The 222,939-nt window shown below is 72.9% G+C and carries 218 protein-coding genes, 3 tRNA genes and 3 pseudogenes (2 of these 224 running past the window's edge); 65 read left to right on the top strand and 159 right to left on the bottom strand.

Features of this window, described 5'->3' with window-relative positions:
- Window positions 1-230, bottom strand: the start of a protein-coding gene (locus JK356_RS03660) for an enoyl-CoA hydratase (protein ID WP_201866012.1). 568 nt of this gene lie to the left of the window's left edge; 230 of the gene's 798 nt are visible here — the first part of the coding sequence; it begins with the start codon at window positions 228-230; the stop codon falls past the left edge of the window.
- 237 nt (window positions 231-467) lie between these two features.
- On the bottom strand, window positions 468-1,520 hold the full coding sequence (locus tag JK356_RS03655) for an NAD(P)-dependent alcohol dehydrogenase (RefSeq protein ID WP_307815381.1): 1,053 nt from the start codon (window positions 1,518-1,520) through the stop codon (window positions 468-470).
- A gap of 107 nt (window positions 1,521-1,627) precedes the next feature.
- Between JK356_RS03655 and JK356_RS03650 the strand changes: the two genes are divergently transcribed.
- Both JK356_RS03650 and JK356_RS03645 read left to right on the top strand, forming a co-directional pair.
- Window positions 1,628-2,551: a helix-turn-helix domain-containing protein gene (locus JK356_RS03650; protein WP_201866011.1), complete on the top strand. Its 924-nt coding sequence runs from the start codon at window positions 1,628-1,630 to the stop codon at window positions 2,549-2,551.
- A gap of 59 nt (window positions 2,552-2,610) precedes the next feature.
- Window positions 2,611-2,736: pseudogene (locus JK356_RS03645) on the top strand (sugar O-acetyltransferase); the annotation flags it as partial.
- A gap of 17 nt (window positions 2,737-2,753) precedes the next feature.
- Here the strand turns inward: JK356_RS03645 and JK356_RS03640 are convergent.
- From JK356_RS03640 to JK356_RS03630, 3 genes are all read right to left on the bottom strand, one after another.
- Window positions 2,754-6,188 carry a S8 family serine peptidase gene (locus JK356_RS03640; RefSeq protein ID WP_201866010.1) on the bottom strand — a complete coding sequence of 1,145 codons (3,435 nt, stop codon included), beginning with the start codon at window positions 6,186-6,188 and terminating at the stop codon, window positions 2,754-2,756.
- A gap of 26 nt (window positions 6,189-6,214) precedes the next feature.
- Complete coding sequence (locus JK356_RS03635) at window positions 6,215-7,489, bottom strand: Ig-like domain-containing protein (RefSeq protein ID WP_201866009.1); 1,275 nt, start codon at window positions 7,487-7,489, stop codon at window positions 6,215-6,217.
- Between the two features lie 152 nt (window positions 7,490-7,641).
- Window positions 7,642-8,091, bottom strand: a complete 450-nt coding sequence (locus JK356_RS03630) for a hypothetical protein (protein ID WP_236670652.1) — start codon at window positions 8,089-8,091, stop codon at window positions 7,642-7,644.
- Between the two features lie 103 nt (window positions 8,092-8,194).
- On the opposite strand from JK356_RS03630, the gene JK356_RS03625 reads away from it, so the two are divergent.
- Entirely contained in the window at window positions 8,195-8,362 is a 168-nt protein-coding gene (locus tag JK356_RS03625) for a hypothetical protein (protein ID WP_201866008.1), read from the top strand.
- Between the two features lie 30 nt (window positions 8,363-8,392).
- On the opposite strand, the gene hutH is transcribed toward JK356_RS03625, so the two are convergent.
- Complete coding sequence (gene hutH / locus JK356_RS03620; protein WP_201866007.1) at window positions 8,393-9,949, bottom strand: histidine ammonia-lyase; 1,557 nt, start codon at window positions 9,947-9,949, stop codon at window positions 8,393-8,395.
- A 93-nt stretch (window positions 9,950-10,042) separates the two neighbouring features.
- Between hutH and JK356_RS22505 the strand changes: the two are divergent.
- Window positions 10,043-10,902: pseudogene (locus JK356_RS22505) on the top strand (GNAT family N-acetyltransferase).
- A gap of 14 nt (window positions 10,903-10,916) precedes the next feature.
- Here JK356_RS22505 and JK356_RS03610 read toward each other — a convergent pair.
- A complete protein-coding gene (locus JK356_RS03610; RefSeq protein WP_201866006.1) occupies window positions 10,917-11,492 on the bottom strand; it encodes a dihydrofolate reductase family protein in 576 nt (191 codons plus the stop codon).
- Window positions 11,493-11,679: 187 nt separating this feature from the next.
- Here JK356_RS03610 and JK356_RS03605 point away from each other — a divergent pair, with 187 nt between their 5' ends.
- A complete protein-coding gene (locus JK356_RS03605; protein WP_201866005.1) occupies window positions 11,680-12,018 on the top strand; it encodes a hypothetical protein in 339 nt (112 codons plus the stop codon).
- A 10-nt stretch (window positions 12,019-12,028) separates the two neighbouring features.
- On the opposite strand, the gene JK356_RS03600 is transcribed toward JK356_RS03605, so the two are convergent.
- The 4 genes from JK356_RS03600 to JK356_RS03585 form a co-directional block, all read right to left on the bottom strand.
- Window positions 12,029-13,135 carry a diguanylate cyclase domain-containing protein gene (locus JK356_RS03600; RefSeq protein ID WP_201866004.1) on the bottom strand — a complete coding sequence of 369 codons (1,107 nt, stop codon included), beginning with the start codon at window positions 13,133-13,135 and terminating at the stop codon, window positions 12,029-12,031.
- An 80-nt stretch (window positions 13,136-13,215) separates the two neighbouring features.
- The gene (locus tag JK356_RS03595; RefSeq protein ID WP_201866003.1) at window positions 13,216-14,049 is read right to left on the bottom strand and encodes an enoyl-CoA hydratase/isomerase family protein; all 834 of its coding nucleotides are present in this window, start codon (window positions 14,047-14,049) and stop codon (window positions 13,216-13,218) included.
- The gene (locus JK356_RS03590; protein WP_201866126.1) at window positions 14,046-15,071 is read right to left on the bottom strand and encodes an adenylate/guanylate cyclase domain-containing protein; all 1,026 of its coding nucleotides are present in this window, start codon (window positions 15,069-15,071) and stop codon (window positions 14,046-14,048) included. Before JK356_RS03590 ends, JK356_RS03595 begins: the two co-directional genes overlap by 4 nt.
- Window positions 15,072-15,337: 266 nt before the next feature.
- On the bottom strand, window positions 15,338-16,198 hold the full coding sequence (locus tag JK356_RS03585; protein ID WP_201866002.1) for a biotin--[acetyl-CoA-carboxylase] ligase: 861 nt from the start codon (window positions 16,196-16,198) through the stop codon (window positions 15,338-15,340).
- A gap of 218 nt (window positions 16,199-16,416) precedes the next feature.
- Between JK356_RS03585 and JK356_RS03580 the strand changes: the two genes are divergently transcribed.
- From JK356_RS03580 to JK356_RS03570, 4 genes are all read left to right on the top strand, one after another.
- Window positions 16,417-18,024 carry an acyl-CoA carboxylase subunit beta gene (locus tag JK356_RS03580; protein WP_201866001.1) on the top strand — a complete coding sequence of 536 codons (1,608 nt, stop codon included), beginning with the start codon at window positions 16,417-16,419 and terminating at the stop codon, window positions 18,022-18,024.
- Between the two features lie 39 nt (window positions 18,025-18,063).
- Window positions 18,064-18,300 carry an acyl-CoA carboxylase epsilon subunit gene (locus JK356_RS03575; RefSeq protein WP_307815380.1) on the top strand — a complete coding sequence of 79 codons (237 nt, stop codon included), beginning with the start codon at window positions 18,064-18,066 and terminating at the stop codon, window positions 18,298-18,300.
- Between the two features lie 65 nt (window positions 18,301-18,365).
- The gene (mmpB, locus tag JK356_RS22125; protein ID WP_269137083.1) at window positions 18,366-18,494 is read left to right on the top strand and encodes a morphogenic membrane protein MmpB; all 129 of its coding nucleotides are present in this window, start codon (window positions 18,366-18,368) and stop codon (window positions 18,492-18,494) included.
- Between the two features lie 44 nt (window positions 18,495-18,538).
- The gene (locus JK356_RS03570) at window positions 18,539-19,153 is read left to right on the top strand and encodes a nucleoside triphosphate pyrophosphatase (protein WP_201866000.1); all 615 of its coding nucleotides are present in this window, start codon (window positions 18,539-18,541) and stop codon (window positions 19,151-19,153) included.
- Here JK356_RS03570 and JK356_RS03565 read toward each other — a convergent pair.
- Window positions 19,088-19,564: a hypothetical protein gene (locus JK356_RS03565; RefSeq protein WP_201865999.1), complete on the bottom strand. Its 477-nt coding sequence runs from the start codon at window positions 19,562-19,564 to the stop codon at window positions 19,088-19,090. The two genes, JK356_RS03570 and JK356_RS03565, sit on opposite strands and share 66 nt — an antisense overlap.
- A 407-nt stretch (window positions 19,565-19,971) precedes the next feature.
- Between JK356_RS03565 and JK356_RS03560 the strand changes: the two genes are divergently transcribed.
- The gene (locus tag JK356_RS03560) at window positions 19,972-21,750 is read left to right on the top strand and encodes a biotin carboxylase N-terminal domain-containing protein (protein ID WP_201865998.1); all 1,779 of its coding nucleotides are present in this window, start codon (window positions 19,972-19,974) and stop codon (window positions 21,748-21,750) included.
- A gap of 151 nt (window positions 21,751-21,901) precedes the next feature.
- On the opposite strand, the gene JK356_RS03555 is transcribed toward JK356_RS03560, so the two are convergent.
- Window positions 21,902-22,852, bottom strand: coding sequence for a DeoR/GlpR family DNA-binding transcription regulator (locus JK356_RS03555; protein ID WP_236670648.1), 951 nt, complete (start codon window positions 22,850-22,852; stop codon window positions 21,902-21,904).
- 168 nt (window positions 22,853-23,020) lie between these two features.
- Window positions 23,021-24,460 carry an NAD(P)H-quinone dehydrogenase gene (locus JK356_RS03550; RefSeq protein WP_201865997.1) on the bottom strand — a complete coding sequence of 480 codons (1,440 nt, stop codon included), beginning with the start codon at window positions 24,458-24,460 and terminating at the stop codon, window positions 23,021-23,023.
- A gap of 197 nt (window positions 24,461-24,657) precedes the next feature.
- Between JK356_RS03550 and JK356_RS03545 the strand changes: the two genes are divergently transcribed.
- Window positions 24,658-25,467 carry a purine-nucleoside phosphorylase gene (locus JK356_RS03545; RefSeq protein ID WP_201865996.1) on the top strand — a complete coding sequence of 270 codons (810 nt, stop codon included), beginning with the start codon at window positions 24,658-24,660 and terminating at the stop codon, window positions 25,465-25,467.
- A gap of 87 nt (window positions 25,468-25,554) precedes the next feature.
- Window positions 25,555-27,252 carry a phospho-sugar mutase gene (locus JK356_RS03540; protein ID WP_201865995.1) on the top strand — a complete coding sequence of 566 codons (1,698 nt, stop codon included), beginning with the start codon at window positions 25,555-25,557 and terminating at the stop codon, window positions 27,250-27,252.
- A gap of 19 nt (window positions 27,253-27,271) precedes the next feature.
- On the opposite strand, the gene JK356_RS03535 is transcribed toward JK356_RS03540, so the two are convergent.
- Window positions 27,272-27,898, bottom strand: coding sequence for a PH domain-containing protein (locus JK356_RS03535; protein ID WP_201865994.1), 627 nt, complete (start codon window positions 27,896-27,898; stop codon window positions 27,272-27,274).
- Window positions 27,899-27,934: 36 nt separating this feature from the next.
- The gene (locus JK356_RS03530; protein WP_201865993.1) at window positions 27,935-28,168 is read right to left on the bottom strand and encodes a hypothetical protein; all 234 of its coding nucleotides are present in this window, start codon (window positions 28,166-28,168) and stop codon (window positions 27,935-27,937) included.
- Window positions 28,169-28,331: 163 nt separating this feature from the next.
- Here JK356_RS03530 and deoC point away from each other — a divergent pair, with 163 nt between their 5' ends.
- Genes deoC through JK356_RS03515 form a run of 3 tightly spaced genes read left to right on the top strand, consistent with a single transcriptional unit; the run spans window position 28,332 to window position 31,631 of the window.
- Window positions 28,332-29,279 (top strand): deoxyribose-phosphate aldolase, encoded by a 948-nt coding sequence (gene deoC / locus JK356_RS03525; RefSeq protein WP_201866123.1) that lies wholly within the window; start codon window positions 28,332-28,334, stop codon window positions 29,277-29,279.
- 5 nt (window positions 29,280-29,284) lie between these two features.
- Window positions 29,285-30,730, top strand: a complete 1,446-nt coding sequence (locus JK356_RS03520) for an aldehyde dehydrogenase family protein (protein WP_201865992.1) — start codon at window positions 29,285-29,287, stop codon at window positions 30,728-30,730.
- Window positions 30,723-31,631 carry an aldehyde dehydrogenase family protein gene (locus JK356_RS03515; protein ID WP_201865991.1) on the top strand — a complete coding sequence of 303 codons (909 nt, stop codon included), beginning with the start codon at window positions 30,723-30,725 and terminating at the stop codon, window positions 31,629-31,631. Before JK356_RS03520 ends, JK356_RS03515 begins: the two co-directional genes overlap by 8 nt.
- 308 nt (window positions 31,632-31,939) lie before the next feature.
- Here the strand turns inward: JK356_RS03515 and JK356_RS03510 are convergent, their stop codons facing one another.
- Entirely contained in the window at window positions 31,940-32,707 is a 768-nt protein-coding gene (locus JK356_RS03510; RefSeq protein WP_201865990.1) for a SigE family RNA polymerase sigma factor, read from the bottom strand.
- A gap of 342 nt (window positions 32,708-33,049) precedes the next feature.
- Between JK356_RS03510 and JK356_RS03505 the strand changes: the two genes are divergently transcribed.
- From JK356_RS03505 to JK356_RS22120, 4 genes are all read left to right on the top strand, one after another.
- Window positions 33,050-33,727 (top strand): response regulator transcription factor, encoded by a 678-nt coding sequence (locus JK356_RS03505; RefSeq protein ID WP_201865989.1) that lies wholly within the window; start codon window positions 33,050-33,052, stop codon window positions 33,725-33,727.
- Between the two features lie 21 nt (window positions 33,728-33,748).
- Window positions 33,749-35,353 (top strand): HAMP domain-containing sensor histidine kinase, encoded by a 1,605-nt coding sequence (locus JK356_RS03500; protein WP_201865988.1) that lies wholly within the window; start codon window positions 33,749-33,751, stop codon window positions 35,351-35,353.
- Window positions 35,350-35,937 (top strand): hypothetical protein, encoded by a 588-nt coding sequence (locus tag JK356_RS03495; RefSeq protein ID WP_201865987.1) that lies wholly within the window; start codon window positions 35,350-35,352, stop codon window positions 35,935-35,937. The genes JK356_RS03500 and JK356_RS03495 overlap by 4 nt, the downstream gene beginning before the upstream one ends.
- Before the next feature lie 199 nt (window positions 35,938-36,136).
- The gene (locus JK356_RS22120; protein ID WP_201865986.1) at window positions 36,137-36,745 is read left to right on the top strand and encodes a VanZ family protein; all 609 of its coding nucleotides are present in this window, start codon (window positions 36,137-36,139) and stop codon (window positions 36,743-36,745) included.
- A gap of 164 nt (window positions 36,746-36,909) precedes the next feature.
- Here JK356_RS22120 and JK356_RS03485 read toward each other — a convergent pair whose 3' ends face one another.
- The 3 genes from JK356_RS03485 to JK356_RS03475 all read right to left on the bottom strand — a co-directional run bounded on the left by JK356_RS03485 (window position 36,910) and on the right by JK356_RS03475 (window position 39,684).
- Window positions 36,910-37,263 (bottom strand): ATP-binding protein, encoded by a 354-nt coding sequence (locus tag JK356_RS03485; RefSeq protein WP_201865985.1) that lies wholly within the window; start codon window positions 37,261-37,263, stop codon window positions 36,910-36,912.
- Window positions 37,264-37,436: 173 nt separating this feature from the next.
- Window positions 37,437-38,594: an adenosine deaminase gene (locus JK356_RS03480; RefSeq protein ID WP_201865984.1), complete on the bottom strand. Its 1,158-nt coding sequence runs from the start codon at window positions 38,592-38,594 to the stop codon at window positions 37,437-37,439.
- Between the two features lie 70 nt (window positions 38,595-38,664).
- Window positions 38,665-39,684, bottom strand: a complete 1,020-nt coding sequence (locus JK356_RS03475; RefSeq protein WP_201865983.1) for a LysR family transcriptional regulator — start codon at window positions 39,682-39,684, stop codon at window positions 38,665-38,667.
- Between the two features lie 57 nt (window positions 39,685-39,741).
- Between JK356_RS03475 and JK356_RS03470 the strand changes: the two genes are divergently transcribed.
- A complete protein-coding gene (locus JK356_RS03470; protein WP_201865982.1) occupies window positions 39,742-41,001 on the top strand; it encodes an MFS transporter in 1,260 nt (419 codons plus the stop codon).
- 330 nt (window positions 41,002-41,331) lie between these two features.
- Window positions 41,332-42,435 carry a tartrate dehydrogenase gene (locus tag JK356_RS03465; protein ID WP_201865981.1) on the top strand — a complete coding sequence of 368 codons (1,104 nt, stop codon included), beginning with the start codon at window positions 41,332-41,334 and terminating at the stop codon, window positions 42,433-42,435.
- A gap of 107 nt (window positions 42,436-42,542) precedes the next feature.
- On the opposite strand, the gene JK356_RS03460 is transcribed toward JK356_RS03465, so the two are convergent.
- From JK356_RS03460 to JK356_RS03450, 3 genes are all read right to left on the bottom strand, one after another.
- Window positions 42,543-44,396, bottom strand: coding sequence for an ABC transporter ATP-binding protein (locus tag JK356_RS03460; RefSeq protein WP_201865980.1), 1,854 nt, complete (start codon window positions 44,394-44,396; stop codon window positions 42,543-42,545).
- A gap of 163 nt (window positions 44,397-44,559) precedes the next feature.
- A complete protein-coding gene (locus tag JK356_RS03455) occupies window positions 44,560-45,276 on the bottom strand; it encodes a lasso peptide biosynthesis B2 protein (protein WP_201865979.1) in 717 nt (238 codons plus the stop codon).
- On the bottom strand, window positions 45,273-47,126 hold the full coding sequence (locus JK356_RS03450) for an asparagine synthase-related protein (RefSeq protein ID WP_201865978.1): 1,854 nt from the start codon (window positions 47,124-47,126) through the stop codon (window positions 45,273-45,275). The genes JK356_RS03455 and JK356_RS03450 overlap by 4 nt, the downstream gene beginning before the upstream one ends.
- A gap of 770 nt (window positions 47,127-47,896) precedes the next feature.
- Here JK356_RS03450 and JK356_RS03445 point away from each other — a divergent pair.
- On the top strand, window positions 47,897-49,375 hold the full coding sequence (locus JK356_RS03445; RefSeq protein WP_201865977.1) for an arylsulfotransferase family protein: 1,479 nt from the start codon (window positions 47,897-47,899) through the stop codon (window positions 49,373-49,375).
- A gap of 78 nt (window positions 49,376-49,453) precedes the next feature.
- Here the strand turns inward: JK356_RS03445 and JK356_RS03440 are convergent, their stop codons facing one another.
- The 15 genes and pseudogenes from JK356_RS03440 to JK356_RS03370 form a co-directional block, all read right to left on the bottom strand.
- Window positions 49,454-50,002, bottom strand: a complete 549-nt coding sequence (locus JK356_RS03440; protein ID WP_201865976.1) for a hypothetical protein — start codon at window positions 50,000-50,002, stop codon at window positions 49,454-49,456.
- A gap of 173 nt (window positions 50,003-50,175) precedes the next feature.
- A complete protein-coding gene (gene mgtE, locus JK356_RS03435; protein WP_201865975.1) occupies window positions 50,176-51,501 on the bottom strand; it encodes a magnesium transporter in 1,326 nt (441 codons plus the stop codon).
- 290 nt (window positions 51,502-51,791) lie between these two features.
- Window positions 51,792-53,078, bottom strand: a complete 1,287-nt coding sequence (locus tag JK356_RS03430; protein WP_201865974.1) for a thymidine phosphorylase — start codon at window positions 53,076-53,078, stop codon at window positions 51,792-51,794.
- An 18-nt stretch (window positions 53,079-53,096) separates the two neighbouring features.
- Window positions 53,097-53,504 (bottom strand): cytidine deaminase, encoded by a 408-nt coding sequence (locus tag JK356_RS03425; RefSeq protein WP_201865973.1) that lies wholly within the window; start codon window positions 53,502-53,504, stop codon window positions 53,097-53,099.
- Window positions 53,504-54,799, bottom strand: a complete 1,296-nt coding sequence (locus JK356_RS03420; protein WP_201865972.1) for an ABC transporter permease — start codon at window positions 54,797-54,799, stop codon at window positions 53,504-53,506. The genes JK356_RS03425 and JK356_RS03420 overlap by 1 nt, the downstream gene beginning before the upstream one ends.
- The gene (locus JK356_RS03415) at window positions 54,796-55,917 is read right to left on the bottom strand and encodes an ABC transporter permease (RefSeq protein WP_201866122.1); all 1,122 of its coding nucleotides are present in this window, start codon (window positions 55,915-55,917) and stop codon (window positions 54,796-54,798) included. Before JK356_RS03415 ends, JK356_RS03420 begins: the two co-directional genes overlap by 4 nt.
- Window positions 55,918-55,961: 44 nt before the next feature.
- Entirely contained in the window at window positions 55,962-57,557 is a 1,596-nt protein-coding gene (locus JK356_RS03410) for an ABC transporter ATP-binding protein (protein ID WP_201866121.1), read from the bottom strand.
- Window positions 57,558-57,653: 96 nt separating this feature from the next.
- A complete protein-coding gene (locus JK356_RS03405) occupies window positions 57,654-58,685 on the bottom strand; it encodes a BMP family protein (RefSeq protein ID WP_201865971.1) in 1,032 nt (343 codons plus the stop codon).
- A gap of 168 nt (window positions 58,686-58,853) precedes the next feature.
- Window positions 58,854-60,056, bottom strand: a complete 1,203-nt coding sequence (locus JK356_RS03400; RefSeq protein ID WP_307815379.1) for an amidohydrolase — start codon at window positions 60,054-60,056, stop codon at window positions 58,854-58,856.
- A gap of 165 nt (window positions 60,057-60,221) precedes the next feature.
- On the bottom strand, window positions 60,222-61,274 hold the full coding sequence (locus JK356_RS03395) for a hypothetical protein (protein ID WP_201865970.1): 1,053 nt from the start codon (window positions 61,272-61,274) through the stop codon (window positions 60,222-60,224).
- 41 nt (window positions 61,275-61,315) lie between these two features.
- On the bottom strand, window positions 61,316-62,260 hold the full coding sequence (locus JK356_RS03390; protein WP_201865969.1) for an N-acetylneuraminate synthase family protein: 945 nt from the start codon (window positions 62,258-62,260) through the stop codon (window positions 61,316-61,318).
- Entirely contained in the window at window positions 62,257-63,462 is a 1,206-nt protein-coding gene (locus tag JK356_RS03385; protein ID WP_201865968.1) for an acylneuraminate cytidylyltransferase, read from the bottom strand. The genes JK356_RS03390 and JK356_RS03385 overlap by 4 nt, the downstream gene beginning before the upstream one ends.
- A 181-nt stretch (window positions 63,463-63,643) precedes the next feature.
- Entirely contained in the window at window positions 63,644-65,047 is a 1,404-nt protein-coding gene (locus JK356_RS03380) for a DUF6716 putative glycosyltransferase (protein ID WP_201865967.1), read from the bottom strand.
- Window positions 65,048-65,237: 190 nt separating this feature from the next.
- Entirely contained in the window at window positions 65,238-66,821 is a 1,584-nt protein-coding gene (locus JK356_RS03375; protein WP_201865966.1) for a methylmalonyl-CoA mutase, read from the bottom strand.
- Window positions 66,822-67,180: 359 nt separating this feature from the next.
- Window positions 67,181-67,723: pseudogene (locus JK356_RS03370) on the bottom strand (RNA polymerase sigma factor); the annotation flags it as partial.
- 456 nt (window positions 67,724-68,179) lie between these two features.
- On the opposite strand from JK356_RS03370, the gene sdhC reads away from it, so the two are divergent.
- From sdhC to JK356_RS03345, 5 genes are all read left to right on the top strand, one after another.
- A complete protein-coding gene (sdhC, locus tag JK356_RS03365) occupies window positions 68,180-68,560 on the top strand; it encodes a succinate dehydrogenase, cytochrome b556 subunit (protein WP_201865964.1) in 381 nt (126 codons plus the stop codon).
- A 5-nt stretch (window positions 68,561-68,565) separates the two neighbouring features.
- Entirely contained in the window at window positions 68,566-69,036 is a 471-nt protein-coding gene (locus JK356_RS03360) for a succinate dehydrogenase hydrophobic membrane anchor subunit (RefSeq protein WP_201865963.1), read from the top strand.
- 11 nt (window positions 69,037-69,047) lie between these two features.
- A complete protein-coding gene (gene sdhA / locus JK356_RS03355) occupies window positions 69,048-70,802 on the top strand; it encodes a succinate dehydrogenase flavoprotein subunit (protein WP_201865962.1) in 1,755 nt (584 codons plus the stop codon).
- Window positions 70,802-71,584 (top strand): succinate dehydrogenase iron-sulfur subunit, encoded by a 783-nt coding sequence (locus tag JK356_RS03350; protein ID WP_201865961.1) that lies wholly within the window; start codon window positions 70,802-70,804, stop codon window positions 71,582-71,584. The genes sdhA and JK356_RS03350 overlap by 1 nt, the downstream gene beginning before the upstream one ends.
- A gap of 91 nt (window positions 71,585-71,675) precedes the next feature.
- Window positions 71,676-73,043 (top strand): FAD-binding oxidoreductase, encoded by a 1,368-nt coding sequence (locus JK356_RS03345; protein ID WP_201865960.1) that lies wholly within the window; start codon window positions 71,676-71,678, stop codon window positions 73,041-73,043.
- A 13-nt stretch (window positions 73,044-73,056) separates the two neighbouring features.
- Here JK356_RS03345 and JK356_RS03340 read toward each other — a convergent pair whose 3' ends face one another.
- From JK356_RS03340 to JK356_RS03330, 3 genes are all read right to left on the bottom strand, one after another.
- Entirely contained in the window at window positions 73,057-74,619 is a 1,563-nt protein-coding gene (locus tag JK356_RS03340; protein WP_201865959.1) for an ABC transporter substrate-binding protein, read from the bottom strand.
- A 63-nt stretch (window positions 74,620-74,682) separates the two neighbouring features.
- The gene (locus tag JK356_RS03335) at window positions 74,683-75,054 is read right to left on the bottom strand and encodes a carboxypeptidase-like regulatory domain-containing protein (RefSeq protein ID WP_201865958.1); all 372 of its coding nucleotides are present in this window, start codon (window positions 75,052-75,054) and stop codon (window positions 74,683-74,685) included.
- Between the two features lie 148 nt (window positions 75,055-75,202).
- Entirely contained in the window at window positions 75,203-76,591 is a 1,389-nt protein-coding gene (locus tag JK356_RS03330) for a metallophosphoesterase (RefSeq protein ID WP_201865957.1), read from the bottom strand.
- A 125-nt stretch (window positions 76,592-76,716) separates the two neighbouring features.
- On the opposite strand from JK356_RS03330, the gene JK356_RS03325 reads away from it, so the two are divergent.
- A complete protein-coding gene (locus tag JK356_RS03325) occupies window positions 76,717-78,108 on the top strand; it encodes a D-alanyl-D-alanine carboxypeptidase family protein (protein WP_374100598.1) in 1,392 nt (463 codons plus the stop codon).
- A 13-nt stretch (window positions 78,109-78,121) separates the two neighbouring features.
- Here JK356_RS03325 and JK356_RS03320 read toward each other — a convergent pair whose 3' ends face one another.
- On the bottom strand, window positions 78,122-78,691 hold the full coding sequence (locus JK356_RS03320) for a 2'-5' RNA ligase family protein (protein ID WP_201865956.1): 570 nt from the start codon (window positions 78,689-78,691) through the stop codon (window positions 78,122-78,124).
- 28 nt (window positions 78,692-78,719) lie between these two features.
- Window positions 78,720-79,748 (bottom strand): tryptophan--tRNA ligase, encoded by a 1,029-nt coding sequence (gene trpS / locus JK356_RS03315; RefSeq protein ID WP_201865955.1) that lies wholly within the window; start codon window positions 79,746-79,748, stop codon window positions 78,720-78,722.
- Between the two features lie 114 nt (window positions 79,749-79,862).
- Between trpS and rocD the strand changes: the two genes are divergently transcribed.
- The 5 genes from rocD to JK356_RS03290 all read left to right on the top strand — a co-directional run bounded on the left by rocD (window position 79,863) and on the right by JK356_RS03290 (window position 85,104).
- Window positions 79,863-81,128 carry an ornithine--oxo-acid transaminase gene (gene rocD, locus JK356_RS03310; protein ID WP_307815378.1) on the top strand — a complete coding sequence of 422 codons (1,266 nt, stop codon included), beginning with the start codon at window positions 79,863-79,865 and terminating at the stop codon, window positions 81,126-81,128.
- Between the two features lie 260 nt (window positions 81,129-81,388).
- Window positions 81,389-82,186, top strand: a complete 798-nt coding sequence (locus JK356_RS03305; protein WP_201865954.1) for a peptidoglycan-binding protein — start codon at window positions 81,389-81,391, stop codon at window positions 82,184-82,186.
- Window positions 82,179-83,009 (top strand): helix-turn-helix transcriptional regulator, encoded by an 831-nt coding sequence (locus tag JK356_RS03300; protein WP_201865953.1) that lies wholly within the window; start codon window positions 82,179-82,181, stop codon window positions 83,007-83,009. The genes JK356_RS03305 and JK356_RS03300 overlap by 8 nt, the downstream gene beginning before the upstream one ends.
- Before the next feature lie 120 nt (window positions 83,010-83,129).
- Window positions 83,130-84,116 (top strand): malate dehydrogenase, encoded by a 987-nt coding sequence (locus JK356_RS03295; RefSeq protein WP_201865952.1) that lies wholly within the window; start codon window positions 83,130-83,132, stop codon window positions 84,114-84,116.
- Window positions 84,117-84,126: 10 nt separating this feature from the next.
- Window positions 84,127-85,104: a glycine betaine ABC transporter substrate-binding protein gene (locus tag JK356_RS03290; protein ID WP_201865951.1), complete on the top strand. Its 978-nt coding sequence runs from the start codon at window positions 84,127-84,129 to the stop codon at window positions 85,102-85,104.
- A gap of 25 nt (window positions 85,105-85,129) precedes the next feature.
- Here the strand turns inward: JK356_RS03290 and JK356_RS21600 are convergent, their stop codons facing one another.
- Both JK356_RS21600 and JK356_RS03280 read right to left on the bottom strand, forming a co-directional pair.
- A complete protein-coding gene (locus JK356_RS21600; RefSeq protein WP_307815377.1) occupies window positions 85,130-85,501 on the bottom strand; it encodes a DUF3017 domain-containing protein in 372 nt (123 codons plus the stop codon).
- A gap of 17 nt (window positions 85,502-85,518) precedes the next feature.
- Window positions 85,519-86,385, bottom strand: coding sequence for a bifunctional methylenetetrahydrofolate dehydrogenase/methenyltetrahydrofolate cyclohydrolase (locus JK356_RS03280; protein ID WP_201865950.1), 867 nt, complete (start codon window positions 86,383-86,385; stop codon window positions 85,519-85,521).
- A 189-nt stretch (window positions 86,386-86,574) separates the two neighbouring features.
- On the opposite strand from JK356_RS03280, the gene JK356_RS03275 reads away from it, so the two are divergent.
- Both JK356_RS03275 and JK356_RS03270 read left to right on the top strand, forming a co-directional pair.
- Entirely contained in the window at window positions 86,575-86,925 is a 351-nt protein-coding gene (locus JK356_RS03275) for a hypothetical protein (RefSeq protein WP_201865949.1), read from the top strand.
- Window positions 86,926-87,004: 79 nt separating this feature from the next.
- Window positions 87,005-87,283, top strand: coding sequence for a hypothetical protein (locus JK356_RS03270; protein WP_201865948.1), 279 nt, complete (start codon window positions 87,005-87,007; stop codon window positions 87,281-87,283).
- A gap of 39 nt (window positions 87,284-87,322) precedes the next feature.
- Here JK356_RS03270 and purH read toward each other — a convergent pair whose 3' ends face one another.
- Together purH and purN are read right to left on the bottom strand one after the other, a co-directional pair.
- Window positions 87,323-88,963, bottom strand: coding sequence for a bifunctional phosphoribosylaminoimidazolecarboxamide formyltransferase/IMP cyclohydrolase (gene purH / locus JK356_RS03265; protein WP_201865947.1), 1,641 nt, complete (start codon window positions 88,961-88,963; stop codon window positions 87,323-87,325).
- A complete protein-coding gene (gene purN / locus JK356_RS03260; protein ID WP_201865946.1) occupies window positions 88,872-89,513 on the bottom strand; it encodes a phosphoribosylglycinamide formyltransferase in 642 nt (213 codons plus the stop codon). The genes purH and purN overlap by 92 nt, the downstream gene beginning before the upstream one ends.
- Window positions 89,514-89,742: 229 nt before the next feature.
- Here purN and JK356_RS03255 point away from each other — a divergent pair, with 229 nt between their 5' ends.
- Entirely contained in the window at window positions 89,743-90,477 is a 735-nt protein-coding gene (locus JK356_RS03255; RefSeq protein ID WP_201865945.1) for a hypothetical protein, read from the top strand.
- A 25-nt stretch (window positions 90,478-90,502) separates the two neighbouring features.
- Here JK356_RS03255 and JK356_RS03250 read toward each other — a convergent pair whose 3' ends face one another.
- The 4 genes from JK356_RS03250 to JK356_RS03235 all read right to left on the bottom strand — a co-directional run bounded on the left by JK356_RS03250 (window position 90,503) and on the right by JK356_RS03235 (window position 94,820).
- Window positions 90,503-91,891: a DUF6350 family protein gene (locus JK356_RS03250; RefSeq protein ID WP_201865944.1), complete on the bottom strand. Its 1,389-nt coding sequence runs from the start codon at window positions 91,889-91,891 to the stop codon at window positions 90,503-90,505.
- A 205-nt stretch (window positions 91,892-92,096) separates the two neighbouring features.
- Window positions 92,097-92,984, bottom strand: coding sequence for a succinate--CoA ligase subunit alpha (gene sucD, locus JK356_RS03245; RefSeq protein ID WP_201865943.1), 888 nt, complete (start codon window positions 92,982-92,984; stop codon window positions 92,097-92,099).
- 20 nt (window positions 92,985-93,004) lie between these two features.
- Complete coding sequence (gene sucC / locus JK356_RS03240) at window positions 93,005-94,180, bottom strand: ADP-forming succinate--CoA ligase subunit beta (protein WP_201865942.1); 1,176 nt, start codon at window positions 94,178-94,180, stop codon at window positions 93,005-93,007.
- Between the two features lie 223 nt (window positions 94,181-94,403).
- Window positions 94,404-94,820 (bottom strand): cobalamin B12-binding domain-containing protein, encoded by a 417-nt coding sequence (locus tag JK356_RS03235; RefSeq protein WP_201865941.1) that lies wholly within the window; start codon window positions 94,818-94,820, stop codon window positions 94,404-94,406.
- A gap of 271 nt (window positions 94,821-95,091) precedes the next feature.
- Between JK356_RS03235 and JK356_RS03230 the strand changes: the two genes are divergently transcribed.
- Window positions 95,092-96,375 (top strand): M23 family metallopeptidase, encoded by a 1,284-nt coding sequence (locus JK356_RS03230; protein ID WP_307815375.1) that lies wholly within the window; start codon window positions 95,092-95,094, stop codon window positions 96,373-96,375.
- A gap of 475 nt (window positions 96,376-96,850) precedes the next feature.
- On the opposite strand, the gene JK356_RS03225 is transcribed toward JK356_RS03230, so the two are convergent.
- A complete protein-coding gene (locus JK356_RS03225; protein ID WP_201865939.1) occupies window positions 96,851-97,615 on the bottom strand; it encodes a hypothetical protein in 765 nt (254 codons plus the stop codon).
- Between the two features lie 175 nt (window positions 97,616-97,790).
- On the bottom strand, window positions 97,791-100,232 hold the full coding sequence (gene pcrA, locus JK356_RS03220) for a DNA helicase PcrA (RefSeq protein WP_201865938.1): 2,442 nt from the start codon (window positions 100,230-100,232) through the stop codon (window positions 97,791-97,793).
- Between the two features lie 59 nt (window positions 100,233-100,291).
- On the opposite strand from pcrA, the gene JK356_RS03215 reads away from it, so the two are divergent.
- The 7 genes from JK356_RS03215 to JK356_RS03185 all read left to right on the top strand — a co-directional run bounded on the left by JK356_RS03215 (window position 100,292) and on the right by JK356_RS03185 (window position 108,071).
- Window positions 100,292-100,897 (top strand): DUF1707 domain-containing protein, encoded by a 606-nt coding sequence (locus tag JK356_RS03215; RefSeq protein WP_201865937.1) that lies wholly within the window; start codon window positions 100,292-100,294, stop codon window positions 100,895-100,897.
- A gap of 76 nt (window positions 100,898-100,973) precedes the next feature.
- On the top strand, window positions 100,974-101,873 hold the full coding sequence (gene sigJ, locus JK356_RS03210; RefSeq protein ID WP_307815374.1) for an RNA polymerase sigma factor SigJ: 900 nt from the start codon (window positions 100,974-100,976) through the stop codon (window positions 101,871-101,873).
- Complete coding sequence (locus tag JK356_RS03205; RefSeq protein WP_201865935.1) at window positions 101,852-102,313, top strand: carboxymuconolactone decarboxylase family protein; 462 nt, start codon at window positions 101,852-101,854, stop codon at window positions 102,311-102,313. Before sigJ ends, JK356_RS03205 begins: the two co-directional genes overlap by 22 nt.
- A 101-nt stretch (window positions 102,314-102,414) precedes the next feature.
- Window positions 102,415-103,569, top strand: a complete 1,155-nt coding sequence (locus JK356_RS03200; protein ID WP_201865934.1) for a DUF4037 domain-containing protein — start codon at window positions 102,415-102,417, stop codon at window positions 103,567-103,569.
- 338 nt (window positions 103,570-103,907) lie between these two features.
- Window positions 103,908-105,086 carry a C40 family peptidase gene (locus JK356_RS03195; protein WP_201865933.1) on the top strand — a complete coding sequence of 393 codons (1,179 nt, stop codon included), beginning with the start codon at window positions 103,908-103,910 and terminating at the stop codon, window positions 105,084-105,086.
- A 153-nt stretch (window positions 105,087-105,239) separates the two neighbouring features.
- On the top strand, window positions 105,240-105,626 hold the full coding sequence (locus JK356_RS03190) for a barstar family protein (RefSeq protein ID WP_201865932.1): 387 nt from the start codon (window positions 105,240-105,242) through the stop codon (window positions 105,624-105,626).
- A 180-nt stretch (window positions 105,627-105,806) separates the two neighbouring features.
- Entirely contained in the window at window positions 105,807-108,071 is a 2,265-nt protein-coding gene (locus JK356_RS03185) for a glycoside hydrolase family 9 protein (RefSeq protein ID WP_201866116.1), read from the top strand.
- Between the two features lie 136 nt (window positions 108,072-108,207).
- On the opposite strand, the gene JK356_RS03180 is transcribed toward JK356_RS03185, so the two are convergent.
- Window positions 108,208-108,558 carry a hypothetical protein gene (locus tag JK356_RS03180; protein WP_201865931.1) on the bottom strand — a complete coding sequence of 117 codons (351 nt, stop codon included), beginning with the start codon at window positions 108,556-108,558 and terminating at the stop codon, window positions 108,208-108,210.
- Window positions 108,559-108,758: 200 nt separating this feature from the next.
- On the opposite strand from JK356_RS03180, the gene JK356_RS03175 reads away from it, so the two are divergent.
- A complete protein-coding gene (locus JK356_RS03175) occupies window positions 108,759-109,820 on the top strand; it encodes a C40 family peptidase (RefSeq protein ID WP_201865930.1) in 1,062 nt (353 codons plus the stop codon).
- A 110-nt stretch (window positions 109,821-109,930) separates the two neighbouring features.
- Window positions 109,931-110,485 (top strand): DoxX family protein, encoded by a 555-nt coding sequence (locus tag JK356_RS03170; protein WP_201865929.1) that lies wholly within the window; start codon window positions 109,931-109,933, stop codon window positions 110,483-110,485.
- Between the two features lie 23 nt (window positions 110,486-110,508).
- Here JK356_RS03170 and JK356_RS03165 read toward each other — a convergent pair whose 3' ends face one another.
- The 3 genes from JK356_RS03165 to JK356_RS03155 all read right to left on the bottom strand — a co-directional run bounded on the left by JK356_RS03165 (window position 110,509) and on the right by JK356_RS03155 (window position 114,566).
- Window positions 110,509-112,662, bottom strand: a complete 2,154-nt coding sequence (locus JK356_RS03165; RefSeq protein ID WP_201865928.1) for a prolyl oligopeptidase family serine peptidase — start codon at window positions 112,660-112,662, stop codon at window positions 110,509-110,511.
- Window positions 112,663-112,989: 327 nt separating this feature from the next.
- Complete coding sequence (locus JK356_RS03160; RefSeq protein ID WP_201865927.1) at window positions 112,990-113,214, bottom strand: hypothetical protein; 225 nt, start codon at window positions 113,212-113,214, stop codon at window positions 112,990-112,992.
- A complete protein-coding gene (locus JK356_RS03155; protein WP_201865926.1) occupies window positions 113,211-114,566 on the bottom strand; it encodes a PspC domain-containing protein in 1,356 nt (451 codons plus the stop codon). The genes JK356_RS03160 and JK356_RS03155 overlap by 4 nt, the downstream gene beginning before the upstream one ends.
- Before the next feature lie 123 nt (window positions 114,567-114,689).
- Between JK356_RS03155 and JK356_RS03150 the strand changes: the two genes are divergently transcribed.
- Both JK356_RS03150 and JK356_RS03145 read left to right on the top strand, forming a co-directional pair.
- The gene (locus JK356_RS03150) at window positions 114,690-115,952 is read left to right on the top strand and encodes a PspC domain-containing protein (RefSeq protein ID WP_236670644.1); all 1,263 of its coding nucleotides are present in this window, start codon (window positions 114,690-114,692) and stop codon (window positions 115,950-115,952) included.
- On the top strand, window positions 115,945-116,652 hold the full coding sequence (locus tag JK356_RS03145) for a response regulator transcription factor (protein WP_201865924.1): 708 nt from the start codon (window positions 115,945-115,947) through the stop codon (window positions 116,650-116,652). The genes JK356_RS03150 and JK356_RS03145 overlap by 8 nt, the downstream gene beginning before the upstream one ends.
- Before the next feature lie 31 nt (window positions 116,653-116,683).
- On the opposite strand, the gene JK356_RS03140 is transcribed toward JK356_RS03145, so the two are convergent.
- Both JK356_RS03140 and guaA read right to left on the bottom strand, forming a co-directional pair.
- Window positions 116,684-117,532, bottom strand: coding sequence for a methyltransferase (locus tag JK356_RS03140; RefSeq protein ID WP_307815373.1), 849 nt, complete (start codon window positions 117,530-117,532; stop codon window positions 116,684-116,686).
- Between the two features lie 10 nt (window positions 117,533-117,542).
- Entirely contained in the window at window positions 117,543-119,117 is a 1,575-nt protein-coding gene (gene guaA / locus JK356_RS03135; RefSeq protein ID WP_201865923.1) for a glutamine-hydrolyzing GMP synthase, read from the bottom strand.
- 318 nt (window positions 119,118-119,435) lie between these two features.
- Between guaA and JK356_RS03130 the strand changes: the two genes are divergently transcribed.
- Window positions 119,436-119,720 carry a chorismate mutase gene (locus JK356_RS03130; protein WP_201865922.1) on the top strand — a complete coding sequence of 95 codons (285 nt, stop codon included), beginning with the start codon at window positions 119,436-119,438 and terminating at the stop codon, window positions 119,718-119,720.
- 454 nt (window positions 119,721-120,174) lie between these two features.
- Here JK356_RS03130 and JK356_RS03125 read toward each other — a convergent pair whose 3' ends face one another.
- The 6 genes from JK356_RS03125 to JK356_RS03100 all read right to left on the bottom strand — a co-directional run bounded on the left by JK356_RS03125 (window position 120,175) and on the right by JK356_RS03100 (window position 132,286).
- Window positions 120,175-122,148, bottom strand: a complete 1,974-nt coding sequence (locus JK356_RS03125; protein WP_201865921.1) for a GMC family oxidoreductase — start codon at window positions 122,146-122,148, stop codon at window positions 120,175-120,177.
- A complete protein-coding gene (locus tag JK356_RS03120; RefSeq protein ID WP_201865920.1) occupies window positions 122,148-123,737 on the bottom strand; it encodes a succinic semialdehyde dehydrogenase in 1,590 nt (529 codons plus the stop codon). Before JK356_RS03120 ends, JK356_RS03125 begins: the two co-directional genes overlap by 1 nt.
- Before the next feature lie 119 nt (window positions 123,738-123,856).
- On the bottom strand, window positions 123,857-125,554 hold the full coding sequence (locus JK356_RS03115; protein WP_201865919.1) for a serine/threonine-protein kinase: 1,698 nt from the start codon (window positions 125,552-125,554) through the stop codon (window positions 123,857-123,859).
- A 109-nt stretch (window positions 125,555-125,663) separates the two neighbouring features.
- Window positions 125,664-128,222 (bottom strand): protein kinase, encoded by a 2,559-nt coding sequence (locus tag JK356_RS03110; RefSeq protein ID WP_201865918.1) that lies wholly within the window; start codon window positions 128,220-128,222, stop codon window positions 125,664-125,666.
- A gap of 138 nt (window positions 128,223-128,360) precedes the next feature.
- Window positions 128,361-130,523, bottom strand: a complete 2,163-nt coding sequence (locus tag JK356_RS03105) for a serine/threonine-protein kinase (protein ID WP_201865917.1) — start codon at window positions 130,521-130,523, stop codon at window positions 128,361-128,363.
- A 56-nt stretch (window positions 130,524-130,579) separates the two neighbouring features.
- Complete coding sequence (locus JK356_RS03100; protein WP_201865916.1) at window positions 130,580-132,286, bottom strand: glycerol-3-phosphate dehydrogenase/oxidase; 1,707 nt, start codon at window positions 132,284-132,286, stop codon at window positions 130,580-130,582.
- A 221-nt stretch (window positions 132,287-132,507) separates the two neighbouring features.
- Here JK356_RS03100 and JK356_RS03095 point away from each other — a divergent pair, with 221 nt between their 5' ends.
- The gene (locus JK356_RS03095) at window positions 132,508-133,740 is read left to right on the top strand and encodes a UDP binding domain-containing protein (RefSeq protein ID WP_201865915.1); all 1,233 of its coding nucleotides are present in this window, start codon (window positions 132,508-132,510) and stop codon (window positions 133,738-133,740) included.
- A 40-nt stretch (window positions 133,741-133,780) separates the two neighbouring features.
- Here the strand turns inward: JK356_RS03095 and JK356_RS03090 are convergent, their stop codons facing one another.
- The 5 genes from JK356_RS03090 to JK356_RS03070 form a co-directional block, all read right to left on the bottom strand.
- Window positions 133,781-134,896, bottom strand: coding sequence for a GuaB3 family IMP dehydrogenase-related protein (locus JK356_RS03090; RefSeq protein ID WP_201865914.1), 1,116 nt, complete (start codon window positions 134,894-134,896; stop codon window positions 133,781-133,783).
- A 1-nt stretch (window position 134,897) separates the two neighbouring features.
- Window positions 134,898-135,152, bottom strand: a complete 255-nt coding sequence (locus tag JK356_RS03085) for a hypothetical protein (protein ID WP_201865913.1) — start codon at window positions 135,150-135,152, stop codon at window positions 134,898-134,900.
- A 24-nt stretch (window positions 135,153-135,176) separates the two neighbouring features.
- A complete protein-coding gene (gene guaB / locus JK356_RS03080) occupies window positions 135,177-136,682 on the bottom strand; it encodes an IMP dehydrogenase (protein WP_201865912.1) in 1,506 nt (501 codons plus the stop codon).
- A gap of 289 nt (window positions 136,683-136,971) precedes the next feature.
- A complete protein-coding gene (shbA, locus tag JK356_RS03075; protein ID WP_307815390.1) occupies window positions 136,972-137,547 on the bottom strand; it encodes an RNA polymerase sigma factor ShbA in 576 nt (191 codons plus the stop codon).
- Between the two features lie 288 nt (window positions 137,548-137,835).
- Entirely contained in the window at window positions 137,836-138,447 is a 612-nt protein-coding gene (locus JK356_RS03070) for a response regulator transcription factor (RefSeq protein WP_019431595.1), read from the bottom strand.
- Window positions 138,448-138,786: 339 nt separating this feature from the next.
- Here JK356_RS03070 and JK356_RS03065 point away from each other — a divergent pair, with 339 nt between their 5' ends.
- On the top strand, window positions 138,787-139,107 hold the full coding sequence (locus tag JK356_RS03065; RefSeq protein WP_201865911.1) for a WhiB family transcriptional regulator: 321 nt from the start codon (window positions 138,787-138,789) through the stop codon (window positions 139,105-139,107).
- A gap of 33 nt (window positions 139,108-139,140) precedes the next feature.
- The gene (locus JK356_RS03060; protein ID WP_201865910.1) at window positions 139,141-139,926 is read left to right on the top strand and encodes an SDR family oxidoreductase; all 786 of its coding nucleotides are present in this window, start codon (window positions 139,141-139,143) and stop codon (window positions 139,924-139,926) included.
- Between the two features lie 121 nt (window positions 139,927-140,047).
- On the opposite strand, the gene groL is transcribed toward JK356_RS03060, so the two are convergent.
- The 3 genes from groL to JK356_RS03045 all read right to left on the bottom strand — a co-directional run bounded on the left by groL (window position 140,048) and on the right by JK356_RS03045 (window position 143,463).
- Window positions 140,048-141,676, bottom strand: a complete 1,629-nt coding sequence (gene groL / locus JK356_RS03055) for a chaperonin GroEL (RefSeq protein WP_201865909.1) — start codon at window positions 141,674-141,676, stop codon at window positions 140,048-140,050.
- A 118-nt stretch (window positions 141,677-141,794) separates the two neighbouring features.
- Window positions 141,795-142,103 (bottom strand): co-chaperone GroES, encoded by a 309-nt coding sequence (gene groES / locus JK356_RS03050; RefSeq protein WP_191209702.1) that lies wholly within the window; start codon window positions 142,101-142,103, stop codon window positions 141,795-141,797.
- Between the two features lie 325 nt (window positions 142,104-142,428).
- Window positions 142,429-143,463: a polysaccharide deacetylase family protein gene (locus JK356_RS03045; RefSeq protein ID WP_307815371.1), complete on the bottom strand. Its 1,035-nt coding sequence runs from the start codon at window positions 143,461-143,463 to the stop codon at window positions 142,429-142,431.
- A 483-nt stretch (window positions 143,464-143,946) separates the two neighbouring features.
- On the opposite strand from JK356_RS03045, the gene JK356_RS03040 reads away from it, so the two are divergent.
- The 4 genes from JK356_RS03040 to JK356_RS03025 all read left to right on the top strand — a co-directional run bounded on the left by JK356_RS03040 (window position 143,947) and on the right by JK356_RS03025 (window position 148,528).
- Window positions 143,947-145,155 carry a class I SAM-dependent methyltransferase gene (locus JK356_RS03040; protein WP_201865908.1) on the top strand — a complete coding sequence of 403 codons (1,209 nt, stop codon included), beginning with the start codon at window positions 143,947-143,949 and terminating at the stop codon, window positions 145,153-145,155.
- Window positions 145,156-145,345: 190 nt separating this feature from the next.
- Window positions 145,346-146,089 carry a glucose 1-dehydrogenase gene (locus tag JK356_RS03035; RefSeq protein WP_307815370.1) on the top strand — a complete coding sequence of 248 codons (744 nt, stop codon included), beginning with the start codon at window positions 145,346-145,348 and terminating at the stop codon, window positions 146,087-146,089.
- A gap of 157 nt (window positions 146,090-146,246) precedes the next feature.
- Window positions 146,247-146,633 (top strand): DUF4913 domain-containing protein, encoded by a 387-nt coding sequence (locus JK356_RS03030; RefSeq protein ID WP_201865907.1) that lies wholly within the window; start codon window positions 146,247-146,249, stop codon window positions 146,631-146,633.
- Entirely contained in the window at window positions 146,630-148,528 is a 1,899-nt protein-coding gene (locus tag JK356_RS03025; protein WP_201865906.1) for a tetratricopeptide repeat protein, read from the top strand. The genes JK356_RS03030 and JK356_RS03025 overlap by 4 nt, the downstream gene beginning before the upstream one ends.
- 19 nt (window positions 148,529-148,547) lie before the next feature.
- Here JK356_RS03025 and JK356_RS03020 read toward each other — a convergent pair whose 3' ends face one another.
- The 5 genes from JK356_RS03020 to tsaB all read right to left on the bottom strand — a co-directional run bounded on the left by JK356_RS03020 (window position 148,548) and on the right by tsaB (window position 152,571).
- On the bottom strand, window positions 148,548-149,693 hold the full coding sequence (locus tag JK356_RS03020; RefSeq protein WP_201865905.1) for an enolase C-terminal domain-like protein: 1,146 nt from the start codon (window positions 149,691-149,693) through the stop codon (window positions 148,548-148,550).
- Between the two features lie 230 nt (window positions 149,694-149,923).
- Window positions 149,924-150,190 (bottom strand): hypothetical protein, encoded by a 267-nt coding sequence (locus JK356_RS03015; RefSeq protein WP_201865904.1) that lies wholly within the window; start codon window positions 150,188-150,190, stop codon window positions 149,924-149,926.
- Window positions 150,187-151,338: a tRNA (adenosine(37)-N6)-threonylcarbamoyltransferase complex transferase subunit TsaD gene (gene tsaD, locus JK356_RS03010; protein WP_201865903.1), complete on the bottom strand. Its 1,152-nt coding sequence runs from the start codon at window positions 151,336-151,338 to the stop codon at window positions 150,187-150,189. Before tsaD ends, JK356_RS03015 begins: the two co-directional genes overlap by 4 nt.
- A gap of 25 nt (window positions 151,339-151,363) precedes the next feature.
- Window positions 151,364-151,906: a ribosomal protein S18-alanine N-acetyltransferase gene (gene rimI, locus JK356_RS03005; RefSeq protein WP_201865902.1), complete on the bottom strand. Its 543-nt coding sequence runs from the start codon at window positions 151,904-151,906 to the stop codon at window positions 151,364-151,366.
- Window positions 151,903-152,571: a tRNA (adenosine(37)-N6)-threonylcarbamoyltransferase complex dimerization subunit type 1 TsaB gene (gene tsaB / locus JK356_RS03000; RefSeq protein WP_201865901.1), complete on the bottom strand. Its 669-nt coding sequence runs from the start codon at window positions 152,569-152,571 to the stop codon at window positions 151,903-151,905. The genes rimI and tsaB overlap by 4 nt, the downstream gene beginning before the upstream one ends.
- Before the next feature lie 174 nt (window positions 152,572-152,745).
- On the opposite strand from tsaB, the gene JK356_RS02995 reads away from it, so the two are divergent.
- A complete protein-coding gene (locus JK356_RS02995) occupies window positions 152,746-153,339 on the top strand; it encodes a hypothetical protein (RefSeq protein WP_374100597.1) in 594 nt (197 codons plus the stop codon).
- On the opposite strand, the gene JK356_RS02990 is transcribed toward JK356_RS02995, so the two are convergent.
- Window positions 153,329-154,012 (bottom strand): DUF5701 family protein, encoded by a 684-nt coding sequence (locus tag JK356_RS02990; RefSeq protein WP_201865899.1) that lies wholly within the window; start codon window positions 154,010-154,012, stop codon window positions 153,329-153,331. The genes JK356_RS02995 and JK356_RS02990 overlap by 11 nt on opposite strands.
- Window positions 154,013-154,103: 91 nt before the next feature.
- Between JK356_RS02990 and JK356_RS22500 the strand changes: the two genes are divergently transcribed.
- Complete coding sequence (locus JK356_RS22500; RefSeq protein WP_374100596.1) at window positions 154,104-154,241, top strand: hypothetical protein; 138 nt, start codon at window positions 154,104-154,106, stop codon at window positions 154,239-154,241.
- 179 nt (window positions 154,242-154,420) lie between these two features.
- Here the strand turns inward: JK356_RS22500 and tsaE are convergent, their stop codons facing one another.
- Genes tsaE through alr form a run of 3 tightly spaced genes read right to left on the bottom strand, consistent with a single transcriptional unit; the run spans window position 154,421 to window position 157,243 of the window.
- Window positions 154,421-154,969, bottom strand: coding sequence for a tRNA (adenosine(37)-N6)-threonylcarbamoyltransferase complex ATPase subunit type 1 TsaE (tsaE, locus tag JK356_RS02980; RefSeq protein ID WP_201865898.1), 549 nt, complete (start codon window positions 154,967-154,969; stop codon window positions 154,421-154,423).
- Window positions 154,953-156,098 (bottom strand): alpha/beta hydrolase, encoded by a 1,146-nt coding sequence (locus tag JK356_RS02975; protein ID WP_307815369.1) that lies wholly within the window; start codon window positions 156,096-156,098, stop codon window positions 154,953-154,955. The genes tsaE and JK356_RS02975 overlap by 17 nt, the downstream gene beginning before the upstream one ends.
- Window positions 156,095-157,243, bottom strand: coding sequence for an alanine racemase (gene alr, locus JK356_RS02970; RefSeq protein ID WP_201865897.1), 1,149 nt, complete (start codon window positions 157,241-157,243; stop codon window positions 156,095-156,097). The genes JK356_RS02975 and alr overlap by 4 nt, the downstream gene beginning before the upstream one ends.
- Window positions 157,244-157,306: 63 nt before the next feature.
- On the opposite strand from alr, the gene JK356_RS02965 reads away from it, so the two are divergent.
- Window positions 157,307-158,758 (top strand): NAD(P)H-hydrate dehydratase, encoded by a 1,452-nt coding sequence (locus tag JK356_RS02965; RefSeq protein ID WP_201865896.1) that lies wholly within the window; start codon window positions 157,307-157,309, stop codon window positions 158,756-158,758.
- Window positions 158,759-158,782: 24 nt separating this feature from the next.
- Here JK356_RS02965 and JK356_RS02960 read toward each other — a convergent pair whose 3' ends face one another.
- The 12 genes from JK356_RS02960 to JK356_RS02905 form a co-directional block, all read right to left on the bottom strand.
- Window positions 158,783-159,067 (bottom strand): gas vesicle protein K, encoded by a 285-nt coding sequence (locus tag JK356_RS02960; protein WP_201865895.1) that lies wholly within the window; start codon window positions 159,065-159,067, stop codon window positions 158,783-158,785.
- Complete coding sequence (locus tag JK356_RS02955; RefSeq protein ID WP_201865894.1) at window positions 159,064-159,294, bottom strand: gas vesicle protein; 231 nt, start codon at window positions 159,292-159,294, stop codon at window positions 159,064-159,066. Before JK356_RS02955 ends, JK356_RS02960 begins: the two co-directional genes overlap by 4 nt.
- Window positions 159,291-160,145, bottom strand: coding sequence for a GvpL/GvpF family gas vesicle protein (locus tag JK356_RS02950; RefSeq protein WP_201865893.1), 855 nt, complete (start codon window positions 160,143-160,145; stop codon window positions 159,291-159,293). Before JK356_RS02950 ends, JK356_RS02955 begins: the two co-directional genes overlap by 4 nt.
- Window positions 160,142-160,456 carry a gas vesicle protein gene (locus tag JK356_RS02945; RefSeq protein WP_201866110.1) on the bottom strand — a complete coding sequence of 105 codons (315 nt, stop codon included), beginning with the start codon at window positions 160,454-160,456 and terminating at the stop codon, window positions 160,142-160,144. The genes JK356_RS02950 and JK356_RS02945 overlap by 4 nt, the downstream gene beginning before the upstream one ends.
- Window positions 160,457-160,500: 44 nt before the next feature.
- On the bottom strand, window positions 160,501-161,571 hold the full coding sequence (locus JK356_RS02940) for an SRPBCC family protein (RefSeq protein ID WP_201865892.1): 1,071 nt from the start codon (window positions 161,569-161,571) through the stop codon (window positions 160,501-160,503).
- A gap of 6 nt (window positions 161,572-161,577) precedes the next feature.
- Entirely contained in the window at window positions 161,578-162,030 is a 453-nt protein-coding gene (locus tag JK356_RS02935; RefSeq protein WP_201865891.1) for a hypothetical protein, read from the bottom strand.
- Window positions 162,023-162,301: a gas vesicle protein GvpG gene (locus tag JK356_RS02930; RefSeq protein WP_201865890.1), complete on the bottom strand. Its 279-nt coding sequence runs from the start codon at window positions 162,299-162,301 to the stop codon at window positions 162,023-162,025. The genes JK356_RS02935 and JK356_RS02930 overlap by 8 nt, the downstream gene beginning before the upstream one ends.
- A 1-nt stretch (window position 162,302) precedes the next feature.
- Window positions 162,303-163,037 carry a GvpL/GvpF family gas vesicle protein gene (locus JK356_RS02925; protein WP_201865889.1) on the bottom strand — a complete coding sequence of 245 codons (735 nt, stop codon included), beginning with the start codon at window positions 163,035-163,037 and terminating at the stop codon, window positions 162,303-162,305.
- Window positions 163,034-163,540 (bottom strand): gas vesicle protein GvpJ, encoded by a 507-nt coding sequence (gene gvpJ, locus JK356_RS02920; protein ID WP_201865888.1) that lies wholly within the window; start codon window positions 163,538-163,540, stop codon window positions 163,034-163,036. Before gvpJ ends, JK356_RS02925 begins: the two co-directional genes overlap by 4 nt.
- A gap of 33 nt (window positions 163,541-163,573) precedes the next feature.
- The gene (locus JK356_RS02915; protein ID WP_201865887.1) at window positions 163,574-163,894 is read right to left on the bottom strand and encodes a gas vesicle protein; all 321 of its coding nucleotides are present in this window, start codon (window positions 163,892-163,894) and stop codon (window positions 163,574-163,576) included.
- Window positions 163,895-163,966: 72 nt separating this feature from the next.
- On the bottom strand, window positions 163,967-164,335 hold the full coding sequence (locus tag JK356_RS02910) for a holo-ACP synthase (protein WP_201865886.1): 369 nt from the start codon (window positions 164,333-164,335) through the stop codon (window positions 163,967-163,969).
- The gene (locus JK356_RS02905; protein ID WP_201865885.1) at window positions 164,332-165,087 is read right to left on the bottom strand and encodes a glucosamine--fructose-6-phosphate aminotransferase; all 756 of its coding nucleotides are present in this window, start codon (window positions 165,085-165,087) and stop codon (window positions 164,332-164,334) included. Before JK356_RS02905 ends, JK356_RS02910 begins: the two co-directional genes overlap by 4 nt.
- On the opposite strand from JK356_RS02905, the gene coaA reads away from it, so the two are divergent.
- A complete protein-coding gene (gene coaA, locus JK356_RS02900) occupies window positions 165,086-166,057 on the top strand; it encodes a type I pantothenate kinase (protein ID WP_201865884.1) in 972 nt (323 codons plus the stop codon). The two genes, JK356_RS02905 and coaA, sit on opposite strands and share 2 nt — an antisense overlap.
- 19 nt (window positions 166,058-166,076) lie before the next feature.
- On the opposite strand, the gene glmM is transcribed toward coaA, so the two are convergent.
- The 3 genes from glmM to rplM form a co-directional block, all read right to left on the bottom strand.
- Window positions 166,077-167,444, bottom strand: coding sequence for a phosphoglucosamine mutase (gene glmM / locus JK356_RS02895; protein WP_201865883.1), 1,368 nt, complete (start codon window positions 167,442-167,444; stop codon window positions 166,077-166,079).
- A gap of 140 nt (window positions 167,445-167,584) precedes the next feature.
- A complete protein-coding gene (gene rpsI, locus JK356_RS02890; protein WP_201865882.1) occupies window positions 167,585-168,097 on the bottom strand; it encodes a 30S ribosomal protein S9 in 513 nt (170 codons plus the stop codon).
- 36 nt (window positions 168,098-168,133) lie between these two features.
- Window positions 168,134-168,577 (bottom strand): 50S ribosomal protein L13, encoded by a 444-nt coding sequence (rplM, locus tag JK356_RS02885; protein WP_201865881.1) that lies wholly within the window; start codon window positions 168,575-168,577, stop codon window positions 168,134-168,136.
- Between the two features lie 267 nt (window positions 168,578-168,844).
- Here rplM and JK356_RS02880 point away from each other — a divergent pair, with 267 nt between their 5' ends.
- On the top strand, window positions 168,845-169,708 hold the full coding sequence (locus tag JK356_RS02880) for a hypothetical protein (RefSeq protein WP_201865880.1): 864 nt from the start codon (window positions 168,845-168,847) through the stop codon (window positions 169,706-169,708).
- Window positions 169,709-169,736: 28 nt separating this feature from the next.
- On the opposite strand, the gene truA is transcribed toward JK356_RS02880, so the two are convergent.
- From truA to JK356_RS02610, 54 genes are all read right to left on the bottom strand, one after another.
- Window positions 169,737-170,600, bottom strand: coding sequence for a tRNA pseudouridine(38-40) synthase TruA (gene truA, locus JK356_RS02875; protein ID WP_201866109.1), 864 nt, complete (start codon window positions 170,598-170,600; stop codon window positions 169,737-169,739).
- A 107-nt stretch (window positions 170,601-170,707) separates the two neighbouring features.
- The gene (gene rplQ, locus JK356_RS02870; RefSeq protein WP_201865879.1) at window positions 170,708-171,220 is read right to left on the bottom strand and encodes a 50S ribosomal protein L17; all 513 of its coding nucleotides are present in this window, start codon (window positions 171,218-171,220) and stop codon (window positions 170,708-170,710) included.
- Window positions 171,221-171,294: 74 nt separating this feature from the next.
- Window positions 171,295-172,317, bottom strand: coding sequence for a DNA-directed RNA polymerase subunit alpha (locus JK356_RS02865; protein ID WP_201865878.1), 1,023 nt, complete (start codon window positions 172,315-172,317; stop codon window positions 171,295-171,297).
- Window positions 172,318-172,447: 130 nt separating this feature from the next.
- Entirely contained in the window at window positions 172,448-173,074 is a 627-nt protein-coding gene (gene rpsD, locus JK356_RS02860) for a 30S ribosomal protein S4 (protein ID WP_201865877.1), read from the bottom strand.
- A gap of 46 nt (window positions 173,075-173,120) precedes the next feature.
- Window positions 173,121-173,525 carry a 30S ribosomal protein S11 gene (gene rpsK, locus JK356_RS02855; RefSeq protein ID WP_201865876.1) on the bottom strand — a complete coding sequence of 135 codons (405 nt, stop codon included), beginning with the start codon at window positions 173,523-173,525 and terminating at the stop codon, window positions 173,121-173,123.
- A 43-nt stretch (window positions 173,526-173,568) separates the two neighbouring features.
- Window positions 173,569-173,949, bottom strand: a complete 381-nt coding sequence (rpsM, locus tag JK356_RS02850; RefSeq protein WP_201865875.1) for a 30S ribosomal protein S13 — start codon at window positions 173,947-173,949, stop codon at window positions 173,569-173,571.
- 192 nt (window positions 173,950-174,141) lie between these two features.
- Window positions 174,142-174,255, bottom strand: a complete 114-nt coding sequence (gene rpmJ / locus JK356_RS02845; protein ID WP_049567412.1) for a 50S ribosomal protein L36 — start codon at window positions 174,253-174,255, stop codon at window positions 174,142-174,144.
- A 29-nt stretch (window positions 174,256-174,284) separates the two neighbouring features.
- Window positions 174,285-174,506 carry a translation initiation factor IF-1 gene (gene infA / locus JK356_RS02840; protein ID WP_003948620.1) on the bottom strand — a complete coding sequence of 74 codons (222 nt, stop codon included), beginning with the start codon at window positions 174,504-174,506 and terminating at the stop codon, window positions 174,285-174,287.
- Between the two features lie 184 nt (window positions 174,507-174,690).
- Window positions 174,691-175,527 carry a type I methionyl aminopeptidase gene (gene map, locus JK356_RS02835; RefSeq protein ID WP_201865874.1) on the bottom strand — a complete coding sequence of 279 codons (837 nt, stop codon included), beginning with the start codon at window positions 175,525-175,527 and terminating at the stop codon, window positions 174,691-174,693.
- 27 nt (window positions 175,528-175,554) lie between these two features.
- Window positions 175,555-176,208: an adenylate kinase gene (locus JK356_RS02830; RefSeq protein ID WP_201865873.1), complete on the bottom strand. Its 654-nt coding sequence runs from the start codon at window positions 176,206-176,208 to the stop codon at window positions 175,555-175,557.
- On the bottom strand, window positions 176,208-177,533 hold the full coding sequence (secY, locus tag JK356_RS02825; RefSeq protein ID WP_201865872.1) for a preprotein translocase subunit SecY: 1,326 nt from the start codon (window positions 177,531-177,533) through the stop codon (window positions 176,208-176,210). Before secY ends, JK356_RS02830 begins: the two co-directional genes overlap by 1 nt.
- A 193-nt stretch (window positions 177,534-177,726) precedes the next feature.
- Window positions 177,727-178,218: a 50S ribosomal protein L15 gene (gene rplO, locus JK356_RS02820; protein ID WP_201865871.1), complete on the bottom strand. Its 492-nt coding sequence runs from the start codon at window positions 178,216-178,218 to the stop codon at window positions 177,727-177,729.
- A gap of 1 nt (window position 178,219) precedes the next feature.
- Window positions 178,220-178,402 (bottom strand): 50S ribosomal protein L30, encoded by a 183-nt coding sequence (gene rpmD / locus JK356_RS02815; RefSeq protein ID WP_201865870.1) that lies wholly within the window; start codon window positions 178,400-178,402, stop codon window positions 178,220-178,222.
- A complete protein-coding gene (gene rpsE, locus JK356_RS02810) occupies window positions 178,402-179,004 on the bottom strand; it encodes a 30S ribosomal protein S5 (RefSeq protein ID WP_201865869.1) in 603 nt (200 codons plus the stop codon). Before rpsE ends, rpmD begins: the two co-directional genes overlap by 1 nt.
- 35 nt (window positions 179,005-179,039) lie before the next feature.
- Window positions 179,040-179,423, bottom strand: coding sequence for a 50S ribosomal protein L18 (gene rplR, locus JK356_RS02805; protein WP_201865868.1), 384 nt, complete (start codon window positions 179,421-179,423; stop codon window positions 179,040-179,042).
- A gap of 3 nt (window positions 179,424-179,426) precedes the next feature.
- Window positions 179,427-179,966 carry a 50S ribosomal protein L6 gene (rplF, locus tag JK356_RS02800; protein ID WP_201865867.1) on the bottom strand — a complete coding sequence of 180 codons (540 nt, stop codon included), beginning with the start codon at window positions 179,964-179,966 and terminating at the stop codon, window positions 179,427-179,429.
- Window positions 179,967-179,985: 19 nt separating this feature from the next.
- A complete protein-coding gene (rpsH, locus tag JK356_RS02795) occupies window positions 179,986-180,384 on the bottom strand; it encodes a 30S ribosomal protein S8 (protein ID WP_201865866.1) in 399 nt (132 codons plus the stop codon).
- A 61-nt stretch (window positions 180,385-180,445) separates the two neighbouring features.
- Window positions 180,446-180,631, bottom strand: a complete 186-nt coding sequence (locus JK356_RS02790; RefSeq protein WP_201865865.1) for a type Z 30S ribosomal protein S14 — start codon at window positions 180,629-180,631, stop codon at window positions 180,446-180,448.
- A gap of 3 nt (window positions 180,632-180,634) precedes the next feature.
- Window positions 180,635-181,198 (bottom strand): 50S ribosomal protein L5, encoded by a 564-nt coding sequence (gene rplE, locus JK356_RS02785; RefSeq protein ID WP_201865864.1) that lies wholly within the window; start codon window positions 181,196-181,198, stop codon window positions 180,635-180,637.
- Window positions 181,198-181,521, bottom strand: a complete 324-nt coding sequence (rplX, locus tag JK356_RS02780) for a 50S ribosomal protein L24 (RefSeq protein ID WP_201865863.1) — start codon at window positions 181,519-181,521, stop codon at window positions 181,198-181,200. Before rplX ends, rplE begins: the two co-directional genes overlap by 1 nt.
- Window positions 181,522-181,523: 2 nt before the next feature.
- Window positions 181,524-181,892, bottom strand: coding sequence for a 50S ribosomal protein L14 (gene rplN, locus JK356_RS02775; RefSeq protein WP_201865862.1), 369 nt, complete (start codon window positions 181,890-181,892; stop codon window positions 181,524-181,526).
- Between the two features lie 3 nt (window positions 181,893-181,895).
- The gene (gene rpsQ, locus JK356_RS02770) at window positions 181,896-182,177 is read right to left on the bottom strand and encodes a 30S ribosomal protein S17 (RefSeq protein ID WP_201865861.1); all 282 of its coding nucleotides are present in this window, start codon (window positions 182,175-182,177) and stop codon (window positions 181,896-181,898) included.
- Window positions 182,177-182,464 (bottom strand): 50S ribosomal protein L29, encoded by a 288-nt coding sequence (rpmC, locus tag JK356_RS02765; protein ID WP_236670642.1) that lies wholly within the window; start codon window positions 182,462-182,464, stop codon window positions 182,177-182,179. Before rpmC ends, rpsQ begins: the two co-directional genes overlap by 1 nt.
- A complete protein-coding gene (gene rplP / locus JK356_RS02760; RefSeq protein ID WP_201865860.1) occupies window positions 182,464-182,883 on the bottom strand; it encodes a 50S ribosomal protein L16 in 420 nt (139 codons plus the stop codon). The genes rpmC and rplP overlap by 1 nt, the downstream gene beginning before the upstream one ends.
- A 3-nt stretch (window positions 182,884-182,886) precedes the next feature.
- Entirely contained in the window at window positions 182,887-183,729 is an 843-nt protein-coding gene (rpsC, locus tag JK356_RS02755) for a 30S ribosomal protein S3 (RefSeq protein WP_201865859.1), read from the bottom strand.
- Entirely contained in the window at window positions 183,729-184,076 is a 348-nt protein-coding gene (gene rplV, locus JK356_RS02750) for a 50S ribosomal protein L22 (RefSeq protein WP_201866108.1), read from the bottom strand. Before rplV ends, rpsC begins: the two co-directional genes overlap by 1 nt.
- A 49-nt stretch (window positions 184,077-184,125) precedes the next feature.
- Window positions 184,126-184,407, bottom strand: coding sequence for a 30S ribosomal protein S19 (rpsS, locus tag JK356_RS02745; protein WP_201865858.1), 282 nt, complete (start codon window positions 184,405-184,407; stop codon window positions 184,126-184,128).
- An 11-nt stretch (window positions 184,408-184,418) separates the two neighbouring features.
- Complete coding sequence (gene rplB, locus JK356_RS02740) at window positions 184,419-185,255, bottom strand: 50S ribosomal protein L2 (protein ID WP_201865857.1); 837 nt, start codon at window positions 185,253-185,255, stop codon at window positions 184,419-184,421.
- Window positions 185,256-185,297: 42 nt separating this feature from the next.
- Window positions 185,298-185,633, bottom strand: coding sequence for a 50S ribosomal protein L23 (gene rplW, locus JK356_RS02735; protein WP_201865856.1), 336 nt, complete (start codon window positions 185,631-185,633; stop codon window positions 185,298-185,300).
- Entirely contained in the window at window positions 185,633-186,325 is a 693-nt protein-coding gene (rplD, locus tag JK356_RS02730) for a 50S ribosomal protein L4 (RefSeq protein ID WP_201865855.1), read from the bottom strand. The genes rplW and rplD overlap by 1 nt, the downstream gene beginning before the upstream one ends.
- A 7-nt stretch (window positions 186,326-186,332) precedes the next feature.
- Complete coding sequence (gene rplC, locus JK356_RS02725; RefSeq protein WP_201865854.1) at window positions 186,333-186,989, bottom strand: 50S ribosomal protein L3; 657 nt, start codon at window positions 186,987-186,989, stop codon at window positions 186,333-186,335.
- A gap of 14 nt (window positions 186,990-187,003) precedes the next feature.
- Window positions 187,004-187,312: a 30S ribosomal protein S10 gene (gene rpsJ, locus JK356_RS02720; protein ID WP_016473429.1), complete on the bottom strand. Its 309-nt coding sequence runs from the start codon at window positions 187,310-187,312 to the stop codon at window positions 187,004-187,006.
- A 447-nt stretch (window positions 187,313-187,759) separates the two neighbouring features.
- On the bottom strand, window positions 187,760-189,211 hold the full coding sequence (locus JK356_RS02715) for a cation acetate symporter (protein ID WP_201865853.1): 1,452 nt from the start codon (window positions 189,209-189,211) through the stop codon (window positions 187,760-187,762).
- The gene (locus JK356_RS02710) at window positions 189,208-189,597 is read right to left on the bottom strand and encodes a hypothetical protein (RefSeq protein ID WP_201865852.1); all 390 of its coding nucleotides are present in this window, start codon (window positions 189,595-189,597) and stop codon (window positions 189,208-189,210) included. The genes JK356_RS02715 and JK356_RS02710 overlap by 4 nt, the downstream gene beginning before the upstream one ends.
- Window positions 189,594-190,406, bottom strand: coding sequence for a LytTR family DNA-binding domain-containing protein (locus JK356_RS02705; protein WP_236670641.1), 813 nt, complete (start codon window positions 190,404-190,406; stop codon window positions 189,594-189,596). Before JK356_RS02705 ends, JK356_RS02710 begins: the two co-directional genes overlap by 4 nt.
- Window positions 190,403-191,527: a sensor histidine kinase gene (locus JK356_RS02700; RefSeq protein WP_236670640.1), complete on the bottom strand. Its 1,125-nt coding sequence runs from the start codon at window positions 191,525-191,527 to the stop codon at window positions 190,403-190,405. The genes JK356_RS02705 and JK356_RS02700 overlap by 4 nt, the downstream gene beginning before the upstream one ends.
- Before the next feature lie 100 nt (window positions 191,528-191,627).
- A complete protein-coding gene (locus JK356_RS02695; protein WP_201865851.1) occupies window positions 191,628-192,656 on the bottom strand; it encodes a DUF5954 family protein in 1,029 nt (342 codons plus the stop codon).
- A 205-nt stretch (window positions 192,657-192,861) separates the two neighbouring features.
- The gene (locus tag JK356_RS02690; RefSeq protein WP_201865850.1) at window positions 192,862-194,565 is read right to left on the bottom strand and encodes a cation acetate symporter; all 1,704 of its coding nucleotides are present in this window, start codon (window positions 194,563-194,565) and stop codon (window positions 192,862-192,864) included.
- Window positions 194,562-194,960 (bottom strand): DUF485 domain-containing protein, encoded by a 399-nt coding sequence (locus JK356_RS02685; RefSeq protein ID WP_201865849.1) that lies wholly within the window; start codon window positions 194,958-194,960, stop codon window positions 194,562-194,564. The genes JK356_RS02690 and JK356_RS02685 overlap by 4 nt, the downstream gene beginning before the upstream one ends.
- A 272-nt stretch (window positions 194,961-195,232) precedes the next feature.
- A complete protein-coding gene (gene tuf, locus JK356_RS02680; RefSeq protein ID WP_201865848.1) occupies window positions 195,233-196,426 on the bottom strand; it encodes an elongation factor Tu in 1,194 nt (397 codons plus the stop codon).
- A 175-nt stretch (window positions 196,427-196,601) separates the two neighbouring features.
- On the bottom strand, window positions 196,602-198,725 hold the full coding sequence (gene fusA, locus JK356_RS02675; RefSeq protein ID WP_201865847.1) for an elongation factor G: 2,124 nt from the start codon (window positions 198,723-198,725) through the stop codon (window positions 196,602-196,604).
- 36 nt (window positions 198,726-198,761) lie between these two features.
- Complete coding sequence (rpsG, locus tag JK356_RS02670; protein ID WP_201865846.1) at window positions 198,762-199,232, bottom strand: 30S ribosomal protein S7; 471 nt, start codon at window positions 199,230-199,232, stop codon at window positions 198,762-198,764.
- A 2-nt stretch (window positions 199,233-199,234) separates the two neighbouring features.
- Complete coding sequence (gene rpsL / locus JK356_RS02665; protein WP_049572471.1) at window positions 199,235-199,606, bottom strand: 30S ribosomal protein S12; 372 nt, start codon at window positions 199,604-199,606, stop codon at window positions 199,235-199,237.
- A gap of 305 nt (window positions 199,607-199,911) precedes the next feature.
- Window positions 199,912-203,811: a DNA-directed RNA polymerase subunit beta' gene (locus JK356_RS02660; protein ID WP_201865845.1), complete on the bottom strand. Its 3,900-nt coding sequence runs from the start codon at window positions 203,809-203,811 to the stop codon at window positions 199,912-199,914.
- Window positions 203,812-203,910: 99 nt separating this feature from the next.
- On the bottom strand, window positions 203,911-207,393 hold the full coding sequence (gene rpoB / locus JK356_RS02655) for a DNA-directed RNA polymerase subunit beta (protein WP_201865844.1): 3,483 nt from the start codon (window positions 207,391-207,393) through the stop codon (window positions 203,911-203,913).
- 505 nt (window positions 207,394-207,898) lie between these two features.
- Window positions 207,899-208,291, bottom strand: a complete 393-nt coding sequence (gene rplL / locus JK356_RS02650; protein ID WP_201865843.1) for a 50S ribosomal protein L7/L12 — start codon at window positions 208,289-208,291, stop codon at window positions 207,899-207,901.
- Between the two features lie 56 nt (window positions 208,292-208,347).
- On the bottom strand, window positions 208,348-208,899 hold the full coding sequence (gene rplJ / locus JK356_RS02645; protein WP_201865842.1) for a 50S ribosomal protein L10: 552 nt from the start codon (window positions 208,897-208,899) through the stop codon (window positions 208,348-208,350).
- Window positions 208,900-209,203: 304 nt separating this feature from the next.
- The gene (locus JK356_RS02640) at window positions 209,204-210,091 is read right to left on the bottom strand and encodes a hypothetical protein (protein ID WP_201865841.1); all 888 of its coding nucleotides are present in this window, start codon (window positions 210,089-210,091) and stop codon (window positions 209,204-209,206) included.
- A 148-nt stretch (window positions 210,092-210,239) separates the two neighbouring features.
- The gene (gene rplA, locus JK356_RS02635; protein WP_201865840.1) at window positions 210,240-210,956 is read right to left on the bottom strand and encodes a 50S ribosomal protein L1; all 717 of its coding nucleotides are present in this window, start codon (window positions 210,954-210,956) and stop codon (window positions 210,240-210,242) included.
- A gap of 118 nt (window positions 210,957-211,074) precedes the next feature.
- Window positions 211,075-211,506, bottom strand: a complete 432-nt coding sequence (rplK, locus tag JK356_RS02630; protein ID WP_201865839.1) for a 50S ribosomal protein L11 — start codon at window positions 211,504-211,506, stop codon at window positions 211,075-211,077.
- A 165-nt stretch (window positions 211,507-211,671) separates the two neighbouring features.
- Window positions 211,672-211,953 (bottom strand): hypothetical protein, encoded by a 282-nt coding sequence (locus tag JK356_RS22495; RefSeq protein ID WP_374100592.1) that lies wholly within the window; start codon window positions 211,951-211,953, stop codon window positions 211,672-211,674.
- 170 nt (window positions 211,954-212,123) lie between these two features.
- The gene (nusG, locus tag JK356_RS02620) at window positions 212,124-212,963 is read right to left on the bottom strand and encodes a transcription termination/antitermination protein NusG (RefSeq protein ID WP_201865838.1); all 840 of its coding nucleotides are present in this window, start codon (window positions 212,961-212,963) and stop codon (window positions 212,124-212,126) included.
- 46 nt (window positions 212,964-213,009) lie between these two features.
- Window positions 213,010-213,270: a preprotein translocase subunit SecE gene (gene secE / locus JK356_RS02615; protein ID WP_307815389.1), complete on the bottom strand. Its 261-nt coding sequence runs from the start codon at window positions 213,268-213,270 to the stop codon at window positions 213,010-213,012.
- Between the two features lie 94 nt (window positions 213,271-213,364).
- Window positions 213,365-213,437 (bottom strand) — tRNA-Trp (locus tag JK356_RS02610).
- A 149-nt stretch (window positions 213,438-213,586) separates the two neighbouring features.
- On the opposite strand from JK356_RS02610, the gene JK356_RS02605 reads away from it, so the two are divergent.
- Window positions 213,587-214,831 carry a pyridoxal phosphate-dependent aminotransferase gene (locus JK356_RS02605; protein ID WP_201865836.1) on the top strand — a complete coding sequence of 415 codons (1,245 nt, stop codon included), beginning with the start codon at window positions 213,587-213,589 and terminating at the stop codon, window positions 214,829-214,831.
- A 107-nt stretch (window positions 214,832-214,938) separates the two neighbouring features.
- Window positions 214,939-215,997 carry an adenosine deaminase gene (locus JK356_RS02600; RefSeq protein WP_201865835.1) on the top strand — a complete coding sequence of 353 codons (1,059 nt, stop codon included), beginning with the start codon at window positions 214,939-214,941 and terminating at the stop codon, window positions 215,995-215,997.
- Here the strand turns inward: JK356_RS02600 and JK356_RS02595 are convergent.
- The 8 genes from JK356_RS02595 to JK356_RS02560 all read right to left on the bottom strand — a co-directional run bounded on the left by JK356_RS02595 (window position 215,987) and on the right by JK356_RS02560 (window position 220,847).
- Complete coding sequence (locus JK356_RS02595) at window positions 215,987-217,042, bottom strand: UDP-N-acetylmuramate dehydrogenase (protein WP_201865834.1); 1,056 nt, start codon at window positions 217,040-217,042, stop codon at window positions 215,987-215,989. The genes JK356_RS02600 and JK356_RS02595 overlap by 11 nt on opposite strands.
- Window positions 217,043-217,140: 98 nt before the next feature.
- Window positions 217,141-218,616, bottom strand: coding sequence for an MFS transporter (locus JK356_RS02590; protein WP_307815367.1), 1,476 nt, complete (start codon window positions 218,614-218,616; stop codon window positions 217,141-217,143).
- Window positions 218,617-218,697: 81 nt separating this feature from the next.
- Window positions 218,698-219,285: a TetR/AcrR family transcriptional regulator gene (locus tag JK356_RS02585; RefSeq protein WP_236670638.1), complete on the bottom strand. Its 588-nt coding sequence runs from the start codon at window positions 219,283-219,285 to the stop codon at window positions 218,698-218,700.
- A gap of 47 nt (window positions 219,286-219,332) precedes the next feature.
- Entirely contained in the window at window positions 219,333-219,776 is a 444-nt protein-coding gene (locus JK356_RS02580) for a MaoC family dehydratase (protein WP_201865833.1), read from the bottom strand.
- On the bottom strand, window positions 219,773-220,264 hold the full coding sequence (locus tag JK356_RS02575; protein WP_201865832.1) for a MaoC family dehydratase N-terminal domain-containing protein: 492 nt from the start codon (window positions 220,262-220,264) through the stop codon (window positions 219,773-219,775). The genes JK356_RS02580 and JK356_RS02575 overlap by 4 nt, the downstream gene beginning before the upstream one ends.
- 140 nt (window positions 220,265-220,404) lie before the next feature.
- A complete protein-coding gene (gene rpmG, locus JK356_RS02570; RefSeq protein ID WP_201865831.1) occupies window positions 220,405-220,569 on the bottom strand; it encodes a 50S ribosomal protein L33 in 165 nt (54 codons plus the stop codon).
- Between the two features lie 85 nt (window positions 220,570-220,654).
- A tRNA-Met gene (locus JK356_RS02565) sits at window positions 220,655-220,727 on the bottom strand.
- A 47-nt stretch (window positions 220,728-220,774) separates the two neighbouring features.
- Window positions 220,775-220,847 (bottom strand) — tRNA-Thr (locus JK356_RS02560).
- Between the two features lie 181 nt (window positions 220,848-221,028).
- Between JK356_RS02560 and JK356_RS02555 the strand changes: the two genes are divergently transcribed.
- On the top strand, window positions 221,029-222,318 hold the full coding sequence (locus JK356_RS02555; protein ID WP_201865830.1) for a hydrolase: 1,290 nt from the start codon (window positions 221,029-221,031) through the stop codon (window positions 222,316-222,318).
- A 46-nt stretch (window positions 222,319-222,364) separates the two neighbouring features.
- Window positions 222,365-222,939: the 5' portion of an NAD(P)H-binding protein gene (locus JK356_RS02550; protein ID WP_201865829.1), read on the top strand. 85 nt of this gene lie beyond the right edge of the window; 575 of the gene's 660 nt are visible here — the first part of the coding sequence; the start codon lies at window positions 222,365-222,367; the stop codon falls past the right edge of the window.

Here is a 222,939-nt window from a genome sequence, read left to right as displayed (position 1 = left end):
GCGAAGGCGGCGAAGTGGCGGATGTCGGTGCCCGCGGCGAACGCGCCCCCGGCGGCCGGGTCGCCGCGCAGCACGACGACGCGGGCGCCGCGGGCGTCGGCCTCCTCGCAGGCGGCGTAGAGCTGCTCGTACATCTCCCAGGTCAGGGCGTTGCGGTGGTCAGGGTGGGAGATCGTCAGGCGGGTGATCTCGCTTTGCTCGCCGGTGTGCTCGACGCGGATGGCGGCCATCAGCTGGGCTCCTTTCCGGAGACTCGTGTCCCGGGGACTCGTTCCCCGGGGACTCACCGCGGCCGGCCACGGTGTCCTCCCGGCAGGCGGCCTGCCGGGCGCGCAGGGCGGGTGACCAGCGGCCGCGGGGTGCCGCCAGCGGGGCGGGCCCCGGGGTGACGGGGGCCGGCACCGGCCCCCGTCCAGGGCCCGGCACCGGACGCCCCGTCGCGTCGTCCGGGCGCCCGGAAGCGCCGCTTACGCGAACGTCGAGGCGTCGATGACGAAGCGGTAGCGCACGTCTCCCGCCACGACGCGCTCGTACGCCTCGTTGATCTTCTCGGCCGGTATCGTCTCGATCTCGGCGCCGAGGTTGTGCTCGGCGCAGAAGTCGAGCATCTGCTGCGTCTCGGCGATGCCGCCGATCATCGTCCCGGCCAGGGACCTGCGCCGGCCGAGCAGGGCGAACAGCGGCACGGTCGCCGGCCGCTCCGGCGCGCCGACCTGCACCATCGTGCCGTCCAGGGCGAGCGTGTTCAGGTAGGCGCCCATGTCCAGGTCGGCGGACACGGTGTTGAGGATGAGGTCGAACGAGCCCGCGAGCCGCTCCAGCGTGCCGGGCTCGCTGGTGGCGTGGAAGTGGTCGGCGCCCAGCCGCCGCGCGTCCTCCTCCTTGCGGCGGGTCTGGCTAAGCACCGTGACCTCGGCGCCCATGGCGTGCGCCAGCTTCACGCCCATGTGGCCCAGACCCCCCATGCCGACGACGGCCACCCGCTTGCCGGGGCCCGCCTGCCAGTGCGCCAGCGGCGAGTACAGCGTGATGCCCGCGCACAGCAGCGGCGCGGCAGCGTCCAGAGCGATGCCCTCAGGGATGGACACCACGAAGTTCTCGTCCACGACGATGCGCGTGCTGTACCCGCCGTAGGTCGGATTGCCGTCGGCGTCGCGCCCGTTGTACGTCGGGACGTTGCCGCGCTCGCAGTACTGCTCCTGCCCGGCGCGGCAGGGCCCGCAGGTGCGGCAGGAGTCGACCATGCAGCCGACACCCACCCGGTCGCCCACCGCGTGCCGTGTGACCCCGGGTCCCACCTCGGCCACCACGCCCGCGATCTCGTGGCCGGGCACCATCGGGAAGATGCCGCCTCCCCACTCGCCCCGGGCCTGGTGGATGTCGGAGTGGCAGATGCCCGCGTAGGCGATGTCGATCAGCACGTCATGCTCGCCGAGCGCCCGGCGCGGGATGGTGGTGGGCTCCAGCGGCGCCTTGGCGGCGGGGGCGGCATAAGCGGGAACGGTCATCGAGTCGGTCATGACTCCTTATGCTGCGCCGGCGCCGGGACGATGCCCAGCCCTGGGGCGTTGGTATGCATCCGGTGCCTGCCAACGCCGTTAGCAGGCACGCGGCCCATACTGGCGGCATGGGTATCGACCGGCGGACGGAGTTGCGGCAGTTCCTGCGGTCCCGGCGGGCGCGGGTGCGCCCGGAGGATGTCGGCCTGCCCCGTCACGGGCGGCGGCGCGTGCCGGGCCTGCGCCGCGAGGAGCTGGCCCAGCTGGCCGGCGTCAGCGTTGGCTACTACACGCGGCTCGAACAGGGCTACAGCCACAACGTCTCACCGGGGATCCTCGACGCCCTGGCGGCGGCGCTGCGGCTGAGCGACGCCGAACGGGAGCACCTCACCCGGCTCGTCGGCCCGGTGCCCTCGCCGCGGCTGCGGGCGCGTGGCGGCGGCAGGCCGGTGCGGCCCGGACTGCGGCTGCTGCTGGAGCGGTTCGACCAGGTGCCCGCCTACGTGCTGGGCCCGGCCCTGGACGTGCTGGCGTGGAACGGGCTGGCCCGGGCCCTGCTGGCCGACTTCCCGTCCCTGCCGCCGGCCGAACGGAACACCGCCTGGCTGGCGTTCCTCGACGCGGACCACCGCTCCCTGTACGAGGAATGGCCCGCGAAGGCCGCGTACGTGGTCGCGGCGCTGCGGCAGGAGACCGCCCGCTACCCCTGCGATGCGCGGCTGTGCGAACTCGTGGACGAACTGCGGTCGCGGTCCGCGGAGTTCCGCGAGCTGTGGGAGCGGCACGACATCCGGGAGCAGTACCACGGCGCCATGACGCTGCAACACCCGGTGGCGGGACGGCTCACGTTGCGCTACGAGACGCTGACGCTGCCGGACGACCCGGGGCAGTCGCTGGTCATGATGCACGCCGACCCCGGCTCGCCTTCCGAGGACGGGCTGCGGCTGCTCGCCTCCTGGAGCGCGGAGCGCACCGCCGGCGCCGGCGCCAGTGCCGGCTCCGGAACCCGCGCGGCCGGAACGGGCGCCGGGTGCGGTCATCCGCATGCCTGACTACTTCGCGGGCGACCCGCGGACCCACCGGGAACGGATGCTCGCCGGTGACCTGCGCCATCGTGCTGCCCGGCGTCACCATCGGCGAGAACAGCGGGACCGGCGCGGGGGCCGTCGTCACCAAGGACGTGCCGCCGGACGTGGTGGCCGTCGGCAACCCGGCCCGGGTCGTCAGGAAGCTGTGAGCTGACGGCGGGCGCGGCTACGCGGTCCGGTAGGCGGCGATGATGGTCTGGGTCGTGACCGTGCCGTCCTCGGTGGTCATCTCGGCGCGCAGCGACACGCTGCCGCCCGCCTCCGGGTTCCGCACGGTCACCGCGCCGTCCCGCACCGGGACCTCGCGCCACGTCTCGCCGCCGTCGAAGGACACCTCGACGGTGAGGGAGGCCAGGTCCGGGGAGGCCGGCCCCTCGACGGACACCGGGATCTCGGTGCGTTCCCCGGCCGGTGCGGTGCTGTCCGGGCCCAGCCGCGGGGTGAAGCGGGCCAGGGTGAACGGGACGGGCTCCCGCTCGCCGTCCTCGGGCCGGGCGGAGGTGAAGTGGATGTCGAGGGAGATCTCGCGGGAGACGGGCGCGGAGCCCGCCTGCCGGACCGTGGTGCTCAGCTCGTAGGCCGTCTCCTCCTCGGGGAGGCCGCCGAAGGAGGCGCCGGCCTGGAGCGGCTGGCGTACGGTCGCCAGCGTCTCGCCGTCGCTGGTCAGCCGGGTCGCACCGCCGGTGCGGAGGGGGCCGCCGTGGTGGCGCTGGCCGTCGGCGAGCAGGTCCAGGACACCGGTCAGCTCGTCGCCCTCGCGGTAGAGGGCGTAGCCGCTGGCCGGCGCCGCAGGGCCGAACACACCGGTGTTGACGGTCCGTTCGTACGTGCGGCCGGCCTCGTAGCCGTCAGCGGCACCGTCGAAGGCCGCCTCGTCGCCGCCGTGCGGCCCGGTGACGTACAGGCCGTACGACCAGCGGCCGCCGGTCACGTGCACGGTACCGGTGGCGGGCAGCTCGCGGGCGGGGCCGAGGGCGGGGTGGCCGCCGGCCGCGACGAAGCTCAGCCGGCCCGTGGCGCCGGGCTTGGGGCTGCCCTGCTCGAGAGTGATCTCCGCGAACTCGCCGGGGCGTGCCCGGTGGTGGAAGCCGGTCGGCAGCGCGCCCTCGTGCGGGTAGGAGGCGTGGTACAGGGCGGGCCGCTCGCCGCCGGTGCGCCAGCTGGCGCCGACGGCGGTGCGGAACCGGTCCGCGGGCAGGTCGCCGCCGGTGTGCTGGGTGCGCACGGGGGTGTCGCCGGGGCGCTGCGTGAGCCAGCCGAAGCGGTAGGCGCCGCCGCCGGCCTCCTGGGTGACGCTGAGGGTGGTGGGCGTGGCGTCCTGGGGTGAGGCGAGCGTCAGCTCGGTCTCCTCCGCCTCGCGGACATCGAAGGACAGGGCGGTGTTCTCGGTGAGGTCCAGGCCCCGGGTGGACAGCACGGTCGCGCCCTCGCCGCCGGGCGCCTGGGCGAACACCACGGCCTGGCCGGGCGGCATCCGCACGGTGGCGGCGCCGTCGTCCCCGGGGCTGAGCGGGAAGACCTCGCCGGTGGCGAAGTGGTAGGCCGTGGCGGACCAGCCGGTGGCCGGGCGGCCGTCGGCGCCGGTGATCTCGACGGTCAGGTCGTGGCGCTCGGGCTCGCGCGTCAGGGCGCCGGTGGTCCGCACGGTCTGGCCGTTGTCGGCGACGGCGGTGACGTGGAGGCTGTAGGCGCCGGACCGGCTGCCGCGGGAGGCGTCGGCCGTGACCGTCACGCTGGCGGTCTCCCCGGCCGGGACGGTCAGCGTCTCGGCGCTGAGGGAGAACACGCCGCGCTGCTCGGGCTCGCCCGCCGGGTCGTGGCCCTCGGCCCGCAGCTCGAGCGTGACGTCCTCGGTGCCGAGGTTGCGGTAGGTCAGTTCGCGCGTGACGGGCTCGTCGTCGCGGTGGGGCCAGGCGGCGGTGCCGAAGGTGAGGGACGGTGTCTCGGCGAGGACGGTCTGGCCGATGGCCTCGCCGACGCCGACGCGGCCGGCGCCCTGCTGGAAGGCTGAGTCCTCGCCGACGAGGCTGGTGGCGGAGGAGACCAGCGCCTGCTTGATGCGCTCGCCGTCCCAGCCGGGGTGCTCCTGAGCGACCAGGGCGGCGGCACCGGCCACGTGCGGGGTGGCCGTCGAGGTGCCGGACAGCGCCACGTAGCCGTCGTCGACCGGCTCGCCCCGTTCGGCGAGGGTGCTGCCGGTGGCAGCGGCGGCGGTGATGTCCACGCCGGGGGCGGTCAGGTCGGGCTTGACCGCGCCGTCGGCGGCGCGGGGGCCGCTCGCGGAAAATTCCGCGGGCTCGTCGATGTCGGTGACGGCGCCGACGGTCAGCGCGGCGTCGGCGCCGCCGGGCGAGCCGAGCGTGCCGGGGCCGGGGCCGCCATTGCCGGCGCTGGTGACGAACAGGGTGTCGCTGGCGGCGGACAGGCGGTCGATGGCGCGCTCGACGGCGTCGCTGGGCGGGCTGCCGCCGGGGAGGTGCCAGGGGCTGAGACTGGCCGCGGCGTCGCCGCCGCTGAGGCTCATGTTGACGACCTGGGCGTCCTCGGCGACGGCCCACTCCATGCCCTGGATGACCGCCGAGTCCAGGCCGTAGCCGTCGTCGCCGAGCACCTTGCCGTTGAGCAGGGTCGCGCCGGGGGCCACGCCGGCGTAGGCGCCGTCGGACATCTCGCCGGTGCCGGCGGCGACGGACGCGACGTGGGTGCCGTGGCCGTTGCGGTCGTGGCTGCCGGGCGAGCTGGTGAAGTTCCGCTCGGCGGCGACCTTGCCGCCCGCCAGGTCGGGGTGGCCGGTGTCGATGCCGGTGTCGAGGACGGCGATGGTCACCCCGGCGCCGTCGTGGCGCGGGTCCCAGGAGGGCGGGATGCCGCTCGCCGGCACGGCGTGCGGCACGGTGTGCGGTGCGGCGGCGGGCAGGCCGCTGGCGTGCTTGATGCCGTCCAGCAGGACGGAGGAGACGCCGGGCGCCAGCGACCGCCCGCCGGCGTCCGTCTCGGTCGTCAGCGCCTCCCAGACAGCGGGGGCCGAGGAGCTGTCCACGGTCAGCGCCTCGGCGTTGATGCTCTCCAGCCGGGCCCGCACCGGCACGTCCCCGGGCAGGACGCTGTCCGGCCCGGACTCCCCGGCGTCTTCAGCGGCGTGTTCGCCGGTCTCGTCACGCGCGCCGGCGCCGTCATAGCTGACGATCACGGGCAGCGCGCCGTGGCCCGCCAGCCGGTCGTACTCGGCCCGGCCCAGCTCGGTGACGTCGAACAGGCGCGGGTCGAGGTCGCCGCGCTCGATGAGGCCCAGGGCGTCCTGCGGCACGACGTACACCCGGTCGTCTACGGTGTGGATCTGCGCCGGAATGTCTTCGCGCCCCGGGGCGGGGAGCAGCCCGGCGACGCGGCCATCGCCGTCGAGCAGGACCTGGTCGCCGGTGAGCAGCATGACACGCTGCGGGCCGCTGTGGACCGCCGCCACCGGCTCGGCGGGCTCGGTGGCCCCCGTGGGCGAGGTGACGGCGGCCCCGGCGACGACCGCGATGATCGTGCTCACGACGATCGCCGCGCCGGCGAGCGTCGTGCGCCGTGGCGCCGGAATTGCGGATGCGGTGCGCACCGGTCTCCGTTTACGTGGTCGCGGAGTCAGGACAGCGCGCTGCCCGCCACCCAGTCACTCCAGTTCATGTTCCAGCCGTTGAGGCCATTGTCGGGCTGCATCACCTCGTCCGGGGAGTTGACGACGATGATGACGTCGCCGAGCAGCGAGTTCTCGTAGAACCAGGCGCCGTCGGTGTCCGGGTCGTCCGCGCCCTGGACGTCGGCCAGACCTATGCAGCCGTGGCTGGTGTTGGCGTTGCCGAAGACGTCGCCGCCCCAGTAGTTGCCGTGGACGAACGTGCCCGAGGTGGACAGCCGCATCGCGTGCGGCACGTCCGGTATGTCGTACTCGCCCTCGCCGTCGTCGTCCGTGAAGCCGACGGTGGCCCCGTTCATCCGGGTTTCCTTGTGCTTCTCGGAGATCACCATCTGGCCGTTGTACGTCGGCGTCTCCGGGCTGCCAGCGGTGATCGGCAGGGTCCGCAGCGTCTCGCCGTCGCGCACGACCTCCATCTGGTGCGTCTCGACGTCCACCGTGCTGATCTGCGAGCGGCCCACCGTGAAGCTGAACGAGCGGTCCTGCACGCCGTAGACGCCGGGGGAGCCCTCCAGGCCGTCCCAGTTCAGCTCGACGCTGACCTCCGTGTTGGCCTCCCAGTACTGCTGGGGACGGAAGTCCAGGCGGGTGTCGCTGAACCAGTGGCCGACGACCTCCTGGCCGCTGCTCGCGGTGATCTCCACCGCCTCCTCGACCTCGGCCCGGTTGGTGATCGGCTTGTCGAAGTTCAGGGAGATCGGCATGCCGACCCCGACCGTGGAGCCGTCCTCGGGCGTGAAGTAACCGATGAAGCTGTCCTCGGGCGAGACCGTCGTGAAGGTCACGCTCTCGTGAGCCGCGCGGCCCTCGCTGTCACTGGCCTGGACGGTGAGCTGGTAGCGGGTCGCGCGCTCCAGCTGGACGTCGGGCGTCCAGCTGGTCTCGTCCTCGGAGAAGGTACCGGAGACCTCGGTGCCCGACTCGGTGGCCGTCATGGTCACCTCGTCCAGCGTGCCGTTCTCGACGCTGACCTGGACGTCGCTGTTGATCCCGACGTTCTCCGCGGCGTCCTCGGGCGTGATGCTGATCTCCGCCGCCGAGGTGTCGGCGTTCGCCGCCGCGTCGTCGGCTTCCTCCTGGGAGGCGCCGGGGTTGGCTCCGTCGTCGTTGTCGTCACCGCCGGAACAGGCGGTCAGCGTCAGTACCCCACTCAGCAGCGCCGCCACTACCGTCAGGCCCCTGCTCCCGCGCCGCAATGCTGTCATCAGTTCTCGCTTCTCCATCCACTGCCGTGTCCCCCGCGAAGACACACGGGGAGAACGTCGCACGCCAATGGCTGGTTCCACTCTAGGTGAAACTCAGGGCTAGATCACACGTTCGGAGCAGCAGGCGACCTGGGGGAGTTAAAGGGCAATCAGTGCCGCATAAGCCCATATCATGCGCCTCGCCAGTCTTCGCCACCGTAGCCGTTTTTGCCTCCCCCGCCCTCTTCATTCCTTTTGCCCCCTTCATCCGGTTCGCTGGCGTCGCCGAAGTCCACCTCGAAGTCGTCGCTGTCGTCGTCCATCTCCCAGGCGTCCTCGGGGTGGTACTCCGTGCGCTCACTGCTCCACGACGCCTGCGCCAGCTCCACGCCCGGCACGTCACCGACCAGGTCGACCGGGTCGATCAGGTACGCCACCGCCTCGGCCGTGTCCTGTGAGACCGCCCGGGCCGCCCGCGCCCGCTCCTCAGCGGGCGTCTGCTGGTCCTCCTCGATCCGGGCCCACGCGGCACGGATCACCTCGTCGGGATCGGCGACCTCCAGCACCATCTCGACGCGGACCCGCACATGGTGCCCGCCGGCCGGAGCGGCCTCTTCTCCCCAGTCGCTGATGTCGCTCATGATCGCGAGGGTAAATCCCTCCGCCGCCCCCTCTTCCACACGACCCGCTGCGGCCCTAGCATCGTCCACTAAGCCCCCGACCACCAGCAAGACCGGAGGCCCCGTGGACGCCCCGCACCCCCAGCAGCTCCAGTCCAGCCGCCGTCTCCTCGTCTCCGGCCTCGTCGCCGCCGCCGTCCTGGCGGCCGGGTGGCTGCTCCCCTCCGCTTACGCGGACGGCGACGCCGAGCCCGCCACCGGCATCGCACCGGTCGCCACGCAGGACGAGTAACCCCCGGCACCGCCCCGGACCGGCAGCGCCTCACGCCAGCGGGCCGGTCACCCCCTCCACCGCCGCCACCAGGCCGCCGTTCGCCACGAACTTCTGCGCCGCCGCCAGGTCCGGCGCGAGGAAACGGTCCTCCCCCGGCCCGCCGACCCCCGCCTCCCGCGCCGCCGCCACCGCGGCCCGCGACGCCGGGCCCGGCCGCGCCCCGCGCGCCGCGGCGTCCTCGCGCAGCGCCAGCGCCCGCGCCGCCGCACACAGCTCGATCGCGAGCACCCCCGTCAGCGCGTCCACCGCCCGCCGCAGCTTCCGCGCCGCCGACCAGCCCATCGAGACGTGGTCCTCCTGCATCGCCGAGGACGGGATGGAGTCCACCGAGGCCGGCGCCGCCAGCCGCTTCAGCTCGCTCACCAGCGCGGCCTGCGTGTACTGGGCGATCATCAGCCCCGAGTCCACGCCCGCGTCCGCCGCCAGGAACGGCGGCAGCCCGTGCGAGCGGTTCTTGTCCAGCAGCCGGTCCGTGCGCCGCTCGGCGATCGAGGCCAGGTCGGCGGCGGCGATGGCCAGGAAGTCCAGCACGTACGCCAGCGGCGCGCCGTGGAAGTTGCCATTGGACTCCACGCGCCCGCCCACCACCACCGGGTTGTCCACGGCGGCGGCCAGCTCCCGCTCCGCCACCGTCCGGGCGTGCGCCAGGGTGTCGCGGACCGCCCCGGCGACCTGCGGCGCGCAGCGCACCGAGTAGGCGTCCTGCACCCGCGGCGCGTCGTGCAGGTGCCGCCCGGTGAGGCCCGAGTCCGCCAGCACGCGCAGCATGTTGGCGGCGCTGTCGGCCTGCCCCGGGTGCGGGCGCAGCGCCTGGAGCTCCGGCGCCAGCACCCGTTCCGTGCCCAGCAGCGCCTCCAGGGTCATCGCGGCGGTGATGTCGGCGGCCGTGCACAGCCGCGCCAGGTCCACGCACGCCAGCACCAGCATGCCGAGCATGCCGTCGGTGCCGTTCAGCAGCGCCAGCCCCTCCTTCTCGCGCAGCCGCAGCGGGGCGATGCCGTGTGCGGCCAGCAGCTCCGCCGAGGGCCGCACCGCGCCGTCGGGCCCCTCGGCCTCCCCCTCGCCGAGCAGCGTGAGCGCGCAGTGGGACAGCGGCGCCAGATCGCCGGAGCAGCCCAGCGAGCCGTACTCAGGCACGACGGGCGTGATCTGCGCGTTCAGCACGGCGGCCACGGTCTCGGCGACCTCGGGCCGCACCCCGGTGTGGCCGGAGGCCAGCGTCCGCAGCCGCAGGAACATCAGCGCCCGCACCACCTCCCGCTCCACGCGCGGCCCGAGCCCGGCGGCGTGCGAGCGGACGATGTTGCGCTGGAGCGCCTCCCGCAGCACCGGGGGGATGTGACGCACCGCCAGGGCGCCGAAGCCGGTGCTGACGCCGTACACCGGCTCCGGACCGGCGGCCATCGCCGCCACGGCGCGCCGCGAGCGGGCCATCGCCGCCAGGGCGTCGCCGGTGAGCGCCACGCGGGCACCGCGGCGCGCGACCGCGACCACGTCCTCCGCCGTCGGCGCCGAGCTGCCAAGCTGCACAGTGCTGGTGACCATGCCAGGACGATAGGCCCCGCGCCGGGCGGCCGCCCTGGGAGGCGCGGCGAAAACCGGGTGCGGGCGCCCCGCGCCGGGCGGTGTCCTCGTGGTATGCCGATCGCGTTGCGCCAGCCCGGGGCCGACGGGCTGGGCGAGGCCCTGGCCGCACTGCGGCAGCGGCAGCACGACCAGGCACCCATGCAGCTCCACCCCAAAGACCTCGGCTGGTACTGGCGGCACGGCGCCGGGGCAACGGCCGAGGCGGTCCGGCTCTGGCGCCGCGACGGGCGCGTCGTCGCCGTCGGGCTGCTGGACGGCCCCGGCCTGCTGCGGCTGACGGTCGCGCCGGACGCCCGGCACGACGAGGAGCTGGCCGGGCACGTCGTGGCGGACGCCAGCAGCCCGGAGCGCGGCGTCCTCGGTGCCGGGCCGGCGTACGTCGAGGCGCCGGCGGGCACGGCGGTGGCGGACCGGCTGGAGCGGGAGGGCTGGCAGCGCCGACCAGGCGTTCACCCCGCTGCGCTGCCCCCCTGGCGGACCCGGTACCGGGCCCGGGCGTGCCCGTCGAGGTGATCGGGCCGGACCGCCGTGCAGCGGGCGGCGTTCCGCACGTCCACGTGCACCGACGACCGCTGGCGGGCGATGGCCGCCGGCCCCGCGTACGCCGACGCCCGCTGCCTGGTCGCGTACGACGGCCGCGGCCGGGACACGCGGGCGGTGGCGGCGTGACGGTGTGGTCGGCCGGGCCGGGCCGGCCCGGGCTGCTGGCACCGATGGGCGTGCACCCGGACCGCCGGGGCCGCGGCTACGGCAGGGCGGTCAGCCTGGCCGCCGCGGCCGCGCTGCGGGAGCTGGACTGCTCCAGCGCCCTGGTGTGCACGCCCAGCGCCAGCGTCGGCGCCGTCGCCGCCTGCGAGCCGGCCGGCTTCCAGCGCCTGCCGAAGGTCCGGGACCGGCGCCGGGACACCTGAGCCCGGCACCGCCCTCAGCGGATGACCTCGAAGACGTTCTTCTGCACGCCGTTGGGGTAGGACTCGGCCTCCAGCAGCCGCAGCCGCTGGGCGTCTTTGTCGGTGGTGCTGAACAGCCGCTTGCCCGCGCCCAGCAGCACCGGGAAGACCAGCAGGTGGTAGCGGTCGATGAGCCCGGCGTCGGAGAGGTTCCGGGTGAGCGTGGCGCTGCCGTGGATGGTGATCGGGCCGCCGTCGGTCTCCTTCAGCGCGGCCACGTCGTCCAGCGACCGCAGGATCGTGATGTCGCCCCAGTTGTCCACCAGCTCCTCCTCGCGGAGGGTCGTGGAGACGACGTACTTCGGCATGGCGTTGTAGCGCGGGAACTCCTCCGTCATGCCCGGCCAGACCTGGCTGAACGCCTCGTAGCTGACCCGGCCCAGCAGCATCGCGGCGGACTCCTCCTGCTCGCGCTCCTTCAGCGCGTACACCTCAGGCAGCGGCTCGACCGAGGTCTCGGTCCAGTTGGTGTTGCGGTAGCCGGGCTCGCCGCCCGGGGCCTCGACGACGCCGTCGAGCGAAACGAAGGCCGTGCTGATCAACGTGGGCATCAGCGGACTCCTCCAGGTGTCCTCGGGCTGCCTCTCAGCCGCGGTCACCTGCACAGACCAGCGCGGGCCGCGGAACTCATCGCCGCCCGCCAGCCCGGCTGCGGAGGAATGCCTGCTGTACCGCCAGGTTTGGCTGCCGCTGGTCCGGGCATCAGGAACGTTCCCGCACGGAACGAGGTGACAGCCCATGACGGCTCAGGTCTTCGAGGACGTGCACATCGGCAGGGGCATCTGGCCCCTGGCCCAGCGCGGGCTGGTGGCCATCGAGAACGGCCGGCTCGCCCTGTTCGGATCCGACCGCCGGCTCATCGCCCGCGCGCCGCTGAGCCGCGTGCGCGCCCGGCCGGCCCCCTTCACCGGCGGCCGGACCCTGCGCGTCCGCGTCAACGGCACGCGCTTCACCGTCTCCCCCGGCTGGGGCGACCGCGCCGGGCGGCTGCTGCGCCCGGGCGACCCCGACCGCGTCGCCCGCGACTCCGGCGCCCTGCTGCGCGCGATCCGGCGGCAGGGCGGGACCGTCGGCTGACGACGGGCCGTCAGCGGCCCGGCCGGAAACGGCGGCGCTCGGTCGGGGAGGGCGGGGCGGGCGGGGCGTCCGCCAGCCGCAGCACCGGGTCCTCCGGCCCGCCGCGGCCCGCCAGCACCGGCTCGCGGGCCCCGGACGTCTTGGCCCGGTACTGCGCCGCGTCCGCGATCCGGAACAGCCGCCGCGCCGTGGCGGGCCCGTCCAGCCCCACGCCGGTGGAGGCGATGCCGCACGCCACGCCCTCGCCCATGCCCAGCGTCCGCGCCCGGCGGCACACCTCCGAGGCCACCTGGAACACCCGGTCCGGCTCCGGCCCGGCCGCCAGCAGGCAGAACTCGTCCCCGCCCAGCCGCGCCGCCAGCCCGTCCGGCAGCCGCGCCGCGCACAGCGACAGCACCGAGCCGAAACGCTCCAGCAGCCGGTCGCCCGCGGCGTGGCCGTAGGTGTCGTTGACCCGCTTGAGCCCGTTCAGGTCGCACATCACCAGGCTGACGACCGTGCCGTCCCTGCCGTGCCGCTCCAGGGCCGCCGCCAGGCGCTCATCCACGGCCCGGCGGTTGGCCAGCCCGGTCAGCGTGTCGGTGAACGCCAGCCGCCGTGCCTGGAGCAGCCGTTCGTGCTGCACCAGCCCGGCGGCGATCACCGACGCCAGTATCGCCGCGAACTCCGTCTCCTCCCGGCCGAAGACCTCCGCCCCCGGGCCGCGCGCCACGTACAGCTCCCCCCAGGCCCGGTCGCGCACGATGACCGGCGCCACCACGCAGCAGCCGCGCCCGCGGCGGCGCAGCGCCGCCACCCGCGCCGGGCTGCCCTCACCAGCGGCCGTCGCCACCCACGCCGGGGCCGAGGGGAAGCGGGCGATCTCCGGGAAGTCGTCCACGGAGTAGGTCTCGTCAGCAGGCAGTTCCCGCTCCCCCGGCGCCAGCTCGCCGTCGTTCGCCAGCACCCGCAGCCGCCCCTGGCCGCGCTCCCAGGCGGAGACCGCGGCGAACGACCCGCCCAGCGCGAGGCGGCAGGCGGAGGCGGCGGCGTGCGCCGTCCGCGGAAGGTCGGGCGCGGCCGCCGCCATCCGGTGCGTCAGCTCCGCGACGGCGCGCAGCCGGCTCACCTCTTCCATGCGGCCAGGCTACGGCGGCGCCCCGCACCGCGCCGCCGCCCGGGGGCCACTGGGTGGAGGCGGGCCGGCGCGGGCCCGGGCTAGGCCCCCGGCCAGCGCGGCGGACGCTTCTCGTTGAACGCCGCGACGCCCTCGGCACGGTCGGCGGAGAACGCCGCGTCCCGCCAGGCCGCGTCCTCCGCCTGGAGCCCCTGCTCCAGCGGCAGCCCCCAGGCGGCGCGCAGCGCCCGCTTGGCGGCGCGGACGGCGACCGGCGAGTGGGCGGCGGCGCGGTCGGCCAGCGCGAACGCCTCGGCGCGCGCCTCCCCCCTGGCCGCCAGCCGGTCGACGAGCCCCAGCCCCAGCGCCTCGGCCGCGGTCACCCGCCGCGCCGTGAAGATCAGCTCGGCTGCCCGCGCGGCGCCCACCCGGCGCGGCAGCAGCTGCGTGCCGCCCCCGCCGGGGACGACGCCCACCGACACCTCGGGCAGCCCCAGCTCGCTGCCGGGGTCGGCGATGATGAGGTCGCAGGACAGGGCGAGTTCCAGGCCGCCGCCGAGGGCGTAGCCGTGGACGGCGGCGATCGCGGGCATCGGCAGCCCGAGCAGCCCGCCGAACGCCTCGCGCATCACCTCCCGCTGCCGGGCCAGCCCCTCGTCGTCCAGCTGGTTGCGCTCCTTGAGGTCGGCGCCCACGCAGAAGGCGCGGGGATGCGTGGAGGACAGCACGACGGCGCGCACGCCCGCGCCCGGCTCCCCGGCCAGGTCGGCGCACGCCTCGGCGAGCCGCCGGGAGAACTCGGCGGACAGCGCGTTCATGGCGCGCGGCCGGTCCAGCACCAGCTCGGCGACGTGCGGGTGCGCCGCGTCGTGCCGCACCACCACCCACTCGCCGTACCGCCGCTCCCCTGCCAGTTCACCGGCTGCCCCGGTCATCGCTCGCTGTCCCCTCTCCTCGTCAGCAGCCACGGCTCCACGATGCCCAGCCCGCGCACCGGCCGCTGGTACAGCGGCTGGAGCGCGTAGCGGTAGTGCGCCGCCCGGCCCTCCTCGGTGTCGGCGGCCTTCTCCGAGCGGGGCGCCAGGCCGGCGCTGGTCAGCTCCTCTCGCAGCGCCCCGTCCACCAGCACCATGTCCTTGGGCGCTATCGACGTCAGGCGGCTGGCGAGGTTGACGGTGTTGCCGAACACGTCGCCCATGCGGGTGGTGACGGTGCCGAAGGCGATGCCGACGCGCAGCTCCGGCATCATCGGGTCGTCGCCGAGCGTCTCCACCAGCCGCAGCCCGATCTCGGCGGCGGTGCCGGGCTCGTCGGCGGCGAACAGCACCTCGTCACCCAGCGTCTTGATCAGCCGCCCGCCCTGGGCCGCGACCTGGTCGGCGGCCGTGGTCTCGAACGCCTCAACCAGCTCGCCCAGCTCTTCCTCCTCCAGGCGCCTGGTCAGGCGCGTGAAGCCCACCAGGTCGGCGAAGCCGACCGCCAGCCGGCGGTCGACCATCTCGGCGTCGTCCTGCGCCTGCACCACCCGCCCGGCCGCCGCGGCCAGCTGCCGCCGCCACACGTAGACCAGGAACTCCTCCAGCTCCGGCAGCAGCAGCTCGACGAGCGGATAGGCGACCTCGGTGCGCGTCATGCCCGGCTCGGGCGGCTCGGTGAGCCCTTCCAGGAACGAGTCGATCTGCCAGTCGGCGAGCCGGGCCGTGGTCTGCCCGGTGGACCGGGCCACCTGCACGGCCATGGACTCGCTCAGCAGCCCGGCCTCGACCAGCCCCGCCAGCCGCCGCAGCGCCAGCACGTCCGCCTCGGTCAGCGCCTTGGCCTGACCGATGTCGGGGAAGCCCATGGCACGCCAGAAGCGGGCCGCCAGCTCCATGGACACGCCCGCCGCGCGGGCCGCCTGGAAAGGGGTGTACTGCCGCTCGGCTCCGATGATCAGCTGCTCCATGCGCAGCGCGATCGTCTCGTCCCCGTCCTGCGGGCCGTCCTCGTGCCCCGGCCCGGCGGGGCCGGGGGCGTCTGGCCCGTCCTCAGCCACGGCCACCGCCGGCCTCCGTGGTGGGATTCCCTCCGCTGTGCACTGCCCTACCGTTCCGCTCGTCCGCGCGGCTCACGCGCGGCGTCGCCTGTCCGCCTCCCCCGCCGGACGGCGACGTCCCGGCCGGGGTCCGCCCGCGCGCGGCGCGCGGACGGGTCGGTGACCACCCTACGGCAGTGTGCCGTGTGTCACGTCGCACGGAGGTGAACGATGTCAGCCGCCGCCAGCGGGTGGCGCGTGCCGTCGCCGGTGACGACCACGATCCTGCCGTCACCGTCGATGGCGGCGGCCTCCCCGTGCAGCTCAGCGCCGCCGGGCAGCTCCGCGCGCACCTGGCGGCCCAGGGTGGCGCAGCCTGCCGCGTACGCCGCGTCCAGCCCGCTGGCCGCGGGATCCCCGCCGCTGTCCGCCCACCGGGTGTACCAGTCGGCGAGGGAGCGGAGCACGGCGCGCAGCAGCGGGTCGCGGTCGAGGACCGGGGCGCCGGCCAGCCGCAGCGAGCCGGCGTGCGGCACCGGCAGCTCCTCGGCGCGCAGCGAGACGTTCAGGCCGATGCCGAGGACGACGGCGGGGTCCCCGTCCCGGCCGGCGGTGCGCTCGGCGAGGATGCCGCCGAACTTGCGCTCCTCGCCGTCCACGGTGACCAGCAGGTCGTTCGGCCACTTCAGGGCGGTGTCCACCCCGGCGGTGCGGGACAGCGCGGTGGCGGCGGCGACCCCGGCGAGCAGCGGCAGCCAGCCCCACCGCGCGGCGGGCACGGCGGGCCCGGGCGCCAGCAGCACCGAGAAGAACAGGCCGGAGCGGGGCGGGGCGCTCCAGCCCCGGCCGAGCCTGCCGCGGCCCGAGGTCTGCTCCTCGGCGACCAGCACGGTGCCGGCGGGCGCGGTGCCCGCGCGGGCGGCGGCCAGCAGGTCGGCGTTGGTCGAGCCGGTGGACTCGGTGACCGTCAGCCCGGTGTAGGGGCCGCCCTCCCGCACCAGTGCGGTGCGCAGCGCGGCGGCGTTGAGCGGTGGCCTCTCCAGGTCTGACCAGCGCGATCGGGGACTCATGGCCGTCAGCCTAAGCGGGCGGGGCGGGCGCCGGGTACGGGCGGCTGCCGCCGGGGCAGCGGCCCGGGCACGGTGTCGAGAGCGGTTCGGGAGCGGCTCGGGGAGACCGGAGTGGTGTAAGCAACACGGCAGGCCCGGATCCGGCGACGGAGCGTTACCCTACGGCTCGGTAGTCACGCGGTACCGAGTCATGACGGACCTTCGAGGAGGCGCGGCCCGTGCCCGAGCAGTCCCAGCAGGATGTCCCGCCGCCCGGCACCCACACCACCGCCGGCAAGATCGCCGACTTCGAGCGGCGGGTGAGGGAGGCGACGCACGCCGGCTCGGAGCGGGCCGTCGCCAAGCAGCACGCCCGGGGGAAGCTGACGGCGCGGGAGCGGGTGGCGCTGCTGCTGGACGAGGGGTCGTTCACGGAGCTCGACGAGTTCGCGCGGCACCGCTCGACCAGCTTCGGCATGGCGGACAACCGCCCGTACGGGGACGGCGTGGTGACGGGCTACGGCACGGTGGACGGCCGGCCGGTGTGCGTGTACGCGCAGGACTTCACGGTCTTCGGCGGCTCGCTGGGCGAGGTGTACGGCGAGAAGATCGTCAAGGTCATGGACTTCGCCATGAAGACCGGCTGCCCCGTCATCGCCATCAACGACGGCGGCGGGGCGCGCATCCAGGAAGGCGTCGTCGCGCTGGGCCTGTTCGCGGAGATCTTCCGGCGGAACGTGCACGCCTCAGGCGTGGTGCCGCAGATCTCGCTGATCCTCGGGCCGTGCGCGGGCGGCGCCGTGTACTCGCCCGCGATCACGGACTTCACGGTGATGGTCGACCAGACGTCGCACATGTTCATCACCGGTCCGGACGTGATCAAGACGGTGACGGGCGAGGAGGTCGGCTTCGAGGAGCTGGGCGGCGCCCGCACGCACGCCACGCGCTCCGGGGTGGCGCACCACATGGCGGCGGACGAGAAGGACGCGGTGGAGTACGTCAAGGCGCTGCTGTCGTACCTGCCGTCCAACAACCTGTCCGAACCGCCCGTCTTCCCGGTCGAGGCGGAGCTGTCGGTGACCGAGGACGACCGGGAGCTGGACACCCTGATCCCCGATTCCGACCACCATCCGTACGACATCCGGCAGGCGGTTGAGCGGGTGCTGGACGACCGGGACTTCCTGGAGACGCAGCCGCAGTTCGCGCCCAACATCGTCACCGGCTTCGGCCGGGTGGAGGGCCACCCGGTGGGCGTGGTCGCCAACCAGCCGATGCACTTCGCGGGCTGCCTGGACATCAACGCCTCGGAGAAGGCGGCCCGGTTCGTGCGCACCTGCGACGCGTTCAACCTCCCGGTGCTCACGTTCGTGGACGTCCCCGGCTTCCTGCCGGGCACGGACCAGGAGTACCAGGGCATCATCCGGCGCGGCGCCAAGCTGATCTTCGCCTACGCGGAGGCGACGGTGCCGCTGATCACGGTGATCACGCGCAAGGCGTTCGGCGGTGCCTACGACGTGATGGGCTCCAAGCACCTGGGGGCGGATTTGAACCTGGCGTGGCCGACCGCACAGATCGCGGTGATGGGCGCCCAGGGCGCGGTGAACATCCTCCACCGCCGCCGCCTCGCCGCCATCGACGACGCCGACGAGCGCGAGACCGAACGCCTGCGGCTCCAGCAGGAGTATGAGGACACTCTCCTCAACCCCTACGCGGCGGCCGAGCGCGGCTACGTGGACGCCGTGATCCGGCCCTCGCAGACGCGCCAGCAGATCGTGAAGGGGCTGCGTGCCCTGCGTACCAAGCGTGAGCAGCTGCCCCCCAAGAAGCACGGGAACATTCCCCTGTAGGTCCCCGGCGGGCGGGAGGGACGGCACGGAGGAGGACGCGTGGAGGAGATCGTGGAGGAGATAAGGGTCGTGCGGGGACGGCCGACGCCGGAGGAGCTGGCGGCGGCCGTGGCGGTGGTGCGGGCGCGCGCGGCCGCCCTGGCCCGCGAGGCCGCCCGCGCCGAGGCCGGCGCGGGGCGGCGCCCGAGCGCCTGGCACGATCCGGCGCGCACGCTGCCCCGGCCGCTGCCCGCGCCGGGCCCCGGGGCGTGGCGGGCGAGCTGCTGGCCGGCCTGAACGCCGCACCAATCTGAGTACGCGTACTCAGGCGTGCCCGCCGCCCGGCGGGCAGGATCGGGCGCATGCTGTGGTCCGACCTGCGCCGGGAGCCCGATGACGTGCCCCGCGCCACCGCCCGGAAACTGCGCCGCGCGAGCTGGGTGCTGGCCGCCGCCATGGTGGCGGCCGCCCTGCTGGTGCTGTGGCGCTGACCCGCGGCCCAGGCGTCCGGCCCAAGGCCGTAGGCTCGCCTGCCATGAGCGGTACTTCCAGCCCGGCGCGGCGGCTCGTGCTCGCCTCCGCCTCGCCCGCCCGCCTCGGCCTGCTGCGGCAGGCGGGCCTCGCCCCCGAGGTCGTCGTCAGCGGCGTCGATGAGGACGCGATCAGCGCCCCGACGCCCACCGGCCTGGCCGCGGCGCTCGCCGAGGCCAAGGCCACGGCGGTGGCTGCCCGCCCGGAGGCGGCGGGCGCGCTGGTCGTCGGGTGCGACTCGCTGCTGGAGTTCGGCGGCGAGGCGCTCGGCAAGCCCGCCAGCGCCGAGGAGGCCACGGCCCGCTGGAAGGCGATGCGCGGACGCGCGGGCGTGCTGCACACCGGGCACTGCCTGGTCGACACCGCCAGCGGCCACCGCGAGACGGCGGTGGCGTCCACGACCGTCCGGTTCGGTGAGCCCAGCGACGCGGAGATCGCCGCCTACGTCGCGACCGGCGAACCCCTCCATGTCGCGGGCGCGTTCACCCTCGACGGGCGGGCCGCGCCGTTCCTGGACGGTATCGACGGGGACGCGGGCAACGTGATCGGCCTGTCACTGCCGCTGCTGCGCCGCCTGCTCGCGAAGGCCGGCGTCGCCCTGACCGACCTGTGGGTCTGACGCGGGAACGGACGGCGTGCGGCGCGGCGCCGCACCGCCCGGCGGATACAGCGTCAGCGTGAGCATCAGCAGGACGAACACGGCGATCAGCGCGGCGAAGGCGCCCCAGCCGACGAGCCCGACGGCGAGCGCGGCGAGCGCCGCGTGCAGCACGGCGGCGCCCGTCAGCAGCGCCCGGCCCAGCCGGGCGGGCGACCGGTCGGTGAGCGCGGTGCGCAGCAGCAGCGCGGCGCACAGCAGCAGGAAGGCGGCCAGCACGGCACCGGCCGACCAGGCGGACACGCTCATCGTGGCCGGGGAGATCCCGGCCACGGACATCTGCTGGCGGTCCGCGGCCATGCCGAGGACGAGATGCACGGTGCCGAGCACCACCGCGCCGCCGATGACGAGGGCCGCCGTTATCGCGGCCACGCTTCGTCTGCCCCGGTTCACGGGGCGCACGTTACTGCCGGGTAAAGGACTGGGCAAGACCTCGCGCACGGGCGGCAGCGGCGGGTGCGCCGCCGCGCGGGGCGGCTGGGCGGACCGCCGGGCCAGCGGAGGCGCGGCACGCAAAGTTCGGCCCCCGATATTGGCGGAACCCCACAATGCCCATTCCCGAGCGCTGTGATGGGGTGCCTGTATTCCAGCAGCCTTGGACCAACGCCGTGGCAGACGCCAACCCGGCGCGTACCGTGGTTTTGCAAGGCCACCAGCGGTTCGCGCGGACACCGCTAACCGTCGCTCACCCTCCGCTTGCGCGCGGTCACCCATGTGGGCGACTCGTTGCAAGGTGTCGCTAGTACCTAAACTCGCCTTGTTCCGAGGAAGGAGCCATCGTGCGCAAGGTGCTCATCGCCAACCGTGGCGAAATCGCCGTTCGCGTCGCCAGGGCCTGCCGGGACGCCGGCATCGCCAGCGTCGCCGTCTACGCCGACCCGGACCGGGACGCCGTCCACGTCCGGGCAGCCGATGAGGCGTTCGCCCTCGGCGGTGACACCCCGGCCACCAGCTATCTCGACATCGACAAGGTACTCAAGGCCGCCGCCGACGCGGGCGCCGACGCCGTGCACCCCGGCTACGGATTCCTGTCGGAGAACGCCGACTTCGCGCAGGCCGTCATCGACGCGGGCCTGACCTGGATCGGCCCGCCGCCCGCCGCCATCCGGGCGCTCGGCGACAAGGTGGCCGCCCGGCACATCGCGCAGCGCGCGGGCGCCCCGCTCGTCGCGGGCACCAAGGACCCGGTGTCCGGCACCGACGAGGTCATCGCGTTCGCCCGCGAGCACGGCCTGCCGATCGCGATCAAGGCGGCCTTCGGCGGCGGGGGGCGCGGCCTGAAGGTGGCCCGCACGCTGGAGGAGATCCCGGAGCTGTACGACTCGGCCGTCCGCGAGGCGCAGGTGGCGTTCGGCCGCGGCGAGTGCTTCGTGGAGCGCTACCTCGACCGCCCGCGCCACGTGGAGACGCAGTGCCTGGCCGACAAGCACGGCAACGTGGTCGTGGTCTCCACCCGGGACTGCTCGCTCCAGCGGCGGCACCAGAAGCTCGTCGAGGAGGCGCCCGCCCCCTACCTGACGCCCGAGCAGAACGCCGAGCTGTACCGCGCCTCCAAGGCGATCCTGCGCGAGGCGGGCTACGTCGGCGCGGGCACCTGCGAGTTCCTCGTCGGCCAGGACGGCACGATCTCCTTCCTCGAGGTCAACACCCGCCTCCAGGTGGAGCACCCGGTGACCGAGGAGGTCACGGGGATCGACCTGGTGCGCGAGATGTTCCGGATCGCCGAGGGCGAGGAGCTGGGCTACGACGACCCGCCGGTGCGCGGCCACTCCATCGAGTTCCGCATCAACGGCGAGGACCCGGGCCGCAACTTCCTGCCCGCTCCCGGCACGGTCACGACCTTCGCGCCGCCCAGCGGCCCGGGCGTGCGGCTCGACGCGGGCGTGGAGAGCGGCTCGGTGATCGGCCCGGCGTGGGACTCGCTGCTGGCGAAGCTGATCGTCACGGGCGCCGACCGCAAGCAGGCGCTCCAGCGGGCGGCCCGCGCGCTGCGGGAGTTCCGGGTCGAGGGCATGGCGACGGCGATCCCGTTCCACCAGCTCGTGGTGACCGACCCGGCCTTCGCCCCGGAGGTGAACGGCCGCGAGGGCCAGCCGTTCGACGTCCACACCCGGTGGATCGAGACGGAGTTCAGCAACCCGCTGAAGCCCTTCGGCGCCCCGGCCGGACCCGAGGAGGGCGACGCCGCGCCGCGCGAGACCGTCGTGGTCGAGGTGGGCGGCAAGCGGCTGGAGGTCTCACTGCCCGCGACGCTGGCGATGCCGCTGGCGCGCGCGGCCGTCGCCGGGGGCGCCAAGCCCGCGCGGCGGCGCGCGGGGCGGCGCGCGGCGAGCACCGTCTCGGGCAACGCGCTGGCCTCGCCGATGCAGGGCACGATCGTGAAGGTCGCCGTCGAGGACGGCCAGCAGGTCGCCGAGGGGGACCTGGTGGTCGTGCTGGAGGCGATGAAGATGGAGCAGCCCATCAACGCCCACCGCTCGGGCACCATCAGCGGCCTGAAGGCCGAGGTGGGCGGCTCGGTCTCGGCGGGCGCCGTCATCTGCGAGATCAAGGACTGACACCGCCGGCCGGCGCGCCGGTCGCGCGGCCAGGCGCCCCCCGTCCCACGGGCGGGGGGCGCCTTTCCGTGTCCTGCCCGCGCTGATCCGCCGCCAGCGTCCCGGGAGGCGCGGCCCGCCTGCCGGTGGGCCGCGGGCCGCGCCGCACCGGTCACCGGCGGCCTGGCACCTGCCCGACGACGCGGCGCGGGCCCGGCACGGCGAGGTCGCGGCGCTGCGGCGGGCCGTCGGCGCCCCGCTCCGGCGCCCGGGGCTCTCCCCGGTCGGCCCGCTCGGCGCGGTCACCCCGCTCCGGCGCCCGGTCGGCGCGTTCGGGCCGCTCGGCTGCCGGGCCGACGCGGCCGGGCGCCGTGCCCTGGCCACCCGCCACGGAGATCCGCACGCCGCGCTCGGCGAGCGCCTCCAGCTGGGCGGCGCCCCGCTCGGACTCGGTCGACGGCTGGTCGGTGACCAGGTGGTCGATCTGGTCCGGCGGCACCGTCTGGAACATCGTGTCGGTGCCGATCTTGGTGTGGTCGGCGAGCACGATGACCTCGGCCGCCGCGCGCACCAGCGCCCGGTCGACGCTGGCGGCCAGCATGTTGGGGGTGGACAGGCCGCGTTCGGCCGTGAGCCCGGCGCCGGACAGGAACGCCCGGCTGACGCGCAGCCCCTGGAGCGACTGCTCGGCGCCGCTGCCCACCAGCGCGTAGTTGGAGCCGCGCAGCGTGCCGCCGGTCATGACGACTTCGACGCGGTTGGCGTGGGCCAGCGCCTGCGCCACGAGCAGGGAGTTGGTCACGACGGTGAGCCCCGGCACGCGCGCGAGGCGGCGGGCCAGCTCCTGCGTCGTGGTGCCAGCGCCGACGACGACGGCCTCGCCGTCGCGCACCAGCCCGGCGGCCACCTCGGCGATCGCGGTCTTCTCAGCGGTGGCGGCCATCGCCCGCTGAGGGAATCCGGCTTCCCGGGTGAAGCCCCCGGGCAGGACCGCGCCACCGTGTCTGCGGTCCAGCAGTCCTTCCGCCTCCAGGGCGCGCACATCGCGCCGCACGGTCACTTCGGAGGTCTGGACAACGCGGGCGAGTTCGCGGAGCGACACGGCTCCGTTGGCTCGCACCATCTCAAGGATCATCTGACGACGTTCAGCAGCGAACACGGAACCGACAGTAACCCCTACGACCGTCTGCTTTCAGCCGCTTCCCTGGAATTACCGAAGTTGTCTGCGTGCACGCCCCCGGCGTGATATACGCCCCGCGCGCACCCGTGTGAGCCCCGCGCTGACCAGTGCCTACTGTTCCTCGGCGGTTTTCCGCGTGTGGAGCTGCCGCGCGGCCTCCGCGATCGACCCGGACAGAGACGGGTACACGGTGAACGCCTTTGCGATCTGTTCCACCGTCAGACTGTTGTCCACGGCGATCGAAATCGGATGGATGAGCTCGCTGGCGCGCGGCGCCACGACCACGCCGCCGACGACGATGCCGGTGCCGGGACGGCAGATCAGCTTCACGAAGCCGTCCCGTACGCCCTGCATCTTGGCCCGCGGGTTCCGCAGCAGCGGCAGCTTCACCACCCGGGCGTCGATCCGCCCCTCGTCCACGTCGGCCTGGGAGTAGCCGACGGTGGCGATCTCGGGGTCGGTGAAGACGTTGGCCGAGACCGTCTTCAGATCCAGCGGGGCGACCGCGTCGCCGAGGAAGTGGTACATGGCGATGCGGCCCTGCATCGCGGCCACCGACGCCAGCGCCAGCACGCCGGTGCAGTCGCCCGCCGCGTAGATGCCGGGAGCGGTGGTGCGGGAGACCTTGTCGGTGACGATGTGGCCGGAGTCCGTCAGCTGTACCCCGGCCTCTTCCAGCCCCATGTCCTGGGTGTTGGGCACCGCGCCGACCGCCATCAGGCAGTGGCTGCCGGTGATGACGCGGCCGTCGGTCAGCGTCACCTCCACCGTGTCGCCGTTCCGCTTGGCGGCGGCGGCCCGGGAGCGGGACATGACGTTCATCCCGCGGCGGCGGAAGACGTCCTCCAGCACGGCAGCGGCGTCCGGGTCCTCGCCCGGCAGCACGCGGTCGCGCGAGGAGACCAGCGTCACCCGCGAGCCGAGCGCCTGGTAGGCGCCCGCGAACTCCGCGCCGGTGACCCCGGAGCCGACGACGATCAGCTCGCGCGGCAGCTCCTGGAGGTCGTAGACCTGCGTCCAGGTCAGGATCCGCTCGCCGTCGGGCCGCGCGTCGGGCAGCTCCCTGGGGTGGCCGCCGGTGGCGATCAGCACGCCGTCGGCCGCCAGCTCGGCGGTGCCGCCGTCGGCGAGTTCGGCCTCGACCGTGCGCGTGCCGTCGGGGGCCTGCCCCGGCCGGATCCGGCCGCGCCCCCGCACCACCCGCACGCCGGCGCGGGTGACGGAGGCCATGATGTCCTCCGACTGCGCCAGCGCCAGGCGCTTGACCCGGCGGTTGACCTTGCCGAGGTCCACGCCGATGCCGCGCACCTCGTCGCCGATGCCGTCGCCGTCGTGGTCGATCTCTATGCCCAGCTCCTCGTGCGAGGAGTCGAAGCCGGTCATCACCTCGGCCGTGGCGATGAGGGTCTTGGAGGGAACGCAGTCCGTCAGCACCGACGCCCCGCCGAGCCCGTCGCGATCCACGACGGTTACCTCCGCGCCAAGCTGCGCCGCCACCAGCGCTGCCTCGTAGCCGCCGGGACCGCCGCCAATGATCACGATTCGAGTCACGTTTCCAGTGTCCCGCACGGCCCCGCGAACCGTGCGCAGGGGGGCCGTGCGCCCCGGGAGAACGGGCCGGGGACGGGGTCAGCGCCCGTCTCCGCGGGGCTGTACGCGGCGTACACGACGGCGTGATCGCGCCAGGAGCCGGAAAGGAACCCGGAGGCCGTCTACGCGCGTAGGGACGTATTGGTTAGGCTCGGCGCGTGAACGCTTCAGGAAACGAGCACCACGCCCAGCAGGCCAGCGCGGCAGCCGCGAAGGTGCGCGAACTGACCGGTCAGGCCAGCCACGACGTGGCCGTTGTCATGGGCTCGGGATGGGTCCCCGCGGCGGACGCGCTCGGCGAGCCGCGGGCCGAGTTCCGCGTCACCGAGCTGCCGGGCTTCCCGCCCCCGGCCGTCCAGGGACACGCGGGCACCGTCCGCTCCTACGTCCTCGGCGACAGCCGGGCCCTGGTGTTCCTCGGCCGCACCCACTACTACGAGTCCCGCGACGTCGGCGCCGTCGTCCACGGCGTGCGGACGGCGGTCGCCGCCGGCTGCAAGACCGTCGTGCTGACCAACGGCTGCGGCGGGCTGCGCGAGGGCATGTACGTGGGACAGCCGGTCCTGATCAGCGACCACATCAACCTGACGGCCGCCTCCCCGCTGACCGGCCCCCGCTTCACCGACCTCACCGACCTGTACTCGCCCCGGCTGCGCGCGCTGTGCCGCGAGATCGATCCCGGGCTCCAGGAGGGCGTCTACGTCCAGTTCCCCGGGCCGCACTACGAGACGCCCGCCGAGATCCGCATGGTGCGGGCCATCGGCGGCGACCTGGTGGGCATGTCCACCGTGCTGGAGGCCATCGCCGCCCGCGAGGCGGGCGCGGAGGTGCTCGGCATCTCGCTCGTCACCAACCTCGCGGCCGGGCTGACCGGCGAACCGCTCAACCACGAAGAGGTCCTCCAGGCGGGCCGCGACTCGGCCGCCCGGATGGGGGCCCTGCTGGCACAGGTGCTTACCCGCATCTGAGCGCGGCGCGCGACCGGAACGGGTAGACGACCGGGACGCACGGCACGGGACGACCGAGGCACACCGACAGCACAGGAGACCGGACGCATGACGCAGGAGCAGCAGCGGCACGACGGTAACGACGGCGGTCACGGCGACGGCCTGCTGGCCCGGGCCCGCGCCTGGCTGGCCGAGGATCCCGACCCGGCCACCCGCGCGGAGCTGTCCGCGCTGCTGGAGGCGGGCGACACCGCCGCCCTGGCGGAACGGTTCTCCGGCACGCTGCGGTTCGGCACCGCCGGGCTGCGCGGCGAAATGGGCGCGGGCCCGATGCGCATGAACCGCGCCGTGGTGATCCGCGCCGCCGCCGGCCTCGCGTCCTACCTGCGGGACCACGCCCGCACCCCGGGGCTCGTCGTCATCGGCTACGACGCGCGCCACCGCAGCGCCGACTTCGCCCGCGACACCGCCGCCGTCATCACCGGCGCGGGCGGCGGGATGCGCGCCGCCCTGCTGCCGCGCCCGCTGCCCACGCCCGTGCTGGCGTTCGCGATCCGCCACCTCGGCGCGGTCGCGGGCGTGGCCGTCACCGCCAGCCACAACCCGCCCCGCGACAACGGCTACAAGGTCTACCTCGGCGACGGCAGCCAGATCGTGCCGCCCGCCGACCGGGACATCGCCGCCGCCATCGACGCCGTGGGCCCGCTGTCCTCGGTGCCGCGCCCCGACACCGGCTGGGAGGTGCTGGGCGACGAGGTGCTCGCCGCCTACCTGGAGCGGTCCGCCGCCGCGCTGACGCCGGGCTCCCCGCGCACCGCCCGCGTCGTCTACACCCCGCTGCACGGCGTGGGCGGCCGCGTGCTGGCCGAGGCGTTCACCCGCGCCGGCTTCCCGGCGCCCGCCGAGGTGGCGCAGCAGGCCGAGCCGGACCCGGACTTCCCGACCGTGGCGTTCCCCAACCCCGAGGAGCCCGGCGCGATGGACATGGCGTTCGCCGCCGCCCGCGCCCTGGATCCGCCGCCGGACCTGGTGATCGCCAACGACCCGGACGCCGACCGCTGCGCGCTGGGCGTGCCCGACCCGGCCGCCGAGGGCGGCTGGCGCATGCTGCGCGGCGACGAGACCGGCGCGCTGCTCGCCGCCCACCTGCTGGACAAGGGCGTCACCGGCACCTTCGCCGCCTCCATCGTCTCCTCCTCCCTGGTCGGCGAGATGGCCCGGGCGGCCGGGCGGCCGTACCAGGAGACGCTGACCGGCTTCAAGTGGCTGGGGCGCGTGCCCGGGCTGGCCTATGGCTACGAGGAGGCGCTCGGCTACTGCGTCGACCCCGGCGGCGTGCGCGACAAGGACGGCATCACCGCCGCGCTGCTCGCCGCGGAACTGGTTTCCGTGCTGGCGGCGGAGGGCCGCACCCTGCTGTCGCTGCTGGACGACCTGGCGGTGCGGCACGGCGTACACGCCACCGACCAGCTGTCGCTGCGGGTGACCGACCTCGCCCTGATCGAGGAGGCCATGCGCGGCCTGCGCGCCGATCCGCCCGCCGAGCTGGGCGGCCGCGCCGTGATCCGGGCCGAGGACCTGCGCGAGGGCGCGGGCGGGCTGCCGCCCACCGACGGGCTGCGGTACGTGATGGAGGGCGCCCGGGTGCTCGTGCGGCCGAGCGGCACCGAGCCGAAGCTGAAGTGCTACCTGGAGGCCGTGGTGCCCGTGTCCGGCCGCGACGCGCTGCCCGCCGCCCGGCGCGAGGCGGCGGCGCTCCTGGCCGCGCTGCGCGCGGACCTCGCCGGCCGGCTGCCCACGCCGTGAGACACCGGCGCGCCCGGCCTCAGGCCGTCAGCCAGAGGACGGCCAGCGCGACGGCGCCGGCGGCCAGCGGCACGAGGATGGCGTAGGACCAGCGGACCGTGACCGGGCCCTGGGCCGACTCCTTCTCACCGTGGCGCTCGGCGAGTTCCCGCAGCTCGGCGACGGCGGCGTCGGCCGGCGCGGTCTTCGGCCCCTCGGCGGCCTGGGCACCGGCGCCCAGGCCCAGCAGGCCGCCGCGCGAGGGCTGGCCCGACTCGGCGCGCTCGTTGAAGCGGTTGGCGCGGTTGCGGGCGCGCAGCGAGACCGGGATCGACCACATCTGGTACTTCCGGCCCCCGGCGAGAAGTTCGCAGGAGTAGCGGGCGCGGATCTCCTCCACCGACCCCCACGGCGCCACGATCGTGCGGAACGGGTTGCGCACGCGCAGCCGTTCGTCGCCGGCGAAAACGGCGGGCCGCAGCGTGAACGCGGTGATCAGCGGGGCGGCGAACAGCATGGCCGCCACGGCGGTCACCGGCGTGCGCCCGTCCCCGCGCAGCAGGGCGTCGCCGCCGAGCCAGCCGACCAGGCCGAGCAGCAGCACGCCCGCGACCAGCGCGGAACCGGACCGGTAGACGCGGTCGGCGTACTTCACGGGCTCACTCATGCCCCCGATTCTGCCGGACGGGCGCGCCGGAGCGGGTCACTGGTGCGGCGGGGTGCAGCGGCGGCGGGCCTTGCAGTGGTAGCCCAGCCCTTTGCAGTGCCAGCAGGTGTGGGCGGCGGCGACGCCCTGGGCGCGCCCCGACGCCGGCACGTACAGCGTCTCCCGGAACTCCAGCCGCTGGCCCGCGCAGGCGTGGCACTGCCGGTGGGGCCCCGGGCAGCCGCCCCGCTCCCCGTCCGCCGTGCCCGCCGGTTCCGGTGTCTGCGCCATCCGTGGGTCCGCCCCCGATCTGTGCCCGTTCCGTGTCCGCCTCACGGGCGGTCTTCCCCATTCGGGCACCACCGTAGACCCGGCGTGGCCGCCGTGGGGACCCATCGTCACCGCCGATCCTCTACCCGCGCACTACCCGCGTAGATATGCTGGTCTGGTGAGCATGGCGGAGCTGAGGGATCTGACGGACGTCACCGCCTCCGAGTCGTCGCTGCGCCGCTTCCTGCACGGGCTGCCCGGCGTGGACGCGGTGGGGCTGCGGGCGCGGGCGGCCGCGCTGGGAACGCGGTCGGTGAAGACGACGGCGAAGGCGCGCGCCCTCGACCTGGCGATTTCGATGACCGATCTGACAACGCTGGAGGGGGCGGACACCCCGGGCAAGGTGCGGGCGCTGTGCGCCAAGGGCAGGGCGCCCGACCCCTCCGACCCCTCGGCTCCGGCCGTCGCGGCGATCTGCGTCTACCCGGACCTGGCGGGCGTCGCCAAGGAGGCGCTGCGCGGCAGCGGGGTCGCGGTGGCCTCGGTAGCCACGGCGTTCCCCGCCGGGCGCGCCTCGCGGGCCGTGAAGCTTGCGGACGCGGCCGACGCGGTGGCGGCGGGCGCCGACGAGGTAGACATGGTCATCGACCGCGGGGCGTTCCTGGCCGGGCGGTACCTGGCGGTCTTCGAGGAGATCGCCGCGGTGCGCGAGGCGCTGGGCGGCGCTGCCCACCTGAAGGTGATCCTGGAGAACGGCGAGCTGGCCACGGACGACAACGTGCGCCGCGCCTCCTGGCTGGCGATGCTGGCGGGAGCGGACTTCATCAAGACCTCGACCGGCAAGACGGCGGTGAACGCCACGCCCGCCCACACGCTGCTGATGCTCCAGGCGGTACGGGACTTCCGCGAGGCGACCGGCCGCCAGGTCGGCGTGAAGCCCGCGGGCGGCATCCGCACCAGCAAGGACGCGGTGAAGTACCTGGTGATGGTCAACGAGACGGCGGGGCCGGACTGGCTGAGCCCTCGCTGGTTCCGGTTCGGCGCCTCCAGCCTGCTCAACGACCTGCTGATGCAGCGCCAGAAGCTGCGCACGGGCAGCTACTCGGGACCCGACTACGTGACGGTGGACTGATCGAGATGAACGACACGAGCGAGGTCTTCGCGTACGCGCCCGCGCCCGAGTCCCGGGCGGTGGCCCCCATCGCCCCGTCCTACGGGCTGTTCATCGACGGCGAGTTCCGCGAGGCGGCGGACGGGCGGGTGCTCAAGACGCTGTCGCCCGCCTCCGAGGAGGTGCTCAGCGAGGTCGCACACGGCGGCGAGTCGGATGTGGACGCGGCGGTCGCGGCGGCGCGCGCGGCGTTCCCCGGCTGGTCGGGGCTGCCGGGCTCGGTGCGCGCGGGGTACCTGTTCCGCATCGCGCGGCTGATCCAGGAACGCTCGCGCGAGCTGGCGGTGCTGGAGTCGCTGGACAACGGCAAGCCCATCCGCGAGTCACGGGACACGGACATCCCGCTGGTCGCCGCGCACTTCTTCTACTACGCGGGCTGGGCCGACAAGCTGGCGCACGCGGGCCTGGGCCCCGATCCCCGGCCGCTGGGCGTGGCCGGGCAGGTGATCCCGTGGAACTTCCCGCTGCTGATGCTGGCGTGGAAGGTCGCGCCGGCGCTGGCAACCGGCAACACCGTCGTCCTCAAGCCCGCCGAGACCACCCCGCTGACGGCGCTGCGGTTCGCGGAGATCTGCGTGCAGGCCGGGCTGCCGAAGGGCGTGGTCAACATCGTGCCGGGCGACGGCGAGACCGGGGCGGCCGTGGTGCGGCACCCGGACGTGAACAAGGTGGCGTTCACCGGCTCGACGGCGGTCGGCCGGTCCATCGCCCGCGCGGTCGCGGGCACGCGCAAGCGGCTGACGCTCGAACTCGGCGGCAAGGCAGCCAACATCGTCTTCGACGACGCACCGCTGGACCAGGCCGTGGAGGGCGTGGTCGACGGCATCTTCTTCAACCAGGGGCACGTGTGCTGCGCCGGATCGCGGCTGCTGGTGCAGGAGTCGGTGGCCGAGGAGCTACTGGCGGCGCTGCGGCGGCGCATGACCACGCTGCGGGTGGGCGATCCGCTGGACAAGAACACCGACATCGGCGCCATCAACTCGGCCGCGCAGCTGGCCCGCATCCGCGAGCTGGCGGCGGCCGGTGAGGCGGAGGGCGCGGAGCGCTGGTCCCCGCCGTGCGACCTGCCGTCGTCGGGCTACTGGTTCGCGCCGACGCTGTTCACCAACGTGACGCAGGCGCACCGGATCGCGCGCGAGGAGATCTTCGGCCCGGTGCTGTCGGTGCTGACGTTCCGCACGCCGGAGGAGGCCGTGGCGAAGGCGAACAACACGCCGTACGGGCTGTCGGCCGGGATCTGGACGGAGAAGGGCTCGCGCATCCTGTGGATGGCGCAGCGCCTGCGCGCGGGCGTGGTGTGGGCCAACACGTTCAACAGGTTCGACCCCGCCTCGCCGTTCGGCGGCTATCAGGAGTCGGGCTACGGCCGGGAGGGCGGCCGTCACGGTCTGGAGGCGTACCTCGATGTCTGAGCAGGCGACTGAACCGGTGGCCGGTCCGGCTCTGGGCCCGGCGGCGGGCGGCGGTGCCGGCCCGCTGCCCGTGCGGAAGACCTACAAGCTGTTCGTCGGGGGCCGCTTCCCCCGGTCAGAGAGCGGGCGGGTGTACGAGGTGACCGACGAGGCAGGCACCTGGCTGGCCAACGCGCCGCTGGCCTCGCGGAAGGACGCGCGGGACGCGGTCGTCGCAGCCCGCAAGGCGTTCGGCCCGTGGTCGCAGGCGACCGCCTACAACCGCGGCCAGATCCTGTACCGGATCGCGGAGATGATGCAGAGCCGCCGGGACGAGTTCGCGGCGGACAGCGGCGACGCCTCGGGCGCGGAGACGGACGCCGCGCTGGCCCGCTGGGTGTGGTACGCGGGCTGGTCGGACAAGATCGCGCAGGTGGCGGGCAACGCCAATCCCGTGGCAGGGCCGTACTTCAACCTCTCGGTGCCCGAACCGACGGGTGTGGTCGCCGTCGTGGCGCCGCCGCGCTCCTCGCTGCTCGGGCTGGTGTCGGTGCTGGCCCCGGTCATCGTCTCGGGGAACACGGCGGTCGTCGTGGCCAGCGAGCCGTCGCCGCTGCCCGCGCTGACGCTGGCGGAGGTGCTGGCCGTCTCGGACCTGCCGCCCGGCGTGGTGAACATCCTCTCGGGCCGCACGGCCGAACTCGCGCCCGTGCTCGCGGCGCACCGGGACGTCAACGCGCTGGACCTCACGGGCGTCGAGGACCCTCAGCTCGCCGCCGAGCTGGAGGCTACCGCCGCCGAGACGCTCAAGCGGGTCCGCCGGCCGGCGCCGGACGGTGAGGACTGGCACGCCGACCCGGGCACGGGGCGGCTGCTGGCGTTCCTGGAGACCAAGACGGTCTGGCACCCGCAGGGGCTGTGACGGCCGGTGGTGACGGCCGCGGCCGTCACCACCGGCCAGCGAGCGGGCCGGCGGGCGCCGGCAACTCCGGTGCGGCGGCCAAACGGCTCTGGCGCAGCGTGCGGAGACGCGACGCGGGGCCCGGCCAGACCCCCCGGTCGCCGGACCCCGCGCCCTTTCGTTCCCCCGTACTCCCCCGTTTCCCCCGGTTTCTCCCGGTTTTCCCCTTCCCTCGGGTTTCCCGCCTTCCCCCGTATTTCCCCCGCTATGTCCCCCGTTACTTCCCCCGTTGTCCCCGTTTGCGCACTCCCCCGTGTTTCCCCCGTGCCTCAGGCGACCAGTTCGCCGAAGGACTCCTCGCGGTCGCGGCCCTGGCTGAGTGACTGGTCGTCCCGCAGCCGCCGCAGGGTGCGCCAGATGCTGCTCTTGACCGTGCCGACGCTGATGTTGAGCGTATCCGCGATCTCCGGGTCAGTGCGGCCCTCGTAGTACCGCAGCACCAGCATCGTGCGCTGCTGCTCCGGCAGCCGGGCCAGCGCCTGCCACAGCACCGTGCGCAGCTCCGTGCCGCGCATGGTGTCCTGCTCGCCAGGCGCCTCGGGCAGCTCCTCGGTCGGGTACTCGTTCAGCTTGCGCCGGCGCCAGGCGCTGATGTGCAGGTTCGTCATGGTGCGCCGCAGGTAGCCGTTGAGGGCGGCCTTGTCGGCGATGCGGTCCCAGGCGCGGTAGGTCGACAGCAGCGCGCTCTGCAGCAGGTCCTCCGCCTCGTGCCGGTCGCCGGTGAGGTGGTAGGCGGTGGCGTACAGGGAGGCCCGGCGCTCGCGCACGTAGGCGGTGAACTCCGCCTCCGTGCGCCCTTCGCGCCGCGCACCCCCGGCCTCCCCGTGGACGCCGTCCCCCGTGTTCCCCCGGTTCCCCCGTTCCCCCGTCACCGGGGCGACAGCCGCGAGCCGCGCCCGGTGCTTGTGCCCGGCGGAACGGCGGCCCCCCAGCCGGTTCGCGCCGCCGGACGATTCGGCGCAGCGGACGGGAACCACGTGTGCGGGCGTGAGCGTCGTAGCGGCTGTCGTGTCGCTGATGCCGTGCGATGCCCTCATCCCGCTCCCCCTCGTGGAGTCCGTCCGTGCGATCTGTTGGTCATCACACTGCCGGGCCAGTTTCATGAGGGGGTCCTCTGACTGTCACAGCGCTGTCACAGCACCCAGTCGCCGGGAGGAATTTGATGTTCATCACACCCGCGTGTCTGGCTGGCCCGCCAGGGCGCTGAGACGTCCGACGGGCCCCCTGCGGTGGTGAGTTCACGCTCAGCCGTCGTGCGCCCGGAGGGGTCGCGCCGGGGGCGTGGGAACCGGCTACGGGGCGCGTTCGGCCGCCGGGCCCGGAAGTCGCACGACCCGGGCGGTCGAACTCGGATGGGTGTATGGGCCACAATGAGCCGCGTGGCTTTCCTGTTGCTGATCGAGGACGACGAGGCGGTGCGCACGGCTCTGGAAATGAGCCTGACCCGTCAGGGGCACCGTGTCGTGACCGCCGCCACGGGTGAGGACGGGATGAAGATGCTGCGCGAGCAGCGCCCCGACCTCATCGTGCTGGACGTGATGCTGCCCGGCATCGACGGCTTCGAGGTGTGCCGCCGCATCCGCCGCACCGACCAGTTGCCCATCATTCTGCTCACGGCCCGCAGCGACGACATCGACGTCGTGGTGGGCCTGGAGTCCGGGGCCGACGACTACGTGGTCAAGCCGGTGCAGGGCAGGGTCCTCGACGCCCGCATCCGCGCGGTGATGCGCCGCGGCGAGCGGGAAGCCAACGACTCGGCCACGTTCGGCAACATCGTCATCGACCGCGCCGCGATGACCGTCACGAAGAACGGCAAGGACTTGCAGCTCACGCCCACCGAGCTGCGCCTGCTGCTGGAGCTGAGCCGCCGTCCCGGCCAGGCGCTGTCGCGGCAGCAGCTGCTCCGGCTGGTCTGGGAGCACGACTACCTGGGCGACTCCCGGCTCGTGGACGCCTGCGTGCAGCGGCTGCGCGCCAAGGTCGAGGACGTGCCGTCGTCGCCCAAGCTGATCCGCACCGTGCGCGGGGTCGGCTACCGGCTCGACGCCCCGTCCTGACAGGGGGCGTGAGGCAATCGCATGACCGCTGAGAACACGGCGGGCGACACCGCGGCCCGGCCCGTGGGCCGCGTGCGGAGCCGGCTGGGCTCGCTGCTGCGCATCACGAGCCTGCGGCTGCGCCTGGTCACCGTCTTCGCGCTCGTCGCACTGGCCGCGGCCGTCTCGGTCTCCGGCATCGCGTACTGGCTCACCCGCGACGCCGTACTGACCCGCGCCCAGCAGGGCGCGCTGGACGACTTCCGCGAGTCGCTCGGCGCCAACGCCGGCTCGCTCCCGGAGAACGCCAGCTGCGACGACCTGCGGGCCATGGCCGCCGCAATGGCGAAGAACTCGCAGCGCTACCAGGTCGTGCTGGTGGACCAGCGCAACGGCCAGCCGGTGTGCGTCGCGGAGTCGGAGCCCTCGCTCTTCCGCCTGGACATGGTGCCCTCCTCGCTGGTGGACGCCGTCTACAAGCGGCGTGACAGCGAGAGCGGCACCTCGCCCTACCACCTGTACTGGCAGCGCATCACGTACGAGGACGAGCCGTACCTGGTCGCGGGCTCGCAGGTGATGGACGACGGCCCGACCGGCTACATGCTGCTGTCGCTGTCCGCCGAGCGCGACGACCTGGACTCGCTCGTCGTCTCCCTGGGCATCGCCACCGCGCTGGCCGTCTTCGGCTCCGTGCTGCTGGCGCAGGCCGCCGCGACGACCGTGCTGCGGCCGGTGCAGCGGCTGAGCGACGCGGCCAGCCGCCTGGCCGAGGGCAAGCTCGACACCCGGCTTGAAGAGCGTGGCGCCGACGAACTCGCCGAACTCACCCGGACGTTCAACCGCGCCGCCGCCTCGCTTGAACAGCGGGTGCAGGACCTGTCGGCCCGCGAGGCCGCCAGCCGCCGCTTCGTCGCCGACATGTCGCACGAGCTGCGCACCCCGATGACGGCGATCACGGCCGTGACCGAGGTGCTGGAAGACGAGGTCGACAACCTCGACCCGATGATCGCGCCCGCCGTGCAGCTCGTCGTCAGCGAGACCCGCCGCCTGAACGTCCTGGTGGAGAACCTCATGGAGGTGACCCGCTTCGACGCCGGCACGGCCCGGATGGTGCTCGACGACGTGGACATCGCCGACCAGGTCACCGCCTGCATCGACGACCGCGCCTGGCTGGACGCCGTCGAGGTCTCCGGCGACCGCGGCATCATCGCGCGCCTGGACCCGCGGCGCCTGGACGTCATCCTCGCCAACCTCATCGGCAACGCCCTCAAGCACGGCGGCTCGCCGGTGCGGGTGACGATCCGCGAGGAACGGCACCCGGACCGGCCCGACGAGGTGGTGGTCGAGGTCGCCGACAACGGCCCCGGCATCCCCGAGGACGTCCTGCCGCACGTCTTCGACCGCTTCTACAAGGCGAGCGCCTCCCGGCCGCGCTCCGACGGCAGCGGCCTGGGCCTGTCGATCGCCCTGGAGAACGCCCATCTGCACGGCGGCGACATCACCGCCCGCAACTCCCCCGAGGGCGGCGCGGTGTTCACACTGCGGCTGCCGCGCGAGGCGCGGGTGCCCGGCCAGAAGAAGTCCGGCGACGGCGGCCGCGACGAGGCGGGCAGGGAAGCGGAGGAAGCCGAGGAGGGGACCCGTTGAGCACCGGCAGTCACGGCACGAGAGGCCGCCGGGCGGCCAGGCGGGCGCGCGCCGGCCTGCTGGCCCTGCTGGTGACGGCGGGCACCGCCTGCGGCATCCAGTCGACCGACGTGCCGGTGGACGGCGGGCCGGCCCCGACGCGCGCGACGTGCGAGTCGCCCGGCCAGGGCGAGGGCACCGAGGTGTACCTGGTGTGCGGCACCAGCGTCGAGGCGGTGACCCGCTCGCTGGACATGACGAGCGTCAGCGGCGATCCGGTGGCGGTCGCGCAGGCGCTGCTGGCAGAGCTCCAGTCCGATCCGGGGCAGGCCGAGCAGGCCGCGGGGTTCAGCAGCGACGTGCCGCCGAACCTGGAGGTCTCCGGCGTCGTGCACGGCGGGGAGATAGGCACCGGGCTGCGTCTGAGCCAGGACCCTGCCGACCTGCCGGCGTTCGCCCTCGTCCAGATCGTCTGCACCTTCGCCCGCAGTGAGCTGGGCGATGGCCACTCCGTCGTCCTCAGCGGCCCGCCCGGCTCCACCACCGAGCGCCCCAAGCCGTACTCGTGCAGCAACGCCATGCGCGCCAGCTCCCCCCTGCGGTGACAGCCGGCCGCGACGCGGCGGGACCCGCCGGGGACGGAACGACAGGGCGTCGTACGTCACAACGGGACGGTGGAACCGCCTCCTCGGCACCGGCGTCCTGGTGAGCGTGCGGCATGACCCTGTGGGCTCCACTGAGCCTCTCCGGCCCGCGCGCGGAGCGTCCGCCCGCGACGGCCGGGCAAGGAGTGTCCCCTCGCGCGTGCGCGCCGGGGCGTTCACTGTGCTCTGCGTCTATCTGCTCGTCGTCGGCTGGCTGGCGCTGCGTCCGCTGTCCGTGATGTGGGTCGAGCCCCACAACCTGGAACCCCTGGCGACCATCAGAGCGGATCTCGCACGCGGCCCGGTGGAGGGCGCGCGCACCATCGGCGCCGGGATGCTGCGCCTGGCGCCGCTGGGCGTGCTGCTGCCCCTGCTGTCGCCGCGGCTGGGCGGGGGGCGGTTCGCCTCGCTGGTCCGCACGGTCTCGGGCGGTTTCCTGCTGACGGCGGCGCTGGAGTGGTCGCAGTCGCTGGTGCCCAGCCGCGTCGCCGACGTGGACACCATCATCCTCAGCACCTGCGGCATCGGCGTGACTCACCTGCTGTGCTACGGGCGGCTGCGCGCCCTGCTGCTGGGCGGCCCGTCCGCGCCGCCCGCGCGGGGGGACGAGACATCCGGCGGCGCGGTGGACGGGGCGCCCTGGGATTCCTTCTGGGACACCCCGCCGGGCTCGCCCTGGGACACGCGGTGGTGCCTGCCCGGCACGGACGCCCCGCCGGGGAAGGCCGGGATGACAGCCGCGGCTCCCGCGCTGTCCAGCCGTCCGTAGGCGCGGACGCGAGGGCCGCCGCGGACCCACCCGCCGCCGTACCACGCCCGGCGGTGGCGGGTAACGGGAGGGGCCGGGCCGGGGAAACGCCCCCGGACCCGGCCCCGCTGGCACCGGTCGGCGCGCCGGTTCCCGGCTGGCCGCCTCGGCTCACCCCCGCGGGCTCACTGGAGGTTGATGCCGCTCACGATCTCCCCGGCCGAGCCGAGGGGCAGGCCCCCGAGCAGCTGCTGCGTGGTGTCGGTGACGGCCCCGGCGTCGGCCTGTCCGACGGCGGCCAGCGTGTCCTCCACCAGTGGCACCTCGTTGCCCTTCAGTGCCTGAGCGCCGCTGCTCAGCAGCTGGCCGCTCCCGGCCGGCAGCGTCTGCACGGCCGACTCGACGGGCAGCGTGCCCACCAGGTCGCCCGCGGTGCTCTGGACACCGTCGAGCCCGGCGGCCGAGGCGGTGCCCGCGGCCGAGGCGAGCGCGGCGCCCAGGGCGGCAGCGCCGATGGTCTTCAGTGTTGCCTGCTTCATGGGTAACTACGTCCTTGTGTGGGAATGGGTTTCGGGCCGAGCGGCGATGGTGACCGTAGCCACAGGCACGGCCGTCCCGCAATCACAGGGAAAAGCGCGCCGCCGCCCGTAACCCTCCTGGCCCCCTTCTTCATTCTCCTCATACCGGGACGGCCAGATGGGCTCCCCGGCCGTCAATCCTCGCTGGTCACGGGCTGATTACGACTGCCGGAGGCAAACAGCCATTCGGACTTCAGGCGCGCGTAACCGGGCTTGATCACTTCGTTGATCATCGTGAGACGTTCATCGAAAGGAATGAACGCGGATTTCATCGCATTGACCGTGAACCACTGAAGGTCGTCCAGGGTGTACTGGAAAGTCCGGACCAGATGACCGAATTCCGCACTCATGCTCGTACCGCTCATGAGGCGGTTGTCGGTGTTGACCGTGGCGCGGAAGCGGAGCTGCCGCAGCAGCCCGATGGGGTGCTCGGCGTACGAAGCGGCCGCGCCGGTCTGGATGTTGGACGTGGGGCACAGCTCCAGCGGGATGCGCTTGTCCCGCACGTAGGCGGCGAGCCGGCCGAGCCGCACCCGCCCGTCGTCCCCGACCTCGATGTCGTCGATCAGCCGCACGCCGTGCCCGAGCCGGTCGGCGCCGCACCACTGGAGCGCCTGCCAGATCGACGGCAGGCCGAAGCCCTCGCCGGCGTGGATGGTGAAGTGGTTGTTCTCCCGCTTCAGGTACTCGAAGGCGTCCAGGTGCCGGGTGGGCGGGTAGCCCGCCTCCGCGCCGGCGATGTCGAAGCCGACGACGCCCCGGTCCCGGTAGCGGTTGGCGAGTTCGGCGATCTCCAGGGCGCGCGCGGCGTGCCGCATCGCGGTCAGCAGCGCCGTCGTCCTGATGCGGTAGCCGTCGGCGGCGGCGAGGCGTTCGCCCTCGCGGAAACCCTCGTTGACGGCCTCGACGACCTCCTCCAGGCTCAGCCCGCCCTCGAGGTGCTGCTCGGGGGCGTACCGGACCTCGGCGTAGACCACGCCGTCCTCGGCGAGATCGCGCACGCACTCGGCGGCGACGCGCCGCAGCGCCTCGCGGGTCTGCATCACGGCGCAGGTGTGCCGGAACGTCTCCAGGTACCGCTCCAGCGAACCGGAGTCGGCGGCCTGGCGGAACCACGTGCCCAGCCGCTCGGGATCGGTCTCGGGCAGGGCGTCGTACCCCTGTTCCCGGGCGAGTTCGATGACCGTGGCCGGGCGCAGGCCGCCGTCGAGGTGGTCGTGCAGCAGGACCTTGGGCGCGCGGCGGATCTGGTCGGGTGTCGGCTGCTGCGGTGCCTGGCTGCTGGCAATCATGCGCGAACCCTATCTCCTACGCGCGTAGAGGCGCTTCCGTGGCTGACGCGGCATCACGGTCCGGCCGGCGTCAGGCGGGACGCGTGGCGGCGAACTGGCCGCGGCGGCCGAGCAGGAACCGCTTGAAGGCCGCCACCGGCGGCGGGTCCGGGTGCCCGGCCATCCAGGCGACACCGATCTCGCGCACCGCGCGCGGCGCCGTGACCGACAGCTCCCGCACGCCGGGGCGCGGCACCGTCGGCGGCGGCAGCAGCGCGACGCCGAGCCCGGCGGCGACCAGGCCGCGCAGCGTCTCCGGCTCCTCGCCCTCGAACGCGATCCGCGGCTTGAACCCGGCCTGCTCACACAGGCGTTCGGTCAGGCGCCGCAGCCCGTAGCCCGGTTCCAGCGTGACGAACGGCTCGTTGGCGGCCTCCGCCAGCCGGACGCGGCGCCGCGCCGCGAGGCGGTGGTCGCCGGGCACGGTGAGGTACAGCCGCTGCTCGCCCAGGCGCCGGGTCACCAGGTCGGGGGCGTCGGGCACGGGCGAGGTCAGGCACAGGTCCAGCTCGCCCTGGCGCATCCGCTCGATCATGTCCTCGCCGTAGCTCTGCACCAGAGAGAAGCGGATCTTGGGATGGTCGGTGCGGAACTCGCGGATCAGCTCGGGCACGGTCTCGGGACCCATGGTGTGCAGAAAGCCGAACGCCACCTTGCCGGCCGCCGGGTCGGCGTCGGTGCGGATGGCCTCGGCGGCGCGCTCGACCTCGCCGAGGGCGCGTTCGACGGAACGGGCGAAGGCACGCCCGGCGGGCGTGAGGGAGACGGTGCGGCCGTGGCGCGCGAGCAGGGCGACGCCCATGTCGGCCTCCAGGCGCGCGACGGCGCGGCTGAGCGTCGGCTGCGGCTGGTCCAGGTCCTGCGCGGCCCGCGTGATGTGCTCGTGGCGCGCGATGGCCGCGAACTGGGCGAGCCGGGGTGCCAGCAGCGCGGCCCACGAATCGCCGGACAGGTCGGCCGTGCCCGCTGTGTCCGCTGTTACGGACTTGTCGCTTCCGTTGCGTGGTGATGACACTGGCGCCTCCTGCCTTCGTTCATGCGTACAGAACATGTTTATCCCAGCAACCATGTATTGGACGCATAAAATGGGCTTCCCTACGGTGGAGCCATGCCCTCAGCGACTACCAGGGCTTCCGCCACCGCGGAGGCCCTTACCCAGACGTCCCCTGCCACCCCTAGGGGCCACGCCCGGGTCAACCTGGCGCTCTTCGCGCTCGGCCTGGCGACGTTCGCCATGCTCTTCTCGACCCAGGCGCTGCTGCCCGACATCGCCGCGGCCCACGCTGTCCACCCGCACGACGCGAGCTGGACGGTCTCCGCCGCCACCATCGGCCTGGCCGTGGCCGTCCTTCCGCTGAGCGTCCTCTCCGAGCGCTTCGGCCGCAGGCGCGTGATGACCATCTCCGTGTCCGTCGCCGTCGCCCTGGCGCTGGTCATGCCGTTCGTCCCCGGCCTGGGCGCGCTGATCGCGCTGCGCGCCGTGCAGGGCGCGGCCATCGCCGGCATCCCGGCGTCGGCCGTGGCGTACCTGTCCGAGGAGCTTCCGCCACGCGCCACGGTCGGCGCGGTCGGGCTGTTCATCGCCGGCAACAGCGTGGGCGGCATGACCGGCCGCGTGCTGACCGGCTGGATCGCCGAGGCGCACGACTGGCGCGCCGCGCTGGCGGCGCTGGCGGCCATGGCGCTGCTGGCGGCGGTCGCCTACCACGTGCTGCTGCCGCCGCAGCGGAACTTCACCCCGGCACCGCTGCGGCCCCGGCTGGTGCTGCGCACCGTCGGCTGCCACCTGGGCCGGCCGCTGCTGCTGCGCCTGTACCTGATCGGCCTGCTGCTGATGGCCGCGTTCAGCGCGGTATACACGGTGGTCGGCTTCCGGCTCGTGGCCGAGCCGTTCGGGCTGTCGGCCGGCCTGGCCGGGTCGGTCTTCGTGATCTTCCTCGTCGGCACCGGCTCCTCGGCGGCCGCCGGGCCGCTGGTGGACCGCCTCGGACGGCGCGGCGCCCTGTACGCGGCGATGGCCACGGTCGTCGCCGGGCTGCTGCTGAGCCTGGTGGACCACCTGGCGCTGGTGCTGGTGTCGCTGGTGCTGATCACCGGCGGCTTCTTCGCCGGCCACGCCGTGGCCTCCGGCTCGGTGAGCCGTGCCGTGACCGCCGGGCGGGCACAGGCGTCGGCGCTGTACCAGGTGGCGTACTACCTCGGCGCGAGCGCCGGCGGCACGGCGGGCGCCGCGCTGTACCGGCACGCCGAGTGGCCGGGGCTGGTGGGCTTCGCCCTCGCGGCCCTGGTGGGCGCGGGCCTGATCACCCTCTACGCCACGGCCCGCTCCGCCCAGCTGCGCCGCCGCGAACTCGCCACCGCCGCCTGAGAGCGGCACCGCACGCGCGCCCGGCCTCCGGCGAGGCCGGGCGCGCACCTCGTCAGCAGTCCTGCCGGGCAACCAGGCGGTCGAGCATGCGACGGAGCGGCTCGTTATCCCTGAGGAACCTCCTGACCGAGGCCGCCCGGTTCTCCTCCGGGGACAGCCCAGGTCAGTGGCCCCCGCTTCCTCCGCAAGCTGTGCGAGAAAGGCACGCCGCACCCTCCCGTTGCCTTCCCGGACACATCGCGGTGCCGTGCCCGGCAGCGCACGGTCCCTGGCGTCCGGCGGGCGAGGTGGGTTGACTCGGGGGAGATCCGGCACGTGAGGAGGACGACCGTGACGCAGGACCACACCCCGCCGCAGACCCCCCGTACGTTCCGCATCGCCGCCATCCCCGGAGACGGTGCCGGCGCCGAGGTCGTCGCCGCCGGGCGGGCCGTGCTCGACGCGCTGGCGGACGGCTCGGGCGGCCGGTTCGCCTTCGCATGGGAGGAGTTCGGCTGGGGCTGCGACCACTACGCCCGCACCGGCCGGATGATGGACGAGGACGGGCTGGAGCGGCTGCGCTCCTTCGACGCGGTCTACTTCGGCGCCGTCGGCTGGCCCGGCGTGCCCGACCACGTCAGCCTGTGGGGGCTGCGGCTGGCGATCTGCCAGGGCTTCGACCAGTGGGCCAACGTCCGCCCCGTCCGCTTCCTGCCCGGCGTGCGCAGCCCGCTGCGCGACGCGGAGGAGCGGAACCTGGACTGGGTGGTGGTCCGCGAGAACAGCGAGGGCGAGTATGCCGGGCTCGGCGGCCGCAATCTCGCCGCGCGCGGTCCCGGCGGCGAGGTCGCCGTGCAGTCGGCGCTGTTCACGGAGGCGGGCTGCGAGCGGATCATGCGGTTCGCGTTCGACCTGGCCCGGACCCGCGACCGCAAGCGGGTGGCCAGCGTCACCAAGAGCAACGCCCAGCAGTACGGCATGGTGCTGTGGGACGAGGTGTTCCGCCGGGTCGCCGCCGACTATCCCGACGTGGAGACCGAGAGCGTGCTCGTGGACGCGATGGCGGCGAAGTTCGTGCTCCGGCCCGAGGAGCTGTCCGTCGTGGTCGCCTCGAACCTCTTCGCCGACATCCTGTCCGATCTCGGCGGCGCCCTGGCCGGCTCGCTGGGCCTGGCCGCCAGCGCCAATCTCAACCCCGAGCGCCGCTTCCCCAGCATGTTCGAGCCGGTGCACGGCTCGGCCCCCGACATCGCCGGGAAGGGCTGGGCCAACCCGCTCGGGGCCGTCGGCAGCGCCGCAATGATGCTGGACCACCTGGGGCTGCCAGAGGAAGCCGCCCGCCTGGAGCGCGCCGCCGCGGCCACCACCCGCGCCGGGATCCTCACCCGCGACCTGGGCGGCACCGCCTCGACGGCGGACGTGACCAAGGCGCTCATCGACGGGCTGGCGTCGTAAGGACCAACGTCCCGGCACCGGAGCGCGGGCGGCGGGCGGGCGGACAACCTGCGCGGTGCGGCCGGTGCGGCCGTGCGAAGGACGGCCCGGCCAGGTCCCAAGGGTCATCATGCAGGGCTGTTTGCGTACGTGTCTGCCTGTGCCCGCCACATGGCCGCATACATCCCGTCGCGGCTGAGCAAGGATTCATGGGTCCCTTCCTCGATAATCACGCCGCCGTCCAGAACGAGGATGCGGTCTGCGGTGCGGGTGGCGCCGAGACGGTGGCTGATGAGAATGACGGTCTTTCCCTCAGCGAGGGCCTGGATACGCCGGTAGACGGCTTCCTCGGCGAGCGGGTCCAGCGCTGAGGTGGGCTCATCACAGACGAGGACGGGGGCGTTGCGGTAGACGGCGCGGGCAGCAGCGATGCGCTGCCACTGACCGCCAGAGAGGTCGCGTCCGCCCCACCAGGAGGGTGCGAGGTTGGTGTCCAGGCCTTCGGGCAGATCTTCAAGAACCTTGTCCGCGCCGACGGCCGCCGCAGCGGCGGCGATGCTGCGTTCATCCTGGTCACCCTGACCGAGAGTGATGTTTTCGCGGGCGGTGACGTGCCAGCGCGCGCAGATCTGAGGGAACATGGCCAGGCGCTGCCAGAGGTGTTCGGGGTCAGCTCGCGAGACGTCGGTGTCATCCCAGGTGACGGTTCCCTTCGTCGGGGTACACAGGCCTGCCAGCAGTTTGGCGAGAGTGGACTTGCCGGACCCGTTGGGGCCGACCATGGCCAGAACCTCCCCGCGATGAATGGTGACGGTGATATCGCGCAGGGCGGGATGTTCGCTGCCGGGATACACGAAGGTGACGCCCTTGGCCTCGATCACCTTGGGGTTGTCCGGCACAGGTTCACAGGCTGCCGGTAGGCGGGTACGGGCTGCCGTATCGATGAGGAAGTCATGCCAGTCGGCCAGGTAAAGACCGGTGGTGTAAGCGTTGTTGATGCCTTGGACGAGGCTCGCGAGCAGGCGTTGGCTGGTCTGGACGGCGATGACGACAGTGCCAGCGGCGGGTGGTGGAATGCGCCCGGTCGCGGTCAGCCACAGCAGCACGGCGTAGACGAGGCCAATGGCGATGCCAGCGGCGGCGTCACCAGCCAGCTGGTAGCGGGCTGCCCTCCGCCCCACCTGGGCGGCGACGTCCTCCAAGTGTGTGGCGACCTCGCGGAAGCGGCCCAGGAGCCAGGGCCGGAGCGTGTAGGCGCGGACTTCGAGGGCATGATCGCGGCCGGCTGTCTGGAACATCCACAGGTGGCGCAGGCGACGGTCAGCGAGGGTGTGACGGTCGGCGAGGTAGGCAGCGCGGGCCGCCCGCACGGCAGCAAACCCGCGGGGGATGACGGCCAGCAGGAGCAGCGGAAGCAGCAGGGGGTGCAGGTGGGCAAGGACTCCGCCGGCCGCGGCCAGTCCGAGGAGGGAGGCGGTCACCGCTGTCAGCGCCTCGACCATCAGGTGGGCGTCCTTGGCGGCCCGGCTGGCCGCTTCGGACTGATCAGCCCAAGCCGCGTCGTCATAGCAGATCAAAGGTGCCTGGGTGGCGGCGGCCAGATAGCGGACTTCGGCCAGTCCGTTCACTCGTGGGCCGATGCGGGCGGTGGTGGCGATGGTCAGCGCGCTGACCAGGGCGCGGGCACAGCCGGCGGCGGTGACGATCAGGAGAGCCGGCAGCGCCTGCATCAGACGGTCAGCGAGGGGACGGGAACCGTGGTCAGGCAGGAGAAGGGGGGTTAGGGCGCTGGTCGTGGCGTACAGGCCCACAACTGTGACGGCGCCGGTCAGCAGCTGAAGCAGTCCGGTGAGCGCGACGGCATATGGGTCGGCGGACCATGCCAGACGTAGTGCGATAGCCGAGAGGTGAGGCAGACGGCGAAGGGTGGTCCACCACCCAGCAGCCAGAGCGTCGTCGTGCCGTTCGGCGCTGTTGCTCATCCTCGGCAGGGGAAGCTGCGGTGCGTCGCTGCTGCCCTTGCCACGTCGAGGGCGGTCGGATGTCGATGCGGTCATGCCCTGCCGAACGAACGGTGTGGTGGCTAGGTCTGTGGACAACCCCGGCGTCGTGCGTCAACCGACTTTGCTCCGCCCTTGGCTGCTTTCAGATGCGCAGTGCCGGTACGTAGGGCCAGGCGCGGTTCGAGGAGTGCTGGCCGATGACCTGATCCTCGGTCTCGATCCAGGCATGAGCGGCGGCCGGGGCGGTGCGTGCTCCTAACACAAAGGTGACGCCGCGACGGCGCAGCCGTGCGGCCAGGAAGCAGGCGGCGGATTCCTCCAGGCAGGCCAGCCGTATCGGCCAGTGCCGTGCGACATGCCGGACTGCGACGAGCTGCTTGTCGGCCACATCGGCGCTGGCCGGTGCGGCGGGCACGACGTTTCGCAGGGCACGTAGCGCTGCGATTGTGACGCGTATGGGTACCAGGCGCAGCATTGCCAGCGCTGCGGTAAGGGCGAGGAACGCGATGATGCGGTCGGTCGGAGTGAGTCGAACGTCCCCCGGACACGGCCGCACGGTAGGGGCGGGCGGCTGGGAGACTGGTGCCGCCAACGTAGAGAGCCATCCCAGGGCCTGGAAGCGAGCAACGAGGTGGGCAAGGTCGGTGCGCACATTGGCCGGGTCAGCACCGCGGGCGGCACAGCGGGTGGTGAGGTCATCGACCGCCTGGTGAGCGGGTGTGCCGGCGGCCAGCGCGAGCCATAGAGCAGCGGCGGTGGGGTTGAGGTGGCACCAGCGGCCACGGCCGGTCCGGATATCCATCACGGCCGCGGCACCATCCGGCAGACGGGCGGTGAACACTGTTGGCCCGGTCATCATGCTGTTCCTTCCGTGTCGGTTGCTGCGGGGTGCGGGCTCCATGCAGCGGGAGACAGAGCGGTGTCGTAGTGGGCCAGCCAGGTCTCGACGGCGAGGAGATGGTGCAGTGGGGCCAGCGGTACCGGCGCCCCAGCGACAGCGGCGCGCAGGTCCGCCACAGCGGCTAGACCATCGATCAGGCCAGCGGCGGCAAGGCGGGAGGAACGCAAGATCGCTTCAGCCGGACGGGCGTTGTGGATCAGCCCGGTAGTGACGCTATCGATGAAGTCCGTCTTGGAATGTCGTCTCAAGAGAAAATCGGGTACCAGCCCGGTGAAGGCGGCGCGGGCGAGTGGTTTGTACACGCCCGGGGCGGTCCGCTGGGCCGACGGGATAAGCCGCCAGGCATCGACCACCGTGTTGTCGAGGAACGGCGCGTGCACAGCCAGGCCCCATCGAGCGCGGGCGATGTCCTGAAAGGCGTTCTGCGCGGCGCCCATCGCCTCCACCGCCAGCCGTTCATGGAGAGCGGCCGCTGACACGCCGCTAGAGGGTGCTGACGCGGCGCGGTTGGCCACCAGGTGCGACAGGACGGCGCGGCCGTCGTGGGTGAGCCAGCGTGCAGCGGGGGTGGTGGTGCACCAGGCCAGGTTTTCACCGCCTCTGGGATTCTGCGGCGTTGCAGCTGGCCGTGCCAGGCGCGAAGCGAGCTGGCGTAGCGCGGCACGGTAACTGATGGCGGCTGTCTGGGCGAGCTGCCGCCACACCGGCCACACGGCTGTGCGCTGCTGGCGGGCCAGGTCGACCGCCTGGCGCAGTGCCTGGGCACAGCGTCCCGCGCGCAGCATGTCCACCACGTACGTCGGAGCGACACAGAACGCGTTGTCACCGCCTCGCCCCGTCAGGTGCATCGTGCTGCCGACCTCCGCTGCGGCCCGCATCTGCGGGTCTTTGACCGTCAAGGCCCCCACGGTCAAGGTCGGGCTGTCCGTCAACGGCAACGCCGCAGGATCTTCCAAACCGTCGAAATAGACGCCTTGGCCGGACACAATGCGGTGGGTGAGCGAGGGCACAGCATCAGCGAGGCGCCGGGCGTAATGACTGTCATCATCGTCGATGAGGTGTGTATCGGTGTAGGTGACGGCCAGCAGCGGCCGAACGGTGGCAGCTAGGCAGCAGACGATGCCGCTGTCCACACCGCCGGACAGATCGGCAGAAAGCCGCTGAGCCCGCTGCCCCCAGCGGGCGACTGCCTCAAACAGCGCCGTGCACAGCTCCAGAGCGCCTTCACGTGCTGACACCGGACCTGGCGGTTCTGAGGCGGTTTTGACAACGGGCGCAGCTTCGCCGGGCACTCGGAGCACACCGCCAGGAGGGACACGCCTGACCGATCTGAACAACGACCGGTCGGCCAGGACATCGACACCAGACAGCATCATTTCGCCCAGCAGCAGCGGAAGCTCGACCTCAGTACCGGCCCGAGCGGCCAACACCGCAGCCGCCGTGCTCCACCACACTCCATCGGAGGTGGGCAGCCAATACACCGGAACCACCCCGGCACGGTCCCCGACCACCAATGCACCAGACTCAGTGCGCACGACGATGAGATGGCTGCCAGGCAATCGGCGCAGCGGTCCCAGCTCACCACGGGCGGCGGCTTGGAGAGCGCGACGACGCTCTGTCGCAGTGGCCAGGCAGCTCCCAGCCGTCAGTAATGTGTCGATGCGGCCTGGCGCCCCGGTCACCTCGATCTCACCCGGGTTATGGCCGGCCTCCCATAGCCACACCCCCGGCACGCCACAGATCTCGCGCACGGATAAGGGTTGGGCGCCAGGCCGGGTACCGATGAATCCAACAACGAAGCGTTCCACCGGCTCTTCCCTCTCATCGGCCCCTGCGCTGGTGTTCGAGTGCAGTGGCGCGGCGTCCCAGGGCAATTCAGTGACCATTCCGGCACGCCGCGCACTGCTCGGAGAGCGCAGGCGGCAATCAGTACCAGTACTCGTCCTGGTCGGCCCTGTCCTTCTTGCACCAGCCGAGCGTGGCCCCGGTGACAGTGCCCAGATCGGTCCGCGACCTCGCTCACCGGATGAGCGCAACCAGCGTGTCCCCGGCCGTGCGCGGACTACGCGAACGTGTCGCAACGGCCGCTACCTGACGATTCTTGTTCGCTGGCCTCCAACGGCCTATCACTCGTGCATGTGTTGCCGGAGCGAACGGCAGTCGGACGACGATGCGCCTGCCTCGCCATCTGGGATAGCCAACGACCTGAGCGCCCGCGCTACCGCCCTGCGGGCCGCCGAGGGGGCGGGGGCGACCCCATCCGGCGGGACGGGACGGCGGTACGGGTGCGGGGGCGAAGAGCGTGTCCCCGCATGGAGTTCTTTATCCGAGGCTTTCCGGAATCGCGGGACCTTTTCATACCCGGTGGCGTCAGCGCAACTCGCGTAAACTCCCGCCCAAACTTTACAGAGGCCGGGCAACCGTTCGGTAGAAACGCGTTCACCACTTCCAGGCAGCGACTTTACTCTTCCTTTAATCCGAACGTTGATACGAGAAGTTCATCGTGGGAAACAAAGCGTCATGAGTGAGCGAAGTCCCCCCTGGGACGCCCATCCCCCACATCCAAGGAGCTTGACTCATGATCCGTCAGTTACGCGGTGGCGCCGCAGTCGCCGCTGCCGCCGCGCTGTTCACCGCTCTCGCCCCCGCGACATCCGCCAGCGCCGCCGCTCCCGACGCTGGCACCGCGCCGTCCCCGTCCTCCGCCCCCGACTTCCACACCCTCCAGGGAGACGTGGCGGAGCTGACGACCACCCCCACCGGCCTGGAGGACCCCGGACTGCTGATGACCACTCCCAGCAGCCTGGGCACCGGCATGGGAGCCGCCGCGATCTACGACAACAACGGCGAGCTGGTCTGGTGGCAGGAGCCGGAGTTCGGCACCAACTACATGAACCTCCGGCAGGTCGAGTACGAGGGCCAGCCCGCGCTCCTGCTGTTCCGCATCGCGCTGACGGGCACGCCGGGCGACGCCAGCCAGAGCGAGGCCATCCTGCTGGACACGTCGTACAACGAGATCCGGACCTTCTCCGTGCAGGGCTACGCGACCGACGCGCACGACCTCGCCTTCAGCCCGGACGGGGAGCGCGTGGTGCTCCAGAGCTACGTGCCCGTCCAGTACGACCTGAGCCCGTACGGCGGCCCGCAGAACGCCCTCATACTCGACTCCGTCATACAGGAACAGGTCATCGACACCGGTGAGATCACCTTCGAGTGGTCCGCGCTGGAGAACCTGCCGGTGACCGAGAGCCAGCTGTCGCTGTCCCAGCCCAGCTTCGGCCAGGCCTTCGACCTGTTCCACACCAACTCGCTGGAGTACGACACCGACGGCAACCTGCTGGTGAGCGCGCGCGGCACCAGCACCGTCTACAAGCTCGACCCGGACACCGGCGAGATCATCTGGCGCTTCGGCGGCAACAACAGCGACTTCACGTTCGCCAACCCCGCCGACATGCCCAGCTTCCAGCACGACGCCCGCCGGCTGCCCGACGGGCGGCTGTCGGTGTTCGACAACGGCAACAACCACGTCCCGCCGCTGTCGCGCGGCGTGTCGTACGTGCTGGACGAGAACGCCATGACGGCGCAGCTGGTCGAGGAACTCCGGCCCTCGGCGCCGCTGTTCACCCCGTACATCGGCTCCAACCGGCACCTGCCGAACGGCAACCAGCTGGTCAACTTCGGCATCACGGGCCAGATGGTCGAGTTCTCCTCGGGCAGCCCGGTCTTCACCGGCGTGTTCGAGCAGGGCTGGTCCAGCTACCGCGCCGAGCGCGGCGACTGGCACGCCACCCCGGCCACCGACCCCGACGCCGTGATCGGCGAGACGACCGAGGACGGCGTCGAGCTGCACATGAGCTGGAACGGCGCCACGGACGTCGCCTCCTGGAGCGTGGCGGCCGGACCGGGCGAGAACGACCTCACGACGCTGAAGACCGTGCCGGACGCGGGCTTCGAGACCACGACGGAGATCGCTCCGCCGGACGGTGCCACCGTCTACCAGGTCACCGCCCTCGGCCCCGACGGCCAGCCGCTGGGCAGCACGACCATTACCCTCTGATACCTGCTGATCGCACCCGGGGGCCGCGCGCACGCGCGGCCCCCGGCCCCATGTCGGCGTCCGCCAGGCGGCGCCCGATTACCCGGCGTCGTTCAGCAGCTGCTCCAGCTCGTCCTCGGCCAGGCCGGCCACGCTCTCCCCGTACAGCGAGTCGGGCAGCCGCTGGAACGTCTCCGACTGGCCGCTCTCCCACTGCAGCACGAGCGTCTCCTCGTCAGCCGACGCGATGGTCGCGACCGAGGGCGTCTGGCCGTCGGCCCCGGAGTAGATCGGGCACGGCGTGTCCGGGGAGCCGTCCTCCCAGACCTCCACCGTCGGGTGCTCCTCGTAGGCGCCCCCGCAGTCGTTGCCCTCCTCGCTGGTGGCGTCGACGGTGACACCGCCCTCGGCGTACAGCGTCAGCTGCTTGGCGTGGCCGTCCTCGATGAGGTACCAGGACGTGTTCAGGTCGGGGACCCCCCCGGCATCCCCGGAGCCGGCGTCCTGCCCGTCGCCGCCCGTCTCCTCCGTCTGCTCGCCGCCGCTCTCCCCGCCGGGAGCGGCGGCCTCCTCGTCCTCGTTGCATCCCGTCAGGATGACGGCCGCCGCCATGACGGCGGGGACGGCCAGCCGGATCGTCTTGCGCATGTGTCGTTTTCCCTCGTGGATGGCACCGGGCGGCGGGCAGCCCGCCCACGGGTGCGCACAGGGCAGCGCGCGCGCCGCACCGGTGGTGTGGTCGTTCTGCGTCCGCGGTCTGCACCCCGCAGGCGGCACGTGCCCCGCACGCTAACGAGGGGCCATGACGGATCGATGACGCGTCAGATGCCCAGCACGACCTTGGCGATGGAGAAGTAGATGACCAGGCCGGTCGCGTCGACCAGCGTCGTGACCATGGGGGCGGACACCACCGCCGGGTCGATGCGCAGCCGCTTGGCCAGCAGCGGCATCGTGCCGCCCACGGTCGAGGCCCAGGTACAGATCGCCACCAGCGTCAGCGCCACCACCAGCGCGACGTCCCAGCCGACGAACAACGACCCCACCAGCATGCCGACCGCCGCCAGCATGCAGCCCAGCAGCAGCCCGGTGCGGCACTCGCGCCAGACCACCTTCAGCAGGTCGCCGACGCGCACCTCCCCCACGGCCAGCGCGCGGACCGCCGCCGTGGCGGCCTGGGCACCGGAGTTGCCGCCCGTGCCGATCAGCAGCGGCACGAACAGCGCCAGCTGCGTCACCGCGTTCAGCTCGCTCTCGAACGCCTGCGTCACCGAGACCGTCAGCGTGGCGGCCAGCATCAGCAGCATCAGCCACATCAGCCGCGTCCGGGACAGCTGGAACACCGACGCCGACATGTAGTGCCGCTCCAGCGGCTCCGCGCCCGACTGCCGCGCCACGTCCTCGGTGTCGGCCGCCTCCAGCACCTCCACCGCGTCGTCGATCGTCAGCAGGCCCACCAGGCGGTCCTCGCTGTCGACGACCGGCAGGTCCAGGACGTTGGTCTCCCGCATCAGGCGGGCCGCGTCCTCCGCCCGGTCGGTGGCGCGCGCTTTGGGCGGCTCGGTCACCACCAGCGAGGCCACCTGCGTCTCCGGCTCGCTGAGCACCAGCTCCCGCAGCTCGACGATGCCGGTCAGCCGCCGCCCCCGGTCCACCACGGGCAGCGTGTAGATCGTCTCGGCCTGCGCGCCGCGGCGGCGCACCGTCTCCAGCGCCTGCGAGACCGTCAGCTCCTGCTGCAAGGCCACGGTCTCGGGCGTCATGAACCGCCCGACCGAGCCTTCGGGGTAGCCGAGCAGCGCGGCGGTCATCTGCCGCTCGTGGGCGCTTAGCCCGGCCAGCACCCGCTTGGCGACCTTGGCGGGCGCCTCCTTGAGCATCCGCGCCCGGTCGTCGGGGTCCATGTTCTCGACCAGCTCGCGGAACGGCTGGTCGCGCAGCCCTTCCAGGATCTGCTGCTGGTCGACGGGATCCAGCTCCTCGAAGACCTCCAGCGCGCGGTCCTTGTCCAGCAGCCGGAAGGTGACGACGGAGTTCACCTCGTCCATACGGGCGATCTCGTCGGCGATGGCGTAGGGCGGCTGGGTCTCCAGCCACTCCAGGGCGCCCGCGAGGTCGTGGTCCTCGAGCAGGGCAGGCAGGTGCGTCATGACGGAGGAACCCCCAGAGAACGGAAGGCGGTCACGGGCATCCGGAATCCGCGCACGCGCCGGGAGCCCCGGGCCGTCTCCTTACCTGGGCTCGTGGACGCGGCGCGGGGGATGACTAGGAGGGTCACTGCGCATCGCAGCCTCACCTCCCGTCGTGTCGCTCCGCCACAACCGTTCTTCAGGGTACTAGCCATCAGCAACGATCATGACAAAAAATCAGACATTCAGGACACCGCTGGCCGTCCGTAGCATGAACGTTGCACGAGCGGAGGCTTACCGCCGGGCCGCCCTCAGGCAGTGACGCGGCCGAAAACCACCGAGCCGGTGTCCCCCTCGGGGACGTCCCGCTCCACGCGGACCGCGTCCTCCTCCGCCAGCGCGGCCAGCGCCGCCGGGAAGCGGTCCGGGGTGTCGGTGTGGAGCGTCAGCAGCGGCTGCCCCTCGGTGACCCGGTCGCCCGGCTTGGCGTGCAGCTCCACCCCGGCCGCCGCCTGCACCGGGTCCTCCTTGCGGGCGCGCCCGGCGCCCAGCCGCCACGCGGCCAGGCCCACCCCGTAGGCGTCGAGCCGGGTGAGGACCCCGCTGGCCGGGGCAGGCACGGTGTGCCGCTCCCGCGCCGAGGGCAGCGGCGCGTCCGGGTCGCCGCCCTGCGCGGCGATCATGCGGCGCCACACGTCCATGGCCGAGCCGTCCGCCAGCGCCCGCTCCGGGTCGGCGTCGCCGAGCCCGGCCGCGTCCAGCATCTCGCGCGCCAGGGCCAGCGTCAGCTCCCGCACGTCCCGCGGGCCGCCGCCGGCCAGCACCTCCACGGCCTCCCTGACCTCCAGCGCGTTGCCCGCGGTCAGCCCCAGCGGCGTGGACATGTCGGTGAGCAGCGCCACCGTCCGCACCCCGTGGTCGGTGCCCAGGCTCACCATCGTCTCGGCCAGTTCGCGGGCGTCCTCGCGCGACTTCATGAACGCCCCGGAGCCCGCCTTCACGTCCAGCACCAGCGCGCCGGTGCCCTCCGCGATCTTCTTCGACATGATCGAGGAGGCGATCAGCGGGATCGACTCGACGGTGCCCGTCACGTCCCGCAGCGCGTACAGCTTCCGGTCGGCCGGGGCCAGGCCCTCGCCCGCCGCGCAGATCACCGCGCCCACCTCGCCCAGCAGGCGGGTCATCTCCGCCGTGGACAGCCGCGCCCGCCAGCCGGGGATGGCCTCCAGCTTGTCCAGCGTCCCGCCGGTGTGGCCCAGGCCCCGGCCCGACAGCTGCGGCACGGCCGCCCCGCAGGCGGCGACCAGCGGCGCCAGCGGCAGCGTGATCTTGTCGCCGACGCCGCCCGTGGAGTGCTTGTCCACCGTGGGCCGGTCCAGGCCGGAGAAGTCCAGCCGCTCCCCCGACGCCATCATCGCGGCGGTCCAGCGCGCGATCTCCGCGCGGTCCATACCGTTGAGCAGGATCGCCATGGCGAGGGCGGACATCTGCTCCTCGGCGACCTCGCCCCGGGTGTACGCGGCGATGACCCAGTCGATCTGCTCGGGCGTCAGCGCGTGCCCGTCGCGCTTGGCACGGATGACGGTGATGGCGTCCACGGTTGCTCCGCTCTGTTCCTAACGCTCCAGCGTCCACGCGCCGGGCAGCAGCTCGGCGAGGGTGCGGACGCCGTCGGGGGTGTCCACGGCGAGCGACGGCCCGCCGTGCTCCATCAGCAGCTGGCGGCAGCGGCCGCACGGGGTGATGACACGGCCCTGCCCGTCGCAGCAGGTGAAGTGGGTGAGCCGGCCGCCGCCGGTGGCGTGCAGCGCGGAGACCAGCCCGCACTCGGCGCACAGGCCCAGGCCGTACGAGGCGTTCTCCACGTTGCAGCCCGTCACGGTGCGGCCGTCGTCCACCCGGGCGGCGGCGCCCACCGGGTACCGCGAGTACGGGGCGTACGCCCGGCTCATGGCCTCGCGGGCGGCGCGGCGCAGCGCGTCCCACTCCGCGGGCGGCAGCGGGGCCGCGGGGTGCTCGCTCATCACTCCTCGCCCCTGCGGTACGGCTTGCCGATGGCCTTGGGCGGCCGCAGCCGCTGCGAGAACAGCGCCAGCACCAGCAGCGTCGTCAGGTAGGGCGTGGCCGAGACCATCTCGCTGGGCATGGTGTCGGTCGTCGCGTACCACAGGGCGAGCAGCGCCGCCACCACGAGGCACACGGCCGCGGCCCGGTGCCTGCCGCGCGTGAACTGCCACACCGCCCAGGCCGCCAGCGCCAGCGCGAACAGCAGCAGCGCCGCGTGGACTGTGTCGCCGCCGCCGCGGTTCTGGAGGGAGTCGGTGAAGCCGAACAGGCCCGCGCCGGTGGCGACGCCGCCGGGCCGCCAGTTGCCGAAGATCATCGTCGCCAGGCCGAGGTAGCCGCGCCCGCCGGTCTGGCCGTCCTGGTACATGCGGATCAGCACCGCCAGGTAGGCGCCGCCGAGCCCGGCCAGCGCGCCGGAGACCGCCAGCGCCGCGTACTTGTAGACGTAGACGTTCACGCCGAGCGACTCGGTGGCCTGCGGGTTCTCGCCGCACGACCGCAGCCGCAGGCCGAAGGAGGTACGCCACAGCACCACGTAGGAGACCACGAACAGCGCCACCGCCAGCAGCGTCAGCCACGACACCTGGCGCACCGCCGCCCCCAGTATCCCGGCGGCGTCCGAGACCAGGAACCACCGCTTGGCCGCGAGGTCGCCGAGCCAGTCGGAGACCCCCGGCACCGTGAACGGCGTCATGGGGTCCATCTGCGGCGACTGCTTGTCGTTGCCGCCCAGCGCGGCGGCCTCGCTGCCCTCCGCGCCGAACCACAGCTTGGCGAGGAACTGCACGACGCCCAGCGCCAGGATGTTGATGGCGACACCGGAGACAATGTGGTCCACGCCGAACGTCACCGTCGCCAGCGCGTGCAGCAGGCCGCCGAGGGCCCCGCCCACGATCCCGGCCACCACGGCCGCCCACGGCCCGTACTGCCAGCCGATCCACCCGGCCGCGAACATGCCGAGCATCATCATGCCCTCGAGGCCGATGTTGATGACGCCCGCGCGCTCGGCCCACAGCCCGCCGAGACCGGCCAGGCCGATCGGCACGGCGTAGCTGAGCGCGCTGCTCCACTGCGCGGTCTGGGTCAGGCTCTGTTCCCCCGTGACCACGCGCGCGACGGAGAACAGCAGCAGGCCGCCCGCGAGGATCAGCAGCACGACGGGCAGGGTCACGCGGCGGCGCACCGGGGCGCCCGGCGCGGGCTCCTTGCCGGGGCGGAGCCGCTGGGAGACGGCGTTCGGAACGCTGGTCACGCGGACACCTCCGCCGAGTCGTCGGTGCTGGGTGGGGTGCTGGGGGTGGCCTTGCCGGACCGCTCGCCCACCAGGCGCTGCTGGCGGCGCACGCCCCAGCGGCGCACGAGTTCGTAGGCGACGACGACGGAGAGCACGATGATGCCCTGCATGACGCCGACGATCTCCTGGGCGTAGCCCTCGATCTCCAGCTGCGTGCCGGTGCGCTCCAGGAAGCCCCACAGCAGGGCGGCGAACGCCATGCCGATCGCGTGGTTGCGGCCGAGCAGCGCGATGGCGATGCCGGTGAAGCCGATGCCCTCGGGGAAGTCGTTGCCGTAGTTGCCAGACTCGTTCAGCAGGGTCGGCATGCCGACCAGGCCCGCGACCGCGCCGGAGAGCAGCATCGCCGTGACGACGGTGCGCTTGACGCTCACGCCGCTGGCCTCAGCGGCCGGCTCGGAGCGGCCCACCGCCCGCAGGTCGAAGCCGAAGCGGGTGCGGCCGAGTACGAACCAGTAGGCCAGGCCCGCCGCCACGGCCAGCAGCACCGTGCCGTGGATGGGCTGCACCTGCGTGGCGAACTCGAAGAACATCGCCGACTCGGGCAGGTCGGGCGTGTGAATGATGTTGCCCTCCCGCTCGCCGAGGCGGCTTTCCTGGAGGAAGTAGCCGATCAGCGCGCCCGCCAGGAAGTTGAGCATGATGGTCGTGATGACCTCGTTCACGCCCCGGGTGGCCTTCAGGTAGCCGGCGATGCCGGACCACAGGGCGCCGCACGCCATGGCGGTCACGATGATCACCACGGTCGCCAGCGGCCCCGGCAGGGACAGCGAGCCGCCGACCGCCGCGGCGAAGAAGGCGGCGACCCGGTACTGGCCGTCCACGCCGATGTTGAACAGGTTCATGCGGAAGCCGATGGCCACGGCCGCCGCCGCCAGGTAGTACGGGATGGCCCGGTTGATGATCCAGACCTGGCTGTCGCTCTTGCTGCCGAAGTCCAGCATCACCTGGTAGGCGTGGAACGGGTCCTGCCCGGTGATGGACATCACCACCGAGGTGATGACCACGGCGGTGACGATGGCCAGCAGCGGCGCGGCCAGCGCCAGCACCAGGCGGTCCCGGTCCAGGCGCGGCAGCCGCAGGCCCGGCCGCTTCGCCGGGCCGGTGGTCGTCGGGGCGCTCACTCGTTCTCCTCCCCCGCTCCCGGCTCGCCGCCCGGCTGCTCAAGGTGCCCGGTGGCGGCGCCGGTCATGGCGGTGCCCAGCTGCTCCGGCGTGATCGTGGCCGGATCGGCGTCGGCGACGAGCCGCCCGCCGTAGATGACGCGCAGGCTGTCCGACAGGCCGATCAGCTCGTCCAGGTCGGCGGAGATCAGCAGCACCGCCAGGCCGTCGGAGCGGGCCTGCCGGATGCGGTCCCAGATCTCCGCCTGCGCGCCGACGTCCACCCCGCGGGTGGGGTGGGCGGCGATGAGGATCCGCGGGTCGTGGCTCATCTCGCGGCCGACGATCAGCTTCTGCTGGTTGCCGCCGGAGAGGCTGCCCGCCGTGACCTCGATGCCGGGGGTGCGCACGTCGTACTCGCGGACGATGCGCTCGGTGTCGCGCCGGGCCTGGCCGGCCGTCAGCCACGGGCCGCGGCTGTTGGGCGGCTGCGTGACGTGGCCCAGCATGCGGTTCTCCCACAGCGGCGCCTGGAGCAGCAGGCCGTGGCGGTGGCGGTCCTCGGGGATGTAGCCGATGCCGCGCTCGCGGCGGGTCCGGGTCGAGGCCCGGGTCAGGTCCTCCCCGGCGAGGGTGATGGTCCCGGCGTCGGGCTGCCGGATGCCCATGATCGCCTCGACCAGCTCGGCCTGGCCGTTGCCCTCGACGCCCGCGATGCCGAGCACCTCACCGCGGTGGATGGTGAAGTCGATGTCCGACAGGATCCGCCGGGGCACGCCGTCGGCGTCGCTGCCGCTCAGGCTCAGCCCGGAGACGGTCAGCACCGGCTCGTCGGTGACCGTGGACTCGCGGGTCTCGGGCGTCGGCAGCTGGCTGCCCACCATCAGCTCGGCCAGCTGCTTCGGCGTGGTCTCGGCGGGCGTGACCGAGGCGACCGTGGTGCCGCGCCGGATGACGGTGATGGCGTCCGCGACGGACAGCACCTCCCCCAGCTTGTGGGAGATGAACAGCACGGTCAGGCCCTCGTCGGTCAGGCCGCGGAGGTTCTCGAAGAGCGCGTCCACCTCCTGCGGCACCAGCACCGCCGTGGGCTCGTCGAGGATGAGGGTGCGGGCGCCCCGGTAGAGGACCTTGAGGATCTCCACGCGCTGGCGGTCGGCGACGCCGATCTCCTCGACGAGCACGTCGGGGCGCACCGCCAGGCCGTACGTCTCGGACAGCTCCAGCACGCGTTCGCGGGCGCGCTGGCCGATGCCGTACAGGCGCTCGGCGCCCAGCACGGTGTTCTCCAGGACGGTGAGGTTGTCGGCCAGCATGAAGTGCTGGTGCACCATGCCGATGCCGCGGGCGATCGCGTCGGCCGGGCTGCGGAAGTCGACCGTCTCCCCGTCGATGGTGATGGTGCCCTCGTCGGGACGCTGCATCCCGTAGAGGATCTTCATCAGGGTGGACTTGCCCGCGCCGTTCTCGCCGACGAGGGCGTGCACGGTGCCGCGCTCCACGGTGATGTTGATGTCGTGGTTGGCCACCACACCGGGGAAGCGCTTGGTGATGCCGCGCAGCTCAACGGCCGCGGTACTGCCGTGCCCTGGCGGGCTGCTGGAGGCTGTGATGACGCACGCTCCTGTGGGGGACGGTGAACGGAACGGGCACGGGTCGCCGCGCCGCTCCCTCGCCCGGAGGGGGCGGCGCGGCGTGCCGCCGGCGGGTTACGGGGTCTCGCTGACCTCGGTCTCGCCGTCGGTGATGCGCTGCTGCGCGTCCTCGATCTCGTCGCTGATGTCGTCGATGAACCCGCCGGAGGTGGCCAGCGAGACGCCGCCCTCGGCGAGGGTGTACTCGTGGACGCCGGAGGGGGACTCGCCGTTCTCCACCTGCTCGATGAGGTCGAAGACCGCCAGGTCCACGCTCTTGACGACGGACGTCAGGATCGAGTCGCGGTAGTCGCGCAGACCGGGCTGCTCGTACTGGTCGGAGTCCACACCGATCGCCCAGGCGCCGTCGGCCGCGGCGACCTCCTCGATGGCGCCCATGCCGGACTGGCCCGCGGCGGTGTAGATCACGTCGATGCCGCGGTCCAGCATGCCGCTGGCCTTGTCGGCGGCGCGCGCGACGTCGTTGAAGCCGCGGTCGTCGTTCTCGTAGAGGTACTCGACCTGGACGTCGATGCTGTCGTCGGTGTCCTGGACGCCCTGGACGAACCCGGCCTCGAACTTCTGGATCAGCGGGTTGTTGACGCCGCCGATGAAGCCGACCTGGCCCGACTCGGTCTTCAGCGCGGCGGCGACGCCGGCGAGGTAGGAGCCCTCGTGCTCGGCGAAGACCATGCTGTAGACGTTGTCGCCCTCGGCGGTGGCGTCGACGATGCCGAACGTCGTGTCCGGGTAGTCGGCGGCGACCCGCTCGACGGCGTTGCCGTACAGGTAGCCGACGGCGATCACGGGGTTGTGGCCGGCGTTGGCGAGGGACTCCAGGCGCTGGACGCGGTCGGCGTCCGTCTCCTCGTTACGGGCCGTGGCGTACTCGATCTCCAGGCCGAGCTCGTCGGCGGCCTGGTCGGCGCCGCGGGCGGCGGATTCGTTGAAGGAGGCGTCGTCGCGGCCTCCGACGTCGAAGGCGATGGCGGGACCGAGGTCCTCACCCGAGTTGCTTTCCGTGGAACTCTCTCCGCAGGCGCTGGCGGTGAGCGCCAGGACCGCCGTGCTGGCGATCATCGCTGCGAGTCTGGGTACGCGGCGCAAGAGGAACGATCCCTTCGGTCGACTTAGCGCCTCCCACGGCGCTGGTGCGCCGATCGTAACGCGCGTAGAAAAGCCGTAAAGCAGCGTTCAAGGCCCGTTATCAGATCGGTGTGAACGCAACCGCGGCGCAACATAGCGCGGGCCGCCGCCCGGTGTCCGCGCGGCGGGTCAGCCGAGCAGCGCCACCGCGGTGAGCAGTTCGACACCCGTGGTGATCGCGCGCTCGTCGATGTCGAAATCGCCCTGGTGGATGTCGCGCGGCGCGGCCGTGGTCTCGCCGGGGGTGCGCACGCCCAGCCGGGCCATGGCGCCCGGCACGTGCTCCAGGTACCAGGAGAAGTCCTCGCCGCCCAGGCTCTGTTCGGTCGGCTCCACCGCGTCCGCGCCGTAGCGGGCGGTCATGGCGCGGGTCAGCAGGTCCGTGGCCGCGGCGTCGTTGACCACCGGCGGGACGCCCCGGACGTACTGCAGCTCGGTCTTGGCCCGGTAGAGCGCGGCGACCTCGTCGATCGCGGCGTGCACCAGGTCGGGGGCGGTGCGCCAGGCCGCGAGGTCCAGGCAGCGCATGGTGCCGGAGAGCTCGGCGGTCTGCGGGATGACGTTGGGGGCGTCGCCGGCGCACAGGCGGCCCCAGGTGACGGCCAGGCCGGCCCGGGTGTCGACGCGGCGGGCGAGCAGCGCGGGCACCTCGGTGGCGATCCTGGCCGCGGCCGTGACCAGGTCGGTCGTCAGGTGCGGCCGGGCGGTGTGACCGCCGGGGCCGCTGAGCTTGACCTTGATCAGGTCGCACGCCGAGGTGATCGCGCCGGTGCGGACCCCGATGCGCCCGGCGTCCACGCGGGGATCGCAGTGGAGCGCGAAGATGCTGCCGACGCCCTCCAGCACGCCGGCGTCGATGGCATCGGTCGCACCGCCGGGCAGCACCTCCTCGGCGGGCTGGAAGAGCAGCCGCACCGGGCGGGGCAGGCGGCCCTCGCGCGCCAGCGCGGCCAGCACCAGGCCCGCACCGAGCACGACCGTGGTGTGCACGTCGTGTCCGCAGGCGTGGGCGCGGCCGGAGACTGTCGACCGGTAGGGCACGGTCTTGGTGTCGGGGATGGGCAGCGCGTCGATGTCGGCGCGCAGCGCCAGCAGCGGGGCGTCGGCGTTGGCCACGCCCTCGGCGGCGCCGATGTCGCACACCAGGCCGGTGCCGGTGGTGAGGACGCGCGGGGCCAGTCCGGCCCGCTCCAGCCGCTGCCGGAGTACCGCCGTCGTGCGCACCTCCTGGTGGCCCAGCTCCGGGTGCATGTGCAGGTCGCGGCGGAACGCGATCAGCTCAGCGCGGAGGGCTTCGTCCAGGGTGCCGGGGAGAGACAGCGGATCACTCACGAATCGAGACTAACCCTCTTCAGCGATCAACCGCCCGTTCGTTACGGAAAGTTCACTCGCTGGACGGAGCTCGCGCGCATAACGGTGGGCGCGTTGGGGTATTACTGCGCCTTCGTTCTGCGCTGCGCGGCTGATGCTCGGCTGGGGTCAGCTGGGTCAGCTGGGTCAGCTGGGAATCGTCAGCGACGTGACGCCGCGGGTGAGCGCGGAGGTCGTCACCGTGGCGAGGAAGCCGCTGGCCCGGTCGGAGACGCGGTCGGTCAGCCAGGCCTCGGATATGTCGATGACGGCCACGCCGACGGAGGTGCCCGCGAGCACGCGCGGCAGCGTATGCACCACGGTGGAGGGGAAGCTGAGGATGCGGGAGCCGATCGGCCCCTTGCGGGCGATGAGTTCGAGCGGCAGGTCCGGGCGGAGGATCTCCATGCCCGTCTCGTCGGTCAGCCGCCGCAGTTTCTCCGGGCTCTCCTTGCGGTGCGCGAAGTAACGCGTGACGCCGTGGGCGCGGGCGAGCTGGGCGACGGCGGCCAGGTAGCGGCTCTCGTGCAGCACCCCCGTCTCGACCAGCGAGGTGCCCACCAGGTCAGCGCCGCCGGTCAGTTCGGGCGGACCGAAGCGGGAGCGGGTCCAGGCGAAGTCGTTGGCGACGACGGTCACGCCGTCCACCGGCTGCACCGGCATCGCCGTGAACACCTCGACGCGCTGCCCGGCTCCGGGCGTCAGCCGCCGCACCGCCCGGCGGGCGACCGGCGCGAACAGCGCCGCCGCCGCGCCCCGGGGGGCGCCGCGGTGCCAGCGCACCAGCCGCTCGCCACGGCCGAGCTGCGCCGTGAACTCCATGGTGGCGGTGCCGTCGTCGACGACCACCACGTCGCAGCGGCCCGCCATGGACAGCAGGAGCTGAAGGTAACGGGAGAACGGATCGCCGAGCACCAGCCGCCGCGCCCGGCGCAGCGGCCCGGCCAGCGCGGCCAGCGCCCGCGAGGGCGTCACCGCGCCGCCGCGCGCCTCGCGCCACAGCACCCGGCAGCCGGCGCCGCGGGCGAGCTGCGCCATGCGGCGCAGCTGCCCGCGGCTCGCGGCGCCGCGCGTGCCGTGCGGCGGCAGGATGACCACCGTGAAGGCACCCGGATCAGCCGCGTGGGACCACTCCAGGATGTTGAGGAGCTGGACCGGGCTCTCGGCGAAGGCCAGCGTCCGTGCCGAATGGTCACGCATGCGACATACGTCCGTTCTCCCGTGTGGCCGACTCCGACGGATCAGACGGAGGCGTGCTCCAGCTCGTCGCCCTTGGCCGCCTCCTCCTGCTCCGCGACGACACCCTTGACGCGGCGCAGCTTCTTCATCGGCGCGAGCTCGCTCTCGTAGACCTTCTTCACGCCGTCACCGAGGGACTCCTCGATGATGCGGATGTCCCGCACCAGCCGGGCCAGGCCCTGCGGCTCGACGGAGGCGGCCTGGTCGGAGCCCCACATCGCGCGGTCGAGCGTGATGTGACGCTCGACGAAGACGGCGCCGAGCGCGACGGCGGCCAGCGTCGTCTGCAGGCCGGTCTCGTGACCGGAGTAGCCGATCGGCACGTTCGGGTACTCACGCTGGAGCGTGTGGATCACCCGGAGGTTCAGCTCCTCGGCCTTCGCCGGGTAGGTGCTCGTCGCGTGGCACAGCAGGATGTTCTCGCTGCCGAGCACCTCAACCGCGTGCCGGATCTGCTTCGGGGTGGACATGCCGGTGGACAGGATGATGGTCCGGCCGGTGGCCCGCAGCGTCCGCAGCAGCTCGTCGTCGGTCAGCGACGCCGAGGCGACCTTGTGCGCCGGCACGTCGAACTGCTCCAGGAACGCGACCGCCTCGGTGTCCCACGGGGAGGCGAACCAGTGGATGCCCTTGCGGCGGCAGTAGTCGTCGATCGCCCGGTAGTCGTCTTCGCCGAACTCGACGCGGTGCCGGTAGTCGATGTACGTCATCCGGCCCCACGGGGTGTCCCGTTCGATGTCCCACTGGTCGCGCGGAGTGCAGATCTCCGGGGTGCGCTTCTGGAACTTCACGGCGTCGCAGCCCGCTTCCACAGCGGCGTCGATGAGCGCGAAGGCGTTCTCCAGATCACCGTTGTGGTTGATGCCGATCTCGCCCGTGACATAGACCGGGCGGCCAGGGCCCACAATGCGGTCGCCGAGCTTACGCAGACGGTTGCCTGGGGTCATGATGCTGTCAGTTCCTTTCCGAGGATCCACGAGGCGATCTCGCGGATCGCGCCGGCCCCTCCCGGTGCGGAGGTGACCGCGCGGGCGGCGCCGCGAACGATGTCATGGGCGTTCGCGACGGCGACCGGCCAGCCCACAAGGCCGAAGCATGGCAGGTCGTTGACGTCGTTGCCCGCGTAGAGCACGCGCTCTGGCGCGATGTGCTGCTCCTCGCACCACTGTTTCAGCGCGAGGTCCTTCCGCTCGACGCCGTGCAGCACGGGGATGCGGAGTTTCCGGGCCCGTGCGGCGACGACCGGATTCTCCTCCGTGGACAGGATGAGCAGCGGAATGCCCGCGCGACGCAGCGCGGCGATGCCGAGCCCGTCGCCGCGGTGCACGGCCACGATCTCCCGTCCTTCGGAGTCGACGAGCACCCGGTCGTCGGTCTGGGTGCCGTCGAAGTCGAGCACGACCGCGTCGATGTCGTCGCGGGTCGGCAGGTAGTCGGGGAACGGCCTGGCGGGCGCGTCGCTCCGCCCGCCGTCCAGCAGCGGCGCCAGCGCGCGGGCCCGGGCCAGGTCGTGCGGGTCGTCGATCTCCAGCACCCGGGCCGGGTCCGTGCGGACCAGCTCGGTGCGGCCGAAGAAACGGTGCTTCTCGGTGCGCAGGCCCTCGGCGCGCATGCCGTAGACGGCGCCGGTCTCCAGCAGGTCCTCGGGGCGGTCCTGGCGGCGGGGGCGGTGCGACTTGTCGTGGTTGACCCCGTGCGCCCCGGCCCCGGGGTCCTCGCGCCAGACGAAGCCGTGGAACGGCGCGACGGTCAGCGCCGTGTCCGCGCCGTCGAGGACGGCGGCGGCCACCCCGTCGACCTCCTCGCTCGTCAGGAACGGGCTGGTGCACTGCACGAGCAGCACCACGTCCACGGTGACGCCGTGGCGTTCCTGGTAGACGTCCATCGCGTGGAGCACCGCGGACTCGCTGGTGGCGGTGTCGCTGGAGATCTGGGCGGGGCGCTCGATGACCTCCGCGCCCGCCGCGTGGGCGGCGGTGGCGATGCGCTCGTCGTCGGTGGAGACGACGACGGCGGTCAGCAGCTTGGCAGCGCGGCACTCGCGCACGGCGCGGGTGATCAGCGGGGCGTCCCCGACGGGGGCCATGTTCTTGCCTGGCACCCCCTTCGAACCACCTCGCGCGGGGATGACTGCGAGCACAGTGCTCATGGCTCTTGCCTTCGTTCCGGTGTCGTCTGGCTGGTGTCCGCGGGCAGCGGGGCGAGGGTCAGGACACAGACGTCCTGTAGCTCATCACATCGCACAGTCTCGCTGACCGCCTCACGGCTTCGCCCATTGTTGTCTTTCTGTTCGACGCTCCACCGGCCCGGTCCGTTGCGCTCACGCTGCCTCACAGCTGCCCCCACCGTCGGATCACGGGCGCCACACGCTGCACACCGGCGCGGTAGGCGCCCCGGGCGGTGCGGCGCAGCACCCGGCGGGAGGCGCCGCGCAGCCCGGTCGCGGGCTGCGGCGCGCGGCTGGCGTCCGGCTCGCCCGTGACGTCGAGGCCGTGCCGCGCCAGGACGTGCGGCAGGTAGCCGGGGGCGGTCCTGACCGTGTAGTAGGGCGCGATCGGCAGCAGCTCGCCCTCCCGGGCGGCCGCCACCAGTTCGCTCAGCCGCTTGCGCGCCTCGGTGAACGCCTCGTCGGGCGACGCGCCGATGCCCTGCCGCTCCAGCCAGCCGGCGTCGGGACGCGGCAGGTAGCCGCTGTCCAGCTCGTCCCAGGAGGCGTAGCAGCCGGAGCCGGCGAAGTAGTGATTGCCGAGCGGCTCGCGGATGCCGAGGTCGGTGAGGATCGCGGCGGGGATGCCGCGCTGGAGCGCCTCCAGGGCCGCGGTGGAGCTGACGGTGACCAGCAGGTCGGTGCCGTCCAGCACCTCGCCCATGTTGCCGTACGACAGCCGGAAGTTCGGCGGCTGGCGGTCCTTGGCCCGGTCGGCGAGACGCTGGTAGGGCAGTTCCTCCACATGGGTGGTGTGCTCGCCCGGCTTGCTGCGCAGCTTCAGCACGACCTCGCGCGACGGGTGCGCCCGCGCGTGGTCCATGGCGCGCTCCAGCAGGTAGACCCGGTCGCGGCGGCTGTCGGGCACGGAGGGCTGCACGGCGAAGACGACGCGGAACGGCCGCTCGCCGCGTTCGACGGCTTCGGGGTCGTACGGGTCGCCGCCCAGGAACGGCAGGGCGCACTCGGTGACGGCGGAGGCGTCGGCGCGCACGCCCTCGTAGACGGCGCGGAACCGCTCGGCGTCGAAGCGGCTGTTGGCGAGGATCATGTCGGCGCCGTGGCGCAGCAGCAGGCCGTCGGTCAGCTTCTCGTAGACCACGCCGACGTAGCCGGTGACGATCACGGGGCGGCGCCGGGCGCCGTGCCAGGCCCGGGCGAGGCCGTGGAGCATGGCCTGGATGGTGCCGCCGACGCAGGCGAGGACGACCACGTCGTAGCCCTGGCTGCCCGTGTCAGTGCCGCTGGGGAGGCTGTCCGGCGAACCGTCCGCGCTGCTGCCGGCAGCGGGTGCGCACTGGGCCATTCGGGCGAGGAAGCTGTGTGCGTCGATCTCCCGCAGCTCGTCGGCCTCCGCACCGGTCTCGGCGAGCTGGCGCTCGGTGGGGGTGGCGCGGCCACGCAGCAGAAAACCGTGCACCTGTGACCCGGGCGCTATCCGGCGTGCGGTCAGTGCGCCCCACTTCCACCGGGTATCGGAATCCGCCAGCACGGCCACGCGGGGTGGGGCAGGGGATCGGTCGGGCACATCGTCAACGCTAGGCAAGGGTGCCGATCGCCGGGCCAACTCAGTCACAACAACCAGTTAACAGCATGCCGCCGGAAAACCAACTCGCCCGGTGAGCACACGCGTTCCTCCACATTTTCACGGCAGTTCACGGAAAGGACACCCGTACGCCGAATTCGTCTCATCATACGGGCAGGAACGGCGACTGGCTTCAGAAGGTCTCCGAGGGCACATACGCACCCCACACACCGCGGAGCGTGTCGCACACTTCCCCCACGGTCGCACGCGCCCGCAGCGCCTCCTTCATCGGGTACAGCACGTTCTCCTCGCGCCGCTCGGCCGCCCGCGCCAGCCGGGAGAGCGCCGCGCTGACGGCGCCCCCGTCCCGCTCGGCGCGCAGCGCCGCGAGCCGCCGGGCCTGGCGCTCCTCGATCGCCGGGTCCACGCGCAGCGGCTCGTACGGCTCCTCCTCGTCGATGGTGAAGCGGTTGACGCCGACGACGACCCGCTCCCCCGCCTCGGTCTCCTGGGCGACGCGGTAGGCCGAACGCTCGATCTCCGTCTTCTGGAAACCCTGCTCGATCGCGGCCACGGCGCCGCCGCGCTCCTCGACCTGGCGCATCAGCGCGGTGATGGCCTCCTCCAGGTCGTCGGTCATGGCCTCGATCGCGTAGGAGCCCGCGAACGGGTCCACCGTCGCCGTGACGTCGGTCTCGTGGGCCAGCACCTGCTGGGTCCGCAGCGCCAGCCGGGCGGACTTGTCGGTGGGCAGCGCGATCGCCTCGTCGTAGGCGTTGGTGTGCAGCGACTGGGTGCCGCCGAACACGGCCGCCAGCGCCTGCACCGCCACCCGGACCAGGTTGACCTCGGGCTGCTGCGCCGTCAGCTGCACCCCGGCCGTCTGGGTGTGGAAACGGAGCATCAGCGACTTAGGGTTCCGCGCGCCGAACTCCTCCCGCATCACGCGCGCCCACACCCGCCGGGCGGCCCGGAACTTGGCGACCTCCTCCAGCAGCGTGGTGCGGGCGACGAAGAAGAACGACAGCCGCGGCGCGAAGTCGTCCACCGCCATGCCCGCGGCCACCGCCGTGCGGACGTACTCGATGCCGTTGGCCAGCGTGAACGCGATCTCCTGCGCCGGGGTCGCGCCCGCCTCCGCCATGTGGTAGCCGGAGATCGAGATCGTGTTCCAGCGGGGGATCTCCGCCCCGCAGTACCGGAAGATGTCCGAGACCAGCCGGAGCGAGGGCTTGGGCGGGAAGATGTACGTGCCGCGGGCGATGTACTCCTTGAGCACGTCGTTCTGGATGGTGCCCGACAGCCGGGCGGGGCTGACGCCCTGTTCCTCGGCAACGAGCTGGTACAGCAGCAGCAACAGGGCGGCGGGAGCGTTGATCGTCATCGAGGTCGACACCTCGCCGAGCGGGATGCCGTCAAACAGGACCCGCATGTCCTCGACCGAGTCGATGGCCACGCCCACCTTGCCGACCTCGCCGTGGGCGAGCGGGGCGTCGGAGTCGTACCCCATCTGGGTCGGCAGGTCGAAGGCCACGGACAGCCCGGTGGTGCCGTGCTCGATGAGCTGCCGGTAGCGGGCGTTGGACTCGGCCGCCGTGCCGAACCCGGCGTACTGGCGCATCGTCCAGGGGCGGCCGGTGTACATCGTGGGGTACACGCCGCGTGTGTAGGGGTACTCCCCGGGGCTTCCCAGACGCTCGGCGGGATCCCAGTCTTTCAGCGTCTGCGGGCCGTAGACCGGTTCGATCGGCCGTCCTGACTGCGACTCGCGCACCATGCGCATGCCTCCCGCCTCGTCGCGCCTTCGCGTCCGCCACGGACTGTAGCGACTACGCGACGGTAGGCGGGAGGGAAAGTGGCTGGGAGATGTCTCACATGACCGCCGCGCCCGGTGAGAGCGAGCGGGTGCGGGGACGCGGACGGCGAGCGGCGGGACGCAGCGAGCGACCAGTGAAGAGAGCACGGCGGGAGGGGGTGCGCGGGCGGGGCTAGGGGGAATGCCACCCCGCCCGCGCCATCGGGCTCCGCGAGGTACGGGGGGGACCTCGGAGCCCTGACGGCCGATGACCAGTCGGCCTGTCTCATACTGCGTCGGCGGTGCGGTTTCCGTTACACGTCCGCGTCGGCGCGGGGCTCCACCATCGTCGCCAGCCGGCGCAGGCCCCGGTGCGTCGCGGTCCGCACGGCCCCGGGACGGCAGCCCAGCAGCACGGCGGCGCGCTTGGCGTCCAGGCCGAAGACCGTGCGCAGCACCACCGCCCCGGCCTGCTCGTGCGGCAGCTTGCCGACCAGCGCGAACGCCCGGCTCGTGGCCAGCGCGGCGATGGCCTCCTCCGCCGTGTCGGCGCCGCCGGGCAGGTCGGTCAGCCCGGCTTCCTCCACGGAGCACTCCTGCGGCCGCCTGGCCCGCGACCTGAGGTGGTCCAGTGCCCGGTTGCGCGCGATCCGGGCCGTCCAGCCGCGGAACCGGTCGGCGTCGCCGTGGAAACGGGAGAGATCCCTGGATATGTGCAGCCACGCCTCGGCCGCCACGTCCTCGGCGTCCGGCCCGGCGACCATGGTCCGCACATACCCCAGCAGCCGTGGATGCACGGCCCTGAACACGCGTGAGAACGCTAACTCGTCGCCTTTCTGGGCCGCGCGGACGGCGGCGGTCAGTTCCCTGTCTTCCCCCTGCACTGCGTGCCCCCCTTTGCGGCCACCAGCCACTTCGTTCCCAGCGATGGTCACTGTGTGTCTCTCGCGTCGAACGCTACGCGTCGTTCACCTCCGTCGTCCATGGCGCATCCGGCCGTATCCGCTCAGTAACAGATTTTCGGCCGCTGTCGCTGTAGGGAATGCGGGCCCACGCCCCGTTGGGCTCGTGGTGCGGCAGCCGGGGTCTCTCCTGTGGGGGGTGGCGGCCCCGGCTGCCCCCAGGGGCGGCGGCGGTGCCCGCCCGGGTGCCCGAACGGATGACGTCTGGCCCCCCGAACGCCCCCATCCCGGCCCCCGCGCGGGGCGCGCCGGGAGGGCGCGGCTAGCATGGCCCGCGGCCGGTGGACCGTGATCCGGCCGGGCCGGGCCGACGTCCCCGACTGGTGACACGCCAGGAGCTGCCGGCAGGCCCCACACCGCTTCCGGAGGGTTTCTTCCGTGCCGGCAGGAACGCTGTACCGCGGCCGGGAAGGCATGTGGTCATGGGTGGCGCACCGCGTCACCGGTGTCCTCGTTTTCTTCTTCCTGTTCGTCCATGTGCTGGACACCGCGCTCGTCCGTGTGTCGCCCGAGGCGTACGACGACACCATCGCCGTCTACAAGACACCGATCGTGGCCTTCATGGAGTACGGCCTCGTCGCCGCCGTCCTCTTCCACGCCCTCAACGGGCTGCGCGTCGTCGCCGTCGACTTCTGGGAGAAGGGCGCCCGCTACCAGCGGCAGATGCTGTGGACGGTCGTCGGCGTCTGGCTGGTGCTGATGGCCGGGGCCGCCTACCCCGTGCTCGGGCACGCGTTCCGTGAGCTGTTCGGGAGCTGAATCACATGTCCACTGACCTCACCAAGAGCACGGCGAGCGGCGAAGGGACATACAGCCCCGACAACCCCGCGCCCGTCATCGAGCCGCCCCGCGCCCGCACCCGCAGGACGCCGAAGGCGACCCGCACCAACTTCGAGCTGTACGGCTGGCTGTTCATGCGGCTGTCCGGCATCCTGCTCGTCGTCCTGGTGCTGGTCCACCTGCTGATCCAGCTGGTGCTGGAGGGCGGCGTGTCGAAGGTGAGCTTCGCCTTCGTCGCCGGCCGCTGGGCCTCCCCGTTCTGGCAGGCGTGGGACCTCATCATGCTGTGGCTGGCGATGCTGCACGGCTGCAACGGCCTGCGGACGATCATCAACGACTACGCCCAGCGCGACGGCACCCGCTTCTGGCTGAAGATGCTGCTGTACACCGCCACGGTGTTCACGGTGCTGCTTGGCACGCTCGTCATCTTCACCTTCGACCCGGACATCCGCTGAACGGAACCGCCATGCAGACCCACTCGTACGACACCGTCATCGTCGGCGCCGGCGGAGCCGGGATGCGCGCCGCGATCGAGGCGACCAAGCGCAGCCGCACCGCCGTCCTGACCAAGCTGTACCCCACCCGCTCCCACACCGGCGCCGCCCAGGGCGGCATGGCCGCAGCCCTCGCCAACGTCGAGGAGGACAACTGGGAGTGGCACACCTTCGACACCGTCAAGGGCGGTGACTACCTGGTCGACCAGGACGCCGCGGAGATCCTGGCGAAGGAGGCCATCGACTCGGTCCTCGACCTGGAGAAGATGGGCCTGCCCTTCAACCGCACCCCCGACGGCCGCATCGACCAGCGCCGCTTCGGCGGCCACAGCCGCAACCACGGCGAGGCTCCCGTGCGCCGCTCCTGCTACGCGGCCGACCGCACGGGCCACATGATCCTCCAGACGCTGTACCAGAACTGCGTCAAGGAGGGCGTCGAGTTCTACAACGAGTTCTACGTGCTCGACCTCCTCCTCACCGAGGTCAACGGCGTCCGCACCACCGCCGGCGTCGTCGCCTACGAGCTGGCCACCGGCGAGCTGCACATCTTCCGCGCCAAGGCCGTCGTGTTCGCCTCCGGCGGCAACGGCAAGTTCTACAAGGTCACCTCCAACGCCCACACCCTCACCGGGGACGGCCAGGCCGCCGCGTTCCGGCGCGGCCTGCCGCTGGAGGACATGGAGTTCTTCCAGTTCCACCCCACCGGCATCTGGAAGATGGGCATCCTGCTGACCGAGGGCGCGCGCGGCGAGGGCGGCATCCTGCGGAACAAGAACGGCGAGCGCTTCATGGAGAAGTACGCGCCCGTCATGAAGGACCTCGCCTCCCGGGACGTCGTCTCGCGGTCCATCTACACGGAGATCCGCGAGGGCCGCGGCTGCGGGCCCGACGGCGACCACGTGTACCTCGACCTCACCCACCTGCCGCCGGAGCAGCTCGACGCGAAGCTGCCCGACATCACCGAGTTCGCCCGCACCTACCTGGGCATCGAGCCGTACACGGACCCGATCCCGATCCAGCCGACCGCGCACTACGCCATGGGCGGCATCCCGACGACCGTGCGCGGTGAGGTGCTGGCCAACAACACCGACATCGTGCCGGGCCTGTACGCGGCCGGCGAGGTCGCCTGCGTGTCCGTGCACGGCGCCAACCGCCTGGGCACCAACTCCCTGCTCGACATCAACGTCTTCGGCCGCCGCGCCGGCATCGCCGCCGCCGAGTACGCGGCCACCGCGGACTTCGCGGACCTGCCGGACGAGCCGGAGCGGTTCGTCGCCGAGGAGGTGGAGCGCATGCGCAGCTCCACGGGCAGCGAGCGGGTCGTGGAGATCCGCCGCGAGCTGCAGGAGACGATGGACAAGAACGCCATGGTCTTCCGTACCGAGCAGACCCTGAAGGAGGCGCTGGAGGACATCGCCGAGCTGCGCCGCCGCTACCAGAACGTCTCCGTCCAGGACAAGGGCAAGCGGTACAACACCGACCTGCTGGAAGCGCTGGAGCTGGGCAACCTCCTGGTCCTGGCCGAGGTGCTCGTCACCTCCGCACTGGCGCGCAAAGAGTCCCGCGGCGGCCACTACCGCGAGGACTACCCCAACCGCGACGACGTCAACTTCATGCGCCACACCATGGCCTACCGCGAGGTGGACGCCGACGGCAACGAGTCGATCCGGCTTGACTACAAGCCGGTCGTCCAGACCCGCTACCAGCCGATGGAGCGAAAGTACTGATGTCTACCCCGACGCTGGAGAAGTCCGGCGAGTCAGCCGCCCCGGACACCAGCCACCTGGTGACCGTGACCTTCCGGATCCGCCGCTTCAACCCCGAGGTGTCGGCCGAGGCCACCTGGCAGGACTTCGAGATCGCGATCGACCCCAAGGAACGCGTCCTTGACGCCCTGCACCACATCAAGTGGGAGCTCGACGGCACCCTGACGTTCCGCCGCTCCTGCGCCCACGGCATCTGCGGCTCCGACGCGATGCGGATCAACGGCCGCAACCGGCTGGCCTGCAAGACGCTGATCAAGGACATCGCCGAGATCTCCGGCGGCCGGGGCACGCGCCCGGTCACGGTGGAGCCCATCAAGGGCATGACGGTCCTGAAGGACCTGGTCGTGGACATGGAGCCGTTCTTCCAGGCGTACCGCGACGTCATGCCGTTCCTCATCACGACGGGCAACGAGCCGACGCGGGAGCGCCGCCAGTCGCCGCAGGACCGCGAGCGGTTTGACGACACGACCAAGTGCATCCTGTGCGCGGCGTGCACGTCCTCGTGCCCGGTGTTCTGGAACGACGGCCAGTACTTCGGCCCGGCGGCCATCGTCAACGCCCACCGCTTCATCTTCGACTCGCGCGACGAGGGCGGCGAGCAGCGGCTGGAGATCCTCAACGACCGGGACGGGGTGTGGCGCTGCCGCACGACGTTCAACTGCACCGACGCCTGCCCGCGCGGCATCGAGGTCACCAAGGCGATCCAGGAGGTCAAGCGGGCGCTCATCACGCGGCGGTTCTGACGCCCCGCCACCTCGGCGAACACCGCGGGGAACCGGGACGGAAGACCCCCTGGCCGTGGGCTTTCCGGCGGCGGGGTGCCAAGCTGCCGTCATGAGCACTCTTGCCGCGAGGCTCCTTGAGGGGCTGCCGGACGAAGCCGTTCTCACCGACCCCGACGTCACCGCCTCCTACGCCCACGACATGGCCAGCTTCTGCCCGGCGGGCACGCCCGCCGTGGTCGTGCTGCCCCGGACCACCGAGCAGGTGCAGCACGTGATGCGCACCGCGACGGAGCTGCGCGTGCCGGTCGTGCCGCAGGGTGCCCGCACCGGCCTGTCGGGCGGCGCCAACGCCGTCGACGGCTGCGTGCTGCTGTCGCTGGTCCGCATGAACCGGGTGCTGTCGATCGACCCGGTCAACCGGATCGCGGAGGTCGAGCCGGGCGTCGTCAACGCCGACCTGTCCAAGGCCGCCGCCGCTCACAACCTGGTGTACCCGCCGGACCCGTCCAGCTGGGAGCAGTGCACGATCGGCGGGAACATCGCCACCGGCGCGGGCGGTCTGTGCTGCGTGAAGTACGGCGTGACGGCCGAGTACGTGCTCGGCCTGGACGTGGTGCTGGCGGACGGCCGGCTGCTGCGGACCGGCCGGCGCACCGCCAAGGGCGTGGCCGGTTACGACCTGACGCGGCTGTTCGTCGGCTCGGAGGGCACGCTCGGTGTCGTGGTCCGCGCCGTGCTGGCGCTGCGGCCCGCGCCGCCGCCCCGGCTGGCGCTGGCCGCGGAGTTCACCACGGAGGCCGCCGCGGGCGAGGCGGTGGCCCGGATCATGGCCGAGGGCCACACCCCGGCGATGCTGGAGCTGATGGACGCCACGGTCGTGGCGGCCGTCAACCGGCTGACGCGCATGGGCCTGCCGGACTCGACGCGGGCGCTGCTGGTGGCGGCGTTCGACACGCCCGACCCGGCGGCTGACCTGGCCGCCGTCGGCGCGCTGTGTGAGGAGACCGGGGCCACCTCCGTGGTGCCGGCGGAGGACGCGGCCGAGACGGACATGCTGCTGGCCGCCCGGCGCGCCACGATGCCGGCGCTGGAGGCGGTGAAGGGCACGACGATGATCGACGACGTGTGCGTGCCGCGCTCCCGGCTGGCCGACATGCTCACCGGCACGGCCGAGATCGCCGAGCGCAACGGCCTGACGATCGGTGTCGTGGCGCATGCCGGTGACGGCAACACGCACCCCACGGTCTGCTTCGACTCCCGCGACCCGGACGAGACGCGGCGGGCGCGCCAGGCGTTCGCGGAGATCATGGACCTCGGGCTGCGGCTGGGAGGCACGATCACCGGGGAGCACGGCGTCGGCGTGCTGAAGCGGGAGTGGCTGGCGCGCGAGCTGGGCGACGACAGCCTGGCGCTGCACCGTGCTCTGAAGGGCGTGTTCGATCCGCTCGGGCTGCTCAACCCCGGCAAGCTGCTGTAGCGCGCGGGGCCGTTCACTCCCGGGCCAGCTCCCACGGCCGCCAGGCTCCGCTGGCGTCGGTGAGCCGGTCGGCGCCGGTCACGCCCGGGCGGTGGAGGATGAGGCGTTCGGCCTGCCACACCGGCAGGACCGGCGCCTCGTCGGCGGCGAGCCGGTCGGCCTCCGCCAGGTCCCGGGCGGCGCGGCTGCGGTCGGGTTCGGCGCGCGCCGCGTCCAGCGGCCGGTCGAGGTCCGGGTCGGTGAAGCCGGTGCCGAGCGCGTCGCGCGGGCCGAGCAGCGCGTCGGCGAAGGCGGCCGGGTCGGGCGACTGGGGCCACCACTCGGTGAGGTAGGCGTCGGCGTCGCGCGGCTGGCCGGGCTCGTGCGCGCGCACCGTCACGTCGAACAGCCCTTCGGCGCCGAGCTGGGCGGCGATGAGCTGGGCCTCGGCCTCGCGGGCGGCCTCGCCCGGGCCGGCCGGGTAGGCGAGGTCGAGGGCGACCGGCACGGTCAGCCCGGCCTGGCGCAGGTCGCGGCTCAGATCGCCGGCGGACGGGCGGTCCTCGTAGGCGTCGAAGTAGGGCGTGCCGTGTCCGGCGTAGCCCACGGGGACGAGGGCGTAGAGCGCCTCGACCGTGTCGTGCCGCACGTGCCGGGCGAGGGCCTCGCGGTCCAGCAGCGCCGCGGCGGCGCGGCGGGCGGCCGGCTCGGCCATCGGGCCGTCGCCCGCTGTGTCGAAGGCGAGGACCTCGGTGACGGTGGCCGCCGACTCCTGGACCCGGTAGTCTCCGCCGCCCTGGTTCGCGGCCGCCAGCTCCTCGGGCGGCAGGCTGCCGTCGAGCACGTCGAACTCGTCGTCCTGCCAGGCGTCGGCGAGGCGCCCGGCCGGCAGGTAGTGGACGGTAACCGGCTGTGCTGGCACCCGGGCGGCGCCGCGGTAGTCGGGGTTGGGCTCCAGCTCGGCGTACTCGCCCGGCTCGTAGCCGGCGAGCAGATAGGGGCCGGAGCCGGTGACCTGGCCGTCCGTGCGGGGCTGGCCGGCCTCGTAGTCCTGCCGGTCCACGACGGCCGCGGCGCCGCTGGCCAGGGCGTGGGGGAACGTCGCGTCCGGGCCGTCGAGGCGGAAGACGACGTCCTGCCCGTCCACCCGGACCTCGCGCACGCCCGCGAGCGGGCCCGGATCGCCGGCCTGGTCCGCCAGGGCGATGGCCCGCTCGACGGAGAACCGCACGTCGTGCGGCGTGACCGGGCGGCCCGAACTGAACGTCAGGCCGTCGCGGAGCGTGCACCGGTAGACGGTCAGCTCCTCGCCGTCGAAGCCGCAGGACTCGGCGGCGTCGGGCACCGGCTCGGCGCCGGGCTGGGATCCGGGGGGATAGGACAGCAGGGACTGGTACAGGCTTCCGGCCAGGGCACGCGAGCCGGGATCGGTGGCCACCGCCGGATCGAGGCTGGCCGGGGCGTAGGCCGAGCCGATCCGCAGCGGCGGCGTCTCCTCCTCCTGCGTGCGAAGGACGGCGACGGCGGTGGCCGCTCCGGCGACGACGGCCGCCCCGGCCAGCCCGGCTATCCAGGCACGTGTGCGTTTGCCCCTCACGTGGCGTCACTCCTGACCCGCGGCGTACTTCCGATCGGGTCAGATCATCACACGACGGTGGTGTCAGGTCGTGACGGAGCCCGGGACGTCGATGCGGAACTCCACCTCCACCGGCCTGCCGTTCAGCCGCACCTGCACGCTCTGGGTGCCGAGCTGCGGCGAGAACGCGGCCAGCAGGTACTCGCCCTCGCCGGGGGCGGTGACGCGGAACGACCCGTCGGCCCCGCTGCGGGTCTTTGCCAGGCTCCGGCCGCCGGAGGCGGCCGTGAGGGTGACCACCGCGCGGGGCAGCGCCACGCCGAGCGAGTCCCGCACGGTGCCCCTGATCACCAGGGGGTCTGCCTCGGCAGGGGACGTCTCCGCCGTCCGGCCCGCCCCGCTCTCGCTCTCACCTGTCTGGCCCCCGCCGATGCCGTGCGAGAGGGAGTCCGTCATGCCCCACGCCTCCTTCGACGACGCGTTTCGTTCCCGTCACGCTGTCTGTTCGTGTTCTTGTCGTTATCAAGGACACCACAACGGGGGGCTTGAGTTGACAGCTCGGCGGAACTGAAACAGAAAACGCACAAAGAACCGATTGGAGGCGTTATGCTTCGCCCGATTCAAGCCGGATGACCGTGATATCCGGGTCCGCGCCGACCCGGACGGGCGGGCCCCAGCCCCCGGCGCCCCGGCTGACGTAGAGCTGGGTGTCGCCGTAGCGTTCCAGCCCGGCGAGGGTGGGGTTGGCCAGGCCGGCGACGTAGGTGGCGGGCCACAGCTGCCCGCCGTGCGTGTGACCCGAGAGCTGGAGGTCCACGCCGTAGTCGACCGCCTCGTGGATCTGCACCGGCTGGTGGGCCATCAGCACCGACGTCCGGCGCGGGTCGCGGTCGCCCAGCGCCGCTTCGAAGTCCGGGCCGCCGTGGCTGGTGTCCTCGCCGCGCAGGTCGTTGACCCCGGCCAGGTCGAAGTACGGCAGCTCCCGGCGTTCGTTCTCCAGCGGCGTCAGGCCCAGCTCACGCACGTGGGCGATCCACTCCTCGGTGTCCACGTAGTACTCGTGGTTGCCGGTGACGAAGAACTGGCCGTCGCGGGCCCGCAGCTGGGTGAGCGGCTCGGCGGCCGCGCGCAGGTCGCCGACCTCGGCGTCCACCAGGTCGCCGACGACCGTCACCAGGTCGGGCTGGGTGGCGTTGACGGCGTCCACGACGCGCTGGCAGTGGGAGCGGCCCAGCACCGCGCTCAGGTGGATGTCGCTGACGACGGCGATGCGGTAGCCGTGCGCGGCGCGGGGCAGGTTCGCCAGCGTGACGGAGACGCGTTTGGTGCGCAGCTGCCGCGCGTTATAGGCGCCGTAACCGACCGTCGTCCCCGCGATGAGCGCCGCGCCCGAGCCGATCACCCGCGACACGAACTGGCGCCGCCGCAGCTGAGAGGCTCCGGCGGCCGGGGCGCTGTCCCGCTCTTCACCTCCGGGGCCGTCCCCGGAGTTCCCGGCACCGTCCTCGCCCGGCGTCCGGCGCGGCGTGCCGCCGGCGCCAGCGGCCTGGTGCGGTGCGGTGTCCGCCGTCCGGGCGGCAGCGGCGGCCGCGGGCGCCAGCACAGCGTCTTCTTCCGCGCCCCCGTCATTCCCGGCGTCCTCGGCCTCCCCGGCGCGCTCGGCGGGCACGGCGGCGCCGTCCCGCCGCCGGAGCTGACGCAGCCACAGGAACCGCACGATCTCGCCCACCAGCAGCGCCAGCACCAGGTACAGCACGGCGGCCAGCCAGTAGAAGCCCGGCGGTGAGACCACCTGGAGCACCCGGAACGGCAGCCCGGCCGCGTTCCCCGCCATGCTGACGGCCGCCAGTACGGGCAGCACGAACGCGAGCACTGTGCCCACGCGCCGGTACCAGCCGCCCGGCGACGACACGTCGCGCACCAGCCGTATCCAGAGGTACCGGTGCACCGCCGCCACGAGCAGCGGCAGCACCAGGACGGGGATGAGGGCCATCGGGAATCCTCTCGCTCGGTACCGCCTCAGTATGTGGCACGCCCTTCGCCCTACCAGCGCCGGTCACTCACCGGTTTGGCCCGCCCCCTCGCCCCAAGTCGCCGCTGGGCCGGTAAGTTCACGGTGTGCCGTTCAATCCCTGGTCCGCACGCCGGACCCCTCGCCGCGCCGCGGGCCGCGGCCCGCGATTCGCCCTCACCGCACGCGCCGGGCTGGTCCTGGCGTGCGCCATAGCGATCCCCTTCCTGCTCCCGCCCGCCCCGGCCGTCTCCGACCCGGCCGGCGAGACGGCCCCGCCGTCGCAGATGTCGTCCATCGGCGGCGAACTCCTCTCCCGGCCCGGCACGCAGGTCCAGCCCCTGACGGGCGCGCCGCAGCTGCCCGAGGACCTGTCCGCCAAGTCGTGGATCGTGGCGGACGCCGAGAGCGGCGACGTGCTGGCGGCACACAACGCGCACTGGCCGCTGGCCCCCGCCAGCACCATCAAGATGCTGCTGGCGGACACGCTGCTACCCAAGTTCGACCGCGACGAGCTGTACCGGGCCCGCCCGGAGCACTTCGCGGACATGGGCCCCGGCAGCAGCGCCGTCGGCATCGCCGACTACCAGACCTACACGGTCGAGGACCTGTGGCACGGCGTGTTCCTGGCGTCCGGCAACGACGCGGCCTACGCGCTCGCCGCGCTCAACGGCGGCAAGGAACGCACCGTCGAGGAGATGAACGAGCGCGCCGCCGAGCTCCAGGCCCTCGACACCCACGTCATCAACCCCGACGGCTACGACGCCCCCGGCCAGGTGTCCTCGGCCTACGACCTGACGCTCATCGCCCGCTCCGGCATGCAGAACCCGGACTTCCGGGAGTACGCGGCCACGCCCACCGCCCAGTTCCCGGGCGCGGGCTCCGGACCCGACCGCGGCTCGTACGAGATCCAGTCCACCAACCGCCTGCTCGTCGGCGACCAGGGCCTGGACCCGTACCCCGGCATCGCCGGCATCAAGAACGGCTACACCTCCTCCGCCGGGTACACGTTCACCGGCGTCGCGGAGCGCGACGGGCGGGTGCTGCTCGTCACGGTGATGGACCCGCGCGGCGACGGCCTCCAGGTGTACCGCGAGGCGGCCGACCTGCTCGACTGGGGCTTCCGGGCCGCCGACATGGTCGAGCCGGTGGGCGAACTCGTGCCGCCGCTGAGCGAACTGGAGGAGCGGACCGGTGCGCAGGGCCCGCAGGCGGGCGGGGGCGACGACGCCGGAGCCGGCGACGGGAGCAACGGCGAGACCGCCCCGCGAGACGGCGCCTCCGGCGGCGAGGGCGGGTCGGCCAGCGGCATGACCGTGCTGGTGGTCGCGGCGGTCAGCATGGCGGTCCTGGCCGCAGCCGCCTACCTCTTCCACCGGCGCAACCCGCTGCCGGCCGCCGGGCGCCGCACGCCGCAGGACGAGCCGGACGGGTCCGACGGGACCGACGGGACCGACGGAACCGGCGGCCCGGACCACCGCGGCACTGCGGCCGGCTAGCTCCCGGAAGGGCTCAGGCGGAGACCGGCCCCGGCAGCGCGCCGGGCCGCGGGGAGGGCGTGCGGGCGAACCGGAACTCCCGCTGGAGCCGCCACGCGCCGTCCCCCGCCTGTTCGTACAGGGCGAACCCGGGCACCGTCCACGACGCCTGGTAGCCGGCCATCGACGTCTGCGCGGCGTCCATCGCCTCCTCGGCGATGCCGTGCGCGAGCGTCACGTGCGGGTGGTACGGGAACGGCAGCTCGCGCGCCAGCGGCCCCGCCGGGTCGCGCACCCGCTCCTGGAGCCGCGCGCAGCTCTCGGCGCCGCCGGCGACGCGCAGGAAGACCACGGGCGTGACCGGGCGGAACGTGTCCGTGCCGCACAGCCGCAGCCGGAACGGGCTGCCCGCCGCGGCCACCGCCGCCAGGTGGTCCTCGATCTCCGGGCAGGCGTCCGCGTCCACCTCGGTCGGCGGCAGCAGCGTGACGTGCGTGGGGATACCGGCGGCCGCGGCGTCGCCGAAGCCGAGGCGGCAGCGCTGGACCAGGCCGCCGTGCGGCTCCGGGACCGCTATCGACACGCCCAGCGTGACGGTCCCCACAGCTCGTCTCCCTCCGAATGTCTCCTGCCTAGGCGCCGGCGGGGCTGAGGAAGCCCACCTTCCGGTAGACGTCGGCGAGGACCGGCGCGGCGACGGCGCGGGCCTTCTCAGCGCCCCTGGCCAGGATGGCATCCAGCTCGGCCGGGTCCTTCAGGTACTCCAGCGTCCGCTCCCGGAACGGGGCGGCCCAGTCGGCGACGATCTCCCCCAGCTCCTTCTTCAGCGGACCGTACAGCTGCCCGGCGAACTTCTCCTCGATGTCCGGGATGCTCATGCCGGTCAGCGCCGAGTAGATCACCAGCAGGTTGCTGACGCCCGGCTTGGCCGCCGGGTCGTAGCGGATGACGGTGTCGGTGTCGGTGACCGCGCTGCGGATCTTCTTCGCCGAGGTCTTCGGCTCGTCCATCAGCCAGATGATGCCCTTGGGGCTGGAGGCCGACTTGCTCATCTTGACGGCCGGGTCCTGGAGGTCGTAGATCTTTGCGCCCTCCTTGAGGATGTAGCCCTCGGGCAGCGTGAACGTCTCGCCGTACCGCGCGTTGAACCGCTGGCCGAGGTCGCGGGTCAGCTCGATGTGCTGCCGCTGGTCCTCGCCGACCGGCACCTGCGCGGCCTGGTAGAGGAGGATGTCCGCGGCCATCAGCGTGGGGTAGGTGAAGAGGCCGACGGTGGTGCCCTCGGCGCCCTCCTTCGCGGACTTGTCCTTGAACTGGGTCATGCGGGACGCCTCGCCGAAGCCCGTCATGCAGTTCAGCACCCAGGCGAGCTGGGCATGCTCCGGCACGTGGCTCTGCACGAAGAGGGTGCACCGCTCGGGGTCGAGCCCCGCGCTGAGCAGCTGTGCGACGGCCAGCCGCGTGGACTCGCGCAGCTCCTCGGGGTCCTTGGGGACGGTGATGGCGTGCAGGTCCACGACCATGTAGAACGCGTCGTGGGTCTCCTGGAGCGCCACCCACTGGCGCACCGCGCCGAGGTAGTTGCCCAGGTGGAACGAGCCGGCCGTGGGCTGGATACCGGAGAGCACGCGCGGGCGTTCCGCAGTTCGGTCAGTGGCCATGCCGCCCATTCTCGCAGGTCCGGCAAGGGCCGATCAGTTTTTCTTCTCAGCACCCCAGGCCAGCGGTAAAAAGAGGGACATACCGCCGCTTGGCCGCAAGATCGGAGGTTACCCGTGACCGCCACAGGAAAATCTTCCACCGCCCGAGGGCGGCTGCCGGACCAGCTGATCGCCACCGCCGAGGCGCACAGCGCGCACAACTACCACCCGCTGCCCGTCGTCATCTCCAGCGCACGGGGGGCGTGGATGACGGACGTCACGGGGCGCCGCTACCTGGACATGCTCGCCGGGTACTCGGCGCTCAACTTCGGGCACGGCCACCCCCGGCTGATCGCCGAGGCGCGCGCCCAGCTCACGCGGCTGACACTGACGTCGCGGGCGTTCCACCACGACCGCTTCGCCGCGTTCTGCGCCGGCCTGGCCGAGCTGTGCGGCATGGAGATGGTGCTGCCGATGAACACCGGCGCGGAGGCGGTCGAGACCGCCGTGAAGACGGCGCGCAAGTGGGGCTACGAGGTCAAGGGCGTGCCCGAGGGCCAGGCCCGCATCATCGTCGCCGAGGGCAACTTCCACGGCCGCACCACCACCGTCATCAGCTTCTCGACGGACGAAGAGGCCCGGCGCAGCTTCGGCCCCTACACGCCGGGGTTCACGGTCGTGCCCTACGGCGATCTGGACGCGCTCACGGCCGCCATCGACGGGGACGGCGCGGGCGGCGGCAACACGGTGGCGGTGCTGCTCGAACCGATCCAGGGCGAGGCCGGCGTGCGGGTGCCGCCGCCGGGCTACCTGGCGGGCGTGCGCCGTGTCACGCGGGAGCGGAACGTCCTGTTCATGGCGGACGAGATCCAGTCGGGCCTGGGCCGGACCGGGCGGACGTTCGCCTGCGAACACGAGGACGTGGTGCCGGACGTGTACGTGCTCGGCAAGGCGCTGGGCGGCGGAGTGGTGCCGGTGTCGGCGGTGGTCTCCTCCTCGGAGATCCTCGGCCGCTACCGGCCCGGCGAGCACGGCTCGACGTTCGGCGGCAACCCGCTGGCGTGCGCCGTCGGCTGCGAGGTCATCGCCATGCTGCGGGAGGGCGGGATCCAGCAGCGGGCGGCGGAGCTGGGCGAGCACCTGCACCAGGAGCTCGCGGCCCTGGCGGGCGCGGCCAGGGGCGCCGTCACCGAGGTGCGGGGGCGCGGGCTGTGGGCAGGCGTGGACATCGCGCCGGAGCACGGCACCGGACGGCAGATCTCCGAGCGATTGATGGAGCGCGGCGTGCTGGTGAAGGACACCCACGGCAGCACGATCCGGCTGGCGCCGCCGCTCGTCATCGCCAAGGACGACCTGGACTGGGGGCTGGCCCGGCTGCGCGAGGTCCTCGGCGTGGCGTGACGGCCCGGCGGCCGGGGGCCGGGCGGCCGGGCGGTGTTCCGTCCTCCCCCCGCGAGGACGCAACACCGCCGCCGGCCCATGGTGCGCCGGGCGGCGGCCGGCCGCCAGCTTCGGGGCGGGGCGGGGGAAAACCCGGGACGTCCCAGCCACTGACCTGCTGGGACGCGGCGCGAACTGGCACCGGAGCGGGACGGCGCCATTGCCCTGGTGGGTGCCGTTGCCCACGATGGAGGGGGCGCGAGGCGGACCGGGGGTGGAGCATGTCCCGTTGGAAGGCGTTATCCGGGTCGCTGGATCCGCACGCCCGGCGGCTCGTGGTGGAGCTGCGCGCGCTGAAGGACCGCAGCGGGCTGAGCCTGGACGCGCTCGCGGCCCGGACCGGCACCAGCAAGTCGTCCTGGGCGCGGTATCTCAACGGCCGCGGCCTGCCGTCCCGTCACGCCGTGGAGCGGTTCGCCCGCGCCACGGGCGCCGCCGCCCCCAGCCAGCTGCTGGCGCTGTGGGAGCTGGCCGCCGCCTCGGCGCCGGGGGCCGGCGAGCCGGTGGCGGCACGGGCCGGGCCCGGCGGGCTCGCGGCCGGGTCACCGGCAGCGACGGGGAACGACACGCGGTGGCCGTTATGGCGGCGCTGGCGCCTGGGCGTGACCGCCGCGCTGCTCGTCGCCCTCGCCGCCGGGCTGCTGGCGCTGAGCGCGGTGCGCCCCTGGGACAGCGGCGCGGGGCAGGCGGCCTCCGCGCCGTCCGGCACGCCCACGCCCGTACCGAGCACCACCGGGGCGTCCCCCGTCACCTACCCGTGCCAGTTCTACGAGTACGAGGGGCTCGACTACGCGGGCCACAGCACGACGCTGACCACCGAGTTCGGCCTGGGGTCCAACGGCGAGCCGATCGCCGAGGTGCAGTGCCTGGTCAAGCGGCACGGCTTCGACCCCGGCGCCATCGACGGCATCTTCGGCCCCAACACCGAGGCGGCGGTCATCGCGTTCCAGCGGGACCAGGGCCTGGCCGGCGATGGCATCGTCGGGCCCCAGACGTGGCGGGCGCTGCGCGGTGGGTGAGACACGGCGGCGGCCGGCGGCGCCGGAGGTGGAACACCTGCTCGCGCGGCTGCGCGAGGTGAAGGAGCGGTCCGGGCTGAGCTACGCGGCGCTCGGCGCCAGGACCCGGTGCAGCAAGTCGTCCTGGCAGCGGTACCTGTGCGGCCGGACGCTGCCGCCCCGCGAGGCCGTCGAGGACCTGGCGCGGCTGGGCGGCGAGGCCCCCGAACGGCTGGTGGCGCTGTGGGAGCTGGCCGAACGCGCCTGGCGGCGCCGCGACGACGCCGGTGACGCCGGTGACGCCGGGCACGCGCCCGCCGCCGCGCCGCCGGCGGGGAACCGCGGGCACACCGCCACGGCCCGGGTGGCGCTGGCCTGCCTGGCGACGGCGGTGGCCGTGCTCGCGGGGGTGCTTGTGCTGTGGCGGCCGGCCGGGACCGGCCCGCCCGCCGCGCCGCCGGCCCCGGCCGCCACGGCCACCGGCCGGTGCGCTGGTGCCTCCTGCACCGGCCGCGACTCCGACTCGGCCGGCACGGCCTGCTGGGCGGACGCCGGCACGCGCGCCCGGCTGACGGCGGGCGGCCGGACGGTGGAGCTGCGGGCGAGCGCCGCCTGCCAGGCGGCCTGGGCCCGCCTGACCGAGCCCCGGTCCGGCGACCAGGTGTGGATCGAGGCGGGCGACGAGCGGCAGGCGATGCGGGCCACGGCCCGCAACCGCTATATGCACACGCTGATGATCGGCTTCGAGCGGCCCGCGCGCGCCCGCGCCTGCGTGACCCTCGCCGACGGCACCTCGGTCTGCACCCACTGGGCCAGCGTGGGACCGGAGCAGCCGGACCTCTGACGGCCCGTCCGCCACGGCCCGCGCGGGGGTGTGCAGCGGGCGTGAGCGCGCCCTTAGATAGCCTGAACGCTGGTCGCCGTGCTAGGACGCCGCCATTTGGACCACCCCCTGGAGGTAGCCATGTCCCGCACTCCCGTCACCGTCACCGTCACCGGCGCGGCCGGTCAGATCGGGTACGCCCTGCTGTTCCGGATCGCCTCCGGGCAGCTGCTCGGCCAGGACGTGCCGGTCAGGCTGCGCCTGCTGGAGATCACTCCCGCGCTGCCCGCCGCCGAGGGCACGGCCATGGAGCTGGACGACTGCGCGTTCCCGCTGCTGACCGGCATCGACATCACCGACGACCCGGCCACCGCGTTCGACGGCACCAACGTGGCCCTGCTGGTAGGCGCCCGGCCCCGCACCAAGGGCATGGAGCGCGGCGACCTGCTGGAGGCCAACGGCGGCATCTTCAAGCCGCAGGGCAAGGCCATCAACGACCACGCCGCGGACGACGTGCGCGTCCTGGTCGTGGGCAACCCGGCCAACACCAACGCCCTGATCGCGCAGTCCGCCGCCCCGGACGTGCCCGCCGAGCGGTTCACGGCGATGACCCGCCTCGATCACAACCGTGCCCTGACCCAGCTGGCGAAGAAGACCGGCGTGTCCGTCTCCGAGATCCGCAAGCTGACGATCTGGGGCAACCACTCCGCGACCCAGTACCCGGACGTCTTCCACGCCGAGGTGGCGGGCAAGAGCGCCGCCGAGGCCGTGGACGAGGCGTGGCTGACCGACGAGTTCATCCCGACGGTCGCCAAGCGCGGTGCCGCCATCATCGAGGCCCGCGGCGCCTCCTCGGCCGCCTCCGCCGCCAACGCCGCCATCGACCACGTGTACACCTGGGTCAACGGCACGCCCGAGGGCGACTGGACCTCGATGGCCGTGCCCTCCGACGGCTCTTACGGCGTTCCCGAGGGCCTGATCTCCTCGTTCCCGGTGACCTGCTCGGGCGGTTCGTACCAGATCGTCCAGGGCCTGTCGATCAACGACTTCTCCCGCGCCCGCATCGACGCCTCGGTGCAGGAGCTGAAGGACGAGCGCGAGGCGGTCAAGTCGCTCGGCCTGATCTAGCCTGACCCGCATGCTGCTTCCCCGGCTGGTTCCCCGGTGGTTCGCCAGGCTGGCGTCCCAGCTTGCCCGGCTGGTGCCCCGGCGGCAGTCCCGGCTGAAGCCCCGCCGCCCCGTTCTGGCCGCCGCCAGCGCGCTCGGCCTGCTGGCCACGAGCGCCTGCGGCGTGCTGAACGAGGCGGCGGGCGAGGAGACTGCCGAGACCATCGTCATCGCGCTTCCCGACTGGACAGGCGGCCAGGCCACCGCCGGCATGGCGAGGTACCTGCTGGAGGCGAAGTGGGACCACGTGTCGGTGGAGCTGGTGAACCTCGGCCAGGCCGAGGCCTGGGACGCCCTGGCCACCGGTCAGGTCCACGCCCTCATGGAGGACTGGGGCGCGCTCCCGGACCGGCGGGAGCTCTACGTCGAGGAGAAGCGGAACGTCACGGACGCCGGGGAGCTGGGCATCACCGGGCGCGTCGGCTGGTACGTACCGCAGGCGTACGCCGACGCGCACCCCGGCGTGCTGCGGGCTGAGAATCTGGGCGAGTTCGCCGGCGACTTCGGCGGCGAGGTGCTGGAGGGCGACCCGTACCACGCCACGCATGACGAGGAGATCATCGCCGGCCTCGGGCTGCCGCTGCGCCCCGCCCCCACCGGCAGCGAGGACGCGCTGATCGAGGAGATCAGGGCCGCGGACGAGGCGGGCGAGCCGCTGCTGGCGTACTTCTGGCGGCCGCACTGGCTGCACACCGAGACGGACCTCGCCGAGGTGGAACTGCCCGCGGAGTACTACCCCGACCGGCCGCTGCACAAGTACCTGAACCGGTATTTCCTTCAGACCCGCGGCGAGCCGGCGGAGTTCCTGCGCGACTTCACCTGGACCGAGCAGGAGCAGAACGAGGTGGCCCGCCTCATCGCCCGCGGGCTCACGCCCCGCGCCGCCGCCGAGGAGTGGGCCCGGGACCACCCCGAGCGCGTCGCGGAGTGGCTCGGGGCCACCGGATGAGCCGTCCCGCGGGGCCGGCCGGCCCTCAGCCGGCGGAGAACCGCAGCAGGTCCCGCAGGAACGGCACTTCTATCAGCGGGTCGGGCTGCGCCATCAGGGTCAGCACGACGATCGCCGCGCCGAGTATCCCGTAGGTGGCCACGTCCGTGGTCCGGGAGCGGACCGCCAGCATGCCGACCTGCGGCAGCCAGGCCCGCAGCACGGCGCCGCCCAGCAGCGCACCGCCCACGATGAGCAGCCCCGGGCGGAAGCTGGCGATGGTCACGAGCAGCCCGGCCAGCGTCGCGCCGAGTACGGCGAGCAGCGGCCACTGGCGTATCGGCGCCGGCGCGCTGCCGGGCGCGGTGCGCTCCCCGCCCTCGGGACGGGCGGTGGAGCTCGTCGGGTAGCTCGGCACGTCCGCTCCCTCCGTCGTCAGGCTCCGCCCGCCGCGGCGGCGCGCTCGGCGGCCTCCACGACGTTCACCAGCAGCATGGCGCGGGTCATGGGGCCGACGCCACCCGGGTTGGGCGACACCCAGCCGGCGACCTCGGCGACGCCGGGGTGGACGTCGCCGACGACCTTGCCGTTCTCGTCGCGGCTGACGCCGACGTCGAGCACGGCCGCGCCCGGCTTGATGTCCTCGGGCTTGATCAGGTGCGGCACGCCCGCCGCGGCCACGACGATGTCGGCCTCGCGCAGGTGCGCGGCCAGCTCGCGGGTGCCGGTGTGGCACTGCGTCACGGTGGCGTTCTCGCTGCGGCGGGTCAGCAGCAGCGGCAGCGAGCGGCCGACCGTGATACCGCGGCCGACGACCACGACGTGGGCGCCGGCGAGGGGGACGTCGTAGCGGCGCAGCAGGGCGATGATGCCGTTGGGCGTGCAGGGCAGCGGGGCGGGCTCGCCGAGCACGAGGCGGCCGAGATTGGCCGGGTGGAGGCCGTCCGCGTCCTTGGCCGGGTCCATCAGCTCCAGCACGCGGAAGGCGTCGATGCCGCGCGGCAGCGGCAGCTGCACGATGTAACCGGTGCAGGCCGGGTCCTCGTTCAGCTCGCGCACGACCGCCTCGATCTCCTCCTGGGAGGCGGTGGCGGGCAGCTCCCGCTGGATGGAGGCGATGCCGACGGCGGCGCAGTCGCGGTGCTTGCCCGCGACGTACTTCTGGCTGCCGACGTCGTCGCCGACGAGCACGGTACCGAGGCCGGGCGTGACGCCGCGTTCCTTCAGCGCGGCGACGCGGGCCGCGACGTCGGACTTGACCGCCTTGGCGGTCGCCTTGCCATCGAGAATCTGCGCGCTCATGCCCCTATCCTCGCGGATACCGCGCCGCCAGGCCCAACCGGTCCCCGGTTATCCTCCCCCGGACCGCCGCGTACCCGAGCCGCGAAGGGGCCCGCACCGATGCCGCTCTTCCCGTCGTCACCGTCCGCTTCACCGTCTCCCTCGCCGTCCGGCCCGGGCGAGTCCGGGCCGCCCAGAGCGGCGCGGGCGATGACGTTCGCGGTGGCCGGGCTCAATCTGCTGCTCGGCCTGATGACGCTGTCGACCGGGCTGTCCAGCGGCGAGGAGCTGGAGCGCGAGTACGACGTGCGGGCGTCCACGCTGATCGGCGCCAGCTTCTTCTTCCTGGCCCACGGCGGCGTGGGCGCGGGCCTTGGCTGGCTGTTCGCGCGGGGCGGCAACGGCGTGCGCGTGGGCACGACGGTGTGGGCGGTGTTCGCGGTGTTCCTGGGGATGCTGTCGGCGCCGGTCGGGCTGGTCAACGTCCTGCTGGCGGCGCTGGTGGTGGTCTTCCTGGCGCAGGCACCGGCGCGCGCGTGGTTCTCCCGGGCGCGCTCCTGACGGCGCGCGCCGACACGGCGGCCTGAGCGGTGCCCGGAGCAACACGCCGGGGCGGGGCGCGTGTGCTGGAATACGCCGCATGAACGTGACGAACGGCACACGCGAGGCCGCCGGAAAGTACTCCGTCTTCACCGCGCCCAAGGGCGGGGTGATGACGCGGGAGGCCGGGGTGATCACCGGCGAGCTGGAGCTCCACACGGCGGCGGCCGAGGACGGCACCCTGACGCTGCGGGTGCGGTACGCGGGCGCCGCCGAGTGGTACACGGTCGACGGCGGGCCGTTCCGGCTGCACGACCCGCGCGACCACGAGGTGCTCCACGAGGTGCTGGTGGCGCTGCTCCACCGCGACCATCCCTGACGCGCGGCGTGGCGCCGGCGCGCCGGGGACGGCGGGAGGTCAGTGGAAGAAGTGCCGCGTCCCCGTCAGGTACATGGTGACGCCGGCCGCCCTCGCGGCCTCGATGACGGCCTCGTCGCGCACCGAGCCGCCCGGCTGGGCCACGGCCCGCACGCCCGCCTCGGCCAGCACCTGGAGCCCGTCGGGGAACGGGAAGAAGGCGTCCGACGCCGCGAACGAGCCCCTGGCCCGCTCCTCCCCGGCCCGCTGCACCGCCAGCCGCGCCGAGTCCACCCGGTTGACCTGGCCCATGCCGACGCCGACCGTGGCGCCGTCCTTGGCGAGCAGGATGGCGTTGGACTTCACCGCCCGGCTGGCGCGCCAGGCGAAGGCCAGCTCGGCCAGCTCCGCCTCGGCCAGCGGCTCGCCGGCCACCAGCCGCCAGGTTGCCGTCTGGTCGCCCTCGGCCTGGAGGCGGTCGGTGACCTGCACCAGCGCGCCGCCGTCGATCCGCCGGAACTCGCGGCCGGCGGCCGGCGGCTCGGGGCAGCGCAGCACCCGGATGTTCTTCTTGCGCGACAGCGCCGCCAGGGCGCCCTCCTCGTAGCCGGGGGCGACGATGACCTCGGTGAAGATCTCGGCGACCTGCTCGGCCATGGCGGCCGACACCGGCCGGTTGACGGCGATCACGCCGCCGTAGGCGGACAGCGGGTCGCAGGCGTGGGCCTTGCGGTGGGCCTCGGCGACGTCGGCGCCGACGGCGATGCCGCAGGGGTTGGTGTGCTTGATGATCGCGACGCACGGCTCGTCGTGGTCGTAGGCGGCCCGGCGGGCGGCCTCGGTGTCGACGTAGTTGTTGTACGACATGGCCTTGCCGTGCAGCTGCTCGGCGGCGGCCAGGCCGGTGCCGCTGCCGTCGGCGTACAGCGCGGCGGCCTGGTGCGGGTTCTCGCCGTACCGCAGCGTGCTGGCCAGCGACAGCGACACGGCGGTGAACTCGGGGAACTCCCCCTCGCCAGCTTCCTGCTGGGCGAACCACTCGGCGACGGCGGCGTCGTAGCGGGCCGTGTGCCGGAACGCCTCGGCGGCCAGCCGCCGCCGGGCCGCCAGATCGAAGCCGCCGGCCGCGACCGCGTCCAGCACCTCCTGGTAGCGCGCCGGGTCGGTGACGACGGCGACGGACGCGTGGTTCTTGGCCGCGGCGCGGACCATCGCCGGGCCGCCGATGTCAATCTGCTCGACGCACTCGTCGAACGAGGCGCCCGACGCCACCGTCTGGCTGAACGGGTAGAGGTTCGACACCAGCAGGTCGAACGGCGCGATGCCCAGCTCGTCGAGCTGCTCGCGGTGCTCCTCACGCCGCTGGTCGGCGAGCAGGCCGGCGTGCACGCGGGGGTGCAGCGTCTTCACGCGCCCGTCGAGGCACTCGGGAAAGCCCGTCAGCTTCTCCACGGCCGTGACCGGCACCCCGGCGTCGGCGATGCGCTGGGCCGTCGAGCCGGTGGAGACCAGTTCCACGCCGGCCGCGTGCAGGCCGCGCGCCAGCTCGGACAGGCCCGTCTTGTCGTAGACGCTGACCAGCGCGCGGCGCACCGGCCGCTTCGTCTCCTCAGTCACCGATACTGACCTTTCGTCCCTCGATGGTGTAGCCGTCGCGGGCCAGGCGCCCCACGACGTCGACGAGCAGCCGCCGTTCGACATCCTTGATCCGCTCGTGCAGCGCGGCCTCGTCGTCCTCGTCCCTGATCTCGACCACGCCCTGCGCGATGATCGGCCCGGTGTCCACGCCCGCGTCGACGAAGTGGACGGTGCAGCCGGTGACCTTCGCCCCGTACGCGAGCGCGTCGCGCACCCCGTGCGCCCCGGGGAAGCTGGGCAGCAGCGCGGGATGGGTGTTGATGGTCCGGCCGCCGAACTCCGCCAGGAAGCGGGCGCCCACGATCTTCATGAAGCCGGCGGAGACCACCAGGTCGGGCCGGTGCGCGGCGACGGCCTCGGTCAGCGCCGCGTCCCACTCCTCGCGGGTGGCGTAGTCCCGCACCCGGCACACGAAGGTGGGCAGGCCGGCCCGCTCGGCGCGGCGCAGCCCCTCGATGCCGCCGCGGTCGGCGCCGACGGCGACGACCTCGGCTCCGTAGGCGTGCGGTCCCCGCGCGGCGATCTCGTCGAGCAGCGCCTGGAGGTTGGTGCCAGAGCCGGAGACGAGCACGACCAGGCGCGCCGGGGACGCGGGCTCAGCGGGAGGTGCCACGGCAGGGTCTTTCTCGGATGCGGAACGGCTAAGCGGGAGGCGGGAGGGCCACGGGCAACGTGACGGCGGCGGGTGCGGAGTGGGCGGGTGCGGGTTCCGGCGGCGCTGGCGGCGGGGCCCACCATACCGGCGCCCCGCTCCCCCCGTGCCACGGGGCTGGGCGCGACAGGTACCGTCGGAGGAGCTGCACCAAGCCTGTGGGCGTGAACGAGGAGACACGACGAGCGAGATGACTGACCGACGCCGTGATCCAGGCCAGCGGGACGACCCACAGGACAATCCGTTCGCTCCGCCGCCGGAGGACCAGCCGGACCGGCCCTGGCGCCCGCGCCACCAGGACGGCGACGACGCGCGTGCCGCCGGTGACGCCGATGGCGAGGGCGACCAGCGGCAGCGCTGGGGAAGCTACTGGAGCAGACGGCAGCCGGGACGCCAGTCCGGCGGGTTCGGCGCCCCGCCGCCCGGCCGTGACGGGCGGCGCGGCGGCGGGCTGGGCAACCACCGCTGGGACCCGACGGACCCGGGCCAGCGCCACGCCAGGTACGCGGTGCTCGCGGGCATGTGGGGCGTCTTCGCCGGGCTGCTCGGCTGGGAGTGGCTGGGCCTGCTGCTCGGCGCCCTGGCCCTGTACTGGGGCATCAGCGGGCTGCGCGGCGGCCCGAAGCGGGAGGGCCGGGAGAACGGGCGGGACGAGCGCGGGGACCAGCCGCAGGGCGGCGCCGCGCCGGCCCCGGCGGCCGGGAAGGGGCGCCGGCCGGGCGACCGGCCGCAGTTCGCGGCGGCCGTCGCGGGCGTCGTGCTGGCCTCGGCGGCGCTGGCGATCGTCATCGCCAGCTACACCGTGCACCTGGTCTACAAGGACTACTACGACTGCCGGGAGGACGCCCTGACCACTCCGTCCCGCCAGTCCTGCGAGGAGCTGCTGCCCAGCCGTCTGCGCCCGCTGCTGGGCGAGGAGGACTGACGGCCCGCCCGCCTCAGCGCGCGTCTCACGGGCCGGGGCGGTCCCGCGTCAGGACCGGCGGCTGGCCGCCGGGAGGGTCCCGGTGCTCAGCGGGGAAACCGGGCACGAGGACGCCGGAGCTGGCGCGCAGCGCCGCCCAGCGGGTGCGGCGGGCGCGGGTCTCGTGCCAGCGGTCCGCCGCCTGGCGCCGCTCGGGCAGCCAGCGCTGCGCCACCCGCGGCACGGCGAGCCGCGGCCGCCGCTGCGCCGGGGCCGGCACCGGCAGCCGGTGGTGGCGCAGCAGCCGCCAGCGGATGAGCAGGGCGAGCGGTACCCCCAGCACGGCGTGCCAGGCGGTGGCCGCCCCGGCCGTCAGCCAGGGGCTCGGCCCGAACGCGGCGAGCCCGCCGGTGCCGAGCGAGCCCCCGGCGAAGGCGGCGAGCGCGCCGAAGGCCGCGCCGCTGCCGGCGGCGGCGAGCAGCGCGTTCCGCGCCGTGACGCGCCAGGGCTCCCGCACGGCGCCGGCGTCCCGCGCCACGTACCAGGCGCCGGTCAGGACGGCGGCGGCGGGCACGGCCGCGACGGCGGACCACGTCAGGACGTCCGCGGGCGGACCGGCCGGGACGGCGGCGAGCAGCGGGAACGCGGGCAGCGCGGGACGCCGCTCCGGCGCGGCGGCGAGCGGCGCGAGCACGGTGCCCGCCCCGGCGCTGAAGCCCGGTCCGAGGCCGTAGGCGGCGGCCCACACGGCGGCGTTCGGCAGCAGCACGGCGCACAGCAGCGCCACGGCGATGCCGCCCGCCCAGGCGCCGCCGATCCGCCCGAACGCCGCGCCCGCCTCGCCGGCCCGTGCCAGCAGCGCCCCGGCGGCGAGCGCCCCGCCCACGGCGCAGGCCGCGACCACGCCCGCCGCCGCGGCGCGGGCGGCGCGGCTGGCCCAGGCGGGCCAGGGCAGCGTCAGCAGGAGCACGAACGGCGGCAGGCACAGCACGGCGCTCAGCGGGTCGGCCCGCAGCGGTGCCGGGACGGTGAACACCACGGCGGCGGCTGCGACGAGCAGATAGCCGCCGCCGTGCAGCGCGGCCACGGTCACGCCCTCCCGCGGCGGCAGGTGCTGCCCGGTGTAGGGGCGCACGGCGCGGCGCAGCAGGAAGCACGGCAGCGCGGTCAGCAGCAGCGGCGCGAGGTCGACGGGCACAGTGCCGCCGTGGAGGCCGCTGTCGCGCGCCAGCGCGGCGCCATGGGCGGCCAGCCACAGATCGGCGGCGATGCGCAGGGCGCCGTCGGCGCTGTCGTCGGGGTAGGGCGAGATGGCCCACAGCAGCAGGACGCCGGCGCCCAGCACGGCGAGGCCGAGCACGGCGGCGAGCGCGCCCTCGGCCACGCAGCTCGCGGCGTACCGGCCGGAATCGTCGAAGTGGCGCGGATGGCTCACCCCGCCATGCTGCCAAGAATGTCTGTTTTGCGGCTGTAATGACGTATGCGCGCCGCGTCGATGAACAGAAGACTTATGGTCAGCTGGTCAGCTTGTCGTATTGCCTGCCGCCGGGGCCGCGAACGACGGCGGCGGTGACGCTCGCGCTCCAGCGCTCGCGTCACCGCCGTCGCGGAGGTGCGGCCGGGGGCGGCGGCGCCGGCAATCAGGCCGCCGCGAGGGCCTCACGCGCCAGCCGCGCGGTCTCCGAGGGGGTCTTGCCGACCTTGACCCCGGCGGCCTCCAGGGCCTCCTTCTTGGCCTGGGCAGTGCCGGAGGAGCCGGACACGATGGCGCCGGCGTGCCCCATCGTCTTGCCCTCGGGCGCGGTGAAGCCCGCCACGTAGCCGACGACCGGCTTGGTGACGTTGGCCTTGATGTACTCCGCGGCCCGCTCCTCGGCGTCGCCGCCGATCTCGCCGATCATGACGATCAGGTCGGTGTCGGGGTCCGCCTCGAACGCGGCGAGGGCGTCGATGTGGGTGGTCCCGATGACCGGGTCACCGCCGATGCCCACGCAGGTGCTGAAGCCGATGTCCCGCAGCTCGTACATCATCTGGTACGTCAGCGTGCCGGATTTGGAGACCAGGCCGATGCGGCCGGGCTTGGTGATGTCCGCGGGGATGATCCCGGCGTTGGAGGCACCGGGGGTGATCAGGCCAGGGCAGTTCGGGCCGATGATGCGGGTCTTGTTGCCCTTCTTCCCGGCGTAGGCCCAGAACGCGGCGGTGTCGTGGACCGCGATGCCCTCGGTGATCACGACGGCGAGCGGGATCTCGGCGTCGATGGCCTCGATGACCGCGTCCTTGGTGAACTTCTCCGGCACGAAGATCACGGTCACGTCGGCGCCGGTGGCCGCCATGGCCTCCTTGACGCTGCCGAAGACCGGAACCTCGGTGCCGTCGAAGTCGAGCTTCTGCCCGGCCTTGCGCGGGTTCACGCCGCCCACGATGTTGGTGCCGGAGGCCAGCATGCGACGGGTGTGCTTCTGGCCCTCGGAGCCGGTCATCCCCTGGACGATGACCTTGCTCTCCTTGGTGAGGAAGATAGCCATGGTGTGAGTGAGTCCCCTCGTTACTTCGCGGCCAGCTCGGCGGCGCGCTCAGCCGCCCCGTCCATGGTGGTCACCTGTTCGACGAGCGGGTGCCCGGCGTCGGTGAGGATCTTGCGGCCGAGCTCCGCGTTGTTGCCGTCGAGACGGACGACGAGCGGCTTGGTGACGTTCTCGCCCCGGGACGAGAGCAGGTCGAGCGCCTGCACGATGCCGTTGGCGACCGCGTCGCAGGCGGTGATGCCGCCGAAGACATTGACGAAGACGGACTTCACGTCCGGGTCGCCGAGAATGATCTCCAGGCCGTTGGCCATGACCTCGGCGGAAGCGCCGCCGCCGATGTCCAGGAAGTTGGCGGGCTTGGCGCCGCCGTGCTTCTCGCCCGCGTAGGCGACCACGTCCAGCGTGCTCATCACCAGGCCGGCGCCGTTGCCGATGATGCCGACGTTGCCGCCCTCAAGCTTCACGTAGTTCAGGCCCTTGGCCTTGGCCGCGGCCTCCAGCGGGTTGGCGGCGGCCTTGTCCTCGAAGCGCTCGTGCTCCGGCTGGCGGAACTCGGCGTTGGCGTCGAGGGAGACCTTGCCGTCCAGCGCCAGCACTGCGCCGTCGGTGGTCTTCACCAGCGGGTTGACCTCGACCAGCAGGGCGTCTTCCTTGACGAAGACGTTCCACAGCTTGACGAGGACCTCCGCGACCTGGTCGGCCACCTCGGAGGGGAAGCGGGCGGCCTCGACGATCTCGCGGGCCTTGGCCTCGGTCACGCCGTCGATGGGGTCCACCGGGATCTTCGCCAGGGCCTCCGGCTTGGTCGCGGCCACCTCCTCGATGTCCATGCCGCCCTCAACGGACGCCATGGCCAGGAAGGTGCGGTTAGCGCGGTCGAGGAGGAAGGAGACGTAGTACTCCTCGGCGATGTCGGCGGTCTGCGCCAGCATGACCTTGTGGACCGTGTGGCCCTTGATGTCCATGCCGAGGATCGCCTCGGCCTTGGCCACCGCGTCGTCCGGGTCGGCGGCGAGCTTCACCCCGCCCGCCTTGCCGCGGCCACCGGTCTTCACCTGGGCCTTGACCACCGCACGGCCACCGAGGCGCTCAGCCACGGCGCGCGCGGCCTCCGGCGTGTCGATGACCTCTCCGGCCAGTACCGGCACATCATGCTTGGCGAAGAGTTCCCTCGCCTGATACTCGAACAGGTCCACGCGCGTCCGTCCCTCACTGGTGATCTTCGCGGTTCGTTGTCAGCGTGGGCGTGCCGCGTGGCCGCGCGCGGCTGGTGGCCGGGGCACGCGGCATGTCCGGAGTCGAGCGTATCGGGCGCCGGCGACGCGCAGGAATCCAGGCCGGTACAACCCGGGTGAAACCTGTCACAGGACCGGGTCCGCGCCCGCCTCCGGCCGCCTCCGCGGCCCTGGTCGTGCCCGGTCAGCCCGCCTGGCCGGCCAGGCCGACGTGCTCGCGCACCCAGCGCACCACCTCACCCGTGGAGGCCCCCGGCGTGAAGATCTCCGCCACGCCCATGGCCTTCAGCGGCGGAACGTCCGCCTCGGGAATGATGCCGCCCCCGAAGACCGTGATGTCGTCGGCATCCCTTTCGCGCAGCAGCTCCAGCACGCGCGCGAAAAGCGTGTTGTGCGCCCCCGAGAGGATCGAGAGCCCGACGGCGTCGGCGTCCTCCTGGATCGCGGTGTCCACGATCTGCTCCGGCGTCTGGTGCAGCCCGGTGTAGATGACCTCCATGCCTGCGTCGCGCAGCGCGCGGGCGATCACCTTGGCGCCCCGGTCGTGCCCGTCGAGACCGGGCTTCGCGACCACGACGCGGATCGGACCTGACACAGCCATCTGACCCTCCAAGCGAACGCACGTTAACCCCAGCATCACGCCCGCCCCCCGCTTTCCTCAAGCCCTGTTGTCATCGAACTGAGATCGAACAAAGGGTGATGACCTGATGATCCTCTCCCCCGAAAGAGAGGTGAATGCCCGATTCGGGACCCCCCGAAACGTGGAAGACCTCGCCAGAAGATTGTCGGCGCCGCATACCGCCGGGTACAGTCGCCGCACGCAGCCGCCGGGACACGTCCCGCTCCTGTTAGTCGAGCCGAAAGGCAAGTCGGTGACAGATCGTCAGATGTCGGGAGTCTCGCTTCCGACCGCCCCCACTGACGACCTCGGCTTCCCCCTCTCCCACGAGCCGTACCAGCCGCACCAGCCCCAGCAGCACGCCTGGGGCGACCAGTGGGCCTCCTACCAGGGGTACGGCGAATCCGGGGTGCCGGTATCAGGCACGGGAGAGCAGTGGAGCGGGGAGTACCACCACGTCCCGGCGCAGCCGGACTACGGGACGTACGACTCCTACACCACCGGGCAGCAGCAGTACGAGCCCTACCCCGGGCAGACGGCCCAGCCGGCGCAGGCGTACGACGCCAACGGCTACGCGGCACAGGCCGAGGCCGGGACGGCGCCCGCCGGCCCGGAGCCCGAAGTGGCGTTCGAGGCCACGGCGGCCATGCCCGCCGCCGAGTTCAGCGGCCAGGTCGAAACCGACTGCGACACCAGCCAGTTCGCCCGCGTGGAGACCGCCGAGGAGCCGGCCCTGGAGGCGGACTCCGGCGGGCAGCCGTCCGCCGCTCCCCCACGCGCCCGCTCGCGCAGCCGGCGCAAGAACGCGCCGCGCGCCCGCTCCGCGTTCCTGAGCGTCGCCGCCCCCTCCCTGTGCGTCCTCGGCGTCACCGCCGTCGCCACCGCCGCCACCGTCACCGAGTCGAACTCCGGCTCCGGTTCCGAGGGGGACCCCGCGCCCGTCGCGGCGCCGGACCCCGGCAGCGTCCAGTACGCCGCCGCCAACGCCGAACTCGACACGCAGCTCGCCGGGCTGTCCGCCGCCGCCTCGGACTACGGGGAGCGCGCGGGCCAGACCCAGGGCGAGATCGACCTGGAGCGCCAGCGCGAGGCCGAACGCGAGGCGGAGGAGCGGGAGGCGGCCCGGCAGGAGGCGCTGCGGCCCAAGTTCTTCGTGCCCGTCGAACAGCGCGGCCTGAGCGCCTACTTCGGAGACTCCGGCGTCAACTGGATGTCGACCCACACCGGCATCGACTTCCCGGTGGCCTACGGCACCCCGGTCATGGCCGCGACCGACGGCTACGTCTCCACGCAGTGGCACCCCAGCTACGGCAACCTCACGATCGTGACCGCCGAGGACGGCACGCAGACCTGGTACGCGCACCTCAGCTCGTCGGTGTACACCTCGGGCTACGTCCAGGCGGGCACCGTCATCGCCTACTCCGGCAACTCCGGTAACTCCACCGGACCGCACCTGCACTTCGAGGTCCGGCCCGGCGGCGGCTCGGCCGTCGATCCCCTCGCCTGGCTCCGCGAGCACGGCCTCGAACCGACCTGACGGACCGCACGGACCGCCCGGCCTCACGGAGCGGGAACCTCCGCTCGCCGCGGTCCGTTCCCCGAGTGCGCCGGACACACCCGGGAGTCCGGCGGCCAGCTGCGAAAGAAGCGAGCGGCCCGCCTCCACCGTCACACCTGACGTCACCCTGGAAAGCGAGGCGGGCCGTGCCGCTCGGCGGCGATGACGACGTCTGTCATCTGTCATCCCACCGGCCGACGCCGTCCAGCCGCAGCGCATGTTCCAGGAGCACTCCCTCTGCGGTCCCTCCTTATACGGCAGCCGTCGCGTCGAAGAGAGAGCCGCCCGCAACGTTGTCTGGAACGGCAACGGGCCGATCCCAGGCCGGCCGGGAGCACAGGCACCGCGTGTCGCCGCCGCCCGGTGGCGGTGCGAGGCGAGAACGGCAACAGGACCGGCACCTCGGTTACCGGATGCCGGTCCTGTCTCGTTCCGCCGTCGAACGGATCGCGCGCTACCGCACGATCGAGGTGGAGCGGTCGCTGAGCAGCTTGAAGAAGAGGAAGAAGGCGAATGGAGCCAAGAAGAGGAAGATCCAGTTGAGTGCCGACGCCGTGTCGGTCCAGGCTTCGAGGAAGTCCCCGAAGTCCTCGAAGAAATAGCCGAAGGCGCTCTTCTGCGAGGTACCGATAGCCGCCTCCTCTATGCCCACCCAGATCACTGCCCTGGTGAACAGCTCACCGAGGAAGATGGCGAGAAAGGAGAAGACTGCCCCCACTGCGCCCAGCCCCCAGTTGCGAGGCGCCAGCTTCGCGAAGGGCAGAGCGATCAGCAAACCGATGACCGCCGCGGCCCACGTGTACTGCGGATACTCGATTTCTTCGTTGAGACCAGCCTCCTCGATCGCGTCCCTGGCGTCGAAGAGCACGTCGCCGACGATGTAGCCGTAGGCAAAGAGGAGCCCGACCATCAGGACAAAGCCCGCCACTACGGCGAGGAACATCCTGTTCCCGCCGCCCGGGACCGGCGGGGGCGGAGCCGGAGCCGGGTAGCCGCCGCCCGGGGCGCCGAAGGGCTGCGGGGGCCCTGCGGGGCCGGGCTGCTGCTGCGGGTAGCCGTAGCCCGGCTGCGGCTGCTGCGGCTGGCCATAACCAGGCTGCGGCTGGCCATAACCGCCCGGCTGACCGTAGCCCGGCTGCTGCGGCGGGTGCCCGTACCCGCCCGGCTGCTGTGGAGGCTGGCCGCCCCCACCCGGTTGCTGCTGCCAGGGCTGGCTCATCTCGTTCCCCCTGGGATTCGAAGTGCGGTACGTGGCTCCAGGTCGGTCAGAACTGGAGTACGAATCATTAACTCATGCCGCCAAGCAGCTAATCGTCCCGCGTCCGTCTCGACAAGACTTTTCTCCGGTCTGTGACACGAGCGCGACACTCGCCACCACGGCTGTCAGCGGCTGGTCACAGCTTCTCTACTGGTGCGTAACGCAGCAGCAGGCGCTTGGGTTTGTCGCCGCCGAAGTCGATCGCAGCCTCAGCCCGGCTGCCCTCTCCCTGTACCGAAATGACCGTTCCCAGGCCGAATGTGTCATGCGTCACTCTGTCACCGGGAGACAGGGAGATGACGGGCCGGTCACTCGTCCGCCGCGTCGCAAACCCGCCAGTTCCCCGGCGCGCGCCCCCGGCGCCCGAGGACGGCGTGGCCGCCGTGCGCACCGGCGCGCTGGCGCCCAGACCGGTGCCGGTGCGGCGCCAGTCGACGTACTGATCCGGGATCTCCTCCAGGAACCGGGACGGCGGGTTGTGCTGCGGCTGCCCCCACGCGCTGCGCAGCTGGGAGCGGGTGAGATACAGCCGCTCCCGGGCACGCGTGATGCCGACGTAGGCCAGCCGCCGCTCCTCCTCCAGCTCCTTGGTCTTGCCCAGCGAGCGCATGTGCGGGAAGACGCCGTCTTCCATGCCGGTCAGGAAGACCACCGGGAATTCCAGGCCCTTGGCGGTGTGCAGGGTCATCAGCGTGACCACGCCGTCGCCCTCGCCGTCCTCAGGGATCTCGTCCGAGTCGGCCACCAGCGCGACCTGCTCGAGGAACTCGGCGAGCGTGCCAGGATTGTCCGGGCCGCGCTCCTGCTCGAACTCCAGGGCGACGGCGGCGAGTTCCCGGAGGTTCTCGACACGCGTCTCGTCCTGCGGGTCGCTGGAGGACTGGAGTCCGGCCAGGTAGCCGGTCTGCTCCAGCACGGCCTCCAGCACGGTGGCCGGGCCGGCGCCGGACTCGGCGACCGTGCGCAGCTCCTCCATCAGCGTGTTGAACCGCTTGACGGCGTTGACCGAGCGCGCGGCCATGCCGTACGCCTCGTCCACGCGGAGCAGCGCCTGCGCGAACGAGATCCGCTCGCGCTGCGCCAGGGCGTCGATCATCGCCTCGGCCCGCTCGCCGATGCCGCGCTTGGGCACGTTGAGGATGCGGCGCAGCGGGACGGTGTCCTCGGGGTTGGCCAGCACGCGCAGGTACGCGAGCACGTCACGGACCTCGCGGCGCTCGTAGAAGCGGACGCCGCCGACGACCTTGTACGGCAGGCCGACGCGGATGAAGACCTCTTCGAAGACGCGGGACTGCGCGTTGGTGCGGTAGAAGACGGCGACGTCGCCGGGCTTGGCCTCGCCCGCGTCGGTGAGGCGGTCGATCTCGTCGGCGACGAACTGCGCCTCGTCGTGCTCGCTGTCCGCGACCCAGCCGGTGATGCGGGCGCCGGGGCCCGCGTTGGTCCACAGGTTCTTGGGGCGGCGGTCCTCGTTGCGGGAGATGACGGCGTTGGCGGCGGAGAGGATCGTCTGCGTAGAGCGGTAGTTCTGCTCCAGCAGCAGCGTCGTGGCGTTGGGGTAGTCTTCTTCGAACTTCAGGATGTTGCGGATCGTCGCGCCGCGGAAGGCGTAGATGGACTGGTCCGCGTCGCCGACGACGCACAGGCCCTCGCCGTCGCCGACGAGCTGCCGCACCAGCATGTACTGGGCGATGTTGGTGTCCTGGTACTCGTCGACCAGCACGTGGCGGAAGCGGCGCCGGTAGTGCTCGGCCACGTCGGGGAACGCGTCGAGCAGGTGCACCGTCGTCATGATGATGTCGTCGAAGTCCAGCGCGTTCGCCTCGCGCAGCCGCGCCTGGTAGAGCGTGTATGCCTCCGCGAGCGTCTTCTCGAACCCATCGCCGGCCTGGGCGGCAAAGTCCTCGGGATCGATCAGCTCGTTCTTCAGGCTGGAGACCTTGGCGCTGAACGACTTGGGCGGGAAGCGCTTGGGGTCCAGGTCGAGGTCGCGGCAGACCAGCGCCATCAGGCGGCGCGAGTCGGCGGCGTCGTAGATCGAGAAGCTGGAGGTGAAGCCGAGCTTCCTGCTCTCGCGGCGCAGGATGCGCACGCACGCGCTGTGGAACGTCATCACCCACATCGCGTTGGCCCGCGGGCCGACGAGCTGCTCGACGCGCTCCTTCATCTCGCCCGCGGCCTTGTTGGTGAAGGTGATGGCGAGGATCTGGCCGGGGTGCGCGCCGCGCTCAGCCAGCAGGTAGGCGATGCGGTGGGTGAGGACCCTGGTCTTGCCCGAACCGGCGCCCGCCACGATCAGCAGCGGCGAGCCACTGTGGGTGACGGCGGCGCGCTGCTGTTCGTTCAGGCCGTCGAGCAGGGCAGCGGGGTCGGTGACGGGCCGGGGGGCGCCGTTGCGGTAGTAGGCGTCCTCCTCGGCGCGGCCGGGTCCGGCGAACGCGCCGGCGTCGTCGAACAGGGCGTCCGCCTCCGCCCGCTCCGCCGCGCCGGGGCCCTCGTCCGGCTCCGGCTCTGGCGCGTCATCGGGGGGCGGCGGGCCGAAGGCCGCCAGCGCGTGGTCGTCGAACATGCCGCTCATCGTGCACCGAGTCTAGGACCGGCTCCCTCCCGCCCGTCTCCGCTCCTACAATCACACGCATGACCTCGCAGCTTCCTGAGCCGTCCCGGCCCCGCCCGGAGATGCGGGCCTCGCACGAGGACCGGGAGGCGGTGGCGGAACGGCTCCGGGAGGCCGCGGGCGAGGGGCGGCTGGACCTGGAGGAGCTGGAGGAGCGGCTGGAGAAGGCGTTCGCGGCCAAGACCTACGGCGAGCTGGAGCCGCTGACCGCCGACCTGCCCCAGCCCGCCTGGGAGAAGCCGGCGCCGCCGCTGGTCGTCAAGGGCGGCCTCCACGGCGAGGAACGCACCGGCCGCTGGGAGGTGCCCGCGAAGATCACCGCGCGCGGCGGGCTCGGCGGCGTCAAGCTGGACTTCACGCGGACCGAGTGCCGCCTGCCCGAGGTCGAGATCGAGGCGTACGGCGACATGGGCGGCGTGACGGTGGTCGTCCCCGAGGGCTGGGCCGTGGACGTGACGGGCTTCTCGCAGGGCCTGGGCGGCGTGAAGGACAAGACCTCCGGCGAGCGGCTGCCCCGCACGCCACTGGTGCGCCTCACCGGCTCCGGCGGGGCGGGAGGCGTCACCGTGCGCAACCCCAACCTGTGGGAGCGCCGCAAGCTGCGCGGCTCCGCGGGCAGGGCCTGAGCCGTGGCCGGGCAGCCGCGGCGGCGGCAGCGATGCCCGCATGTCACACCTGTCCCGGCTGTCTCGTCCTAGTGGCGTGAAGGACGGAAGATCACGGCTCGCCGCGGAGTTCACCGCGGCCAGGCCACGGCTGATGGCCGTGGCGTACGGCATGCTCGGCACGGTCGACGACGCCGAGGACGTCGTGCAGGAGTCCTGGCTGCGGCTGAGCGAGGCGGCCGAGCGGGAGGAGATCCGGGACGTCACGGGCTGGCTGGTGGTCGCGGTCGCGCGGCTGGCCATGGACCACCTGAAGTCGGCCCGGGTGCGGCGCGAGCGGTACGTAGGCCCGTGGCTGCCGGAACCGGTGGTGGCCGGTGACGGCGCGGACCCGGCGGACCGGATCACGCTGGACGAGTCGCTCAGCATGGCGATGCTCGTCGTCCTGGAGTCGCTGACACCGGCCGAGCGCACATCGTTCCTGCTGCACGACGTCTTCGGGCTGACGTTCCCCGAGGTGGCGCGCGCCGTGGGGCGCACCCCCGCGGCGTGCCGCCAGCTCGCGGCGCGGGCACGCGGCCATCTGGCGGCGCGCGCGCCGCGCGTCCAGGTGTCCGAAGCGGAACACCGGAGGGTCGTCGCCGCGTTCGCGACCGCCGTCGAGGGCGCGGACTACGACGCGCTGCTGGAACTGCTCGATCCCGAGGTCGTGCTGCGCGCCGACGGCGGCGGCCGGGTCCTGGCGGCCCGGCGGCCCGTGCTGGGATCCGCGAAGACAGCGCTGTTCATCTCCCGGCTCGCCGGGCGCTACCTGCGCGCGGGGTGCCGTGTCCGTCCTGTCACGGTCAACGGCAGCCCCGGGCTGGCGTACGGCTGCGGCGATGACCTCAGCGGCGTCGCCGGGGTGACCGTCTCCGACGGCCGGGTCACCTCGATCGACCTGGTCCGCAACCCCGAGAAACTGAGGAGAGTCCCATGGGACACGGACCGCGTGTAAACCTCGCCGACAAGGCCCCCGCTGTCTACCGCGCCTGGCTGTCGGTGGAGCAGTTCCTGCACGACAGCACGCTGCCGGACAACCTGCTCCACCTGGTCAAGCTGCGCGTCAGCCAGATCAACGGCTGCGCCTTCTGCGTGGACATGCACGCGCGGGACGCCCGGAAGGCCGGCGAGACCGACCAGCGGCTCGACGCCGTGGCCGTCTGGCGCGAGGCGCCGTTCTTCACGGACGCCGAGCGCGCGGCCTTCGCGCTGGCCGAGGCCAGCGCAAGGCTCGCGGACAACCCGGCCGGCGTGCCGGACGACGTCTGGCAGGAGGCGGCACGCCACTACGACGAGCAGCAGCTGGCGGTCCTGGTGGTGGCGCTGGCCCAGATCAGCGCCTGGAACACCGTCAACGTCACCCTCCGCCACCCGCCCGCCGCCGCGGCGGCCTGAGGTCCGGAGGGACGCACGGGGGCGGCGGCCGGCCGGACACGGGGAAGAACACGGGGAAAACCGCTCGCCGGCCGCCGCCTCCCCGTAGCAGGCTGACCGGAATGACCACACCCCCGTTCCTTCCCGGTCTCGAACTGTCCCGCCGCTTCTACCAGGAGGCGGTCCGGCCGCTGCTGGACGAGGCCGCGCCGGGTCTGGTGCACTCCGCCGCCCGGCTCGGCCCCGGCTCCGAGGTGCTCGGCTTCGACACGGCGCGCTCGGCGGACCACGAGTGGGGACCGCGCCTGACGCTGTTCCTGTCCCCCGGCGACGCGGAGCGCCACGGCGCCCGGCTGCACCAGCTGCTGGCCGAGCAGCTGCCGAAGACGTTCCTCGGCTACCCCACGCACTTTGCGCCGACCGGCGAGGCCGGCATCGGCGTGATGCGGGAGACGACCGGGCCGGTGGCGCACCGCGTCGAGATCACCGAGCCCGGCCGCTGGTTCACCGGGCTGCTCGGCTTCGACCCGCTGGCGGGTGCGCCCACGCTGGCCGACTGGCTGTCCACCCCGGCGCAGCGGCTGGCCGAGGTGACGGGCGGTGCGGTGTTCCACGACGGGCTCGGCACCCTCGGCCCGGCCCGCGCCCGGCTGGCCTGGTACCCGCCCGAGGTGTGGCGGTACGTGCTGGCCTGCCAGTGGCAGCGGATCGCGCAGGAGGAGGCGTTCCCGGGCCGCTGCGGCGAGGCTGGCGACGAGCTGGGCTCGGCTGTCGTCGCGGCGCGGCTGGTGCGGGAGCTGATGCGGCTGTGCCTGCTGATGGCGCGGCGCTATCCGCCGTACAGCAAGTGGCTGGGCTCGGCGTTCGCCCGGCTGCCGGAGGCGGACGCGCTGCGCCCGCACCTGACGGGGACGCTGGCGGCGGTGGACTGGCCCACGCGCGAGGCGCATCTGACCCGTGCCTACGAGGCGGTGGGCGCGCTCCACAACCGGCTGGGGCTCACCGGCCACGTGGACCCGGCCACCCGCCCGTACCACGCCCGGCCCTACCGGGTGCTGCACGCCGAGCGGTTCGTCGCCGCCCTCACCGCGCGGCTGACCGATCCCGCGCTGCGGGCACTGCCGCTGACCGGGACCGTCGACCAGTTCGCGGACAGCACGGACCTGCTGGTCAGCCCGCCGCTGGCGCGGGCGGCCACCGGCGCCGTCGCCGGCGTCCCCGGTATGGCCGTGCCCTCGCGCCAGGGCACGGGTGGCGTGCCGGACGGCGCGCCATGAGCCGCCGGGCGGGCGGCAGTTGCCGCCCGCCTCGGGGCGTGGCGAGCGTCACGTTCCCCGGCCGGCTGTCGGTGTCTTCCGCCCGGCCGGCCCGCCGCAGCCGCCGCCCCCTCGTGCCGGCCCCGAACGACCTTGTCCCAGGCCCGTGTTGTCCTCTTCTTCCGGCCCGGGAACCGGCCCGCGACCCCGCCATTTGATCACGAAATGGTGTCGGTCACATCGCGGATAAATCGCACACCAGCCTTCACAAGAGCCCCTGCGGGTGGTTAGCGTGCGGCGGCAGGTGGCCGCGTGCCGCCGCCACCGCTGTTCAGGGTCAGGGAAGGAGACACCCGCCCATGGGTTCCCACCGCAAGCCCCGCACCGGTCTGCTCGAACGCCCCGCCGCACGCCGGGGAGCCATCGGTGTCGGCGCCGCCGCCCTGGTGTCGGTGACGCTGCTTTCGCAGTCCGCGCACGCGGACGACCCCGACGGCGGTGCCGCCTCCCTCGAGGAACAGCGTGAGCGCGCCGAGGCCGCGGCCGAGCGCGCGGCACACGTCCGCGACGAGGTGGACCGTCTCTACCGCGAAGCGGGCGTCGCCACCCAGCGGTACAACGAGGCCCGGGAAGAGGCCGACGAGCAGCAGGAGCGCGTGGACCGCCTGCTCGAAGCGGCCGCCGAGGCCACCGAGGACGTCAACGAGGCCCGCCGCGCGCTGGGCGCGTTCGCCGCCGCCCAGTACCGTCACGGCGGGGGCGGCATGCCGCCGACGGCGACGCTGCTGCTGGCCACCGACCCGCAGGCGTACTTCTCGCAGAGCCACGCGCTCGAACGCCTCGGCGAGCGGCAGCAGCAGGCGCTCGCCGACTTCACGGTCCGCCAGCGCGAGGCCGAGGAGCGCAGCGAGGAGGCCAGCGAGGCGCTGACCGAACTGGAGGAACGCGAGGCCGAACTCCAGCGCCAGAAGGAGATCGTCCAGAACAAGCTCGCCAACGCTCAGGCCCTGCTCGACCAGCTCAGCGAGGAAGAAGAGGCCGCCTACCAGGAGCTGGAGCGGCTGGAGCGGGAAGAGGCCGAGCGCCGGGCCCGCGAGGCCCAGGAGCGCCGCGAGCGGGAACAGCAGCAGGAGCAGCAGCAGGACGCCGGCCAGGACGCGGGCGGCGGCGCGGCCGACGGCTCGTACGCCTCGCTCGCCGACCAGGCCATCGCCTTCGCCGAGGCGCAGCTCGGCAAGCCGTACGTCTGGGGCGCCACCGGCCCCGACTCCTACGACTGCTCGGGGCTGACCCAGGCCGCCTGGCGCGCGGCCGGCGTCGAGATCCCCCGGGTCACCTGGGACCAGGTGACCATCGGCACCCAGGTCACGCGCGACCAGCTCCAGCCGGGCGACCTGGTGTTCTTCTACGACGACATCAGCCACGTCGGGCTGTACGTCGGCGACGGCCAGATGATCCACGCCCCGAAGCCGGGGGACGTCGTCAAGTACGAGTCGATCGACGTGATGCCGATCCACAGCTACGTCCGTCCGGCCTGACCCGGGCCCGTGAACTCCCCTCTGCCGAGGGGTTCGCTGCCGGACCGTCCGCGCTCCCCCGCGCACCGGGGACCCCCCACGTGCGCGGACGGTCCGGCCTTACGCGGCGGCGGCACGCGCTGGTGCCCCGGCTTCCCGGCCTAGGCTGGGGCCGTGACCACCAGGTACGTGCTGCGCGGCGCGAGAATCGCCACGCTGGAGGACTTCTGGCGCGAGGCCGGGGAGGCCGTCAACGGACCCGGCGGCTACTTCGGGCACAACCTCGACGCGTTCGCGGACTGTCTCTCCGGCGGCTACGGCACCCCGGAGGACGGCGACTTCGTCCTGGAATGGCACGACCACGAGGTCTCCCGCAGGCGTCTTGGCCACGCCGAGACCGCCCGTCAGCTGCGGCGGCGCCTGGAGCGCGCCCATCCCGGCAACCGTGACCGCATCGCGGCCGAACTGCGCGCGGCGCAGGCAGGCGAGGGGACGACCGTCTTCGACTGGCTGGTCAGGACCGCCGAGGAACGCGCGCCGGGCCGGCTCCGGCTGTGCTGAGGGGACGCCTCCTGCCTGGCGTCGCCTGTCTTGACGGTGACATGACCTTCCCGCAGGATGCTCTGGGAGCGCTCCCATGTCATGTGGCCATCATCTCATCACTTTCCCAAGGGGACTTGAGCCGTGACCTATCCACCCCGCTCCCGTCACCGGAAGGACGGCCGGCGCAGCAGACGCGCGCTGGGACTGGCCGCCACCGCCACCGCGGGTCTGCTCGCCGGCGCGCTGGCCCTGCCCCACGCCAGCGCCCAGCAGGGACCCGAACTCATCTCCAACGGCGACTTCGAGGACGGCACCACCGCGCCCTGGTGGTGGACCGAGAACACCGAAGGCACCGTTGTCGACGGCCAGTTGTGCGCCGAGATTCCCGGCGGCACGCAGAACGCCTGGGACGTCATCATCGGCCAGGACGGCCTGCCGATCGAGGCGGGCGAGACCTACGAACTGGTCTACACGGCCACCGCCACCGCGCCGGTGTCCATCCGCACCAACGTCCAGGAGCCCGTCGAGCCCTGGGGCACCGTCCTGGCCGCCGTCGACCAGATCACCGACGCGGCCGAGCCCATCAGCCACGTCTTCACCGCCTCGACCGCCATCGAGGAGGCCCAGCTCGTCTTCCAGGTCGGCGGCAGCGACGAGCCCTACACCTTCTGCCTGGACGACATCTCGCTGACGGGCGGCGCCGAACGTCCCCCGTTCGACCCCGACACCGGCTCACCCGTGCGCGTCAACCAGCACGGGTACCTGACGGGCGCGGTGAAGGCCGGCACCTACGTCACCGAGGCCACCGACCCGCTGCCCTTCACCGTCACCGCGGCCGACGGCACCGAGGTCTTCTCCGGTGAGACCACGCCGGCCGGCACCGACAGCACCTCGCTGCAGAACGTCCACACCTTCGACTTCAGCGAGGTCACCGAACCGGGCGAGGACTACACCGTCACCATCGGCGAGGACACCAGCGAGCCGTTCACCATCGGCGATGACGTCTACGACTCGCTGCTGACCGACGCGCTCGCGTACTACTACCACAACCGCAGCGGCATCGAGATCGACGCCAGCCTCGTCGGTGAGGAGTACGCGCGCCCGGCCGGCCACGTGAACGTAGAGCCCAACCAGGGCGACGACGGCGTGACCTGCTGGCAGAACGAGTGCGACTACACCCTGGACGCCGCCGGCGGCTGGTACGACGCCGGCGACCACGGCAAGTACGTGGTCAACGGCGGCATCTCCGTCGCCCAGCTGATGCAGACCTACGAGCGGACGCTGACGGCTGCGGGCGCCGACGGCAGCGACCTCGGCGACGGCTCGCTGGCCGTTCCGGAGCAGGGCAACGGCGTCCCGGACATCCTGGACGAGGCCCGCTGGGAGCTGGAGTTCCTGCTGTCCATGATGGTCCCCGAGGGCGAGGAGCTGGCGGGCATGGCCCACCACAAGCTCCACGACGCCGAGTGGACCGGGCTGCCGCTGCTGCCGCACGAGGACCCGCAGGCCCGTGAGCTGCACCCGCCGTCGACGGCCGCGACGCTGAACGTGGCCGCCACGGCCGCGCAGTGCGCCCGCCTGTTCGCGCCCTACGACGAGGAGTTCGCCGCCGAGTGCCTGAGCGCCGCCGAGCGCTCCTGGGAGGCCGCCGTGGCCAACCCGGACGTCTACGCCGACCCCAATGACGGCGTGGGCGGCGGCGCCTACAGCGACGACGACGTGAGCGACGAGTTCTACTGGGCCGCCGCCGAGCTGTTCGTCACCACCGGTGCCGACCAGTACCGCGACTACCTGCTGAACTCCCCGCTCCACGGTGACACCGACGCGGTCTTCCCGCGCGGCGGCCTGTCCTGGGGCGCCACGGCCGGCCTGGGCGCGCTGAGCCTGGCCACCGTTCCCAACGACCTCACCGACGAGCAGCTCGCCGACGTGCGCGCCATGGTCACCGAGGCGGCCGACGGCTACGCGGCGGACGCGCAGGCGCAGGCGTACGGCCTGCCGTTCCAGGGTGAGTTCGTGTGGGGCTCCAACAGCCAGGTGCTGAACAACGCCGTGGTGCTCGGTGTCGCCTACGACCTGACGGGCGAGGCGGCCTACCGCGACGCGGCCCTCGGCGGCCTGGACTACGTGCTCGGCCGCAACGCGCTCAACCAGTCGTACGTGACGGGCTACGGCGAGCGTGACTCCCACAACCAGCACCACCGGTTCTGGGCCAACCAGCTCGACGCCAGCCTGCCCAACCCGGCCCCCGGCTCCCTGGCCGGCGGCCCCAACGAGGCGCTCCAGGACCCGGTCGCGGAGCAGGAGCTCCAGGGCTGCCCGCCCGCGATGTGCTACATCGACCACATCGAGTCCTACTCGACCAACGAGATCACCATCAACTGGAACGCCCCGCTGGTGTGGCTGTCGTCCTTCGCCGGTGACCTGGCCGGCGGCGGCGCGGAGTCCGGCGGCAACGCCTGAGCCGTGACCGCCCGGCCGGCGACACGGCCGGCGGCGCCCCCCGGCGCGACGCGCCTGACACCGAACGGGCGGCCGTCCCTCCCTCACGGGGGAGCGGGCGGCCGCCCGTTCGTGTGCGCGCGCCCGCGCGCGGTGGTCACCAGAGGGTGGCGAGGAAGATGTTGAGCGTGGTGAGCAGGCCGATGGCGCCGAAGACGGGCGCGGCGACGCGCTCCTCGTCACGGTTGAGATAGGCCAGCACCAGAACGGCCAGCAGCACCGCCAGCTTGACGCCGATCTTGAGGTTGTTGACCTCCTGGTCGTCGGCCTCGTTCAGCCCCACGAGGGCGAGGCCGGTGACCAGCATCGTCCACGCGCCGTGCATCATCCCCGGCAGCACACGGGCCTCGCCCGCACCGATCAGCTTCATCTGCGTCAGGAAACCGCCGAGCAGGGCCGCGATGCCGATGATGTGGAAGGCCAGGAAGACGTTGATGAGGGCGTCCATGCCGGGAGTGTAACCGTCCGTCCCGGCCGGGCCTCGAGCCGCCCCGCCGGTGGCCGGACCTCTCAGGGCGGTACACCAAGCGCTCATCCTCCGCCACACAGCGTGCCAGCAAGGACAGCCCCACTCACCTTGGGTCATTCCCGATCAGTGCCGTTCAGATGGCCCTGTCATGGGGCACTCCGGGATTACCGTCCAGGTTCATGGCGCGACATCGAAAACCCTCCCGGCCGGTCTTCCGGTGGCGGCGCGGTCCCGCCCTCGCCCTCGCCGTCACCGGCGCCGCCTCGGCCACGGCGGTCCTGGACGGCGCCGCGCTCGCCGACCCGCAGCCCACCCTCGCGGAAGTGGAGGACCGCGTGGACACCCTGCACCGGCAGGCCGAGGAGGCGACCGAGCGGTACAACGCCGCCACCGAGCGGGCCGAGACCGCCCGCGAGGAGCTGGACCGGCTGCGCGACGAGGCGGCCCGCCGCACCGACGAGCTGAACGACACCCGCGGCCTGCTCGGCGCCCACGCCACCGCCCGGTACCGTGCCGGAGGCCTGCCGCCCTCGGTGCAGCTGGCGTTCTCCTCCGACCCCGAGGGCTTCCTGACGGGGGCCTCCGTCCTCGACCGCAGCGGCGACCGGCAGACGCGTGCCGTGCGGGCCGTCCAGCAGCAGGTGCGCGACATCGAACGGCTGCTGGCCGAGGCCGAGGAGCAGACCGAGCGGCTGCGCGACGCCGAGGACACCGCGCGCGAGGAGCGCCAGACCGTCGAGGCCAGACTCGCGGAGGCCGAGGAGCTGATGGACACGCTCACCGCGCGGGAACGGGAGCGGCTGCTGCGCGAGGAGGGCACGGGCGGCGGGCCAGCGGCCGGCCCCGGCGCCTACCCCGGCGCCGGGGCACTGCCCGACGTGCCCGCGCCCGGGGCCCGGGCCTCGGCCGCCGTCGCCTTCGCCTACGCCCAGCTGGGCAAGCCGTACGGCTGGGGGGCCACCGGGCCGCACGCCTACGACTGCTCGGGTCTCACCCAGGCCGCCTGGGCCGCCGCCGGGGTGTCGCTGCCGCGCACCAGCCAGGCGCAGTCCGGCGCGGGCACGCCGGTCTCCCGTGACCAGCTCGCCCCGGGAGACCTGGTGTTCTACTACCCGTCCGTCAGCCACGTCGGCATCTACGTGGGCAACGGCCAGATCATCCACGCTTCCCGCTCCGGTGCGCCGGTGCGGTTCGCCCCCGTCGACTCGATGCCCTTCGCGGGCGCTGTGAGGCCAGCCTGATGCGTTCCTTCCCCTTGTCCGGAGCGGCCGCCCGCTCGCGTGCCCCTGGCCGGTTCTCCTGGCCCGCTGGCAGACTTGGCCGCTCGGGCGACAAGGAGGTGGCACCGATCATGTCAGTGACGGATCAACTGGGCGGCCCGGCCGCGCGCGGTCCGCTGCCCGGCACCGGGGGCCCCGGTGGCGGGCCGCGCGAGATGGCGGCGCGGTACGCGCTGCTGCCGCTGCGGCTGTTCCTGGGCCTGACGTTCCTCTACGCGGGCATCGACAAGTTCACGGACGCCACGCCGTTCAGCAGCGCCATGGACCGCGACACCATGGAGGCCATGCTGGAGTTCGCACGCGACGACGCGGCCGCGGCGTGGCTGGCGGATCTGGCCCTGGACAATCCGGACCTCTTCGGGAACGGCGTCGCCCTCGCTGAGATGGCGGTGGGCGCCGGGGTGCTGTTCGGGCTGCTGACGCGGCTGGCGGCGGCGGGCGGAGCCCTGCTGTCGCTGTCGTTCTGGCTGACCGTCAGCTGGTCAACCGATCCCTACTACTTCGGTGCGGACCTGCCGTTCGCTGCCGGGTTCATCACGCTGGTGCTGGCGGGCAGCGGCCCGCTGGCGTTCGACTCGCTGCTCGCCGCGCGCCGCTCCCGCCAGGACCAGCGGCTCTTCGGCTAGCGGTCTCCGGCTGGCCGCTGAGGTCAGCCGGCCAGCAGCCCGGTGTGGACGGCGCAGAACGCGAGGGCGTCGGCCTCGGCGTCGATGTGGCGGGACGCCGCCCGCATGCCGTGGCCGACGCCGTCCTCGCAGCGCAGCAGCACGGGCCGGCCGCTGGCGGTGGCGTGCTGGAGCGCGGCGGTGAGCTTGAACGTGTGGGCGGAGCCGACGCGTTCGTCCGTGCGGCCGGTCGTCAGCAGCACGGCCGGATAGCGGGTGCCCGGCCGCACCCGGTGGTACGGGGAGTAGCTGAGGAGGACCTCCAGGTCCTTGGGGTCGGCCGGGTCGCCGAACTCCGCGAGCCACCACCGGCCCATGCCCAGGTGCGGGTAGCGGACCATGTCGGTGGGCGCACCGGAGCACACGGCGGCGGCGTACAGACCGGGGTCGCGGGTGAGCGCCACGGCGGCCATCAGCCCCGCGTGCGAACCGCCTTTGACGGCCAGCTGCCCGGGCGCGGTGTGGCCCGCTGCGATGAGCCAGCGGGCGACGGCGGCGAAGTCGGCGAACGCGGTGGGCTTGTTGCGGCCCCGGCCCGCCGCGTGCCAGGCCGTGCCGCGCTCGCCGCCGCCGCGCACAGCGGCGATGGCGTACAGCCCGCCGGCCTCGACCCAGGCCATGATGGCCGGCGAGTAGGCGGGGGCGGCGGTGGCGCCGAAGCCGCCGTAGGCGTGGAGCAGCGCCGGGCGGGGCCCGCGGGCCGGGTCGTGGCCGGCGGGAGCGATCAGGTACACCGGCACCTCGGTCCCGTCGTCGGCCGGGACCGCGCTTCGGTGCACGACGGCGGCTACGGCGGGGGCGGCGGCGCCCTCGGCGACGCAGCGCCGCGTGGCCAGGTCGAAGCGGTGCACGGTGGGCGGGGTCACGAAGTCGGTGTACAGGAACCACGCCTGGGACGAACCGTCCTGGGGAGCCGTCAGTCTGCTGAGGGTGCCGGGCCCCTGGCCCGGCACCGGGATGCCGGCGAGCGGAGCGCCGTCCCCGTCGTGCAGACGCAGGACGGCGGCGCCGTCGCGCTGGGTGGCGGCCAGCAGCCGGACGGCGCCGGTGGCGGGGTCGGTCAGCGGCACGCAGCCGGTGAGCACCTCGCCGGGCGGCGGCGTGAGCAGCGGCGTCCAGTGGGCGCTGCCGGGCTGCCTGGGGTCGACGCGGCAGACCCGGCCGCCGGCGGCGCGGCTCGTGGTCAGCGCGTACACGGTGCCGGCGGGGCCGAAACGCAGGACGGCCTGCGCGCCGGTGGCCGTTCCGTCGTACACCTCCTGCCAGGCGGGCGACTCCACCGGGCCGGCGGCCAGGTCGGCCAGCAGGATCCGGTTGCCGGTCTGCGCGCCGGGCGCGGTGCTGACGGCCAGCCACCGGCCGTCGGGGCTGGACCACAGCGACATCTGCCGGGCGTCGGCGGCGAACACCAGCGCGTCGCGCGGGCCGTCGCGCACAGAGCCCTCCGCGGTGTCGTCCGCGGTGCCGCCGGGCCCGCCGTCGAGGCGGTGCAGCCGGACCTCGCGGGCAGCCCCGCCGGGCGGGCAGGTGACGTAGAAGAACCCGGAATCGTCGGGGAGCCAGACCACCGGCGTGAACCGGCCGGGGCGCAGCGCCGGGCCCCGCGGCTTGCCGTCGGCGACGCCGATCACGCGCAGCAGCGGCTCCTCGCTGCCCTGCGCGCTGGTCTGGTATGCCAGCAGCGCGCCGGTGCGGGAGGGACGCCACGCGGCCACGGCCGTGCGCGCGGTGGCGTCCAGCTCCAGCGGGTCCACGAGCACCCGCTCCGCCTCGCCGGTGTCCGTGTCCTGGCAGACGAGGACGGGCAGTTCCTGCCCGGGCTGGCGGCGCATGCGGAACCGCCGGGCGCCGCGCCACACCGGCGGCGTGAGCGCGGGCGCGGCCGTGCCGCCGGCGTCCGCCAGGCGCCGCAGCGCGTCGCCGAACGCGGCGCGCGGGCCCGCGCACTCCCGGGACCACTCCTCGAACAGCGCCTGCTGCCGCGCGAGCCACTCGGCGCGGGCCGCTGCCCCGTCGTCCGCGCCGTCCGTCCCGCCGTCTGGGGAGCCCTCTTCCAGCCACCGGTACGGGTCGGCCACCCGGTGGCCGCCGATCTCCTCCACCACCGGCACGCGCCGCGCCATCGGTTGCGTTTCCACGCGTTGGCCCTTCGTCTCCGCTGACACAGACGGGGCGGCCGGCCCGCTGCGGGCCGGCCGCCGTCGCACGTCTCGCTCAGTCGACGTCGCCTTCGACCAGCGACTGCTGCCAGTCCGCCACGGCGGCGGTCTCGTCAGCGGGCAGGAGGATGAAGAGGATCCAGGTCAGGGGCAACTCGCTCATGATCGCCTCCAGTTGGGCAATTGCGGCTGATGCCGAGGATGTACCCCCCGCCCCGGGCCGCTAGGCGGCGATTCGCCCAAACGAGTGACAATACGACCCCGCTCTGTAATCGGCGTACTCCCCGCGCACGCCGGTGCCGGCGGTCAGTCCCGGGACGCGTCCACGGGCCGGCGGCGCCGGCGGACCAGGTGCGTGGTGACGCCCACGGCCGCCGAGAGCAGCAGCACGGCCGGCACCAGCAGCACGGGCAGCAGCAGCGGCGGCCCGCCCTGGCCGAGCCGCGCCAGGTGCAGCGCGGCGGTCAGGAGCAGCCCCAGGCCCAGCACCAGCCGGGCCGGCTCGAAGCGATGGCGCCTGGCGTTGCTCACGGCCGCACCTCCGCGCGCTCGACCGTCACCTGTCCCAGCCCCATCTCCAGGCGCAGTTCGATGGTGCCGCCGGGCTCGCCGGCCCCGTCGAGCGGCGGGTAGGTGTCCGTGTGCTCCTGGGCCAGGCCGCCCCACGCCTCGGTCGTGCCGGTGTCCTGCCCCGGGGGGCGCCCGTCGTAGTAGAAGCCGCCGAGGGCGATCTCCGTTGTCACCGTCAGTTCCACCTCCGGCGGCACGACGACCTCGATCTGCCCGGCGCCGGCCTCCACGTGTGTCGCGACCGTCTCGCCCTGCGGCACGTCGATGCCGGACAGGTCCAGGTGGGCCAGCCCGCTGCCCACCTCGTAGTGGTCGCGCACGGCAGCGGCGCTGGCCGGGCGCCAGTCGGGCTCGCTCCAGCTGGTGGTGATGCCCTCCGGCAGCGCGGCGGCGAGGGTCAGCAGGCCGGCGGTCAGCACGGCCGAGACGATGGTGCCCGCGCCGACCCGGCCCCAGAACGCGCTGACCACCAGGCCCGCCCCGAAGACACCGAGCGCGCAGGCCAGGCCGGTGACGGCGGCGTCGCCCAGCGAGTCGTTCCGCCAGGCCGCGCCCGTGCCGAGGACGCAGGCCGCCATCGCGAGGAGCAGCAGCAGGCCGCCGAGCCGCCGTTCGCGGGGCACGGGCCGGGCCGCCGCCGCTGCGGGTCCGGCCGGGCCGCTCCAGGCCGGGCCGCCCTGCGGGCCGCCGGGTCCGGCCGGGGCGGTCTGGTCCCCGGGCCGGGCGTGCGCGGGACCCCACAGGTAGCCGCTGGCGCGCTCCGCCGCCGAGGCGCCCGCGCCGTCGGCGGCCGGTCCCCGCCACCACGACGGCCCGGCGGGCGCGGGCGGCGGCTGTGCCTCGGGGGGCGCGTCCGCCACGGCCTGCGCCGTCACCGCGTCCACCCGGGCCGTGCCGCTCTCGGCGGCCCGCGCGGCCTCGCCCCGGTGGCGCGACCAGTAGGCGGCTCCCGCGAGCGCGGCCAGCACCATGAGGGAGAAGCCGGTGGCCTCGCCGTCCTGGTCACCGAGCGAGGCGAGCATCAGCCCGCAGCCGACGAGGACCAGCAGCAGCGCGGTCAGCCCCGGCCCCTCCACCCGGCCGGACAGCAGCCGCCGCCCCTCGTTCTCCTCCTCGTCCTCGAACGGGATGAGCAGCCAGGCGACGCCGTAGACGATGAGCCCCATGCCGCCGAGGACCGAGATCACCGCCAGCGGCACCCGGAAGACGACGGGATCGATGCCGTAGTGGCGGCCCAGGCCCCCGCACACGCCGCCGACCACCTTGTGGTGGCGGCTGCGCGTCGGACGCTTCCCGGTCGTCTCCTCGGTCATGGACTCCATGGTGACGCCCGGGCGCACGCGCCGGAATCCGGGGGCTCCCTGGTACGACCCTCACTCCGGTTAGGGGGGACACCCCTGATGTGCGCGAGGGCCGGCGCGTGTGACGATCAGTACATGACGACGGAAGCGCCGCCAGCGCCGCGCAAGCTGTACCGCAGCGCGGAGGGCCGCTGGCTGGGCGGGGTCGCCGTGGGCCTCGCCGGCCACCTGGGGCTGCCGGTCTCGTGGGTGCGGGCCGTGTTCTTCGTGCTGTGCATGGTCAACGGCCTCGGCGTGCTGCTGTACGGCGTGTTCTGGTTCATCGTGCCGCTGGGCTCGACGGCGGCGGCCGGGCCGGCCGCCGAGTTCCGGTACCGGGGGCTGCGGCGGCTGCTGCACCGGCCGGACAAGCGGCAGCTCGCGGCGCTGCTGATGCTGCTGGTGACCGTCGCCGTGCTCGGCGTGAACCTCCGGGTGCCGATCTCGGGTGCCGCGCTGTGGCCGATGCTGATCGTCGGCGTCGGGGTGGCCGTGGTGTGGCGGCAGGCGGACAACTCACGCCGGGCCGAATGGGCGGAGGCCACCCGCCGCAGCCGATGGCTGCCGCTGCTGCGGGCGGCGGCGGGCGCGGTGCTGGTGTGCGGCGGCGTCGCGGGCTTCGTCGTGGTCCAGGGGACCCCGGAGACCACGGAGAATCTCAGCCACGTCGCGCGGGCCGCCCTCGCGGTCGTCGTCGGAATCGCGCTGCTGGCGGGCCCCTACCTGGTGCGGATGATGCAGGATCTGTCCGAGGAGCGGACGATGCGCATCCGCGCCCAGGAGCGCGCCGAACTCGCCGCCCACATCCACGACTCGGTGCTGCACACCCTCACCCTCATCCAGCGCAACGCCGACAAGCCGCGCGAGGTGGCCCGCCTGGCGCGGGCACAGGAACGGGATCTGCGGGCCTGGCTGTACAAGTCGGCGGAGCCCGCGGCCGACCCAGAGGACGAGGAGCGGTCGGAACGCTCCCTCGCCGAGTCGGTGCGGGCCACGGCCGCCGAGGTCGAGGACCTGCACGGGGTGCCGATCGAGGTGGTCTGCGTGGGCGACTGCCCCGTGGACGAGGCGCTTGGCGCGCAGCTCCAGGCGGCGCGCGAAGCCATGGTCAACGCCGCCAAGTACGGTGGCGAGGGCGGACCGGTCCGGGTCTTCGCCGAAGTCGAGGGGCGTACGGTCTTCATATCGGTGCGCGACCGCGGGCCCGGCTTCGACCTGGACGCGGTGCCCGCCGACCGGATGGGCGTGCGCGAGTCCGTCATCGGCCGCATGCGGCGCAACGGCGGCACGGCCCGGGTGAAGTCCGCGCCCGGCGAGGGCACGGAGGTCGAGCTGACCATGGAGCGAACGGATGGCTGAGCAGATGGGTGAGCGCGGGCCGGGCGGAGAACCGCGCCGGGCGCGCGTCGTGCTGGTCGACGACCACCGGATGTTCCGGGCGGGCGTCCGCGCGGAGATCGGCCGCACCGAGGACACGGGCGTGGAGGTCGCCGGCGAGGCGGGCGACGTGGACCAGGCGGTGGCCGTCATCAAGGACGTGCGGCCCGACGTCGTGCTGCTGGATGTGCACCTGCCGGGCGGCGGCGGGGTGGAGGTGCTGCGCCGCTGCGCGTCGCTGATGTCGGCGGCGCCGCCGCAGTCCCCCGTGCGGTTCCTGGCGCTGTCGGTGTCGGACGCCGCCGAGGACGTCATCGGCGTCATCCGGGGCGGGGCGCGCGGCTACGTGACGAAGACGATCACGGGCGCGGACCTGGTGGACGCCATCTTCCGCGTCGCCGAAGGGGACGCGGTGTTCTCCCCCCGGCTGGCGGGTTTCGTGCTCGACGCCTTCGCCTCCAGCGACACCGCGCCCGTGGACGAGGACCTGGACCGGCTCACGCAGCGCGAGCGCGAGGTGCTGCGGCTGATCGCGCGCGGCTACGCGTACAAGGAGGTCGGCAAGGAGCTGTTCATCTCGGTCAAGACCGTCGAGAGCCACGTCTCGGCCGTGCTGCGCAAGCTCCAGCTGTCCAACCGCCACGAGCTGACCCGCTGGGCCACCGCCCGCCGCCTGGTGTGAGCCGCCGGGAGCGCCCGCGCGGCCGGACGCGTCAGGCCGCCGCGCGGGGCCGCGTGGCGGTGTGGACCGTGTGCGCCGTGAGAAAGAAGACGCCGGGGCGGCGGTCGACGGCGTGCGGCGACTGCGGGTCGAGCAGCGCGTCGAGCGTGCGCACGTCGTCGGCGTCGAGGCGGTCCGCCAGCTTCTCGCGCGCCGTGGCGAGGTAGCCGCGCACCGCCTCCCGGGCGGCGCCGGACAGCGGCGGCCGCAGCTCGATGAGGAAGCTGCGGCTGGGCCCGGGCTCCAGGCCGGTGGCGGCCAGCAGGGCGGGCCAGTCGTCGGTCTCCTCGCGCGCTCCGGGCAGGGCGGCGCGCATGGCGGCGAACCAGTCTTCGTTGGCCGCGTCCAGCCGGGCCTGGAGCCCGGGACGGCCGACGCCGAGAGAGCGCGGCAGGCAGCGCAGCGGCAGCCCGCCCTCGCACACGGCCAGCACCCCGCCGGGCCGCACCCGGCCGGCCAGCGCCCGCAGCCCGGCCCGCTGGTCGCCGAGGTGGTGGACGACGTTGCTGGCCCACACCAGGTCGGCATCCGGCAGCGCGGGCAGGTCACCGGGCAGCTCGGCCACACGGGTCGTGACGCGCCCGCCGCCGCGCGCCCGGGCGCGCTCCAGCAAGCGGGGGTTGCCGTCCGCCGCGATGATCTCGGCCGCCGGAAAGCAGCGGGCGAAGCGGGCGGCGGCGATGCCCGGGCCGCTGCCCGCGTCGAGCACGCGCGTCACCGGCTCCGGCCGCCGCCCGGCCAGCCAGGCGGCGGCCTCGTCGACGAAGCGCGCGCTCAGCTCGGCCCGCGCCTCAAGCTGGTCAGCCAGCTCGTCCCAGTCGATCTCCTCCGGGCCAGGCACGGGCTCACGCTCACTCCCACTCGATGGTGCCGGGCGGCTTGCTGGTGATGTCGAGGGTGACGCGGTTGACCTCGGGCACCTCGTTGGTCAGGCGCGTGGAGATCTTCGCCAGCAGGTCGTACGGCAGCCGCGACCAGTCGGCGGTCATGGCGTCCTCGGAGGTGACCGGGCGGAGCACCAGCGGGTGCCCGTAGGTGCGGCCGTCGCCCTGCACGCCGACGCTGCGGACGTCGGCCAGCAGCACCACGGGGCACTGCCAGATCTGCCGGTCGAGCCCGGCGGCGGTCAGCTCCTCGCGGACGATGGCGTCGGCCTGCCGCAGCGTGTCCAGGCGCTCGCGGGTGACCTCGCCGACGATGCGGATGGCCAGCCCCGGCCCGGGGAACGGCTGCCGGTGGACGATCTCGTCCGGCAGGCCCAGCTCCTGGCCGACCATGCGGACCTCGTCCTTGAACAGCTTGCGCAGCGGCTCGACCAGCTCGAACTCCAGGTCCTCGGGGAGGCCGCCGACGTTGTGGTGGGACTTGATGTTGGCGGTGCCGGTGCCGCCGCCGGACTCGACGACGTCGGGGTAGAGCGTGCCCTGCACCAGGAACGAGTAGTCGGCGCCCTCCTCGCCGGCGATCAGCTCGGCCTGGGCCTGCTCGAAGACGCGGATGAACTCGCGGCCGATGATCTTCCGCTTCTGCTCCGGGTCGGTCACCCCGGACAGCGCCGCCAGGAACCGCTCCGAGGCGTCGACGACCCGCAGCGAGACGCCCGTCGCGGCCACCAGGTCCTTCTCGACCTGCTCGGTCTCGCCCTGCCGCATCAGCCCGTGGTCCACGTAGACGCAGGTCAGGCGGTCCCCGATGGCGCGGTTGACGAGGGCGGCGGCCACGGCGGAGTCCACGCCGCCGGACAGCGCGCAGATGGCCCGCTTGTCGCCGATCTGGGCGCGGATGGCCGCGACCTGCTCCTCGACGATGTTTCCCGCCGTCCACGACGGGGTGATGCCCGCGCCCCGGTACAGGAAGTGCTCCAGCACCTGCTGCCCGTAGGTGGAGTGCATCACCTCGGGGTGGTGCTGGACGCCGTACAGCCGGCGCGCGTCGTCCTCGAACGCGGCGACGGGCACGGTGTCCGTGGACGCCGTCACCGTGAAGCCCTCGGGCGCGGCGGAGCAGGCGTCGCCGTGGGACATCCACACCTGCTGCTCGGCCGGGGTGCCCTCGAAGAGGGTCGAGCCCGGCTTGGAGACCCGCAGCGAGGTGCGGCCGTACTCGCGGGCGCCGGTGTTGTCGACCCGGCCGCCGAGCGCCTGCGCCATCAGCTGGAAGCCGTAGCACATGCCGAAGACCGGCACCCCGGCCTCGAACAGCTCGCGGTCGATCCCGGGTGCGCCCTCGGCGTACACGGAGGCAGGCCCGCCGGAGAGGATGATCGCCGCGGGGCGGCGGGCGAGCATCTCGGCGACCGGCATCGTGGACGGCACGATCTCGCTGTAGACGCGGGCCTCGCGGACCCGGCGGGCGATGAGCTGGGCGTACTGGGCGCCGAAGTCGACGACAAGGACGGTGTCCGGGCCGGAGCGGGCGTCTGCCACGGGGGATGCCTTTGCGGTGGTGGAGCGGTGATCTTCGGAGAGCGGGCAAGGAGTCCGCGCACCCCCGAGTCTACTGAAGACGCGGTGCGGCCCGGCTTGACCCGTCTGGCATACTCGGGGGCGTGCTCGTCACCCCGCGCGCCACGCGCTTCTTTACCTATGGCACCGGCCCGGCCGGCTGCCATGGGCGATGCCGCGCGCGCTGACGAGCGAGGCGACTTAACCCACCAGGCGCCCCGGGCCTCACGGTCCGGGGCGCCTGGTGGTGTTGCGGGCCGTGGGCGTCCGGCGGGCCTCATGCCACCGGGAGTTGGAGACATGAGCGAACAGGCCACGGCCGCGATCGACGATCCGAAGGCCGCCGAGGCCGCGATAGCCGACCTCCGCGCGCGCATCGACGAGCTCGACGCCCGCATCATCGGCCTGATCAAGGAGCGGATGACGGTCTCGGACGAGGTGCAGCGGATCCGGATCGCCTCGGGCGGGCGCCGTTTGCACCTGGCGCGCGAGATGGAGATCCTGCGCCGGTACCACGGCGAACTGGGCAAGGCCGGCACGCAGCTGGCCATGACGCTGCTGGAGCTGTGCCGCGGCCCGGCGTGAGCCCGCGGCCGCGCGCGTGTCACCCGTACGGCGCGTGACCGGGCCGGGCGGGGCTTCGTTGAACGGGATGTCTCCGGAGCGAAGAGACGTAGCGGACCTTCCCGGTGTGGCGAGGGCTTCAGCGTCGTGGGACCTCGCTCCGGTGCGGTGGCCGGGCAGCAGGGGACAGCGGGCCGGTCACGCTTGGGCGGCCGGTTCCCGGGACGCCGGGAACCGGCCGCCGCACGCACCGTCTTCACGCGGCGTGTGCGCGCAGGCCATGGCAGCGGTGCTTTCCCCCCGGGCGCCGCTTCCCAGCACCGGCGCCGCCCTGTCACCGGTGCTGATGACGGGCCCCGGTCGCCGCCTTACCTCCGTGACGGCGGCCGGGGCCCGGCACGTGCCGGCGGTGTGTCCGTTTCGTGACCGTGGTGCTTACAACCTCGCGGCCCGCGCGGGAGTCACACCAGGCAGGTCACGCATCAGACCGGGGCTCGTTCCTGTTCCCCCGGGGAGCGAGCCCCTCTTCATTCTTTGCTGGCGTTCCCGCGTTCCCGGCGTCTTCTCTGGCATCCCTGGCAGCCCTGGTATCCCTGGCGTCCGTGGCGGCTGCCCGGCCGTCCGCCGGGCCGGGCTGGCGCGTACCGCCGCCGCATGCCGTCCGCAGCGCGGCGAAGGCGTGGCCGGGAACGGCCGGGGAGCGGGGCGGGACGGGCGCCAGGCGCCGGTACGGGGCGCCCTGCGGCGGCCGGGGGTCGGCGTCGCCCTTGTTGGGCCACAGCGACATGGCCCGTTCCGCCTGGGCGGTGATGGTCAGGGCCGGGTTGACGCCGAGGTTGGCCGAGACCGCGGAGCCGTCGACGACGGAGATGCCGGGGTGCCCGTACAGCCGGTGGTAGGGGTCGATCACGCCCTGCGAGGGGTCGCCGCCGATGGGGCAGCCGCCGAGGAAGTGGGCGGTGAGCGGCATGCCGACCAGCTCGCCGACGTTGGTGCCCGCGAAGCCGCCGATGTCATCGGCGAGGTGGCGGGCGGCCTCGGCGCCCTCGGGGATCCAGTCGGGGTTGGGCGCGCCGTGGCCCTGCCGGGCGGTGAGCAGGCCCCGGCCGGGGCGGCGCCGCCGCAGGTGCGTGGTCAGCGAGTTGTCGTGGGTCTGCATCACCAGGCCGATGATGGTGCGCTCCGACCACCGGCGGTTGGAGAGGGAGACCAGGAAGACCAGCGGGTGGCGCAGGCTGGTGAGGGCGTAGGCGAGCAGCCGCGGCAGCCGGCCGCCCTGCCGGAACTGCTTGATGGACAGAAAGCCCATGGCGTTGGAGCCCTTTCCGTAGCGGACGGGCTCGATGTGCGTGTGCTCGTTGGGGTGGATCGACGAGGTGATGGCGACGCCGCGCGTGAAGTCCAGCGTGGCGTCGCGGCCGTGGCGGCGGCGGTAGCGGCGCGGGCTGGTGCGGGCGCCCACGAGGGCCTCGGAGTTGGTGCGGGTCAGGGTGCCGAGGCGGTCGGACAGCCGCGGCAGCTGCCCGGTGGCGCGCATGCGGTGGAGCAGCGTCTGCGTGCCGTAGGTGCCGGCGGCCAGGACGACGCGGCGGGCGCGCAGCACGCGCTGGCGGCGCCGGCGGCGGCGCGGTGACGCGTTGGTGGGCACGGTGACGACCTCGTAGCCCTCACCGCCGGGGAGTTCGGTGACGGCGGTGACGGTGGTGAGCGGGTGCACCTCGGCGCCGGCGCGTTCGGCCAGGTAGAGGTAGTTCTCGTTGAGGGTGTTCTTGGCGCCGTGGCGGCAGCCCGTCATGCACTCGCCGCACTGGAGGCAGGCGCGGCGGGCGGGGCCGGCGCCGCCGAAGTACGGGTCGGGGACCTCCTCGCCGGGGCGGGCGGTGCTCCTGCCGTCTGCGTCGTCGGCGTCGCCGAAGAAGACGCCCACCGGCGCGAGGTGGAAGGTGTCGCCGGCGCCCATGCGCTCGGCGGCGGCGCGCAGGTGGACGTCGGCGGGGGTCATCGTGGGGTTGAGGCGGGCGCCCAGCATGCGGCGCGCCTGGTCGTAGTGGGGGGCGAGTTCGTCGCGCCAGTCGGTGAGGTGGGCCCACTGCCGGTCGGTGAAGAAGGCGTCGGGCGGCACGTAGAGGGTGTTGGCGTAGTTGAGGGAGCCGCCGCCGACCCCGGCACCTGCCAGGATCATGACATTCCGGAGCAGGTGGATGCGCTGGATGCCGTACAGCCGCAGCCTCGGGGCCCACAGGTACCTGCGCAGGTCCCAGGAGTTCTTCGGCAGTTCGGAGCGGGAGAAGCGGCGCCCGGCCTCCAGCACGGCGACGCGGTAGCCCTTCTCCGTCAGGCGCAGCGCGGAGACCGAGCCGCCGAAGCCCGAGCCGACGACGATCACGTCGTAGTCGAACGGGCCGGACGGATCCGGGGAGCCGGAGTGCGGGTCTGCGGGCGTACTCATCAGCGGAACCTCAGCGTCTTGAGTGCCTTCAGGGAACGGGTGATCACCGCGGCGTACCGGCGGTCGTCGAGGCCGAAGGCGGGCGCCATGGGCACCAGCCGCTGCTGCGCGACGGTCTGCGGCTCGGTGTAGCGCAGCAGGCCCTCGGCGCCGTGGCGGCGGCCGAGCCCGGAGTCGCGCATGCCGCCCATGGGCGACTGGACGCTGCCGTAGGCGGCCGCGTACCCCTCGTTGATGTTGACGGTGCCGGTCCGCAGCCGCGCGGCGACGCGGCGGGCGCGGCGGGCGTCGCGGGACCACACCGAGGCGTTGAGGCCGAAGTCGCTGGCGTTGGCGCGCGCCACGGCCTCGTCGTCGTCGGCGACGGGGTACACCGAGACCACCGGGCCGAACGTCTCCTCCTCGTACACCCGCATGGCGGGGGTGACGCCGGTGAGGATCGTCGGCTCGTAGAAGCAGGGCCCGAGGTCGGGGCGGGCCCGTCCCCCGGCGATTACGGTGGCGCCGCGCGCGACGGCGTCGTCCACGTGGCTTGCGACGGCGGCCAGGCGCTCCGGGGACGCCAGCGCGCCGACGTCCGTGCCGTAGTCGAGGCTGGCGCCCAGGCGCAGCGCCCTGGTGCGCGCGGCGAAGCGGCGCAGGAACGCGTCGGCGAGCGAGGCGTGCACGTAGATCCGCTCGACCGAGACGCACAGCTGCCCGGCGGAGGAGAAGCAGGCGCGGACCGCCCCGGCCGCCGCCTTGTCGGGATCGGCGTCGCCGAGCACCAGCATCGGGTTCTTGCCGCCGAGCTCCAGGCTGGCGCCGACCAGGCGGGCCGCGGCGGCCGTGGCGACCTCGCGGCCGGTGCGCGTGGAGCCGGTGAACGTCACGTAGTCGGCGTGGCGGATGACCAGCGCACCGACGACGGGGCCCGGGCCCAGGACGATCTGCCAGAGGTCCTGCGGCAGCCCGGCCTCGATCAGCAGGCGCCGCGCCCACAGTGCGGTCAGCGCCGTCTCGGTGTCCGGCTTCATCACGACGGCGTTCCCGGCGGCGAAGGCGGGAAGCGCGTCCCCGGCGGACAGTTCGAGCGGGTAGTTCCACGGCGCGATGTGGCCCACCACGCCCCGGGGGTGGCGCAGTTCGCGGACGCGCGTCAGCACGGGGAACGCGCCGGTGTGGCGGCGGGGCCGCAGGTAACCCGGCGCGGCGCGGCCGTAGTGGCGGGCCGCCGCGGCGACGGCCTGCACCTCCTCGTGGGCGGACAGCCGCGCCTTGCCGGTTTCGAGCTGGATGAGGTCGAGGATCTCGTCCTGGCGGCGCAGCAGCAGGTCGTGGCAGCGCAGCAGCACCGCGGCGCGGTGGCGCACCGGGCGCGCGGCCCAGTCGCGCTGGGCCGCGCGGGCGCGGTCGAAGGCGGCGGCGACGTCCTCCGCGTCCGCCTCGGGGAGTTCGGCGAGCCGCTCACCGGTCAGCGGGCTGTGGCAGGCGGTGGCCGCGGCCGCGCCCGGCACGCCGCGCGTCAGCCGGTCCACGAGCCCGGGAGTGACCACGCGCGCGGCGTGTGCGCGCAGGGCAGCCTGGGCATCAGACTCCGCTGTCGTCATAGGCGGAGGGTACGGCCGGGCGCCGCCGCGTGACTACCCGTAGGTAACTACTTTTCTCCCGGGCCCCTGCGGCCGCGCGCCTGCGCCGCGGGGCGCTCCTCCCCCGGCTCCCTGGGCTCTTACGGCTCCCCCGCGCCCTCCTGCGGCTCCCGCAGCTCCAGGTGCTCCAGCACCGTGGCGTACAGCTCCTCGCCGTAGTCCCGGGCCGGGCCGCGCTCGCCGGGCATGGACACGCGCACCTGCCACATCTCGGAACCGTCCTCGGTCGCGTAGAACAGCGCCAGCCGCCGGCTGAGACGGTCGTCCTCCTCGTCGTAGACGTACCGGGGTCGCGTGACGACCTCCAGCTCGGCGGCGCCGCGGCCCTGGAACTCGGCCTCGTGGAAGGTGCCCCTCTCGACCTCGCTGTGGGAGTCGCTCTCGATCTCCTCCAGCGCGGTCACGGCGTCCTGGAGCGGGCTCTCGTCCGGGTCGTTGTCGGACAGCCAGACCTCGATGGCGTAGATGCCGTCGCGCGAGGCGTACGTGAGCTGGCCGCTGTCGGGGTCGACGGTGCGCTCGAACGACGCGGGCACGGCGATGTCCATGCGCAGGGAGTCCTCGGTCCGCTCGCGCCAGCCCTCGGGCAGCCCCGGGCCACCGCCGCCGAACGGGTTGACGACGGCGAAGCCGGCGGCGGCCACGGCCGCCGCCGCGAGCCCGCCGGCCAGCGCGAGGCGGCCCTTGCGGCTGGCGGGCACGGCCGCCGCGCGCAGCCGCACGGTGGCCGTCTGCCCGCCCCCGGCGGCGCCGCTCAGGGCGCGGGTCGGCTCCGGCCCCGGCCCGGGCTCCGGCGCCGCGAGGAACTCCCGCAGCACCGCCCGGACCTCCGCGGCGTCGGGGCGGGCCGCGGGCTGCTTGGCCAGCAGCCGGGTGACCAGGTCGGCCAGCGGCTGGGGGCACCGCGCGGGGCGGGGCGCCTCGGCGGTCAGCACGGCCTGCACGGTGGCGGGCGTGGTGCTGCGGCGGAACGGCGAGAAGCCCTCGACGGCCGTGAACAGCAGCACGCCGAGCGACCACAGGTCGGACTGCGGCCCGGGCCGCTGGCCCTGCGCCCGCTCCGGCGAGGTGTACTCGGGCGAGCCGACGAACGCGCCGGTGTCGGTGAGGCCCGGTTCGCCCTCGACCTGTGCGATGCCGAAGTCGGTCAGGATGACCCGCCCGTGCTGGCCGAGCAGCACGTTCGCCGGCTTCACGTCGCGGTGCAGCACCCCGGCACCGTGGGCGGCGTCCAGCGCGTCGAGCACGGCGAGCCCGATCCGGGCGGCCTCGCGGGGCGCGAGCGTCCCCGTCTCCAGCACGTCGGCCAGCGACTCGCCCCGCACCAGCTCCATCACCAGCCAGGGCTGGCCGTCCTCGATCACCACGTCGTGAATGGTGACGACGCTCGGGTGGGCGATGCGGGCGGCCGCGCGGGCCTCGCGGCGCATCCGCTCATGCACCATGGCCCGCTGCCGCTCCGCGACGTCCTTCGGCAGCCGGGGCTCCTTCACCGCCACGTCACGGTCGACGACCTCGTCGTGGGCGCGCCACACGGTGCCCATCCCGCCGTGGCCGAGGCGGGTGACGAGCCGGTACCGGCCGCCGAGCAGCCGGCCGGCGCCGGAGCCGTCCCCGCCGCGGGACTCACGGGAGGGCTCACCGCCGGACCCGGCGCGTTCCGGCGCACGCCCGCGCGGCACCTGGCTGGTCTCCGGGTCCTTGACGGCTCTCTCCGCCGTGGCTGGCTGGAGTGCGTCGGCCATGGGCTCGCCCGCCCGTTCCCCCTCGCTGCTCATGCCCACCATCCTTACCGGTCCCCCCGGGCCGGGCCCACGCCCGGGTCCGCACCCGTGCCCCATCCGTAGCCCGGTCGTCACCTGCGGGGTGCCCGGCGAGGCGGGCCGGTCAGCCGGTCAGGCGGTAGCTCTCGGCGACGACGTCGTAGATGTCGCTGAGGCGGGACTGCTCACCCGCGGGGCCCGTCACCATCACCACGTGGTAGGCGTCGTCGATGATCACCGCCATGTTGTGGGCGACGCGCTCACCGCCGTCCCAGGTGAAGACGCCCTCGGCCATCACGACGGAGTCCCCGACCCGCGTCTCGTACAGGCCGCTCGAGGTGCCGTAGGGATCGGCGCGGAAGTCCGCCAGCTCCGGCTGGTCCCGCAGCTGGTACCGCATCGGGTCGTCACCGAACTCGCCCGTGCTGTCCCGGCCGGCCACGACGATGATCTCCATGCCGTCGCCGGAGTACGTGACGCGCCCGTTGCCCGGCGCGCTCCGGTCCCACCCCTGGGGAACGGCGAGCGAAAAGCCCGCCGGGTCCTCCGCGGTCCGGTACCCCTCGGGGGCCGGGGGCGGGTCGCTGGCCTCGCCGGTCGGGGAGGTGCCGGACCCGCCGCCGTCGCCGCCGCCGTCCTCCGCGCCGCCGTCCTCGTCCCGGCCCTCGCCGGGATCGCCCGTAGGCTCGCCGGAGTCGCCGCGGCCGCCCGCCTGCGAGCCGTCGCCGGGGGCACCGGTCGGGCCGGACGCGCCGGCCCCCGGGGCGGGCTCCGGCCCGCCGGGAGCGGCGTCGTTCTCCCCGGGCTCCGGCATGAACAGCAGGATCGCGGCGATGGCGCCGCCCAGGCCGAGCAGCACCAGCGTGAGCAGCAGCCGCCCCAGGCGGCGCGGCCCGGGCGCCGGGCGGCCCCCGCCCCGCGCGCGGCGCCGCCGCAGCGGCCCGACGAGCGGCCCGCGCCGGCGCAGTATCGGCAGCCGCAGCGGGTCGGCCGGCCGCCCCGCCTCCAGCGCGGCGGCGGGCGCGGTCACGGTCTTGCGCCCCACCTCGGGCTCGGGCGCGCTGCGCAGCAGCGAACGCAGCCAGCCGCGCAGCTCCTCGGCGCTGGGCCGCTCGGTCGGGTCCTGGCGCAGCAGCGACTCCACGATGGGGCGCAGCGCCCCGCAGTCCTCGGCGAACGCGGGCTGTTCGGCGCACACCGCCTGCACCAGCTCCGCCGCGTTGTCCTCCGGGTAGGGCGGGTAGCCCTGCACGGCGCGGAACAGCAGCGCCCCCAGCGCCCAGAAGTCCGCGGCCGGGCCCACGGGCGGCGCCAGGCGCCAGTGCTCGTAGACCGGACCCGCCTGCTCGGGCGCCCACCGCTCGGTGACCGCGCCGACCGTCATGATGCGGGCCTGGCGCGCCCGTTCGGCGGCGAGCGCGGTGACGGGGCCGCGGTAACGCCCGGAGCCGCCGTCCGCGCGCTGGCCGTGCGGCGCGGGCCTGGGAACCGGGCGCGGCCCGGGGACGGGGGTGCGCTCGGTGGGCCGCTGCTCCGCCGGGGGCCGCTCCTGGCGCCGGCCGGGCAGGGGAGCCGGCTCCCAGCCGGTGCGGACGGGGTGGCCGGGGCGGCTGGCACCCGGCAGTTCGGCCGCGCCGGTGCTCGGGCCGGGGACGACCGGGCCGTCGGACCGGCGGGCGGGCTGCTGGCCGTGCGCCTGGCGGCTGGCGGCGCTGGCGCCCGCCTGGGTCCCGGCCCGGTAGGCGGCGATGGCGCCGCTCCGCGCGGCGCGCTCGGCCGCGCGCGAGGGCGGCTGCTCGCCCTCGAAGTTCCACGTCGTGGGCAGGCCGCCAGTGGTGCCCTGCCCGCTGCCGCCGGGCTGGGGCGGCTGGCCGGACTGCTGGCGGAGCCGGGCGACGAGGGACGCGGCGCCGCTGCCCGGCTCGCCGGGGCGGGGCTCTGGCGCCGGGCCGGGCCCGGGTTCCGGGGCTGGGTCCGGGGCTGGCGCAAGGGACGGCTCCGAAGCGGGATCAGGTCCGGGGTCCGGCGCCGGCCCGGACGGCGGCTCCTCGCGGCGGACAACGGCGAAGTCGTCCTCCGGCTCGGCGGGCAGCGGGTCGTAGCCGCACAGCACCTCCTCGGCCGCGCCCACGGCGAGCCCCGTCAGCACCGCACGCCCGTCGTCGCAGATGAGGACCGTGCGCGCGGTCAGGTTGCGGTGCGTCCAGCCGTGCGCGTGCACGATGCGCAGCGCCGCCAGCAGGTCGGCGGCGACCTCGGCGGCCCGGTACGGCGTGAGCCGCTCCTCCGCCAGCACCGCGGCGAGCGGCCTGGCGTTCAGTAATTCACTGACGATCCACAGGCCGTCGCCCTGCACGAAGACGTCGAAGACCTGGTCAAGCCGCGGATGGTCCGGGAGCGTGGCCGCCGCTGCCGCCGCCTCGACGGCGCGGCGCACGACGGGGTCGTCCGGCGTGCGGGTGGCGCGGTCACCGACGTCGCGGCGCGGCCGGGGCGGCCGGGGCCTGCCGTCGGCGTCGAGGGTCTCCGCCTCGACGATCTCGGGCAGCGGCACCTGCCTGACCAGGACTTCCTGGCCGCTGGCCGTGTCGAACGCCCTGGACTCGACGAGCTCGAACTCCTCGGACGGAGCCTTCGGCAACCGGTACCGGTCGGCGAGCAGCCGCCCCGTGTAGCCGTCCACTTCGCCTCCCCACCGCACGAGCCGCCATGCATCCGGTCCTTCACCATACGTGGCACGGATATGCCCCCGCCACGGTCCGTCAACCCCTCGTGCGGGGCCGCGGCTTACGGCGGCGGGTGCCGGTGAGGGCGGCAGGCGTTATCCGTCCCACGGCTGGAAGGTGTTGAACGCCGTCTCCCGCAGCGTGGTGCACTCGTCGCCGTTCCACTCGTCCACCGGACAGGTGATCATGATGGCGTAGCCGTGGTCGGCGTCGACGCGGAAGCCGCGGTTGAGCACGCGCACCCGCTCGCCGTTCTCCACGCGCTCGAACTCCCAGTCAGCGACCGTCGGATAGCCGCGCCACGCCACGGTGTCCATACCGAGCAGCTCGTAGCCGCGGCTGGTCTCCCGGACCGACGGTTCCAGCGACCGCCAGGCGGCCAGCGCGTTGTCGCCCGGCTCGCTGGTGAAGTCCACCTGGACCTTGGGCGGGCCGCCGGCGGGCGCGCTGTAGATGCCGCCGGAGTTCTGCCCGGCGATGCCCGTGCGCTCCCAGCCGGCGGGCAGCGAGATGGTGAAGTGGAAGTCCGGGTCGGTGACTTCGGCGTATCCGGCCGGGTTGCCGGGCACCGAGGCGCCGGGGTCCGTCTCCGGCGAGGTGCCGGGCGGCGCGTCGCCCGGGTCCTGGTCCTCCGGCGAGGGTTCGTCCTGGCCGCCGGACGTCCCGTCGTCCGCCGGCTCCTCGCCGTCGCCGCCGCCGGCGCCGTCCTCGTTCTCCGGGTTCTCCGGGTTCTCCGGGTTCTCCGGGTTCTCCTGGGCGTCCTGCCGCGCGTCGCCGCCCTGGCCGCCGCCGTCGCCGTCATCACCGAGGGTGGTGGCGATGGCCGTGCCCAGCAGGGCGAGCAGGACGACCGAGACCAGGGCGATGATGGTCAGCCGCCGCTGCCGCGGCGTGAGCTGACGCGGCGTCAGCTTCCGCTCCCCGGTGGAGGCGGGACGCCCGGCGGGCGCCGCCGGCGGGGGCGGCGGAGCGGGCGTGGCCGCGCCGGCCGGCGCCGCGGGCGCGGGAGCCGGGCGGTCCGGTTCCGCCGGGGCGGCCGGGCGCTTGCCGCCGGGCAGACCGACGACGAGCGTCTTGTCGCTGCCCTCGCCCTCGTCGGCGTCGTCCCCGCTCTCGGCGGCGGCCAGCGCCGCGCGCAGCATCTCGCGGGCGCGCGGCTCATCCAGCCGGTCCTCCGGCACCTTCTCCAGCAGCCCGGTGATGACATCCGTCAGCGGGCCCGCCTGCCGGGGCGGACGGACCGGGTCGTGCATGACGGCCGCGAGCGTGGCGATCGCGCCGCCCTCGTCGTACGGGGGACGGCCCTCGACGCAGCAGTACAGCAGTGCGCCCAGCGACCACATGTCGGTGGGCGGGCCCAGCTTCTGGCCCCGCGCGCGCTCCGGCGATATGTACGAGGGCGCCCCGACGAGCATGCCGGTGGAGGTGACCGACGGGTCGCCCTCGACCTTGGCGATGCCGAAGTCCGTGAGCACGACCCGGTTGTCCTCGCTGGCGACGAGGACGTTGGAGGGCTTGACGTCACGGTGGAGGATGCCGGCGCCGTGCGCGGCGCGCAGCACGTCGAGGATGGCCAGACCGATGGCGGCGACGCGGGCCGGGGGCATGGGGCCCTCGCTGCGTATGACGTCGGCGAGGGAGCGGCCCTCGATCAGCTCCATCACGATCCACGGCCGGGAGTGCTCCTCCACGACGTCATAGACCGTGACAACGCCGCGGCTGCGGATGCTGGCGATCGCCTTGGCCTCGCGCATGGTGCGGGTGACGAGGCGTCTGCGCTCGGCGTCCTCGATACCGCTGGGCAGGCGCAGCTCCTTGACGGCCACCCAGCGGCCGAGCGTCTCGTCGCGCGCCCGCCAGACCGTGCCCATGCCGCCGCGCCCGACCACGTCGGTCAGCCGGTACCGCCCGGCCAGGCGGCGCCCGGTGGCCTTCGCCTCCCGGGAGCGCTCGGCCGCGGCCGGGTCCTGGGCGCGCGGGTCTGGCACGCCGTCAGCGGCGCCGGCCCCGCCCTCGTCTTCGCCGGCTTCGCCCTCGTCATCGCCGGCTTCGCGATCGCGGGCTCCGCCGCCGGCCTCGTCAGCGCCGGCGGCGTCCGCCGTGCCGTCCCCGTCCGGACCGGCGGCCGCCGTCTCTTCTTCCGGCTCTGACGCCAGGGCAGGACCGTCCTCCGGCTCCGGCGGAACGGACTCCCCGTCCGTGGTGTCGTCCTGCGCCGCGCGCGGCCGAGTCGTGTCCCCGTTGCGGTCCTGGGCCATAGGTCGCGTCCCCTCCACTTCCCCGCCCATTGTGACCTATCCGGGGGACAGCCCGTTCACATCGGGACGCTGTCCGGGGCGTCCAGCCGGGCCGCGTCGGCCGTCTGGTCGTCGGGCTGGAGCTGCGACTCGCGTTCGGCCTGGACCCGCCGCTCGTACAGCTCGACCTCCCGGTCCACCTGCTCGTCGTCCCAGCCCAGCACGCCCGCCATCAGCTGGGCGCACTCGCGGGCGCTGCGCGTGCCGCGGTCGAACGTCTCGATCGAGATGCGCGTGCGGCGGGTGAGCACGTCCTCCAGGTGGCGGGCGCCCTCGTGCGTCGCGGCGTAGACGATCTCGGCCTTCAGGTAGTCGTCGGCGGCGGGCAGCGGCTCGCCGAGCGAGGGATCCTCGGCGATGAGCTCGAGAATCTCCTCCGTCAGCGAGCCGTAACGGTTCAGCAGGTGCTCGATGCGTGCCTGGTGCAGGCCGGCCCGGGCCGCCAGGCGGGCACGGGCGTTCCACAGCGCGTGGTAGCCCTCGGCGCCCGCCAGCAGGATCTCCTCCGTGCAGCAGGGCGCGACCCGCTGGTCGAGGCCGTGCACCGCCGCGTCCACGGCGTCCTTGGCCATGACCCGGTACGTCGTGTACTTGCCGCCCGCCACGACCACCAGGCCCGGCACCGGGTGCGCCACCGTGTGCTCGCGGGACAGCTTGCTCGTCGCGTCCGACTCCCCGGCGAGCAGCGGGCGCAGCCCGGCGTAGACGCCCTCCACGTCATCGCGCGTCAGCGGCACGGCCAGCACGTCGTTGACGCGCTCCAGCAGGTAGTCGATGTCGGCGCTGGAGGCCGCCGGGTGCGCCTTGTCCAGGTCCCAGGGCGTGTCTGTGGTGCCGACGATCCAGTGGCGGCCCCACGGGATGACGAACAGCACGCTCTTCTCGGTGCGCAGGATCAGGCCGGTGGAGGAGTGGATCCGGTCCTTGGGCACCACCAGGTGGATGCCCTTCGAGGCGCGGACGTGGAACTGGCCGCGCTCGGCGATCATCCCCTGGGTGTCGTCGGTCCACACGCCGGTGGCGTTGACGACCTGCTTGGCGCGGATCTCGTAGGTGCCCTCGCGCTCCTGGTCGGTGACGCGGACGCCGACGACGCGCTCGCCCTCCCGCAGGAACTCCGTCACGCGGGCCCGGTTGGCGACCATCGCGCCGTAGCTGGCCGCCGTGCGCACCAGCATGGCGACGTACCGGGCGTCGTCGACCTGGCCGTCGTAGTACTGAAGCGCGCCGACCAGCGCGTCCTTGCGCAGCGCCGGCGCCACCCGCAGCGCCTGGCGGCGGGTCAGGTGCCGGTGGGTCGGCAGACCGCGGCCGTGGCCCGAGGAGATCGCCATGGTGTCGTACATGGCGACGCCGGTGCCGGCGTACAGCCGCTCCCAGCCGCGGTGGCGCAGCGGGTAGAGGAACGGCACCGGCTTGACCAGGTGCGGGGCGATGCGCTGGAGCAGCAGCCCGCGTTCCTTCAGCGCCTCGCGGACGAGGGCGAAGTCCAGCATCTCCAGATAGCGCAGCCCGCCGTGGATCAGCTTGCTGGACCGGCTGGACGTGCCCGAGGCCCAGTCCCGCGCCTCGACGAGCCCGGTGGTCAGGCCACGGGTCACGGCGTCGAGGGCGGTGCCCGCCCCGACCACACCACCGCCGATGACCAGCACGTCGAGTTCCCGGTCCGCCATCCGTGCCAGTGCCTCGGCCCGGTTCTCCGGCCCCAGTGCCGCCGTTTTCACCGCTGCCTCCCGTGCTCGCTCAGCATCATCGCTGCCTCGTGTGACTCAGTCGCCGCGGCGGCCTGCCGCGACTCGTCCTACCGATGTTCCCCCAATTCCCTCGGTTTGGCGCGCCGCCGCCCCGCCGCGAGTGGCATTACGTCCATATCAGTCTTATATGCCCCTAAGCTGACTTCCGTCACATCCGCCGCGCAGAAGGCGCGAGGAGGGAGCCGGGGAGCATGCCTGCCGATCTCGCCGTCCTGGGGCCCGGACGCCTGGCGCTGCCTGCCGCACGGGCCGCCACCGCCGCTGGCATCCAGACCGTCGCCGTGATCCCGGAGCCCCGCGCGGCGGCCGGCCTGAACGCGGGACGCCCGCCCGCCGGCGGGCCCCTCACCGCCCCGGAGCTGCGCCGCATGCTGGCCGCCGGCTTCTCCGCGACGAGCGACCCGGCGGCGCTGTGGCGGGTGCGGACGGCACTGGTCTGCGCGCCCGGCGCCGAGGACGCCCGGGAGGCGGCCTGGGTGCTGGGGCCGCGGCTGCGGCCCGGCTCGCTCGTCGTCCTCCAGTCGCCCGGCGAGCCCGGGCTGACCCGGCAGGTGCTGCTGCCGCTGCTGGAGGAGGCGTCGGGGCTGCGCGCGGGACGGGGCTTCCACCTCGCCTGCGCCCTGGAGCGGCCGGAGCGCGGCACGCCGTCCGCCCGCGCCGCGCGCGTCATCGGCGGCCTGACGCCCGCCTGCACGGAGGCCGCCGCCGCGTTCTACGCGCGGCTGGCCGACGGCCGGGCGGCCGGCCGCCGCGCGACGGGCGACAAGGTCATCCGCGCCCGGGGCATCGCCGAGGCCGAGACGCTCGCCGCGCTGGAGGCCAATCTGCGGCACGTCACCACGGCCCTGGTCAACGAGACGGCGATGCTCTGCCACGACCTCGGCATCGACCTGTGGGACGTGCTGCGCTGCGCCGAGGCCCGGCTGACCGGTGCCGCGGCGGCGCTGCGGCCGGGCCCTGCCCCAGCGGACGCGGCCGGACCGGTGAATCCGGGCGGCCGGCTCACCCTCGTCGGCCGGGCTAAGAGCATCAACGCCCGCATGCCCGGCTACGTCACCGACCGCGCCGCCGCCCTGCTGAACGAGCACGGCAAGTCGGCGCGCGGCGCCCGCGTGCTGCTGCTGGGCGTCTCCGGGCACGACGGCGCGCCCGGCGAGCCGGACCCCGCCGCCGCCGAGATCGCGGCCGGGCTGCGGCAGCTCGGCGCCGACCTCGGCTTCCACGACCCGCGCCTGCCGCGCTGGCAGGTCGCCGGGCGTCCCGTGGCCCGGGCGGCCTCGCCGTACGAGGCGGCAGCCGACGCCGACCTGACGCTGCTGCTGGCTCCGCACAGCGTGTACGACCTCCAGGGGCTCGCCGCCAAGGCCCAGCTGCTGTTCGACACCCGCGGCGTCACGCCGGCGGGGACGGCGCACCGCCTGTAGCCGTGCCGGACTGGCCGTCTCCCCGGCCGGGGCCGGGCGGTCAGCGGCCGGGCGCGACGGTGACCTCGACGCGCTGGAACTCCTTCAGCTCCGAGTAGCCCGTCGTCGCCATGGCCCGGCGCAGGGCGCCGAAGAAGTTCATGGCGCCGTCCGGGCGGTACGACGGCCCGGTGAGGATCTCCTCCGTCGTGCCCACGGTCCCCAGCCGCACCTTCTTGCCGCGCGGCAGCTCCTCGTGGACCGCCTCCATGCCCCAGTGGTGGCCGCGCCCCGGCGCGTCCGTGGCCCGCGCCAGCGGCGAGCCCATCATCACGGCGTCCGCCCCGCAGGCGATCGCCTTCGGCAGGTCGCCGGACCAGCCGACCCCGCCGTCCGCGATGACGTGCACGTACCGGCCGCCGGACTCGTCCAGGTAGTCGCGGCGCGCGGCGGCCACGTCCGCCACGGCGGTCGCCATCGGCACCTGGATGCCCAGCACGTTCCGCGTGGTGTGCGCCGCGCCGCCGCCGAAGCCGACGAGCACCCCGGCCGCGCCGGTCCGCATCAGGTGCAGCGCCGCCTGGTACGTGGCGCAGCCGCCGACGATCACCGGGACGTCCAGCTCGTAGATGAACTGCTTGAGGTTGAGCGGTTCCGCCCGGCCCGAGACGTGCTCCGCCGAGACCGTGGTGCCCCGGATGACGAACAGGTCCACCCCGGCGTCGACGACGGCCTTCGAGAACTGCGCCGTGCGCTGCGGCGACAGCGCGGCGGCCGTGACGACGCCGGCCTCACGCACCTGGCGGATGCGCTCGAAGATCAGCTCCTCCCGCACCGGCGCGGCGTAGATCTCTTGCAGGCGCCGGTTGGCCTCGGCCTCGTCCAGCTCCCTGATCTCCTCGAGCAGCGGCTGCGGGTCGTCGTACCGGGTCCACAGCCCCTCAAGGTTGAGCACGCCGAGACCGCCGAGCTGGCCGATGCGGATCGCCGTCTCCGGGGAGACCACCGAGTCCATCGGCGCGGCGAGGAACGGCAGCTCGAAGCGGTAGGCGTCGATCTGCCAGGCGATCGACACCTCCTCCGGGTCACGCGTCCGCCGGCTGGGCACCACGGCGATGTCGTCGAAGGCGTAGGCCTGCCTGCCGCGCTTGCCGCGCCCGATCTCGATCTCAGTCACGTCATTCCTCCAGGAGCACCTGCGTGAAGTCCACGACGTGGATGACGAGGACGAGCAGGAGACCGTCACTCACCACGTACTCAACGGCGATGTTCGGCGTCAGCGCGAGGGACCTGGTGGACTCGTCGTCCGAGACCGCCACGGACATCTTCGGCCTGGGGTCCTGGGCGAGGACCGCGAGGCCCCGTTCGAGGAGGGCCCGGCGGTCGGCCGGGAGCTCGTCCCGGACACGCGCCGCCTCCTCGCTGAATTTCACCGAGTGGAGCATCAGGCTATCCGCTCAGCGTCCGGAGTAGTTCGGCGCCTCCGTCGTCATCTGGATGTCGTGCGGGTGGCTCTCCTTGAGCCCGGCGGCGGTGATCCGCACGAAGCGGCCCTTTTCCTTGATCTCCTGGATGGTGGTGCCGCCGAGGTAGTACATCGACTGGTGCAGGCCGCCGACCAGCTGGTGCACCACCGACGCCAGCGGGCCGCGGTAGGGCACCTGGCCCTCGACGCCCTCGGGGATCAGCTTGTCGTCGTCGCCGATCTCGTCCTGGAAGTAGCGGTCCTTGGAGTAGGAACGCCGGTCGCCGCGCGACTGCATCGCGCCGAGCGAGCCCATGCCCCGGTAGGACTTGTACTGCTTGCCGTTGATGAACAGCAGCTCGCCCGGGGACTCCTCGCACCCGGCCAGCAGGCTGCCCAGCATGACCGTGTCGGCGCCCGCGACCAGGGCCTTGGCGATGTCGCCGCTGTACTGCAGGCCGCCGTCGCCGATGACCGGGATGCCCGCCTCGCGGGCGGCGAGCGACGCCTCGTAGATGGCCGTGACCTGCGGCACGCCGATGCCCGCGACGACGCGGGTGGTGCAGATGGAGCCGGGGCCGACGCCGACCTTGATGCCGTCCACCCCGGCGTCGACGAGGGCCTGGGCGGCGTCGCGGGTGGCGACGTTCCCGGCGACGACGTCGACGCGGTCGCAGTTGGACTTGATCTTCTCGGCCATGTCGGCGACCAGGCGGGAGTGACCGTGCGCGGTGTCCACGACGATGAAGTCGGCGCCCGCCTCGATCAGCGCCTGGGCACGGTCGAAGGCGTCACCGGTCACGCCGACCGCGGCGCCGACGATGAGCCGCCCCTCCGCGTCCTTGGCCGCGCGCGGGTACTTCTCGGCCTTGACGAAGTCCTTGACGGTGATCAGGCCGTGCAGCTTGCCCTCGGCGTCCACCAGCGGCAGCTTCTCGATCTTGTGCTTCCGCAGCAGCTCCATGGCGGCCTCGCCGGAGATGCCGACCGGGCCGGTGACCAGCGGCATCGGCGTCATCACCTCGTGCACGCGCCGCTCGCGGTCGGGCTCGAACGCCATGTCGCGGTTGGTGACGATGCCGAGCAGCTTCCCGGACTCGTCGGTGACCGGCACGCCGCTGATGCGGAACCGGGCGCACAGCTCGTCCGCGTCACGCAGCGTCGCGTCGGGGCGGATGGTGATCGGGTCGGTCACCATGCCCGACTCTGACCGCTTGACCCGGTCGACCTGGGCGGCCTGCTCCTCGATGGACAGGTTCCGGTGGAGCACCCCGGCGCCGCCCTGGCGGGCCATGGCGATGGCCATGCGGGCCTCGGTGACCTTGTCCATGGCCGCGGAGAGCAGCGGGATGTTCACCGTCACGTTGCGCGAGAGCCGGGAGGTGGTGTCGATGTCCTGCGGCGCCATGTCGGAGGGCCCCGGCAGCAGGAGCACGTCGTCGAAGGTCAGCCCCAGGGCCGCGAACTTTTCCGGCACTCCCGTGACGTCGTCAGTCATGGCAGGTCTTCCCGCACCTCTCGCGATCTGTGTGTGGTGGCACCCCCGAACCGGGCTGTCCATGCTACGGCCTCACGCCGGCAGCCCCGTCCGGGCCGTCCGGCCCGTGAGCACTGCTCACGACGGGCGGCGGCCGCGCATTCCCCGTGGTTCCCCGTGCCCCCGGCACCTCCGTGCCCGCCGGACCCTGCCCGCCCGGCGGGCACGGGCACGTCCTCAGGCAGCTACCGCCGTGGGCCGAGCGCCGGACGGGCACCACACGGCGGTGCCCGCCGCGGCATGGCCGGCGTCAGCGCCCGGCGAGCGCGCGGAGCCGGCTCAGCGCCCGGTGCTGGGCGACGCGCACCGCGCCCGGCGACATCCCCAGCATCCGCCCGGTCTCCTCGGCGGTCAGGCCGACGGCCACCCGCAGCAGCAGCAGCTCGCGCAGGTGCCGCGGCAGGTTGGCCAGCAGCTTGCGGGCCCACTCCGCGTCGCTGCTCAGCAGGGCGTGTTCCTCGGGCCCCAGCGAGTCGTCCGGCCGCTCGGGCATCTCGTCCGACGGCACGGCCCAGCTTCCCCCGTGGCGCAGCGCGGCCCGTTGCAGGTCCGCGATCTTGTGCTGCGCGATCGCGACGACGAACGCGTCGAACGGCCGCCCGGTGTCCCGGTACCTCGGCAGCGCGCAGAGCACCGCCAGGCAGACCTCCTGTGCGAGGTCATCCACGAAGTGCCGCGCCTCCACCGGCAGGCGGGCCAGACGGACCCGGCAGTACCGCAGCGCCAGCGGATGCACGTGGGCCAGCAGGTCGTGCGTGGCCTGGGCGTCCCCCTCGGCCGCGCGGTGGACGAGCGCGCCGATCACGGAGGCATCGTCATCGCGCATCGGTCCATGGTGCACCGACCCCTCCCGCTCCGCGCCGTCGCGTGCCGAGTTGTGCACCGAAGCGTTATGAGCGGATCCGCCGTGTGCGTCGCCGCAGGCGGCGGCGGGAGCGCCGACCGCCGTCATCCGGGTCGTGTTCCGGGTCATGTCTGGGCACTCCCCTCGCACCTAACCGGCTCGTCCCCGTTGAGCGTCATGCTTCAAGCATGCGGCAACGCCGGATCTTTTGCGGCGGGGCCGGGGAGGGCAGGAACTTCCGGACGGGGCGGCCCGGCCGCCCCGTCCGGCTCAGCGGACCAGACCCCAGCGGAAGCCGAGGGCGACGGCGTGCGCCCGGTCCGAGGCGCCGAGCTTCTTGAACAGCCGCCTGGCGTGCGTCTTCACCGTGTCCTCCGACAGGAACAGCTCGCGGCCGATCTCCGCGTTGGACCGGCCGTGGCTCATCCCCTCGAGCACCTGGATCTCGCGCGCGGTGAGCGTCGGCGCGGCCCCCATGTCCGAGGAACGGAGCCGGCGCGGGGCCAGCCGCCACGTCGGGTCGGCCAGCGCCTGCGTCACGGTGGCGCGCAGCTCGGCGCGCGAGGCGTCCTTGTGCAGGTAGCCGCGTGCCCCGGCGGCGACGGCCAGCGCCACGCCGTCGAGATCCTCGGCGACGGTCAGCATGATGATGCGGGCGCCGGGATCGGCGGAGAGCAGCCGCCGGACGGTTTCAACGCCCCCCAGGCCGGGCATCCGGACGTCCATCAGAATCAGATCGGAGCGGTCGGCGCCCCAGCGGCGGAGGACTTCCTCGCCGTTGGCCGCCGTCGTGACCCGTTCGACGCCGGGCACCGTCGCGACCGCGCGGCGCAGCGCCTCCCGGGCGAGCGGGGAGTCGTCGCAGACGAGGACGGAAGTCATGGCCGTCCTCCGCAGCTGATGCGCATCACCTTGAGCCTCCAGGCAGTTATGTGTCTCACCGGTCGCGGTTGACCGCCCCGAGCCCGCACGGAACCGCGCTCTACGTCAACCGCCTACGCCCTCTCAACGACGGTCACCCGAAAGAGTTACGGTCGCCAGCCCTCCGGGATACGCAGGGTGCACGAGGCGGTCACAGCGGATCACGGCCCCGGACAGCGGGACACACCCGTTCGCCATTTGCCGGTTTTTGACCTTTTTGCCCTTCTCGAGATGACTAAGACTATATTCGGCTGGTAGTCATATTTACATCCGCTTCCGCAGTCTCGATGGGACACCGTCATGGCAGATTTCTCCCGGCTTCCGGGCCCGAACGCCGACCTGTGGGACTGGCAGCTCCTCGCGGCCTGCCGGGGCGTGGACAGCTCGCTGTTCTTCCACCCCGAGGGAGAACGCGGCGCGGCGCGCAGCGCTCGCGAGGAGGCGGCCAAGGAGGTATGCATGCGCTGCCCCGTCCGCTCCGAGTGCGCCGCACACGCCCTGTCCGTGCGCGAGCCCTACGGGGTGTGGGGCGGGCTGACCGAGGACGAGCGCGAGGAGCTGCTCGGCCGCGCCAGGCGCGATCTGGCACGCTCGAAGTCCGCGCAGGCCGCGAAGCGTTAGCGGTCCGCGGCGTCCTCGGCCTACCGTCGTCGCATGACGACAGCTTTGGTGACGGGATCCACGGCCGGGATCGGCGCCGCGTTCGCCCAGCGGCTGGCACGCGACCGCCACGACCTGGTGCTGGTCGCCAGGAACACGGACGCGCTGCGGCGCCAGGCCGCCGACCTGCACGACCGGCACGGCATCGAGGCGGAGGTGCTCACGGCCGACCTCGCCGAGGAAGAGGGCATCGCGGCCGTCGAGGCACGGCTGGCCGACGCCACCCGGCCCGTCGAGACGCTCATCAACAACGCGGGCTTCGGCCTGAAGGGCCGCTACCTGAACGTCCCGCTGGCGGATGAGCTGCGGATGATCAAGGTGCACTGCGAGGCGGTGCTCCGCCTGACCTCGGCCGCCGTCCCCGGGATGCGGCGCCGGGGGCGGGGGCAGGTGGTGAACGTGGCCTCGGTCGCCGCGTTCGTGCCGCGCGGCACCTACGGGGCGTCGAAGGCGTGGGTGGTGCAGTTCACGATGGGCGCGGCGCGGGACCTGGCGGGCAGCGGAGTGCGGCTGATGGCGCTGTGCCCGGGCTTTGTGCGGACGGAGTTCCACGAGCGGGCGGGGATGCGGACGGACCGGATCCCGCGCTGGATGTGGCTGAACGCGGACCGGGTGGTGGACACCGCCCTGCGCGATCTGGCGCGGAACAAGCAGGTGTCGGTGCCGGGCGCCCGCTACAAGATACTGCTGGGCGCGTCGAAGCTGCTGCCCCGCGGCGTCCTCGGCAACGTCTCCGCGCGGGCCGGCCGCAGCTACGGCCCCCGCCGGGCGGAGGACTGACCGGCGTTAGGCGGCGGCCCGGGCACACGCACGACGACGGCGGCCCCGCCGCGCGGGGCCGCCGTCGCTGAACAGGCACCGACAGACGCTCAGTGACGCCGTCAGACGGAGTAACGCGAGGTCAGTGCACGTGGCCGTGGCCGTGACCGGCGGCCTGGCCCTCCGGCTCCTCCTCCTTCTTCTCCACGACCAGCGTCTCGGTGGTCAGCAGCAGCGAGGCGATGGACGCCGCGTTCTCCAGCGCCGAGCGCGTGACCTTCACCGGGTCGATGACACCGGCCTTGACCAGGTCGCCGTACTCACCGGTGGCGGCGTTGAAGCCCTGGCCCTTCTCCTGCTCCGCGACCTTGGCGGTGATGACGTAGCCCTCCAGGCCCGCGTTCTCGGCGATCCAGCGCAGCGGCTCGGCGGCGGCGCGGCGCACGATCGCGACGCCCGTGGCCTCGTCGCCGGTGCGGCCCAGGCCGTCGGCCAGCACCTTGGAGGCGTGGACCAGGGAGGCGCCACCGCCGGGCACGATGCCCTCCTCGACGGCCGCGCGGGTGGCGGAGATGGCGTCCTCCAGGCGGTGCTTCTTCTCCTTCAGCTCCACCTCGGTGGCGGCACCGACGCGGATGACGCACACGCCGCCCGCCAGCTTCGCCAGCCGCTCCTGGAGCTTCTCGCGGTCCCAGTCGGAGTCGGTGGTCTCGATCTCGGCCCTGATCTGGGCGACGCGCGCCTCGATGTCCTCGGCCTTGCCCGCGCCGTCGACGATCGTCGTGTCGTCCTTGGTGACGGTCACACGGCGGGCGGTGCCGAGCACCTCCAGGCCGACCTGGTCGAGCTTGAGGCCGACCTCCTCGGAGATCACGGTGGCGCCGGTCAGCGTCGCCATGTCGCCCAGCATCGCCTTGCGGCGGTCACCGAAGCCGGGGGCCTTGACGGCGACGGAGTTGAAGGTGCCGCGGATCTTGTTGACCACGAGGGTGGACAGGGCCTCACCCTCGACGTCCTCGGCGATGATCAGCAGCGGCTTCGAGGAGCCCGCCTGCATGATCTTCTCCAGCAGCGGCAGCAGGTCCTGGATCGCCGAGATCTTGCCCTGGTGGATGAGGATGTACGGGTCGTCGAGGACGGCCTCCATGCGCTCCTGGTCGGTGACCATGTAGTGCGACAGGTAGCCCTTGTCGAAGGCCATGCCCTCGGTGAAGTCCAGCTCCAGGCCGAAGGTCTGCGACTCCTCGACGGTGATGACACCGTCCTTGCCGACCTTGTCCATGGCCTCGGCGATCAGCTCGCCGACCCGCTTGTCCTGGGCGGACAGCGCGGCGACGGCGGCGATGTCCTCCTTGGAGTCGATGGGACGTGCGCTCTCGCGCAGGTCCTTGGCCATGGCCTCGACGGCGGCGTCCATGCCGCGCTTGAGCCCGGCGGGGGAGGCACCGGCGGCGACGTTGCGCAGGCCCTCGCGGACGAGCGCCTGGGCCAGCACGGTGGCGGTGGTGGTGCCGTCACCGGCGACGTCGTTGGTCTTGGTCGCCACCTCTTTCACGAGCTGGGCGCCGAGGTTCTCGTACGGGTCCTCGGTCTCCACCTCGCGGGCGATGGTGACACCGTCGTTGGTGATGGTGGGCGCGCCGAACTTCTTGTCGATGACGACGTTCCGGCCGCGCGGACCGATGGTCACCTTCACGGCGTCGGCCAGCTTGTTCACACCGCGCTCGAGGGCGCGGCGGGCGTCCTCATCGAACTTCAGGATCTTGGCCATGGATGTGGGTGTCCCTCGTGGTTGTCTCGTGACTGGGGGTAAACGAACCGCGCCCCGGCCCCGGCCGTCGAGGTGACGCGGGTTGCCCGGGGCGCGGCTGCGGAAGCGTCGGCTGCCCTTACTTCTCGATGATGGCGAGCACGTCGCGCGCGGAGAGGACGAGGTACTCCTCGTTGTTGTACTTCACCTCGGTACCGCCGTACTTGCTGTACAGGACGACGTCGCCCACCTTGACGTCGAGCGGAAGGCGGTTGCCGTCCTCGAAGCGGCCCGGGCCCACGGCCAGGACGGTGCCCTCCTGGGGCTTCTCCTTGGCGGTGTCCGGGATGACCAGGCCCGAGGCCGTGGTCTGCTCGGCGTCGAGCGGCTGGACCACGATGCGGTCCTCAAGCGGCTTGATGGCAACCTTGGAACTGGCGGTCGTCACGATCCGACCTCCCCCTTCGGAGATCTCACGGGGTCTTGTCTGTCTGGATGGATGGCGACCTGGTGGACCCGTCGTCGCGGGTGCCGGATCCGCCCGTCGCGCGTGTAACGTTGGCACTCGGCTATCGAGAGTGCCAGCGTCGAGATTAGGCCCCTCGTTAGCACTCAGTCAACCAGAGTGCCAGCGCGGCGGGGGCGCGCGCCGGGGCGCCGCGCGGCGGCTGCCAGCGGCGGATCAGCGGCGGTCCGCAGCGGTTTCCCGCCCCGTCACCAGGCCCGCCGCCAGCGGTTTTCCGGGGATGCCCCGGAAGGGTCCCAGAGCCGGCTCAGAGATAGTCGTCGAGCCGCGCGAGCGCGAAACCCTGCCGGGTCACCTCGTCGATCACCCGCCTGAGCACGTCCGTCATCGTGCCGTCCCAGTGCTCCTCGCCGCGGAAGTGCGTGAGGATGATGTCGCCCGGATGGAACCGCTGGTCCGCGCGCCGCCATTCGATGCGGTCGGGAAACGCCTCCTCGGCCCACAGCGGCACGGCCTCGATGCCGCACGCGGCGGCGGCGCGGAGCGTGTCGTAGTTGTAGGCGCCGTAGGGCGGCCGGAACAGCTCCGGGCGCTCCCCGATCTCCGCGGCGAGCCGGTCCTGCTGGCCGCAGATCTCGCGCTCCTGCTCCTCGTAGCTCAGCCGGGGCATCTCGTTGTGGTTCAGGGTGTGATTGTGGAGATCCACGCCCTGGTCGTGCGCCTGGCGGAAGTAGTCGTAGTCCTCGCGCGCCAGGTAGTCGGAGAGGAAGCCCGTGGCGGGCACGTCCAGCTCGTCCAGCATCCGCAGGAGTTCGGGGTCTTTCTCGGCGCCGTCGTCGATGGTCAGGAAGACGACCGGGTCGTCGGTGGGGACGCGCGTGAGGACGGGTGGCAGGCCGGGGGCGGCCAGCTGGCCCGGTTCGGCGACGAGACCGGGCTTCTCCTCGGGCGCGGGGGGCGGCGGAGGGCGGAGCGGGACCTGGCGCAGTCCCCACGTCCCCGCCGCGGTGATGCGCGCTTGTTCGGCGTGCGCCAGGCGCTCGGCGTACGCGCTCAGCGCGTAGGCGGCGCTTTGCGCCTGCACGCGCTGCGCCACGCCGAGCGGGAGCCCTGCCGCGGCGTGGGGGGCGCCGGGCGCCGGGGCGCCGCCCTCGCCGTCGACGCCCGCGTCTGAGCCGGTGACCGGGCCAGTCACCGCGCCGGGATTCGCCTGCGGCGCGGGGGCCGGAGTCACCCCGGCGCGCGGGCCCGCCGCCGCGGGCAGCCCGGGCGCGGCGGCGCAGGCGCCGTCGCCCTGGGGCGCCTTGCCGCCGGGCGCCAGCCGCTCCGCGTAGGCGCGCACCGCGCACGCCGCCTCGCGCAGCCACGGCCCGGTCGCCGCGGTGACCGGGACAGTGACCGGGGCAGTGACCGGGACAGTGACCGGGGCAGGGTTCCCGGCAGTGCCCCAGGCAGCGGCCGGGATGGTGACCGGGTTCGCGGCCCCAAGGTCCGCGGGCGGCGCTGCACCGGCGAGGGCACCGCCGGGAGGGCCGGGCGCGTGGCTGACCGCCGGGGGCGGGCGCCATGACGGGACGTCCGGCGGACCGGTGGCGATCGCCTGCGACTGGAGCCCCGCGGCGGCGCACGCGACGGCGAACACGCCCACGAGCCGACGCGGACGGCGGGTGCCGTGGTGAGGACGGGATGCGGGGTACGGGGGAGGCGCGGCGTCCCGGCGAGCGGCACAGGCATCTTGTCCTACTTGTCCGATAATCTCCATGGCGTGGGATGCTTCCATCCGGCGTCCCGCTCCCCCGGCACGCCACTCCGTCGCCGCGCGAGAATGACCCGTGTGGCCGCATCTGACGACTCCCCCGCCGCCGAGGCGTTCCGCGACCTGCTGACCGAGCGCGGGCAGCGCCTGCTGGCTGACCTCAGGGACCTCGCGCCCGGCGAGGAACTGGCCGCCGCCACCCGCCTGCGGCGCGACCACCCGGCACCGCTGGTGGCCGCCGCGCTCACCCAGGCCCGGCTGCGGCAGCGGGCGGCGGCGAAGTTCGGTGGCGACGCGGCGTCCATGTACTTCACGCCCGACGGCGTCGAGCAGGCCACGCGCGGCTCCGTCGCCGGCTGGCGGGCCAGCCGGCTGACCGCCCTCGGCGCGCGGCGCGTGGCCGACCTGTGCTGCGGGATCGGCGGCGACGCCGTGGCGCTGGCGCGTGCGGGCTGCGAGGTGCTGGCCGTGGACCGCGATCCGCTCACCTGCGCCATCGCCGAGGCCAACGCGGCGGCGCTCGGCCTGGCCGACCGCGTCACCGTGCGGTGCGCGGACGCGGCGGACGTCGACCTGACGGGCTGGGACGCGGTGTTCCTGGATCCGGCGCGGCGGGGCGGGCGCGGCCGCGTCTTCGACCCGGAGGCGTACGCGCCGCCGCTGTCCCGGGCCGTGGCCCTTGCCAGACGCGCGCCCCTCGCGGCGCTCAAGGTCGCCCCGGGCCTGCCGCACGAGGCCGTGCCCCAGGGCGCCGAGGCGGAGTGGGTCTCGGCCGGCGGGGACGTGAAGGAGGCCGTGCTGTGGTTCGGCACGGGCGGCGGCGGCCCGTCCGGACCGCGCCGCGCGACGCTGCTGCCGGGCCCGCACACGCTGACCGGCACCGGCCCCGCCGCGCCAGTGGGCCCGCTGGGCCGCTACCTGTACGAGCCGGACGGCGCCGTGATCCGCGCCGGGCTGGTCGCCGAGGCGGCCCGGCTCCTCGGCGGACGGCTCGCGGACCCGTCGATCGCCTACGTGACGGCGGACCGCCCGCGCGAGACGCCGCTCGCCACCGGTTACGAGATCACCGACGCCCTGCCGTTTCACCTCAAACGCCTGCGCGCACTGCTGCGCGAGCGCCGGGTCGGCACCCTCACCATCAAGAAGCGCGGCTTCGCGATCACCCCGGAGGAGCTCCGGTCGAAGCTGCGTCTGGCCGGAGCGAACTCCTGCACGCTCATCCTCACGCGCGTGGCGGGCGCCCGCATGATGCTGCTGGCGCAGCCCCTGCGGGCGTAGCCCCCGTCCTTGCGGGCTCACCTCCGCGACACACTTGAGCGGTTGGCGGGCTCGGCGCTGACACAGCGCCAGCCGGAAGCACCCAGCAACGCTGTGAACGCTGTGAGGGAGGGACCGTGATACACCCCGACTCATCCGCTGCCCGCGTCATCCGGCGCACGCCGTCGCTGCCCGGGACCGGAGGTGCCGCGTGAGCGAGGGCGGGATCCTGGCGGGCAAGGCCGCCGTCGTGACCGGCGGGTCGCGGGGGATCGGACGGGCGATCGTCGAGCGGCTGTGCCGGGACGGCGCGGACGTAGTCTTCTCCTACGTCTCTGGCGCCGGCAGCGCCGACGAGGTGGCGCGCGCCACGGCGGGCCGGGCCCGGGCCGTGCGGGCCGACCTGGCCGAACCCGAGGCCGCCGAGCAGCTGATGGCACAGGCCGAGGAACGGCTCGGCGGCCTCGACATCCTCGTGAACAACGCCGCCGTCCCCTTCTCCCCTGCCCCGCTGGCCGAGACCGAGGCGGCGGACTTCGACCGCGTGATGGCCGTGAACGCGCGAGCCGCGTTCCTCACCCTCCGCTACGCCGCCCGGCACATGCGCGACGGCGGGCGGATCGTGAACGTCTCGACGATGAACACCGTGCGCCCCGCCCCCGGCATCAGCCCCTACGTCGCCAGCAAGGGCGCGCTCGAGCAGCTCACGGCGGCCGCCGCCCTGGAGCTGGGCCCGCGCGCCATCACCGTGAACAGCGTCTCCCCCGGCGCGACCGACACGGACCTGCTCCGGTCCGTCAACCCGCCCGAGGCACTGGACCAGGTCGCCAGGCTGACGCCGCTGGGGCGGCTCGGCCAGCCGGCCGACATCGCCAGCGTCGTGGCGTTCCTCGTGGGGCCGGACGGCGGGTGGGTCACGGGCCAGAACCTGCGCGCCGCGGGCGGCCTGGTCTGACGGGCCAGGCCGCCGCCCGCGCCCGCCTCCCGGGCGAAGCGGCCGGGGCCCGGAGCGGCCCCGGCCGTCCCGCGCCCGCGCCTGCCTGCGCCGCGCCCCGCGGCCCGGTTGTGCCCGTGAGAGCATGTCGGGGGGACGGACCGTGCGGGAGGGCGGCATGGCGGACGGCGGCGTGCGGGGACAGCGGGGCGGGGAGGACGAGCCCGCGCCGGAGCCGGTGTTCAGAAACGTCGAGGAGTTCGTCGTCTACCGCTTCCTTCCGGTGTACGTGCGCTCCGCCGAGGACGTCCGCTGGTGCGCCGAGTGGTGGCGGCATGCCGAGGCGGTCTCGCGGTTCACTGCGCTGTGGCACGCCTGGGAGGTGCTGCGGTGGGAGCCGGGGACCGGGATGGCGGTCTGGTACCGCGACCATCTCGACCTCCAGCTGCCCATCCTGCTGTCCCCCGAGGGGCCGTTCCGCGACTGCACCCCCCAGCGGCACGTCGACCGCAGCCCGCTGCCCTCGACGCCCGCGCCCGAGGGCTACTTCGAGGACGAGTGGTGACCGGGGCGGCGGACCGGGCGCGCCGGATGAGCCGGGTGCAGAACACCGCCCACGGCGTCCGCGGCCCGGTCGTCCAGGCCGGGGAGATCCACGGCGGCGTGTGGCTGACGCTGCCGGAGACCGGGCGCCATCCGCTGCGCGCGCTGTCCGGCCTGCCCGCCGCCCGCGACTGGGACCCGTTCCTCGCCGGGGTGCACCGCGCCAGGACCGGGCCCGGCGGCACCGGCCTGCCGGCGTACGTGCCGCGCGACATCGACGGGGAACTCCGCCGCCTGGTACGGGAGTCGGCGGCCCACGGCGGCCTGGTGCTGCTCGTCGGCCCGTCCACGGCGGGGAAGACGCGCGCGGCGTTCGAAGCCGTGCGCGACGTGCTGCCGGACCACCGGGTGCTCGCGCCCGATCCGGGTTCCGACCTCACCCAGCTGCCCGGACTCCACGACGCCGAACGGGACGTGGCGTGGCTGCTGTGGCTCGACGACCTTCAGTCGCACCTGGGTCCTGACGCGCTCAGCCCCGTGCTGCTCGACTGGCTCACGGGTACGCGCGTGCCCGTGGTGGCGACGCTGCGCACCCAGTACTACCGCGAGCTGCGCGAGTCCGGCGAGGCGCTGGGCATGCGGGTGGTCAACGCCGCCCGGCCGCTGCTGGTCAGCCGCGAGTGGTCCAGCGAGGAGCGGCGGCGCGCCGAAGCGACCGGCGACCCGCTGCTGGCGCAGGCGCTGCCGCACCGGGACTTCGGCGTGTCCGAGTACCTGGCGGCGGGCCCGGAGCTGCTGCGCGAGTGGCGGAGTGCCCGGATCCCGGCGGAGGAGGGCGGGCACCCGCGCGGCCACGCCCTGGTGGCGGCGGCCGTGGACCTGGCGCGCACCGGTCTGGCCTCGCCCGTGCCCCGGCGGCTGCTCGACCTGCTGCACGTCACCTACCTCGCGGGCATGGCCACGCTGCGGCCCGAGCCGCTGGACGAGGCGTGGGCGTGGGCGGTCCGGCAGCGGCTGGGCGCGGCGAGCCTGCTGGTGCCCGGCGACCTGGAGCAGTCGGTGTGGCGGGCGTTCGACTACCTGGTCGACGAGGCGCCGCCCGCCCGCGACGTCCCGGAGCTGGTGTGGGACACGGCGCTGGACCAGGCGAAGGACGGCGAGGAGCGGTGGCTGGTCGGCCGGACGGCCTGGCGGTCCGGTCACCCCCGGGTGGCGGAATCGGCGTGGCTGCCGCTGGCGGAGGCCGGTGACACCCGGGCCATGAGCGATCTGGCCGAGCTGCTGCGGGCGCGGGGCGATCTCGCCGGGGCCGACGCGTGGCTGGCGCGCGCGGCGGACGCCGAGAGCGACACGGCCATGTACGAGCTGGGCCTGGAGTATCTGCGGCAGAGCCCGTACCACCGCCGCAACGCCTTCGGCACGGGGTTCGCGGCGGTGCGCGCCCGGTACTGGTTCCGCCGGGCGGCGCAGGCGGGGCACGTCGAGGCGATGTACCAGCTGGGCAGGCTCCCCGGCCGGTGGGACGGCACGGACGAGGGGCCCGAGACGTGGCTGCGGCGCGCGGCCGAGGCGGGGCACGCCCGGGCCATGACCGAGCTGGCGCGGCGGCTGCGGCGGGACGGGGACCGCGAGGGCGCGGCGGCCTGGCTGGCGCGCGCGGCCGCGGCGCTGGACCCCGAGGGGATGCACCTGCTGGCGGCCAGCCTGCGGGAGCGGGGCGACGAGGAGGCGGCCGAGGCGTGGTTCGCGGCGGCGGCCGGGGCCGGCTATCCGCGGGCCGCGCACGCGCTGTCGGCGCTGCTGCGGGCACGCGGCGACGCGGAGGGCGCCGCGCGGATGCTGGAGCGCGCCGTGCGGCGCGAGCGGCGGGCCATCACGGACACGGTCGCGGCGTACACCCGCCAGCAGGGGCTGTGACCGGGCCGGGCACGCGCCGTCAGGCGACGCGGAACGGCTCGGCGTCGGCCTCGCGGAGCGCCAGGCCGTGCCCCGGCGCCGACGGGTCGGGCCGCACCGCGCCGTCGCGGACCGTCAGCGCGCCGTCGAACAGCAGCGTCTCGGCGTACTCGTGGTCGCGGAACCACTCCAGGTGGCGCAGCCCCGGCGTGGCGGCGGCGACGTGGGCGGCGAGGTTGGGGGCGCCGTGCCCGGAGACGTCGGTGCCGCGCTCCTGCGCGAGGGCCGCGGCGCGCCGCCACTCGCCGAAGCCGCAGCGGGTCACGTCGAGCTGGAGGCAGTCGACGGCCCCGGCGGCCAGCATGCGGTCGAAGTAGCGCGCGTCCTGGCCGTACTCGCCGGCCGTCACGTCCGCCGCCACCCGCTCGCGCACCGACCGCAGCCCGTCGAGGTCGTCGCAGGCCACCGGCTCCTCGTACCAGCTGACTCCCCATTCGGCCAGCCGCTCGCCGACCCGCACGGCGAGGTCAGCGGCGTAGCCGCCGTGCGCGTCGACGAACACCTCGGCGGCGGTGCCGACGGCGCGGCGGGCGCACGCGACGCGGCGCAGGTCCCGGTCGACGCCGCGGCCGAACCCCTCGCCGATCGGGATCTTGACCATCGTGATGCCGCGCGCCAGCCAGTCGTCCAGCTCGCCGAGCAGCCGGTGGTCGTCGAACGGCGTGAAGCCGCCGGAGCCGTAGACCGGCACCCGGTCGCGGGCGGCGCCGAACAGCCGGTACAGCGGCAGGTCCAGCAGCCGGGCGCTGGCGTCCCACAGGGCGGTCTCGACGGCGGCCAGGACGCGGGCGGCCGTGCCGGGACGGGCCCGGCCGGCGAGGGCGGCGCGCATCCGGTCCCGGGCGGCCGGGACGTCGCACGGGTCCGCTCCCCGCAGGGCACCCGCCAGCGGGCCCTGGAGCACCGGGACGCAGGAGGCGTCGGCGTAGGTGTAGCCCAGGCCCGTCACCCCGGCGGTGCGCAGCCGCACGACGACGACGGTGAGGGCGTCCCAGCCGAGGACCGTGCCGCCGTCGGGGACCGGGAGCGGCACCCGGTACGCGGCGGCCTCCACCGCCTCGACCGGGGCGGAGACCGCGGGTGCCGTCGTTGGTCCGCTGGCGGGGGCGGGCGCTATGTCGCCCATGAGGCGGCTCCGTTCAGTCGCGGTTCAGTCGCGGTTCAGTCGCGTCGGTCGCGCGTGACTCGCCGCATGGCTCGCGGCGCGGCCCGGGGGGCGGGCCGCTGCGGAAGGCCACGGGGAGAGCCGCGGTGTCATCCCCCCTGTGCCTTGGTATCACCGGTGGCCGTCCGGGACCCGCTGCCCTGGGCCGTCCGGGGGACGCGCCCCGGGCGCGGAGGCCACGCCGTGGCCGGTCAGGCGGGAGGAGACGGCTCGCGGCGGAAGCGCCAGCGGTGGACCGGGCGGTGCAGCAGCTCCGGTGGGGGGTCGGGAAGCTCGGGCACGGGCGCGGCGAGGTCGCCGGTGTCCCACCAGGTGATGACCAGCACGCGGTCGGGGTCGGCCGTGAACGTCTCGCGCCGCGCGGGCGGCGGGGTGAGCTGCTGGGCCCGGGCCCAGGCGAGCAGCTCAGCGCCGGCGCCGGCGCGGGCGCGGGCCTCCCACATCAGGGCGATCGTCACGCGCGCTCCGCGGGCTCAGGCCGGGGCTCGTACAGGTTGGTGCGGCTGATCTCGTGCACATGCTCGTGGCCGCCGCCCTGGCGGCCCTGGCTGCTGTGGCTGTGCGGCCCGGGCACGTGCGGCTGGGTGACCGGCAGCGAGGAGTCGGCGGGCAGGTCGAACGCGGAGGCGGCCCGGCCCCGCGCCACCATCTCGGCGCCGAGCGCGGCGACCATCGCGCCGTTGTCCGTGCACAGCTTCGGGCGCGGCACCCGCAGCCGGATCCCGGCGGCCTCGCACCGCTCCTCGGCCATGGCCCGCAGCCGCGAGTTGGCCGCCACGCCGCCGCCGATCATCAGGTGGTCGACGCCCTCGTCCTTGCAGGCCCGGATCGCCTTGCGCGTCAGCACGTCCGTGACGGCTTCCTGGAACGAGGCGGCCACGTCCGCGACCGGCACGTCCTCGCCCGCCGCGCGCCGCGTCTCCACCCAGCGCGCCACGGCCGTCTTCAGCCCCGAGAACGAGAAGTCGTACGGGGCGTCCCTCGGCCCGGTCAGCCCGCGCGGGAAGCGGATGGCGTCCGGGTCGCCCTCGCGGGCCCACCGGTCGATGACCGGCCCGCCGGGGAAGCCCAGGCCCAGCACCCGCGCCACCTTGTCGAACGCCTCGCCCGCCGCGTCGTCGATGGTCGCGCCCAGCGGCCGGACGTCCGCGGTGATGTCCGGCGCCAGCAGCAGCGAGGAGTGGCCGCCCGAGACCAGCAGCGCCATCGTCGGCTCCGGCAGCGGCCCGTGCTCCAGCTGGTCCACGCAGACGTGCGAGGCCAGGTGGTTCACGCCGTACAGCGGCTTGCCCAGCGCGTACGCGTACGCCTTGGCCGCCGAGACGCCCACCAGCAGCGCCCCGGCGAGCCCGGGCCCGGCCGTCACGGCGATGCCGTCGAGGTCGCCGGGGGCCACGCCCGCCTCGGCCAGGGCGCGCTTGATCGTGGGAACCATCGCCTCCAGGTGCGCGCGGCTGGCGATCTCGGGGACGACGCCGCCGTATCTGGCGTGGGCGTCCACGCTGGAGGCGACGGCGTCGGCGAGCAGGGTGTGCCCGCGCACGATGCCGACGCCGGTCTCGTCGCAGGACGTCTCGATGCCGAGCACCAGCGGCTCGTCAGCCATGTCGCACCTTCACGGAAGTCATCGTTCAGTGTTCTCCCCGCGTGTCGTCGCCCGCGGGCCCGCCCCGGCGCATCACCAGGGCGTCGTGGCCGCCGGGCTGGTAGTAGCCGCGGCGGACGCCGAGCGGCGCGAAGCCGAACCGCTCGTACAGCCGCCGGGCGCGGTCGTTGTCCACCCGCACCTCCAGGAACACCTCCCGGCAGCCGAAGTCCTCCTCGGCCGCCCGCAGCAGCTCCGCCAGCAGCCGCGCGCCCAGCCCCCGGCCCTGCCGCCGCGGCGCCACGGCGATGGTCTGCACGTCGCCCGCGTCCCCGGCCGCCGCCAGCCCGGCGTATCCGGCCAGGGTGCCGTCCGGGTCCCGGGCCAGCACGTAGTGGCGGGTGCGGCGCGGCCCCCTGGCGTGCGCGAGCTCGGACCAGAACATGCCCGGGGTCCAGGCGTCCTCGGGGAACAGCTCCCGTTCCAGGGCCAGCACGTCGTCCAGGTCCCACCAGCGCAGCTCCGCCAGCGGCGGCAGCCCGGCCGGCTCCCCCGCGGGCCCCGCGGTCCCGGTCGCGCCGCCGGTCATGACCTGAGGACCGCCTTGTACCCGGCGGGCACCCGGGCGTCGGGCCGGCGCAGGTACAGCGGCAGCGGCTCGTCCAGCGGCTCGCCGGCGCCGAGCCGTTCGGCGGCCAGCGCGGCCAGCGCGGCGGCCGAGGCGTGGCCCGGCAGATCGCCCCGGGCGGCGGGGAACGCGTCCGGGTACAGCTGCGCGCCCTCTCCCACGGCCGTCAGCGACGCCGCCTCGGCGGGCACGTCGGCGGGCCGGTCCACGGCGGGCCCGGCCACCCGGGTACGGGCGTCGGCGTAGCGGGCCCAGTACACCTCCTTGCGCCGGGCGTCGGTGGCCACGGTGAACGGCCCCGCCACCCCGGCGAGGCCCGCCGCGTACGCGATGCCGTCCAGCGTGCACAGGCCGTGCACCGGCAGGCCGCGCGCGGCGCCGATCGCGGCGGCCGTGGCGAGGCCGACGCGCAGCCCCGTGTACGGCCCCGGCCCGGTGCCCGCGACGAGCGCCGTGACGTCGTCCAGGCTCCGGCCCGCCTCGGCCAGCACCCGGTCGATGGCCGGGAGCAGCAGCTCTCCGTGGCGCCTGGCGTCCACCTGCGCGGCGGCGGCCAGCACGCGCGTGCCGTCGTGCAGGGCGGCGGTGACGGCGGGGGTCGCGGTGTCGAGTGCGAGCAGCAGCACGCCTGCAAGCCTACGGCCAGCTGAGGGACACCCGGTGCCCTGGTAGCGTCAGTAAGGTTCGGCACTCCTGGGGGCACCCGGCCTCACGGGCCGGTACGCGCACAGCCGGACAGCACGGACGGACGATACAGACGGACATACAGACGGACATACAGACGGAAAGGCGGTGGGCAGGTGACACGTCGTTCCGCGGGCACACGTCCCGGAGTCGTAGTGACCGGCCTCACGGCGGCGGCGCTGGCCGTCGTGGCCTTCTTCGCGTACCAGGCCTCGGCGGCCGAGGACCGGCCGCCCGCCGCGTCCGGTGACCAGGAGACCCCGGCCGGGGAGCGGGGCGGCTCCGGCGGGGAGGGCGGCCAGCCCGAGACGCCCGCGCTGCCGCCGGAGTCCGGCGAGGGACGCCGGGTGGTGTACTCGCTGGAGCAGGACCGGGTGTGGCTGGTGGACATCAGCGAGGACGGCACCGGCGAGGTCGTCACCGAGACCTACGAGGTCTTCCCCAGCGCCGTCGACCCGGCGCCCGGCGAGTACGAGGTGACCTCGCGGACCGCGGAGATCACCGGATCCGACGGGGTGCCGGTGGAGCACGTCGTCGTCTTCCACGTCGGCGACGACGGAACGGTCTTCGGCTTCTCTTCGGCGCTGGACGGGTCGGTGCCCGACCCGGAGTCGGGCCCGCGGACGGGCGGCGTGCGCCAGTCCCGGGACGACGGCGACGCCATGTGGTCCTTCGCGGACGTCGGCGTCCCGGTCGTGGTCACCCCGTAGGCAGCCCGGCGGCGCGGCCGGCGGCGGAGGCGATGCCCAGCCAGGTGTGGCGGTTGCGCCACCAGCACCAGCCGACCTTGGGGGCGTCGCGCCGCTCGCGGCCGTCCCGGCCCGTGCCGTTGCTGATCCAGATCGCGGGGGTGCGGGCGTCCAGCGCGCCGCTGGCCTTCCGCAGCCGGGAGCCGATGGTCATGAAGCAGTGGTTCCGCTGGAGCACCTCGGGCCGTTGCAGCAGCCAGTGGATGCCCTCGGTGAGCAGCAGCGGGGTGCGCCCCTCCGCGCGCAGGACGGGCAGGGCCTCCTCCGGGCTCCAGTTGGCGAAGCGGTCACCGCGGTCCAGGCCGGTGACCAGGTACAGCGGCGGGCCGGGCAGGTCGGCACCGCAGGGGGTGAACCGGTCCACGTCGGCCATGTCGGTGACGACGAAGCCGGGCTTCCCGGCGTGGCGCAGCAGCGGCGCCAGGGCGGAGGCCGGGGCCCGGTCCGGGTGGACGGCGAGCAGCGCCTCGCGCCCGTCGCCCGTGGCCGCCGACGCGAACGCGCGCAGCTCGTCGGCGGTGATTGCGGTGGCCTCGGGCACGCCGAGGCTGATCAGGCGCTCCGCCTGGTCGGCGAGCGGCGGCAGGGGCGGCGCGACGGCGGCGGACGGGCTGGTGGTCACGGCACTCCTCATCGGCGTACGGGGACGGCGTCGGGCACGCCCACCATTGCAGCCGCCGGGGCGGTGAACAACGCCGGATCGGATACCGTGCCATAAGCCAGAGGTGATCGCCGCGCACCCCGGCGCGCCGGAGGGGGCGGGCGGTGTGGAGCTGCGCGACATCGAGATCTTCCTGACCCTGGCGGACGAGCCGCACTTCGGGCGGCCGCCGCGCGGCTGCACGTCACCCAGCCCCGGGTGAGCCAGGTGTTCAGGAAGCTGGAGCGCAGGATCGGCGGCGCGCTCTTCGAACGGACCAGCCGCCGGGTGGCGCTCACGCCCCTCGGCGCACGCCCGAGACCGAGGTGCTGCGGCGGCCGCGCGCAAGCACGGGCCGCTGCCCCTGTAGCGCCGGCGGCGTGCTCACCCCGCGGCCGCGGTTCAGGCGCGCACCGCGGCGGCCAGCCCGGCGCCGCGCCAGCGCGGGCCGTGGCCGGTCAGTGTCACCGTGCGCGCGTCCGCGTCGGCGGCGTCGGCGCCCCGGGGCCGGTGGATCTCCACGTGCAGCCGGTCCTCCGACAGCTCCTCCACCTTGCCCTCGCCCCACTCCACGACCACCACCGACTCCGGCAGCGCCACGTCGAGGTCCAGGTCCTCCATCTCCTCCAGGCCGCCGCCCAGCCGGTAGGCGTCCGCGTGCACCAGCGGCGGCCCGTCGCCCAGCGGCGGGTGGACCCGGGCGATCACGAACGTCGGGGACGTCACGGCGCCCCGCACGCCCAGTCCTTCGCCGATGCCGCGGGTCAGCGTCGTCTTCCCGGCGCCCAGCTCGCCGGAGAGCACGACCAGGTCGCCCGCGCGCAGCAGCGCGGCGAGCGACCGGCCCAGCTGCACCATCCGCCCGGCCGAGGTGACGGTGACCGTGACCGCTTCGCCGCCGGGCCGCGCGCCGGGGGACGCGCCAGGGGAGTCGTCAGACCGCAGGTTCATGGGAGGGGATGCTACGTGCCAGCAGCGCGGCGAGGCGTGCGCTGACCTCGCCGGGCCGCTCCAGGAGAACCAGGTGCCCGGCGCCGGGCAGCGTCACCGACTCGGCCCGCGGCAGCCGGGCCGCGATCCGCTCGCTGTGCGCGGGCGGGGTGATCTCGTCCCGGTCGCCGGCCAGCACCAGCAGCGGCAGGCCGGCGCTGAGCCCGTCGAAGACGGCCAGGTCCGCGAACGCGTCGTGCGCGGCGAAGGCCGGGTAGAAACGGGCGACGACGTCGATCGGCACCGACTCGATCAGCCGCTCCGCGAAGCGCGCCACCCCCGGATCCACCTGACGCGGCTGGCCGAACGCGTACCGCCTGATCAGCCCCGCGTACAGGTCGCTGGCCGCGCGCCTGCCGCGTTCCGCCAGGGCGGGGCGGGAGCCGAGCGCCCGCAGCACGGCGGGCAGCGCGCGCCGCGCCGCCCGCACCGCCGGGGCGGGCAGCCCGTACGTCACCTCGCCGAGGCCGCCGGCCGACGTGGCCAGGAACGCCGCGCCGCGCACCCGCCGCGCCACGTACCCGGGGAACTGCCCGGCGAACGTCATCATCGTCATCCCGCCCATGGAGTGCCCCACCAGCACTACGGGCCCCTTCGGCACCGCCGCGTCCAGCACGGCCCGCAGGTCGCGGCCCAGCAGGCCGATGCTGACGGGCGCGCTGCCTCCGCCCGGCGCGGGTCCCCAGCCGGACCGGCCGTGGCCGCGCTGGTCCCAGTACACCGCCCGCACGCCCGCCTCGCGCAGGGCGGCGCGCTGGAAGTGCCACACGTCCTGGCTGAGGCAGTAGCCGTGGCTGAACACCACGGTCACCCCCCTGGCCCCGCCGCCCGGCTGCCCGTCCGGCACGTCCGGCACGTCCGGCTCGTCAATCTCGTAGTACAGCTCGGTGCCGTCCTCGGCGACGGCCGTGCCCGGCGTGCCGCGCAGCGTGCCGTAGGGCCCGGCCGCGTCCAGCGTCATCCGGGCCTGGCGGCGCACCGAGCGGTGCCCGGTCAGCCGTTCCACGGCGACGCCCGTGGCCACCGCCCCCAGGGCGGCGCCCGCGATGCCCGCGATGCCCGCGATGCCCGCGCCCCGCGCCCAGTTCACGCCCGCTCCCCCCGGTAGACCCGCGGCACGCGGGCCCCGATGCGGGTGACGATCTCGTAGCCGATCGTCCCCGCGGCGCGCGCCCAGTCCTCAGCGGTCGGCTCGCCGCGGTCCCCCGGGCCGAACAGCACGGCCTCGTCGCCCGGCCGGGCCGAGTCGCCGCCGAGATCCACCACGAACTGGTCCATCGCCACCCGGCCCGCGACCGTGCGCCACTTGCCCGCCACCAGCACCGGGCCGGTGCCGGAGGCGTGACGCGGGATGCCGTCGGCGTACCCGGCGGGCACCAGCGCCAGGGTGGTGTCGCCGGGCGTCGTGTACTGGTGGCCGTAACTGACGCCGTGCCCGCGCGGCACCCGCTTGACGCTGGCGAGCGCGGCCCGCAGCGTCATCACCGGCCGCAGCCCGTAGTCCTGCGGCGCGCCCAGCTCGGGGGAGGGCGACAGGCCGTAGACGGCGATGCCGGGCCGCACCAGGTCGTAGTGGGAGGCGGGCAGCGTGAGCGTGGCCGGCGAGTTGGCGAAGTGCCGCACCTCGGGGTCGAGCCCGGCCCGCTCCGCCACGGCCAGCGCCTCGGTGAACGCGTCCAGCTGCGCCGCGATCGACGGATGCCCCGGCTCGTCCGCGCGTGCGAAGTGCGACCACACCCCGGTGACCCGCAGCGTGCCCTCGGCCTCCGCGGCGCGCGCCGCGGCGACCAGCTCCGGCCAGTCGGCAGGCTGGCAGCCGTTGCGGCCCAGGCCCGTGTCGGCCTTCAGGTGCACACGCGCCACCCGGCCGGCGGCACGCGCCGCGGCGGTGATCTCCGCCAGCGCCCACAGGCCGCTGGCCGAGACGTCCACGTCCGCCTCGATGGCCTCGCGCCACGGCCCGCCCGGCGTCCACAGCCAGCACAGCAGCCGCCCGCTGTCCCCGGCGGCGCGCAGCGCCAGCGCCTCCTCGGGCGTCGCCGTGCCCAGCCAGGCGGCGCCCGCCTCGCGGGCCGCGCGGGCGCATGGCACCATGCCGTGGCCGTAGGCGTCCGCCTTGACCACGGCCATGACCCCGGCGCCGCCGGCGGCACGCTCCCGCAGCGCCCGGACGTTCGCCCGCAGCGCCTGAAGGTCGATCTCGGCTCGCAGCCGCGACGGTACTCGCTCGCTCATCGTCACCCAGTGTCGCAGGAACCAGCGCGGCCGCGCCCCGGCGTGGCCGCCACACTGGTGCCCATGAGGACTGCTTACCGCGTGGACACCGTCCGCACCGCCGAACGGGCGCTGATGGCCCGCCTTCCCGAGGGCACGCTGATGGCACGCGCGGCGGCGGGGCTCGCCGCCGCCTGCGCCAGGGTCGTTCCCCCGTACGGCTCGCGGGTGGTGCTGCTGGTCGGCGCCGGCGACAACGGCGGCGACGCGCTGTTCGCCGGGGCCCGGCTCGCCCGGCGCGGCGCCGGGGTCACCGCGCTGCTGCTGGCGCCCGGCCGCGCCCACCCCGCCGGGCTCGCGGCGCTGCGCGCGGCGGGCGGCACGGCCCGGGACGCGGCGGACGCCGCGAGCGCCGCGCTGGTGCGCCGGGCCGACCTGGTCGTGGACGGCATCACCGGCATCGGCGGGCGCGGCGGACTGCGGCCCGGCCCGGCGGCCGGCCTGGCCGCCGCCGCGGCCGAATGCGGCGTGCCCGTGGTCGCCGTGGACCTGCCCAGCGGCGTCGAGGCGGACACCGGCGAGGTGCACGGCCAGGCCGTGCGGGCCACGCTGACCGTGACGTTCGGCGCGTACAAGCCAGCGCTGCTCATCGACCCGGCGCGGCAGCACGCCGGCGAGGTCCGGTTCACCGACATCGGCCTGGCGCCGGAACTCCCCGGCGAGCCGGACGCCGAGGCGCTCGACGAGGCGGACGCGGCCGCGCTGCTGCCGCTGCCGTCGGCCGAGAGCGACAAGTACCGGCGCGGCGTCGTAGGCGTGGCAGCCGGCTCGGCGCGCTACCCGGGTGCGGCGGTGCTGGCCGTCGCCGGGGCGCTGCGCGGCGGCGCGGGCGCCGTGAGGTACGCGGGGCCCGCCGGGCCGGGGGTGCTGGCGCGCCACCCGGAAACGCTGGTGTCGGACGGGCCGCCGCACCGCGCGGGCCGCGTGCAGGCGTGGGTCGTCGGCCCGGGGCTCGGCACGGACGCCGGGGCGCACGAGACGGTCGACGACGTGCTGCGCAGCGACGTGCCGGTGCTGGTGGACGCCGACGGACTGCGGCTGCTCGATCCCGAGCGGCTGCGCGCCCGGTCCGCTCCGACCGTGCTGACCCCGCACGCCGGGGAGGCCGCGGCGCTGCTGGGCGTCGACCGCGAGCAGGTGGAGGCCTCCCGCCTGGCGTCGGTCCGCCAGCTCGCCCAGCGGTTCGGCGCCACCGTGCTGCTGAAGGGCTCGACCACCCTGGTGGCCGGACCCACCGGCCCGGTCCGCGTCAACTCCACCGGCACGCCCTGGCTGGCGACGGCGGGCAGCGGCGACGTGCTCTCCGGCCTGGCGGGCTCGCTGCTGGCCGCCGGGCTCGCGCCCCTGGACGCCGCCTCGGTCGCCGCCTTCCTCCACGGCCTGGCGGGCTCGCTGGCTCCGGCGCCGCCGACGGCCTCGTCGGTCGCCGAGGCCCTCCCGGCGGCGTGGTCCCGGCTGCGGGACGCGGCCCGCTGAACGCCGCTGCCGTCCGCCGCGGCGTCACAGACCGTCGCGGGGCAGCAGGGTGCCGAGGGGGCCCAGGTCGAGGTTGAGGTCCTCGGGGCGCAGGCCGAAGCGGTCGCACAGCTCACGCACGCAGCCGTCGAGCCGCATCAGGGTGGTGCCGACGCGCTCGACCTGCTCGTCCGTCAGCTCCCCCGCCTCGACCCGCCGCAGCGCCTGGCGCTCCATCAGCTGCCGCAGCAGCTCGATGATGGTCATCACCAGCGCGGCCAGGTCGCGGCCGACGGTGTCGGCGTCGAGGTCCACGCGCCCGGCCGTCACAGCGGCCCGCCATCGGCGAAGGGCGCGGCGACGCGGTCGGAGACCGACGACAGCAGCGCGTGCAGCGACAGGCGGATCAGCGGCACCTCAGCGATCGCGATCACGACGTCTCCCGTGATCACGATGCCGGTGCTGAGCACCCGGTCGAGCAGGTCGACGAGCGGCACGCCGACCGGCCCGTACGGCCCGTCGGGCCCGTGCCACGGAACGGTCTCACCGGCCGTCATCCGGCGTCCTCGCTCCCTGGACCGTCCGGTCCCTCGGGCCCGTCCGGCTCATCCGGCTCGTCGGCTGAGGCGAACGAGTACGGCGCCCACGGCCCGGTCACCTCGACGGTGACGTGCGCGGCGACGTCCGGCTCGCGGGCCAGCGCGTCGGCGGCGGCGACCAGCTCGGGCGCCCTGGCGGTGTCCACGAGATAGGCGGCGTTGAGCACCTGCGGCCGTCCGGCACGGGCTGCCGCCTCGTGCGGCCGCAGCCTGCGCGCGGCCACGGCGAGGCGGCGCAGCGCGGCGTCGACGCGTTCGGCGGCCGCCGCGGCGGCGTCGCGGCGGGCCGCGCGGGCGTCGCGGCGGGCCCGCAGCCGGTCGAGGTAGGCGCGTCCGGACGGCGGCGGCGCCGGGCCGTCCTCCCCGGCGGGCGCGTCGGCGGGCGGCGCGTGGGCCAACGACACCTTCACGCCCCACTCCTCGCGCCCCGTGACGCGGTCAAGCACCGCGAGGAAGCGTTCGGTCCGGGCCGCCAGCGCCTCGGCGGCGCGGTCGTCGCCGAAGTACAGCGTCGCCAGGGGCAGCGGCACGGTGGGCGCGGACTTCGCCACGGCCGCGACGACCTCGTGGTGCGCCCGGGCGCATACCTCGAGCGCCACCGGATCGGACAGCCGCCGCCGCAGCTCCTCCTGCGAGAAGGCAGCGGCGGGCACGGACTGGACCACGGCGTCCAGCGGCCCAGCACGCAGCACCCGCAGGCGGCCCGTGGCCTCGGCGTGCCCGGGCACGCCCGCGAGGTCCGGTGCCCGGCCCGCCGGGCAGACGGCGAAGACGCAGGTGGCGGGGGCGGTCGTGCGGGCGTCGGTCATGTCGGCTCCTGCTCCTTGCGCTTGCGGGTGTCGCGGTTCTCCAGCGACGCGAGGCGCTCCCGCAGGCGCCGGTTCTCGTCGGCGAGCGAGTCGTTCGCCGCGCGGGTGGACAGGGACGGCTCCGTCTCCCACCAGTTGATCCCTGCCTTCCTGGCGGTCTCGACGGAGGAGATGAACAGGCGCAGGCGGATCGTCAGCAGTTCGATGTCCAGCAGATCGATCTTGATGTCGCCCGCGATGACGATGCCCTTGTCGAGAATGCGTTCGAGGATGTCGGCGAGCGTGTCAGGGCGCGGCGGGCAGGGCTCCACCGGCTCGACGACGCCGTACGGCTCCGGCGGCCGCGAGGCACGGTTTACCACCGCTCACGCTCCTCATCGTCGTCTTCGTCGTCTTCGTCGTCGTCCTCTTCGTCTTCGTCTTCGTCCTCGTCGTCCTCGTCCTCGTCGTCCTCGTCACCTTCGTCGTCTTCGCTGTCTTCGCTGTCTTCGCTGTCTTCGCCGTCGTGTTCGTCCTCGTGCTCGCCGTCCTCCTCGCGGTCCTCGCTGTCGCCGTCTTCCTCCTCGTCCCCGCCTTTCTCGTCGGCGAGCGCGTCCTCATGGCTGACCACGACCTCGCCGTCCCGGATCGTGCCGCGCCAGCCCTCCGGCACCTCATCGGCCTCCAGCGTCACGTGGCGCTGGAAGTGCTTGAGGTCAAGCCGCAGCCGACGCCCCTGCGCCCGCCACAGGTTCGCGGTCTTCTCGAAGAACCCCGCCGGGTAGTACTCGACGACCACCACGATCCGCGTCAGGCGCGGGGCGAGCTCGTGGAACGTGACCACGCCCCGCGTGCTGCCCTTAGCCCCCTCCGAGGTCCACTCGATGCGCTCGTCGGGCACCTGCTCCTGCACGGTGGCGTGCCAGCCGCGGCTGGAGGGGCCGATCTTCAGCTTCCAGTCGCTCTCCACCTCGTCCGACCGCTGGACGCCCTGCACGCCCTTCATGAAGTCGCCGAAGCTCTCGTACTCGGTCCAGTGGTTGTAGCAGTCGCGCAGCGGCAGGCCGACGTCGATGGTCTCGATGATGTTCGTGACCTTGGTGCCGCCGCCCTTGCCCTTGCCGCCGCCACCCCCGCCACCCCCGCCGTCGCCGTCGTCTCCGTCACCGCCCCCGCCGCCCACGGCCTGCTTGACCGTGCCCGCGACGCTCTTCGCGCCCTTCTTGGTGGCGCCGCCCGCCATCCGCGCGCCCAGCTTCGGCAGCGAGGCGGCCCCCTGCACGCTTTCCCCGGCGCGTTCGGCCACGTCCGTCACCCGGCCGCCCGCCTTGCTGACCACGTGGTGCACCTGCGCCGCGGCGAACTCCACCAGCTCCTTGGCCACCCGCTCCAGGCTGCTCGAGAGGGCCCCGTCGCCACCGCCGTCCTGCCGGTTCTCCTCCGTCACGGTCCGTCACCCGCCCTTTCGTGAGCCCGCCGTGGGGCGCTGTTGCGACCTGCGCGGCTTCTCTGTTTTCTCCGGCTCCGCTGCGTCCTCCGGCTCCTCCGGCTCATCCGGCTCGCCCGGTTCCTCCGAGCCGTTTCCGGAGGCTTCCGGTCCGCGCAGCGCCTTGGTCCGGGCCTGGAGGGTTTCGGCCAGCGTGCCGAGCCTGCGCTCGGCGGCCTCCGTCGCGGCGGCGCGGCCCGCGCGGCTGACCTCCTCACGCAGCTGGTCGCCGAGCCCGGTCAGCCCGGCCTGCTCGGCCACCGTCCGCAGGCCGGACATGACCCGTTCGCGCGGGCTCCCCAGCGCCCGTCCGGCCGCGTACGTGGCGAGGGCCAGGGCGATCTTCGTCTTCTTCGTACGCCCCAGCAGATAGCCGCCCACGAGCCCGGCGGCCAGGGCTGTCGTGCTGTTGTCAGTCATGCGTGCCTTCCGGTGGGGGTTCGGGGAGTTCGCGGCTCACGGCCGTCTGCGTCCGCTGGATGCGCCGCAGCAGGTCTTCCTCTTCGCGTTCGAAGTCGGCCATGCTGATGCGGCCGTCTTCCAGGTCCCGGTGCAGGCTGGCCAGCTGCTCCATCAGCGGCGCCGGGTCGTAGTACTGCCGCTCGGCCTCCCCGGCGACCTTCTGGGCGAACCAGGCCGTGCCGCGGGCCGGCGCCAGCGGCAGCAGCAGCAGCTGGCTGAACAGCCCCATGTCAGGTCCTCCCGCCGGGGTCCGCGGCGAAGCTGAAGCAGGGCAGCGGGCCGCTGACCCGCACCTCCGCCCGTTCCGCCAGGGCCGCCGCCCGGCGCGCGGCCTCCTCCCGGAACGCCGTCACGTCGCGGCGGCGCAGCAGGAAGGAGGTGTTCCGCACGCAGTTCGCCACCTCCGGCCCCTCGGCCACCGCCTCCGACAGCGGTGTCAGGGCGCGCAGCACGCGGTTGGCCGCGTCCGCCGCGCGGCGCCGCAGGCCGCCCGCGACCGCCTCGCCGAGCCGCACCCGGGCGTGGTAGCCGGGCCGCTCCCGGGCCGCCTCCCGCAGCCGCCGCAGCTGCGGGTCCTGCTGCAGCAGCGTCGCCAGCGAGCCCTCGACCGGGAACGCCTTGACGTTGATCTCCAGCCGTCCGTCGAGGCGTTCCAGCGTCCGCAGATGCCCGGGCTCGTTGGCCGCCAGCTCCCGCAGCACGGCCTCCTCGTCGCGCGCCACGGCGCCGAACCGCATCGGGGCGACGGGCCCGTCGGCGCCGAGCGCGAGCAGCACGTCCTGATGCGCCATCACGTCGCGCCGCCGCGCCAGCAGCTCCGCGGGCACCGGGCTGACCACGGCCGCCAGCTCACCCGCCGTCAGCAGCCGCAGCCGCGCGGGCGGCGACCCCACGCCGCCCAGCCCGGCCGGAACCGGGTGGCCCGCCCGGACGACGCCGTAGACGTACAGCCCCGCTCCGCTCATTTCCGCGACCCCTTCGACTCCTCGCGGGCACGGCGGCTGGCGGTGCGCTTCCGCGTGCGGTGGCTGGACGATTCCTCGTGCCCGTCCTCGGGCCCGTCCTCGTGCCCCTCCTGTTCCTGGTCGTCCGTGTCTTCTTCGTCGCCGTCGTGGCCGGTCAGCGCCTTCTTGGCCTTCTTGCCGGTGCCGCGCGCGGCCTTCTTCAGGCCCTTGCCGGCCGCCGCCTTCGCCGGCCCGGCGCCGCCGAACAGCTCGGGCACGGTGCGGCTGCGGCTGTCCGTCTCCAGGTCGATGCGGTCGCACGCCTCGGCGAAACGCAGGTAGGTGTCGACGCTGGCGATCACGATCCGTGCGTCGATCTTCAGAATCTCGATGCCCACGAGCGAGACCCGCACGAAGACATCGATGACCATGCCCCGGTCCAGGATGATGTCGATGACGTCGTACAGGGTGCCCGCGCGGGGGACGCAGGCGACTTCGTCCCGGTAGGTCGTGGTGACGGTCATAGCGGGGTTCTCCTCACGCCGGGGCCCTCGCCCTCAGCAGTCGGTGGCACAGCGGCGGAACCGGCGCACCCTGCGGCACCCCAGCAACGTGCCGTCGTCGTCCACGTGCACCTGATAGGTAGCGATCAGACTGGTGGTGTCCGGGATGCGCGCGACCTCGACGACGTCGATGTCCACGCACCAGCCGTCTTCCTCGCGGGTGACGCCGCACACGCCGTCCACCGCGTGGCCGGTGAGCCGTTCCAGGCGGCGGCAGGCACGTCGGGCAGCCGAGGAGGCCCCGCGCACCGGACCGGATCCGCTGCGGGCGTCCTCATCCCTGGCGCCGTCCTTTTTCTCCTCAACGTCTGGCATGCCTCAAGTCTTGGCGTGCCGTCCGTTTCGCGCCCCCTGAGCTACGCCGTCGGGGTAACCGGCCCCGCGCCGTCAGCCCTCGGCGATGACGAACGCCGAGGCCACACCCGCGTCATGGCTCAGCGACAGATGCCAGGTCCTGACCCCCAGCAGGGCAGCGCGCTCGGCGACGCTCCCCCGCACCTTCAGGTGCGGGCGCCCCGAGCCGTCCTGCCACACCTCGGCGTCGGTCCACCGCAGGCCGGGCGGCGCCCCCAGCGCCTTGGCCACGGCCTCCTTGGCGGCGAACCGCGCCGCCAGCGACGCCATGCCGCGCCGCTCGCCGCTGGGCAGCCACAGCTCCGCCTCCACGAACAGCCGCCGCGCCAGCTGCGGCGTGCGGCGCATCGACACGGCGAACCGCTCGATCCCCGCCACGTCGATGCCGACCCCGACGATCACCCGAGCACCACCGCGCCATCGGCGTCGGTGACCTCGCAGCGCACCTCGTCGTACTCGCGCCGCAGCAGCGCCACGTGCTCCGGCTCACCGGCGCCGAACGCCAGCACCTCCCGCGCCGCCAGGCCGTCGAACGCCTCCGCGTCCGGGCCCGCGAACGCCTCGCCGGCTCCCAGCGCCACCGCCAGCGGCAGCCCTCGCCGGGCGGCGACCAGCGTGTCGGGCTGGTCGGCGTGTACCGCCAGCAGCGCGAACGTGCCGCGCAGCGAGCGGCACGCCTGCCGCATCGCCTCATCCAGCCCCCAGCAGGAGGAGAACGCCTCCGCCAGCAGGTGCGCCACCACCTCGGCGCCGGTGTCGGACACCAACTCGTGGCCGCGTTCCACGAGTTCGGTGCGCAGCTCGGCGGTGTTGCTGATCTCGCCGTCCTGGACGACCGCGACCCGCCCGGCGTTGTCCAGCTGCGGCTGCGCGTCCTCGCCGGTGGCCGGGGCGCCGGCGGCGCGCCGCAGGTGGCCGATGGCGATACCGCCGAACGGCAGCGGCCGCCGGTCGATCAGCGCCCGCAGCTCGGGCAGGCGGCCCGGGGTCGCGGCCGTGGCCAGGCCGCCGTCGGCCAGCACGGCCACCCCCGCCGCGTCGCAGCCCGGCCGCTCACCGCACCGCCGCTCCAGTCCCGCCAGGCCCGTCAGGACCACGTCGAGGGCGGAACGGGCACCGGACTGGGTTCCCACGTAACCGACGAAGCCGCACATGCGGGAAGCGTATCCGGAACCGGACAATGATCACGTGGGTACCTCGTCAGACTCACCCTTCATAGAGCTGAGCCGCCAGCAGTGGAGCGCCCTGCGGGCACGCACCCCGCTGCCGCTCACCGCGGCCGACGTGGCGGCGCTGCGCGGACTCGGCGACGTCATCGGCCTGGACGAGGTGCGCGAGGTGTACCTGCCGCTGTCCCGGCTGCTGAACCTGTACGTCACGGCCTCCGAGCGGCTGCGCGGCGCGGTCGGCACCTTCCTCGGCGCCGAGGAGACGCGGCTGCGCACGCCGTTCGTGGTGGCCGTCGCCGGCAGCGTCGCCGCCGGCAAGTCCACGGTCTCGCGGCTGCTGCGGGAGCTGCTGGCCCGCTGGCCGGAGCACCCGCGCGTCGCGCTGGTCACCACCGACGGCTTCCTGCGGCCCAACGCCGAGCTGCGGCGGCGCGGGCTGATGGAGCGCAAGGGCTTCCCCGAGTCCTACGACCGGCGCGCGCTGACCCGGTTCGTCGCGCAGGTGAAGGAGGGGCGCGAGGAGGTCAGCGCCCCGGTCTACTCCCACCTGCGGTACGACATCGTCCCGGGGCAGCGGCAGGTCGTGCGCCGCCCCGACGTGCTGATCCTGGAGGGCCTCAACGTGCTCCAGCAGGCGCCGCCGGGGCGGCTCGGGCTGGCCGACTACTTCGGCTTCTCCGTGTACGTGGACGCCCGGCCCGACGACATCCGCCGCTGGTACCTCGACCGCTTCCTGACGCTGCGCGCCACCGCGTTCCACGACCCGCGGTCCTACTTCCACCGCTTCGCCGCGATGCCCGAGGAGGAGGCGCTCGCCTACGCGCAGGGCGTATGGGAACGGATCAACGGGCCCAACCTCGCCGAGAACATCGCCCCCACCCGGGGGCGGGCCACGCTGGTCCTGCGGAAGGGCGCCGACCACGCGGTGCGCCGCGTCCGCCTGCGGCGGCTGTGACCGGGCCGGGCGGCGGCGCTCAGCCCAGCTGCGACTTCACGACATCGGCCAGCACCGTGGCGACGGCCCGCGCCTGGTCGGCGTCGGCCGCCTCCACCATGACCCGCACCAGCGGCTCCGTCCCCGAGGGACGCAGCAGCACCCGCCCGGTCTCGCCCAGCTGCCGCTCGGCCTCCGCCACGGCGTCGGCCAGCTCCCGGCACTCCGACACCCGGCTGCGGTCCACGTCCGGCACGTTGATCAGCACCTGCGGCAGCCGCTCCATCACCGACGCCAGGTCCGCCAGCGGCCGGCCCGTGGCCGCCACCCGCGCCGCCAGCAGCAGCCCGGTGAGCGTGCCGTCGCCCGTCGTGGCGTGGTCGAGCACGATGACGTGCCCCGACTGCTCCCCGCCGAGGGCGAAGCCGCCGCGCTTCATCTCCTCCAGCACGTACCGGTCGCCGACCTGGGTGCGCGCCAGCCGCACCCCGGCGCGCTCCATCGCCAGCGTCAGCCCCAGGTTCGACATCACGGTCGCGACCAGGGTGTCGTGCCGCAGCGCTCCCGCCTCGCGCAGGGCCAGCGCCAGCACCGCCATGATCTGGTCGCCGTCCACCTCGCGCCCCTCGGCGTCGGCCGCCAGGCAGCGGTCGGCGTCGCCGTCGACGGCGATGCCCATGTCGGCGCCGTGCGCGGTGACGGCGGAGCGGAGCGCGTCCAGGTGGGTGGAGCCGTAGCCGTCGTTGATGTTCAGGCCGTCCGGGTCGGCGCCGATGGTCACCACGTCCGCCCCGGCGCGCGCGAACGCCTCCGGCGCGACGCGTGAGGCGGCGCCGTGCGCGGTGTCGATGACGACGCGCAGGCCGTCGAGGCGGTTCGGCACCACGCTGACCAGGTGGGAGACGTAGGAGTCGAAGCCCTCGCCGTAATCGGTGACCCGGCCAACGCCCGCGCCGACCGGGCGCTCCCAGCGCTCCCCGGCCGCATGGGCGCGGTACGCGGCCTCGATGCGGTCCTCCACCTCGTCGGCGAGCTTCTGCCCGCCGCGCGCGAAGAACTTGATGCCGTTGTCCGGCATCGGGTTGTGGCTCGCCGACAGCATCACGCCGAAGTCGGCGCCCAGCGAGCCGGTCAGGTAGGCCACGGCGGGGGTCGGCAGCACGCCGACGCGCAGCACGTCCACGCCCGAGCTGGCCAGACCCGCCACCACGGCCGCTTCAAGGAACTCCCCGGAGGCGCGCGGGTCGCGGCCCACCACCGCGACCGGCCGGCCGCCGTTGCCGTGGGCACCGCCCTCCCCGGCGGCGAGGACGCGGGCCGCCGCGACCGACAGACCGAGCGCCATCTCGGCCGTGAGATCCGCGTTGGCGACGCCGCGCACGCCGTCCGTACCGAAGAGTCGTCCCACTTTGTCCTCCGAGTCGTACACCCTTGAGCGGCCCGTCACAGTACCCCCCGCAGCGTTAACCGTATAAAAAGCAATGCCCCGGCAGCCGAACGTGCTGCCGGGGCATCAGCAAAGAACGCTGAAAGGATGGAAGCGGCTGGTCAGCGCTTGCTGTACTGCGTGCCCTTGCGCGCCTTCTTCAGACCGGCCTTCTTCCGCTCCACGGCACGGGCGTCGCGCCGCAGGAAACCGGCCTTCTTCAGCGGGCCGCGGTTGTTCTCCACGTCGGCCTCGTTGAGGGCACGGGCCACACCGAGCCGCAGGGCACCCGCCTGGCCGGAGATGCCGCCGCCGCTGATGCGGGCCACGACGTCGTACCGGTCGGTGAGCTCAAGAACCTTGAACGGCTCGTTGACCTCCTGCTGGTGCACCTTGTTCGGGAAGTAGCTCTCCAGAGAGCGCCCGTTGATCTTCCACTTGCCGCTGCCGGGCTTGATGCGCACGCGCGCGACCGCGCTCTTGCGGCGGCCGGTGCCGGTGCCGGGAAGCGGGTCACCGAAGCTGCCGAAGGACTCGTCGGTGGCGGCGAAGTCCTCAGGAGAGCTCTCAGTGGTGTACTCCTCGACCTCGGGGACCTCGGCGTCGAGGGTTTCGGTGGTGTGCTGGTCGGCCACGGTTCTCCTTGATTCTTCTCGTCTAGGGATGGCCGACTACTGCGCGACCTGGGTGATCTCGAACGGGACGGGCTGCTGGGCGGCGTGCGGGTGAGTGGGGCCCGCGTACACCTTCAGCTTGGAGAACATCTGGCGGCCCAGCGTGTTCTTCGGCAGCATCCCCTTGACGGCCTTCTCCACGGCGCGCTCCGGGTGCTTCTCCAGCAGCTCCTCGTAGCGGACCGACCGCAGACCACCGGGGTAACCGGAGTGGCGGTAGGCCAGCTTCTGGGTCCGCTTGTTGCCGGAGAGGTGCACCTTGCTGGCGTTGATGATGATGACGAAGTCACCAGTGTCAACGTGCGGCGCGTACACGGGCTTGTGCTTGCCCCGCAGCAGGGAGGCGGCCTGTGAGGCCAGGCGACCCAGCACGACGTCGGTGGCGTCGATGACGTGCCACTGGCGCTGGATGTCGCCGGGCTTAGGGCTGAACGTACGCACGGTCGTAGCCTTCGCTTGTCTTTGATGTCGAAATCCTGACAAGGCCACCCGGCGATCACGTACAGAGCGGACGAGCACACGGTGACGCGACCCGGTGCTGTCCGCTGGCAACCGTCCTGGTGGACCGGCGCAAGGCCCCTCACGTGAGATCGAGCAAGCCATACGCATTATCGACCAAGCAGCGTACCTGCCCCCCGGGACGCGGGTCAAAACGGGATCCGCCCCCGCCCCGCGTCGCAGCCGGTGATTGCCGGTTATCCTCCCCCCATGAGCTTTGGGCAGGGGGGACCCAGCTGGGGTCCCGGGGGGTCGCAGACGCCTGACTGGAGTGCACTGGCGGCCGAAGCGGAGCGCCAGCGTGCCCGCAAGCGGTGGGCCACGATCGCCGGAGGCGCGGTGGCCGCCATCGCCGTCGGCGCGGTCGTGGCGCTCGCCATCGTCACGCAGAGCGACGACAGCGACGGCGGCACCACGAGCGGTGCCGCCGCCCTGCCCGACCCGGCCGAGGAGCCGCAGGGCGGCGGGGCCACGCCGTCGTTCGACGACACCTCGCTGCCGCCGCTGCCTTCGCCCAGCGAGTTCATCGCCGACCCGGAGAAGGACACCGCGCCCTTCCGCGCCGACGACTTCTTCCCCAGCGAGACGGCGACCATCTCCGACCGCACGTACGACCAGGTCGCCACGCACGGCGTCAACGACTGCGCGGCGGCGGCCAGCCCCGAGCTGGGCGCCGTGCTGGAGGAGCACGGCTGCGAGGCCCTGCTGCGGGCCACCTTCACCCGGGAGGGAGTGGCCGTCACGGTGGGCGTCGCCCAGTTCCCCAGCGAGGAGGACGCCGTCGCGGCGCGCGACGCCGCCGTGCCGAACCTGCTGCCGCTGACCAGCGGAGACGCCCCGTCGTTCTGCCAGGGCGGCGGCTGCCGCACCACCAGCAACCAGACCGGGCGCTACGCCTACTTCACGATCGCGGGCAACGCCGACGGCTCCCCGGACAGCGGCGAGGACACCCCGGCCCAGCAGGCGGCCCGCGACGGCGACTCCATCGCCTTCAACCTGATCGTGCAGCGCGGCGAGGCGCAGGCCTCGGCCTCGGCCAGCGCGCTCGTGGAAGAGCGCGAGAACCAGTCCTGACCCGGGTGAGGGAGACTCCCCCGGCGGGTCACCCGGCGGTGCCGAGGCTGCGCACCTGCCGCGCCTCCCGGTTGCGCTCCGCCAGCAGCTCGTCCGGCGGGTAGCCGACCTCCTCCAGCGTCAGCCCGTGCGGCCGCACCACGTGCACGGCCGAGTCCCGCACGCCGCGCGCCAGCACCTCGGCGGGCCAGGCGGGCTCCCGGTGCCCGTCCCCCACGAACAGCAGCGCCCCCACCAGCGCGCGCACCATGTTGTGGCAGAAGGCGTCGGCCCGGACCGTGATCTCCACGATCCCGTCCGGCAGCCGCTCGCACCGCAGCTCCCGCAGCGTCCGTATCGTCGTGGCGCCCTCGCGCCGCTTGCAGTAGGCGGCGAAGTCGTGCTCGCCCAGCAGCAGCACGGCCGCCTCGTTCATCGCGGCCACGTCCAGCGGCCGGTTGTGCCACAGCACCATGCCGCGCCGCAGCGGGTCCACGCCGCCCGGGTGGTCGCTGACGCGGTAGGCGTACCGCCGCCAGACCGCCGAGAAGCGGGCGTCGAAGTGCGGTGGCGCCTCGGTGACGCGCCACACCCGCACGTCGTGCGGCAGCCGCCCCGCCAGGCGCCGCAGCAGGTGCGGGCCGTGCTCCCGCCACAGCTCCCGGGGCAGGTCCACGTGCGCCACCTGGCCCCGGGCGTGCACCCCGGCGTCGGTCCGGCCGGCCACGGTCAGCTCGAACGTCTGGTGCGTGCGCATGACCACGCGCAGCGCGTCCTCGATCTCGCCCTGCACCGTCCGCAGGCCCCGCTGCCGGGCCCAGCCGGAGAACTCCCGCCCGTCGTAGGACAGGTCAAGCCGCACCCGCACCTGGCCGGCGGGATCCGCGGTGGCCGCGGCGTCCGTGGGATTCATGGCGTTCCTGTGCGTCGTCAAGCCGCATTCCTTCTCACGCCGACCCGGAAACGCCGCTGGGCCCGCCCCGGGGAACGGGACAGGCCCAGCGGTACGCACACGCCGGGTCAGGAGTCCTTGGACTCGCTGGCCTCGTCGTTGGTGGCCTCGGTCTCGGCGTCGGCGGCGTCCTGCTCCGCGGACTTCGCCTTCGCCTCGTCGGCCTCCTTCACCGCACGCCGCGTGGCGGCCTCGGCCTCGCCCACAGCCTCCTGCTGCACGGTCAGCGGCTCGACGAGCTCGATGACCGCCATCGGGGCGTTGTCGCCGCGGCGCGGGCCCAGCTTGGTGATGCGGGTGTAGCCCCCGGGGCGGTTGGCGAACTGCGGGCCGATCTCCGTGAACAGCGTGTGCACCACGCTCTTGTCCCGGATGGTCCGCATGACCTGGCGGCGGTTGTGCAGGTCGCCCTTCTTCGCCTTGGTGATCAGCCGCTCCGCGACCGGGCGCAGCCGGCGCGCCTTGGCCACGGTGGTGGTGATGCGGCCGTGCTCGAACAGCGACGTGGCGAGGTTCGCCAGCATCAGCCGCTCGTGGGCAGGGCTACCGCCCAGCCGGGGGCCCTTCGTGGGCTTCGGCATGGTGTCTCTCCTCGTGTCTCTGCACCGGCCGTATCAGGTACCGGTGTCAGGGGGCGCCCCGGACGGGGCGCGGGTCAGTACTGCTCGGTCTCGGCGAAGCCGGTGTCGCCCTCGTCCTCGGTGCCGAACGCGTCGGCAGCCGAGGTCGGGTCGAATCCGGGCGGGCTGTCCTTCAGCGACAGGCCCATGCCGGCCAGCTTGGCCTTCACCTCGTCGATCGACTTGGCGCCGAAGTTGCGGATGTCGAGCAGGTCGGCCTCGGAACGGGCGACCAGCTCGCCGACCGTGTGGATGCCCTCGCGCTTGAGGCAGTTGTAGGAGCGGACCGTCAGCTCCAGCTCCTCGATCGGCAGGGCCAGGTCGGCGGCCAGGGCGGCGTCCGTCGGGGACGGGCCCATGTCGATGCCCTCGGCGTCCACGTTCAGCTCCCGGGCCAGGCCGAAGAGCTCGACGAGGGTCTTGCCCGCGGAGGCCATGGCGTCGCGGGGACGCATGGACTCCTTGGTCTCGACATCGACGATCAGCTTGTCGAAGTCCGTGCGCTGCTCCACACGGGTGGCCTCGACCTTGTAGGTCACCTTCAGCACCGGGCTGTAGATGGAGTCCACGGGGATCCGGCCGATCTCCTGGCCCGCCTGCTTGTTCTGCACGGCGGACACGTACCCGCGCCCACGCTCGACCGTCAGCTCCATCTCCAGCTTGCCCTTGGCGTTCAGGCTGGCGAGCACCAGGTCGGGGTTGTGCACCTCGACGCCGGCCGGCGGGGCGATGTCCGCGGCCGTGCACACGCCGGGGCCCTGCTTGCGCAGGTACATCACCACGGGCTCGTCGTGCTCGGAGGAGACGACGAGCTGCTTGATGTTGAGGATGAGGTCGGTGACGTCCTCCCGGACGCCGGGCACGGTCGAGAACTCGTGCAGCACACCGTCGATGCGGATGCTGGTGACGGCCGCGCCAGGGATGGAGGAGAGCAGCGTACGCCGCAGGGAGTTACCGAGGGTGTAGCCGAAGCCCGGCTCCAGCGGCTCGATCACGAACCGTGAGCGGAACTCGTCGACGACCTCTTCCGTGAGGGTGGGGCGCTGAGCGATCAGCATGGGGATGACTCCAGTCTTCGGCAACCGCTATTTGATGCCGAGCCAGACAACAGTGCTGTATGCGATTGTGCGCCGGCGGGCGGGGCCGTACGGGACGACACGGCTCCCGCCCGCCGGAACGAGCCCCTCGTTACTTCGAGTAAAGCTCGACGATGAGCTGCTCCTGCACCTGGGTGTCGATCACCTGGCGCTCGGGGAGCGAGTGGACGAGGATCCGCAGCTGGGAGGGGATGGCCTCCAGCCACGCCGGCACGTTCTTCTCCCCCGCCTCGGCCATCGCGACCTGGAACGGCGTGAGGTTACGGGAGGACTCGCGGACCTCGACGATGTCGTTCGGCGCGACCCGCGCCGAGGGGATGTCCGTCTTCCGGCCGTTGAGCATGATGTGGCCGTGCCGGACCAGCTGGCGGGCGTGGTCGCGGGACTTGGCGAAGCCGGCCCGGTAGACCACGTTGTCCAGGCGGGACTCGAGGATGCGCAGCAGGTTCTCGCCGGTCTTGCCCTGCTGGCGGTTGGCCTCCTCGTAGTACCCGCGGAACTGCTTCTCAAGGACGCCGTAGATGCGCGCGCACTTCTGCTTCTCGCGCTTCTGCAGCAGGTACTCGCTGTCCTTGGTGCGCCCGCGCCCGTGCTCACCCGGGGGGTAAGGACGGATCTCGATCGGGCACTTCGCGCTCTCGCACTTAGCTCCCTTGAGGAAGAGCTTCTGCTTTTCCCGACGGCAACGCTTGCAGTCGGCCCCGGTGTAACGCGCCATTGTCTCTTAGGTCTCCTGCTCCTGCTGGAAAGGGCTGGTTCCGCGCTCAGACGCGCCGGCGCTTGGGCGGGCGGCAGCCGTTGTGCGGAGTGGGGGTGACGTCCTGGATCGACCCGACCTCGAGACCCGTGGCCTGGAGGGAACGGATCGCGGTCTCACGGCCGGAGCCGGGACCCTTCACGAAGACGTCCACCTTGCGCATGCCGTGCTCCTGCGCGCGGCGGGCGGCGTTCTCGGCCGCCATCTGCGCCGCGTAGGGCGTGGACTTGCGCGAGCCCTTGAAGCCGACGTGGCCGGCGGAGGCCCAGGAGATCACGTTCCCGCTGGGGTCGGTGATCGAGACGATCGTGTTGTTGAACGTGCTCTTGATGTGAGCGTGCCCGTGGGCGACGTTCTTCTTTTCCTTGCGGCGCACCTTCTTGACGCCGGCGCCGCGGCCCTTCGGAGGCATGTATCAAACTCCCTGGAGGTGGTCGGTCCGTACCCGAAGCGGACTACTTCTTGCCCGGCTTCTTCTTGCCGGCGATGGCGCGGCGCGGGCCCTTGCGGGTGCGGGCGTTGGTCTTCGTGCGCTGGCCGTGGACGGGCAGGCCACGGCGGTGGCGCAGGCCCTGGTAGCAGCCGATCTCGACCTTGCGGCGGATGTCGGCCTGGATCTCACGGCGGAGGTCACCCTCGACCTTGAGGTTGTTGTCCACGTACTCGCGGAGCTTGACGAGGTCCTCCTCGGCAAGATCGCGGACGCGCGTGTCCGGGTTGACCCCGGTGACGGCGAGCGTCTCCTTGGCACGGGTGCGCCCGATGCCGAAGACGTAGGTGAGAGCGACCTCGACGCGCTTGTCGCGCGGGAGATCGACGCCTGCGAGGCGTGCCACTACTGCTACTCCTGTGTGCTAGTCGGAGGTCTGGCGCAGCACCGTTCCCCCGGGCTGTGGGCTCCGAGGGTCCCCGGCCTCCGACCGGGGGTATCGTCCCCGCGCGCGGCGGGGGGTCGGGTGACTGCGCATGGACGTGTTCTGTTGTCGTTGCGCGTCGCGCGAAGACTCTGCGTGAGTACTGGTCCGCGGTCAGCCCTGGCGCTGCTTGTGGCGCAGGTTCTCGCAGATGACCATGACCCGCCCGTGGCGGCGGATCACCTTGCACTTGTCGCAGATCTTCTTGACGCTCGGCCTGACCTTCATGGAATGAGGCTCTCCGGGTCTCGAACGATCTACTTGTAGCGGTAGACGATCCGCCCTCGGGTCAGGTCGTAGGGGGACAGCTCCACCACGACCCTGTCATCGGGGAGGATGCGGATGTAGTGCATGCGCATCTTGCCGCTGATGTGCGCGAGGACCTGGTGCCCGTTCTGAAGCTCCACCTTGAACATCGCGTTCGGCAGAGACTCGACGACGGTGCCCTCGATTTCGATGGCCCCTTGTTTTTTGGCCATGCCTGAGCGCTTCACCTTCCGGGATCGGCTACCTGGACAGCCCTGACACGCGGGTGTACCAGGACCGACGCACCAGTCTACGGCACCCCACCCGAAAAGACGAATCCATGATCCATGCCCAGCGAGGCGCCGGGTTATGCCACCCGCGGGTCAGGGCGGGCGCGGGCGGGCCCCGGCGCCCGCGTCAGGCCAGTGGATCGGGCGCCACGGTGACGCCCAGCTGCGCGAGGCGCTCCCGGCCGCCATCGGGCGCGGTGAGCACCAGGGGGCCCTCCTCGGTCAGCGCCACGGAGTGCTCCCAGTGCGCGGCCCACGTGCCGTCGTCCGTCTTCACGGTCCACTCATCGGCCAGCACGTGGGTCTTCGGCGTCCCGAGGGACACCATGGGCTCGATCGCCAGGCACATGCCCGGCACGAGCTTCGGACCGCGGCCGCGGCCGCGGTCCACGTAGTTCAGGATGTGGGGGTCCATGTGCATGGCGGAGCCGATGCCGTGGCCCCCGTACTGCTCGATGATGCCGTACTTGCCGGACGGCGGCAGCGGCTGGCGCCTGATGTACCCCTCGATGGCCTTGGAGATGTCCACCAGCCGGTTGCCCCGCCGCACCGCGGCGAGGCCCGCCCACAGGGACGCCTCGGTCACCCGGCTCAGCTCACGCACCTCCGGCGGGTGGCCCTCCCCGACGAACACGGTCACGGCGGCGTCGGCGTGCCAGCCGTCCACGATCGCGCCGGCGTCGATGGAGATGATGTCGCCCGGCTTCAGCACGGTCTCCCGGTCCGGGATGCCGTGCACCACCACGTCGTTCACCGAGGTGCAGATGTGGGCCGGGTAGCCGCCGTAGCCCAGGAAGTTCGGCTTGGCGCCGTGATCGGCCAGCACCTGGGCGGCGATGTCGTCCAGGTCCTTGGTCGTGGCGCCGGGCACGGCCGCCGCGGCGGTGGCCCGGTGGATCTCGGCGACCACCAGCCCGGCGGCCCGCATCCGGCTGATCTGCTCCGGCGTCTTGATCTCGACCATCTGTGTGACGTCCCTCCCCCGGACGGCCTAGTCGCGCTCCGGCAGGGCGTCCAGCGCCCGCCGCGTCACCTCGGGGACCGTCCCGAGCGCGGAGATCGTCACCACCAGGCCCTGGGCGCGGTAGTAGTCGATGATCGGCTCGGTCTCCTCGTGGTAGACCGCCAGCCGCCGGCGGACCGTGTCCTCCTGGTCGTCCTCGCGCTGGTACAGCTCGCCGCCGCACACGTCGCAGACGCCCTCGGTCTTCGGCGGGTTGTACTCCACGTGGAAGATGTGGCTGCTGTCGTTGCGGCACGAGCGGCGGCCGGCGATGCGCTTGACCACCTCGGCCTCGGGCACCTCCAGGTCCAGGACGGCGTCGAGCTTGACGCCCCACTCGCGCAGCAGCGCGTCCAGCGCCTCGGACTGGGCGATGTTGCGCGGGAAGCCGTCCAGCAGGAAGCCGTTCGCCGCGTCGGGCTGGCGCATGCGGTCCGCCGCCATCTCCACCGTGACCTGGTCCGGCACCAGTCCGCCATCACGCAGGATCGACTCGACTTTCCGCCCCAGCGGGGTGCCGCGGCGGATGTTGGCGCGGAAGAGGTCGCCCGTGGAGATGTGCGGGATGGACAGGTGCTCGGCGAGCAGCGCGGCCTGCGTGCCCTTGCCCGCGCCGGGGGGTCCGGTGAGGACGATTCGCATCAGCGGAGGAACCCTTCGTAATTTCGCTGGTGGAGCTGGCTCTCGATCTGGCGAACCGTCTCCAGGCCGACGCCCACGATAATCAGGATGGAGGTGCCTCCGAACGGGAAGTCCTGCTGCGCGTTGAACGCCACCAGCGCCACCGTTGGCACCAGGGCGATCAGGCCCAGGTAGAGCGAGCCCGGCCAGGTGATGCGGTTCAGCACGTAGCTCAGGTACTCCACGGTGGGACGGCCCGCCCGGATGCCCGGGATAAAACCACCATACTTCTTCATATTCTCAGCGACGTCTTCGGGGTTGAACGTGATGGCCACGTAGAAGAACGCGAAGAAGACGATCAGCAGGAAGTAGGTGGCGATGTAGTACGGGTGGTCACCGCCCGTGAAGTAGCGGTTGACCCAGTCCGCCCAGCCTGAGTCCGAGTCCCCGGCAAACTGCACCAGCAGCTGCGGGATGTACAGCAGCGAGGACGCGAAGATGACGGGGATCACACCCGCCTGGTTGACCTTGAGCGGGATGTAGGTCGAGGTGCCGCCGTACGAGCGGCGGCCGATCATGCGCTTGGCGTACTGGACGGGGATGCGGCGCTGGGCCAGCTCGACGAAGACGACCAGGCCGACCATGGCCAGGCCGCAGATGACGACCACGCCGAACTCGAGCCAGCCGCCCGCCAGGCTGCCCTGCTGCTTGATCTGCCACATCGAGGCAGGGAAGCCCGCGGCGATGGACACGAACATCAGCATGGACATGCCGTTACCGATGCCCCGGTCGGTGATCAGCTCACCCATCCACATGATCAGCGAGGTGGCCGAGGTCAGGGCGATGACCATGACCAGCGTCGCGAAGATCGAGTCGTCCGGGATGATCTCGCTGCCGACGGAGCAGTTCGGGAAGAGGGTGCCGCTGCGGGCCGTCGCGACCAGGCCGGTGGCCTGGAGCACGGCGAGGGCGAGCGTCAGGTACCGGGTGTACTGCGTGATCTTCGCCTGCCCGCTCTGGCCCTCCTTCTTCAGGGCCTCGAGGCGAGGGATCACCACGACGAGGAGCTGGAGGATGATGCTGGCGGTGATGTAGGGCATGATGCCCAGCGCGAAGATGGTCAGCTGGAGCAGTGCCCCGCCGCTGAACATGTTGACCAGGCCAAAGAGGCTGGAGCCGCCGCTGCTCGCCTCCATCTCCTCCACGCACGTATTGACGTTAGGGAAGCTGACGCCCGGTACCGGCACGTGCTGTCCGATCCGGAACAGCACCACGATGCCGAGGGTGAAGAGCAGCTTCTTACGCAGGTCGGGTGTCTGGAACGCCCGGGCGAACGCGGTGAGCACGGCTCCTCCTGCGCCCCCCGCGTCGTGCGCGAGAGGTGACGGTTGTGAGGTCCAACAGGTGACAGTTCAAAGGCTGCGGTGGCGACAACGAACGCCACCTTACCGGCGTTGACGCCAGGCCGGAATGACTGACCGGGGACGTCCATCGGTGGACATCCCCGGTCACGGGCGATCAGGCCAACGCGGGGCCGGATCAGGAACGCACGGTCACGGAGCCACCGGCCGCGGTGATCTTCTCCTTGGCGGAGGCGGAGACGGCGTCCACCGTCACCTGAAGCGCCACGGAGATCTCACCCTGGCCGAGCACCTTGACCAGTTCGTTCTTGCGCACCGCGCCCTTGGCCACCAGGTCCGGGATCGTGACCTCGCCGCCCTCGGGGTAGAGCTCGGCCAGCTTCTCGACGTTGACGACCTGGTACTGCTTGTGGGCAGGGTTGTTGAACCCCTTGAGCTTGGGCAGCCGCATGTGCAGCGGCAGCTGCCCGCCCTCGAAGCCCGTCCTGATCTGCTTGCGGGCCTTGGAACCCTTGGTTCCCCGGCCAGCCGTCTTGCCCTTGGACGCCTCACCACGACCCACACGGATCTTGGACTTCTTGGCGCCGGGTGCGGGCCTGAGGTCGTGGAGCTTGATCGGGCCACTGCCCGGCTGCTCGCCGTCCTTCGGCTCCTTGGAGAGCTCCGCCATCTCAGTCCACCTCCTCGACCTTCACGAGATGCCGCACCGTGTTGGCCATGCCGCGGATCTCCGGACGGTCCTCCTTGATGACCGACTGGTTGATCTTCCGCAGCCCCAGTGAACGCAGGGTGTCACGGTGGTTCTGCTTCGCCCCGATACGGGACCTGACCTGAGTGATCTTCAGCCGCGCCATCACGCCCCCACCCCGGCACGCGCCCGCAGCAGAGCCGCGGGGGCGACGTCCTCGAGCGGCAGGCCCCGGCGGGCAGCGATCTCCTCGGGCCGCTGAAGACCCTTAAGAGCGGCCACCGTGGCGTGCACGATGTTGATCGGGTTCGCCGATCCGAGCGACTTGCTGAGCACGTCGTGGATGCCGGCGCACTCCAGCACGGCACGCACCGGGCCACCGGCGATCACACCGGTACCGGGAGAGGCCGGCTTGAGGAGCACGATGCCCGCGGCCTCCTCGCCCTGGATCGGGTGCGGGATGGTGCCCTGGATACGCGGGACCTTGAAGAAGTGCTTCTTGGCCTCCTCAACGCCCTTGGCGATGGCGGCCGGCACCTCCTTGGCCTTCCCGTACCCGACACCCACGGTGCCGTCACCGTCGCCCACCACGACCAGCGCGGTGAAGCTGAAGCGACGGCCACCCTTGACTACCTTGGCGACGCGGTTGATCGCGACGACGCGCTCGACGTACGCGGTCTTCTCAGCGGCGGAGCCGCCGTCCCGGCCCTTACGGTCCCGCCGCTCGCCGCCACCGCCGCCGCCAGAGCGGCGCTGTGGTCCAGCCATGATCTACCTTTCCAATCTCTCTCGACGGGACCGGCTCAGAACTTGAGCCCCGCCTCACGGGCGGCGTCGGCCAGCGCGGCGACGCGCCCGGCGTACTTGTTGCCGCCACGGTCGAACACGACGGCCTCAATGCCAGCGGCCTTGGCCCGCTCGGCGACCAGGGCGCCGACCTGCTTGGCCTTGGCGCTCTTGTCCCCCTCGGTGCCACGGATGGAGGCGTCCAGGGACGAGGCGGAGACCAGGGTGTGGCCCTGGGTGTCGTCGATGACCTGCGCCACCATGTGGCGGTTGGAGCGGGTCACGACCAGGCGCGGACGCTCGGGCGTGCCCGACACCTTCTTGCGGACACGGATGTGGCGCCGCTTGACGGCGGCCCGCTTGCGCGCGTCGCCCTTGGCGACCTTGACACCGTATGCCATGGCTTACTTACCCGCCTTTCCGACCTTGCGGCGGATGACTTCACCCTCGTACTTGACGCCCTTGGCCTTGTACGGGTCGGGCTTGCGCAGCTTGCGGATGTTGGCCGCGACCTCGCCGACCTTCTGCTTGTCGATGCCCTCGACGCTGAAGCGGGTCGGGGACTCGACCTTGAAGGAGATGCCCTCCGGCGGCTCCACCACGATCGGGTGGCTGTAGCCGAGGGAGAACTCCAGGTTGGAGCCCTTCGCCTGCACGCGGTAGCCGACGCCGCTGATCTCCAGGCGCTTCACGTAGCCCTCGGTCACCCCGGTGATCATGTTGGCCACCAGGGTCCGGGACAGGCCGTGCAGGGCCCGGTTGCGGTTCTCGTCGTTCGGCCGCGTCACGACGATCGTGCCGTCCTCGGCGCGGGAGACCTCAATGGGCGCGGCCACGGTGTGGCTCAGGGACCCCTTGGGGCCCTTCACGGCCACCGTGCGGCCGTCGATGGTGACGTCAACGCCGGAGGGAACGGGAATGGGCTGCTTGCCGATGCGCGACATGCTTCGTCAGTCCCTTCCGTCACCAGACGTAGGCGAGGACTTCCCCGCCCACGCCCTTGCGCTGTGCCTGCTTGTCGGTGAGGACGCCCTGGGAGGTGGAGATGATCGCCACCCCGAGACCGCCGAGCACCTTCGGCAGGTTCGTGGACTTCGCGTAGACCCGCAGGCCCGGCTTCGAGATCCGCTTGATGCCGGCGATGGAACGCTCGCGGTTGGGGCCGTACTTCAGCTCCAGGACGAGGTTCTTGCCCACCTGGGCGTCCTCGGTCCGCCATCCGGTGATGTAGCCCTCCTGCTGGAGGATCTCCGCGATGTGCGACTTGATCTTGCTGTGCGGCATGACCACGGTGTCGTGGTACGCCGAGTTAGCGTTCCGCAGACGGGTCAGCATGTCTGCGATCGGGTCGGTCATGGTCATGAAACGGCCTTCGGCCTCTCTCGCCGCGGTTTCCCCTCCGGGACCTGCGGCGTAGTAAGGGTTACCAGGAGCTCTTGGTCACGCCCGGCAGCTCGCCGCGGTGGGCCATCTGTCGCAGGCACACACGGCACAGGCCGAACTTGCGGTACACGGAGTGCGGACGGCCGCAGCGCTGGCAGCGCGTGTAGGCGCGCACCTTGAACTTCGGCTTGCGGCTCGCCTTGGCGATCAGAGCCTTCTTAGCCACGGCTCATGCCTCCTTGAACGGGAATCCGAGGTGGCGGAGCAGGCTGCGCCCCTCCTCATCGGTCTTGGCCGTGGTGACCACGGTGATGTCCATGCCGCGCACCCGGTCGATGTGGTCCGGGTCGATCTCGTGGAACATCAGCTGCTCGGTCAGGCCGAAGGTGTAGTTGCCCCGGCCGTCGAACTGCTTGGGCGACAGGCCACGGAAGTCACGGATGCGGGGCAGCGCCAGCGACAGCAGGCGGTCGAGGAACTCCCACATCCGGTCGCCGCGCAGCGTCACGTGGGCGCCGATCGGCTGGCCCTCACGCAGCTTGAACTGCGCGATGGACTTCCTGGCCCGGGTCACAACCGGCTTCTGGCCGGTGATCGTGGCGAGGTCGCGGACGGCGCCCTCGATCAGCTTCGAGTCGCGGGCGGCCTCGCCCACGCCCATGTTGACCACGATCTTGGTCAGGCCCGGGATCTGCATGACGTTCTTGTAGCCGAACTCGTCACGCAGCTTGCCGGAGATCTCTTCGCGGTACCGCACCTTCAGGCGCGGCACAGGGACAGTGGCAGTGGTCATCAGATGTCCTCACCGGTCCGCCGGGCAACGCGGATCTTGTTGCCGTTGTCGTCGAAGCGGTAGCCGACGCGGGTGGTGACCTTCTTGCCGTCCTGCTCGACGACCAGCATCACGTTGCTGACGTGGATCGGGGCCTCCGTGGTGATGATGCCGCCGGTCTTCGATCCGCGCTGCGTCTGGCCCGCCTTGATGTGCTTCTTGACCCGGTTGACACCCTCGACGATGACACGCTCCTCGCGGGGGAAAGCCTTGATGACCTTCCCCTGCTTGCCGCGGTCCTTGCCGGTGATGACCTGAACCAGGTCGCCCTTCTTGATCTTCATGCTCACAGCACCTCCGGCGCGAGCGAGATGATCTTCATGAACTTCTTCTCGCGCAGCTCACGGCCGACCGGCCCGAAGATGCGGGTGCCGCGGGGATCCCCGTCGTTCCTGAGAAGGACGGCGGCGTTCTCGTCGAAGCGGATGTACGAACCGTCCGGACGGCGGCGCTCCTTCACGGCGCGCACGACGACGGCCTTGACGATATCGCCCTTCTTCACGTTGCCACCGGGGATCGCGTCCTTGACGGTGGCCACGATCACGTCGCCGATGCCCGCGTAGCGGCGGCCGGAACCACCGAGCACACGGATGCAGAGGATCTCCTTCGCGCCCGTGTTGTCGGCGACTCGCAGTCGCGACTCCTGCTGGATCATTGGTTACTTCGCCTTCTCCAGAATCTCCACGACGCGCCAGCGCTTGGTCGCGGACAGCGGACGGGTCTCCATCAGAAGAACGCGGTCACCGACGCCAGCGGCGTTCTGCTCGTCGTGCGCCTTGAGCTTGCTGGTGCGGCGGATGATCTTGCCGTACAGCGCGTGCTTGACCCGGTCCTCGACGGCGACGACGACGGTCTTGTCCATCTTGTCGCTGACCACGAGGCCCTCGCGGGTCTTGCGCCGGCCGCGCGCGTTCGTCTCGGTCACAGTGCTCTCACTCATCAGGCGTTCTCCACCGCCTCGTCCTGGCCGGCGGACTCGGCGGTCTTGTCAGCGTCGCCACCGGCCACCGGCGCCACCGTCTCGATGCCGAGCTCGCGCTCCCGCATCAGCGTGTAGACCCGGGCGATGTCCTTGCGGACGGCCTTCAGGCGGCTGTTGTTCTCCAGCTGCCCCGTCGCCGCCTGGAAGCGGAGGCGGAACAGCTCCTCCTTGGCCTCGCGCAGCTTGACGAGGAGCTCCTCGTCGTTCAGCTCCCGCAGCTCGGAAACCTTGGTACCGACGGCCATCAGGACTCACCTGCCTCGCGCCGGACGATCCGGCACTTCATCGGAAGCTTGTGAGCGGCGCGGGTCAGCGCCTCACGAGCGATTCTCTCGTTCGGGTAGGACAGCTCGAACATCACCCGGCCCGGCTTGACGTTCGCCACCCACCACTCGGGCGAGCCCTTACCGGAACCCATGCGGGTCTCCGCGGGCTTCTTGGTCAGCGGACGGTCCGGGAAGATGTTGATCCAGACCTTGCCGCCGCGCTTGATGTGACGGGTCATGGAGATACGAGCGGCCTCGATCTGCCGGTTCGTCACGTAAGCGCCGGTAACGGCCTGGATGCCGTACTCGCCGAAGGCGACCTCGGTACCGCCCTTGGCCATGCCCCTGCGCTTGGGGTGGTGCTGCTTGCGGTACTTGACCTTGCGGGGGATCAGCATGGCTCAGCTCTCCGTCGTTCCCGTGGTGGTCTCGGCGGCCGGAGCAGCAGCGTTCTCGGCCTTCGGCGCCTCGGCACCCCTGGCCTCGTTGTTCTGCTGGTTGTTCTGCTGCTGCTGCGGCTTGCGTCCGCGGCCACGCTCCCCGCGCCCGCGGGAGCGGTCACCGCGCGCCGGGCGGTTGCCCGCGCGGGCAGCCGCGTTCTCGGCACGGACCTCGGCGATGTTCTTGACGTCGCCCTTGTAGATCCAGACCTTCACACCGATCCGGCCGAAGGTGGTACGGGCCTCGAAGAAGCCGTAGTCCACGTTGGCGCGGAGCGTGTGCAGGGGCACGCGGCCCTCGCGGTAGAACTCCGAGCGGGACATCTCGGCGCCGCCGAGACGGCCGCCGCACTGGATCTTGATGCCCCGGGCGCCCGCCTTCATCGTGCTCTGCATCGACTTGCGCATCGCACGGCGGAAGGAGACGCGGGAGGACAGCTGCTCGGCCACCGCCTGGGCGACGAGCTGCGCGTCCAGCTCCGGGTTCTTGACCTCAAGGATGTTGAACTGGATCTGCTTGCCGGTCAGCTTCTCCAGGTTGCTGCGCAGCCGGTCGGCCTCCGCGCCGCGGCGGCCGATGACGATGCCCGGCCGGGCGGTGTGGACGTCGACGCGGACCCGGTCACGGGTGCGCTCGATCTCCACCTTGGAGATACCGGCGCGCTCCATGCCCTGGGTGAGCATGCGGCGGATCGCGACGTCTTCCTTGATGTAGTCCTTGTACAGCTTGTCGGCGTACCAGCGCGACTTGAAGTCGGTGGTCACGCCAAGGCGGAACCCGTGCGGGTTGACCTTCTGACCCATTACCGGGACTCCTCCTTGCTGCCGACGACCACCGTGATGTGGCTGGTCCGCTTGCGGATCCGGTACGCGCGGCCCTGGGCGCGCGGGCGGAACCGCTTCAGGGTCGGACCCTCGTCGACGTACGCCTCCTTGACGTAGAGCGTGTCGACGTCCGTGTGGTTGTAGTTGTGGGCGGCATTGGCGATGGCGCTGTCGAGCACCTTGCCCACCGGAACGCTCGCGGCCTGCGGGGCGAAACGCAGGACCGCCTGAGCCTCCGTGGCGTCCTTGCCACGGATGAGGTCCACCACCCGGCGGGCCTTCATGGGCGTGACGCGGATGTACCGCGCGCGGGCCCTGGCTTCCATGGTTGTCCCTTCGGTGTCACTCATGTCGATTTGGCTTCACACCCGCTGGTCAGCGACGACGCGACTTGCGGTCGTCCTTGACGTGGCCGCGGAAGGTGCGCGTCGGCGCGAACTCGCCGAGCTTGTGGCCGACCATCGACTCGGTGATGAACACCGGGACGTGCTTGCGGCCGTCGTGCACCGCGATCGTGTGGCCCAGCATGGCCGGGACGATCATCGAGCGGCGAGACCAGGTCTTGATGACGTTCTTGGTGCCCGCTTCGTTCTGCGACTCGACCTTCTTCATCAGGTGGTCGTCGACGAAGGGCCCCTTCTTCAGACTGCGCGGCATCGGCCCTGCTCCTAGCGCTTCTTGTTCGTCTTGCGGCGACGGACGATGTACTTGTTGCTCGCCTTCTTGGGCGAACGCGTACGGCCTTCCTTCTTGCCCCAGGGCGAAACGGGGTGACGGCCACCGGAGGTGCGGCCCTCACCACCACCGTGGGGGTGGTCGACCGGGTTCATCACGACGCCGCGGACGCTCGGGCGGACGCCCTTCCAGCGCATGCGGCCGGCCTTGCCCCAGTTGATGTTCGACTGCTCGGCGTTGCCGACCTCGCCGACGGTGGCGCGGCAGCGGACGTCGACCAGCCGGATCTCACCGGAGGGCATGCGCAGGTGGGCCATGCGGCCCTCCTTCGCCAGCAGCTGCACGGAGGCACCGGCGGAGCGGGCGAACTTCGCGCCGCCACCGGGCTTCAGCTCGATGGCGTGGATGATCGTACCCACCGGGATGTTCCGCAGCGGGAGGTTGTTCCCCGGCTTGATGTCGGCGCCGGGGCCGTTCTCGATGCGGTCGCCCTGCTTGAGGTTGGCCGGGCAGAGGATGTAGCGCTTCTCGCCGTCCGCGTAGTGCAGCAGCGCGATGCGCGCGGTGCGGTTGGGGTCGTACTCGATGTGCGCGACCTTCGCCGGCACGCCGTCCTTGTCGTGCCGCCGGAAGTCGATCAGGCGGTACGCGCGCTTGTGGCCACCGCCCTGGTGGCGCACGGACACGCGGCCGGCGTTGTCACGGCCACCCTTGCTGTGCAGGGGGCGGACCAGCGACTTCTCCGGCGTGGACCGCGTGATCTCGACGAAGTCGGCGACACTGGCGCCACGACGGCCCGGAGTCGTCGGCTTGTACTTGCGGATACCCATCTTCTCTTCAGTCCTGTCCGGTATCGGACGGCCGTGTCCCCGTCAGGAGACGTACGGGCCGCCGAAGATGTCGATGCTGTCGCCCTCTGCGAGGGTCACGATGGCGCGCTTGGTGTTGGGGCGCCGGCCGTAACCGGTGCGGGTGCGCTTGCGCTTGCCCTGCCGGTTGATCGTGTTCACGCTGGTGACCTTGACGGAGAAGATCTCCTCGACGGCCTGCTTGATCTGCGTCTTGTTGGCACGCGGATCGACGATGAACGTGTACTTGTTCTCGTCCAGCAGTCCGTAGCTCTTCTCGGAGACCACCGGCCTGACCAGGATGTCGTGCGGGTCGGTGAACTCCTTGCTGGAGATCACCTCGCTGACGGGCTCGCTCATCAGGCGTCGCTCCCTTCAGGCTGCTTGTCCAGCGTGGTCGCCGCGGCCTCACGGGCCTTGCCGGTGGCGCGGGCCACGAAGCGGTCGAACGCCGCCTTGGTGAAGATCACGTCGTCCGAGTCGAGCACGTCGTAGGTGTTGAGCTGGCCCGGGTCGAGCAGGTGCACCTGCGGCAGGTTGCGGGCCGAGCGCCACGACGTCTCGTCCGTGCGGTCGGCGACGAGCAGCAGCTTCTTGCGGTCGCTGATCTTCTCCAGCAGGGCACGGGCGGCCTTGGTGGAGATGCCGCCGTCCACCACACCGGTCACGACGTGGATGCGGTCGTTGCGCGCCCGGTCGGTGAGGGCGCTGCGCAGGGCGGCCGCCTTCATCTTCTTCGGGGTGCGCTGCGAGTAGTCGCGCGGCACCGGACCGTGCACGACGCCACCGCCGGTGAACTGCGGCGCGCGGATCGAGCCCTGGCGGGCGCGGCCGGTGCCCTTCTGGCGGTACGGCTTCTTGCCACCGCCGCGGACCTCGCCGCGGGTCTTCGTCTTGTGCGTGCCCTGGCGGGCGGCGGCGAGCTGCGCGACGACGACCTGGTGCATCAGCGGCACGCTGACCCTGGCGTCGAAGATCTCCGGGGGCAGCTCGACCGTCCCGGCCTTCTCGCCCTTGGGCGACAGGATGTCAATGGTGGTTGGGGTACTCATGTGAACCTCAGGCCCCCTTGGCCGCGGTGCGGACCAGGACGAGGCCGCCGTTGGGACCGGGGACGGAGCCCTTGATGAGGAGCAGGCCCTTCTCCGCGTCGACGGCGTGGACGGTCAGATTCTGGGTGGTCACGCGCTCGTTGCCCATGCGCCCGGCCATGCGCAGGCCCTTGAACACACGGCCGGGGGTGGCGCAGCCACCGATGGAGCCGGGCGAGCGGTGCTTGCGCTGGGTACCGTGCGAGGCGCCGAGGCCGCCGAAGCCGTGGCGCTTCATGACACCGGCGGTGCCCTTGCCCTTGCTCTTGCCGGTCACGTCGACCTTGGTGCCGGACTCGAACACGTCGGCCGTGAGCTCCTGGCCGACGGTGTACTCACTGGCGTCGCCGGTGCGGATCTCGACGAGGTGACGCCGCGGCGTGACGTTGGCCTTGGCGAAGTGGCCCTTCATGGGCTTGTTCACCTTGCGCGGGTCGATCTCGCCGTAGGCGATCTGGACAGCTTCGTAGCCGTCGCGGTCCTTGGTGCGCACCTGCGTAACGACGCAGGGCCCGGCCTTGACCACGGTCACCGGGACCACGCGGTTCTCGCTGTCCCAGACCTGGGTCATGCCGAGCTTGTGACCGAGGACGCCCTTGACCTTCCGAGTGGTGTGATCAGTCATCTTCTCCGCACCTCTCAGAGCTTGATCTCGATGTCCACGCCGGCGGGCAGGTCCAGGCGCATCAGCGAGTCAACGGTCTTGGGGGTCGGGTCGAGGATGTCGATCAGACGCTTGTGCGTACGCATCTCGAAGTGCTCGCGCGAGTCCTTGTACTTGTGCGGCGACTTGATGACGCAGTACACGTTCTTTTCCGTGGGCAGCGGCACCGGGCCCGCGACCGACGCACCCGTGCGGGTCACCGTCTCGACGATCTTCTTCGCCGAGTTGTCGATGACCTCGTGGTCGTAGGCCTTGAGCCGGATGCGGATCTTCTGTCCCGCCATGGCTACTTCGCAGTCCTGTCTTCGTGGTCAACGCTCTGGACCCGGTGTCCGGGCTCCTTCCTCTCCGACCCACGCGGTCGGGCGTGTCGCGCCCGACCCCGGATTTCACCGCAGGGTGTTTCCTCGGGGAGGAGTGGGGGGAGAACTTCCACCGGGTGCCTGGTATCAAGCTCCGCCAGCGCTTCCCGGAAGATCCCGGTATTTCCGCGCCTGATCAGGCGCGACGAATACAGTGGGACTCGCTTCCAGTCCTCCCGGCGGGAGGCGCGCGACATCAGCTCTCAACCGAGCAACCTGGTCAGTGTGCCACAGGAGGCGCGACGCCCGCCAATCGGCCGGACAGCGCCCCGCTTACCGCGGACGTCCTGCTGACCGCCGCCGCGGACCGCCCGCCGGCTACCCGCCGGGCGCCGGTCACGGCCCTGCGCCTCCCCGCTCATCTCCACGTTAGACGTGCAGCCGGAGCACGGCGCGCTCGGCCCAGTCGGGCGGGGTGCCCAGCAGCGAGACCCCCGCCATCACCGCGAACGCCAGCGGCACCGTCCAGGCGGCCGGCTGGGCCAGCAGCACCACCAGCCAGCCGGGCCCCGGGTCCCACACGACCGAGGCCAGCGCCGCCCCCGACGCCGCGCACACCCCCGTCGTCAGCCCGGCGGCGGCCCCCACCAGCGTCAGGCCGCGCCACCAGATGCCCAGCACCAGCAGCGGGCAGAACGTCGAGGCGGCCACCGCGAACGCCCAGCCGACGAGCACGTTGATGTCCACCCGCTCCGCCGGCAGCGACAGCACGACGGCGACCAGCGCCCCCGCCGCCACCGCCGCCCGCAGCCGCGGCAGGCTGGCGCGCGAGAGGTCGTGCGAGAGCCCGCCGGCCAGCGCCATCAGCAGCCCGGAGGACGTGGACAGGAAGGCGGCGAAGGCACCCGCCGCGACCACGGCCGTCAGCACCTCTCCGAAGACCCCGCCGATGATCTCGCCCGGCAGCACCACCGTGACGGTGTCCGTGTCGCCGCTGCCGACCAGATCGCGGGTGAAGACCCGGCCGAGCAGCCCGTACACCGCGGGGAAGAGGTAGAACAGCCCCAGCAGCACGATGACGCCGACCGCCACCCGCCGGGCCACCCGCGCCGTGGCGCTGGTGTGGAACCGCATGATGACGTGCGGCAGCCCGGCCGCCCCGAGCGTCGTGGCGAGCAGCACGGACCACGTGGACAGCAGCGGCTCCCCGGCGCCGGCCAGGTCGAGCAGCGGCCTGCTCCACTCGCCGGTCTCCACGGTCAGCGCCCGCTGCCGGGCCTCCGGGCCCGCGTGCGCGAACAGGAAGACGGCGGGCACCGCGATGAAGACGAGCTTGACCAGGTAGTGGAAGCCCTGCACGTACGTGGCCGAGCGCATGCCCCCGGCGGCGATCGAGACGCAGACCACCAACCCGGCGAGCACCACGCCCACCCAGTAGGGCGTGCCGCTGACCAGGTGCAGCACCACCCCGGCGCCCTTGAACTGCGGCACCAGGTACATCCACATGATGACCAGGACGATGACCGCACACAGCTTCCTGATGGCCTGCGAGCCCAGCCGGTAGTCGGCGAAGTCCGGCACGGTGTACGCGCCGGAGCGGCGCATCGGCCCGGCGACGAGGGCGACGACCGCGACGTACCCGGCGGTGAAGCCGACCGCGTACCACAGGCTGCCCACGCCGTCCTTGAGCATCATGCCCGCCAGCCCCAGCACGGAGGCCGCCGAGACGTACTCCCCCGCGATGGCCATGGCGTTCCAGCCGGGGGCGATGCGGCGCGAGGCGACCAGGAAGTCGGGCGTCGTGCGCGCGGCGCGCACCCCGTAGACGCCGATGGCCATGCTGGCGGCCAGCAGCAGTCCGATGGCGAGCAGGCCGGTCATGTGCCCTGTCCGCCGCCGCGGCGGCTGTCGTCCTCGATGCGCTCCGCGGCGCGGACGTGCAGCGCCGCGATGAGCAGCAGCAGCGGATAGGACGCGGTCATCAGCAGCAGCCAGGAGGCGGGGATGCCCGCGACGGCGACATCGCCGAGCCCGGGGAAGGCGCCGAGCAGGCCGGACAGGCCGAACAGCAGCGTGCCCAGCGCGGCCATGGTGCGCACGGCCAGCCGCCGCTGCCGCGCGAAGACCGCCCGGGCCCGGGCGTCGAGCGCCTCGTCCTCGGTGCCGGGTGCGGGCAGCGGCACCAGGTGCTGGGCCGGCCGGTGGCGCCGGGAGAGCGCGATCCGGGTCTGCGGGCTGGTGATCCGCACCCGCCGCTGCTGGCTCACCGCTGCTCGTCCCGGACGGCGGCGAGCAGCCGTTCCTTCAGCTCCCTGGCGTGGCGGCGGCTGACCGGAACGTCCCCGGCGGGGGTGCGGGCGAGCAGCCCGGAGGAGCTGGTGACGTGCAGGTCGCGGACCCAGTTGACGGACACCAGGTAGCCGCGGTGGGCGCGCACGAACCCGGCGGACGCCCAGACCTCCTCCAGGTAGGACAGGGACAGCCGGATGAGGTGGCTGCCCTCGGCGGTGTGCAGGCGCACGTAGTCGCCGTGCGCCTCGGCGAACTGGATGTCGTCGCGGTGGATGAACAGGGTGTGGCGCCCGGTCTCGATCTGCACGACGGCCAGTTCGTCGGCGGGCTGCTGCGCCGGCGCGGCCGGGGCGGCCGGGCCGCGCCCGGGGCGGCGCAGCGCCAGGACGCGGGAGACGGCCTCGGCCAGGCGCTCGGGCCGCAGCGGCTTGAGGAGGTAGTCCGCGGCCCCGATACCGAACGCCTCGACGGCGTGGGACTCGGAGGCGGTGACGAAGACGATGGCGGGCGGCGAGGACAGCACGGCCAGCAGGCGGGCGAGTTCCATGCCGTCCAGTCCCGGCATGGAGATGTCGAGGAACGCGGCGTCGAACGTCTCGGTGCCCAGCAGCCGCACGGCCGACTCGCCGCTGTCCGCCTCGCGGACGGTGGCGATCTCCGGCATCGCGGCGAGCAGGGACGCCAGTTCCTGCCGCGTGGACGCCTCGTCCTCGACGACGAGGGCGCGCAGCCGGGCGGACCGCGCCGGCGCGGCCGTCCCGGTCATTCCCGTGATTCCGGTCATGTGGCCAGCACCCCTCGCTGGAACCGGGGCACCCGGACGACGACCTTGGTGCCGCTGCCGGGCGCGGTCTCGATGACGAGCCCGTACTCGGGCCCGTACACGGTGCGCAGGCGTTCGTCGACGTTGGCCAGGCCCACCCGGCGGCGGCCGACGTCGCCGGCGGCGTCCTTGGGCGGGCCGGTCCCGGCGAGCAGGGCCTGGGCGTAGGCGGGGTCCATGCCGACGCCGTCGTCCTCGATCTCGATCACGCACAACGGCCCCTCGCCGTAGCCGGAGACGCTGATGGAGCCGGGGCCAGGCTTGGGCTCCAGGCCGTGGCGGACGGCGTTCTCCACGAGCGGCTGGATGACGAGGAACGGGATGGCGACCGGCAGGATCTCGGGGGCCATCCGGACGGTGAGGTCCATGCGGTCGTCGAAGCGGGCGCGCTGGAGCTCCAGGTAGGTCTGGATGGCCTGGAGTTCGTCGGCGACGGTGGCGTAGTCGCCCTTGGTGGAGAAGTTGTAGCGCAGGTAGTCGGCGAAGTCGTTGAGCAGGGTGCGGGCGCGGTCGGGGTCGGTGCGGATACGCGCCCCGATGACGGCGAGCGCGTTGTGGAGGAAGTGCGGGGAGATCTGGGCCCGCAGGGTGCGCAGCTCGGCCTGGGCGATGCGGCTGCGGGCGCGGCGCAGCGCGGCGTGGTCGAGGGCGCGGGCGACGAGGGGCGCGAGGGCGTCGAGTTCGGCTTCGCGGGCCGGGTCGCCGTCGCGGGCGCTGCCGGCCGGGCCGTCGCCGTAGCGGACGGCGATCGCGCCGGTCAGGTCGTCCGCGACGAGCAGGGGCACGGCGCACCAGGGCGGGCGCCGGGCCAGGGCGGCCTGCTCGTAGGTCTGGGCCAGCAGCGCGGCGAGCGCGTCGGCCTCGTCGCCCTGGGGCGCGGGGCCCGCCGTGGCGACGGGTCCGTCGAGATCGGCCAGGACGACGGTGCGGGCCTGAAGCAGCCGGCGCAGCCGCTTGGCGGCCTGGGTGCCGCCGCGCCCGGACAGGCCCTCGCGCAGGTCGTCGCCGAGGCCGGCGACCGCGCGCAGCACGCGCACGGTGTGGTCCGCCCCGGGGCGCGACTCGGCTCTGCGTGCTCGCATCCGGTCCAGCATGGCCCGCACGGTAGTCCAGGCGGGTGCCCGGCTTGTAGGGCTAGGACGCGGTCTGGTCGATCCGGACGGGGCGCGCGGCGGCGCCCGCTCAGCCGCCGGCGGGCGGTGCGGGCGGGGCGCCCGGGTAGGGGTCGAGCCGGGTGGGGCCGTAGGGGTCCAGGTCGCTGGGGCGGGGCGGCTCGGGCCCGTCGGGGCCGATGCGCATCATGCGTTCGACGCGGATGACGCGGAAGCGGCGGCCGAGCACGCGCAGTTCGTCGCGCGGGGGGCCGGAGCGGTACGCCTCGGCGGCGGCGGCGTAGCGCCGGGCGTGCTCGTGCGGGACGTCGCGTTCGAGGGCCGGGAGGAACTCCGTGAGGTAGCTGAAGAGCACGGCGCGGGCGTCCTGGGGGGTGGGCAGCAGGCCGGCCATCGGCTCCCAGGAGGTGCCCTTGCGTTCGGCGAAGGTGAAGGCGGCGGGCAGCAGGACGACGCCGGGGTGGGTGCGCACGGCGCGGCGTGAGTCCTCGCGGGCGGCGCGGGGGATGCGGGGCGAGCGGTAGCGCAGGGCGAGCAGCTCCATGCGCTGGATGGACTCGGCGATGCCGGTGGCCCGGGCGTGGTCGATGAGGAAGCCGGTGGTGCGGCAGCTGGGGCGGCGGCCGGGAGCGCCGATGTCACGGCGGGGGTCGTCGGGGTCGGTGGGGCGGGGTCCTTCGATGCCGTCGGGGCCGATGCGGGCGAACTCGTCGGCGCGGACGACGCGATAGCGGGTGGTGCCCGCGGTGAGTTCGTTGGCGGGCGGCTCGCGCTGGAGGCGGGCGATGGCGGCCATCAGGTGGGCGCGCAGCCGGTCGCCGGGGCGCGTCTCGGTCTGGGCCTTGGTCCACAGATGGGAGATGAGGCCGTCGCGGGAGTGCTGGGGATAGCCGTCGGCGACGTCGCTGAGCAGGCGCCAGGCGGGGGCGTCCTCGGGGCGCTGCTCGGCGTAGCCGAAGACGGGGCCGCGGATGACGATGCTCGGGTACCGCACGGCGGCGCGGCAGGCGTCCTGCTCGGTGACGGCGGAGACGGGGTCGTCGCGCCGGGTGACCCTGATGGTCAGGTGACGCGGCGTGTTCCACGGGTGATCCCTCATGTGCCCAGTGTGACGGCAACCTCGTGGCCAGGTCACCCGATTACCCGAATTCTGCTGCCGGGAGGCGCGGCGGCGGGGCGTCCCCGGCGGCGGACCGGAGGGGGACGCCCGGGGCCCGAGGAGGGCACTCGGGCCCCGGGGAGGGTGCCGGGTGGGAGGCCCGGCGGTCTCGTGGTGCGTTGCAGCGCGGTGAGGCGCGCGGAGGTCAGTGGGAGGACGCGCGCTCGGCTCCCGCGCCGGTCAGGGCGCGCACCTGGAGACGGGCGAAACGCTCGTCGTCGGACTCCTTCGACAGCAGGGTGCCGACGATGGCGCAGAGCAGGCCCAGCGGGATGGACACCAGGCCCGGGTTCTCCAGCGGGAACCAGTGGAAGTCCACGCTCGCGGGGAAGAGGGACAGGCTGTTCCCCTCGGCGTCGACGCCCTTGCCGGAGACGACGGGCGAGAAGAACACCAGGCCGACGGAGCTGATCAGGCCGCCGTAGATGCCGGCCAGCGCACCGGTGGTGTTGAACCGCCGCCAGAACAGGCTGAGCAGGATCACCGGCAGGTTGGCCGAGGCCGCGATGGCGAAGGCCAGGGCGACCAGGAAGGCGACGTTGAGGTTCTGCGAGAAGACGGCGAGGACGATGGCGACCGCCCCCACGCCGATGGCGGCGAACCGGGCGACCCGCACCTCCTCCTTCTCCGAGGCCTGCCCCTTGCGGAGCACGGCGTTGTAGAAGTCGTGCGCCAGCGAGGACGAGGAGGCGATCGTCAGCCCGGCGACCGTGGACAGGATGGTCGCGAAGGCGACGGCCGCGATGAACGCCAGCATCACCGCGCCCCAGAACTCGCCGCCGAAGTGGTCGCCGACCTCCTGGGCGAGCATGGGCGCCGCGGTGTTGCCCGCGCTGTTCTGGCCCGCGATGGCCTCCGCTCCCACCAGCGCGGCGGCGCCGAAGCCGAGCACCAGGGTCAGCAGGTAGAAGCAGCCGATGATGCCGATGGCCCAGTTGACCGACTTCCGCGCGGTCCGGGAGTCCGGAACGGTGTAGAAGCGGATCAGGATGTGCGGCAGTCCGGCCGTGCCCAGCACCAGGGCGAGGCCGAGGCTGATCAGGTCCAGCTTGTTGACCATGGTCTGCCAGGCGTCGCCCGCGACCTCGACGCCGTACCGCTGCCCTGGTTCGAGGAACGCGTCGCCGGCGCCGCTGGCCGCCGCGGCGTCGTTCATCAGCGACCCGAGGTTGAAGTCGTAGATCGCCAGCACCAGCAGGGTCACCAGCAGAGCGCCGCCCATGAGCATGACGGCCTTGACGATCTGCACCCAGGTGGTGCCGGTCATGCCGCCGAACGACACGTAGATGACCATCAGGATGCCGACGACGACGATGCCGACGATCTTCGTGGTGTCGGCGCTCATCCCGAGGTACGTCTCGCCCTCCTCGATGCCCAGCAGCAGCGCGACCAGCGCGCCCGCGCCGACCATCTGGGCCAGCAGGTAGAAGATCGAGACGGTCAGCGTGGACACCGACGCGGCGGTGCGGACGGACCGCTGCCGCATCCGGTACGACACGACGTCGGCCATCGTGAACCGGCCGGAGTTCCGCAGCAGCTCGGCGACGAGCAGCAGCGCCACCAGCCAGGCGACGAGGAAGCCGATCGAGTACAGGAAGCCGTCGTAGCCGAAGAGGGCGATCATGCCGGCGATGCCGAGGAAGGAGGCGGCCGACATGTAGTCGCCGCCGATGGCGAAGCCGTTCTGGATGCCGCTGAAGCCCCGGCCGGCGGAGTGGAAGTCGGTGGCCGACTTGGTGCGGCGGCTCGCCCACACGGTGATGCCGATGGTGGTGGCGATGAGCAGGCCGAACAGGATGACGGTGATCAGCCGCTCCTGCGAGCCGGAAGCCTGTGCCAGCGTGATCACGCCTCGTCCCCCTTCCTGGCAGGCGGCACGGCCGGGCCGCCGGACTCCAGTTCCCCGCGCAGCTCGTCGGCGAGCGGGTCGAACCGGCGGCCGGCGTAACGGGAGTAGGCGATCGCGATGCCGAACGTCGTGACGAACTGGAGCAGGCCGAACACCAGAGCCACGTTGAAGCTGCCGACGATGTCCGTGGCCATCACGCCGCGGGCATAGGCCGACATCAGCACGTACAGCAGGTACCAGGCGAGAAAGCCGATGCTCACGGGCACCACGAACCGCAGCAGCCGGGCGCGCAGATCGTGGAAGCGGGGGTCGTCGTGCATGGCCACCGAGCGGGCCGTGAGGTCCTCGCCCGGCGGTGGTTCTGTTCCTTCGGGGACGGAACGCGTCGTCGTCATTACCGGCTCCTGTCGGGGACTGCTCCGGGAAATGTAAGGAGCGTCACACGACACGGGCAGGCGGCCGACGCCGCCACTCGGCGAACGGTCGGATTGCGCGCCGAGCGGGCGACGGGGGGACGGCGGAAGGGAGGGCGGGCAGCCCTCGCCGGGACGGCACCTGCCGGCGCCCAGCCGGCGACACCGGAAAGGCAGCGGGCCCCGCCCCCGTGCGGTACGGGAGCGGGGCCCTGCGCAGGCCGTGAGGCTCTGCCGCCCTCAGGCGGCCCGGGTCACTTGATGATCTTGGTGACCTGGCCGGCGCCCACGGTGCGGCCACCCTCGCGGATGGCGAACCGCAGGCCCTCCTCCATGGCGACGGGCTGGATCAGCTCGACGCGCATCTCGGTGTTGTCGCCCGGCATGACCATCTCGGTGCCCTCGGGGAGGTGCACCACGCCGGTGACGTCCGTGGTACGGAAGTAGAACTGCGGACGGTAGTTGTTGAAGAACGGGGTGTGGCGGCCCCCCTCGTCCTTCGAGAGGATGTAGGCCTGGCCCTCGAACTCCGTGTGCGGGGTGACCGAGCCCGGCTTGATGACAACCTGGCCGCGCTCGACGTCCTCGCGCTTGACACCACGGAGCAGCAGACCGACGTTCTCACCGGCCTGGCCCTCGTCGAGCAGCTTGCGGAACATCTCGATGCCGGTGACGGTCGTGGAGACCTTCTCCTCGCGGATACCGACGATGTCGACGTTCTCGTTCACCTTCAGCGTGCCGCGCTCGATGCGGCCGGTGACCACGGTGCCGCGGCCGGTGATGGTGAAGACGTCCTCGATCGGCATCAGGAATGGCTTGTCGATGTCACGCTGCGGCTGCGGGATCGACTCGTCGACAGCCTTCATCAGCTCGAGGATGCTCTTGGACCACTCCGGGTCGCCCTCCAGGGCCTTCAGAGCGGAGACCTTGATGACCGGAACCTCGTCGCCCGGGAACTCGTACTCGGTGAGCAGCTCACGGACCTCGAGCTCGACGAGCTCCATGATCTCCTCGTCGTCCACCATGTCCGCCTTGTTGAGGGCGACCACGATGTACGGCACGCCGACCTGGCGGGCCAGGAGCACGTGCTCCTTGGTCTGCGGCATCGGGCCGTCGGTGGCGGCGACCACGAGGATGGCGCCGTCCATCTGAGCGGCACCGGTGATCATGTTCTTGATGTAGTCCGCGTGACCCGGGCAGTCGACGTGGGCGTAGTGACGGGACTCCGTCTGGTACTCGACGTGCGCGATGGAGATGGTGATACCGCGCTGACGCTCCTCAGGCGCCTTGTCGATGTTCTCGAACGCCGAAACCTCGTTGAGCTCCGGGTACGTGTCGTGCAGCACCTTGGTGATCGCCGCGGTAAGCGTCGTCTTGCCGTGGTCGATGTGACCGATGGTGCCAATGTTGACGTGCGGCTTAGTCCGCTCGAACTTCGCCTTCGCCACTGGGGTCCTCCTGTGGACTGGTGCTGTACGCCCTCCGCGTCTTGCGGAAGGTTTCAGGTGGTCGTACCGAACCGGTCAGGACCCCGAGGGGACGCCCTTGACCGTTTCGCTTGTTAAGGGCCGGCGGCCGGGGGCCGCAAAGGCCCCCGATCACCCCATTGCTCCAGCTTAAGGGTTATTCGCCCTTCGCCTTCGCGATGATCTCCTCGGAGACGTTCTTGGGTACCTCGCCGTAGGAGTCGAACTGCATGCTGTAGCTCGCACGGCCGGAGGTCTTGCTCCGCAGGTCACCCACGTAACCGAACATCTCCGACAGCGGGACCAGCGCCTTGACGACCTTGGCGCCGCTGCGGTCCTCCATGGCCTGGATCTGGCCACGGCGGGAGTTGATATCACCGATGACGTCACCCATGTACTCCTCGGGCGTGGTGACCTCGACGGCCATCAGCGGCTCGAGCAGGACAGGGCTGGCCTTCCGCGCGGCCTCCTTGAACGCCATGGAACCGGCGATCTTGAAGGCCATCTCCGACGAGTCCACCTCGTGGTACGCGCCGTCGGTCAGGATCACCTTCACACCGGTCAGCGGGTAGCCGGCGAGCACGCCGAACTCCATCGCCTCCTGGCAGCCCGCGTCCACCGAGGGGATGTACTCCCGGGGGATGCGGCCACCGGTGATCTGGTTGACGAACTCGTAGCCGTCGCCCTCCAGGGGCTCCAGGCTGATCTGGACCTTCGCGAACTGGCCGGAGCCACCGGTCTGCTTCTTGTGCGTGTACTCGACCTTCTCGACCGGGCGCCGCAGCGTCTCCCGGTAGGCAACCTGCGGCTTGCCGACGTTGGCCTCGACCTTGAACTCCCGCTTCATGCGGTCGACCAGCACGTCCAGGTGCAGCTCGCCCATGCCGGCGATGATGGTCTGGCCGGTCTCCTCGTCGGCCTTGACCTGGAAGGACGGGTCCTCCTCGGCCAGCCGCTGGATCGCGACGCCCAGCTTCTCCTGGTCACCCTTGGACTTCGGCTCGATGGCCACCTCGATGACCGGGGCCGGGAAGTCCATGGACTCCAGGATGACCTGGTTGTTCGGGTCCGAGAGCGTCTCACCCGTGGTGGTCTGCTTCAGGCCCATGACGGCGCAGATGTCGCCCGCACCGACGCTCTCGATCTCCTCACGCTTGTTCGCGTGCATCCGGTAGATCTTGCCGATGCGCTCCTTCTTGCCCTTCACGGAGTTCATGACCTGGGCGCCGGAGGTGAGCACACCGGAGTAGACCCGGACGAACGTGAGCTTGCCCAGGTGCGGGTCGCTCATGATCTTGAACGCCAGGGCCGCGAGCGGCTCCTCCTCGGACGGCCGGCGGGCGATGATCTCCTCGGCGTCCTTCGGCGAGTGCCCCTCGATGGCCTCGACATCGAGCGGCGAGGGCAGGTAGCGCACCACCGCGTCGAGCAAGGGCTGCACGCCCTTGTTCTTGAACGCGGTGCCGCAGAACACCGGAGTGACGGTGATGCCGTCGTCGCCGCCCGTGGAGGCGAGGGTGACCCGGCGGATCGCCGCCGCGAGCTGCTCCGCGGAGGGCTCGCCGCCCTCCAGGTACAGCTCCATCATCTCCTCGTCGTTCTCCGCGACGGCCTCGACGAGCTTGTTGTGCCACTCGTCGGCCTGCTCGCGCATGTTCTCGGGGATGTCGACGACGTCGTACATCTCGCCGAGCTTGGCCTCGGGCGAGTAGACCAGCGCCTTCATCTGGACGAGGTCCACGACACCCTGGAAGTCGGCCTCGGCACCGATAGGCAGCTGCATGACCAGCGGAGTCGCGTTGAGGCGGTCCACGATCATGTCGACGCAGCGGAAGAAGTCGGCGCCCGTGCGGTCCAGCTTGTTCACGAAGCAGATCCGCGGCACGCCGTAGCGGTCGGCCTGACGCCAGACGGTCTCGGACTGGGGCTCGACACCGGCGACGCCGTCGAACACCGTCACCGCGCCGTCCAGGACGCGCAGCGAGCGCTCCACCTCGACGGTGAAGTCCACGTGACCGGGCGTGTCGATGATGTTGATCGTGTTGTCGACGCCATCGACGGTCCAGTGGCAGGTGACAGCGGCGGAGGTGATGGTGATCCCCCGCTCCTGCTCCTGCTCCATCCAGTCGGTGACGGCGGCACCGTCGTGGACCTCACCGACCTTGTAGCTCATGCCGGTGTAGTAGAGGATCCGCTCGGTGGTCGTCGTCTTGCCCGCGTCGATGTGGGCCATGATCCCGATGTTCCGGACCCTGGCCAGGTCAAGTGAAGTGGTAGCCATCTGGCTTGCTCTTCTCTCGGTCTCGGTGGGCCGCGACTACCAGCGGTAGTGCGCGAAGGCCTTGTTGGACTCGGCCATCTTGTGGGTGTCCTCGCGCTTCTTGACAGAAGCGCCGAGGCCGTTCGACGCGTCCAGCAGCTCGTTCATCAGCCGCTCCGTCATCGTCTTCTCACGGCGGGCACGGGCGTAGCCCACCAGCCAGCGGAGCGCGAGCGTGGACGAGCGGCCCGGGCGGACCTCGACCGGCACCTGGTAGGTCGCGCCACCGACGCGGCGGGAGCGGACCTCAAGGGTCGGCTTCACGTTCTCCAGGGCACGCTTGAGGATGATGACCGGGTCGTTGCCGGTCTTCTCCCGCAGGCCCTCAAGGGCGCCGTACACGATGCGCTCAGCGGTGGAGCGCTTGCCGTGCAGCAGCACCTTGTTGATGAGAGACGTCACCAGAGGAGACCCGTAGACCGGGTCAACGTGGACCGGGCGCTTCGGGGCAGGGCCCTTGCGAGGCATGCTTACTTCTCCTTCTTGGCGCCGTAGCGGCTGCGAGCCTGCTTGCGGTTCTTGACGCCCTGGGTGTCAAGAGAACCGCGGATGATCTTGTAACGCACGCCCGGCAGGTCCTTCACACGCCCCCCGCGCACCAGCACGATGGAGTGCTCCTGGAGATTGTGGTTCTCTCCAGGAATGTAAGCGGTGACCTCGATCCCATTGCTCAGACGCACACGCGCGACCTTGCGCAGGGCCGAGTTCGGCTTCTTCGGTGTGGTGGTGAACACACGGGTGCACACTCCACGGCGCTGGGGCGAACCCTCAAGCGCGGGCGTCTTGTTCTTCTCGACCTTGTCTTGCCGGCCCTTCCGGACCAGCTGCTGGATCGTTGGCACCGTTTCTCCGGTTTCTCTGTGCCGATCTCGGTAAAGCTAACCTGGAACACTCCCCGACCCACGCGGTCGGGCGTGTCGAAGACTGCACGGGACCCCGCGAGCGCGGTAGTAATGCAGATCCCGGAGTTCTGGCTGCCGCCTCGGCTAACGCCGAATAAGCGCAGGGAACACCCCAGGCACAAGGTCAGAGAGTACCGAGCGCAAGGGCCAGGGTCAAAATGGGATTGCCCGCTCCGCTCTAGACGAACGGCCCGGCCGCCGGCGGGTGCCGGTGGCCGGGCCGCACAGGGCCGTGCAGCGCCTTGTCAGCCCTGGTAGGGGCCGTAGTCGTAGTCCTCCAGCGGGACGGCCTGGCCGGATCCGGCGCCGAAGGGCGAGTAGTCGATGTCGTCGTACCCGACGGCCGAGTACATCGCGGCCTTCGCCTCCTCGGTCGGCTCGACCCGGATGTTCCGGTACCGGGACAGACCCGTTCCGGCCGGGATGAGCTTACCGATGATCACGTTCTCCTTCAGGCCGATCAGCGAGTCGGACTTGGCATTGATCGCCGCGTCCGTCAGGACCCGGGTCGTCTCCTGGAAGGAGGCCGCCGACAGCCACGACTCGGTGGCCAGCGACGCCTTCGTGATACCCATCAGCTGCGGACGGCCGGAGGCCGGCTGGCCGCCCTCCGCCACGACACGGCGGTTCTCGGCCTCGAACTTCGACCGCTCCACCAGCTCACCGGGCAGCAGCTCGGCATCGCCGGACTCGATGATCGTCACCCGGCGCAGCATCTGCCGGACGATGATCTCGATGTGCTTGTCGTGGATGGACACGCCCTGCGAGTTGTAGACCTTCTGGACCTCGTTGACCAGGTAGACCTGCACCGCGCGCTGGCCGAGGATGCGCAGCACGTCGTGCGGGTTGGCCGCACCCACCGTCAGCGGCTGGCCGACCTCCACGTGGTCGCCCTCGTCCACCAGCAGCCTGGCGCGCTTGGACACCGCGTAGGAGGTCTCGTCCGAGCCGTCGTCCGGCGTGACGATGACCTTCTTGGTCTTCTCGGTCTCCTCGATCCGCACCCGGCCGGCCGACTCGGAGATCGGCGCGACGCCCTTGGGCGTGCGGGCCTCGAAGAGCTCGACCACACGCGGCAGACCCTGCGTGATGTCCTCACCGGCGACACCACCGGTGTGGAAGGTCCGCATCGTCAGCTGCGTACCGGGCTCACCGATGGACTGCGCCGCGATGATGCCGACGGCCTCGCCGATGTCCACCAGCTTGCCGGTGGCCAGCGAGCGGCCGTAGCACATGGCGCAGGTGCCGACCGCGGACTCGCAGGTGAGCACCGAGCGGGTCTTGACGGTCTCGACGCCGTGGCTGATCAGCTCGTCGATGAGCACGTCGCCCAGGTCGGTCCCGGCGGGGGCCAGCACCTTGCCGTCGACGACGACGTCCTCGGCGAGGCAGCGGGCGTACACGCTCGACTCGACGTTCTCCGCCTTGCGCAGCTCGCCGTCCTCGCCCCTGGTGGCGATCGCCAGCTTCAGGCCGCGGTCGGTGCCGCAGTCCTCCTCGCGGATGATCACATCCTGCGAGACGTCCACCAGGCGCCGGGTCAGGTAACCGGAGTCGGCGGTCCGCAGGGCGGTGTCGGCCAGACCCTTGCGGGCGCCGTGCGTGGAGATGAAGTACTCCAGCACGGTGAGACCCTCGCGGAACGATGCCTTGATCGGACGCGGGATCGTCTCGTTCCGCGCGTTCGACACCAGACCGCGCATACCCGCGATCTGGCGCATCTGCATCATGTTCCCTCGGGCACCCGAGTCCACCATCATGAAGATCGGGTTGGTCTTCGGGAAGTTCCGGCTCATCGCCTCGGCGACCTCGTTGGACGCCTTGGTCCAGATGCCGATGAGCTCCTGGGTCCGCTCGTCCTTGGTGATCAGACCGCGCTCGTACTGCTTCTGGAGCTTCTCGTCCTGCGCATCGTAGGTCGCCAGGATCTCCGGCTTGGCGTCGGGCACCACGATGTCGGAGACGGCGATGGTGACGCCGGAACGGGTCGCCCAGTAGTAGCCCGCCGACTTCAGGTTGTCCAGCGTGGCGGCGACGACCACCTTGGGGTAACGCTCGGCCAGGTCGTTGACGATCTGGCTCAGGCGCTTCTTGTCCACGGTCTGGTCCACGAAGGGGTAGTCCTCCGGGAGCAGCTCGTTGAACAGCGCGCGGCCCAGCGTCGTGCGCAGGCGGAAGGGGTCGCCCGGCTGCCAGGTCTGCTCACCATCCTCCGGCTCCGGCGGGGTCCAGCCGCGGGGCGGCACGGCGCCGACCGGGAACCGGATGTCCACCTTGGCCTGGAGGGACAGCTCCCCCGCGTCGAAGGCCATGATGGCCTCGGCGGTGGAGGAGAACGACCGGCCCTCGCCGATGACCTCGCGCTCCTCCTCGTCCGTGGTGAGGAAGAACAGGCCGAGCACCATGTCCTGCGTCGGCATGGTGACCGGGCGGCCGTCGGCCGGCTTGAGGATGTTGTTCGAGGACAGCATCAGGATGCGGGCCTCGGCCTGTGCCTCCGCGGACAGCGGCAGGTGGACGGCCATCTGGTCGCCGTCGAAGTCCGCGTTGAACGCCGTGCACACCAGCGGGTGGATCTGGATGGCCTTGCCCTCGACCAGCTGCGGCTCGAACGCCTGGATGCCCAGCCGGTGCAGCGTCGGCGCACGGTTGAGCAGCACCGGGTGCTCGGCGATGACCTCTTCGAGGACGTCGTACACGACGGTGCGCTGGCGCTCGACCATGCGCTTGGCCGATTTGATGTTCTGGGCGTGGTTGAGGTCCACCAGGCGCTTCATGACGAACGGCTTGAACAGCTCGAGCGCCATGGCCTTGGGCAGACCGCACTGGTGCAGCTTCAGCTGCGGGCCGACGACGATCACGGAACGGGCCGAGTAGTCGACGCGCTTGCCCAGCAGGTTCTGGCGGAAGCGGCCCTGCTTGCCCTTGAGCATGTCGGACAGGGACTTCAGCGGCCGGTTGCCGGGACCGGTCACCGGACGCCCGCGGCGGCCGTTGTCGAACAGCGCGTCGACGGCCTCCTGGAGCATGCGCTTCTCGTTGTTGACGATGATCTCGGGCGCGCCGAGGTCGAGAAGCCGCTTCAGGCGGTTGTTCCGGTTGATGACGCGGCGGTACAGGTCGTTCAGGTCGGAGGTGGCGAAGCGGCCACCGTCCAGCTGCACCATCGGGCGCAGGTCCGGCGGGATCACCGGCACGCAGTCCAGCACCATGCCCTTGGGACTGTTGGAGGTCTGGAGGAACGCCGAGACGACCTTCAGGCGCTTGAGGGCGCGGGTCTTCTTCTGGCCCTTGCCGGTGCGGATGATCTCGCGGAGCTTGGCGGCCTCCTCCTCCAGGTCGAAGGTCTCCAGCCGCTTCTGCAGCGCGGCGGCGCCCATCGAACCGTCGAAGTAGGTGCCGAAGCGGTCGCGCAGCTCGCGGTAGAGCAGCTCGTCGCCCTCAAGGTCCTGGACCTTGAGGTTCTTGAAACGGTTCCAGACCTCTTCCAGGCGGTCCAGCTCGCGCTGGGCGCGGTCGCGGATCTGCTTCATCTCGCGCTCGGCGCTCTCGCGCACCTTGCGCCGGGCGTCGGCCTTGGCGCCCTCGGCCTCGAGCTCGGCCAGGTCGGCCTCCAGCTTCTTGGCGCGGGCCTCCAGGTCGGCGTCGCGGCGCTGCTCGATCTGCTGGCGCTCCACGGAGATGTGGGCCTCCAGCGACGGCAGGTCGCGGGCGCGGCGCTCCTCGTCCACGTACGTGATCATGTACGCGGCGAAGTAGATGACCTTCTCCAGGTCCTTCGGGGCGAGGTCGAGCAGGTAGCCCAGGCGCGAGGGCACACCCTTGAAGTACCAGATGTGCGTGACGGGCGCGGCCAGTTCGATGTGGCCCATCCGCTCCCGGCGCACCTTGGCGCGGGTCACCTCGACGCCGCAGCGCTCACAGATGATGCCCTTGAAGCGGACGCGCTTGTACTTGCCGCAGTAGCACTCCCAGTCCCGGGTGGGGCCGAAGATCTTCTCGCAGAAGAGTCCGTCCTTCTCAGGCTTGAGGGTGCGGTAGTTGATGGTCTCCGGCTTCTTGACCTCGCCGTGGGACCACTGACGGATGTCGTCAGCCGTGGCCAGGCCAATCCGCAGCTCGTCGAAGAAGTTGACGTCGAGCACTCTCGTCAATCCCTCTTTCGGGTCGTGTCAGTCACGGTCTTCGGGGTCCGGGGACTGTCCGGGGGAGGGCGCTCGGCCCTCCCCCTGGAACCAGACCCGTCAGACCTCTTCGACGCTGCTCGGCTCGCGCCGGGACAGGTCGATTCCGAGCTCTTCCGCGGCGCGGAAGACGTCCTCGTCGGTGTCACGCATCTCGATGGACATGCCGTCGCTGGACAGCACCTCCACATTGAGGCAGAGAGACTGCATCTCCTTGATGAGCACCTTGAAGGACTCCGGAATCCCGGGCTCCGGGATGTTCTCTCCCTTGACGATCGCCTCGTAGACCTTGACGCGGCCCGTGACGTCGTCGGACTTGATGGTCAGCAGCTCCTGGAGCGCGTAGGCGGCGCCGTACGCCTCCAGCGCCCAGACCTCCATCTCGCCGAACCGCTGCCCGCCGAACTGTGCCTTACCACCCAGCGGCTGCTGGGTGATCATCGAGTACGGACCGGTCGAACGCGCGTGCAGCTTGTCGTCGACCAGGTGGTGCAGCTTGAGGATGTACATGTACCCGACGGAGATCGGGTCCGGGAACGGCTCACCGGAGCGGCCGTCGAAGAGCCGGGCCTTGCCGTTGGGCATGACCAGCCGGTCGCCGTCGCGGTTGGGCAGCGTGCACTCGAACAGGCCGCGCATCTCGTCCTCGCGCGCACCGTCGAACACCGGAGTGGCGACGTTGGTGCGCGGCGCGACGTCGTCGGCGCCGATGCTCGCGAGCCGCCGCTTCCACTCGGCGTCCAGGCCCTCGACCTTCCAGCCCTGCGAGGCGAGCCACCCGAGGTGGATCTCCAGCACCTGGCCGGGGTTCATACGGGACGGCACGCCCAGCGGGTTGAGGATGACGTCGACCGGGGTGCCGTCCTCCATGAACGGCATGTCCTCGACCGGCAGGATCTTGGAGATGACGCCCTTGTTGCCGTGACGCCCGGCCAGCTTGTCGCCGTCGGTGATCTTGCGCTTCTGCGCGACGTAGACGCGGACCAGCTGGTTGACGCCCGGGGGCAGCTCGTCGCCCTCCTCGCGGTCGAAGACACGCACGCCGATGACCTTGCCGGTCTCACCGTGCGGCACCTTCAGGGAGGTGTCGCGGACCTCGCGCGCCTTCTCACCGAAGATGGCGCGCAGCAGGCGCTCCTCCGGGGTCAGCTCGGTCTCACCCTTCGGGGTTACCTTGCCGACGAGGATGTCACCGGCCTCGACCTCGGCGCCGATGCGGATGATGCCGCGGTCGTCGAGGTCGGCCAGCACCTCCTCGGAGACATTCGGGATGTCCCGGGTGATCTCCTCCGGGCCCAGCTTGGTGTCGCGGGCGTCGACCTCGTGCTCCTCGATGTGGATCGAGGACAGGACGTCGTCCTGCACCAGGCGCTGGGAGAGGATGATCGCGTCCTCGTAGTTGTAGCCCTCCCACGGCATGAACGCGACCAGCAGGTTCTTGCCGAGGGCCATCTCGCCGTGGTCGGTGGAGGGGCCGTCGGCGATGACCTGGCCGGCCTTGACCTCCTCGCCCTCCTCGACGAGCACCTTCTGGTTGTAGGAGGTGCCGTGGTTGGAGCGGTGGAACTTCGCCAGGCGGTGGGTGACGTTCGTGCCGTCGGCGTACGCGACCGTGATGTAGTCGGCCGAGACGTCGGTGACGACGCCGTCCTGCTCCGCCCTGATCACGTCACCCGCGTCCACGGCCGAGCGGTACTCCATGCCGGTGCCGACCAGCGGCGCCTCGGCCTGGATGAGCGGCACGGCCTGGCGCATCATGTTCGAGCCCATGAGCGCGCGGTTGGCGTCGTCGTGCTCGAGGAACGGGATCATGGCCGTGGCCACCGACACCATCTGGCGCGGCGAGACGTCCATGTAGTCGACGTCGGTCCCGGGGACGTAGTCGATCTCGCCGCCGCGCCGGCGGATGAGCACGCGCGACTCGGCGAAGCGGTAGTCGTCGGTGAGCGGCGCGTTCGCCTGGGCGATGACGTACCGGTCTTCCTCGTCTGCCGTCAGGTAGTGCACCTCGTCGGTGACGACGCCGTTCTCGACCTTGCGGTAGGGCGTCTCGACGAAGCCGAACGCGTTGACCCGGCCGAAGGCGGCGAGGGAGCCGATGAGACCGATGTTCGGACCCTCGGGGGTCTCGATCGGGCACATGCGGCCGTAGTGCGAGGGGTGCACGTCACGGACCTCCAGGCCCGCCCGCTCACGGCTGAGGCCGCCGGGGCCCAGCGCCGACAGGCGGCGCTTGTGGGTCAGCCCGGAGAGCGGGTTGGTCTGGTCCATGAACTGCGACAGCTGGCTGGTGCCGAAGAACTCCTTGATGGAGGCGACGACCGGCCGGATGTTGATCAGCGTCTGCGGCGTGATCGCCTCGACGTCCTGCGTCGTCATGCGCTCGCGCACGACGCGCTCCATCCTCGCCAGACCCGTGCGGACCTGGTTCTGGATCAGCTCGCCGACGTTGCGCAGCCGGCGGTTGCCGAAGTGGTCGATGTCGTCGGTCTCCACGACGATGGTCCGGCCCGACGGGGTGACCGTCTCGGTCTCACCCGCGTGCAGTTTGACCAGGTACTTGATCGTGGCGACGATGTCCTCGACGGTGAGCACGCCGGCGTCCAGCGGCTCGTCCCCGCCGAGCTTCTTGTTCATCTTGTAGCGGCCGACCTTGGCCAGGTCGTACCGCTTGGGGTTGAAGTAGAGGTTCTCGAGCAGCGTCTGCGCGGCCTCACGGGTCGGCGGCTCGCCCGGGCGCAGCTTGCGGTAGATGTCGAGCAGCGCGTCGTCCTGCCCCTGGGTGTGGTCCTTCTCCAGGGTGGCGCGCATGGACTCGTACTCGCCGAACTCCTCAAGGATCTGGTCCGAGGTCCAGCCCAGCGCCTTGAGCAGCACGGTCACGGACTGCTTGCGCTTGCGGTCGATGCGGACACCGACCATGTCGCGCTTGTCGATCTCCATCTCCAGCCAGGCACCCCGGGACGGGATGATCTTGGCGGAGAAGAGGTCCTTGTCCGAGGTCTTGTCGATGGTGCTGTCGAAGTAGACACCGGGGGAACGGACCAGCTGCGAGACAACGACGCGCTCGGTGCCGTTGATGATGAAGGTGCCCTTGTCCGTCATCAGGGGGAAGTCACCCATGAAGACGGTCTGGGACTTGATCTCGCCGGTCTCGTTGTTCGTGAACTCCGCGGTGACGAAGAGCGGCGCGGCGTAGGTGAAGTCGCGCTCTTTGCACTCGTCGATCGAGTTCTTGGGGGGCTCGAAGCGGTGGTCGCGGAAGGTGAGCGACATGGACCCCGAGAAGTCCTCGATCGGGGAGATCTCCTCGAAGATCTCCTCCAGACCCGACTTCGTGGGAACGTCCTGTCCACTCTCCAGCGCGGCCTCGACGCGGGCTTTCCAGGCGTCATTACCGAGGAGCCAGTCAAAGCTCTCCGTCTGTAGCGCGAGGAGGTTGGGAACCTCTAGCGGCTCCTTGATCTTCGCGAAGGAGACACGCAGAGGTGCGGTGCTGGTGCCGTTGTTCGTACTAGTCGAGGCGTTGCGCGAGGCGGCCAAGAGGGGGTCCTTCCGAGGGCTCGGACTCTCTGCGCGCTTGCTCCTGAGGCTCCCTGGTGACGGGTAGGGGAAGCTTACAGGCAGCGCAAAGGGTCAGTGTAGCCACAAGACACACTGATGTCCAATGCCGCTATCAAGCGTCGAGGAGGCACCCTCGGCGTTGCGTGAGCACCGCTCCCGGTCGCCTCGGTCCCGGGCTCGGACCCACCTGCCGCATCACTTCCCGCTTCGCCGTGAATCCATGCCTCGGATCATGAATGATCTGGCGACCGACCCGAGAATCGCGTGCTCGTCCGCGGTTCGTCAAGGCCCCGGCCTCCTCGCCACCCGTCCGGGGGCCACCCGGCGGACCGTCAGCGGCACCAACGGCGCCGGAGGAAGGGCCGTAGGCCACCATACCGTTCGGTGGCACCGCGGCCGCGAGGGGTCACGGCAACGCGAAGGGGCGACCACCCTATCGGGTGATCGCCCCGGCCGCCGCTGCGGGCGGAAGGACGTCAGCGGGTCACTTGACCTCGACGCCCGCGCCCACGCCCTCGAGCTGCTCCTTGGCCTTGTCGGCGGTCTCCTTGTTGACCTTCTCGAGAACCGGCTTCGGCGGGTTGTCCACCAGCTCCTTGGCCTCCTTCAGACCCAGCGAGGTCAGCTCACGCACGACCTTGATGACCTGGATCTTCTTGTCGCCGGCGCCGGTGAGGATGACGTCGAACTCGTCCTTCTCCGGCTCGGCCTCGGCGGCACCGCCAGCGCCACCGCCCGGGGCGGCGACGGCGACGGCGGCCGGGGCGGCGGCCTCGACGTCGAACTTCTCCTCGAACTTCTTCACGAACTCCGAGAGCTCGAGCAGGGTCATCTCGGCGAACTGCTCAAGCAGCTCGTCCTGGCTCAGCTTCGCCATGATGGCGGTCCTTCCACTCGTGGGGCGGGATGTTCCGGGTGGAGCCCGGAGGGGTGCTACTCGGCGCCGGCGGACGCGGACGCGTCGCCGCCGCCCTGCTCGGCCTTCTCGCGGAGCGCGTCCACCGTGCGGACGAGCTTCGTGAGCGGGGCCTCGAAGGTCGCCGCGGCCTTGGCCATGGACGCCTTCATGCCGCCTGCCAGCTTGGCGAGCAGCACCTCGCGCGGCTCCAGGTCGGCCAGCTTGTCGATCTCGTCGGCGCTGAGCGGCTTGCCGTCGAGCACGCCGCCCTTGATGACCAGCGCCGGGTTTTCCTTGGCGAAGTTACGCAGGCCCTTCGCCGCCTCGACCGGGTCGCCGGTCACGAAGGCGACGGCCGTCGAGCCCGTGAGGTACTCGTCCAGGCTGTCGACCCCGGCCTGGTTCGCCGCGATCTTCGTCAGCGTGTTCTTGCTCACGCGGTACTGCGCGTTCTCACCGAGCGCGCGGCGCAGCTCCTTGAGCTGTGCCACGGTGAGGCCGGTGTACGCGGTGACCACGGCGGCGTTCGCGTTCTCGAACTTCTCGCGGATCTCCGCGACGGCCGCGACCTTGTCGGGACTCGCCATAAACCTCTTGCCCTCCTTCCGGGTAGCTTGCCGGTAACGACCGGTTGCAGCGGACCGCACGGAAGGGGACCGGATACACAACAAACGCCCTGGCGCAGGCGCTCAGGGCGGACACAGCACGACGTATGCGTCTTCCACGGTCACCTGCGCGGGTCGTCCGCGATCTGCGGATCCTTCGGCCGCCTCCGGATCGCCCGGGGCAACAACCAGCGGTCTCTGGCTTCTGCGGCAGCGTACGACAGCCGCCGTTCGCCGGGCAAATCGGCCCCGGCGAACGGCGGTCAGCGGATGGGCGTCAGGCGGCCTATTCCAGCTGCTCCAGCAGGTCCAGCCAGTCCACCACCGCGTCGGCCGGCGGCTCGGTGACGGACACCTCGGTGCCCAGGTTGCTGTACCGCATCTCGGACTCGACCGGGCCCAGGGCCGTCTCGTAGGACTGGTGGATCTGGATGGGGAAGTCGTTCTCGTCGAGCCAGACCTCGATGTCGTAGCTGTCGATGCCCTGGGACTCCATGAAGCCGACGATGGTCTCGCGCTCCTCGTCGGTCAGGGCGTCGGAGTCGGCATTCAGCGCGTCCTCAACGGAGATCGTCCCCTGGTAGTGGTCGACCGTGGCGCCGTCGAGCGTCTCCTGCCCGACGTGCTCGATCTCGGGTGACTGCAGCAGCAGCGCGACCTGCTGCGCCGGGTCCTGGTTGCTCTCGGAGAGGCCGTAGGACAGGGTGTCAGCGGTGTCCTGGTCGCCGCTCGCCTCGGCGATGGCCATCAGGTCCATCCGCATCCAGTTCCGGCCGCCCGTCTCGGCCGCGAACTCTTCGCCCATGTCCATGTACATCACGCCGTCGAGCCAGACGACGTCGATGACCGAGGGAACGCTCGGGTCGGCGGTGAACTGTTCGCCGGTCATGGACATCTCCATGACCAGCGTCGACTCCCAGCTCATCGAGCCGGTTATCTCGACCTCGCCGCCCATCGTGTCGGGCGAGCGGGTCACGCCCTCGAAGTCGGCGGAGGTGACGTTCTCGGTGGACTCCGCCGCGGCCGACAGCGCCTCGAAGGCGGCGCGGGCGGAGGTGTTCTCGCCGCCGCTGCCCTGGGAGCGGTCGTCCGTCTCCTCGGAGCCGCACGCGGCTGTGCCGGCAAGCAGCGCCGCCGCGGCGACGCCGACGCTGATCCTGCGAATGGTGCCCATGAGTCCCCCCCCGAATCATCGGAGTACGAGTGATAGACAAGCCAGCCAGGATCAACGTTGGCAGCCTGGTCACAGCATGACTATGCCTGTCGTCGTTCTGTGACAGAACGACGACAGGCACGTCAACTACCGCTCAGTATTAGCCAGTTCAGGCAGCGGCTTCCTCCGCCAGGAGGTTGCGGGTGCGGTTGGTGTCCACGGGGATGCCGGGGCCCATCGTGGTGGTGATGGTGGCCTTCTTCAGGTACCGGCCCTTGGCCGCCGAGGGCTTCAGCCGCAGGATCTCCTCCAGCGCGGCGCCGTAGTTCTCCACCAGCTGGGTGTCCTCGAAAGACACCTTGCCGATAACGAAGTGGAGGTTCGCGTGCTTGTCCACGCGGAACTCGATCTTGCCGCCCTTGATGTCGCTGACGGCCTTGGCCACGTCCGGCGTGACCGTGCCGGTCTTCGGGTTCGGCATCAGGCCGCGGGGACCGAGCACCCGGCCGAGACGGCCGACCTTGCCCATGAGGTCCGGGGTGGCCACCACCGCGTCGAAGTCGAGACGGCCGCCGGCGACCTCCTCGATCAGTTCGTCGGAGCCGACGATGTCGGCACCCGCGGCCTCGGCTGCTGCGGCACGGTCACCGGTCGCGAAGACCAGGACCCGGGCGGTCTTACCGGTGCCGTGCGGCAGGTTCACGGTGCCGCGGACCATCTGGTCGGCCTTGCGGGGGTCGACACCCAGCCGGAAGGCGACCTCGACGGTCGCGTCGAACTTGGTCGTGGACGTCTCCTTGGCGAGACGAACGGCTTCCAGCGGCGCGTAGACGCGGGTCCTGTCGACCTTGGCGTCGGCGCCACGGAGGCTCTTGCTGCGCTTCACTGCTGCTCCTGGAAAACCTGGTAACGGGAGGTCGGAGTCGTGGTCCGGGCCAGCGCCTGGCCCTGCCACGGTGGGGGCCGCCTGGGCGGGGCGTTCAACCCTCGGTTACGCCCTTGTCTCAGCCCTCGATGGTCACGCCCATGGACCGGGCGGTGCCGGCGATGATCTTCTCGGCGGCGTCGAGGTCGTTGGCGTTGAGGTCGGGCATCTTGGTGCTGGCGATCTCACGGACCTGCTCACGCGTGATCTTCGCGACCTTGTTCTTGTGAGGCTCGCCGGAGCCCTTCTCCACGCCCGCGGCCCTGAGGATCATCTTCGCGGCCGGCGGCGTCTTGGTGATGAAGGTGAAGGACCGGTCCTCGTAGACCGTGATCTCCACCGGGATGACCCAGCCACGCTGCGACTCGGTCGCCGCGTTGTAGGCCTTGCAGAACTCCATGATGTTGACGCCGTGCTGGCCCAGCGCCGGACCGACGGGCGGCGCCGGGTTGGCCGCACCCGCCTGGATCTGGAGCTTGATCAGCCCAGCGACCTTCTTCTTGGGAGGCATGCTCTCTCCGGGTCCTAGAACGAGAGGTGAAACCAGCCCCCGCCGGCGGGCGTGCCCGCGTCAGCCGCGCGGAGGCATACCGGACCACGGTAGCCGCTGTGCCGCCGGGGCCAAAATCCGGGGCCGCGGCCAGGGCCGCGCGGCACGGCCTACGGCTGCTTCCGCTCATGCAGCCCGGCGTTCATTCGGCGTTCCTTCGACGGCGGCAACGGCCCGGTGGTGGTGGTCCGGCTCCGCCGTCTTCTCCCGGCTCAGGTCGCTCAGCAGCCGCAGCGCGTCCTCGGACGAGGAACCGTGCGCGGGGCGGTTCCAGGCGAGGACGTCGGCGCGGCGGACCCGCTCGGCCTGCGGCCGCCGGCGGGGACACGGCTGGGGCCGGGCCAGGCAGCGCAGGTATGCCCGCTCGTCCTCGCTGAGCCGCAGCGCGCGGCCCAGCGCGTCCAGCACGGAGTCGGAGGCCGGATGTCATAGCCGACGCTCACCCCGGCGAGCTGGACCAGCTCCTCCCGGCGCAGCCCGGGGACGCGCCGCCGAGGCCGCGGACGGGGAGAACCACGGGAAAGCCCCCGCCAGCGCGCGACGGGCTGGCGGGGGCTTTCTGGCGCGGCGGCGCCGCGTTAGTTCTTCTGGATCTGGTCGAAGCTCAGCTCCACCGGGGTCTCCCGGCCGAAGATCTCGACGAGGCCCTTGACCTTCTTGGAGTCGGGGTTGATCTCGTTGATCGTCGCCTGGAGCGTGGCGAACGGGCCGTCGGTGACGGTGACGGAGTCGCCGACCTCAAAGTCGAGGACCTGGACCTCGACCTTGCGGCCCGGGGCGGCGCCGTCCTCGCCCGACTCGGCGGCGGCCTTCTGCTCGACGTCGGTGGCGAGCATCTTGACGACCTCGTCGAGCGTCAGCGGGTACGGGTCGTAGGCGTTCCCCACGAAGCCGGTGACGCCCGGGGTGTTGCGCACGACGCCCCAGGACTCGTTGGTCAGCTCCATGCGCACCAGCACGTAGCTGGGCAGCTTGTTCTGCTTGATGGTGCGGCGGTCGCCGTTCTTGATCTGGACGACCTCTTCCTGCGGCACCTCGACCTGGAAGATGTAGTCCTCGACGTTCAGCGAGACCGCGCGCTGCTCCAGGTTGGTCTTCACGCGGTTCTCGTAGCCCGCGTAGGTGTGGACGACGTACCACTCGCCGGGCAGGTTCCGCAGCTCTTCGCGGAGCTGGGCGACCGGGTCGGGCTGCTCTTCCTCGTCGTCCTCGGACTCGGACTGGGGCTCTTCCTCGCCGGACTCGGCCGCGGCGTTCTCCTCGTGGAGGGCGGCTTCCTCGGCGGGCTCCCCCGCCGCCGCGTCGGCGGCCTCGGTCTGGTCGACGGTGTCCGCCGCCTCGACGATGTCGCGCTCGGAGTCGTCGCCCTCGGCGGCGGGCGCGGTGTCGTTCAGGTTCGGGTCAGTCGGCTCAGACACGGTAGCTGGCTTCTTCCTGGGCTTTCAGAAAAGGGATGGAACGTGATCAGCCGAAGACCCACTCGACGGCCCGGCTCAGTCCCCAGTCAAGCACGGTCAGGATGCAGATGACGATGACGACGAAGGTGATCACCGCGGTCGCGTAGGTCGTCAGCTGGTTGCGGGTGGGCCAGACGACCTTCCGCAGCTCGGCGATGACCTGCCGGTAGAACAGGGCGAGCCGGCCGAGCGGACCCCGCTTGGCCCGCCTGCCGCGGCGGCCGGCGCCGTCCCCCCGGGGCTCCGGTGCCTCCACGGAGTCTGTGATCCCAGCCACTCGTCCTCACCCGATCCCGGTCATGGCCATAGGCCGTCCGGTTGCCCGGACGGCCACGCGTCGCGATACATACCCGTGCTGCTAGCAGGGCCGGAGGGACTTGAACCCCCAACCGCTGGTTTTGGAGACCAGTGCTCTACCAATTGAGCTACGACCCTAGGTGTGTGCCTCAACCTACCCTATCCAGCCGACGACAGCCGGTGAGAGCCAACGAGGCATGAGTGTACGTGCTGATCGCTCCGGCGTCGAACGGTGCGGCGTGAGATCCCGGATGCCAGCGCGGGAACCGGTCTGCGACCATGCCCCTATGAGTGCCGCACAACCCTCCGCACCCTCCTCCGCCCCCGCCGAGCGCCGGGTCTCCGCCCGGGTCGGCGCCATCTCCGAGTCCGCGACCCTCGCCGTCACCGCCAAGGCCAAGGCCCTGCGGGCCGCCGGCCGTCCGGTGATCGGCTTCGGCGCGGGTGAGCCGGACTTCCCCACGCCGGACTACATCGTCGACGCGGCGGTGGCGGCGTGCCGCGAGCCGAAGTACCACCGGTACACCCCCGCCGCCGGCCTGCCCGAGCTGCGCGAGGCCATCGCCGCCAAGACGCGGCGCGACTCCGGCTACGACGTCGGGGCCTCCCAGGTGCTGGTGACCAACGGCGGGAAGCAGGCGATCTACGAGGCGTTCGCCACGCTCCTCGACCCGGGCGACGAGGTGCTGGTACCCGCCCCGTACTGGACGACCTACCCGGAGTCGATCCGGCTGGCGGGCGGCGTGCCCGTGGAGGTGGTCACGGACGAGACCACCGGCTACCGCGCTTCCGTCGAGCAGCTGGAGGCCGCCCGCACCGACCGGACGAAGGTGCTGCTGTTCGTCTCCCCGTCGAACCCGACCGGCGCGGTCTACTCCCGCGAGCAGGTCGCGGAGATCGGCCGCTGGGCCGCCTCCCACGGGCTGTGGGTGCTGACCGACGAGATCTATGAGCACCTGGTCTACGGCGACGCGGAGTTCTCGTCGCTGCCGGTGCTGGTGCCCGAGCTGGCCGACCGCTGCGTCGTCGTCAACGGCGTCGCCAAGACGTACGCCATGACCGGCTGGCGCGTGGGCTGGATGATCGGGCCGCAGGACGTGGTCAAGGCCGCCTCGAACCTCCAGTCGCACGCCACCTCGAACGTGAGCAACGTGGCCCAGGCCGCGGCGCTCGCTGCCGTCTCCGGCGGCCTGGAAGCCGTCGAGGAGATGCGTCAGGCGTTCGACCGCAGGCGTCGCACGATCGTGCGCATGCTGAACGAGATCGAGGGACTGACCTGCCCGGAGCCCGAAGGCGCGTTCTACGCCTACCCCTCGGTGAAGGACCTGCTGGGCAAGGAGATCCGGGGTACGCGCCCGGCCACCAGCCTGGAGCTGGCGGGCGTGCTGCTGGAGCACGCCGAGGTTGCGGTGGTGCCGGGCGAGGCGTTCGGCACCCCCGGCTACCTGCGGCTTTCCTACGCGCTGGGCGACGAGGACCTCGCCGAGGGCGTGTCGCGGATGCAGAAGCTGCTGGCCGAGGCCAGGGACTGAGGCGCCGCCGCCGGGCCCGCTTCGCGCGCCTGCCCGGCGGGCCGGACGGGACGTGACGGAGCCGCTGGCGGGACGGAGCACCCCGCCAGCGGCTCTACCATCGGTGGATGGCTCGTGTCCGCGATGTCCGTTCGCTGCCCAAGGCCCATCTCCACCTGCACTTCACGGGTTCCATGCGCCCGGGGACGCTGCTTGAGCTCGCCAACAAATACGGGGTGCACCTGCCCGAGGCGCTCAGCGGCGGCCGTCCGCCGCGGCTGCGCGCGACGGACGAACGGGGCTGGTTCCGCTTCCAGCGGCTGTACGACATCGCCCGGTCGTGCCTGCGGGCCCCGGAGGACATCCAGCGGCTGGTGCGGGAGGCGGCCGAGGAGGACCTGCGGGACGGCTCGCGGTGGCTGGAGATCCAGGTCGATCCGACGTCGTACGCGCCGATGCTGGGCGGCCTGACGCCCGCGCTGGAAATCATCCTGGACGCGGTGGAGACGACGTCCCGCGAGACCGGCCTGGGGATGCGGGTGGTGGTGGCGGCCAGCCGGATCCGGCACCCGCTGGACGCCCGCACGCTGGCGCGGCTCGCGGTCCGCTACCGGGACCGCGGCATCGTGGGCTTCGGCCTGTCCAACGACGAACGGCGGGGCATGGCCCGCGACTTCGACCGTGCCTTCGCGATCGCCCGGGCGGGCGGGCTGCTGTCGGCGCCGCACGGCGGCGAGCTGGCGGGGCCGGCCAGCGTGCGCGACTGCCTGGACGACCTGCGCGCGGCCCGGATCGGGCACGGGGTGCGGGCGGTGGAGGACGAGCGGCTGCTGCGGCGGCTGGCGGAGGCGGGGGTGACGTGCGAGGTGTGCCCGGCTTCGAACGTGGCGCTGGGGGTGTACGACACGCTCGCGCAGGTGCCGCTGCGGACGCTGTGGGACGCGGGCGTGCCGGTGGCGCTGGGGGCGGACGACCCGCTGCTGTTCGGTTCCCGGCTGGCGGCCCAGTACGAGATCGCGCGGGAGCACCACGGCTTCACGGACGCGGAACTGGCGGAGCTGGCCCGGCAGTCGGTGCGGGCCAGCGCGGCGCCGGAGGACGTGCGCGAGAAGCTGCTGCTGGAGATCGACGCCTGGCTGGCCGTTCCGGTCGACGGCGCGGAGGAGCCCGCGGAGGCTACAGGCTGACGCCGACGGTCACGGGCTCGTTGACGAGGGTGATGCCGAACGCCTCGCGCACGCCGTCGCGGATCTCACGGGCGAGGGCGAGCAGGTCGGCGGTGGTGGCGCCGCCCCGGTTGGTAAGCGCGAGGGTGTGCTTGCCGGAGATGCGGGCGGGTCCGGTGCCGTAGCCCTTGGGGAACCCGGCCTTGTCGATCAGCCAGGCCGCGGAGGTCTTGGTGAGGCCCTCGCCGGCCGGGTAGGCGGGCGGCAGGGTGCCGGGGCCGAGGCGGGCGGCGACGCGGTCGAGGAACGCGGCGTACTCGGCCTCGGTGAGCACGGGGTTGGTGAAGAACGAGCCCGCCGACCAGGTGTCGTGGTCCTCCGGGTCGAGCACCATGCCCTTGCCGGTGCGCAGCTTCAGCACGGCCTCGCGGGCGTCGGCGGCCGGCACGCGGTCGCCGGGGCTGACGCCGAGCAGCCGGGCGGTCTCGGCGTAGCGGATGGGGGCGGACAGGCCGCCGGCGTCCTCGAGCGCGAAGCGGACGCGCAGGATGACGTGCCGGTCTGGTTCGGCCTTGAACCGGCTGTGGCGGTAGGCGAAGCCGCACTCGGCGGCGGGGATGGTGACGCGGGTGCGGGTGGCGCGGTCGTAGGCGACGACCTCGGTGAGGACGGCGGAGACCTCCTGGCCGTAGGCGCCGACGTTCTGGACCGGGGTGGCGCCGGCGGAGCCGGGAATCCCGGCGAGGCACTCCAGGCCCGCGAGCCCGGCCTCGACGGTGCGGGCGACGGCGGCGGACCAGTCCTCGCCGGCGGCGAGTTCGAGGCTTGTGCCGTCGAGGCGGAAGCCGGTGGTGGCGATGCGCAGCGCGGTGCCGGGGAAGCCCTCGTCAGCGATGACGAGGTTGCTGCCGCCGCCGATGAGCAGCAGCGGGGTGCCGTCGGTGTCGGCCCGCTGGACGGCCTCGATGATCTCCTCGTCGGTGGTGGCGGTGACGAGGCGGCGGGCGGGGCCGCCGAGGCGGAGCGTGGTCAGCCCGGCCAGCGGGGCGTCGAGGGTCTCGTTCACCCGGCCAGGATAGGCCGGACGCCGCCTCCCCTTCCGGAACCGGCAGCTGCCCGGCCCGGTTCCGGAAGGGGGCGGCCGGGGCGGCCGGGGCGGCCGGGTCAGACGCCCGCGCCGGCCTCGGCCGGGACGGCGGCGGACGGCCCGTCGCCGTTCCCGTCGCCGGAGCGCTGCCGGGCCGGCCGCCGCGGCCCGAGGAACAGCACCGCCTCCGCCACCACCAGGGCGGCCACGGCCACCCACAGGGCGGGCACGAGCCCGTCGGTGAACCGCTGCGGCGTCTCGTAGCCGCCCTGGGCGGAGAAGACGGCGGCGAGCACGGCGATGCCGAGCGCTCCTCCGATCTCGCGCAGCGCGTTGTTGACGCCCGAGGCGATGCCCTGTTCGGCGGCCGGCACGGCGCCCATGACCATGGCGCCGGTCGGCGCGAAGAACATGGCCATGCCCGCGCCGGCGAGCATCAGCGCCGGGACCTGGCTGGGGTAGCTGATGTCCGGCTCGGCGATCAGCGCCAGCCAGCCCATGGCCACGGCCATGGACGCCAGCCCGGCGGCGACGACCGGCCGCCCGCCCACGCGGTCGCTGAGCGTGCCCGCGAGCGGGGAGACGACCATCGGCATCATGGTCCACGGCAGCATCCGCACCCCGGCCTCCTGCGGCGAGTAGCCCTGGATGAGCTGGAGGAACTGCGTCAGCAGGAAGATGGAGCCGAACATGCCGGCCAGCGTGAGCAGGCTGACGGCGTTGACAGTGCTGAAGGTGCGGGAGCGGAAGAACCGCATCGGGAGCATCGGGTGCGGCGTGCGCAGCTCCCAGGCGGTGAAGGCCGCCAGCAGCAGGCCGCCGAGCAGGAAGCCGCCGAGGACGCCGGCGGAGGTCCAGCCGTGGTCGTTGCCCCGGACGATGGCGAAGACGATGCCGAACAGGCCGGCGCTGGCCAGGGCGGTGCCGGGCAGGTCGAGCCGGTCGTTGGGGCCCTTGCTCTCGGGGAGGCGCAGGAAGAGCGGCGGGAGCAGGGCGAGGCCGATGGGCACGTTCAGCCAGAAGATCCACTCCCAGGAGAGGTGTTCGGTGATGGTGCCGCCGACGAGCGGTCCGCCCGCGATGGCCAGGCCCTGGACGGCGCCCCAGACGCCGAAGGCGGCGCCGCGCCGCCCGGGCGGGACGACGGCGGAGATCAGCGTCAGGCCCAGCGGCATGATCAGGGCCGCGCCCGTCCCCTGCACGGCGCGGGCGGCGATGAGCTGGCCGGAGGAGCCGGCGAGGGCTGCGGCGGCCGAGGCGGCGGTGAAGACGGCCACGCCGATGCCGAAGAGCAGGCGGCGGCCGAAGCGGTCGCCGAGCGCGGCACCGAGCAGCAGCAGGCAGGCGAACGGCAGGGTGTAGCCGTTGACGAACCACTCCAGGGCGGAGATGCCGCCGCCGATGTCCTCCCGGATGACGGGGAGGGCGGTGGTGACGACGAGGTTGTCGAGCGCGGCCATGAAGGCGGCGGCGCTGGTGAGGATCAGGGTCCAGACGATGGCGGCGCGGCTGGCGCCCGGTGCGGTGGCGCTGGTCTGTGGTGGTGAGGCCACAGCCTCCCCCTCCCTAAAGTAGTGATCAGTCAATAACTTCCGCGGGCACACGGCGGCGCCCGGTCCGGGCGCCAGCGCCGGTCAGGTCCCCGGGCCAGACGTCACCCCATGGGCCTCGAAGACGTCGCAGGCGCCCCACAGGTCGCCGCCGGGCGGGAAACCCAGCGCCAGCAGCACGTTGACGAGCATGCCGGAGGAGACGAAGTCCCAGGTGTGCTCGTCCTGCCCACCGAGCACGAGATGCACCGTCTCCCACAGCTCGCGGAACGAGGCGCGGACCTCGGCGCCGAACTCGCTGTCGCCCGCGACCTCGGCGGCGTGGACGGCCACGTACATCTGGAGCTGGAACATCAGCCGGTCGCGGTCGGCGACCAGCTCGACGTACGCGTCGCCCATCGCCGCCCGTGCCGCCTCCGGGTCCTCGGCCCCCTCACCGGCGCGCAGGAGCACCTGCCGGATCTCCTCCGTGCAGCGCTTGGCCGCCGCGAGGAAGAGGGCGCGCTTGTCGGGGAAGAGGCGGAACAGGTACGGCTGGGACACCCCGACGCGCCGCGCGATGGCGGCCGTCGCGGTGCCCGCGTACCCGCCGCGGGCGAACTCCTTGATGGCGGCGGACAGCACGGCCTCGCGCCGCTCCTCGGCGCTCATGCGCGCGCTCTCCTTGGCCATGGCGAGTAAGTTAGTGACTGATTACTTCCTTGGCAAGGGCGGCGGGTTCAGGCCAGCCGGACGACCGCCCGGGACATGCCCAGCACCTTCTGCCCGCCGCTGCGGGCCACCAGGTCCACGCGGACCGTCCGGGCCTCGTCGTCCAGCTTCGCGGCCACCTTGCCGGTGACCTCGATCTCGGCGGTGGGGGCGTCGGCCGGCCCGTCGGGCACCACCACCGGCTTGGTGAACCGCACGCCGTACTCGGCCACCGCGCCCGGGTCGCCCACCCAGTCCGTGACCACGCGGATCGCCTGGGCCATCGTGAACATGCCGTGCGCGATCACGCCCGGCAGCCCCACCTCACGGGCGAATCGCTCGTTCCAGTGAATGGGGTTGAAGTCCCCTGACGCCCCGGCGTAGCGGACCAGCGTCTCCCGGTTCACGGGGAAGACCTGGGCGGGCAGCTCCGTGCCCGGCTCGACGTCGGCGTAGGCGATCTTCGCGGTCATGCCTCTTCGCTCCCCGTGCCCTCGCCGGCCTCCCCGCCGGCGTCCTCCCGCTTGCGTGCCACGAGCTTGGTCATGGCGGTCGCGACGTGCTCGCCCGCGGCGTCGTGCACCTCGCCCCTGATCTCCAGGACCTCGTTGCCCGCCAGCGACTTGATCGAATGGATGCTGGACGTCACGGTCAGCCGGTCCCCGGCCCGCACCGGCCGGGTGTAGCTGAACCGCTGGTCGCCGTGGACGACCCTGGTGAAGTCGAGCCCCAGCTCGGGGTCCCGGATGACCTGCCCGGCCGCCCGGTAGCTGATCACGAAGACGAACGTCGGGGGCGCGATGACATCCTCGTGCCCCAGGGCCCGCGCCGCCTCGGGGTCCCGGTACGCCGGGTTCGGGTCCCCGATCGCCTCAGCGAACTCGCGGATCTTCTCCCGCCCCACCTCGTAGGGCTCGGTGGGCGGGTAGCTGCGGCCCACGAAGGACTGATCGAGCGCCATGGGCGAGCGTCCTCATTCCTGGTCGGCTGGTCGGGTCAGGCTCCGCCAATGTAACGAGGCCGCCCCCGGCTGGCGGGAGCGGCCTCGTACAACGTCAGGCCGGGCGGCTTTGGCGCCTTGGGCCAACGCACGCGGTGCGGTCAGCGCGTCTCGCGGTGCGTGGTGTGCGCGTTGCAGCGCGGGCAGTGCTTCTTCAGCTCAAGACGGTCCGGGTCGTTGCGCCGGTTCTTCTTGGTGATGTAGTTCCGCTCCTTGCACTCCACGCATGCCAGCGTGATCTTCGGGCGGACATCGGTGGCAGCCACGTGGGTGCTCCTTGCCGGGACGACTGGGTCGAAACAGAGTCAGTAGCCGACCCCGAGGTGCGACCCCGTAATCGGCTACCTGGTGTAGCGGCGACCGGACTCGAACCGGTGACACAACGATTATGAGCCGTTTGCTCTACCGACTGAGCTACGCCGCCAAGAGCGGGAGACCTCCCACCCACGGGCGAGAGATCCCGCACCCTAGAGCCCCAAAACGGAATCGAACCGTTGACCTTCTCCTTACCATGGAGACGCTCTGCCGACTGAGCTATTGGGGCGAGCGCTGAAGAGATTACACGTTCCGGCGCCAGAGGCGAAATCGGTAACGCCACCGGACCCCGTGCCCGTCGTCACAGCCACCCTTGGCGCCCCCGCCGCGGGCCCGTTTCCCGCCCGACACGAGGCGCCCGAGGCGGCCGCTGCCCCGGCGCCACGGACCCGCCGCCGTACGCTCGCCTCGTGCCCGACCCCAGCCTGGCCGCCGACGCCACCGTCCTCGTGCTGTCCGGCCCCCGGCTCGCCGACGGCCGCACCGTCGACGTCCTGCTCAGCGCGGGACGCGTCAAGGCCGTCGGCACCCCCGGCAGCCTGCCCGTGCCCCCGTCCGTGTCCCGGTCCGTGCCGCCGTCCGTGTCCGGCGAGGCCGCACCGGGAGCGCGCGGAACGCCCGCCCGGCTCAACCTCTCCGGCTACCTGCTGCTGCCCGCGCCCGCCGAACCGCACGCCCACCTCGACAGCGCCCTGACCGGCACCGGCCCGGAGCCCGTCCCCGGCGGCCCGGCCGCGCTGCGGCGCCGCATCACCGAGGCCGCGCTCGTCCAGCTCGGGCACGGTGCCACCGCACAGCGCACCCACATCCGCGTCGGCGACGCCCACGGCCTGGCCGCGCTGGAGGCCGCCCTCGCCGCCCGGCGGGCGCTGCGGGGCCTGGCCACCCTGACCACCGTGGCCGCGCCCCGCCGCCTCACCGGACGCAGCGGCGCCGACAACCGGGCCATGCTGCGCGAGGCCGCCGCCATGGGCGCGGACGCGCTCGGCGGCACCCCCGACCTCGATCCCGACCCGGCCGGCTACGCCGAGGCGGTCCGGGCCGTCGCCGAGGAGCACGGCCGCCCGCTCGACCTGCACACCGACGCGGCCGACCCGGCCCGGCTCCACCGGCTGGCCGCGGCCGTGGCCGCCTGCCCCGGCGGCGTCACCCTCGGCCCCTGCGCCGGGCTGGCCCGGCTGCCCGCCGACGTGGCGGCCCGCGCCGCCGAACAGCTCGCCGCCGCCGGGGTCACCGTGGCGTGCCTGCCGCAGGGGCCGTGCTCCCTGGCCGCGCCCGGCCCGCCTCCCGCCGCGCCGGTGCGGCTGCTGGCGGCGGCGGGGGTGCCGGTCACCGCCGGCAGCGGCACGCTGCGCGACGCCGCCAACCCGGTCGGCCGCGGCGACCCGCTGGAGGCCGCGTATCTGCTGGCCACGCGCGGGGAGCTGACGGCGCAGGCCGCCTACGAGGCGGTCAGCGCCCGGGCCCGGGCCGCGCTCGGGCTGCCCGAGGTGCGGGTGGCGGCCGGGTTCCCCGCCGACCTGCTCGCGGTGCGCGGCGACACCGTGCCGGGCGCGCTGTCGCTGGCCTACAGCCGCCTGGTGATCCACCAGGGCCGGGTCGTAGCCCGCACCAGCGCAGTCCGCGAGTACCGGGGGACGCCGGGCGGCGCCGTGCCGCCCGTGCGGCCCGGGCTGCCGCGCCAGGCCACCGGCGAGTGAGCCCGGCACGGGTGAACGGCGGGATGACACCGCGTACCGTCGGACCATGCGTATCGTCATCGCTGGAGGACACGGTCAGATCGCGCTGCGGCTGGAGCGGCTGCTCGCCGCGCGCGGGGACGAGGCAGCGGGCCTGATCCGCAACCCCGCCCACGCCGACGACCTGCGGGAGGCGGGCGCCCAGCCGGTCGTGTGCGACCTGGAGGCGGCGTCCGTCGAGGACGTGGCGGCCCACCTGGAAGGCGCCGACGCCGCCGTCTTCGCGGCGGGGGCGGGCCCGGGCAGCGGCGCCGCCCGGAAGGAGACGGTGGACCGCGCCGCCGCCGTGCTCCTCGCCGACGCGGCCGAGCGGGCCGGCGTGCGGCGGCTGCTCGTCGTGTCGGCGATCAGCGTCGACTCCCCGCCGCCGCCCGGCACCGACCCCGTCTTCGCCGCCTACCTGAAGGCCAAGAGCGCCGCCGACGCCGACATCCGCCAGCGCACCGCGCTGGACTGGACGATCCTGCGCCCCGGGCGGCTGACCAACGAGCCGGGCACCGGCAAGGTCGCGCTGGCGCCCTCGCTGCCGCGCGGCGACGTGCCCCGGGACGACGTGGCGGCCGTGCTGCTCGCGCTGCTGGA

It is taken from the genome of Streptomyces sp. 7-21, from assembly GCF_016741785.1.
Taxonomy (GTDB): Bacteria; Actinomycetota; Actinomycetes; order Streptomycetales; family Streptomycetaceae; genus Streptomyces.
This window is presented reverse-complemented; position numbering and strand designations above follow the sequence as displayed.

Excerpts from the sequence above, each read along its gene's own strand:
- rplK (WP_201865839.1), bottom strand. The coding sequence starts at position 211,506 with ATGCCTCCCAAGAAGAAGGTCGCTGGGCTGATCAAGCTCCAGATCCAG.
- JK356_RS03485 (WP_201865985.1), bottom strand. The coding sequence starts at position 37,263 with ATGAAGCAGGCAACACTGAAGACCATCGGCGCTGCCGCCCTGGGCGCC.
- JK356_RS02990 (WP_201865899.1), bottom strand. The coding sequence starts at position 154,012 with ATGAGGAGTGCCGTGACCACCAGCCCGTCCGCCGCCGTCGCGCCGCCC.
- JK356_RS03655 (WP_307815381.1), bottom strand. The coding sequence starts at position 1,520 with ATGACCGACTCGATGACCGTTCCCGCTTATGCCGCCCCCGCCGCCAAG.
- JK356_RS03395 (WP_201865970.1), bottom strand. The coding sequence starts at position 61,274 with ATGCGTGACCATTCGGCACGGACGCTGGCCTTCGCCGAGAGCCCGGTC.
- JK356_RS03650 (WP_201866011.1), top strand. The coding sequence starts at position 1,628 with ATGGGTATCGACCGGCGGACGGAGTTGCGGCAGTTCCTGCGGTCCCGG.
- rpmC (WP_236670642.1), bottom strand. The coding sequence starts at position 182,464 with ATGGCCGTCGGTACCAAGGTTTCCGAGCTGCGGGAGCTGAACGACGAG.
- sucD (WP_201865943.1), bottom strand. The coding sequence starts at position 92,984 with ATGGCTATCTTCCTCACCAAGGAGAGCAAGGTCATCGTCCAGGGGATG.
- rplW (WP_201865856.1), bottom strand. The coding sequence starts at position 185,633 with ATGAGCGAGCCCGTCAGCGAGGTGATCTCCAGCAAGGAGTTCACCGAC.
- JK356_RS03170 (WP_201865929.1), top strand. The coding sequence starts at position 109,931 with ATGTCAGTGACGGATCAACTGGGCGGCCCGGCCGCGCGCGGTCCGCTG.
- JK356_RS03510 (WP_201865990.1), bottom strand. The coding sequence starts at position 32,707 with ATGAGGGCATCGCACGGCATCAGCGACACGACAGCCGCTACGACGCTC.
- JK356_RS03535 (WP_201865994.1), bottom strand. The coding sequence starts at position 27,898 with ATGAGTGAGCCCGTGAAGTACGCCGACCGCGTCTACCGGTCCGGTTCC.
- JK356_RS03225 (WP_201865939.1), bottom strand. The coding sequence starts at position 97,615 with ATGAGCCAGCCCTGGCAGCAGCAACCGGGTGGGGGCGGCCAGCCTCCA.
- JK356_RS03115 (WP_201865919.1), bottom strand. The coding sequence starts at position 125,554 with ATGAGCAGCGAGGGGGAACGGGCGGGCGAGCCCATGGCCGACGCACTC.
- JK356_RS03020 (WP_201865905.1), bottom strand. The coding sequence starts at position 149,693 with ATGGGCGACATAGCGCCCGCCCCCGCCAGCGGACCAACGACGGCACCC.
- JK356_RS03470 (WP_201865982.1), top strand. The coding sequence starts at position 39,742 with ATGCCCTCAGCGACTACCAGGGCTTCCGCCACCGCGGAGGCCCTTACC.
- JK356_RS03095 (WP_201865915.1), top strand. The coding sequence starts at position 132,508 with ATGCCTGCCGATCTCGCCGTCCTGGGGCCCGGACGCCTGGCGCTGCCT.
- deoC (WP_201866123.1), top strand. The coding sequence starts at position 28,332 with ATGGCGGAGCTGAGGGATCTGACGGACGTCACCGCCTCCGAGTCGTCG.
- JK356_RS03280 (WP_201865950.1), bottom strand. The coding sequence starts at position 86,385 with ATGAGCGCGCAGATTCTCGATGGCAAGGCGACCGCCAAGGCGGTCAAG.
- JK356_RS02865 (WP_201865878.1), bottom strand. The coding sequence starts at position 172,317 with ATGCTGATCGCTCAGCGCCCCACCCTCACGGAAGAGGTCGTCGACGAG.
- rpsG (WP_201865846.1), bottom strand. The coding sequence starts at position 199,232 with ATGCCTCGCAAGGGCCCTGCCCCGAAGCGCCCGGTCCACGTTGACCCG.
- rpmD (WP_201865870.1), bottom strand. The coding sequence starts at position 178,402 with ATGGCGCGGCTGAAGATCACTCAGGTCAGGTCCCGTATCGGGGCGAAG.
- JK356_RS02880 (WP_201865880.1), top strand. The coding sequence starts at position 168,845 with ATGAGCTTTGGGCAGGGGGGACCCAGCTGGGGTCCCGGGGGGTCGCAG.
- fusA (WP_201865847.1), bottom strand. The coding sequence starts at position 198,725 with ATGGCTACCACTTCACTTGACCTGGCCAGGGTCCGGAACATCGGGATC.
- JK356_RS02705 (WP_236670641.1), bottom strand. The coding sequence starts at position 190,406 with ATGACCGGAATCACGGGAATGACCGGGACGGCCGCGCCGGCGCGGTCC.
- JK356_RS03455 (WP_201865979.1), bottom strand. The coding sequence starts at position 45,276 with ATGATGACCGGGCCAACAGTGTTCACCGCCCGTCTGCCGGATGGTGCC.
- JK356_RS03480 (WP_201865984.1), bottom strand. The coding sequence starts at position 38,594 with ATGATTGCCAGCAGCCAGGCACCGCAGCAGCCGACACCCGACCAGATC.
- JK356_RS03445 (WP_201865977.1), top strand. The coding sequence starts at position 47,897 with ATGATCCGTCAGTTACGCGGTGGCGCCGCAGTCGCCGCTGCCGCCGCG.
- JK356_RS03150 (WP_236670644.1), top strand. The coding sequence starts at position 114,690 with ATGACGACGGAAGCGCCGCCAGCGCCGCGCAAGCTGTACCGCAGCGCG.
- JK356_RS02915 (WP_201865887.1), bottom strand. The coding sequence starts at position 163,894 with ATGCCAGACGTTGAGGAGAAAAAGGACGGCGCCAGGGATGAGGACGCC.
- JK356_RS03610 (WP_201866006.1), bottom strand. The coding sequence starts at position 11,492 with ATGCCCACGTTGATCAGCACGGCCTTCGTTTCGCTCGACGGCGTCGTC.
- JK356_RS03555 (WP_236670648.1), bottom strand. The coding sequence starts at position 22,852 with ATGGTGCGAGCCAACGGAGCCGTGTCGCTCCGCGAACTCGCCCGCGTT.
- JK356_RS03290 (WP_201865951.1), top strand. The coding sequence starts at position 84,127 with ATGCTGCTTCCCCGGCTGGTTCCCCGGTGGTTCGCCAGGCTGGCGTCC.
- hutH (WP_201866007.1), bottom strand. The coding sequence starts at position 9,949 with ATGGTCACCAGCACTGTGCAGCTTGGCAGCTCGGCGCCGACGGCGGAG.
- trpS (WP_201865955.1), bottom strand. The coding sequence starts at position 79,748 with ATGGCCACTGACCGAACTGCGGAACGCCCGCGCGTGCTCTCCGGTATC.
- JK356_RS03530 (WP_201865993.1), bottom strand. The coding sequence starts at position 28,168 with ATGGCGCAGACACCGGAACCGGCGGGCACGGCGGACGGGGAGCGGGGC.
- JK356_RS02685 (WP_201865849.1), bottom strand. The coding sequence starts at position 194,960 with ATGACGACGACGCGTTCCGTCCCCGAAGGAACAGAACCACCGCCGGGC.
- rplR (WP_201865868.1), bottom strand. The coding sequence starts at position 179,423 with ATGGCATACGGTGTCAAGGTCGCCAAGGGCGACGCGCGCAAGCGGGCC.
- rpsK (WP_201865876.1), bottom strand. The coding sequence starts at position 173,525 with ATGCCTCCGAAGGGCCGCGGCGCCGGCGTCAAGAAGGTGCGCCGCAAG.
- JK356_RS03540 (WP_201865995.1), top strand. The coding sequence starts at position 25,555 with ATGACGCAGGAGCAGCAGCGGCACGACGGTAACGACGGCGGTCACGGC.
- JK356_RS03390 (WP_201865969.1), bottom strand. The coding sequence starts at position 62,260 with ATGACCCCAGGCAACCGTCTGCGTAAGCTCGGCGACCGCATTGTGGGC.
- rplN (WP_201865862.1), bottom strand. The coding sequence starts at position 181,892 with ATGATCCAGCAGGAGTCGCGACTGCGAGTCGCCGACAACACGGGCGCG.
- shbA (WP_307815390.1), bottom strand. The coding sequence starts at position 137,547 with ATGCGCGATGACGATGCCTCCGTGATCGGCGCGCTCGTCCACCGCGCG.
- JK356_RS03605 (WP_201866005.1), top strand. The coding sequence starts at position 11,680 with ATGACGGCTCAGGTCTTCGAGGACGTGCACATCGGCAGGGGCATCTGG.
- sdhA (WP_201865962.1), top strand. The coding sequence starts at position 69,048 with ATGCAGACCCACTCGTACGACACCGTCATCGTCGGCGCCGGCGGAGCC.
- JK356_RS03070 (WP_019431595.1), bottom strand. The coding sequence starts at position 138,447 with ATGACTTCCGTCCTCGTCTGCGACGACTCCCCGCTCGCCCGGGAGGCG.
- JK356_RS03270 (WP_201865948.1), top strand. The coding sequence starts at position 87,005 with ATGAACGTGACGAACGGCACACGCGAGGCCGCCGGAAAGTACTCCGTC.
- JK356_RS03205 (WP_201865935.1), top strand. The coding sequence starts at position 101,852 with ATGGGACACGGACCGCGTGTAAACCTCGCCGACAAGGCCCCCGCTGTC.
- rplO (WP_201865871.1), bottom strand. The coding sequence starts at position 178,218 with ATGGCGGAGCTCTCCAAGGAGCCGAAGGACGGCGAGCAGCCGGGCAGT.
- JK356_RS03630 (WP_236670652.1), bottom strand. The coding sequence starts at position 8,091 with ATGAGCGACATCAGCGACTGGGGAGAAGAGGCCGCTCCGGCCGGCGGG.
- rplV (WP_201866108.1), bottom strand. The coding sequence starts at position 184,076 with ATGGAAGCCAGGGCCCGCGCGCGGTACATCCGCGTCACGCCCATGAAG.
- tsaE (WP_201865898.1), bottom strand. The coding sequence starts at position 154,969 with ATGAACCTGCGGTCTGACGACTCCCCTGGCGCGTCCCCCGGCGCGCGG.
- guaB (WP_201865912.1), bottom strand. The coding sequence starts at position 136,682 with ATGACTGACGACGTCACGGGAGTGCCGGAAAAGTTCGCGGCCCTGGGG.
- JK356_RS03235 (WP_201865941.1), bottom strand. The coding sequence starts at position 94,820 with ATGGCTGTGTCAGGTCCGATCCGCGTCGTGGTCGCGAAGCCCGGTCTC.
- gvpJ (WP_201865888.1), bottom strand. The coding sequence starts at position 163,540 with ATGACCGTCACCACGACCTACCGGGACGAAGTCGCCTGCGTCCCCCGC.
- JK356_RS02930 (WP_201865890.1), bottom strand. The coding sequence starts at position 162,301 with ATGGGGCTGTTCAGCCAGCTGCTGCTGCTGCCGCTGGCGCCGGCCCGC.
- rplE (WP_201865864.1), bottom strand. The coding sequence starts at position 181,198 with ATGACCACTGCCACTGTCCCTGTGCCGCGCCTGAAGGTGCGGTACCGC.
- rpsS (WP_201865858.1), bottom strand. The coding sequence starts at position 184,407 with ATGCCGCGCAGTCTGAAGAAGGGGCCCTTCGTCGACGACCACCTGATG.
- JK356_RS02965 (WP_201865896.1), top strand. The coding sequence starts at position 157,307 with ATGAGGACTGCTTACCGCGTGGACACCGTCCGCACCGCCGAACGGGCG.
- JK356_RS02925 (WP_201865889.1), bottom strand. The coding sequence starts at position 163,037 with ATGAGCGGAGCGGGGCTGTACGTCTACGGCGTCGTCCGGGCGGGCCAC.
- JK356_RS03475 (WP_201865983.1), bottom strand. The coding sequence starts at position 39,684 with ATGTTCTGTACGCATGAACGAAGGCAGGAGGCGCCAGTGTCATCACCA.
- JK356_RS02955 (WP_201865894.1), bottom strand. The coding sequence starts at position 159,294 with ATGACGGCCGGTGAGACCGTTCCGTGGCACGGGCCCGACGGGCCGTAC.
- rplF (WP_201865867.1), bottom strand. The coding sequence starts at position 179,966 with ATGTCGCGCATCGGCAAGCAGCCCATTCCCGTTCCCTCCGGCGTTGAC.
- rpsC (WP_201865859.1), bottom strand. The coding sequence starts at position 183,729 with ATGGGTCAGAAGGTCAACCCGCACGGGTTCCGCCTTGGCGTGACCACC.
- rpsJ (WP_016473429.1), bottom strand. The coding sequence starts at position 187,312 with ATGGCGGGACAGAAGATCCGCATCCGGCTCAAGGCCTACGACCACGAG.
- JK356_RS03500 (WP_201865988.1), top strand. The coding sequence starts at position 33,749 with ATGACCGCTGAGAACACGGCGGGCGACACCGCGGCCCGGCCCGTGGGC.
- infA (WP_003948620.1), bottom strand. The coding sequence starts at position 174,506 with ATGGCCAAAAAACAAGGGGCCATCGAAATCGAGGGCACCGTCGTCGAG.
- JK356_RS02700 (WP_236670640.1), bottom strand. The coding sequence starts at position 191,527 with ATGCGAGCACGCAGAGCCGAGTCGCGCCCCGGGGCGGACCACACCGTG.
- JK356_RS02580 (WP_201865833.1), bottom strand. The coding sequence starts at position 219,776 with ATGACCGCGAAGATCGCCTACGCCGACGTCGAGCCGGGCACGGAGCTG.
- JK356_RS03125 (WP_201865921.1), bottom strand. The coding sequence starts at position 122,148 with ATGAGTACGCCCGCAGACCCGCACTCCGGCTCCCCGGATCCGTCCGGC.
- JK356_RS03215 (WP_201865937.1), top strand. The coding sequence starts at position 100,292 with ATGACCTCGCAGCTTCCTGAGCCGTCCCGGCCCCGCCCGGAGATGCGG.
- JK356_RS03385 (WP_201865968.1), bottom strand. The coding sequence starts at position 63,462 with ATGAGCACTGTGCTCGCAGTCATCCCCGCGCGAGGTGGTTCGAAGGGG.
- JK356_RS03440 (WP_201865976.1), bottom strand. The coding sequence starts at position 50,002 with ATGCGCAAGACGATCCGGCTGGCCGTCCCCGCCGTCATGGCGGCGGCC.
- JK356_RS03520 (WP_201865992.1), top strand. The coding sequence starts at position 29,285 with ATGAACGACACGAGCGAGGTCTTCGCGTACGCGCCCGCGCCCGAGTCC.
- JK356_RS03180 (WP_201865931.1), bottom strand. The coding sequence starts at position 108,558 with ATGGACGCCCTCATCAACGTCTTCCTGGCCTTCCACATCATCGGCATC.
- JK356_RS03460 (WP_201865980.1), bottom strand. The coding sequence starts at position 44,396 with ATGAGCAACAGCGCCGAACGGCACGACGACGCTCTGGCTGCTGGGTGG.
- JK356_RS03425 (WP_201865973.1), bottom strand. The coding sequence starts at position 53,504 with ATGAGCGAGCACCCCGCGGCCCCGCTGCCGCCCGCGGAGTGGGACGCG.
- rpsQ (WP_201865861.1), bottom strand. The coding sequence starts at position 182,177 with ATGAGTGAGAGCACTGTGACCGAGACGAACGCGCGCGGCCGGCGCAAG.
- JK356_RS02935 (WP_201865891.1), bottom strand. The coding sequence starts at position 162,030 with ATGACTGACAACAGCACGACAGCCCTGGCCGCCGGGCTCGTGGGCGGC.
- mgtE (WP_201865975.1), bottom strand. The coding sequence starts at position 51,501 with ATGACGCACCTGCCTGCCCTGCTCGAGGACCACGACCTCGCGGGCGCC.
- JK356_RS03275 (WP_201865949.1), top strand. The coding sequence starts at position 86,575 with ATGACGTTCGCGGTGGCCGGGCTCAATCTGCTGCTCGGCCTGATGACG.
- JK356_RS03060 (WP_201865910.1), top strand. The coding sequence starts at position 139,141 with ATGACGACAGCTTTGGTGACGGGATCCACGGCCGGGATCGGCGCCGCG.
- mmpB (WP_269137083.1), top strand. The coding sequence starts at position 18,366 with ATGCTGTGGTCCGACCTGCGCCGGGAGCCCGATGACGTGCCCCGCGCC.
- rplJ (WP_201865842.1), bottom strand. The coding sequence starts at position 208,899 with ATGGCGAGTCCCGACAAGGTCGCGGCCGTCGCGGAGATCCGCGAGAAG.
- rplQ (WP_201865879.1), bottom strand. The coding sequence starts at position 171,220 with ATGCCGAAGCCCACGAAGGGCCCCCGGCTGGGCGGTAGCCCTGCCCAC.
- coaA (WP_201865884.1), top strand. The coding sequence starts at position 165,086 with ATGCGGGAAGCGTATCCGGAACCGGACAATGATCACGTGGGTACCTCG.
- JK356_RS03515 (WP_201865991.1), top strand. The coding sequence starts at position 30,723 with ATGTCTGAGCAGGCGACTGAACCGGTGGCCGGTCCGGCTCTGGGCCCG.
- JK356_RS03130 (WP_201865922.1), top strand. The coding sequence starts at position 119,436 with ATGAGCGAACAGGCCACGGCCGCGATCGACGATCCGAAGGCCGCCGAG.
- JK356_RS03200 (WP_201865934.1), top strand. The coding sequence starts at position 102,415 with ATGACCACACCCCCGTTCCTTCCCGGTCTCGAACTGTCCCGCCGCTTC.
- groL (WP_201865909.1), bottom strand. The coding sequence starts at position 141,676 with ATGGCCAAGATCCTGAAGTTCGATGAGGACGCCCGCCGCGCCCTCGAG.
- rplB (WP_201865857.1), bottom strand. The coding sequence starts at position 185,255 with ATGGGTATCCGCAAGTACAAGCCGACGACTCCGGGCCGTCGTGGCGCC.
- JK356_RS02715 (WP_201865853.1), bottom strand. The coding sequence starts at position 189,211 with ATGACCGGCCTGCTCGCCATCGGACTGCTGCTGGCCGCCAGCATGGCC.
- rplD (WP_201865855.1), bottom strand. The coding sequence starts at position 186,325 with ATGAGTACCCCAACCACCATTGACATCCTGTCGCCCAAGGGCGAGAAG.
- JK356_RS03145 (WP_201865924.1), top strand. The coding sequence starts at position 115,945 with ATGGCTGAGCAGATGGGTGAGCGCGGGCCGGGCGGAGAACCGCGCCGG.
- rplP (WP_201865860.1), bottom strand. The coding sequence starts at position 182,883 with ATGCTGATCCCCCGCAAGGTCAAGTACCGCAAGCAGCACCACCCCAAG.
- JK356_RS03600 (WP_201866004.1), bottom strand. The coding sequence starts at position 13,135 with ATGGAAGAGGTGAGCCGGCTGCGCGCCGTCGCGGAGCTGACGCACCGG.
- JK356_RS02695 (WP_201865851.1), bottom strand. The coding sequence starts at position 192,656 with ATGAGGGATCACCCGTGGAACACGCCGCGTCACCTGACCATCAGGGTC.
- JK356_RS02605 (WP_201865836.1), top strand. The coding sequence starts at position 213,587 with ATGAGTGCCGCACAACCCTCCGCACCCTCCTCCGCCCCCGCCGAGCGC.
- JK356_RS02830 (WP_201865873.1), bottom strand. The coding sequence starts at position 176,208 with ATGCGAATCGTCCTCACCGGACCCCCCGGCGCGGGCAAGGGCACGCAG.
- JK356_RS02600 (WP_201865835.1), top strand. The coding sequence starts at position 214,939 with ATGGCTCGTGTCCGCGATGTCCGTTCGCTGCCCAAGGCCCATCTCCAC.
- JK356_RS03120 (WP_201865920.1), bottom strand. The coding sequence starts at position 123,737 with ATGACGACAGCGGAGTCTGATGCCCAGGCTGCCCTGCGCGCACACGCC.
- JK356_RS02905 (WP_201865885.1), bottom strand. The coding sequence starts at position 165,087 with ATGTGCGGCTTCGTCGGTTACGTGGGAACCCAGTCCGGTGCCCGTTCC.
- JK356_RS02585 (WP_236670638.1), bottom strand. The coding sequence starts at position 219,285 with ATGGCCAAGGAGAGCGCGCGCATGAGCGCCGAGGAGCGGCGCGAGGCC.
- JK356_RS03030 (WP_201865907.1), top strand. The coding sequence starts at position 146,247 with ATGGCGGACGGCGGCGTGCGGGGACAGCGGGGCGGGGAGGACGAGCCC.
- rimI (WP_201865902.1), bottom strand. The coding sequence starts at position 151,906 with ATGACCGGCGGCGCGACCGGGACCGCGGGGCCCGCGGGGGAGCCGGCC.
- rpmJ (WP_049567412.1), bottom strand. The coding sequence starts at position 174,255 with ATGAAGGTCAGGCCGAGCGTCAAGAAGATCTGCGACAAGTGCAAGGTG.
- JK356_RS03345 (WP_201865960.1), top strand. The coding sequence starts at position 71,676 with ATGAGCACTCTTGCCGCGAGGCTCCTTGAGGGGCTGCCGGACGAAGCC.
- JK356_RS03330 (WP_201865957.1), bottom strand. The coding sequence starts at position 76,591 with ATGGCCCTCATCCCCGTCCTGGTGCTGCCGCTGCTCGTGGCGGCGGTG.
- rplL (WP_201865843.1), bottom strand. The coding sequence starts at position 208,291 with ATGGCGAAGCTGAGCCAGGACGAGCTGCTTGAGCAGTTCGCCGAGATG.
- JK356_RS03065 (WP_201865911.1), top strand. The coding sequence starts at position 138,787 with ATGGCAGATTTCTCCCGGCTTCCGGGCCCGAACGCCGACCTGTGGGAC.
- JK356_RS03155 (WP_201865926.1), bottom strand. The coding sequence starts at position 114,566 with ATGACCGAGGAGACGACCGGGAAGCGTCCGACGCGCAGCCGCCACCAC.
- purH (WP_201865947.1), bottom strand. The coding sequence starts at position 88,963 with ATGTCGAACGGCGGCTGCTCGTCGACGTCGTGGGGCGCCTGGCCCGCG.
- JK356_RS03360 (WP_201865963.1), top strand. The coding sequence starts at position 68,566 with ATGTCCACTGACCTCACCAAGAGCACGGCGAGCGGCGAAGGGACATAC.
- JK356_RS03195 (WP_201865933.1), top strand. The coding sequence starts at position 103,908 with ATGGGTTCCCACCGCAAGCCCCGCACCGGTCTGCTCGAACGCCCCGCC.
- JK356_RS03585 (WP_201866002.1), bottom strand. The coding sequence starts at position 16,198 with ATGAGTCCCCGATCGCGCTGGTCAGACCTGGAGAGGCCACCGCTCAAC.
- JK356_RS03305 (WP_201865954.1), top strand. The coding sequence starts at position 81,389 with ATGTCCCGTTGGAAGGCGTTATCCGGGTCGCTGGATCCGCACGCCCGG.
- map (WP_201865874.1), bottom strand. The coding sequence starts at position 175,527 with ATGGTCGAGATCAAGACGCCGGAGCAGATCAGCCGGATGCGGGCCGCC.
- rpsD (WP_201865877.1), bottom strand. The coding sequence starts at position 173,074 with ATGGCGCGTTACACCGGGGCCGACTGCAAGCGTTGCCGTCGGGAAAAG.
- rpsE (WP_201865869.1), bottom strand. The coding sequence starts at position 179,004 with ATGGCTGGACCACAGCGCCGCTCTGGCGGCGGCGGTGGCGGCGAGCGG.
- JK356_RS02950 (WP_201865893.1), bottom strand. The coding sequence starts at position 160,145 with ATGACCGACGCCCGCACGACCGCCCCCGCCACCTGCGTCTTCGCCGTC.
- JK356_RS03105 (WP_201865917.1), bottom strand. The coding sequence starts at position 130,523 with ATGGCCCAGGACCGCAACGGGGACACGACTCGGCCGCGCGCGGCGCAG.
- tsaD (WP_201865903.1), bottom strand. The coding sequence starts at position 151,338 with ATGGCTGACGAGCCGCTGGTGCTCGGCATCGAGACGTCCTGCGACGAG.
- pcrA (WP_201865938.1), bottom strand. The coding sequence starts at position 100,232 with ATGAGCGGCATGTTCGACGACCACGCGCTGGCGGCCTTCGGCCCGCCG.
- JK356_RS02575 (WP_201865832.1), bottom strand. The coding sequence starts at position 220,264 with ATGGCGCTCGATCAGTCCTTCGTGGGCCGCAGCTACCCGCCCACCGAG.
- JK356_RS03350 (WP_201865961.1), top strand. The coding sequence starts at position 70,802 with ATGTCTACCCCGACGCTGGAGAAGTCCGGCGAGTCAGCCGCCCCGGAC.
- JK356_RS03635 (WP_201866009.1), bottom strand. The coding sequence starts at position 7,489 with ATGGAGAAGCGAGAACTGATGACAGCATTGCGGCGCGGGAGCAGGGGC.
- JK356_RS03595 (WP_201866003.1), bottom strand. The coding sequence starts at position 14,049 with ATGACCGGGGCAGCCGGTGAACTGGCAGGGGAGCGGCGGTACGGCGAG.
- JK356_RS03175 (WP_201865930.1), top strand. The coding sequence starts at position 108,759 with ATGGCGCGACATCGAAAACCCTCCCGGCCGGTCTTCCGGTGGCGGCGC.
- JK356_RS02640 (WP_201865841.1), bottom strand. The coding sequence starts at position 210,091 with ATGGGCACCATTCGCAGGATCAGCGTCGGCGTCGCCGCGGCGGCGCTG.
- rplC (WP_201865854.1), bottom strand. The coding sequence starts at position 186,989 with ATGACTGATCACACCACTCGGAAGGTCAAGGGCGTCCTCGGTCACAAG.
- rpsH (WP_201865866.1), bottom strand. The coding sequence starts at position 180,384 with ATGACCATGACCGACCCGATCGCAGACATGCTGACCCGTCTGCGGAAC.
- JK356_RS03040 (WP_201865908.1), top strand. The coding sequence starts at position 143,947 with ATGACCCGTGTGGCCGCATCTGACGACTCCCCCGCCGCCGAGGCGTTC.
- JK356_RS03335 (WP_201865958.1), bottom strand. The coding sequence starts at position 75,054 with ATGACGGACTCCCTCTCGCACGGCATCGGCGGGGGCCAGACAGGTGAG.
- JK356_RS03570 (WP_201866000.1), top strand. The coding sequence starts at position 18,539 with ATGAGCGGTACTTCCAGCCCGGCGCGGCGGCTCGTGCTCGCCTCCGCC.
- rplX (WP_201865863.1), bottom strand. The coding sequence starts at position 181,521 with ATGAAGATCAAGAAGGGCGACCTGGTTCAGGTCATCACCGGCAAGGAC.
- truA (WP_201866109.1), bottom strand. The coding sequence starts at position 170,600 with ATGAATCCCACGGACGCCGCGGCCACCGCGGATCCCGCCGGCCAGGTG.
- JK356_RS03295 (WP_201865952.1), top strand. The coding sequence starts at position 83,130 with ATGTCCCGCACTCCCGTCACCGTCACCGTCACCGGCGCGGCCGGTCAG.
- alr (WP_201865897.1), bottom strand. The coding sequence starts at position 157,243 with ATGAGCGAGCGAGTACCGTCGCGGCTGCGAGCCGAGATCGACCTTCAG.
- JK356_RS03255 (WP_201865945.1), top strand. The coding sequence starts at position 89,743 with ATGACTGACCGACGCCGTGATCCAGGCCAGCGGGACGACCCACAGGAC.
- JK356_RS03375 (WP_201865966.1), bottom strand. The coding sequence starts at position 66,821 with ATGGTGCGCGAGTCGCAGTCAGGACGGCCGATCGAACCGGTCTACGGC.